The sequence below is a fragment of the Clostridium fungisolvens genome, from assembly GCF_014193895.1.
Classification (GTDB): Bacteria; Bacillota; Clostridia; order Clostridiales; family Clostridiaceae; genus Clostridium_AR; species Clostridium_AR fungisolvens.
In genome coordinates, this window is the sequence record NZ_BLZR01000001.1 from 519,043 (window position 1) to 749,728 (window position 230,686).

Below are 230,686 nucleotides of genomic sequence, written 5' to 3' on the forward strand. Positions count from 1 at the left end.
GGTGTCAATATAAAGATGGATTCTAAGAATCTTATTGGGGGAGAATGGAGAGGTCCTTGGAATGAAGCTGGAAAACCAAATCAACAATTGATTTATTGGACATCAGCTGCATCTTCTACAATAACAGTAGATGGAGATGAATATAAATCAGTATATCCAGTATTTGATTGGACACATACTCCAGGAGCTACAGCACCTAATTTTATTAGTAATAAATTCAATTTCGAAAATAATGAATTGTTTAATATTGGCGTAAGTAATGGTAAATATGGAGTAACTGCTTATAAATTTGATAAAACTAATACGAAGGGTCAAAAAGGATATTTCTTCTTTGATGATGAGTTTGTCGCATTAGGATCAAATATTTCATCAACAAATGATGCACCTATTCACACAACCTTAAACCAAAGTAAGGCTAGTGATTTAAAAGTTAATGGTGAGGCAGTTGAATTAGGAACTGTAGCAAAAGAATATACAACAAAAAGTATATATAACAACAAGATTGGATACGTTTTCTTGAAGGATACAAAGGTTAAAGTATCTTATGATGGACAAAAAAATGTTCCAAGCTTATGGCCAGAAGATATGAAAAAGAATGCTGATTCTGTTTTTACAGCATATATTGATCATGGTGTAAAACCAACTAATGATTCTTATGCTTATATAGTTGTTCCAAATAAAACAGAAGCAGAAGTAAAGAGCTATTCAAACAACATTCCTGTAACAGTTGTAGCAAATAATTCCGATGTACAAGCGGTTAGACATGATGGATTAAAGCAAACACAAATTAATTTTTACAAAGCAGGTTCTTTAGAATATAAGAAAGGTTATACAATAACAGTAGATCAAGCGTGTAGTGTTATCATAGATGAATCAGGAAGTACAAGACAAATAACTGTAGCTGTTAATGACAATGAAGATCATAAGATAGTAAATGTAGGATTATCATATAACAGTACTAAAACAACAACTACTTTTATTTCAAAAGCTTTACCGTATGCTGGTCAATCGAAGACATTAGCGGAAGGACAAGATGATAGATATTTAGCGAGTAGTTCTACTGCAAATCATTACGTTAAAAATGTAGTAGATGGTAATAGTAATACCTATTGGGAAAGTAAAGGCCAAGGTGAAGAATGGATTTCACTACTTACAGGCTCAAACAAATACTTGAAAGATATAACTATTTCATGGGGAGAAAAATATGCCAGTGAATATGAAGTTTACGCATCACAAGATGGAGAAAACTATGAACTTGTTTCAAAGGTTTCAAAAGGCGATGGAAAGCAGACAACAATACCTATTGCTAGAATGTGTAATTATATAAAAATTATCATGAAATCTAGTAGTGGGGATTGTTATCAAATCAAAGAAGTCGCAATGGATGAAGGAGAACTCCTTTCCTTAAATAAACCGACTACAACAAGCTCTGTATCATCTAAAGCACCGACCTTTGTAGGAGGATTTGCTGTTGATGGAGATTTATCTACAAGATGGGCATCTAATCGTAATTCAGATAATGAGTGGATAATTATTGATCTAGAAAAGTATTCACGTATAGATGCCATGAAAATCATTTGGGAAAATGCATGTTCAGACGATTATACCATTGAGGTATCAGATGATAACCAAAATTGGAAAAGTGTGAAGCAATTAAAAGCAGATGTGAGTTTAAAAGATGAAATTAATTTTAGTGAGTCAGTGTATGGTCGCTATGTAAAAATTAATTCACATAAATCAAGGTTAGTTAGTGGAACAAATTATGGGATAAATATATTTGAAATTAATGTTTATGGTGAAGCAAAGGAAGAAGATAAAGTTAATGTTGCTCTAAATAAACCTTCAAAAGCAAGCTCAGAATATATAAATCCAAAGTCAAAGTTTACTTTAGAATCAAAATATGCCTTTGATGGAAGTGTAGAGAACAAAGGTGATACTTATCAATCAAGATGGGTATCTGAAAGAGGCAAAGATAATCCTGGTAAAGATGTTAATTCACAATATATACAAGTGGATTTAGAAGAAGTATATGATATCTCAAGGGTTGTATTAAATTGGGAAGGTGCTTGTGGTAAAGAATATAAAATTCAAATTTCAGAGGATGGGCAAAACTGGATAGATGTATCACATATTACAGATGGAGTTGCTGGAATTAAAGAATTAAACTATGAAAAACCAGTAACAGGAAGATATGTGAAGATGCTAGGAATAATTCCGATTGGACAATATGGTTATTCCTTATGGGAATTCGAAGTTTATGGAACAAGTTTAAAATCTGAACTAAAAAAATACTATGATCAAAATAAAAACTTGGATACAAGCTCGTTCACACCTAATAGTATAGAGGTTTATAATAATGCCTTAGACAATATTACAAAAGTTTATGAAGATAAAGCGGCTACCAGTACAGAAATATTAAATGCAAAGAAACAATTAGAAGATGCAATAAATAATTTTGTTTTGAAAGCAAATAAAGCTACATTAGATAATGACATTAAAAAGGCTGAGCTTATAGAAAAAAATTTATATACAGATGAATCAATCAAGATCTTTGAAGCAGCTTTAAATGAAGCCAAAGCAATATTTAATGATGATAATGCAACACAAAAGCAAGTAGATGACGATGCTCAAGTATTAGAAAAAGCTATGATATCATTAGAGAAGAAAAAAGATGATCCAGTTATTGAGGTTCCAGGAGAAAAGATAGACCTAACCATTGAAAGTCCTAATAAAGATATAAGTGTTTCTGGAAAGTTACCGAAAGATATACAATTATCTTCAAAAGCCCTAGATAATGAACAATTAAAAGAAGTGGTGGAAAAAATATATAAGGTTAATTCAGAAGCATTGAAAGATTCAACTTTAGAAAAAGTATATGATTTAAGCTTATTACTAAAAAATGAAGTTTACAAATTGGATGGAGAGGTTGAAGTTTCACTAAAACTAGATGACAGTTTTTTAAGCAAGAAGTTAGGTATAGTCTATATTGATGAAACTGGAAATCTTCATAGATTTGAATCTAAGGTGGAAAATGGATTTATTAAATTTAATACTCCTCATTTTTCTAAGTACGGAATTGTATCAACAAATGATTTGATTTTGGAAGTAGATAAAGCTGTATTAGATAATGAAATCAAGAAAGCTCAGTCGGTAGAAAAAGACCTATATACAAATGAATCAATTAGAGTCTTAGATGCAGCTTTAAATGAATCAAAAGCAATATATAATGATGCTGATGCAACACAAAAACAAGTTGATGACGAAGTTAAAGCACTACAGCAAGCACTTCTAGTATTAGAGAAGAAAAAGGATAATCCAATTGTTAATGTTCCTGCAAAAAATACAGAAGTGGCAGTTCAAAATACAAATAAAAATGTAAATACTTCTGAAAACTTATCAAAAGATATTAAGTTAATAGAGAATAAAGAAGAAGAGTCAATTGCTAGTGATACTGAAGAAAAGAAAGAGATAATAATTGAAAATCCCAACAAAGATGCAAGTGTTTCAAGTAACGAAGCTAGTAAAGTAACTCCTAAAGTTAATGGTAATAAAGCTAAATTATATGTTATTGCTATGATTTCTTCAGTTTTAATTATTTCTTTAGGTATACTATATGTATTTTTAAGAAAGAAAAAAACTGAATAATATTTAAAAGAGTGGTTGTTGTACAATCACTCTTTTGAATTTTGAAGCTCTAAAATAACTGGTGAGTCAATCAGATGTTTCTGATAAGATTACATAAAATACAATAAAATAGTTGACATATTAATAGCTAATGTATATAATTCAATTATACAATATTAAATTGTATCCAATTAGGTTTGATGTGATATGGATTTAGTAAAAAATATGGTTGTATTCATATTTATATAATTTAGTTTTGAAAATAAATATTTAATAGAGAGGAAAGAAGTTATGTCAATTTATGATTTTAAAGCAAAGACAATAGATGGAGAAGAAATATCTTTAGAAAAATATAAAGGTAAAGTATTAGTAATAGTTAACACTGCAAGTAAATGTGGATTTACTCCTCAATATGAGGGACTTGAAGCTTTATATCAAAAGTATAAAGATCAAGGAGTTGAGGTATTAGGATTCCCAAGTAATCAATTTGCAGAACAAGAACCAGGAACTAATGGAGATGTTAAGAATTTTTGTCAAATCAACTATGGAGTTACCTTCCAATTATTTGAAAAGACAGATGTAAGAGATGAAAATGCTCATCCGTTATTTAATTACTTAACAGAAAAAGCTGCTTATAAAGGTCTTAATATGAACCATCCAATTGGGAAGATACTTTTAGAAGCATTAGAAAAGAATTTTCCTAGTTTCCTAGAAGGAAATTCAGTAAAATGGAATTTTACTAAGTTTGTAGTTGATAGAGATGGTAATGTAGTTGAAAGATTTGAACCAACCTCTGAACCAAGTGAAATGAATGAAACTATAGAAAAATTACTTTAGATAGAGTTGTATAATAATCCCTAACAGATAATCCCTCTGAAAACGCACTTTCCCCAAGTGCGTTTTTTTACTGTATTAAAAAGTATAAAATTTCTATGATAAATAAATCTAGAAATTCCCATGACTTCATAAGTTTTTTATGGGTATACAGTAAAAAATAAAACATATTCGCCTGCCAAATTTTCCTCATATACATTCGGAAAGGCAGATGCGCAAAAAAGTTCACTGAAGAAGGTCGCTTCAGCCACTTTTTAACTGTATTAAAAAGTATAAAATTTCTATGATAAATAAATCTAGATATTCCAATGGTTTAGAATAGTTTATGGTTTTTAATAGTAAATTGTATTATTTTTTGTAATATTGTTAAAAAATATTAAATGAGTGTTATAATTTATGAAATATGAAGGAATTGAAAAAAATAGATAGAATTAGGAAAAGTATGGAATTCATATTAATTACAATTAATAATTATAAATATAAGAGATATTTTATAAGTGTTTAGAAATTTTCACGCAATGAAATAACTTTTGGCATGGGAATATGATCAAATTAACGGTTAGATTTTAATGAGATCTTTAGGCATAATTAAATTTAAAAAGGGGTTAGTATAGATGAGGGAAAAGGAAATTATAAAGAAAATTTTGGATAACCTTAATAAGGTGATAATAGGGAAGGAAGTAGAGATTAGTAATATATTGAAGGGTGTAATTGCAAATGGTCATATTCTAATTGAGGATGTTCCAGGTGTAGGTAAGACCACATTGGTTAAAGCTTTGGCTAAGACGATAGATCTAACTTATAGCAGAATTCAATTTACACCTGATCTTCTACCATCAGACATTACTGGTATATCTATATATAATCAAAAAGATATGGAGTTTGAGTTCAAGGAGGGTCCTATATTTTCTAATATAGTACTAGCTGATGAAATAAATAGAACTTCACCAAAGACACAATCAGCGTTACTTGAAGTTATGGAAGAAAATCAAGTATCTGAAGGAAAGAAAACCTATAGATTGAAAACACCTTTTGTAGTTATGGCTACTCAAAATCCTATTGATTATGATGGAACGTTTAGATTGCCAGAGGCTCAATTAGATAGATTTATTATTAAGGTTTCTCTAGGGTATCCATCCGCGGAAGCCGAAGTTGATATATTAGAAAAGTATAGGGAGAACAATCCATTGCAAGAACTTACAAGTGTAGTTACTGCTGAGGATATTCTGTATCTTCAAGAAGCCGTTGCTAAAGTAAGAGTTGCTAAAGTTATAAATGAGTATATAGTAAGAATTGCAAATAAAACAAGAGAAAGTAACTATATATCCTTGGGGGTAAGTACTAGAGCAATTCTAGCTCTTCAAAAAATTGCACAAGCCAGTGCACTTTTAGCAGGAAGAGACTATGTAATACCTGAAGATGTAAAAGAAAATGCAGCTTTAGTATTAAGCCACAGAATAATTATGTCTTCAACAGGAAAGGCAAATGGCTATGGAGAAAGGGAGACTATAGAAGATATTTTAAAGATGGTAGAAACTCCGAGGATAACTGTTAATGTTTAAGTTAAGGATCAGTATAAAATATGCAGTTGTTTTTATATTAGCCACAGTATTTGTTTATGTCCAAGGCGGAAGCCTTCCGCATGTTATATTTTATATGTTACTAATACCGGGAATCTTAGGGCTTATATCAATAATCGTTTCTAAATCAGGTTTAAATGTTAGGAATGTTACGATAGCTAGATATTATACATGTGGAGATAAAGATTATATTGATACTATGGTGAAGAATAGCACAATATTAATTATCCCTTATTGCAAAATCACAAATGAAGGTATAAATAAGATTAAAAATAATTATACAGGCGATGCAATAACACTAGCAATAAATGAAAATCATATAACATCTGAAGAAATAGTATATATAAGTCGAGGTAAGTTTGATTTGGGTAGTTATGATGTGGAGCTTAAAGACTTATTAGGTATATTCAATATTAATTATAAGATAAATGAGAGTAAACCAATAAAGGTATTTCCAAGAGTGTATGATATAAGTCAGATGTCAATAAGTGGCTCGGAAATAATTGAAAATACTTTGTCGATTGTTACTAGTAAGGAAGATCCTCATTCTACAAGAGATATGAGAAGGTACAGAGAAGGAGACAGCCTAAAGAGGATAAACTGGAAGGTTAGTGCAAAGTTAAATGACTTATATGTAAGAAATTTTGATACTGTTTCTGGTGAAGAGTTTAATATATTTATGGATATGAATGAAAGTAATTATCGTCTTGATCCTTACGGTAAAAACGAGGAATTTCTTATAGACTTTTCTGCTTCTCTTATATATTCCCTTTTAAAGAGAAATATATCTACAAAAGTATTCGTTAATAATAAAATCGAGCATGTACAAAGCATAGAGAATAAGATAGATTTTGAAAAGTTTTTAGAATACTTAATTGAGCATAGGAGTGAAGGCATTACTCCAGTAACAAATTTTATAAAAATTCGAAGAAATAAGCTTTCATCTATAGCTGGAATAGCTGTAATAACTCATACACTGTCTGATAAGATGGTAAGTTTTATAATGGAAAACAAAGAAAAAGGTAATTCTCTTATTATATTTTATCTTAGGAGCGAAATTGGTGATGAGTCTGTGATTACTATGAGAAATATTGGAATCGTATGCTGTAAGATAGATGAAGGGTTGTTTAGTGAAGCTGCCATAAGTATAGAAGAGCTTGTAAAAGGGCAGGTGAATTAGTATGGAGTGGTTTAAGGAAAGACTTTTAGATAGTTTTATTATTTATTTTAATATGATACTTACCATTTTAATATTAAAATCATGTCTCAATATTGAAGGCACCGATTACTATCTTATAACTTTTCTTTTTATGGTGGGGTTAATTATAGCTTGGGTTTATGATGAAAAAGTTAAGTCTTTAGAACGAAAACTGGTTTTAACTATGATTATACTTTCTGCTGTGTTACTCATGGTTATAGTGTTCAGAAAGTACGCTGTTTCCTTTGTCATAGAAGGAATAGGGAATAACATGGCACATATAACTTCAAATATGAGAGAAGGATGGCCTAGTTCTTTCTCCCTTATAAGGAATCTATTTGTTATTACAATTCCTACCCTAACACCTTTTGCTATGTGGATTAAAAAAAGAGGATTTGCAGATATAAGTATCCTTATAAATATGCTGTTAATGATGGTTTATTGGTACCTAGGGTACTATGAAGAAATTGATAAGGTAATGTATATATTTATCTTTATAAGTATAATAACATATGCTGTAAATCACTTAGGAAACTATAGTAAAAAGTTGAAAAGGAAAGAGGTCAGAAATAACATTGTAACGTCTAAAATTATCTGGGCAACTATAGTACTGTCTCTAGTAAGCTCAATGCTTATAGTATTATTGCCAAAGTCAACAAGTGGAAAGTTTTCAAAAATAATTTCAGATAAAGTAGTTGAAAACATAGCTGATGATAGTGGAGGAGCTTACAATCCAGATAAATATGGTTATAGTCTAGCTAAGTCTGGTTATAATGATTCATCTAAAATATTAGGTGGACCCATAAATATTGATGATAGAGAAGCGTTTAAATTAGAGTATAAAGGAAATGTTAAAAATGAAATATACCTTAAAGGCTCTGTAAAAGATAAATATACTGGTACATCATGGGTACCTAACTTTAGGTTAATAGAAAAAAGCAACATGATGGATGCAGCGTATATTGAAAATTTTGTTGGTGCTAACGAAGAAACTATGACGATTCATCCAGATTACGTCACAACTACAACTTTATTTAATCCTTATTATTCTAAGGTTGTGAACATAAAGTACAACAGTGATAATAAAACCTATGTGGATAAAGTTAATGGGGCTTTTTATGCTGAAAAACCTATAAAGACAGAATATACAATAAATTTTTACTCAAATAGTATTTACGATAAGGCTTTTGATACACCTTCGAGTGGGCGTAATTCTGTAGAGATAGACCAATTGCTTAATAATGGGGATTTAGTTCATTACCTTCAATTGCCAGATACTATTACTCAAAGAACAGTTGATTTGGTTTATAATATAGTCAAAGGTACTTCATCAAATTATGAAAAGGCGTATAGATTAAAAGCGTATCTTACTCAAAACTACACGTATAGTTTAGATGTTTCTAATGTTCCAGAAGGAAAGGATTTTGTAGATTATTTTTTATTTGAAGAAAAGAAAGGCTACTGTGTATATTTTGCAACCGCAATGACGGTAATGTGTAGAATTGCAGGAATTCCAGCAAGATATGTTGAAGGTTTTAAAGTTAGTAAGGATAAAGAAAATAATGGGATGTATAAGGTTACTAATGAAGATGCCCATGCATGGACAGAAATCTATTTATCATACAATGGAAATAATTATAGTGCAGCAAGGATGCTACCTTTTACAAAAATTGATACAGTACCTACAGCATATCAATATAGACATGCTAAAGAAATACAAAACAACGGTGAAGGTAATAATGGTGCATTAGATGGGTCTAAATCATCTGTAGATAATGCTAGCAACGGAAACACCAAAAAGGTTGATTTAGAAAAAAATAGTGATGAGAATAAAAACAAAATGTATTATTTATATTTGAAGATTTTGTCTCCAATTGTACTAATACTGATATATATAACTGTAAGAATATGCTTAGTAGTTATAAAAAGAAGAAAAATCATTAAAAGTGATAGTTTAATTCCTTTATATGATTACTGTAAATTGAGGTTAAACAGGATAAATATAATAAAGTCTAAAAGTGAGACGGATTTAGAATTTGCTGAAAATATACCTAATTATGAGTTGTCAAAGAAGATGGTAGATTTAGTTGGCTTAATATATAGAGAGTTTTATGCTCAGGAAGATAATTTGCATTATGATAGGATTCAAATGATAAATTATATAGAAAGCACAATTAGAAGTAGCCAGGGAAATATAAAATATCTGATAAAGAGATATATTATATAAAGATGTAACACTTCGAACTGAAATATATTTTTAAAACTCTCACCGCTTCTGGTGAGAGTTTTAAAAATAGTTTTAGATGAAGTGAGACATCTTTATTGTTTATTAAATTCATGTTGGAATTATTTGCTTAAAAATGTTTTATTGGTATAATGTTGTCAGATATGAAAAAGATAAAGTATAGGCTTTACGGCTATTTGAAAAATCAGGTGGGAATTAAAGTCTTTGTTGAAATTAAAATATACACAAATTATAAAATAGCATATTAGAAAAATAGAAATTATAGGTATGCTAATCAATATACGTTAGAAATAGGAGTAATATATGAGCTATAAATTAGTATGTATAGATATGGATGGAACTCTACTAAACAGCAGAAAAAAGATTTCGAATTATAATAAAGAGATGTTGAAAAAAGCCCATGATATGGGAGTGCATATTGTTATAACTACAGGCAGAATATTTAATAATGCCATACATTATTCGAATTTATTAGGTGTTAAATCTCCAGTTATAGCTACTAATGGAGCTGTGATAAGAGAAAAAGATAAAGGGATAGTTATATACAAAAATGCTCTTAACACTGAGACTTGTCTCAGACTCCTTGATTCAGTAGGCAAATATGGAATAAAAATGCACTTTTATACTACTGATAGTATATTTGTAAGTAGCAGAGTTCAAGGAACTGCTTTAAAATTATACATGTCGTATCCATTACCAAAAGATTTAAGACTTACGATTAAATATATAGGTAAAAGAAAAGAATGGGAAAAGGTATTTAAAGAGCATGCAGATGAATTTGTAAAATGTATTGTGTTTAGTCCTAATAAGAACACTCTAAAGAACTTTAGAAAAGAACTTGATGCTATGAATGATGTAAGTGTAACTAGCTCTGGGGCCTTTAATATAGAAATATTGAACAAAGATGTTACAAAAGGAAGAGCGGTTGAAGTTCTTGCTGCATACTACGGTATAAAAAGAGAAGAGATAATGTGTATAGGGGATAACGAGAACGATATGCCTATGATAGAGTATGCTGGAATGGGAGTAGCTATGGGCAATGGAATTAAAGAGCTTAAGGATATAGCTGATTATATAACAGACACAAATGATAATGATGGGGTTGGAAAAGCTATAGAAAAATTTATTGTATCTAAGGAAAGATAAATTAACACATATACTACAATGTAAAATCATACTTTATCATGATGACTTAAGAAATTATAGGCTATTTTAGATTTGATTAACATAATAAAATATTGTAATATAATAAGATGAAGTATGATTTTACAATTTATATAAGACCGTTCGGAGGAAATAAAGTGAATCTTAATATAGTTTTATATCAACCAGAGATACCTCAAAATACAGGTAACATAGCTAGAACTTGTGTTTTGACTAATTCAAAGCTACATTTAATTAAACCTTTAGGCTTTGATTTAGATGAAAAGCATGTAAGAAGAGCAGGACTTGATTATTGGCAATATTTAAATATGGAGATTTATGAAAGCTATGAAGAGTTTATGGAGAAGAATAAAGGAGCTAGAATATTCTTGTCTACAACTCATGCAGAAAGTTATTATGATGAAGTGGAATATAAAGAAGGTGATTTCATAATGTTTGGTAGAGAATCATCTGGAGTTCCTGAAAGTGTCCACAATGATTTACAAGGAATAAGGGTTCCGATGATAAATACATCAACAAGATCACTTAATCTATCAAACACAGTTTCAATTATTGCGTATGAAGCATTGAGACAAATTGGTTTTCCAAGTATGAAGTAAATAGGGGGAAGGGATATGGAAAAGATTAAAATAGTTACAGACAGTACTGTAGATATCCCCATTGATTTGTTAAAGAAGAATGACGTGGAGGTACTACCACTTCTTATTAATTTTGGAGAAGAAAGCTATCTTGATGGAGTAGAAATAAATCTTAGGACTATGCTTAAGCGTATAGAAGAAGAAAACGCACTTCCAACCACAGCACAAGTTACCCCAAATAGATTTTATGAATGTTACAAGAGATATTTAGAAGAGGGTTATAAAATTATATCCTTACATCTTTCATCAGATATGAGTGGAACTTATAACTCAGCTTGTATAGCTAAAGATATGTTTGACACAGAAGATATAATAGTAATTGACTCGGAAAATGTAACATCAGGATTAGGTATAGTAGTTCTTAAAGCAATAGCTTTAAGAGAAAAAGGAATGAGCATAAAAGAAATAGAGCATGAATTATTGTTAGCTATACCACATATTAAAAGCGCATTAAGCTTTGAAAGTTTAGATAACCTAGTTCGTGGAGGAAGGCTCTCAAGAACTGCAGGAGTTATTGGTAGTGTACTTGGAATAAGACTACTATTAGAGGTTAAGCAGGGAAAGATGTCTGTAATGGACAAGGTTAGAGGAAGTAAAAAGGCTACTAAAGAAATAATTAGAACATTTGAAACTCTTAAGAGAAAAACAGGAGAGCCAGTTGTGCTTCTGCATATCGAGAATCAAGATATCTATGAACCTCTGAAAGAATACTTGAACGAAAATGATATTGAATATATTGATGCAGAAGTTGGATGCACAGTTGGAATACACTCAGGTCCAAAAGCTTGTGGATTATTTTTTATTGAAGAATTCTAAAACTTATAAGATATTATCAATGATATATTTTATATTTAATATGAGCAGTAGTGATATATGGATGTACCACTTCGTAATAAGATTTATATTTTTAAATACTCTCACCAGAACCCATGAGAGCTTAGAAAATAGATTTCGGTTCGAAGTGGTATACCTTTATAGAGTTCCTAACTCAACTATTAATTTATACATGCCCGAAAATCCCCAGAAGCCGGGATTTTCGAACAAGTATAAATTAAGTTTCGATATAGGAACTCTTTAATAGACCTTGCTGCTTTTTTACGTTATAAATAAGTATGAAATAAACAAATAAACAAATATAACCTATTAGCAGAAATTTCTATATCAGAATTAAGAATAAATAAAGGCAAAATTTTATATACTTATTAATAGAAGAGAAGTTAATAAAAAATTAATAAACACCTCAGAATATATTTCTAAAAATAATCCGTGGATATTTATTAAGAAATAAAATTAAATCGCCTTTGAATGAAAAGGTATTCATTAGCGTATTTTATCCAATATATGTTTAGTAAATTATCATTAAGAAATTATTATTTCTTAAGTTTAATTTAGTAACATAAATGAAAAAAGTGTTTCATTTATCCTGTACGTATGCTATAATTACAACGGGCAAATGATTACCAAAATATGCTTATGTTATTATTTAAAAGGCTATTCTCTCAGATTTAGGAGAATTATAAACAATGGTGTTTGTTATATACAATTATTTATTAGGTTTTAAAATATAGTTTTAGGACATGTATATCTTAATTAATTTTGTATTCATAACAGGCATTTTTTTATTATTAGCCGATATCTTGTTAACTTTTTGAGTAAGTGCTTACATATTTATTTTGGTATCATAGTACTCGTTCAAAATGTAAATGGTTGGTTATATGTTTGTAACCAAACAATATATAAATCTTAGGAGGGATCTGTAATGAACAAGAAAAAATTAATGGCTGCTGTAGCTTCGGTGGCAGTAGTAGCAACTCTATTTGCTGGTTGTGCTAGTAAGTCTAATGACAAAACAACTACTGATAACAAGACTTCTGATAAGAAGGTAATGGTTGGACTTTCAACTGATGAAGGTGGATTAAATGATAAGTCATTTAACCAAGCAGCTGATACTGGAATAAAGAAAGCTAAAGATGAATTCAAATTTGATTATAAGGCTGTTGAATCAAAATCTAAAGATGATTATGAATCAAACCTAGATGCATTAGTATCAGAAAAAGCTAACTTAGTTGTAGGCGTTGGATTCCAAATGTCTGATGCAGTTAAGAATGCAGCTTCAAAGCATACTGATGTAAACTTTGCTATAGTTGACTCAGCTGTTGATGCTGCTAATGTAAGATCAATACTATTTAAAGAACAAGACGGTTCATTCCTTATGGGAGTTATAGCTGGTAAGATGGCTGGAACTGGCAAGGTAGGATTTATTGGTGGAAAAGACATGGAACTTATACAAAAGTTCGAAGCTGGATTTGCAGCTGGAGTTAAAGCTGTTAACCCAACTGCTGCAGAAGATTTAATTGGAAGAAAAACAGTTCAATATGTTGATAGCTTTACAGATGCTGCAAAGGGAAAAGAAGCAGCTAAGAACTTAATCAATGCTGGTTGTACAGTAATATACCATGCAGCTGGTGGAGCTGGAGAAGGTATGTTCCAAGCTGTTCAAGAAGCAAACAAGAATGGTAAAAAGGTTTGGGCTATAGGAGTTGATATGGACCAAGCGGTTACACTTCCACAATATGCTGATGTAATACTTTCTTCTATGATAAAGAAAGTTGACTTCGCAACATACCAAGCTGCTAAAGATATAGTAAATGGTACATTCAAATCTGGTACTGTTGAATTAGGATTAAAAGAAGGCGGAATAGATATAGCTGGAACTTCAAGCAAGAATACTCCTAAAGATGTTCTTGATTTAGTTGCTAAGTATCAAGCTGCTGTTAAAGATGGAAAGATAACAGTTCCAACAAAACCAGCTGATGTTAAAACATTTGCACCAGCTGCAGTACAATAATTTAAATATTTATAGGTTCAAAGAAGAGCTAGATGTTGCTACATCTAGCTTTTTTAAAGATTTAAGGGGTTTTCTATTTTTATATTAGGAGGTATTAATAGTGACAAAAGTGGTAGAAATGAAGGGCATCACAAAAATATTCCCAGGAACCATAGCTAACGATGATGTTAATTTTGATCTTAACAAAAGTGAAACACACGTTTTGCTAGGTGAAAATGGAGCGGGAAAAACCACTTTAATGAACATACTATATGGGTTGTACCAACAAGAGAAGGGTGAAATATATGTTAACGGGCAGCTAGCTAAGATAACAAACCCTAACGATGCTATAAAGCTTGGAATTGGTATGGTGCATCAACATTTTATGCTTGTTCATAATTTTACAGTTGCAGAAAATATAGTTCTAGGAATTGAACCTAAAAAAGGTTTGAAGGTAGACATGAAGAAAGCGATAGAGGATGTTAAGGCTATTGCTAAAAAGTATGGTTTCAACATAGATCCAAATGAAGTAATTGAAGACATCACAGTGGGTAAACAGCAAAAGGTAGAAATACTAAAGGCTTTATATAGAGGAGCAGATATATTAATACTTGACGAACCTACAGCGGTTCTAACTCCTCAAGAAATAGATGAGCTTGGAGTTATTATAGATAACTTAAAGTCACAGGGCAAGTCAGTAATTCTTATCACTCATAAGCTTAAAGAAGTTATGAAGATGAGTGACAGAGTAACCATAATAAGAAGAGGTAAGGTTACTGGAACTGTAAATACTAAAGATACTAATATCGACCAATTAGCGGAGCTAATGGTAGGTAGAAAAGTTAATCTTGTAGTACAGAAGGCTGAAGCAAAAGTAGGCCGTGAAATCCTTAAGATAGAAAACTTAAATGCTAATGATCATAGAAAACTTCCTGTAGTTAAGAATCTTGATCTTACAGTACATGCAGGTGAAGTAGTTGGTATAGCCGGAGTAGATGGAAACGGGCAGTCAGAGTTTATAGAAGCTTTAACTGGTCTTAGAAAAGCTGTTAGTGGAAAAGTAACTATAAACGGCAAAGACATATTTAACAAGGCACCTAAAATAGTTATGGAGTCTGGTGTCGGACATGTTCCTGAAGACAGGCACAAAAGAGGATTAATACTTAAATATTCATTATTTGAAAACTCAATCTTAGGTATTCATAGAAATAAACCTTTTAGCAAAGGTATCGTATTAAACTATAGCGAAGTTAGAAAACATTGCAATAAGCTTATAGAAGAGTTTGACGTAAGAACTCCAAATGATGAAGTTTCAGCATCAGCTTTATCAGGGGGAAATCAACAAAAGCTTATAGTTGCAAGAGAAATATCAAAAGATCCAGAACTTCTAATAGTATGTCAACCAACAAGAGGTCTTGATGTTGGAGCTATAGAATACATTCATAAGAGAATAATACAGGAAAGAGACAGTGGTAAAGCAGTTCTTTTAGTTTCACTAGAACTGGACGAAATAATGTCTTTATCTGATAGAATAGCAGTAATGTATGATGGACAAATCTTAGATATAGTAGATAGAAAAGATGCTACAGAGCTAAAACTTGGAATACTTATGGCTGGTGGTAGTCTTAAGGATGATGAGAAAGAGGTGAAGGATCTTGAGTAAAACTACAGCGAAGGGTAAAGAAAATAAAGCGCTACAGATAGTAAAACCAATATTGTTCCCTTTAGCGGCAATAATATTTTCTATATTCATTTCAGTGTTTTTCGTAATCTGGGCTAAGGGATACTCCATATTAGATTACTTTAAAGCGCTAGAAGATCTTTTTAGCACCATATGGAAAGGTTCCTTTGGTAGCGAAATGAACTTATTTAATACTATATTCTACTTGACACCACTTATATTTACCGGTGTAGCAAATGCGGTAGCATTTAAGACCGGATTATTTAACATAGGTGGAGAAGGTCAGTTTGTAGTAGGTATGGTAGCAGCAGCTTTAGTTGGAGTTATACCAGGACTTCCTGCAATTATACATCTTCCATTGGTTTTGATAGCAGGTATAGCAGCTGGTGGTCTATGGGCAGCAGTACCAGGATATCTTAAAGCAAAGATGGGAACAAACGAAGTTATAAACTCAATCATGATGAACTATATAGCAATGTATGCTGCAAACTTTATAATTCTTAGAACATCTTTTGGAGTTCAAGGAAAGTCAGCATCACCACTTATAAAAGAAAGTGCTAGAATTGGTAGATTCGTGTCAAACTATCAAGCAAACTATGGTGTGTTTATAGGAATAGCAGTAGCAATATTTGTTACATGGCTTTTATGGAAAACTACCACAGGTTATGAGCTTAGAGCTGTTGGTTTAAATCCACAGGGAGCAGAATACGGTGGAATAAATATATCAAAAAACATAATACTTGCAATGGTTATATCAGGAGCTATAGCAGGTCTTGGTGGAGCAGTTCACTTAGCTGGCGGTAAGTACTATACTGATGATTTTAGTACACTTCCAGGTTACGGTTTCAGTGGTATGGCAGTAGCTCTTCTTGCGAAAAGCCATCCGATAGGATGTATATTTGCAGCTGTACTTTTTGGAGCTCTAAACAGTAGTTCAAAAGTATTACAGTTAAATGGTATACCTAAAGAAATAGTATATCTTATACAATCAATAATAATAATCTTTGTAGCAACAGACTACATCGTTAAATACTTTGCAGAAAAGAAGAAGAAGAAGGAGGTATTGATCAATGGCTAGTATAAATATAATCATGGAACTTTTATCTTCAACCTTAGCTCTTGCAACTCCTTTAATATTCGCAGGTCTTGGCGGAGTATTTTCAGAAAGATCTGGAGTTGTAAACATAGGTCTTGAAGGTATGATGATCATGGGAGCCTTCTTTGGAGTATATGGGTCCTTCCTTACAGGAAGCGCGATGGTAGGAATCATTTTTGCTTTAATAGCAGGTGGACTTATAGCATTAATTCATGCTTTCTTAAGTATAAACCTAAAGGCAGATCAAGTTATATCGGGTACAGCGATAAACCTTTTTGCTCAAGCCTTAGCAGCCTTTCTTATCTTTAAGCTTTTCGGAAAAGGCGGACAAACGGATGGTGTTAATGGTTTAGCATACAATATACCAAAAGCTTTAAGAGATATGCCGGTGCTCGGTAAACTTGTAGGAGACTTAAATTGGTTTGTATATGCAGCAATAGTTGCAGTAATAATAGCACACTTTGTACTATACAAAACTCCGTGGGGACTTAGAATAAGAGCCGTTGGAGAACATCCAAAGGCAGCAGATACTCTAGGAATAAATGTATATAAAGTAAGATATATATGTGTTGTATTATCAGGAATGCTTGCAGGTCTTGGTGGAGCAGCATTATCACTTGGAAGTACGCCACTATATAGAGATGGAATGGTATCAGGAAGAGGATTTATAGCCCTAGCAGCTGTTATCTTCGGTAACTGGAAGCCAAAAGGAACACTATTTGCATGTTTACTATTTAGTTTTGCAGATGCCTTCCAGTTGAAATCACAGCTACTTGGACTTAAGCTTCCAACAGAAATATACTCAGTGTTCCCTTATGTAATCACAATGATAGCTTTAGCAGGATTTGTAGGTAAGACACAAGCTCCAGCAGCTGACGGTGTACCTTACGAAAAGGGACAAAGATAATTAATTCCGGTAATATATTAAATATACCAAAAAGGCATCTCATATAGGCAAAGCCTATATGAGATGCCTTTTGAATTTATAATTTGGAACTTGTACATCTGCTCTGCAAAGTAGATAAACTAATTCAATACCTAAACTCCATCCATATAAAGATTTCGGATGGAACTAGTATAGCTTTATCTATGACCCTATAGAGTAACTTAATATGTTTTTTACCTTAGGAACTAGATATTTAGTTCCTCCAATTGACTTAGCATCTTCCATTATCATAGATACAACGACTTTAGGGTTGTCTACGTTCATACCTACAAACCAAGAATTTTCTTTGCCGGTTGTATCATTTTGGCTTGTTTTAAGTTCGGCAGTACCTGTCTTTCCGCCTATGTTTACGCCATTTATTTTAGCTAGATTTGCAGTAGCAGAAGGACTATTTACAACAGATACTAAATCATCTTTTAAAATAGATAAGTTCTCCTTTTTTATTGCGCCTTCTTTCCATACCTTCCCTTTGTTCTTATCATTAAGTTCTAGAATCGGAGTCATTATATTCCCGTCATTCACAACTGGGCTGTATAGAAAAGCTGCTTGAAGAGGTGTTATAAGCAGTTCACCTTGCCCGTATCCGGTATCCGCAAGAAGTTCGTCAGTTTTTATACTATTGTCATTTGATAGTTGATTTTTTGCCATAGGATAGGCAAATGGGAACTCTTCTCCTATACCAAAGGCCTTTGCGCCTTCTGTAAATTTATCTTTTCCTATTTTTAAAGCTTGTTGTGCAAAATATATATTATGTGAGTATATTAAAGCATCTCTTAAATTTATAGGCTTTCCAGGGTCTACCATTGTAGTTACTTGTTTACCTCCCCAGGAACTATCTTTTTGCCAACTTGTACCCTTAATATCAAGTGTTTCATCAGGATTAATTATTTTATTGTTTAAGCCTATTGAAGCTGTAACTAATTTGAAGATTGATCCAGGAGCATAAGCATTATTAAATCTGTTGTCAGACATATCCTTCCATGAAGAATCAAGTTTGCTTTTTATGCTGTTTGTTTTATAAGTTACAAATATATTAGGGTCATAAGATGGAGAACTAACGAGAGCTAGAACTTCACCTGTTTTTGGATTTATTGCAGAAGCTGCCCCTTTTTGACCACTCATTTCATTATAAGTTTTTTGTTGTAAAGCTAAATCGATAGAAAGTTGGATGTTTTCACCAGCAACAGCATCTTTCTTGGCGATTATAACCTCAGTATCTTTATCATTCACTTTTCTAGATATATAAAGTTTTAAACCATCTTGGCCTTTTAGTCGTTTTTCAAAAATTTGTTCTAGGCCAGCTTTACCTATATAACTAGTGTTGCCGTAGCCATTTCCTTTGTTCTTTTCTAATTCTTCTGAAGTAATAGGTGCGATGTATCCGATTAGTGAACCAATAGCTTCTCCACCATTATATACTCTAGAGGATTTTTCTAAGTACTTAACACCAGGTATTGAGATAGCTTTTTGAAGCTTGTCTTTTTCTCCTAAGGAGATATCTACCAATGGTATAAATTCATCAAGTTTATTTTCAGCCCCTTTAATCTTATCATTTATAAAATCAACACTTAGGTCTAGAGTTGAAGCAAGAAGTTGAATGCTAGAATCTTTTGAAGGAAGAAACTTTCGAGGGTGAATTCCAAGAGAAGCAACTTTATCGTTGTATGCTAATTTAGTCTGTGATCTATCAGTTAATTCACCTCTAGTAGCAGAGATTCTTTGGATTTTAACTTTTTCTCCCTTTTCCATCTGAGGAAATATAAGTTTTTCACTCCACTGAATTTTCCAAAGATTGTCCTTATCTTTCTTATCAGAGTTTTTTATTAAGGTTAGATTGTAATCCTTAATATCTAGTTTTCCAAAGCTGCTATCCATTGATAAATCAAAGGGAATGTTAATAGTCGACTCTTTAGATTTATCTGCTTGCGATAAATCTTTAGCGGTAATGATAATATTATCACTTTCAAGACTTTTATATATACTATCGTACTTGTCTATAAAATCTTTTTCTGTTATATAACTTTTTGATTTATCGTCTAAAAGTGAATAGAAGGTCTTATAATCTTTTTTGACTAATGATTCCTTAAATTTATTGAAAGCATCTGAGGGTTTTTCTTGCTTAGAGCAACCAAGAATAGATAATGGTATTAATAAAATAATAAAAGTTAAAAGAATTTTATTGAACTTTTTCACAATAATTACCTCCTAGAAATTATTATTAATTCTTTATATGAAAGTTTTTGAAATTAAATGGTTATTCATCCGATGCTCTTTAGATGAACAACTCTATGATTAAATTTATATTTTTAAAAACTCTGCTTAAAACCCAGCAGAATTTTTAAAAATAGTTATAAGATTAGAGTTGTTCATCTTTAATGAGCTTACGCAAAGACAATTGAGTGATGTAACTAATAGCTAACAAAATTATAACATAAAATTCCTATATAGTATTAATATGTAATAATAATTCATTTAATTTACTAGAATAATAAACTCATATTGTCGTAAATTATATCTATATAGATAAAGCACTTCACTAATGAATTAGTCATAAGATTAGTTTTAAATTAAAAGTTAATCTTCATAATTGAAGGAATTTATCTTGATTTTTAATCCATCATCTAAGTTTGGAGGGGTTAATGTGAAAAATAGGATATTTAACTTTTTATTAAGTATAATTGTCATATCTAGTATGTTAAGTGCATGTAGCAAGAAAGAAGACTCATCCAACGGCGGGAAAAGTAAAAAAGTAAAGATATCTTTAATAACAGATGAGGGTGGAATAAAGGATAGATCATTTAATCAGGCGGTTTATGAAGGGGTTGAAAAAGCTTCTAAAGATTTAGGTATAACAGCAAATGTAATAGAATCAAAAAGTAAAGATGATTTTCAAAAAAATATAGATAAAGCAGCAAAAGATAGTGATTTAACCTTCGGAGTAGGATATGGAATGGTAGATGCTATAACCAAGGCAGCTAAGAATAAAAGTGACAAGAATTTTGTTATTGTTGATGCTATGATTGATGCGCCTAATGTCAAGTCGATAACTTTTAGCAACGAAGAAGGGGCATTTTTAATGGGAATTATAGCTGGCAAAATGACTAAAACTAATAAGGTAGGTTTTGTTGGAGGAACTGAGACGCCAATTTCAGAAAGTTTTGAAGTTGGATTTGCATGTGGAGTAAAAACTGTTAATCCACCAGCTTTTGAGCCTATAATAAGCAAAAAGAATGTTAGATACGTAGGAAGCTTTACTGATAAAGATAAGGCATATAAACTTGCTAAAGAGTTATATGATAAAGATTGCGATATAATATTTCACGCTGCAGGAACTGCAGGAGAAGGAGTTTTTAAAGCTGCAAAAGAAACCAAGAAGTTTGCAATAGGTGTTGATACAGACCAAGGTGAGATATATGAAAAATACACTGATGTAATTTTGTCTTCAATGGTGAAAAATCTAGATAAGGTTGCATATCAGGCTTGCCAAGAAACTATAGAAGGAAAATTTAGAGGCGGGGAAAATAATGTTGTAAAGCTAGGATTATCTGGTGGAGGGATAGAAGTGGCTAAATCTACCTCTAACAATACCCCTAAGGAAATAATAGAACTTGTAGAAAAATATAAAGCAGAAATAATAAGTGGCAAGTTCAAGGTTCCTACTAGAACTGAAGAAGCAAGAGAATTTAATCCTCCTCTTATACAATGATAATTGTTGTAAGATTAAAACTCTAATATATTGATTTAAGTTAAAATTTTTATGGATGAACCACTTCATGTTAAATTTATATTTTCAAATTCTCTTCTCAAAGCCTAGAAGAGTTTTAAAAATAAATTTCGGATTGAAGTGTTTCATCCTTAAATATACATAAACCAGTTCCAAATAAAATCTAAATTAATAATTAAGTTACCATTAGTGGTTAAAATAGCTTTTAATATGAGGTAGTTTATTTTTAGAGTACAAAAAGAATTAAAGTGATATACCTTTAATTTATAAAGATATATCACTTTAATAAAAATAAACTACTTTAAAACCTTACACTTGTTATTTTTATGATTTTAAAATAGAATAAAATTATAGGATTTTTAGTTTGGATATGGCTATTAATTGGTTGGAAATACTAATTTTAGGGATGTTTTAACTTTAGAGCCCTTTAATATATGAAATGATGAAGAGGTATTTATATGGGGATGGAGTTATCGTTTAAATTAACCCAAGAACAAAGATTAATTTTAACTCAAAAAATGCAGCTTTCAATAAAAATACTTCAAATGTCCAATATAGATTTAGTTCAGTATATTGAAAGAGAGTATTCGGAAAATCCTGTTCTTGAAGCTGAGTATAATAATAATTATCAGGAAAAAGCTGAAATTAATGATAGGATAGATTACAAAGAAATCATAAAGTATTTGGAATTTGATAACTATGGTGCTCAATCTTCTTCAAGTTATGATGAAGAAGTATCACCATTTATGTTTATTTCTTCTAAAAAATCATTAAAAGATCATCTTCATGAACAAGTCTTAATTTTAGATATAGATGAATATATGAAAAATATATGTGATTATATTATTGAAAGTATAGACAGCAAGGGATACTTAGATATAAGTTTAGAAGCTTTGAGCAACGAAATAAATATATCCGATGACTTAGCAGAAGATGCACTTTATATAGTGCAGAATTTAGATCCTGTTGGTATAGGTGCAAGAGACCTAAAGGAATGTCTTAAAATCCAGCTTATGCATAAAGGTATATTAGATGAAGTCTTAGAAGTGATTGTAAACGAACACTTAGAGGATATTGCTGAAAATAAATACAATAATATAGCAAAGAAACTTGGAATAAGTGTACAAGATTCTCAGGAGTATGGAGATCTTATTAAAACTTTGGAACCTAAACCTTCAAGAGGGTTTTATACAGGTGATGAAGAAAAGTTTATAATACCAGATGCTGAGATAAGAAAATTAAATGATGAGTTCATAATTATTATGAATGAAAGAGTTTTGCCTAGCCTCACAATCAATCCTTTATACAAGGAGATTATTTCACAAAGTAAAGATAAGGATGCTGAGAGCTATGTAAAAGATAAGATAGATAGTGCTATGTTTTTAATTAAGAGTATTGAGCAAAGAAAAAGTACTTTGCATAAAGTTTTGGAACGTATAGTTGATAAACAAAAGGAATACTTTGAAAAGGGTGAACAATACTTAAGACCAATGACTTTAAAAGAAATAGCTGAAGAATTAGATATACATGAATCAACTGTAAGTAGAGCAATTAAAGAAAAGTATATTTTAATTTCTAGGGGGACTATAAAAATAAAAGATATGTTCACTACTGGAATACAAGCACAAGGTTCAGGAGAAGACTTAGCAGTAATAAATATAAAGAATGCAATTAAAGAGTTAGTGGATGCAGAAGATAAAAGGAAACCACTTTCAGACCAAGCTATATGTGATGAACTGAATAAGAAAGAAATGAATATTTCCAGAAGAACTGTAGCAAAATATAGAGAGGAAATTGGTATAAAGTCTTCGAGTAAAAGAAAGAGATTTTAATTTACATAAAATAGAATGATTTAAATATATTAAAGTAACTACTTTAATGCCAAAATGGAAATGGATAGTTTATTTAAGTGTGGAATGCTATTCTATCTATGGTTTTAAAGTAGTTATTAATTTGATACTTTTTGGTAAATATTTTCTAAATCAACTTTTAAAATATGGAATGTTGGTTTATAATATTATTTGTGGGACATAAAAGTATTTAGTGGGACGTTGAAGGGCCAAAGGAGTGTTTTTCTTGCAAGAAATATTGAAGCTACAAAAAAAGATAGTGCCTGAACTAGTGGAGCTACTTGAGAAAAGATATAGCATCTTAAGAGCTATATATTACAATCAACCAATAGGAAGAAGAATATTAGCTAACATGTTAAGTTTAGGAGAAAGAATAGTAAGAACAGAGATAAATTTTTTAAAGTCTCAAGGATTGATAGAAATAAATACTCCAGGTATGACAGTAACAAAAGATGGAGAAGAAATCTTGGAAAACTTAAAAGGTTTTATTCATGAAATAAAAGGATTGTCAGATGTAGAAGAGTTCATTAGAAAGTCTCTTGGAACAAAAAAAGTAATAGTAGTTCCTGGAGATATGGATATTGATAATTCAATAATAAAAGAACTAGGAAAAGCAGCTGCTAATTATGCTAAATCCATCATAAAGAGTGGAAACATAATAGCTATTACTGGAGGAAGTACAATAAAAGAAGTTATAGATAATTTTCCTAAGATGAGTAATATTCACAATGCAATGGTGGTTCCAGCTCGAGGCGGTATGGGGAAAAAAGTTGAAACTCAGGCAAATACACTTGCTGCTAGGCTGGCGGAAAAATTAAATGGAAGCTATAAGATGCTTCATGTTCCAGAGAATTTAAGTGAAGAAATATTAGAAACTATTATTCAAGAAAAAGAGATAAAGGACGTAATTGATACCATTCATAAAGCTGATGTACTGGTATATGGTATTGGTAGAGCGGACAAAATGGCACTAAAAAGAGGTTTATCACAGGAACAATTTGATAGACTAACAAGCTTAGGAGCTGTAGGTGAAGCTTTTGGATTTTATTTTGATAAACAGGCTAAGGTTATAAGTGTAAATCAAACCTTAGGGATAAATATAAATGATGTAAATAAAATATCTACTCATATTGCAGTGGCAGGTGGGAAGAATAAAGTAGAGGCCATCCTTGCTACCGAATTAAACAAAAGCAACGGTGTTCTGATTACAGACGAAGGTGCTGCAATGAAGATTATAGAATATTTAAGTGGAAGTAATAACCAGGAATAAAATAAAACTATTTAAAAAAACTATAGTAGTATATTTAGCTAGTTAAGGTGTTTGTGATATAGGGATATTTTTTAGCAATTTAGATTGTATGGAGTTACAATATTTGATTAATAGTGATAATAATTTAATATATGGTTTAATTTATAACAAATTTACCATTAAAATCGCAATCTTTCCTTAAATAAAGTAAAATTTACAGTTTTTTTTAAAAATACTATTTAAAAATTCCTTTAAATAATCTATAATAGACATGTGGGACGAAATAATATTCACTGGGAGCATTAATGACCAGCTTATTGTTTTGATCAAACTAGTAACTGTAAAAAAGTTATAAAGTATTTTTACAAATATTTTAAATAAAAAAATTATATCTTTTAGGAGGTACTTTCAATGGCAAATATTAAAGTAGCAATTAATGGGTTTGGACGTATTGGACGTCTTGCATTCAGACAAATGTTCGGTGCAGAAGGATATGATGTTGTTGCAATCAACGACTTAACAGATCCTAAGATGTTAGCACACTTATTAAAATATGACTCATCTCAAGGTAGATATGATGGAACAGTAGAAGTTAAAGAATCTTCTATAGTTGTAAATGGAAAAGAAATTCAAATATATGCAAAAGCTGATGCTGCAACACTTCCTTGGGGAGAAATCGGAGTAGACGTAGTACTTGAATGTACTGGTTTCTATGTATCAAAAGCTAAATCTCAAGCACACATCACTGCAGGTGCTAAGAAAGTTGTTATATCAGCTCCAGCTGGTAACGATCTTCCAACAGTTGTTTACAATGTAAACCATGATATATTAACTGCTGATGATCATATAATTTCAGCTGCATCATGTACAACTAACTGCTTAGCTCCAATGGCTAAAGCACTTAACGATTATGCAACAATTCAATCTGGTATAATGTCAACAATCCATGCTTACACTGGAGATCAAATGGTATTAGATGGACCACACAGAGGTGGAGACTTCAGACGTGCTAGAGCTGCTGCTGTAAACATAGTTCCTAACTCAACTGGTGCTGCTAAAGCTATAGGATTAGTTATTCCAGAATTAAACGGAAAATTAATCGGTTCTGCACAAAGAGTTCCAGTTCCAACTGGTTCAACTACAATATTAACTTCAGTTGTTAAAGGAAAAGACGTTACAGTTGAAGGAATCAATGCTGCTATGAAAGCTGCTTCAAACGAATCATTCGGATACACTGAAGAACAATTAGTTTCTTCTGATATCGTTGGAATGAGATTTGGTTCATTATTTGATGCAACTCAAACTATGGTTTCAAAAATCGGAGAAGATTTATACCAAGTTCAAACTGTTGCATGGTATGACAACGAAAACTCATACACTAGCCAAATGGTTAGAACTATAAAGCACTTCGCTAACTTCTTAAAGTAATTTTAAGTATTTAGTTAAAAGTATTTAAACATCAAAAATAGGTCTGGTTTTGTAGTTATGGCTATAAGGCCAGACCTTTTTAAATTATAAAATTAAGAGGTGAAAATCCATGAGTTTCAATAAGAAAACAATTGAAGATATCGAAGTTAAAGGTAAAAGAGTATTAGTAAGATGTGATTTTAACGTTCCACTAAAAGATGGCGTTATAACAGATGAAAACAGATTAGTTGGAGCACTTCCAACAATAAAATATTTAATAGAAAATGGTGCAAAGGTTATACTTTGCTCACATTTAGGAAAAGATGCTTCTAAGTCATTAGCTCCAGTTGCTACAAGATTAAGCGAAATGCTAGACAAAGAAGTTGTTTTTGCTGCTGATGAACAAGTAGTTGGCGAAAATGCTAAAAAAGCTGTAGCAGAAATGAAAGAAGGAGACGTTGTTCTTCTTGAAAACACTAGATTCAGAAAAGAAGAAAGCAAAAACGGAGAAGAATTATCAAAGGAATTAGCTAGCCTTTGTGATGTATATGTTAATGATGCTTTCGGAACTGCTCATAGAGCACACTCATCAACTGAAGGAGTTACTAAGTTTGTAGATACAGCTGTATGTGGATACTTAATTCAAAAAGAATTAAAGTTCTTAGGAGAAGCTGTAAACAATCCAGTTAGACCTTTCGTTGCTATATTAGGTGGAGCTAAGGTTTCAGATAAGATAGCTGTTATAAACAACCTATTAGATAAAGTTGATACTATAATAATAGGTGGAGGAATGGCTTACACATTCCTAAAAGCTCAAGGATATGAAATCGGAAGCTCACTAGTAGAAGCTGATAGATTAGATTATGCTTTAGAAATGGTTGAAAAAGCTAAGGCTAAGAATGTTAATTTCTTATTACCAGTAGACCACAGAGTAGCTGCAGAGTTCAAGGATGTTGAACCTAAGGTTACTGAAGATCAAAACATCGAAGCTGGATTTATGGGATTAGATATCGGACCAAAGACAGAAGCTTTATATGCTGAAGCTATAAAGGATGCTAAGACTGTAATCTGGAACGGACCAATGGGAGTATTCGAATTTGAAAACTTCAACAAGGGAACAGTTGCAGTTGCTAAGGCTATGGCTGATGCAGATGCTACAACAGTAATAGGTGGAGGAGACTCAGCTGCTGCTGTTAACATATTAGGATTTGGAGACAAGATGACTCACATCTCAACTGGTGGTGGAGCATCACTTGAATTCTTAGAAGGAAAAGACCTTCCAGGAATATCAGCTTTAAACGATAAATAGTAGATTTTATTAGTGTGGGGGGCGGCTTTTGTCGCTCCCTATAAACTAGTAAGTCTATTTATATATGTTATAAAAGAAAAAGTTTAAAATATAACTTTTTTATTCTTATAAATATAAAAAGTTAACAATTTTTTGATTTCGTGAGGTTTAGGCTTTACTGAAGTTAATAACAATCAACAACAAATATAATTTAGAGGTGAAAGATATGAGAAAAGCAATAATCGCAGGAAACTGGAAAATGCATTACACTGTTGATGAAGCAGTTAAGTTTATAGAAGAATTAAAGCCATTAGTGGAAGGTGCTGCTAGTGAAGTAGTTGTTTGCCCAACATTTGTGGCTTTAGATGCTGTTAAAAAGGCAGTAGCTGGTACTAACATAAAAGTTGGAGCTCAAAACATGCATTGGGAAGAAAAAGGCGCTTTCACTGGAGAAATAGCTCCAGGTATGTTAGAAGCTTTAGCTATAGATTACGTAGTAATAGGACATAGTGAAAGAAGACAATACTTTGCTGAAACTGATGAAACAGTTAACAAGAAGTTAAAGGCTGCTTTTGCACATAAGATAGTTCCAATACTATGTGTTGGTGAAAGCTTAGAAGAAAGAGAATCAGGAAAAACTAATGCAGTTATAGAAGCTCAAATAAAAGTTGACTTAGCTGGATTAACTAAAGAACAAGTTGAAGAATTAGTTATAGCTTACGAACCAATCTGGGCTATAGGAACTGGTAAAACAGCTACATCAGAACAAGCTAACGAAACAATTGCTGCTATAAGAAAGATGGTTGCTGATATATTTGGAGCAGAAGCTGCTGATAAGACTAGAATCCAATATGGTGGAAGTGTTAAGCCTTCAACAATAAAGGAACAAATGGAACAATCAGACATAGACGGTGCTTTAGTTGGTGGAGCAAGCTTAGTAGCAACTGACTTCGCAGGAATCGTTAACTATTAGGATATAGCTATATTTAATAATTGAATTAGAATTAAGGTGTCACTCCTCAAAGCAGTAACGCCTTAATTTTAGCAATAATATTAAATTGAGTTTTAGATGGATACAATAGTAACAGGCAACTAATACCAATTGTTTGTTGCTATTGTTTTTTGTTTTATACCATATTATAATTGTGATTATAGATGTAGCACTTCAACTTGAAAATATAAATTTTATTATGAATTGATACATCCGTAGAACATAGTCATAAAAGAAGTGTAGTTTTTAGAATAAAAGTATACTTAAAAATCTTTAACATAATTGTAAAGAATTTTAAAGATACTATATAAAAAAAGCTATAGGTTAATTTGCAAAACATATATAGTGTTTTTGTTATGAAAATGCTAATTAAGGGATTTCTCTTAGAGATGCAACGCTTCGAGTGAATTGTTATTTCAAAATTATTTGCAGTTTTGTACACAAATAATTTGATCATATAATAAGCATGTGGAGCAGTGTATCAAACAAAATGTTTATAAATATGGAGGGTAATATGACTAAAAAGCCAGTAATGTTAATGATATTAGACGGATTTGGAGTAGCTCCTAAGTCAGACGGAAATGCTGTAGAAGCAGCTAATAAGCCAAATTTCGATAGATACTTTGCAGAATATCCACATACTACAATTCAAGCAAGTGGTATGGATGTAGGTCTACCAACTGGACAAATGGGTAATTCAGAAGTTGGTCACTTAAATATAGGTGCAGGAAGAATAATATACCAAGAACTTACAAGAATAACTAAAGCTATTGAAGATGGAGATTTCTTTGATAATGAAGAATTAAATCTTGCAGTAGATAACGCTTTAAAGAATGATAGTGCATTACATCTATTAGGACTTCTTTCTGATGGTGGAGTTCACTCACATATAGATCATATAAAAGGATTATTGACTTTAGCTAAGAAAAAAGGATTAACTAAAGTTTATGTTCATCCTTTCATGGATGGAAGAGACGTTGCTCCGTCATCAGGTAAGGGATTTATAGAAGATTTAGAAAGCTATATGAAAGAAATTGGAGTAGGTAAGATCGCTACAGTTAGCGGAAGATACTACGCTATGGATAGAGATAATAGATGGGAAAGAGTTCAATTAGCTTATGATGCAATAGTAAATGCTAAGGGTGAAACAGCTAACAGTGCAGTAGAATGTATGGAAAGCTCATACCATGATAACAAGACTGATGAATTTGTTTTACCATGTGTTATATTAGAAGATGGACATCCAACTGGCAACATTAAAAACGGAGATTCAGTAATATTCTTCAACTTCAGACCAGATAGAGCTAGAGAAATAACTAGAGCTATAAATGATAAAGAATTCGCTGGATTTGAAAGAGAAACTTTAAATCTTACTTATGTTACTATGACCCAATACGATAAGAGTTTGGAAGGGGTACATGTAGCGTACAAGCCACAAACTATCACAAATACATTAGGACAATATGTTGCTGATAAAGGCTTAAACCAATTAAGAATAGCTGAAACTGAAAAATACGCTCACGTAACTTTCTTCTTTAATGGGGGAGTTGAAGCTCCAAACAAAGGTGAGGATAGAGCTCTTATACCTTCACCAAAGGTTGCAACTTATGACTTGAAGCCAGAAATGAGCGCGTATGAATTAACTGAAGAACTTTTAGCTAAGTTAGATTCAGATACTTATGATATGATAATCCTTAACTATGCTAACCCAGACATGGTTGGTCATACTGGAGTTTTCGAAGCAGCTAAGAAAGCTATTGAAGCTGTAGATGAATGTGCTGGTAAGGTAATAGAAAAGGTTCTTGAAAAAGACGGTACTGTATTTGTAACAGCTGACCATGGTAATGCAGAAGTTATGATAGACTTCTCAACAGGTGGTCCTATGACTTCTCATACAACTGAGCCAGTTCCATACTTATGGATAGCAAACAATGCTAAGGGTAAAGAACTAAGAGAAGGCGGAAGACTTTCTGATATAGCACCAACAATGCTTGAAACAATGGGCTTAGAAGTTCCAGCAGAAATGACAGGAAAAACACTTATAAAGTAATAATATAAGATTAAAATAAAAAGACTTCTCGTTAAGAGATGTCTTTTTATTCTTTAGGAAATTATATTTCAATTATATCTGTGGATATAGAGTTCCTAGCTCAACTATTAATTTATACATGCCTAAAAATCCCCAGAAACCGGGATTTTCAAACAAGTATAAATTAAGTTTCGATATAGGAACTCTTTAATTATGCGAACAGACTTAAGACATAGTATAAGTTAAAGAATAAAAAAGAAGAATATGTCGCCTGTAAGATTCTTCACATACGTTCAGAAAAGGCAGATGCGCAAAAAAATTACTAAAGAAGATCGCTTTAGTAATTTTTTATTTTGCTTCAAATTAAGAATTGTGTTGAATTTGAAATCAATTTAATAATAGATATGCAAGTAAGAAGGTATTGTAAATTACGAATTTATTAACTAAAGGCATTAATCTTCACTTCATAACTTCAAAAGTTAAAAAAATGTAAAGAATCTAATGAGACATATATTTACAAAGTAATAAAATAGAGAAAGGTATAATGCTATTTTCATAATGTAAAGGTTTATCATAATGATAAATATAGAATAATGATAAAAAAATGCAGGAACGAATCTATAATTATGCAAAGTTTTGAATATTTATTGACTAGATAACTTTAACTTGATAATATATAAATAGGTAAAATATTTAGTTTTTATACAGATTATTATTAAAAAAATAATGATATTTTTGATATAACGATAAAAATATAGTAGACTTAATAACGTTTTTAAATTTGGGGATTTAGTTAAAAGGGGGACTATTATGATTAAACTTGAAAGAGTAAACAAGCATTTTGGAAAGTTACATGTGTTAAAGGATATAGACTTAACTGTAAATGAAGGGGAAAAGTTAGTAGTTATCGGGCCAAGTGGCTCTGGAAAAAGTACTTTAATAAGATGTATTAACTTTTTAGAAGTACCAACTTCAGGTAAGGTTATAGTAGATGGGGTTGACCTTACTGCTCCTAGAGCACCTATTACAAAAGTTAGGCAGTCAGCGGCTATGGTATTTCAAGGTTTTAACCTATATCCTCACAAGACTGTACTTGAAAACTTAACACTTGCTCCAATTAAAATACAGAAAGTATCTAAAGAACAGGCAGAAAAAACTGGGCTTGAGTATTTAGAAAAGGTTGGATTAAAACATAAAGCAAATGCATATCCATCACAGTTATCTGGAGGACAACAGCAAAGAGTTGCAATTGCAAGGGCTCTTAACATGCATCCTAAGATAATACTTTTTGATGAACCAACATCAGCTCTAGATCCAGAAATGATACAAGAGGTTCTAGATGTTATGGTTAACTTATCTCATGAAAAAATAACAATGGTAGTTGTTACACATGAGATGGGATTCGCAAGACAAGTTGCAGATAGAGTTATATTTATGGATGGAGGAAAAATAATCGAACAGGGGACACCAGAGCATTTCTTCAAAAATCCTACACATGATAGAACAAAAGCTTTCTTAAGCAAAATTTTAAGATAATAAGATAATTAGGGGGTAAAAAAATGAAAAAAATAGCTTCAATTCTAGCTCTTGCACTTACACTTACTTTAGCTGGATGCTCATCGGCTCCAAGTAAAACTGCTTCAAACAGTGGTACTAGCGGTAAACCAGCGGATATACAGAAAATTATTGACAGAGGAACTCTAAAAGTTGGGGTAAAAGTAGACGTTCCAAAGTACGGTTATAAGGATCCTAGTACAGGAAAAATTGATGGATTTGAAATTGATATAGCAAAAGCTGTAGCAAAGAAAATACTAGGGGATGAAAATAAGGTTGATTTACAAGCTGTAACAGCTAAAACTAGAGGACCGCTTTTAGATAGTGGAGAAATAGATATGGTAGCTGCTACATTTACAATAACTGAAGAAAGAAAAAAGAGTTATAACTTCTCTGATCCATACTTTACAGATGGAGTAGGTTTGTTAGTTAAAAAGGATGCAGGAATAAGTAGCTTTAAGGATTTAAATGGTAAGAAGATAGGTGTTGCTCAAAGTTCCACAACTAAGAAGGCGTTACAAGAAGAAGCTGATAAGCAAGGTATTAAGGTAACTTTCTCAGAATTTGCAAGTTATCCAGAGATAAAAACAGCTTTATCTTCTGGAAGAGTTGATTGTTTCTCAGTTGATGGTGCTATATTGCTTGGATACTTAGATGATAATACTAAGATATTATCTGATAAATTTAGTCCTCAAAACTATGGTATAGCTTCAAAGAAGGATAATACTGAGCTTGCTAAAGTTATAAATGAAACCATCGCAGAAATGAAGTCATCAGGAGATTTACAAAAGTTAATCGATAAGTGGGGGCTTAAATAATGAATGGTCCTTTCGCCTGGTTTAAATGGCAAGCAGTATTCACTGATTGGAGAGTATTTTTTGATGGTTTCGCCATGACTCTTAAAGTGTCTATTTTAGCATTGTTGCTAGCTTTAGCTGTGGGCGTGTTGTTTGGAATATTCTCAACCTCTAAGATAAAAGTACTAGAGATAATAAGTAGAATATATGTAGAGTTTATACAAAATACTCCATTGCTTATACAGGTATTCTTTTTATACAACGGACTTCCACACTTAGGTTTAGTTCTGTCAGTTTTCATAATAGGTGTATTGGGAATTGGTATGTATCATGGAGCTTATATTGCAGAGGTTGTAAGAGCTGGAATAGAGTCTATAAACAAAGGGCAATTGGAAGCGGCTTACTCTCAAGGGTTCTCTTACTGGGAGGCTATGAGATATATAATACTACCTCAAGCTAAAAATGTAATGCTTCCACCTATGACAAACCAAGCAGTTAATCTTATAAAAAATACATCTATACTTTCAATAATAGCTGGTGGAGACTTAATGTATCAGACAGATTCATGGTCTAGTGCTAATCTATATTATGGACCAGCCTATGTTATTACTGGTTTACTATATTTAGCGTTATGCTTCCCACTAACTAGCCTTGCTAGAAGCTTAGAGAATAGAGAGAGTAAAATGCTTCGTAGAGATGCTGTCGAAGAAATTGAGTTAGACTATAAAGAGGAGGCAACTGCATGATGAATGGATTGTTTTCTTTTGCTAATATAAAATTCATACTTCAGGGGTTTGGTCTTACCCTTTATATAGCTATAATAACCATAATTCTAAGTATGATATTTGGTACAATACTTGGAATACTTAGAAGTACTTCTAAAGGTATTCCTGGAAAATTGGCAGCATTATATATTGAGATTGTGAGAAATACTCCAGCGCTTTTATGGATTTTAGTTACAAGGTTTATTGCAAATATGAAACCTGTAAATGCGGGAATATTAGCACTAACTATATTTACGTCCTCTATAATAGGAGAGATCGTAAGAGGTGGGCTTAATTCCATTAAGAAAGGTCAATGGGAAGCAGCACATTCTCAAGGGTTTACTAATATTCAGACTCTTAGATATATCATAATACCACAAGCCTTTAAGAATATGATTCCTGCTCTAGTATCTCAGTATATTACTGTAATAAAGGATACATCATTCTTATGGGGTGTTGGGATAGAAGAAGTTACAGGAAAAGGAATGATTCTCATGGGAATGTACGCAAGTACAACACAAGTGTTCCTTATATTTGGTACAATTGCGGTTATGTATTTCGTAGTGAATTATATCCTGTCTGTAGTATTTAGAGCTCAGCAACAAAGATTAATATTGCAAGTATAATTTTCTCGTAAAGGGCAATAATGTAGATATGTTAAGCTTTCAACTATAATATAAAGATATTTTATGAGAAATATGTTATAAAGATAAATCACTTTATAGGTTGTGCTTTGTATATATAAAGTGATTTATCCATACATATTAATGGTCAAAATTAAATAGTAATTCACTACATGTTTGTTTGAAAATGCCAGCTTAACGGTATTTTCAAGCATACATTTAAATAGTGGTGCTAAATCTCTATGTCCCCCATAGAGTTGCCTCCTGGATTTGTTTCTAGGAGGTTTTGTTTTTGTGTATATAAATAATTTATTAGATACAAAATTAATAAATATAAAGATTAAAAAAAACAAAAAAATACTATTTTAAAAATATTGAAAAGAATAGAAGGTGAAACAAAAGATAAAGATATAAAGGTCGGAAATAACAGAGTTGAATTTCAACAATACTCTCAAAAGTAGCCTAAATTTAAAGTTATAAAAAATATTAAATGTATAAAGTTTTTTGCAGAAATATAGTAAATATGATAGAAATGAAAGAAATAATTTATAAAAGTCAACTTAAGTTGTTAGAATATTGCAATTTAAATGTGAATTGTAATGAAAATTATTATCAAGTGATTGAAAAAGTTATTTATTTGTTTTATAATAAATTTAACCAAATGAGGAAATGCAATAATAATTTACTAAAATAAAGAATAAAAATATTATTAATGCACAAACTTGTAATAGTTAAATACTTTTTTAGAGATAATACTATAGGTACTTATTTACCTATGATAATAAAGGAGGAAATAATAATGAAACAATATGTTGAAATCGTAGATGTGCTTGCAAGACAAATTTTAGATTCAAGATGCTTCCCAACTGTAGAGGTAGAAGTAGTTCTTGAAGATGGTACAATAGGAAGAGCAGCTGTTCCATCAGGTGCTTCAACTGGTATTTATGAAGCTGTTGAATTAAGAGATGATGATAAAACTAAATATCAGGGAAAAGGTGTTCTAAAAGCTGTTCAAAACGTAAATGAAACAATAGCGACAGAGCTTATTGGAATGAATGTTTTTGACCAAACATTAATAGATGAAAGTTTAATTGTATTAGATGGAACTGATAACAAAAGTAAATTAGGAGCTAATGCTATTCTAGGTGTTTCTTTAGCAGTTGCAGATGCTGCAGCTAAGTACTTAGGACTTCCATTATATCAATATATAGGCGGAGTAAATGCTAAGGTTTTACCAGTGCCTATGATGAACATAATCAATGGTGGAAAGCATGCTGATAACTCAGTAGATTTACAAGAGTTCATGATTATGCCAGCTGGTGCTCAAAGCTTCAGTGATGCATTAAGAATGAGTGCAGAAGTTTATCATTCATTAAAGAAAATATTAAATGACAAAGGCTATGCTACTGGTGTAGGTGACGAAGGTGGATTCGCTCCAAATCTTAAATCAAATGAAGAAGCTTTACAAGTTATCATAGAAGCTATCAATAAAGCTGGTTACAAACCAGGTGAAGAAATCTTCATAGCTATTGACTGTGCTTCCTCAGAATACTATAAAGATGGTAAGTATGTTTTAGAACATGAAGGAAAGACTTTAGATGCTACTGAAATGGCCGATTTCTTAGCTGCTTGGGTTGAAAAATATCCAATAATCTCAATCGAAGATGGTATGGCTGAAGAGGATTGGGAAGGATGGAAGGTTTTAACTGATAAGCTAGGAGGAAAGATTCAATTAGTTGGTGATGACTTATTTGTTACTAACACTGAAAGATTATCAACTGGAATTCAGAAGAAGGTTGCAAACTCAATACTAATTAAGCTTAATCAAATCGGTACTCTAACTGAGACTTTGAATGCTATAGAGATGGCTAACAGAGCAGGATATACTGCTGTAATTTCTCATAGATCAGGTGAAACTGAAGATACAACTATAGCAGATCTTGTTGTAGCTGTTAATGCAGGTCAAATCAAGACTGGTGCTCCAGCTAGATCAGAAAGAGTTGCTAAGTACAATCAATTACTAAGAATTGAAGAAGAATTAGATGAAATTGGAGAATATAGAGGATTAGGTGCATTCTTTAACATAAAGAAATAATTTCACTTAAGCATAAAAAAGCAGTTATCTTATTGGTAACTGCTTTTTACTGCAAAGAAAGATTTCCTCAGAGACCTTTTTATCATGCCATACAACTAATTATTGTAAATAATATTAGGGTATGCTATTATAAAATCATATGTGTATGGTTTTATAATCTATACAGTCGCAATATTTTAATTTATAATTATAGTATATAAGTTAACCTAAGGTTGAAAGTATAGTTAAATTATGCAAAAAGATGAAAAGCTAATGAATGCAGGAGGTGACTATAATGCATAACGTTTTAACAGCATTAGAAGTTATTATTGGAATAATCATAATAGTATCAGTATTACTACAACCAAGCAAAGCTGATGCGCTAAGCGGATTAATCCAAGGTAAAAGCGAAACTTTTTACTCTAAAAATAAAGGAAGAACAAAAGAAGCTGCACTTAGAAATGTTACTATAATTGCATCAATATTATTTGCTCTAAATACAGTAGCTCTAAACTTTATATAATAAGTTTGATATAAAGACTGACCAAATTTGGTCAGTCTTTATATTTGTGCTATTAAAATCATATAAAAATATTATTCTTTAATGCATCTATGTGAGAAGATTATTTAATTATAATATCTAGCTCGTAGAGTGTCTCAGGCATGAACGCTTGATTTTAACAACAATATTAAACGCAACCTAAATTCAATCTAAGTACCTTAAATTTATCTATAATATTAAACATATTCGGAGCAAGAAACAAATAATTCATACAAATAACTGAATATTCAGAAATTTAACCTTAAATACACAGGAAATTAGTTTTATATATGATATAATGTATTTGATAGACTTAAATGGAGGAATTTGTATGGATTATCTAATAGTTTCTGTCCTAACAGGTCTACTGGCTTTAGCCTTTGCTTTTATGCTGCGTAGTAGCATAGTTAAAAGAGAGGTAAAAAACGAAAGAATGAATGAAATAGCTGGATACATTGAAGAAGGTGCAATGGCTTTTTTAAGAAGAGAATATAAATACCTAGCTGTATTTATAGTAGTTGTTGCTATCTGTCTCGGAATATTTGTTCATATACAAACTGCAATTTGCTTTGTAATTGGCGCCTTATTTTCTATAGGAGCAGGTTTTTTTGGAATGAAGGTTGCAGTAAAAGCAAATGTAAGAACTACTGAAGCTGCTATGAGAGGAATCAAAGAAGCCTTAACTATAGCATTTTCAGGTGGATCTGTTATGGGAATGTGTGTTGTAGGCTTAGGGATACTAGGACTGGGGCTGCTTTCCATAATATTTGACTTAAAAGTTGAATACATCACTGGTTTTGGATTTGGTGCTTCATCTATAGCTCTATTTGCAAGAGTAGGAGGAGGTATTTATACAAAAGCTGCAGATGTAGGGGCTGATTTAGTTGGAAAGGTCGAAGCTGGCATACCAGAAGATGACCCTAGAAATCCAGCAGTTATAGCAGATAATGTAGGAGACAACGTGGGAGATGTGGCTGGTATGGGGGCTGACTTATTTGAAAGTTATGTAGGTTCAATTATTTCAGCAATCACTTTAGGAGCTGTTATTGAACTGACTTCAGGGAAAGAAGGGATATTATTCCCTATAGCTGTATCCTGTGTTGGTATAATAGCTTCAATTATAGGTTCATTGGTAGTTAAGAATTTAAAAGGAGATAATCCTCAAAAAACATTAAATACTGGTACGTATACAGCTGGAGTTATTATGATAATAGGCTCTGCTATATTTAGCAATACAATGTTTGGTAGCTTTAAACCATTTGGTGCTGTAATCGTTGGCATTTTAGTTGGGCTTGCTATAGGTAAAATAACTGAAATATATACTTCTTCTGATTATAAGTATGTACAAAATATAGCTAATCAATCAGAAACAGGACCTGCGACTAATATAATATCAGGACTTTCAGTAGGTATGAGATCTACAGTAGCTCCTGTAATACTAATATCCTTGGGTATTTTAGTTGCTTACTTTGTAATAGGTGGAAGAGATAACTCGATGATAGGGCTCTATGGTATAGCTCTTTCTGCAGTAGGGATGCTTTCAACTACAGCTACAACAGTAGCAGTGGATGCTTATGGACCTATTGCTGATAATGCTGGCGGGATAGCTGAAATGGCTGATTTGCCTGAAGAGGTACGTAATATCACAGATAAATTAGATTCTGTAGGAAATACTACAGCAGCTATTGGTAAGGGATTTGCTATAGGGTCTGCGGCTTTAACTGCATTAGCACTATTTGCGTCTTATGCTCAAGCTGTAAATCTAAAGGTTATAGATTTATTGAATCCACTTACTCTTATAGGACTTCTTATAGGATCTATGATTCCTTTTATATTTGCTGCACTAGCAATGGAAGCTGTAGGAAAGGCTGCAAATAACATGGTAGAAGAAGTAAGAAAACAGTTTAGAGAACATCCAGGAATAATGGAGGGAACAGAGAAACCTAATTATACTAGATGTGTAGATATATCCACTCAAGCAGCATTAACACAAATGGTATTACCAGGAATTATAGCTGTGGCTGTACCGATAGTTATGGGAATGTTATTTGGCACTGAAGCACTTGCAGGTACAATTGCTGGAGCTGTAGGCACTGGTGTACTTATGGCTGTAATGATGGCCAATGCAGGAGGAGCTTGGGATAATGCAAAGAAGTATATAGAGGCTGGCGCTCATGGCGGAAAAGGAAGCTTTGCTCATAAGGCAGGAGTGGTAGGGGATACAGTAGGGGATCCTTTTAAGGATACTGCAGGTCCGGCTATGAATATATTAATAAAACTAATGACTATAGTTTCTTTAGTTTTTGCTACGGTGATTGCGAACTACGGTGGCATAATCTCTAATTTATTTTCTAAATAGATTTATTTAACTAAAAGATGTTTGAAGAAAATCAGACATCTTTTTTTCTTTATAAGAGATTATAAAGTTAACCAATAAATAAATCTGGTAATATCAATTACTATGTTAATTTTTTTGAGTTACATAGATAAAAATGTTGGTATATAGTTTTTTATCAATTCTTAAGAAAACACGAATGACAAAAAATCACTAAGGCTAACGCCCTAGTGATCATTTGTTGTGAATAGTATTAAAAGAGTGAGGTCGGTTTTGAATAGGAAGTAAGTATTAATATTCTAGTTCTTCAAACATATCTAAGGGCTCCCCGCAAATCGGGCAAAGCCAGTATTCTGGCAAAGCTTCAAAAGCTGTGCCTGGTACTATATCTTGAGAACTATCGCCAATAGCCGGGTCATAAATATAACCACATTCTATGCAAACGTATCTTTTCATGACTTCCTCCTATGTAGCTTGTGAATTCATTATAATACATATAAAAACAAATATCAATAGAAAATTATTATTAATTAATAAATTCTTTAAAGTTAAAATTAAGTTGTCATTTCTCCGATGCTTTAATGAATTTCGCAAAGAATTAATATGATTTTCTACAATGAAATAGCTAAAACTGTATAACTCACTTCGTTCGGACAATACAGTTTATTAACGCTATTGCATCTTCGAAAATCATTTTTCTAAGAGCTTATTCGTATAGCATCTCCATAATGACAAATTAATTTTTATAATAATATTAAATATAAAATATCTTTAATATTATTATAGAATTAAATTATTATTTATCATTATAATTGTGTTAATTTATCTTTATTTGCTTTAATTAGTATATCCAATTATAATAGAGGTAAATCATAGATTTTTCATAAAATATGCTAATTTTATACTTATCTCAATTAATATAAATAGAATGATAGCAATAAACATTTCTTAATAACTATATTTTAGTTATGATTTCAAAAGCTTAATTTTAAAGTATTAAAGATATTGAATAGGGAAAAATAGATAATAAAAAATAATATAAAAATGGAGGCTGATGCTATGGGAATAAAGCAAACACTTCTTACTTTCATGAAAGAACCTGCTTATAGACCAATGGATATTCAAGATTTGGCAACAATTTTTGATATAAATAGAGATGAATATAAGGCTTTTAAAAGAGCAATTAAGACTATGGAGAAAGAAGGTCTTATAGTAAGGACTGCTCATGACAGATTTGGACTACCTGAAAGAATGGGACTTGTAGCAGGTAAAATACAAGTACATCAAAGAGGCTTTGGGTTTGTTATACCTGATGAAGAAGGTTTAAAGGATGTATTTATACCAAGTTCATCAATGAATGGTGCAATGAATGGCGATAAGGTAGTAGCAAAGATATTAAAAGAAGACGATAAAGGCAAAAAATGTGAAGGTGAAATTGTTCAAATAACTGAAAGAGTAAACAAAAAGATAATTGGAGTATATGAAGACTCAAGAAACTTCGGATTTGTTGTGCCAGAAGATAAAAGAGTACAATTTGATATATTCATACCTAAAAATGATAGGAACAATGCTAAAACTGGAGATTTAGTACAGGTTGAAATCGTAAAATGGCCTGATCAAAGAAGAAATCCAGAAGGTGCTGTAGTTGAAGTTTTAGGTAAAAAGGGAGATAAGGGATTAGACATATTAACAATAATTAAAAAATATGGACTTCCTGAAGAATTCCCAGATAAGGTAATAGAGTATGCTGAGAATATAGAGGAAGAAATACCAGCAGAAGAATATAAGAGAAGAAGAGATTTACGTAACGTAAGAATGGTAACAATTGATGGTGAAGATGCTAAAGACTTAGATGATGCAGTTAATATAGAAAGACTGCCAGGTGGAAATTATAGATTAGGAGTTCATATAGCAGACGTAACTCATTATGTTAGAGAAAAAAATCCTTTAGATAAAGAAGCGCTTAAAAGAGCTACATCAGTATATCTTATAGATAGAGTTATACCTATGCTTCCTAAAAAGTTATCAAATGGAATTTGTTCACTTAATCCTAAAGTAGACAGACTAGCTTTGAGTTGTATTATGACCATAGATAAGTCAGGTAATGTTGTAGATCATGAGATAGTTGAAAGTGTTATAAAAACCTCAGAAAGAATGACTTATACAGATGTTTCAGCAATACTAAAAGACGGAAATGAAGATCTTATAAAGAGATATGATTATCTTTATGATGATTTCAAAGCTATGGAAGAACTATGTTTGATATTAAATAAGAGAAGATTAAAAAGAGGTGCCATAGATTTTGATTTCGAAGAATCTAAAATAATTTTAGATGAATTAGGAAAGCCAATAGAGATTAAACCTTATGAAAGAGAAATAGCAAATAGAATCATAGAAGAGTTCATGCTTGTATGTAATGAAACTGTAGCTGAATACATGTATTGGACAAAAACTCCATTTGTATATAGAATACATGAAGAGCCGGATCAAGAAAAGCTAGAAAGATTTAAGAATTTTATATATAACTTAGGCTATACAGTTAGATGGGGTCAAGACATACACCCATCCAATCTTCAAGATGTACTTGAGATGATCAAAGGAAAGAATGAAGAAACTGTAGTTAGTACTCTTCTTCTAAGAAGCATGATGCAAGCTAGGTATGCACCTGAATGTGTGGGACACTTTGGATTAGCAGCAAAATACTATTGTCATTTTACTTCACCAATAAGAAGATACCCTGACCTTCAAATACACAGAATAATAAAAGAACATCTTCACGGAAAGATCGATGAGAAGAGATCGGAAAGATTAGTGAAGATAGTTGATACTGCTTCAAAGCAATCTTCTGATATGGAAAGATTGGCTCAAGATGCAGAAAGAGAAGTTGATGATTTAAAGAAAGCTGAGTATATGTCTTATAGAATAGGTCAAGAGTTTGTAGGTGTAATATCATCTGTAACAAACTTCGGTATGTTTGTAGAGCTTCCAAACACAATAGAAGGTCTAGTACGTATTGCTGACTTAGACGATGACTACTACGTATATGATGAAGACCATCTAATGCTAATTGGAGAAAGAACAAAGAAGATCTACAGATTAGGAGACAGTGTTTCGGTAAGATGTTCAAGAGTTGATATAGATAACAGAGAAGTATACTTTGATGTAATACCAACAGAAAGCGAAATTGAAATGGATCTTCCTGTACCAGATGTAAAAGGAATGCTAAATGATTTTGATGATGAAGATGAAGACGGTGAAATCTTCGAGGAGTTTGAAGAAGGTTATTGGGAAGGTGATGAGAAATCCCATGATACCCAAAATCTAATCAAAATATAAGCAATTACTTAGCATTAACTACTTATAATTAGATAATAATAAAGTTGTAAAGAACCCTTCATAAAGATCTATTTTTAATATTTTGAGTGAAGTGGTTCTTTAACTTTTATCTAAGTCTAGGAGGTTATTGCGATGGGATTTTATGAAGTTATTGGAGAAAGACAAAGTATAAAGAAATACAATTCTCAAGGTCCGATAGATAAGGAAAAACTCAATAGAATGGTAACAGCAGCTATGATGTCACCATCCTGGAAAAATAAAACTAGTTACAAGATTATATTAATAGATGACAAAAAAATAAAGGATACCATAGCTGATACAGTATTAAACGATGATGGTCAAGTATCAAAAGGTATAAAAGATGCACCATTACTTGCTGTATTTTTAGCTTCACCAGACAAATCTGGGGAGATAGACGGTAAAGAATATTATTTGGTAGATGGAGCTATAGCAATGGAACATTTTATATTAGCGGCAACTGCAGAGGGGTATTCAACTTGTTGGGTAGGTGCAGCTAATGAAGCTGAAGTAATAAATGCTATAGGAGCGCCAAATAATTACAAGCTTGTTGGTATGACACCAGTAGGACATAGTGATGAGCAAAAAGATCATAATCCTAAGAAGGATTTTAATGACTATGTTTTCTTAAATAACTGGAATACACCATTTGTTAATAAGTTTTAGAGATATAATTTAAAATAGAAAGCAGTATGAATTTTATTATTCATACTGCTTTTTTGCTGTATAAAAAAATATAAAATTTTTAATTTAATTAAACCTAGATATTTCAATGACTTTAGAAGTTTTTTGTGGCTATACAGTAAAAAAATAAAACTTATTCGCTTGTCAGATTTTTCTCATAAGACGATACTGCTGACGCATCTGATACATTTTGAAAGAAATAAGTGGAATAAATCTATTGAAAATGATAATAATTATCAGTATAATATTTTTAAATATATAAAGATAGTTGGTATTTAAAAGTAATAAATTATATATTTTTGAAGAGGGATAGCTTAATAATTGCATTTAAATTCTAAATGTTATCCATCCTTATGAAAGCTATTTTTAAATCAGGAGTGAAAGAGGTGATGCATAATGTATAAGAATGAAATAAAGGAAGTTGCCCACTCATCAGAAGTTAAGAGTGATTATATTAATAATAGTGTTTTTAGATATTTCTTATTGGCTTTTATGGCAGGTTTTTTCGTTATAGTAGGTATAGCTCTTTCATACTCAGCTGCAGGTATAGTGAATGTTGATGGAAAGCTTTATGGAAAGATGGCTGTAGGTCTTACCTTTTCAATAGCTTTAGGTCTTATATATTTTGCTGGCGGAGAGCTTTTTACTGGTAATTGTTTTGTTTTAACTGTAGGACTATTAGAGAAGGCTGTTACTATAAAGAATACTATAAAATTATTAGTAGTATGTTATCTTGGAAATTTGGCGGGTTCTATAGTGTCTGCATACATATATGTAAAAAGTGGGGCTCCCATAGGGCTGGCTGATACATATCTTTTAAAGGTCGCAGAATCTAAGACTCATTACCCAGCAGATCAATTGTTTTTAAGAGCTATATTATGTAACTTCATAGTTTGTTTAGCAGTTTGGCTATGTTATAGATTACAAGATGAAACAGCAAAACTGATAATGCTTTTTTGGTGTATATTTGCTTTTGCTACAGCTGGGTTTGAACATTCAGTAGCAAATATGGCATTATTTTCAGCAGCACTTATGCTACCACATAATGAGGCTTTAACATTAGGTGCTGTAGTACATAATTTAAGTTGGGTCACTCTAGGCAATATTATTGGAGGGTCACTTTTCTTAGCAGTACCATATTGGTATGTTAGTCAAGATAAGATCAGTGAAGATGTGAAAGTAAAATAAATAGACTGCTATGAACTTGTTATTAAATGGGTAATATATTATAATATAGAGGCAATATATTACCATTAGGATGTGATTATATGGCTAGAAAGAATGATAATAAAACTTTAGCTGAAAATAGAAAAGCCAGACATGACTACTTCGTTGAAGAAGCTATGGAAGCTGGAATAGAACTAGTAGGTACAGAAGTTAAATCAATAAGGGCAGGAAAGGCTAATCTTAAAGATTGCTATGCAGATATATATAATGGAGAAGTTTATATAAAAAACATGCATGTGAGCCCTTATGAACAAGGAAATATTTTTAATGTTGATCCACTTAGAGAAAGAAGATTACTTTTGCATAAAGAAGAAATAACAAGACTTACAGGACTTATACAACAGGAAGGACTAACTCTAGTGCCTTTAGCTCTTTATTTAAAAGGAAGTAAGGTAAAGGTTAATCTAGCTGTTTGTAAGGGTAAGAAAAATTATGATAAGAGAGATTCTATGCTTGAAAAGGCTCACAAGAGAGATATTGAAAGACAAATGAAGGAACGATCAAGATATTAAAAAATCATGCTCACTAAAGAGCATGATTTTTTAATCATCTGCACTTGTTACTTGCAATTCAGATATTATATCAGTTTTTCTATTTCCTACAATATCTTTAAATCTAGAATAAATTTTTAGATTATTCAGAAAATTATCCTCGAAAGCAATTAGTTTCAAATACTTTTCACCTTCCACAGCTTTTTCTAAACACTGAAAAGCTTCATCTATGTGTCTAAAGAGTGAAAAAATCCTACACTTATAATAATAGGCGATATAGCAATCCTTATCTAAATCTATAGCTTTATCAAGTGAGGTTAAGGCCCTAAATAAGTCACCTTCATAGAAAAGTATATTTCCAAGTTCGTAGTAGGCCCAGGGGAGAGTAGAGTCTACAGATATTATGGATTCATACATTTTTGCAGCTGAACTGAAATCTCTGTTCTCAAAATATAAATCACCAAGCATCTTAAAGGTGTTTATACTTTTCTTATTTATCTTAGTATATTTTAAGAGGTACTTTTCGCATTCAGTATAATCTTTTCTTATATATAGGCATATACCTTTTCCATAAAGTGCAGCGGGTAATTCTTTATTTATACCTAAGGCGGTATCAAAATTTTCTAAGGCTTTGTCTAAATCACCGAGGAGATAATAACAGTTACCTTTGTTTGCGTAAGGAGCAGCAAACTTATCATTTAGTTCGATACATTTATCAGCGTATTCTAAAGATTTATCAAAATCCTCAGCTTCAAAATAAGCATAGCTTATATTGTTATAAAGCATACTGCTTTCAATTTTAGAATCCAAAGCTTCCTTGCAAGCCTGTAGCATTTTTTCTATATCTTTAGTTTCTACTAATATCTCTATCAAGAGGGAATAGTAAAAATCTTCACCTAAGAGCGCTCTCTTAGCGTCAAGTAAAGAAATAGTTTTATCATACCGCTTCTTTCTATATAAACTTAATGCTTTTTTCTTCGTCCTTGTTTTTTCATTGTTTACGGAATAATAAAAAACTAGCGCAAATATAAATACAGTCGCTATTACAAATACCCACTTCATATAGATATACCTCCGTTGTTAATTCATACTTTAGTATATGATGAGAGGTTACAAAGTGGAGACTCCAAAAATAAGTGAAATCTCTCTCAAAGTCGCATGTTTACTATATATTTATATAATTTTATAATGTTTTAAAGATTTAATTATAACAATAAATATTGAAAAATTTTTATGAATAAGTGCTTTCGATAGTGCGTTTAAATTAAGTGGTCAGTCATCCGATGTTTTAATGAGCTTCGTAAAGAATTAATATGATTTTTTTCGATTTCATAGCTAAAACTGTATAACTCACTTCGTTCGGACAATACAGTTTTTTAACGCTACTACATCTCAACAAATCATTTAATTCTAATAACTCGCTCATATAGCATCTCCTGTCTAACCACTTAATTTCAACAATATTCTTAAACATAATATAAAATAGTGAAGATAAGACTATATTAAATGCGTTGAGATTTATGTATTCATATGTACGGCACTTAGATGAACTTCGCATAGAATTAATGTGATTTTCTCTGCAGTGGGAAAACTGAGAGGAGTATACTATTGTTATCACTAATTCCATATGAATCAGTGATAAACAATTTTGCCATCAATAACTCTGTTGATATAAATTCATTAATGCTGTAATATAATATTTGTGATGAGGAGTTAGTAAATACGACTCACCACTATAAACTTGACAGAGAAGTTTATAAGGTTTATAATTAAAATTCAGAAAATTAAATATTGAAAAAATTTAGCGTTTGCAAATTCATCACCCATAATATGGGGGCGCTTTGGCTTCGACGGGGGTAAGATGGGTTTGATAAGCGAGCCGGGGGAAGCATGGTCCCACGTGATCAACTATGCACTAAATGTAAACGCAGAAGATAATTTTGCATTAGCTGCCTAGTAGCAGCTCGTCAGCCTAAGCTTCCCGCAGCTTAGTGTCTGGCGCCGATAGCGGGGCCCCGAGCCTAGGAAAGCTTTGACCTAGGAACGGAATTTATGAAGCTACTAAAGCAAGAAGCCTGTCTGTAGGCGTCTTGTGGAGGGAATGTTAAAATATAGACTACGCTCGTAGAAAGTCAGGCTGGTCTGCTTTCGGACAGGGGTTCGATTCGTAAAAGAGTCGCCTCAAGAAGTGATTCTTGAGTGAAAACTTGGCTTTATCGGTGAAACCGTACCATGTGACGATGACGGCAATACCGAGAGGTATGTAAGGAAACTTAACAGCCTCGTATCGACTCATAGGCTCCTAAGCTTTTAAGTATGGAGTACTAGGATAGAAGTCACAAACTAAACTAAGGCTTCTATAATACGCCAAGCCTGATTAAGGTGATTTACCATAATCTGGAAGATATAGTCAGTGGTGTTAGTAATAACATATGCGCACGACCCCTCGCCTCCACCATATAAAACCCTAGACAGAAATGTCTAGGGTTTTTCCCTATTTAAGTGCAATAAACCTTTCGTAAAACTCTCTTTTCTTTTCTAAGAGTTCTTCAGAATACCTGCCATTTCTAGGCGTTAAGCTTTTGTATTCATTTAAAATCATTAAAGCTCTACGCTTTTTACTTTCAATAACAAGGTAAGGGGATATCATTTCTAGAAAGTTTATTGCATCATTGTATCTCAATGTATATGAAAAACAATCTTTATGTCTTTCAGTATCGTAATTTTTCTTTCGTCTAATTACTCCGGTATTTGTTTTGTCTTTAATCCATTGCAGAAGTTCTAAGGTTGTAGAAGCTATGGAAACACATGGAGCATGAAATTCATTGCTGTGAAACTTGGTTAGCATAATGCTACCTTCGCCATCAATTATTCCAGCAATATAAGCTTTTTCTTCATTTGTCAGCATAAGTACCTCCGAAAGTGGTATGTATTGGAGTTAGTATAATAATAGTATTATTTACATTTGCTTAAAATTTAATAGTATTTTGATTTTAGTACGTGATAGACATAAAATAATAACACTATTGATTTATACTTAAAACTACTTGACAATCTACATTTAATGCTATTTTTGAAATTATTAAAGGTACTAAAACTTTGACGCTTACATACAAAATAGACAATGTTCAGTATTAAATTATTATTTAATATTTGAAATCATTATGATTCATTCATCGTTTAAAATCGAGTTCTGCAATAAAATAAGTGCCTTATTTATGGCACTCATAAAATCAATAATTAATTCAAATTTTTTATTTTGAAAGATTAATAATGTTTTCCTAAGGGCTTAAAGAACCTATTTAGTAGAATCTATTTTTTTTGCAATTCTTTTACTGTTTCAGTTGAGTTTATAGCAACTAGATACTTATGAGGAAATATTATTTTTAGTGATATCCAGTTCTCATCACCTTCTCTAGGTGCTTTATGATTTACTACGGAATACGTACCATTCGAATCCTCTTTAACTATAACAACTAATGGGTTAGATCCTCCAGCGTTTGTATCAGATTCGAAGAATGTATACATATATACGTATTTAAGTCCAAATTTTTCATCAATTCCATAAATTTTATGAGCTTCATATTTTTCACTTGAGGATACATTAGACCAATTGAAATAATTATTTTTTATATAATCTGATAACACCGCATCTAAATCTTTTTTGTTCAAATTTTGTGAATATACAATATTATGCTTTGATGGTGCATAATATCGTAAAAAAGATAAGAATCCTATTGATGCTATTATAATTAGTAGGATGATAGTTAATGAGATTTTAAATTTTTTATTCATTATTACCTCCCAATATTTTATTTTAGGGCATAGATAATAGTGATTTTAGAAGTATATCAAAATGTGGAGTACCTAGGCCAGTAACGCAATCGTATCCATATTTTTTATAATATTCACTATTACCCCATTTAATTATAGCATTAAAATTAGTATGATCTTTGTGATTTTTTGCCATGGAAGTATTTAAGGACTTACTATTTTAATAGTAAGTCCTTGATGAATTGTAGCCTTTCTCATTGCCTTATCTAACATGATTATCTGTAAGATTATTAATTTCACTAATTGGAGAAAACATTCCTAAGAGATAAAAAAAATAATATATCAAAAATATTCACTATTAGACATAAGAATTGCTGTGTCAAAACCCTAAAATAAATGCTTTTTTTTCTATATACTTCAATAAAAGTCAAATTTTTTACTTGACAACGCTTTCAAGCAGTATAAAAATAAGGACGTAAATATCAATTAAGAAAAGAACATAGAAAAGGGGGCCGAAAAGTGGTTTCAAAACGCCAAAAAGACATCGTGTTGTCTTTAATGAAGTCAAAAGACCCTGTTACGTCTGAATGGATGGCAAAAGAACTTGGAGTAAGTGACAGAACCATTAGAACTGAGATCAAAGAACTTCAATCACAAAGTGCTTTGTTAGGAATTGTTATTGAATCGTTTCGTGGAAAAGGCTATTTATTAAAAGTAAAGGATTTTGCAACTTTTGAAAAAGAATTTACTCTTAATGAAAAAGACTCCATGGATGATACTCAATCAAATCTTTACGAACATCAAAATCGGGTTATATATATATTAAGGCGATTGTTATTAGGAAAGGACCTAGTAAAATTAGAAAGTCTTGAGGAATCCCTATTTATTTCTAAGCCTAAGTTGCAAAATGACTTAAAAATGGTCCGTGAAATATTGGAGAGTTATCATTTGAAGTTAGTTTCGACACCGCATTATGGTATGCATGTGGAGGGCGATGAATATATGAAGCGGATATGCCTTTCAAATTATATTTTAAGTCGAAATAACAACTTAAACATTGACAGTAAGTCCTTACAACTATTGGATAAAAATCTGTTTGAAAAAATTAGGGAAATCATCATAAAAAAGGTGAATAAATATGAATTTGAAATTTCGGACATTACACTTGAAAATTTGGCAACTCATATTGCCATTGGATGCAAAAGGATTGATGAAGGGTTTGTCATTGAAAATTTCGAACATGATGTAATTGGAAAATATCCATTTGAAAGTATAATAGCTAATGAAATTGTTAAGGAAGTTGAGGAGTTTACCGGTAAAATTTTTCCGGAAGCTGAAATTAATTATATTATCGTCCATTTGTTAGGTACAAAATTAATTCATAAGAATGTTTTAAATGAATCTAGCGAAAATGATAATTTACGCACCATCATTAATTGTATGCTGGAAAAATTGAAAACCAATTTTAATTGGGATTTTTATGGGGACTCTGAATTCATTCAAGCTATGATTATGCACATAGGACCCGCGATGAATCGATTACGCTATAGTATGAGTATTCGCAATCCATTATTAGATGACATTAAAAGGAAATATCCTAGTGCTTTTCAAGGTGCCGCCATTGCTAGCAGATGTATAGAGCACTACTTGGGGGTTGAAGTAGGAGAACACGAAATTGCTTATATTGCATTACATATAGGCGTGGCATTAGAAAGAATTAAGGCAATCCAAATAAAGACAAAACGAGTAATTGTGGTTTGCAATTCAGGTGTTGGAAGCGCAAAATTATTGTATTATCGTTTGAAAAATGAATTTAAAGATGAAATAGATATTGTGGCCACAACTAGTTACTATCAATTAAATGAATACGATCTATCCTCAATTGATTTTATTATTAGTACGATTCCATTAAAAGAAGATATAGGAGTTCCAGTGCAAGTTGTTCATACTTTTTTAGGAGGGGAAGATATTGTAAGTATTCAGGAGAAACTGAGGTCTGTAAAGGGCTCCGAGGAACGCAGATATCTAGATGAATCCAGAGTTTTTATTCATAAAAACTTTGATGACAAAGAAAGCGTAATCCGTTTTATGTGTGAAGAATTACGCAAACAAAAACTTGTTTCTAAGGATTATGTAAATTCTGTATTTGAAAGGGAAGAAATCGCTGCAACTAGCTTTGGAAATTTTGTTGCCATTCCTCATCCATTCGAACCAGAAACAGAGGAAACATTTTGGACTGTGTGCACATTAAAAAAGCCTATAGAATGGGCAGGTAAGAATATGGTTCAATTTATCTGTTTGTTAAACATTGGGAAAAATCCTAAGGAAGACTTGGAAGGGATGTATCGAAGGCTCATTGCTTTAGTTGAAAACAGAACAATGGTCCAAAAAGTTCTGAGGAGCGAATCAGCTGAAGATATAGTAAGGCTTGTAAATGGGTGTAAATAACGAAATGTAAGTTAAATTCAATAAACAAAGTATTAAAACTTAAAAGTGCAATATAAAACAGAAGTGATATTCATAGCAGGATACCTTTTTCCGTTATCAACGGAAAAATCCTTTCTGTAAAACAAATAAGTTTTAGAATAAACTATAAACAACAAGTAATCAAAGCAAGATGAAAAGGTTGTCAATTGATGCAGTTTAGATAGTTGGCTACTTATTTTATTAAAAAGCTTTTTATAGGAGGAGAAACAATGAATATTTTATTATGTTGTGCAGCTGGGATGAGTACAAGTTTGCTTGTGACCAAAATGGAAAAGGCCGCAGAAAAACAAGGTTTGGAAGGGAAAATTTGGGCTGCTCCGGCAACTCATATCAATGAACACATTGACAAGGCGGATGTCGTTCTTTTAGGACCACAAGTTCGATATCTACTTTCAAAAATAAAAGCATTAGGGGATGAAAAAGGTATTCCAGTAGATACTATTGACCCAACTCACTACGGGATGTGTAATGGTGAAGAAGTTCTAAAAACTGCTATAAAGTTAGTAAATAACAAATAAATTAAGAGGGGGAAGAAGAAAATGAGCAAATACAACGACTTTCTAGAACAAAAGGTAATGCCTGTTGCAGCAAGAGTCGGTGCGCAAAGACACTTATTGGCGCTCCGTGATGGTCTGATTGCCACTATGCCATTCATGATCATTGGGTCATTATTTCTAATCTTAGCCAATTTTCCAATTAATGGATATGCAGAATGGATGAGTTCTATTTTCGGCGCAGGCTGGAAAAATAGTTTAAACTATCCGGTAGATGCAACTTACAATATCATGTCGCTCATTGCTGCATTCGCTGTAGCTTACCGATTAGCTGAAAGCTATAAGGTTGATAAGTTGAGTGCCGGTACTATTTCAGTAGCTGCCTTCTTATTAACAACACCATTTAATTTCCTATTTAAGGCAGCCGGAGCTAAAGATGCTGTTATGGTAACCGGTGCACTTTCAAAAGCATTTTTAAGCAGTAAAGGTTTGTTTGTTGCATTACTTATTGCAATTATATCAACAGAAATTTATCGTTGGTTCGTCCAAAAAGAAATTATTATTAAAATGCCAGATGGTGTACCACCAACTGTTGGTAAATCATTTGCAGCTCTAATTCCAGGATTTGCTGTTATTCTTTTGGTTTGGGGAGTACGTTTACTCGTTGAAACCACTCATTATGGAACGATTAATGGCTTAGTTACCACAATTTTAGGTGATCCGTTAAAAATGGTGGGACTTACTCTTGGTGGATCCCTTGTTGCTGAATTTTTTGTAACATTACTATGGGGTGCTGGATTGCATGGTACAAACATTGTTAAAAGTGTTATGGAACCAATTTGGCTTAGTGCTTCCGGTGACAATGCTGCAGCATATCAAGCTGGACAACATCTACCACATGTTGCTACTATGCAATTCTGGGATAACTTTATCCACATCGGTGGAACGGGTGTAACATTTGGCTTAGTTCTTGCAATGTTAGTCTTTGCTAGATCAAAGCAAATGAAAAGTCTTAGTCGTTTATCAATAGCTCCTGCTATTTTTAACATAAACGAGCCAGTAATCTTTGGATTGCCAATAATGTTAAACCCGATAATGATTATTCCATTTATCATTACTTCACTTGTTGTCGTTATTGTAACTTTTATTGCAATGAATTTTGGATGGGTAGCGTTACCTACAGGTATTGCAGTCCCTTGGACAACACCACCAATTATCGCAGGCTATCTTGCATCCGGTGGACATATTTCGGGGGCAGTGATGAATGTAGTTGATATATTTATTTCATTCCTAATCTATACTCCTTTCTTCAGAATCTATGATAAGGCGAAGATGAGAGAAGAGGAAGGGCTGAATAACTAAGAAAGTGAGGCAGGTATATATTTGTCTATTGCCTGCCTCCTTAATACAATTGAGAGGACTTTAATTATGAATAAAGAAGAACTATATAATATTGCATTTCAATTAATCCTTCACGCTGGGAACGCAAGAAGCTCGGCAATGGAAGCAATCCAAAAAGCGAAAGAAGGCAATTTTGATGAAGTAGAAGCAAAATTGATAGAAGCAGATAATGCTTTAAATGAAGCACATCATTTTCAAACTAGCTTAATACAAAAGGAAGCAGGCGGAGAGGCATTTGATTTTTCTCTTATTATGGTTCATGCACAAGACCATTTTATGACTTCCATGGCACTTAAAGATATGGCTAGTGAAATCACTGATTTGTATAAACTTATCAAAAAGGCTTAATGCAGATCCATTTTTAGGATTGCCCAACTTATTTTGGGCAGTTTTTGTTTTTTATAAAATCAAAAAAAGTAATGTACTTTAGAAAGGAAATGAATTTCAATGAAAAAAGTTTTTCCAGAAAATTTTTTATGGGGTGGAGCTACGGCTGCAAATCAATATGAAGGTGGATATAATGAAGGCGGGCGAGGTCTTGCAACAAGCGACTTCATAACTAATGGAACTGCAGATCGTCCAAGGAAAATTACAATCCAGTTAAAAGACGGCACAAAAAAAGTGGTAAACCGTCGACCTACTGGTGATCCCAAAATTGACACTATACCAGAAGATGCAGCAGGCTATATCGATGAATCTGTTTATTATCCTAGTCATAAAGCTGTTGATTTTTATCATCATTTTAAAGAAGACATTGCTCTTTTTGGAGAGATGGGATTGAAATGTTTCCGCCTATCTCTTAGTTGGTCTCGTATTTTCCCAAATGGTGGAATTGAAGGGGAACAACCAAATGAAGAAGGGTTAAAGTTTTACGAAGATGTTTTTAATGAGTGCAAGAAATATAATATCGAACCATTAGTTACGCTATATCATTTTGAAACGCCTGCTTATTTGGCTGAACATTATAATGGTTGGGGTGGTCGTCAAACCATTGATTGTTTTTTAAGAATGTGCAAAGAGGTATTTACTAGGTATAAAGATTTAGTTAAATATTGGATTACTATTAACGAAATTAATGTACTAAATGGCTACGCCTTTATGGGGACCAGAGAAGCTACAGCTCAGATGCGTTATCAAGCAAAGCATCATATGTTTGTTGCCAGTGCGCTTGCTAATAAACTTTGTCACGAAATCATTGAAGATGCACAAATTGGTTGTATGGTTGCTTTAAGCTGCATTTACCCGAAAGATTGTAAACCAGAAAATATATTTGGAGCATTGGATTATCGAAGAGGAGCTTTGATTTACTCTGATATTATGATGAGGGGATATTATCCATCTTACGCAGACCGCTTTTTTGAAGAGATGGAAGTAACCATAAAAAAAGAACCTGGGGATGACGTAATAATAAAGAATTACCCCTCAGACTTTTTATCATTTAGTTATTACCGTAGCAGTGTATATCATACTGAAATCGTTCAGAATACAGACACTGGCGGGCAAATGGGGGATGTAAATCCTTTCCTTAAAAAAACGGAGTGGGGATGGGCTATTGACCCTGTTGGGTTAAGATACACTTTATCTGAACTTTATGATAGGTATCAGAAACCTCTATTTATTGTTGAAAACGGGATGGGAACTATTGATAAGCCTGATGAAAATGGATATGTGGCGGATGATTATCGTATACAATACTTCAAAGATCATATTGCAGAAATGAAAAAGGCAGTTACTTTAGACGGTGTTGACTTAATGGGTTATACACCATGGGGGTGCATTGATTTAGTTTCTGCAGGAACTGGAGAGATGAAAAAAAGATATGGTTTTGTATATGTAGAAATGGATGATGAAGGAAATGGAACCTTAAAAAGAAATAAGAAAAAATCATTTCATTGGTACAAGAAAGTAATAGCAACTAATGGAGAAGATCTTAGTTTCTAGAATTGATAGAATTGTGGAAAAACCTCACTTGGAATAGTTACGGAGAACCGTATCATAAGTAAATGAGGTTTTTTAGACTTAGGTAGCTATTATCAATTAGAGGCATGAGAACAGCACGATCATTAGCCCTCCAATATGAAAATCACGAACCGCTTGTAGGTGGCTTAAATAGCTGCTTACAAGCGGTTATATTTCTTAACATTAAATTGTTAATGGATATATTTTTCCTTTAAGATTATCTGTATAGGCTAGTTTTCCATCCACAGTTATTACAACAGCACCCATCCCCTTAATGCTATTAACTCTACGAATAATTGAAGCAGCATCTAATCCAAAAAGTTTTGTAGTATATATATCGCAGTCTAGGGATTTATCAGCAATAATAGTTAAAGAAGCTATATTGCTTTCTATTGGATAGCCTGTTTTGCTGTCAAATATATGGTGGTATTTACTGCCATCCTTTTCAAACACTCTCTCATATATTCCTGAGGTTACAACGGATTGATTTTTTATTTTCACAAGTGCCACGGCGTTTCCTCTTGGTAGAAATGGATTTTGTATTCCCACATTCCAGTCACCGCCTTCTGATGGTGATTCTCCAAAAACGAGAACATTACCTCCCATATCTACCATGGCTGAAACAGCTCCATTTTCCTTAAATAATTCCATAACTTTATCAGCAAAATAGCCCTTGGCTATGGCTCCAAGGTCTATATCAATGCCTTTTTTCAAAAAATACACGGTCTTTTTTTCATCATCTAGTTGTATATTTTCAGGCTTTAAAAGTTCAAGTACCTTTACTATAGCTTCTTTATCAGGTACATGTGCCTCCTTAAAACCTATTCTCCATAATTTTATTAATGGACCTATTGCTATATTTAAATATGTATTTTCACATAGACTATGTTCTTTTCCTATTTTTATCAGCTCATACAGTTCCTCATCCACTTTTTGTGGAGCAAATGAAGCTTCTTTTTTAAGCATCGCAAGCTGTGAGTTATCACTGTTGGCGCTAAAGACTTTTTCATAATGAATCAGCATATCCTCAGCCTTTTCTGCAAGCTTTTCAGGAGCATCGGCTTTGATATATAGAGAGATTTTTGTTCCCATAAGATATATTATCTTCTTGTACTCATTCATTTTGATCTCCTATATTGAAATTATTTTGGCCATTAGTTAGAAATGCTTCTATAAGGTCTTTATCAACGGTAGTTAGTTTTTTTTCGCTGTGATATGCTATAAAATAATCTATACTAAGCTCATCAATTGGAACTTCATATATATTGTATTCAGATGGACACTCCTTTACATAGATGCTTTCTGGTATAAAGGTCAGTCCTAAATTACTGGTTGCAAGGTTACGTACAGTATAGATTTCGGTGCTTTCCATTATAATTTTGGGTTCCACCTTATAAAGGCTTAATAACTGATCTATCTGCTTTCTTATAGCAGAACCCTTGGAAGTTAGTATCAGCTTTTCGCACAGTATCTTGTTTATGTCGATAGTTCCTTCTGGAATAATAGCCACGTCTTTCTGATATAGGCCACAGCAGCGAGGAATAACAGCACGGTATCTGTGTCTGCCCCAAGTAATTGAGTTTAAGTTTGGAGAAATATTGCTTGAATTTTGTCCAATCCAAAAATCTAACTCACCATTCTGAGTTAGTTTTTCATTTTTTTCTGGTAAAGCCTCTGAAAGCTCTATTTTACAGTTTGGATGCATATCCAGAAATTTTGGTAAAAAAAGAGGTAAAAGATAGGTTCCAAGGCTAGGGAGCACTCCTATCTTGATAACCTTGCTATCTATATCTGACACAGCTGATATTTCTCTAAGGAGCTTCGCATAATTATTTTCTATTGAAGTTAAATACTGATAATATATCTTCCCCTGCTCGGTTAATCGATATGGCAGATTGCTACGATTGATAAGCTCACAGTCTAACTGACTTTCTACCCTTTTAATAACCTGCGTCAAGTAAGGTTGAGAAATATAAAGTGATTTGGCAGCCTTGCCATAATTGCTGTACTTTAAAATGGCATCAATATAATACAAAATATCTTGAGAATAGTATTTTGACATTTAATTCATCCTTTTGTGAAACAATTAGCTTATTTTTTTATTGTGTTTGATTATAACAAATATGTTATCAAACTTCAATAAATAACTATTAGATATAATATATTCAACATGTTAAAATTATATCAAGGAATTATTAAAATTATGAAATTATTAAGTTTTCAAATAGAGAGAGGAGATTACTATGAAATATTTAGCAATTGTAGGTACTAACTCAGACGTGTCAACTAATCGTATGCTGCTTCAATTTATGCAAAAGCATTTTTCCAGTGAGGCAGAGATAGAACTATATGAAATTAAGGCTTTACCTGCCTTTAATGAACCTGAGGATTCTGATATTCCTGAAAAGGTAGCAGAATTATCTGATAAAATTCTTAAAGCAGATGGAGTAATAATAGCAACTCCAGAGTATGATCATGCAATACCTGCGGTTTTAAAGAGTGCGCTTGAATGGATTAGTTACACTAGTCAAGCACTTACTGACAAACCTGTTTTAATTGTGGGAGCTTCCCTTGGTACACTTGGTTCTTCTCGTGCGCAGGCACATCTTAGACAAATACTTGATTCGCCTGAGCTTGCTGCCAGAATCATGCCAAGCAGTGAATTCCTTTTAGGAAGATCACAAGGTGCATTTGATAGCGAAGGAAATCTTATCTATTTGGACAAGCTATCAGAGCTAGATGAAATTTTCAGAGAGTTTCTTCTATTTACAGATATTACATCAAAACTTTTAGCAGAAAAAGCTTTAAATAAAAAAGTTAAAAAATTCACTTGGCAAGAGTAGGAGGATTAATATAAATGAAATTTATAGCAATTGTTGGAACTAGCGCAAAAAGATCATATAATCGTAAACTCCTTCAGTTTATGAAAAAATACTTTGAGTCAAAGGCAGAAATAGAGATACTTGAGATTACAGATGTTCCTATGTTTAATCAATCTGATAATCAGTCCTCAAGTGAAGTGATACAGATGTTCAATAATAAGATTATAGAAAGTGATGGTGTTATTATAGCTACTCCTGAGTATAATCACTCAATACCATCTAGTCTTAAAAGTTTAATTGAATGGCTAAGCTTTGATCTTCATCCACTTGCTGGCAAGCCAGTAATGATCCTTGGTGCTTCTCTTGATACTCAAGGTTCTTCTCGTGCACAGCTACATCTTCGTCAAATCCTAGATGCACCAGGTGTTGATGCAAATGTAATGCCAGGATATGAGTTTTTACTTGGAAGTGCAAATAAAGCATTTGATGAACAAGATAATCTAAACAATGAAAGAACCATAGATTTCCTAGAAATATGCTTCCTACGTTTTATGCGTTTTGCAAAGATTTCAAATCAGCTAAACGAAGAAGAAGAGTTTACCTTCACACCAGGAGTATATGAGGTAAGTGCAATAGGGCATAGTGGAAGTCTTCCAATGAAAGTATCTTTTAGTGAAAACAGAATAGAAAGTATAGATATAAATACAGAGGGCGAGACAGAAGGGCTTGCAGATGTAGTTTTTGTAAGAATACCAGATAAAATAATCGAAGGACAGACATTAAATGTTGATGCTCTTTCAGGTGCTTCAGAAACTAGTAATGCTGTAATAGACGGTGTAGCAAAAGCAGTTAAACTTGCAGGAGTTAATCCTGACATACTTAAGAGACGCCCAAAGCCTGCTAGCAGCTTAATCAAAGAAGACGAAGAATATACTTGTGATGTAGTAGTTGTAGGCGGAGGCGGCGCTGGACTAAGTGCAGCTGCAACAGCACTTCAAAATGGTTCAAGTGCTATTGTTCTTGAGAAATATCCAGCAGTAGGTGGAAATACCATACGTTCAGGTGGTCCTGTCAATGCTGCAGATCCAGAGTGGCAGATGCAGTTTGAAGAAAATCAAGGAGAAAGACATACCATCGAAGCACTACTAGATACAGATGAGAGCTTAATTCATCCAGAATATATAGATGATTTCCGCGCACTTAGAAAAGAGTTTTCAGCTTACCAGGAGAAATTCGGTACACAAAAGGGACATCTATTTGACTCTCCACTACTTCACAGAATGCAAACATATTTTGGTGGTAAAAGAACTGACCTTAATGGCAACACCATATACGGACAATATGATCTAGTAAAGATACTTACAGACAGAGCTTTAGAAAGTGTTAAATGGCTAGAGGAAATAGGCGTTGAGTATGATAAGAGCATAGTATTTGCGCCTGTTGGTGCACTTTGGCGTCGTGGCCATAAGCCTACCAAAAGCCATGGTTCATCCTTTATACTTGCACTAACAAAATATGTACAAGATAACTCAGGGAAAATCATTACTGATAGCCCTGTAAAAGAATTTATCATAGAAGATGGTGAAATAAAAGGAGTTATAGCAACTGGTGTTAATGGCCAAAAGATAACTGTTCATGCAAAAGCAGTAGTGCTTGCAAGTGGTGGTTTTGGTGCGAACACAAAGATGCTAAAAGAATACAACACTTACTGGAATGAAATTGCTGATGATATAAAAACTACTAATTCCTACGCTATGACTGGTGATGGAATATTACTTGGTAAATCTGTAGGAGCAGCACTTGTAGGAATGGGCTTTACTCAAATGATGCCTGTAGCCGATCCTGAAACTGGTGAATTATTCAGTGGAGTTCAAGTACCTCCTGAAAATTTTGTAATGGTAAATAAAGAAGGAAAAAGATTTATTAATGAATTCTCTGGAAGAGATGTTTTAACAAAAGCTGCTATTGACCAGGGTGGTTTATTCTACCTTATAGCTGATGATGAAATAAAGAAAACTGCAGCTAATACAAGTCAAGAAAAGTTAGACCGTCAGGTAGAAGCTGGTACTTTATTTAGAGCAGATACCCTAGAAGAGTTAGCAGTAAAAGTTGGAATGGAGCCTGCAGTTCTTGTAGACACTATTAATAAATATAATTCATATGTTGATGCAGGCTTTGATCCAGAATTCCATAAGGATACATTTAGCTTAAAAGTTGAGAAAGCACCGTTTTATGCTACTCCTAGAAAGCCAGCAGTTCATCATACAATGGGTGGACTTAAGATAGACACTAAAGCCCACGTATTAGACGAAAATGATAAACCAATTAAAAATCTTTATGCTGCTGGAGAAGTTGCTGGAGGTATCCATGCAGGTAACCGTCTTGGCGGTAATGCATTAACTGATATATTTACCTTCGGAAGAATTGCTGGTAAAACTGCAGTTGAAGAAATGAAATAGCTAATGCTTAGATAATTAAAATAAGAAATTTTACTTCCCCATTCTGGCCTAAACTATTGAATGTATAAGTTGTAAAGGAGCCAGATACAAAGACAAAGAGCCTATGACATGCATAATTAAAAATGCGGTTATAGGCTCTTTCTTTTTTGATTTCAATAATAACAGGGAACTTTTATATTTAATTTTAAAGCAATGAAAATACTTTTAATAATTTTTTGATACTTAATTAACATATAAAATGTTTCACAACCAAAGTTAGAAAACTAATGATTTTGATGAAAATCTCTAATAATACCTAAGAAGGATTTCAAAATATCATCTAAGAACAAATCTTTCCTATATATTAAATTAATTGTCTGCTTAGGTGGATAATCAGAAATAGGAACTGCTTTAAAATCAACTTTATTTATAGATTTTATATAAGAATTTGGCAAAATAGTAATGTTATCTGAATGCTCCATTAACCTTACACAAGAATCTAAATTAGTTGCTTGAATCCTAGGTTTACATATATGATTTATAAGGCTAAAGGCTTTATCAATATTCTTTCGTGAATTTGTATAGTGAGGTAATAATATGATATTTTCTTGTACCAAATCTTTTAATGATACAGAGGAATATTCTGCGAGCCTTGAGTTTAATGGTACCGCAGCAAGATAAGATTCGATATTTAGGAGCTCAGAATGTATGGCAGAATCTTCTATTGGTTCATAAATTAATCCTAAATCCAGTTTGCCATTTTTTACGTTTTCAATGATTGTACTGCTACTATGCTCTTCCATTGTAATTAAAATATTATTATATGTATTATTAAATATTAAACAAGGCATTAGTAGCAAGTGAGAACCGGAAGCTCCTATTTTGATTTGCTCTCTTGATTTTCCTGCATAATTTTTAATGTCTGCTTCTGCCTGTTCAATGTCAAAGAAAATCTTATATACATGTTGTTTTAAAATTTTGCCAGGCTCTGTTAGCACTGTTCTTTTTTGAATATAATCAAAAAGTTTTACATTCAACATACTCTCTAAAATTTTTATTTGGTTGCTTAAGGTAGGCTGGGAAATATTGAGACGTTCTGCAGCCTTTGAATAATGAAGCTCTTCAGCAAGGATTAAAAAATAGTTTAATAATCTTATTTCTAACATAGAATTATATTGCCTCCCATTAATAGATAAAAGCTATGATAATCATATTAAATATAGTATTGATAGATAAATCATAAACTAATAGAATTAATTTGTAAAGGATATCAAAAAAATAAACTAACAGGGGGAAAATATATATGGATTATAAACAGTTAGCAAAAGAAATTATAAAAAATATTGGTGGTGTAGAAAACGTTTCTGCATTGACACATTGTGCTACAAGATTAAGATTTAATCTAAAAGATGATAACAAAGCTGCTACTGATATACTAAAAAATACAAAAGGTATAATGGGTGTTGTAAATAAAGGAGGACAATATCAAGTAATTATTGGTAGTGATGTTGCAAATGTATATGCAGAAATAAATAAAATTGCTAGTTTTGATAACGATGCTTCAAATGATGCTAAAGATGGTAAAGGACCTGTAGTAAAAGTGCTTGATACAATTTCAGGTATCTTCACACCAATTATACCAGCAATAACAGGTGCAGGTATGTTAAAAGCAGTTATGGCACTATTAGTTGCATTTAAAGTAATTGGAAATCAGAGTCAGGTATATTCGATACTTAACTTTATGGCAGATGCAGCATTTTACTTTTTACCATTTTTAATTGCTAATTCAGCAGCAAAGAAATTTAAATGTAATCCTTATATGGCAATGTCAATTGCAGCAGTTATTTTGCACCCTAACTTTGTTAATATGGTGGGGGCAGCTAAAAAGAGTGGGGAAGGGATTTACTTTATTGGATTACCTATTACTTTGGCAAGTTATTCATCTTCTGTTATTCCAATTATTTTAGGTGTTTGGTTTATGTCATTTGTTGAACCTATAGCAGATAAGGTTTCACCAAATGCAATTAAATTTTTTACAAAGCCACTATTAACACTATTAATTACTGGATTAGTTACATTAATAGTGCTTGGACCTATAGGTATAATTTGTGGTAATGGAATCGCTGCAGCTATTGCATTCATAAATGCACATGCTAGATGGCTAGTTCCTCTTATTGTTGGTACATTTTCACCACTACTAGTAATGACAGGTATGCATTATGGATTAATTCCTATTGGTATTAATAATTTAGCAACTGCAGGTTTTGATATAGTAGTAGGACCAGGTATGCTTGGATCTAATATTGCACAAGGTGGAGCATCCCTTGCTGTAGCACTTAAAACAAAAAACAAAGAATTAAAGCAATTGGCTTCATCTGCAGGTATTACAGCAGTTTCTGGTATTACTGAACCAGCTATGTATGGTGTTACATTAAAATTGAAACGTCCTTTAATTGCAGTTATGATTGGTGGAGGAGTATCTGGTTTATTTTTAGGGATTACTGGAGTTGGAAGATATACAGCAGGTTCACCAGGACTTCTAGCATTACCAGGGTATATTGGAACAGAAGGTTTTAGAAATATTACGCTTGCATGTATTGGTGCTGCTATTGCATTTGTTGTTTCTTTTGTTGCTACTCTTATTATAGGTTTTGAAGATATTACTGAAGTTAAAATGAATGATTCTAAAACAGATGATGCAGTAGATGAAAATGACGATGTTCAAGATTGTATTGTTTATTCGCCAATTGAAGGAAAAGTAGTTTCATTAAGTAAAGTGAATGATCCAATGTTTTCAGGAAAAATTATGGGAGATGGGATAGCGATTATTCCAAAGGAAGGCAGAGTTGTTTCTCCTGTGAATGGTAAAGTAAGTGCAGTTTTTGAGACAAAACATGCTATAGGAATTATTTCAAATGAAGGTGCAGAAATATTAATTCATATTGGACTAGATACAGTAAAGTTAAACGGAAAATTCTTTGATGCTAATGTAAAAGTAGGAGATTTAATAAATATAGGTGATTTGTTAGTTGAATTTAACTTAGAAGAAATTAAAAAAGCAGGATATGATGTAATTACTCCTATAATAATAACTAATACATCAAAATATGGAGAGATTACCTTTGATATCAATGATAGTGAAGATATAAGAGAAAAGGCTAAGTTAATAAATTTGATTAAGTAAAGACATTATAATATAGAAATGAGAGACGAATAATATGGATACAAATTTTCCGGAAGGATTTTTATGGGGTGGTGCTTTAGCTGCCAATCAGTGTGAAGGAGCATATAAAGAGGGTGGAAAAGGATTAACCACAGTAGATCTTTGCCCAACTGGCAAAAAAAGATCTGAAATTATACGTGGAAAAATCGATGAACTAAGAGAATTGGAAGGAGAATTCTATCCTTCCCATGAAGCTATAGATTTCTATCATCGATATAAGGAAGATATAACATTATTTTCAGAAATGGGATTTAAATGTTTGAGAGTATCAATAGCATGGTCAAGAATATTTCCGAGTGGTGATGAAGAAATACCAAATGAAGAAGGGTTGAAATTTTATGATTCTTTATTTGATGAAATGCTAAGTCATGGAATTGAGCCAGTGGTTACGATTTGCCACTTTGATACACCAATTGGAATTATTCAAAAATTTGGTGGATGGAAAAATCGTAAGTTTGTAGATTTCTATTTAAATTACTGTAAAGTAATTTTCGAAAGATATAAAGAAAAAGTTAGATATTGGATGACATTTAATGAAATTAACATGATACTGCATTTACCATTTATGGGAGCTGGAGTAAGATTTAAAGAAGGAGAAAATGAACTTCAAATTAAGTATCAATCAGCTCATCATGAATTAATTGCAAGTGCATTAGCAACAAAGCTTGCTCATGAAATAATTCCAAATTGTATGATCGGATGTATGATTGCAGCAGGAGATTTTTATCCATATTCATGTAATCCTGATGATGTGCAAAAAGCAAAAGAAAAGGAAAGAGAAAATCTTTTATTTATTGATGTTCAATCAAGAGGAAAATACCCAGGTTATGCTAAAAGGTTTTTTAAAGAAAATAATATAGAAATTGAGATGGAACAAGAAGACGAAGAAATTTTAGAAAAACATACAGTTGATTTTATTGGATTCAGCTATTATGCAAGTAGGTGCGTTTCTGCTGATCCAGAAGTCTTAAAAGGTGAGACGGCAGGAAATGCATTTAAGTCAGTAAAAAATCCGTATTTAAAATCTTCTGAGTGGGGATGGCAGATTGATCCTAAAGGATTAAGGATTACATGCAATAGTCTATATGATAGATACCAGAAACCGTTATTCATTGTTGAAAATGGGCTAGGTGCTGTTGATAAAATTGAAGAAGACGGTTCTATAAATGATGATTATAGAATTGAATATTTAAGTGAACATATTAAAGAAATTGGAGAAGCTATTAAAGATGGAGTTGACTTAATTGGATATACTCCTTGGGGATGCATAGATTTAGTGTCAGCATCTACAGGTGAAATGAAGAAACGTTACGGATTTATCTATGTTGATAAGGATAATGAAGGGAATGGAACATTGGAAAGATATAAGAAAAAGAGCTTTAATTGGTATAAAGAAGTTATAGCGACAAATGGTGCTAGTTTAAAAAAATAAAATTCATATTTAACCGCATCCGTAAATATAAATGTACTTTTGGTATCAACTTTTGGTTTGGGATTTAAAACTAAAAATTGATACCAAAATATTTAGTGTTTACGTTATATTAAAATAATAGTATATAGCAAAGGAGCTAATTTTAATGAATTAACTCCCTTTTATTTTGGGGAAATTTATTTGTGGAAGTGGTCTGGAAAATTTTATTGCATAAAAAAATTAAGAAGGTGAATAATTATGGTTTAAAAAATATAAATGTTGAAAATGAAAATATAATAACTTAGGAGAATTCAAATGGATATTACACTTGTACTTAAACAAATGATAATTTTATTTATATTGATGATTGTTGGTTACTTAGCTAATAAGAAAAAAATTATGAATACAGAAAGTGATAAATTATTTTCTAAACTAATTGTTAACATAACTTGTCCTGCTTTAATTATTTATTCAGTTGTTTCAGGGGAACATTTAAAAGATAATAAAATAATTATATATATTTTTATAGTAGCTATACTATATTATATTTTGATTCCTATTATTGCAAAATTATTAATAATAATATTTAGAATAAAAAAGAATGTTGTTACTTTATATGAAAGTATTCTTATATACTCCAATATAGGATTTATGGGAATACCAGTTGTGAGTATAATATTTGGAAAAAATGCTGTATTATATATATCAATTTTTATGTCTATATTCAATATTTCGATATTTACTTATGGAATATTTTTATTTGGGAAGGACTTGAATGTTGTTAAGAGTAAGAAATCTTTTATTAATATTAAAAATTTTTATAATCCAGGAATTACCTCAGCAGTTATGGCAATTGCAATATATTTAATGAATATATCTATACCAGAAGTAATATTGGAACCAATTAGAATGGTTGGAAATATAACAACACCTTTAGCTATGCTTGTTATAGGATCAACTCTAGCTAATTTCTCTATTAGAAATTCAATAAAAGAAAAATGGATATATATATTTATAATCATAAAACTCTTAATCCTTCCAATAATAGTATGGTTTGTGAGTCGTTTTTTTATTTCAGACAAGCTACTTTTAGGGATTTTAGTAATTGTTTCTGGAATGCCAGTAGCATCTAATGTAGTAATGATGAGTAATGAGTATGGTGGAGATCAGAATTTTATTACAAAAGGAGTGTTTTTTTCAACATTATTTTCTGTTGTAACAATACCAATTATTGCAGTATTATTTTAATTTTTATGCCTGTGGAAAGCATCCAAATAAATGAATATTTTAAATTATTAGATTCAATTCCACCAATATATCTTGAAATAACTGAAAAAATTGTTTCAAAAGCTGAAAAAGAGTTATGCTCTAAACTTAATATGAGTATATATTTCACATTAAGTGAACATTTAAGTTTTCCAGTAGAAAGATCAAAGAAGAAGATTAATATAACAAACCGAGTTTATTGGGAACTAAAATAAGATGAGATTTATTGGTGGATTTTAAAGGTCATACTTCACCTCCACCATGAGACCCACGAAAATCTAAAATTTAGATTTTCGTGGGTCTTTTATTTTATATATTTCTGCTATCTTTGAACCGCAATAGAAGAATATCCAATGGTAAGATCCTTAATTTATTCAAGTAAATTACTGACAACTTAATAATATTAAATTATTTAGAATGCAAAATATGTTCTAATTAGGTCAAAATAGTATGAGCGTAAATTACTTAATAAATACTATAATTATGTTTGTTAATTATATATATTGAAATTATATTTTTACATATAAAAGCGAAATATAATTATATTTTAACTTTTAAAATAAGAATAGGCGGGAAGAATAATGAGAAAAGTTATAAATATCAATAATTCATGGAAATTTATAAGAGAAGATGAAGTAAAGGCTATGAACAAAGCCTATAATGATGAGAACTGGGAAGTTATTAATGTTCCTCACACATGGAATGCTTTTGATGGGGCAAATGGATTTGATTTTTTTAAAGGTTCTTGTTGGTATAGAAAAGAATTTACTATTGAAAGCTTAGCAAAAGCCAAAAAAGTATTTATTGAGTTTGAAGCTGTAAATAGTATTGCAGATGTCTACGTAAATGGTGAGCATATAGGGCAGCATAAAGGCGGATATTCTACATTTAGATTTGACATTACTGATGCTATTGAATTTGGACATACCAATATGTTATCAGTAAACGTAAACAATGCAGTTTTTGATGATGTATATCCTCAAATGGCGGATTTTACATTCTACGGTGGAATTTATCGTGATGTAAATATTATTATTACGGATAATATTCATTTTGATCTAATGGATTATGGTTCAGCCGGAGTCTATGTGATTCAAAAAGATATAAGTAGAGAAAAAGCTTCATTAACAATTAAATCTAATTTGGTAAATGATAATGAAGAAGAAAAAAAAGTAAGACTTTGGGCAGATATATTCGATGCAGAAAGAAATAAAGTAACTTATGCTGCCACTGAAGTTATATTAGCTAAAGGTGAAACTAAAGAGGTTGAAATGCCAGTGGCTATAGAAAACCCAATATTGTGGAATGGTAGAAAAAATGCTTATATGTATGAAGCAAAAGTATCTATGGTGAGTTTTAATGATACTGTGGATGAGATTTCCATTCCTTTTGGTGTAAGATATTTTAACGTTGATGCTGAAAAAGGGTTCTTCTTAAATGGAGAACATCTTGCATTAAATGGTGTTTCAAGACATCAAGATAGAAAAGATATGGGATGGGCAATAACTCATAAAGAACAAGAAGAAGACATGGAATTAATTAAAGAAGTAGGAGCAACTTCTATTAGATTAGCTCATTATCAACATAATCAATATTTTTATGATTTATGCGATAAAGAAGGTATGGTTATTTGGGCGGAAATTCCATTTATATCTGTTATGTCAAAAACAGAATTAGAAGGCACAAATGCAAAACAACAAATGGTTGAATTAATTAGACAAAACTATAACCATCCATCAATTATGTTCTGGGGTATTCAAAATGAAATACAAATTAGTGGAGAAAGACCAGAAGTTAGAAAACTTGTTAATGAATTAAATGAATTAACTAAAAAAGAAGATCCTACTAGATTAACTACAATGGCAAATGTTATGTTTGTAGAAGACAATGATCCATATAATTTTGTAACTGACATAGTTGGATATAATAAATATTATGGTTGGTACCAAGGTAAAACTGAAGATTTTATAGGATGGCTTGATGGCTTTCATAAGACTAATCCTAACGTGAAATTAGGTATATCTGAATATGGTGCAGAAGGTATACTGCAATATCATAATAATAATCCAAAAGTAAAAGACTATAGCGAAGAATATCATGCGTTATATCATGAAACAGTTTGGAAAATTTTTGAGAAACGTCCTTACCTATGGGCAACATACGTATGGAATATGTTTGATTTCGGTGCGAATATCAGAGATGAAGGTGGCGTAAAGGGAAGAAATAACAAAGGTTTAATAACTTATGATAGAAAGATTAAAAAAGATGCTTTTTATATGTATAAAGCACATTGGTCTGATGAGAAATTTGTACATATAACAAGCAAAAGATTTGTAGAAAGAGTAGATAATGAAATCACTGTTAAAGTATATTCTAACTGTGATAAAGTAACTCTTTATTCAAATGGATATGAAGTGGCTACAAAAGCAGGTAATAGCAAAATTTTTGTTTTTGAGAATGTTGAATTACATGAGGGAATAAATGAAATTAGGGTTGCTTGCAACCAAGATGGTGTTATATTAGAAGATTCTGCTATATTTAATAAAGTATCACAAACTAATCAAAGTTATGAAGCTCCAGAAGCTGAGACAGGTGGATTAGTAGCTAACTGGTTTGAAATGCCTGAGCTAGACTTAGATAGTATTGAAGTAAAAGAACTTGAAATTACTGACGATGTTTACTCAACACGTTGTTCATTAAAAGATATTCTTGAAAATGAAGAAGGTAAAGCAGTGCTTAATAAATATTTAGGAGATTTTGCAGAAAACCCTGCAATTGGAATGGCACTAGGAATGAAGATTGACGTATTAGCTACAATGGCAGAAGATGTATTCAATGAAAAAATGTTATATATGCTTAATAAAGAATTGATAAAAATTAAAAAATCTAAGTAATTAATAAAGAGACTGTTATATTAGCAGTCTCTTTATTGCTCTTTAGAGCTATTTTTTGATTGTGTCATCTTTAAATAGTCCATTGGTGTCAATGATGTGATTTGTTTGAAGACTTTACAAAAATAATTATGGTTTTCATAGCCAACCATAAGAGCAATTTCGGTTATAGAATTATCATTTTGGTCAATTAAGAACTTAGCTTCTTCAACTCTTCTTTTATTAATAAATTCTGTAACATTCATATTGGTTTCCTTTTTAAACTGCCTTGAAAGATGAGAGGGTGTTATATTAATGTTCTCTGCAATTAAACTCAAAGATATTGGATTGTCAAAATTTAAATTAATATAGTTAATAGTTTTTCTTATAATTTTGCTATAGCCAGCCGTAGAAAATTTATTTACTAAATCACAATACTCTGAAATCATGTTTATTTGAAGGGCTTCTAACTGCGCCATGCTAGATATATTTTCTATTAAAATAGCAAATTTATCAGATAAATTATGAATATAAATAGGGGAAACTCCGCCACGCTCACTTGCTATTCTAAGTAAAGTATTAAAACTAAAAGTAAGATTTTTATAAGCTCTTAATGGATTATTAGGAATCCTGTGAACTGCAGCAAATTGGAATGAATTCTTAAACTTCAAAGCTTTTTCAGTTGAACCATTCTCAACAGCATTTAAGAGATTTTTTTCTATTTTGTACCTCAATTCTATTGCAGAGAATAGTTCTTTTTCATTCAAATCATTTTTTTCTTTTTTATTAATATCAAGGCTTTCATTCTGTGAAAATAGCATATTTCCATAAATAAAAGGATTTGAAGCTAAATTAATCATCAAATTACCTACGTTTTTATTATCATTAACATCGAAAATAGGAAGACTTTTATAGTATTCATGAAGTTGTAACCTGTGCACTAGAGGTAAATGATTTGTCTCTATAACCTTAGTAATAAATCCATTATCTGGGATAGTAGAAATAAAAGGCCCAACAATAATAGTACCTTTATATTGTGATTTTTCGAAAAAACCAACAGCAAGATAGTTAAGCTGGAAATTATCTGTATGATACAGAATTTCATTAGGTGATTTATTTTTTAAAAAGTTGTGAATATATGTAAGAGTTTCGATTTTGGAGTTAGATAATAAAATAGGTGATTGAGAATTAACTAGCTCAAATGAAGAACTGGGACTATCACTTATAAACTCTAAATTTAACTTACATATTTGATGAATAAGAATACAAATAGAATAAATGGTGTCATCTATATTTTTATTTTTTACTCTCATAATTCCTCCACATCTGAAATATTAGAAATTTAAATTATAATAACAGAAAATTATTTTAAGTGCAATAATTTTATACAATAAAGCAAAATAGTTAAGGTCAAAATTTTTTTAAAGATATAAACTATGCTTAATAAAATGAAAATGATTTCATAGACGGAGGTAACTTTATGAAAGTAAATATAGAAGACTTTAAAAAGACTAAAAGATTTTTAGTATGTGTTGATTCTGATGGGTGTGCAATGGACACTATGGAAGTAAAACATAGAAAATGCTTTGCACCTAAGGCAATTGAAATATGGGGACTGCAAGATATAGAGGCAAAGTTTCTTGAAACATGGAATATGGTTAATTTGTACTCAAAAACAAGAGGGATTAACAGATTTAAAGGGCTCGCAAAAACTTTTGAACTTTTATCAGAAGATGGTATAGATATGCCAGACTTTTCAACAGTTAATAAGTGGATTGAAAATTCAACTGAATTATCAAATCCTGCATTAGAAAAAGCAATTTCTCAAACAAAAGATGGACAACTAGTTAAAGTGCTGGAATGGAGCAATGCTGTTAATAAAGCTATTACTGAATTACCAGAGGATGACAAACCATTTCCTAATGTTAAAAAAGTATTAGAAACTATTAGTTGTGTTGCAGATGTTGCAATTGTTTCTTCTGCAAATGGAGGTGCTGTAATTGCAGAATGGACACGACATGAGCTTGCACCTTTTGTGAAAGTAATGCTTGGGCAAGAAGCTGGAACCAAGGCAAACTGTATAGCTAACTTAAAAAACAATAAGTACTATGAAGATGAAGTGCTAATGATTGGGGATGCACTTGGTGACTTGGAATCTGCAATGAAAAATGATGTATTATTTTATCCTATACTTGTTGGCAGAGAAGATTTTTCTTGGAAGAGATTAATGTATGAAGCATTAACCAAACTTTTGGAAGGTAGCTATAGAGGAGAATATCAAGATAAATTAATTAATGAATTTAACTCAATATTAAAGTAAATTTGAGTTTATTTGGGAGGAAAGGAACATGGAATTAGTAGATTTAAAAGCAAAACCTTATTATTTAAGCGATGAGGATATTAAATGGGTAGAAGACACTATAGCGGAAATGACTACAGAAGAGAAAATAGGTCAATTATTTATAGGTCATTTTCATGATATGAATTTAGAATATGCGTCTGAAATAATTGAAAAATATCATGTTGGCGGAGCAAGATATAAAGATGCTAATACTACTAAAAAAGAGGTTTACAATTTTCTTAAACATTTACAAACAGAGAGTAAATTACCATTACTTATTGCAGCAAACTGCGACAATGGCGGAGATGGATGTTGTGGAGATGGTACTTATGTGGCAACAGCAGCGGCTGTTGAAGCTTCAGGCAGTGAAAAGGTTGCTTATAATGTTGGTTATGTTAGCGGTCGTGAAGAAGAAGCTGTGGGAGTAAATTGGAACTTCGATCCATGCTCAGATATACTTTTTAACTGGCGTAATACAATTGTTAACACAAGAGCATATGGTAAAGATGCAGATACAGTTATAAAATATACAACTCAATATATTAAAGGGTTAAGACAAAGCAATATTGCATCATGTATTAAACATTTTCCTGGTGATGGCACAGAAGAACGCGACCAACATTTATTACTTGGTGTTAATGAATTAAGTGTTGAAGAATGGGATTCAAGCTTTGGAAAGGTATATAAAGCATTAATTGAAGATGGCGTTATGTCAATTATGGCTGGACATATTGCATTGCCAGAGTATCAAAAAAAATTAGTTCCAGGTTTAAAAGATGAAGATGTTTTACCTGCAACTTTGTCACCAGAGTTAATTACAGGTTTATTACGTGAACAATTAGGCTTTAATGGATTAGTTTTAACTGATGCGTCTCACATGATTGGTATGGCAGCTGCTATGAAACGTAGGGATTATGTACCGGCTGCAATTGCTGCCGGTTGCGATATGTTCTTATTCTTCAATGATGCTGAAGAAGATTTTGGATTTATGATGGATGGATATAAAAATGGTGTTATTACTGAAGAAAGATTACATGATGCATTACGTAGAATTTTAGGCTTAAAAGCTACAGTAAATTTACACAAACTAAAAAAAGAAGGTAAATTAACTCCTCCAGAAGAAGGATTAGATGTAGTAGGATGTTCAGAACATTTAGCTATAGCTCAAGATGCTGCTGACTTAGGGATATCTTTAATCAAAGACACATGGAATCAGTTACCAATAAGACCAAGTACTCACAAGAGATTAAAAGTTCATATTCTTTATGGGGAACAAGGCGGCATTTATGAAGCAGGTAAATCATCAACTCAAATTATTGTTGAAGAACTTGAAAGAGTAGGTTTTGAAATTACATTACATGATGGAAATACAAGAGAAAAAGGTAAAACAGATGAATATTCTAAAAACTGGGATGCAGCAATTATATTCTCTGATATCAGAGGTTATGCAGCTGAAAACAACTATAGAATTAGATGGGCATGCCCAATGTCTACAGATATTCCATGGTATGTTTATGAAGTGCCAACAGTATTTGTATCATTAAATTTCACAACTCATTTAACAGATGTTCCAATGGTTAAAACATATATTAATGCTTATAAAAATACAAGAGAAGTAATTAGACAAACAATTCGAAAAATAATGGGAGAATCAGATTTTAAAGGAACTCACTTTAATGAAAATGTATTCTGCAATAAGTGGGAGACAAGAAGATAATTGAATTGTATTTATTTTACGATTTTATACAAGATATTTAAATGGGAAAATGATTGCATATATTTTATTAGAATATAGGCAATCACTGCTTTAAATAATGTTATAGATGGAGCTTTTAATGATAACTGGCTGTTCAGATTTATGTAATCGTTGTAATAAATTTTAATAAAGAAATAATTATATTAATAAATTGGAGGATAAAAAAGTGATAAAAGAAAATATCAGTTCAAATAATAAATTTGGATTAAAAGATAAACTTGGATATATGTTTGGTGACTTTGGAAATGATTTCTTCTTCATTTTTGCAAGTTCATTTCTAATGGTTTTTTATACAGATGTATTTGGTATTAGTCCAACGATTACAGGTATTGTATTTTTAGTTGCAAGACTTTGGGATGCTATTATGGACGTTGCAGTTGGGCGTTTTATAGATTCAAGACCTGCTACAAAAAATGGTAAGTTTAAACCATGGATAATGCGTTTTGCACCAATCCTTTTAGTGTTTGGAATTTTAATGTTTACAAAGGTTCCTGGATTGTCAAATCAATTTTATCTTGTTTATGCCTTTGCAACTTATATTATATGGGGTTCATTATATAGTACTGTAAATATCCCTTACGGATCGATGGCATCAGTTATAACAAGTGATCCAGTTGAACGTGCTTCTCTTTCAACTTTTAGAAGTATAGGTGCTGCCTTAGCAGGAATGATTATATCAACAGTTGTACCAATGGTGGTTTTTATAAATAACAAAGCCGATTCAAACAGATTTTTTATAGTAGCTGTTATAATGGCTATGCTTGCAATGATTTGTTACACACTTTGTTATAAATTATCAACAGAACGTGTAACAGCAGCCACATCTTTAGAGCATAAAGGAAGTTTGCTTGTTTCTTTGAAGGGACTTACAAAGAACAAACCATTCCTTTCAATTGTAGTTGCATCACTTACATTAATAATAGCAATGTTACTTTCAGGAAGTTTAAATACTTATTTATACAAAGATTATTTCAGAAATACAAAGGCATTATCTCTAGCTGGCTTTGTTACTATTCTTAATGTAGTAATGGTTGCACCTGCAATTGCTCCAATCTCAAAGAAATTCGGTAAAAAGGAATCAGCAGCTGTAGCTCTATTTTTCTCAGCAGCAGCATATTTTTTGTTATACCTTATTCCTATTAAAAATGCATACTTATTTGTTGCATTTAGTTTTATTGCTAATTTAGGATATAACTTTTTCAACTTCATGCTTTGGGCATTTGTTACAGATGTAATAGATTATCAAGAATACATTACAGAGAAAAGAGAAGATGGTACAGTTTACTCTATATACTCATTTGCCAGAAAAGTTGGTCAGGCAATAGCTGGAGTAATGGGGGGAGTAGCACTTGGATTTGCGGGCTATGTTGCAAAGGCACCACAGCAAACAGCTGAGGTTGTATCAAATATTAGAAGTCTTGCTACATTAATACCAGCAGTTACGTATTTTATAGTATTTTTAATAATTGCATTTGTATATCCTATGACTAAAGAAGCACTTACAGAAATTCAAGATGAATTAGAAAGAAGAAGAACAGGAAAAATTTTATAAACGATAAAGAAGAAGAATCCTCAGATGATTGGCATTCTTCTTTTATTCTTTGTTGAAAAAATAGCAAGTAATTAGCTACATAATCATTCACCAAGATTAAAACTATGAAAAAGTTTCTCAGCACAACTGGAAAAAAGGCGAACGGGCTATGACCTTCCGGGGGATCAAATTCATCTCTTCCCCTAAATTAAGGGCTCTAGCATTTGTGCTAGAGCCTTATTGCTGGGTATAGAGATTCAAGCTGTAGTTTGCTAAATAAATGTATTCTTTATAAATAAATGCATAACCTATGAATATAAAGTTTCGACTAACAGGAGAAAGAGTATGAATAAGTTTCTCACAAACAGACAGATCTCTGTTATATTATTCAGCGTAATTGTTGGATATACTGTTACAAGTTTACCTAAAAATATAGCAGAAAAAGCTGGAACAGCTAGCTGGCTGGTATTATTAATTGGAACTATTATATTCATTTTTATTACATACATAATTATATTTCTTCAGAATGTATATGAAGGAAAAACCATTTATGAATATGGTCAACAATTAGTTGGCAAATTCATAGCATTTATATTTTTAATTTTATACCTAGTGTATTTTTTTACATACTTTACTATGTTTATAAGGGGAGCTAGTGAATCTATCAAAACAAATATTCTGGCTAAAACACCCTTAATATACATATCTATTATTTTTTCAATAGTGATAGGCTATTCCTTAATAAAAGGAATTAATGTTATTGCAAGGGCATGTGAAATATATGTTACCATTATTATTCTAGGCTATATACTTATTTTTTTTCTTTTGGCAACACAGGGCCAATTGGTAAATATAAAGCCTTTATTTGTTGCTAGTGATATTGTGAAATATTTTGAAGCAATTCCAAGAACAAGTTTACCCTTTTTAGGAATGGAAATCCTTCTCTTTATACCAATAAGTCGAAGCGAAAATAAGAATATATATAGATACACATTACTTATGATTGGATTTATAGGCATTCTATATATCTATATAGTTGAGTCTGTTATATCTGTAGTTGGAGTAGAACTTGTTGTTATGTTAAATTCACCTGTTGTTTCTGTATTAAGAGGTATTGATATACCTAGTCTTGAATTTATTAGAAGAGTTGATGGTATTTATTTTATCTTTCGAATGATGAATTTATCATGTGGTATTTCTATATGGGGTTATGGAATAGCTTTCATATTAAATAAGATATTTAGAAGTGTTAATTACAGTTTCATGGTAATTATAATAATTTTTATATCTATTATAGTATCTCAAATACCAAATACAACGTTTATGCAGGAGTTGATAATTAAATATAATTCTTATTTAGGAATAGTCTTAGTATTTGTAATACCAGTAATTTTATTTATTATTACGAAGGTGAAAAAGTATGATAAAAAAATATAATAAATTAGCATGTATTTTATTATTATCAATATTTTTAACTGGATGTTGGGACTATGAAGATATTGATAAGAGGACTATAACTATTAGTGCAGGAGTGGATATATTAAATGATGAAATAGAGATTACTGGTGAAAATGTAAAGCTAGGATCAGCTACTTCAAGAGAAGGTAATATGAGTAATAATTTAGCAGAAACGTATAAGTATAAAGCAGTAGGCAAAACCTTTGAAGATACTAGAAAAAATAGAGATATTCAGATTCCTGCAATTAGTTTTGATAAAACAGCAATAGCTTTCGTAGTTAGCAAGAGGTATGCGGAACAAAGGGGGATAGAATCTTATATTAATAAGATATATTTTGGACCTGGTCTTAGAAGTTCAATTCATGTGTCTGTATCTAAAGAGCCAATGGATGAACTGTTTAATAAGAAATTAGACAATGCAGAATCCATAGGGTATGGAATAGAACAAACTTTAAGATATTTAGAGAAAGAAGGGACTACTGTACTTAAATCAGTTCAGCAGTTGCAATCAGATATTAATTTTGGAAGTTTAGGATATTTACTTCCTTATATTACAGTTGAAGATAATACCGTTAAGCTTTTAGGATCTGCAGTAATGGTGGATTCTAAATTAGCTTACATAATTAAGCAGGATGAGATTGGTGGATTTCTATTGATGTTATCTAAAAGAGCTGGTGACACAAGAGCTATTCCAAGTCCAAGTGATGATAAAAATTTACTTTCTATTAAGTCAGATTTAAGTAAAAGAAGTATAAGAACCAGTTATGAAGATAATAAAATTAATATTTATATAGATTTAAAGTTAAAATCAGAAGTGCAATTTCAATATCATATGGAACCCTTTACTAATGAAGACAAGAAAAAGGTAGAGGCAGTAATTGGAAGCTTAATAAAAGAAAATGTTTTATCTGCTGTAAGCCGATCACAAAACGAATTTAAATCTGATGTTTTTGGCTTTGCAAGATACTTTAAAGCAGAAAATCCTAGGATTTACAAAACTATAAACTGGAAGGAAGATTATACAAAGGCTGTTTTCCATGTAAGTGTGAATACTACTATTATAGATACAGGGGTATTAAATTCCGATGTGGAATAACCTAGGTAAAGTGAGGTATGATTTAGTGGAAAAAGATATAATTGAAGAACTTAAGAATAATATAACAGGAATGTTATCCAGAAAGTTAAATATTAAAGAAAAGGAAATTTACATATTATATATTCCGGAAATTACAAATAGAGATAGCTTATCGGAAAATATCATAAAACCATTATTGCAATATAGTGATATAAAATCACCTACAGCAGAGTTAATTATGAGTTCTATTATTTATATAGATGATGTTCTTTTAGAAGAAGATATAAATAAGATGACAGATTATATTCTGAAAGGAAATTCAGTAATTCTTGTAAGTGGTAGTAAACAATATATTGTAGCTAATACGGTGAATTATGAGAAAAGAAGTATTGCGCCACCTGAGGTGCAAATGGCAATTAGATCACCACGAGAGGCTTTTAATGAGAATATAAATTCAAATTTATCTCTAATACGTCATAGAATAAAAGATTCATCACTAAAGACAGATTTTTGTACTGTGGGTATACGAACAAAAACATCTGTGGCTGTAGTATATCTTCAGGATGTTGCAAATCCCAAATATGTTACACAAATAAAAAAAAGGCTAGAGGAAATAAAGGTTGATGGTATTTTAGAATCGGGGTATATACAAAAATTTCTATCAAATAAAACTACAAAGGTATTTTCACAAATAGGTACAATTGAAAGATCAGATTCAGCCTGTGCTGCTATATTAGAGGGCCGGGTTTGCATTTTGGTGGATGGAAGTAATCTAGCCTTAATAGTACCAAAGGGTGCTATTGGATTTTTTGATGCTGGAGATGATCATTATGCCAATACCTATATAGGAATATTCCTTAAATTTTTAAGGATTACATGTTTATGTATAACTCTGACATTATCCTCATTTTATGTTATACTGGTTGCTTTTAATCCAGAATTTTTGCCAGAAAAGTATATTTTAGTCCTTACTTCTTCAAGAGTACAGGTTCCTATAAATGCTTTTTTAGAGGCTATCTTAACGGAACTATTATTGGAACTACTAAGAGAAGCAAACCTTAGAACTCCAAAGCAGATAAGTACTTCAATTAGTATAGTGGGAGCTATAATTATTGGCCAGGCATTAGTTGCTGCTGGAGTTGTTAGCCCTCTTATAATTATAATTTCAGCTTTGTCTTCTATAACATCTTATGCTGTTGTAGATTATACTTTCAGTTCCCCTATAAGGCTATTAAAATTCCTTATGCTTTTTCTTACAGCTACTTTTGGATTGTTTGGGTTTGTTATGGGCTTAAATATTGCAGTGATCAAAATGGCATCAACTACAAGCTTCGGATTCCCTTTCACTGCTGGAATAGCTCCTTTTAATTTTCATGATATAAAAAATTATATCTGGAGTAATGTAGCTTTAAATAAAGAAAGACCTAAACTTTTAGAGCCAATTGATAAAAAAAGGGCTGAATAAAAATGTAAAGTGGTGATTTTTTTGAACATAATTATATGTGAAGATAATAAAGAATATATTGAAAAAATTTCTAAAATAACAAAAACTGTATTTGAAGACAGGAGTTTAGAATGTAATATTAAAGCATTTAACATCTATGAAGAAGCAATAAATTATATTAAATCTTTAAATTCATATGAAGATTGTCTTTATATTTTAGATATAGATTTGAAACAGGAGAAAAATGGTTTATCTCTAGGAAGAGAAATAAGAAATATTGATGAATATAAAGGAGAAATGATATATGTTACTTCTTATGTTCATCAAATGCAAAGTGTATTTAAATATAAGCTAAAGATATTAGATTTTATAGACAAAGGTTATGACATTGAAAACTCCATTAAAGAAGCACTTAATGTATATATTAAAATTTATAAAGATAAGATTGAAAATGAATCTTTAATATTTAAAGTTGGTGGGAATGTATTTATAATAAAGCCTTCAGATATTATTTGCATAGAAACTGATAAGAGTAAAAAGAAAATTATTATATATACAATAAAAAATGAAATAAGCGTAAATTTAACTTTAAAAGAAGTTCAAAAAGATCTTTCAAATCAATTTGTACAAATCCATAGAAGCATAATTGTCAACAAAGAACATATTAAAATGATTGAAGATATTAATGGAGATTTATATGTGGTTCTTACTGGTGGTATGAAGGAGATTGTTTCTAAGAGGAGAGAAAAGGAGATAAGAGCATGCGTTATACAATAGCAACAACGTTAGCGCAAATTTATCTTATTTATGCTTTTTCTGATAAAAAGATAGATATTAAACTTAAGGGTATTTTTGCTATAATCATAGTAATGATTATTAAACCTAGGGGAATGCAGTATTTGACAGACAACCTTTTGTCCTTTATATTTGTATGGTTTTGCAATTATATTATAACTTATTTCTGTATTGGGAAGAATTTTAGAAGAAATCTGGAGCTTTCCTTTTTTGTAGAGCTGATTACTCTAATGGCTTATTACATGAGTTCAGGTATAGTACTTATTCTAGGGTATAACATAACTATATCAGATATATTTAATTTTAACATTTTGTTGAATCCTATTAATTACAGTTTTATATTAATTTATTTAGCGATCCTATTAGCTTTTGGATTATTCAGGAGATATATTCCTTTGACTTTTCCAGAGGATAATGTTAAGCAAAGAAATTTTAATGGTATATATATAATTATTTTTATTAATATTTTAATAAAAATAATTAATGATTTAAATATAAACTATGGAATTAAATTAATCTCATTTGTTTCTATAAACTTCTTTATTTTAATGTTTTATATCATAAATAATAAATTAAACATTAAAAATATAAGAGATGAATTAGAATTAAATGAAAAAGAAAAGAAAATTAAGGAATTAACCTTATACATAGATACTATAGAAGAGTTAGTAGAAAAGTATAGAGAATTTAAGCATGATTATAAAAACATAGTTTTAGGCATGGGAATAGATAGGTTAAAAGAGAATGATTTATTAGATAAATTTAGTAGAGAAGTGGTGGGAGATAAAAGTTATGATGCCTTCCTTAATTTAAAAGATATAAGTTATCTGCCTCTAAAATCTATTCTTTCATATTATATAATGTTAAGTATCAAAGAAGATGTAAAAGTAAGTTTAATGACCATAGGAGAAATAAAAGAATGCCATATTTCTGAAGTGGAGTTTTCTAGGGTAATGGGAATAATATTAGAAAATGCGTTAGAGGAAACATTAAGATGTGATGACAAAAAGTTAGAAATTTTTGTGGAGGCAATCGGTAGTGATTTAAATATTACAGTAGCAAATACTTTTAAAAGAGAAGAATTAGACATGGATAAAATTTATAACAAAGGCTATTCTACTAAAGGTGAAAATAGAGGATTAGGTCTATACATACTAAAATCTATAGTTGATAAAAATTTAAATATGACTCTAAATACATTCATAAATGAGGGAATGTTTACACAAGATTTATATATTTTTTTGTTAAAAAGAAGTTAAAAGGAAATTAGTACTTTTAACTTCTTCTTACGTTTAGAATAAAAAACATCATCTTAACGCAATTGTAGATAGAACTCAAGGTAGAAGTATATACGTTGGTAGAAATACTATTTTAACTTTTTATTAATAGTTGTAATATCTAATTGTTCACAGATTCAAAATTAATTGTACATTCTAGTAGTGAACGCATTCTTAAAGTCATGACTATGATTAATCATTAAACTACTTTACGCAATGCCAATGTAATTGTTTTCTGGATTTAATAGGTAACAAATTTAAAAAAATTTAGGAGGAAAACATATGACAAATTATAAAGGTAATGATCGTTTGCTATTTGGAATGATTCTTGGGGTTGCAACCTATTGGTTATTTGCAAGTGCTATAACAGCAGGGGTACCACCACTTACTCATGATTTAGGGATTTCAAGTTCCATTGTTAGTACTGCAGTCAGTATTACTGCTTTAATTTGTGGCGTTAGTATTGTAACGGCAGGAAGTATAGCAGATAAAATAGGAAGAGTTAAGATGACTCAACTTGGATTTATATTAAGTATAATTGGATCGATTCTATGCGCAACAGCACAAGGAGCTACATTTCTTATTTTAGGACGTGTTATCCAAGGTTTATCAGGCGCATTTATAATGCCTGCAACTCTAGCACTTATAAATGCCTATTATACTGGTGAAGCTCGTCCTCGTGCGCTAAGCTTTTGGTCTTTGGCTTCTTGGGGAGGTAGCGGTGTTGCTAACTTCTTTGGAGGTGCAGTAGTATCAGCTTTAAGTTGGCGATGGTTATTTTGGATTACTGTTCCTGTAGCGTTAATTGGTATGTTATTAATAAATGGTACTCCAGAAAGTAAAGTTACTACTGGAGAAAAACGAAGCATTGATTATTTTGGAATTATTACTTTAGTTTTATCATTGCTTTCGTTAAATTTAGTGGTTACTAGAGGAAGACAACTCGGATGGACAAGTCCAATTATTATTTCATTAATAGCTGCTTTCGTAATTTTATTTGGTATATTCCTATTTATAGAAAGTAGAAATGCAGCACCATTAGTTGATCTATCACTATTCAGCAGCAAAGGCTATAATGCAGCTGTGATTTCAAACTTCTTGCTTAATATGTGTGCTGGTTGTTTATTTATCTTAATGCCTTATGTTCAAACCACACGTGGATTAAGTTCATTCCAAAGTGGACTGTTGACAATTAGCTATTTAGTTGCCATAGTTTCAACAATTCGTGTAGGAGAAAAAGTTATGCTTAAGATAGGAGCACGTTTGCCAATGGCTATAGGTACATTAATGGCTGCTGTAGGAATCTTCTTGATGACGCTAACCTTTTTACCAAATGTTGCTTACTTTACAGCTGTTGTAATTGGTCTTGCTATTATGGGAACTGGATTTGGATTTTATGCTACTCCATCTACAAATACTGCAGTTGGAAATGCACCAGCAGAAAAAGCAGGATCTGCATCAGGTATTTATAAAATGGCAAGTTCTTTAGGCGGTAGCTTTGGGGTAGCCATATCGGGGGCAGTATCATCAGCTATTATTATGAGTGACAAAACAGCTCAAAATTTATCAGCTGGTTGGGGGTTAGGAGTTAGTGTAATTGCAGGAACCATATCACTAATTGCTGTATTAACACTTGTACCTAAAAATAAGAAAGATGAAGAGCCTAAAAGAAGAGTTGCTTAATCTTTGTTATTTAGAGAAAACAAAAAAGGAAAATTCTATATACGATTTTTACATAAAGACATAATTAGACTTGAGATAATAACTTAAGAATAAAGATTAGCTTCAGGGGAAGGTTAAATGTATAGATGACATTCAACCAGAATCTGAAGCTAATAAATCATTATTTTAAACTTTTAGTATTGCTTTGATTTTTAAAACTACAAAGTAGATATGTATATTTATAAAAATAAAAAAGAAAGGAAGTTTTTACATTGTCAAACATATTAGATAAGGTTAAATCAATTGAAGAGTATATTATTAACTTTAGAAGAGATTTACACGAAAATCCTGAACTTAGTGGTCAGGAATTTAAAACTCAAGAAAAGATTATGAAGGAATTAGATAAGCTAGAAATACCATATAAGAAAGCAGGAAATACTTCCTTGATTGCAACCTTAAAAGGTGGCAAAAGTGGTAAAACTATAGCTTTAAGAGGTGATATAGATGCTCTTCCTATAAAAGAAGAAGCAGATGTTGAATTTAAATCTAAAAATCCTGAAGTAATGCATGCTTGTGGTCACGATGCTCACACTTCAATGCTTCTTGGTGCTGCAAAAATTTTATCTAAAATGAAGGATGACATATCTGGTGAGGTTAGATTTTTCTTTCAAGAAGGTGAGGAAACATTTTCAGGTGCAAAAAAAATCATAGAAGCAGGTGGAATGGATGGAGTAGATGCTTGCTTTGCGATGCATGGAATGCCAGAATTAGAGACAGGATATGTAAATATTGAACCAGGGTATAGAATGGCTGGTTGTGATACTATTTATGTTAAGTTTGAAGGAGTATCAGGACATGGATCAGTTCCACATCTAGCAAAAGATACTATCCATCCTGCATGTATTTTTGTTACAGACCTTCAAGGGATAGTTACTAAAAATATTAATGCTCAAGATCCAATAGTGATATCTGTAGGAAAGTTCAGTGGAGGTACAAAGGCAAATATAGTTGCCAAATATACAGAAGTTGATATTTCCATGAGATACTTTAGTCCACAAGTTAGAAAAATAGCCCATGATGCAATAAAGAGACATGCAAAAGCTATTGCAGATGCTTATGAGATTAAAGTAGATGTAAGAATAGATGAAAGTGCACTTAGCCTCTACAATGATGATGAACTAGCAGTACTGGCTGATAAATCTGCTACAAAGATCTTTGGAGAAGGTAAAAATATAAGTTTACCTAAATATATGGGATCAGAGGATATGCCCTACTATTTCCAATATGCTAAAGGAGTTTATGCATTTATGGGATATAAAAACGAAGAAAAGGAAGCAATATACTTTCCACATCATGAGAAATTCAAAATAGATGAAGATTACATGAAATATGGTACGGCTTTGCATGTACAATTTGCTCTTGATTTTTTAAATAAATAGTATGAGGAATATAAGTATCAACTAGTCAGAAAAGTTTAATGATAAATTTAATAATATAATTATAGTATTTATAGTTATGGGGGGATTTTAAAGGTTATGCTTCGCCTCCACCATATAAAAACTCTAGACAGAGATGTCTAGGGTTTTTTCATTTTGTTTCGATATTAGGGTTAGTTTTTTAAATAGTGGGTTAGCTGAAGTTGCATCAATTATCCGTCGTACAAAATTAATTGAACCTAATGTTATTTTATATAATGCAGATAACATTATAAGTTTTTTCTTCATTTGTCAGCATAATTACCTTCGAAAGTTGTGTGTATTAAAATTAGTATACTAACAGTATTATTTACACTTAAGGAAATATTAAATAGATAATACGTTTAAATTGAATAATTTTAAATTACACATGTGATTGAAATCACATAAAGTTTCTGCGTTTATTTATAATATATATAGTATAAATTATCTATATCGGAGGTAGAGGCAATGTCAAGATTTAATGCACAAGTAGATGCACGTATATATCCACCAAGGGAAAAGCATGCTGTAATATTTGATACTTTTAATAAACTAATGAGTGGAGAAGAAATGGAGTTATTAAATGACCATGATCCAAGACCACTACATTACCAGTTTTTAGCGGAGTATGATGGACAATTTGAATGGGAATATCTTGAGCAAGGACCAGAGGAATGGCGTGTAGCTATTAAAAAGAAATAGCATCAAGATAATTTTTACTTAAAAAGATAAATAAAAGTGTGTAAAGCATTGATAAATAAAGGATTTCTGAGATTGGAAGTAACGATGCCATTTTGAGGTGGGGGATTTTCAAATCAGGAATTCTTTTTGTGTTGCAAGTAAACATGGCAACTATAAAGATGGGGGGTGTAGATCGATTAGATAATAAATAGAGTGTAGGGATAAAATAGATATTAAAAGGAATTTTATGTTTGATAGCAATTCAAAGGTTGAGCTTTGATTCCATAATGAAACCCACAAAAATCTAAAAAAAGTGGATTTTTGTGGGCTATTTATATGTGTTATAAGTTCTAATAAAGTTGTAGGTTGAGAATATATAATATGTATTCTAAGTAAATCTCGAATTAAGAGGTTTTTCCTACTAATTTATAAGTTCGCTCAAAATAAGTATTAAGTTTTGTTGAGTTCATAATAGAAGCTAAAACTATTGATATTATACATAGACATCCGACAATTATAAAGGTAGGTATAAAGCCTCCGGCTAATGTTGCAATGAATGAACCAGAAAGAGCTCCTAAACCAAAGCCTTGATATATAACTCCATAATTTTTAGTTTGATTTTTAGAACCGAAGAAATCACCTATGATGGTAGGGAAGACTGTAATATTTCCGCCGAAGCAAAATGCAATTGAAGCAACACATGCAAAGAAAATTATAAAATTTAAATGTACAAAGCTTAAAACAAATACTGAAGCAGTTATAATCGAAAGGGTGAAAATTATTACGTTTAATCTGCCAAGTTTATCTGATAAAGCTCCTAATATAATTCTTCCAGCTGTATTAAAGATTGCAACCATAGCTACTGCGTTTGCTGCAGCAGCAGGTGTAAGACCAGCTAATTGAACACCTATATCTTTAACAATTCCTATTAAATAAAGACCACTCATGCAGGATGTGAAGAATATCAAAAATAAAAAGTACGAATCTTTAGTTTTAAGCATTTCTTTTACTGAAAAATCTTGTTTAATTGAATTACTATTAGCATTATTAGTAGTAGAACTTAGTATTGGAGCATCTTTTAATAGCTGTGCACCAGTAACAACTAATATCATAGATATAATTCCCCAGTATAAAAATGCTTCTGAAACACCATTACTATTGATTAAACTTCCATTAATATATTTAAAAATTAGACTTCCACTTCCATAGGCTCCAACCGATATACCTGAGATAAGCCCCTTTTTTTCTGGAAACCACTTAATACAATTTGTTAGTGATGTAAGATATGCGATACCATCTGCGGCACCAACCATTATTCCAGCTGTAATATATAGCATTGTTAATGAAGTTGCTTTAGATGTTAATATTAGGCCAATACCTAAGATTAAACCTGCAATTGACACAAGTTTTCTAATTCCTAGTTTTTCCTGAAGTTTACCTCCAGCTAATGTAGAGAATGCTAAAGCAAAACTAGTTATAGAGAAAGTAATAGTTACATTACTTAAGTGCCATCCAAATTTGTCTACTAGAGGCTGATTAAATAAGCTCCAAGTATAAATTGTTCCAAGTCCTAATTGAGCAATTACTGTACCTAAAACTATTAACCAACGGTTTTTAAGTTTTTCTTCCATAGCGTTCATCACTCCTTAATTAATATATTGAAAAGCCGATTTAATAAGGTATTTGCAAAACTATTAAAGCTTAAGCTTTTAGGTTAGTTCTTTTATTACCATAATTATAAATCAGTGTAATATAAAATTAGTCTTTGTTGAACGAAATGCACAAAAAACTACACGGAATACATTTATATATTCATAAGCTGTTTGAACTCTTTTATGTTACTTCTACTTACAGGGATTTGATAATCTATATCTTGGAGTTTTAGATTATAAGTGTTATTAAACCAGGGGATTATTTCTCTTATTTTATTTATATTAACAATATAAGATCTATGACATCTGAAGAAAATATCTTTTGGAAGGCTGTCATAGAATTCAGCTATACCTAGGTTTACTGAATATGCATCCTTCTTTGTAAAAACATGGGTTATTCGTTCCTCAGCAATGCAATAATATATATCATTAGTATCTACCACTAGTATTTTTTCATTTTTCCATAAGTTTATCTTATTTTGTATATTAGTTTTGTGTGAGTTATTTTCTTTATGATTATTAAGATTCTCCAATTTTTTTAACATAGATACAATTCTGGATTCTGAATAAGGCTTTAGGATATAATCAAAAGCTTCTATTTCAAAAGCTTCAGCAGCATGTTCTCTGTAAGCTGTTATAAAAACTATGTATGGTTTTTTAGAAAACTTGCTTATACTTTTTGCAAGTAGTACACCATCTAATGATCGTATATTTATATCCATGAATATAATATCAACTTCATTATTTTGAATAAATTTAAGTACTTCTATTCCATCTTCAAATTCATCTATTATTTCTATTTCGCTATAGTTTGTAATAAAATACTTAAGTTCTTCTCTTGCTAAAAACTCATCTTCAACTATTATAGCTTTCATTTGGATACCTCACCTGCGCTCTATTTATGTAAAATTCTATTTTTGTTCCTTTTTCTAATCTTTTTATAATAAGTCCCTCTCCATAAATAAGTTTAATTCTCGAATGTACATTGTAAAGTCCTATTTTGTTTTTAGGAACAGCATCATTATAGATATTTTCAATTGTCTCTTCACTTATTCCTATACCATTATCTATTATAGAAATCTTAACTTTTTCAATTTTATCTTCTACAATAATTTGTACTGTGCCTGCTTCCTTATCTTTTAAAATACCATGAATTATGGCGTTTTCTACTAGAGGTTGTATTGTAAGACTTGGTATTTTTATATCTACATCATCGATATGATAAATTATATTTAATTTATTTCCAAATCGAGCCTTTTCAATTTCTACATAATCTTTAACTTGTTTCAATTCTTTTTTTATATCTATAAATTCACTGTTTAACTCTAAATTATATCTTAAGTAGCTGGCTAGATTTATTATAAGTTCTCTTGCTTTATTTGAGTCTATCCTAATAAAAGAAGTTATAGCATTTAGAGCATTAAATAAAAAATGTGGATTTATCTGCCTTTGAAGAGCTTTAAGTTCTGCCTTATTAGCCATTGTTTTCATTTGTTCAACCTTTGATACTTCCATTAGAGTCGATATAATTTGAGAAAGGCCAACAGCAAGAGCTTGTAGAGAATAGGTTATCCTATGAGAGGTTTTATAATATATTTTTAAAGCTCCAATAACTTCGTTCTTTACTTTAAGAGGTATTATAATTGCAGATTTTAACATTAAGCTTTTATCTTGTAGACCATTATTTCTTATAATTATTTTATCGCTATTTATAGCTTCTTTAGTTTCTTCAGGTATTATTTCGTGCCCAATGTTGTAGTATTCTTTCCCAACTCCAATATAAGCTAATATATTATTTGTATCAGTTATTGATACAGCATCAGCCTTAATATCATCTCTTATAATAGTACATATCTTATTTAAGGAATCACTATTTATATTTCTAAAATAAGGGAGAGTTTTATTAGCTATATCTAGTGACAGTTTTGCTTGTTTAGCAGCTATTCTTTCCTTATCATCCTCTATACTCTGAATTAATTGAACAATAAAGCCTACACTTATTTGTCCTAATATCATTGGTAACGCAATTTTAGATACTATATCAAGTCCTAAAGAAAGAGGCCTGCTTAATAAAAGTATAAGAAGCATTGTAATGGTCTCAGAAAAGGCCCCTGCTATTATTCCAGCTATCCATCTGTAGTTCCGTTGAATTCTTTTATTAATATATCCAGATATTATTCCGGCGGTTATACTGCTTATAAGACATGGAATTGAAGTTATACCTCCTATATCTATTAAATATCTATGGACACCAGATATTACGCCAGATACAATTCCAACCACTGGACCAAATATTATACCTCCAGACACTACAGTTATTATTCGAACATTTACCAGCGAGCCTTCAACATTAAGTCCTGTATAATTGGCCAGTATGGCAAGTAGAGAAAATACTATACATAAAATTACATAGTCCTTTTTGCTATAATTGCCACTATGAAATATTTCTCTAAAACCTCTAAGTCTTGTTATAACAAATAAACACATAAGTAGTAGTGCTATTCTATCCACAAATTGAACTAATATGTTATATACATAATTCAACTACAATTCATCTCCATTCTTTAATTAGCTTAAAACAGTAATATCATTTTAAACTTATTTTAATATATTTCAATATGAAGTGGTACATCCATATTTTGATTTGAATTTTATTATATTAGTATTGGTTGTATATAAAAAATAAATAATGATATCAATAACAATATATCTGTAAGTAAAAAAACAGATGTATATTGTGATGAAAATGTTTATAGAATAGGGAAGTATAGTTTTTAATAAAAATATTAACAAATACATCTGATGTGTTACGATGAGTACATAATCTGAATGCAAACATTTTATTCTTGGTTTTCAACTGCATATTTTCTAACTTGTTTACTAGTTACAAAAATGGAGAAAGCAGCTAAAGAACAAGGTATAGAAGCAACTATTTGGAAAGTATCAACTGATGCAGCTGATTCAAATATGGCAAAAGCAGATGTAGTATTAATAGGACCACAAATTCGTTTTCAGCTTAAAGAAATGAAGAAAAAAGGAGAGAAATATAATATTCAAGTAGAAGCTATTCCTTCTATGGATTATGGTATGTGTAATGGTCCAAGCGTCTTAAAGTTTGCAATGGATTTAATAAATAATAAATAATAAAATATTTATTTTAAACTAAAACGTAAATTAAATAAACTTATCTTATGATAAGTGGATAAAATAAACAAGTGGAGATATTAATAAATATCACCACTTGTTTATTTAGCTTAAGATAGATTACTCTCCATCTTCTCCACCAGGGCCATCGCGTCTAGGGCGATCTGATTCTGGAAGAGGTTCAACATTTTTATATTTGTTAGAGAATTTGCTTTGCTCATTAACACTAAAAGAACCATTTTGGTGCTTTGAGCCTGAGAAAGTATTCTCTAGGTTTACATTGGCATTGTCGGTTTTATTGGTTTTATTAGCCATTGTATAATCACCACCTTCTAAATTATTTTGTACATATAATGAGTTTTTATGTTATAAGTTTTTTTAAATTATTAACACTATGACAAAAAGCCTTAAAGAAAAATTTAAGAAATAATGAATATAATAAAGAAAGTTCATATTTTAAGCGCAATATATAGTATAATATTTGTTGAAATATTTATGATTAATAATTTTTAATATAATGGATGGGAATATAGAGATATGACTAAGGAATTAGAGAAACACTATAATAAATTTTGTGAAGATAAAAGATTAACGAGAAGGCATGGTCAAGTTGAGTATATTACTTCTATGAAATATATTCATCAGTGTTTGGAAAATAAACCTAATGCAAAAATTTTAGATGTTGGTGCGGGAACTGGTAGATATTCTGTACAACTTGCAAAGGAGGGCTATGATGTTACAGCAGTTGAACTTGTAAAGCACAATCTAGGTGTCTTAAAATCAAAAGGAAGTACAGTAAAAGCATATCAGGGAACGGCATTAGATTTATCAAGATTTTCAGAAAATACTTTTGATATGACTTTGGTGTTTGGACCAATGTATCATTTATATAAATTTGAAGATAAAGTAAAGGCTTTACAAGAGGCAAAAAGAGTAACTAAGGTTGGAGGAGTTATATTAGTAGCTTACTTAATGAATGAGTATAGTGTAATAACATATGGATTTAAGGAAAATAACATTCGAACAAGTATTGAAAATGGGAAGCTTAGCGAAGATTTTCATGTTTTATCAGAGCCAGAAGATCTATATGATTATGTAAGAATAGATGATATCAACAAACTGAATGAGGAAGTTGGACTGCAAAGGCTAAAATTAATTGCAGCTGATGGACCAGCTAATTATATGAGACCTACTCTGAATGCTATGGATGAGGAAACCTTTGAGATTTTTATTAAATATCATCTTACTACCTGTGAAAGGCCTGATTTATTGGGGGCAAGCGCACATACTTTAGATATTTTAATAAAGTAATAGATGAAATAGATGATCTAGATTTCTTTGTAATAGATATTCATAATAAAGAGCAATAAGATTGATAAACTGTAAAGTGTATAATAAAACCGTAATGGATTTCCCATTACGGTTTTGTTAATAAGCTATTTAGCAGTTATTCTTACAATTAGTTTAGCAAGAACATTTTTATCATTGATGTCTGAGGCATCCCACATCTCTTTAAGTAATCTTTCTTCTGGATTTCTAGGGTCAACATTATTAGCTAAAAATGTACCTACTTTTTCAGCAATATTAGTTATTGTGTTATCGGACATACCAATATTTTCTCCTAATTCAACGGCATTGCCTAAAGTGTTTTTCCATTCAGTCCAATCTTCTAAGATTGCCATGTTATCACTCCTAACTTTTTATATGTAGCTTTCCATAATGTTTTAATTATATGTATATGGATGCACAACTTCGTATTAAAATTTATATTTTTGAATTCTCTCACCAAAAGCCGCGAGAGTTTTAAAAATAGATTTCGGATCGAAGGGGGACATTTATAGATAAGCTACTTTTACCTAATAAAACTAAGAGATAATTCTGTTATATAAAAATAGAAATAAGATTATCAAATATATGTTTATTAGAACGTTGGAGGTTAAGATAGGGGACTAAAAAGATTAAAAAAATAACCGTCTGAAGATATTCTACAGACGGTTATTAGAATCTATAAATTATTTACCACTGTCACCATAGTTTGATAATACTCTAGCACTAGGATCGTTAACGGCACAACCTTCCCATTCCTTGTTTGGCATCCAGAAATCTTCAATCATTTCTGCTTGGCCAGGATAGTATTTTTCAAACATTTCTCTGTATAATAAGGATTCCTTTGTGAATGGTTTAGCGTGATATTTATATTTTTCACATAGTTTTTCAAATTCGTTATCAGTATAATATGCTTCTGCATATTCTTTCAAATAGTCTACCATTGAATGTCCTACAGCATCACTAAAAGCTGCTTTTTCACGGTATAAGATGCTGTTTGGAAGATAATCACCTTCGAAGGCATGTCTTAAAAGGTATTTACCCATGTTGTATGTGTTTAATTTCTTTTCAGGATCAATAGCCATAACATATTTTACGAAGTCCAAATCACCAAAAGGTACTCTTGCTTCTAAAGAGTTTGAGGCGATACAACGGTCTGCACGAAGTACGTCATACATAAATAGTTCTCTAATTCTCTTTTGAGATTCTTTTTGGAATTCTGCTGCATTTGGAGCAAAATCAGTGTACTTATATCCAAATAATTCGTCGGAAATTTCACCAGTTAAAAGAACTCTAACATCAGAAATCTCATGTATTTTCTTGCAGATTAGATACATTCCAATACTTGCTCTTATTGTAGTAATATCATAAGTTCCAAGAAGTTTAATAACGTACTCAAAGGATTCAAGAACTTCTTCTTTTGTCATATAAACAACAGTATGATCACTATGAATGTAATCTGCAACTTCTTGAGCATACTTTAAGTCTATTGCATCTTCAGTCATACCTATTGCAAAAGTTCTAATTGGTTTGTCTGGATACATTTTTTGAGCAATTGAACATACTAATGAACTATCTAAACCACCACTTAATAAGAAACCTACAGGAGCATCAGCATCCATACGTTTTTCTATAGCAGCTACTAATTTGTCATGAATGTTACTACAAATAACTTCTAAGTCATCCTTGCAGTATTCACCTTCTACTTCTGCAATATCGCAGTAGCATGTGAATTTACCGTCAGCATAATAATGTCCTGGTGGGAATGGCATAATCTTGTGTGTAAGACCAACTAAGTTTTTTGCTTCACTTGCAAACATTATTTTACCTGACTGCGAATATCCGTAGAATAAAGGTCTGATTCCGATTGGATCTCTTGCTGCAATGAAAGTGTCCTTTTCTCCATCGTAGATAACGCAAGCATATTCTGCATCTAACATTGAAAACATATCTAGTCCATACTCTAAATACATTGGAAGCAATATCTCACAATCACTATCAGAGATAAACTTATGTCCTTTAGCTATTAAATCCTCTTTAAGCTTACGGAAGCCGTATATTTCACCATTGCAGATAGATGCATCTGTTTTTCTTGTGAATGGCTGCATTCCGCTAAAACTTAAATCCATGATTGCAAGTCTCTGAAAACCTAAGATACCAGATGGTAGAGTAAGGATTTCAGTCATATCTGGTCCTCTAAGCTCAGTTCTTTGTAATGCCTCAGCAAATTTTTCGTGTTTCATATCATTTCCTGTATAACACATAATTGTACACATATTAATAGTCCTCCCCAATTAGATATTAAAATCGTCCATGCGATTTTGATTATAATAAAATATAATTATTCTTTATAAATTGTAAATAAAAAAAGCCCTTCATCCTATATAATAGGACGAAAGACTTATACTTCCGCGGTACCACCTAAATTAGCTTAAAAAGCTCTCCTTAATCAGTACGGAATTGAAAAATAAATAAATTCGATACTGTCCACACTGTAACGGTTTGGCTCCGTCCAAGACTACTCTTTAAAAAAATTTCGTTTGGAAGCTCCGGGATGTTCTTCATTATTTGCTTCGTATCAGTCTCTCACCACCACTGATTCGCTTTGACTACCTCATAATAACTACTCTTCCCATCAAGGCTTTTATTTTAATTGTTTGAAACTTAACTTTGAATTTATTTCATTTTACTTCGGATTTTATAATCAGTCAATAGGTTTATGAAATATTTTTAAAAATAAAAATCACTTTTTAGATATTGCACAAGTTTTAAATCTTTGTGAAGCTTTGAAAATAGTATGGTTTTTAAACTTAATTACACAATTTTATTAGACTTGAGTGACCAGTATTTTGTTTTTATATTGTGAACTATAAGGACGATTATTACTAGTAAAACAAGGGAAGGCAATGCATATAATACCTTATTCACTGGATTTTGAAAAAGCTTTACTATATCAAATTTTAATAATTGCAACATAACAATATTAAGCATTTCAGCGATATACTCTATAATAATTACTAAAATTGTTGTGGATATGGATTGCTTAATAGGTATTTTATTTATTTTTATATTTAAATAAATGAGTAGAGCAAGTGATAAAATAGAGTTTATGCCTAAATTAATTGGCAATAACCTTATTATAAAAGTTATAAAAGTACTTATGGAAGCAGTCAGTATTATTTTTGAATATTTCATTGGTGTCTGAGTAAGTAAATATATGGCCCAAACGAACAAAATGGTTTCAGGTAAACCTCTTAGTATAGATTCAATTAAAGTTACTTTAAGCATGATTTTCTCCTAATCTTTAGTTTATTGTTGAGTATATGTCTGATAGTTCTAGGTTAATTCTCTCTTGTATATTGCTTCGAATTTCACTCGCTTCACAATCAGTTTCTTCTGTTTGAATTGCTGGAAGGGCTATAATAAACTCGCTTCCTTTTCCAAGCTCACTATTGAGTTTTATATTTCCTCCGTGAAGCTTTACGAAGGATTTGACGATAGATAGACCTATACCAGTGCCCTCATTATTTCGCCTAAAAGACTTATCCACTTGTGAAAATCTCTCAAATATTTGTTCTTTTTTATCAGCAGGTATCCCTATTCCAGTATCTTTTACAGAAATGATAACATTATTTTCATCAGAACTTATGGTTACATAGATACTTCCTCCACGATCGGTAAACTTTAAAGCATTTGAAAGTAAATTTAGGATTATTCTTTCTATTTTTTCTATATCAAAAGCAATTATTTTCTCCTCAATATCCGTATCGAAGATGATTTCAACTCCTTTATTTTCTGCATAGATTAAAATTGACATAGTAATATCTTCTACATAACTGACTATGTTCTCATTTTTCATATGAAGTGTAATGTAACCTGAATCATACTTTGTTATATCTAAAAGATTATTTATTAATCTAAGTAGCCTATAGCTGTTTTGCTTCATAGCTAAAATATAGTTTTTTTTCTTTACAATTATATCAGCATCAAAACTATTGTTATAGAGATCAAGCATTTGAAGCGATGAGAATATAATATTTAAAGGTGTTTTTAGTTCGTGAGATATATTAGAAAAAAATTCTGTTACTAGTTTATTTTCTTCTATGGTTTCATTTAGCTTTTCTATATTTTTTATTACATCTTTTCTGAGCTTATTTGCTATGACTACGGGACGAATATCTCTCATTACAGTGAGGATAGAGGGCTGCCCCTTAAATAAGTAATATGTAGATGTATTTTGAACTGTAACTGCCTCACCATTTGTGTTTACAATGGTATCTTCAAATGAAACTTTATCTCTCTGGTTTTTATATAAGGATGAATACATTAGTTCTAATTTTTTTATATCATCAGATACTTCAAAGTCAAGAATACTTTTATCTTGTAATTCTTCCAATGAATAATATCCTAATAGTTCTAAAGCATTTTCATTAGCATAAATGAGACAATCCTTAGATTGAATAAAGATTGCATCAGGAGAGTTTTCGATTAATAGATTGCTAAGAGTGTCATCTTTGGAGAGCATTTCCATAATGTTTTCATGTTCTTTCAATTGTTCGCTTAATTGTTGCTCTAATGCTTCCCTTCTTTCTCTTTCGATTTGGACATATTGTCCTAACACCCATGCTACAACAAAAAAACTAGAAGTATATGTCAAATCGTTTTCGAAATATATATTCACAGTCAGATGAGGAGCGAAAATCAAGTCAATTGCTAGTAAAGTAAAAGAGGACACTGAAGCCATAATTATTCCTTGCTTTTTACCTAATTCTAAAGTTACAGTGATGACTCCAAAGATTAATAAGTATTTATAATCGCTATCATATGACTTTGAAAATACAATTAGAATTGATGATACTAATAAAAAAACATATCCTTCTATGATTTGAATTCTTTTAAGTTTTTTTAATTTCCATATTTTAAAATAGAATTGAGACCATAATATATAAATAGAAATTAACAATATGATGATAAAGAACATTAATAAATAGAATTGTTTATTGAAGATAATTAATGGTTGAGTATTATCATATTGTAAAATCTGATTTATAATTATCATCAATATGAAACCAAAAGAACCTAATTTTATTACTGTAATAAGTTCAATCATATCATTGCTTGTACTGTTCTTATCGTTAAACATTTTATCTCCTAATTTCTAAAACTATCCTTAAAATAGATGTCTTAAAATAATTATACGAAGGCTGTAAAATGAAGTCAATATAGGGCTTATATAGAAGAATAGATAATTTAATTTAAAAATCTTGGATCGTTATCGTAAAGATTCCTTCTATTGGTATAAGAAAGTTATTTCTACTAATGGACAGGATTTAAGTAATTAATAGATAGTAGTATCAATTTGCTCTTAAAAGTCACATTTTGGGATAACTATAGAAAACCTTAGAAAGAAATTTCTGGGGTTTTTTTTATTTAACTAACCTAAAATGTTATTTAATTCTTTAGTTTGTCGAATTTTCCTCGATAATACTATGGGGTTCGTGTATGGAAATTTAATTTATACTTATTCGAAAATCACTGCGTCTTAAAATTTTTGGACATGTATAAATTAATAGCTAAGCTAGGAACTCTATAAAGGTTTATTGCTTCAATCAAAAAACTATTTTTAAGACTCTCACGGATTCTAGTGAGAAGATCTAAAGATACAAATTTCATTATGAAGTAGTTTATCAATTCAGCGGAATAGATAATCCAGTTCTATCTAAATAAAACTAACAGGTACTTATGTTAACTAATAGTGGTAATAGAGTTATTAACTATATGTTTTATTTGGAACTGGTTTATCTATACATATAATCTTACGGAGGTAAATGAGATGAAAATTAAAACTATCAAGAAAAAACTTATACTAACCTTTATATTAATAATATTAGTGCCTATGTGTACTACCGGTATTATTTCTAATGTTATACTTTATAATAATCTTAAAGCTTCTTATGTTAGCTCCATAGAAAAATCGGTGACCGGTGTAAATAATGTTATAGACGAAAGCTATAACGGCTATGAAGCGACGTTATCCCAAATTACAGAAGACTCTGTAGTAAAGGCTGCTCTGTCAAATCCTGGTGGAGCTTTAGTGAAAAAAGAGCTTACAGGAGTAATTAATAGCAATCCTAAAATTCTAAATGCTTATGTTGCAACCGAAGATAAAGGAATGTATATATTCCCTGAAACAAAGCTTCCAGAAGGGTACAATCCCACGGAAAAATCTTGGTATAAGGATACAATGTCAAATGATATGATACTTTGGCAGGATGCTTATAAGGATGTGGCAACCGGTAAGATTGTGGTGACAGCTACAAAAAAGATAGTAGATGATTCGGGGAAAGCTGTAGGGGTCGCTGGAATAGATATTGATATAACTAATATAGCGGTATTGTTTAAGAGCACTAAAATTGAAAAAACAGGTGAGATATTGCTATTGGATAGAACAGGAATAGTGTTAGCCACTCAGAATAAAGACTTGTTAGGAAAAAACTTAAATCCTGATAGAGTGAATACAAATGCAGATACTAAAGATCAGAAAGTAGAAGATGCTTTTAGTGATAAAAATGAGATGTCTTGGGTGAAACCATTATTAGAAGGTAAGTCAAATTTTGTTCAAGTTAAGTTTAATGGAACAAATAAATTTATATATTATATAAGTAATGAGAAGTCTGGTTGGAAGCTGCTGGGTATGATGGACACAAGTGAAGTATATTCAAAAGTACTTTCTAATGTACTAATATTGGGTGGATTCTTTGTGCTATTTATTTTAGCTGCTTTGATGGTTGGATTATGGATTTCTAAGAGTTTAACAAGGCCGATTAATCATTTGAAAGAGGCTATGAAAAAAGGTGAAGCAGGTGATTTAACTGTAGTAACTAGCATAAATAGTTCTGATGAACTTGGTGAATTAGGCGGTAGATTTTCTAATATGATTAGTAGTGTTAAAAATCTAGTAATGTCAGTGAAAAGTTCCGCTGATAATGTACTAAGTTTTTCGGAAGATCTTACTAAGCGAGCAGAGGAGGTTACATCTTCTTCAGAAGAAATAGCGAGAGTTATAGATGAAATTTCAAAAGGTGTTCAAGAACAAGCTTATGAAGTAGATAAAGCATCTGAGATTGCAACAGAGTTTAACAACAATCTATCTAAAATTAAAGATTATAATAATAAGATAAACATAGAAAGTAAAGAGATGGAATCTAGTAGTGAAAAGACAATGGTTGCGTTTAAGGAGCTAAAAGCAAAAAATGAAAGCACTATAAACGGAGTTTCTCATATATCTGAAAGTATCGGAGTTTTAGTTAAGGAAACTGAAGATATTGGTCAGATATTGAGTACAATACTAAATATTGCATCTCAAACTAACTTACTAGCTTTAAATGCTGCTATAGAAGCCGCAAGAGCAGGGGAATCAGGAAAAGGATTTGCTGTAGTTGCTGAAGAAGTTAGAATGCTTGCAGAACAATCTGGTGAATCTGCTGTAAATATAAGAAACATAATAACTAGAGTTATAGATACTACTAAAACAGCTGCTGTTAGTATGGATAATATTAAAGCTGATGTAGAAAAACAAAATTCTGCAATGTCTACTACTGAGCAAAGTTTTGTTAGTTTAAGTGAATCCATTGAGAGTATAATAGAAAAAATCACATCAATGAATCAAAGTATAGAATTAATGTTAACTAACAGTGGCATACTTACTTCAAATATACATAACATCTCCTTCGTATCTGAGCAGTCGGCAGCTGCTGCAGAAGAAGTTAACGCTAGCGTATCTAACCAATTAAATGATATGCAAAACGTAAAAGCGCAAGCAGATGAGCTTTATAATCTAGCTCAAGCATTGGAGAAGCTTATAGAAAAGTTTCAAGTTTAATTAATAGATTAATAGTGCTTGCTTTCTACAAAAAATCCACGATAGAAATATCGTGGATTTTTACTGTATAGTAAATCTTAAAAAGTGGATAAAAAATTGTCAATATAGTCGCTTTAGTGACTTTTTTAATTTATAATATAAAAGACTTATAAAGCACGATATTATAAACTTAATAATCGTAACAAAATAAATATAATATTTATATGAGGAGTTATAAAATGAAATACTACTTAGCACCAATGGAAGGTATCACTGGATACATATATAGAAATACTTATGAAAAGTTCTTTCATAATATAGATAAATATTTTACACCATTTATCGTTGCAAATAAGGGGTTAAGTCTTAAAACTAGAGAATTAAGGGATGTATTACCTGAAAATAATAAAGGAATGAACATAGTTCCTCAAATACTTACTAATGATTCAGAAGCTTTCATTAATACTACTAAAAAACTACAACAGTTAGGGTATAATGAAGTTAATTTAAATTTAGGATGTCCTGCTGGAACAGTGGTGAAAAAAAACAGGGGATCAGGATTTTTAGCTATAAGAGAAGAACTTGATATATTTTTAAGTGAAATATACAAAATGGATGATGTGAAAATCTCTATAAAAACTAGAATAGGAAAGGATAGTCCGGAAGAATTTTATGAGTTAATAAAAATCTACAATAAATATCCTATAGAAGAATTAATTATTCATCCGAGAACGCAAAAGGATTTTTATGGCAATAAGCCTAATCTAGAGGTCTTTAAGGATGCTTTGGCTTCAAGTACTAATCCATTATGCTATAACGGAGATATTTTTACTGTTGATGACTACAATAGTATAACAGAAGCTTTTCCAGAAGTGAAAACAGTAATGCTTGGAAGAGGTATACTAGCTAATCCAGGGTTAATGGATTTGATAACAAACCAAACTAAGACAGATAAAAAAGTATTGAAAGATTTTCATGATGAAATTTTTAAGCAATATATAGAGTTATTTAATGAAGATAGAAATGCGATATTTAGAATGAAAGAACTATGGGGGTATATGTGCCATATATTCTCTGATAATAAAAAGTATATTAAAAGAATAAGAAAATCAGAAAAGTTAAATGACTATAATGAAGCTGTCCAAAGTTTGTTCGAAGAGCAAGAGATTATAGAAGGAGCGGGATTATTTTATAATCAAGATCAAAGAGTATTATAAAAAGATCAAATTGATAAAAAATGAATTTTATAGCTATAGATTTTGAAACTGCAAATGAAAAGAGAAATAGTCCATGTTCAATAGGTATTGTAGTTGTTAAAAATGGGCATGTTGTAGAAAAAATACATCATTTAATAAGGCCTAAAGAAATCAGGTTTATGCCAATTAATATTGGAATTCATGGGATAAGGCCAAGTATGGTTGAGAACGAACCAGAGTTTGATAAGGTATGGCAAAAAATAAAGCATTATTTTAATGAAAGTTTAGTAATAGCTCATAATGCGTCTTTTGATATATCGGTTTTGAGAAACAGTGCAGAGCTTTATGATATAGAACTTCCAAGTTTTAAATACATATGCACTATGAAACTTGCTAGAAACTTTTATAAAGGAATCGAAAATGCAAGACTAAATACAGTTAATAATTTTTTAGGATATGAGTTTAAGCACCATGATGCACTATATGATGCTCTTGCATGTAGTAATATACTGCTCAATATATCGAAAGAGTTAGGTTGCAAAGATATTAATGAAATATCTAAATTAATAGGGGTAACAATTGGAACTGTAGATAGCAATGGATATAGTCCTTCATCAACTAAAACAAAAGTTTTTAGAACTTCTAATAGGATGTATGAACCTAAGATTGAGAATAAATTTGAAAAGTTAGATAATGATTTATTTAGAAATGAACAGGTAGTATTTACCGGGAAATTAACTTCTTTGTCTAGAGATGAAGCTATGAGATTAGTTAAAAGACTTGGAGGAACCGCTGGAAGCTCGGTTACTAGAAAGACAACAATATTAGTTACTAATATGAAAGATATAAAAGATTTACGTAGAGAAGAAATGAGTATTAAGCTAAAAAAGGCAATAGACTTAAATGCAAAAGGACAGGATATAAAGTTTTTAAATGAAGAAGAATTTTTAAAGCTGAGATAATTAAATGAAAGTTGTTACATCTATAAAAGATAATAAATTATGGAAAATAAAACACTGATAATTAGATATTGGTGTTTTTTTTGGATATTTTTATGATATAATTAAATAAAGATAAAAAATTAACAATTTTGTAATAAGTACTTGCGTTAATATGTTTCTTGTTACATAATTAAAGTAGATAAACTTTTAATACAATAGTACGTAATAAAGGTTTATATAGTGATGTGATTTTATATATTGTTCATGATGTAACACTAGTTTCAGTAGCAATACTGATGTCAATATGTTTTTGGAGGACAACAGATGATAAAAAAGATATTAGCTATTGGTTTGAGTCTGCTTTTAATAATACCAATGGTTTCTTGTTCAAAAAAAGATGAAAAAGTTGATAAATATGCTACTAAAATGGACACTATTATGCATTTAACCGCTTATGGTCCTAATGCTAGCAAAGCAATAGATGAAGCTTTTAAAAGAGTAGATGAAATCGAAAAGATAGCAAGCAGCTCAATAGAGACCAGTGATGTAAATAAAATTAATGAAGCTGCAGGTAAAGAATATGTCAAGGTGCATCCTGAGATTGTTAAGATTATAAAAACTTCAATTGAGTATTCTAAGATCAGCAATGGAGCTTTTGATATAACTGTAAGCCCACTTATAAAACTGTGGGGAATTGGTACTGATGAAGAGAGAGTTCCAGCAGATTCTGAAATTAAGGATAAATTAGCACTTGTAGGTTATAAAAATATTAGTATTAATGAGTCAGACAATAGTGTTAAGCTTATGAAAGCTGGTATGGCTATAGATCTTGGAGGCGTTGCTAAAGGATTTACAGCAGATGAAATAGTAAAGGTTTTTAAAAAGTATGGTGTCAATAGCGCTATTATAAATCTTGGTGGTAGTTCCATATATACACTTGGAGTAAAACCAGATAAAACCTTATGGTCTGTTGCGATTCAGAACCCAAGGAAAGAAAAAAATGAAGGAAATATTGGCATTGTTAAACTAAATCAAGGCGCACTTTCTACCTCTGGAGATTATCAGAGATTTTTTATAAAGGATGGTAAGCGCTATCACCATATACTAGATCCATTTACTGGGTATCCAGCAGATGCAGGGGTTATGAGTGATACGATACGTATTGACAGTAATATACCTGATTGTAATATGCTTGCTGACATTCTTACAAAGGTTACTTTTGTGAGTGGTGTGGATAAGGGAATGAAGATTATTGATAGTATAGAAGGAATCTCCTGTATGGCTGTAACTACAGATTTTAAGATATATAAATCCTCAAAGTGGGATACCAAAATAGAAGAGCTAAGTCCTGATTTTAAGTTGGCAAATTAATTAGCTTTTATTATTTATACTAAACAATTTTTTAAATTTGTGAAATACAATTGCGATGAAATGAGTGATAAATTTGTCAATCAGTAATTTTTTTGAGTTAGTGGAAGTAAAAACCAAACTAGCAAGCATGATCCCATTTTCTTTAGGTTCAGCTTTTGCTATTTATAGATATAAAAGCTTTAACTTAAAGAATTTTATAATAATGTTTATTTCATTGATTTGCTTTGATATGGCTACTACTGCAATTAATAATTACATAGATCATACAAAAGCAAAAAATAGCTCTGGAAATAATAGCTTACTTACTAAATACGGAGCAAATAAGTCAAAGGTATTATTGATAATCTTTACATTATTAGTAATAGCAACTACAGCAGGAATTATTCTTACATTAAATACAAATGTTATAGTTTTATTAATAGGGATTATTTCGTTTATAGTAGGGGTATTTTATACTTTTGGTCCTATTCCGATTTCAAGAATGCCCTTAGGAGAAGTATTCTCGGGATTTTTTATGGGGTTTGTAATTATATTCTTGTCAGTGTATATTCATATTTTTGACACTAATATAATATCATTTACATATAAAAACAATATTCTAAGTGTTGGCATCAATCTGTTGGAGATTGCATGTATATTTTTGTTTGCTATACCTGCTATAGGAGGAATAGCAAATATAATGCTTGCCAATAATATTTGTGATGTAGAAGAGGATATTCAAAATAATAGATTTACTCTACCATATTATATAGGAAGGCCGATGGCTTTAAAGCTTTTTAAGCTATTATATTATATTGGATACGTAGATATAGTGTTGCTTGTAGCAGTAAAGGTGATTCCATTAGCTTCATTGATTATGCTTGTAACATTAATTAAAGTAAATAAAAATATTAAACTGTTCGAACAAAGACCTATAAAAAATGAAAACTTTGTCATTTCGGTTAAAAATTTTTTATTGATAAATGGTTCACAAACTATTATAATGATAATCATAGTAATGATATCAAAATAATATGAAAAAAATGTGAAGAAAATATGAAAAAAGTGTGAAATAATGTGAAAAAGCGTGAAAAAATGTTTGTAAAACTGATTCTATGATAAAATATAATTAATTATGAGTAGAAATAAAAATTTTTTATTAATAAAAGATTTTAATATAAATTATTTAAATTAATCCTTGAGGCAATATAAGCTCAGCGGGGCTCTAGTTTGAAAACCTTTTCTGTGGGGTTTGTTAACATATATTGATTATTGTGGAGTTTTGGTGAGTGAAAAATAAAGAATACGGGGTGGTAAGTGGTGTCAAAAAAGAATATTGTAATTTTAGGAGCAGGTTATGGCGGTGTACAAGCTGCAAAAATTTTAAGTAAGAAATACAAAAAAAATAACGATGTAGAAATCACACTAATTGACAGAAATCCAATTCATACACTAATGACAGAACTACATGAGGTAGCTGGGGGAAGAGTAGAGCCTGATTCAGTACAAGTTGATTTAAGAAAGATATTTTACAAGACTAAGGTTAATATTATCACTGAAGAGGTAACAGCTGTAGATGTTAATAAACAAGTTTTAACTACAGAATTTAGTGAATATAAATATGATTATTTGATCTTAGGTACAGGAAGTGAGCCAGCTTATTTTGGAATACCAGGAGTTAAGGAAAACGGATTCTCTCTTTGGTCACTAAATGATGCTCTTAAGATAAGACATCACATTGAGGAGATGTTCAAGCTTGCTAGTAGAGAAAGAAATGCTCAAAAAAGACAAGCTATGCTTACTTTTGCTGTTGCAGGTGCTGGGTTTACTGGTATTGAGATGCTTGGGGAACTTATGGAGTGGAAAAAGAAACTTTGTAAGGAATATAATGTAGATATAAATGATGTTAAACTAATGGTTATAGAAGCATTAGGAAGTATCCTTAACATATTAGATGACAAAATGGCATTAAAAGCAGAAAACTACATGCTTAAACATAAGGTTGAAATATTGAAGAATTCTGCTATCACAGAAGTTACTCCAGAAGAAGTAAGCCTTAAGGATGGAAGAAAGATTTCAACAAGAACATTAATTTGGACTTGTGGAGTACAGGGAAATTCTTTTGCTAAAGAATTTGGACTAACTCTAAACAATAGAGGAAGAGTAAGCACTAACGAATTTATGCAATCACTTGATAAAGAAAATGTTTATGTTGTAGGTGATGCAGCCTTCTTAGAAGAAAATTCAAAGCCATTACCTCAAATAGTTGAGGCAGCTCTTCAAACAGCTGAAACCGTATCACATAATATCATAGCTGATATTGAAAATAAAGAGAAAAAAGCATTTAAATCAAATTATCATGGTTTCATGGTTTCGATTGGTGGTCGTTATGCAGTTGCAGATGTAGGTGGAATGAAATTAACAGGATTCCTTGCTACAGCGATGAAACATGTAGTAAATCTACACTATTTATTTGGTGTTGGTGGATTTTATTTAATATTCAGATACTTATTCCATGAATTCTTTGATATTAAGGAAAGACGTTCAATATTAGGAGGCCATGCATCAGCTAAATCTCCGTCATTTTGGTTAATTCCTTTAAGATTATATATAGGTTCAATGTGGGTACTTGAGGCATTGAAGAAGTTAATCGGTGAACAAACTTGGGCAAATGCTTCAGGCTTTGGAAAAATAACTTCTGGACTTGGACCAGACAGCTGGTTTAGAAGTGGAAATATTAAGTTACCTTTTGACTGGTTATTAGATGGTACTGCAAGTGCTTCGGCTACAACAGAAGGAGCAACTACTCAAGTTACTCCTATACTAAGCAGTATGCCAGGATTTTTTAAAGCTATTATGAAGATTATGATACCAAACCCAGACGTAGCTATTTGGTTCCAAAGAATTGTTGTTTGTACAGAACTTGCTATAGGGTTATGCCTTTTAGCTGGATTATTTACTTGGCTTGCAAGTGCAGCTTCAGCCTTCTTAACTGTTAACTTTGTTTTATCAGCAATGGCTGGATATGATATACTTTGGTTCTTCTTTGGTGGTATAGCTCTTATGGCTGGTGCAGGAAAATCAGTTGGACTTGACTACTATGTGATGCCTTGGTTAGGTAAGATTTTAGGAAACTTCTGGCTTGGAAAACAAAAGCCATTATATAAAGATGAAACTTCAGTATACAGCAATGGAACCTCAGCTAAACTTTAAAAAAGGTGATGAAAAGAGGTAATAATGAAAAAATGGGATGTAATCATAATAGTTGCACTAATTATAATCTCATTCATTCCTGAAGGTGTGATGCTTGTTACAAATTTAAATAAGCATGACAGTCTGTATGTAGAGGTATATTCACAGGGGAAGTTATTTAAAAAACTTCCTCTGAAAAAAGATTCTGAGAAAGTAACCTTTACACTAAAGAATGAACTAGGGGAAAATGTTGTTGAAATAAATAATGGACAAGTGAAGGTCATTGATGCAGACTGTTATGACAAAATATGTGTAAAAGCTCATGCTATCAGCAAACCTGGTGAATCTATAATATGTTTACCGCATAAGGTAGTTGTGAGGGTAATAGGTGAAGGAGAACAGGAGACGGATGAACAATCCTTTTGAGGTGGTTTAAATGATAAAAACTCGAAAGATGGTATTCTTATCATTGCTTATAGCTCAGGCACTGGTGCTTCATATTGTTGAGGGCATGATACCAGTACCCTTTATAACTCCAGGAGCGAAACTTGGCTTGGCTAATATTGTGACTGTTGTATCACTGTATTCCTTTGGTGAAATTGAAACTCTCGTAGTTATTATAGTTAGATTACTGCTAGCATCTATGTTTGGAGGGAGTATATCTAGTCTATTATATAGTATTGCTGGGGCATTATTCAGCTTTATTATAATGGTAATTATAAAGAGAATAGGTAAAGATAATGTGACTTTAGTAGGTGTTAGTGCTGCAGGATCAGTTTTTCATAACATTGGTCAAATTACTATGGCTGCATTGATAGTTCAAAATGTAAATATAAGTTTATATCTTCCCGTTTTAACAATAGCAGGAATCGGTACAGGCTTTTTTGTTGGGTTAACTTCTAGATATACTTTAAACCATCTAAATAAGCTAAACGCAACTACTAAACTATTTGACGATAAAGGGTGATTACATGGATAAATTTTGGAGTGAATATCCAGTTGTGAATAATGATTTAGAAGAAGTCATTAAAATAATAAAAAAGAATATTAAGTGTAAAGAAAAGCTTGTTGAGAATGCAATATTAGAACTAGTAAATTCAGGTGGTAAACTGCTTAGGCCAGCATTCTTAATTATTGCTGCAAGATTTGGTGAGTTTAAGGAAGATGAGATTTATCCTCTGGCGGCTGTACTTGAGATGTTACATATGGCTACTTTAGTTCATGATGATATAGTAGATGACTCCAAACTTAGAAGAGGAACTGAAACTGTTCAATCTAAATATGGTAAAGATTATGCGGTGTATATAGGGGACTTTTTATTCTGTAGATGCTTTAAAATTTTATCTGAGCATTCTACTTTAAAAAATATTAAAGCAGATTCAAATGTTATGTCTAGAATCTGTATGGGAGAAATAGAACAATTCTCTTCAAAATATAATAAACAAGTGTCAGTAAAAAGATACTTAAAAAGAATATCTTCAAAGACTGCAGAACTATTTTCATTAAGTTTCTATAGTGGTGCTGCTGCAAGTGGATGTGATGAAAGATTAGCTAGAAAGCTTTCTAACATCGGACATAATATAGGTATGGCATTTCAAATAATCGATGATATTTTAGATTATACTGGTAGTGAGGAAGTAGTTGGTAAGTCAATAGGGACTGATATAAAACAAGGTCTTTATACTTTACCTCTAATATATGTACTAGAGAAGAAAAATTCTAATTTATCCTCAATTCTTGATAAGGAATCTCTTGAGGATAAGGATATTAAGGAGATTGCCGATATAGTGAAGAGCTTTGGAGGAATCGAAAAATCTAGGGCATTAGCAGAAAGATACACTAATAAAGCTTTTAATTTAATCAATACTCTACCAGAAGGTGAAAATAAAAATATCTTATTAAAGACAACAGAAAAGTTATTAGTAAGATTTTATTAGATAAAGATTGTAAATGATTAATTAGGTGGATTTAATTTTTTAAAAAGTATTTATTGTTTATAGATATAAGGATAATTGTGATGTGTTAACGTCTTTTTATCCATTATATTATAATAAATTTAAAAACAATTTAAGGGGGATTTTTTTATGAAAATCAAAGCAATACTATTATCAACTGTTATGGCAGCAGCACTATTAGCTGGATGTGGTTCTAAGGAAGCTACAACAACTAAAACAACAGAACCAGCAAAAACTGCAACTACTGATGCAGTAGCATCAGCATCAGTAACAGACAATGCAGATGTTTTTGCTAAAACAATAGGAAAAGATGGAAAATGGATAATCGCTATTACAAAGGATATGACAGTAAACAAGGACCTAGTATTAGAAGGTGAATACAAGAATGGTAAAAAAGATGCTGCTGGTAAAGAAACTTTACAAAGAAAGATAGCTCTTTACACTCAAGATGCTAACCACAAAGTAACAGCTAGATTTACATTAACAGCTCCAAAAATAACTATAAAGAGCCCAGTAGCTAGTATCCAACACGGAACTTTCAAGGGTGATGTATATGTTGAAACTAATGATTTCCAATTAGTTGATGCTACAGTTGATGGAAACATCTACTTCAAAGACGATGCTGCTAAAGCTGGATTCAAGATGGATGCTACTTCAAAAGTAACTGGTAAGCAAGAAGTAAAGAAGTAATTATATAATCTTTAATAATTAAAGATTGCTAACTTATAAAGAGAAAACGGTTAATCGATAGATTAACCGTTTTTTTACTTTTACTTTATTTACACATTATTTATAAAAGTCATATTATAAGCATTTTTAAATTGTTTAGGAGTTAAGTTTTCATGTTTTTTAAACAACTTAAGAAAGTATTTGTCATCTATAAAGCCTAGTTCATGAGCGATTTCCTTTGTACTTAAATTTGAATTGCATAGTAATTGTTTTGCTTTAGATATTCTAAGGTAATTTATATATTGCTGCATACTCATCCCCATTCTTTTCTTAAAATAACGGGCTAGGTACTCTTTTGAAAAATTAAATTCATGAGATACATTTCTCAAGGATATGTTTTGAGTCATATGAATCTTTATCCACTGTAACATTTCTGGCAAGATATCATCCTCATTTGGTTTCTCAACAGAAGAATTAAAATTTAATATAACTTGTTCAGTAATCTCTATTAAAAGAGCTGTGAGGCTGTAGTTCACACTATGCTTAGTATAATAAGCTGATTGTGATAGGTGAAGTAGTTGTCTGAATAAAACGTTTATCCTATCTAGATTTAAGTTTTTACATATAGTAGGGATTAATATGCTTGAATTCAAACCGTTAAAATACGGATTGCTGTTAGCAATGGCTACTTCAGATCTAGCATCAAAAGCGTTTTGAATTTTACAAGAATCATTGCAAAAAAAGTGAAGCCAATAGAAGGATGTTCCTTTATCAGAGTAATCATACCCCTTATGTTTACGCTCAGGCTCTAGCAATAAAAGGTCTCCTTCCTTTAGTTCATATTTTTCGTCATCTTGCTGTATATACATAGTACCTTTGTTCATTATAATAAGCTCATAATTATCAATAATTCTCTCCATATGTAGCCATCTATAATCAGAGGTAAAGTTTCCGCAATTTGAAAAAATTAAAGGAGAACTAATATCTGCTTTAAGATATCTCATTAGTCAATATTCGCCACCTTTTGTTAATATAATCTACCGACAACGGTTTAATATTCTGTCATAGTAATATTGTACAAGATATGTTTGGATGAGTAAAACTAATATAATACACTTTTTATTTTTAAGTAAATACTTGTTCTTCTATTTCCAGAAAAGTCAGGAGAGAACACAGTACTAAGGGAAGGTGTATTATCGATTTTTTAAGGGGGGATTAAGAGATTTATGGAAAAAGTACAATTATTAGATGGTATATTTAAAACTTCTCAAAATAAAGGAAAGGAATATCTTTTATACTTAGATGTTGATAGACTTTTGGCACCGTGTTATGTGGCTATAGGAAAAACACCTAAGAAGCCCAACTATGGTGGCTGGGAGGCAAAGCCAATAAGTGGACACTCATTAGGACACTTTTTGTCTGCTTTGGCAGCAATGTATGTTGCGGATAGGGATGAAAGATTAAATGATAAGCTTAAGTATGCGGTATCGGAACTTGCATATCTTCAAAGCCTAGATGAAGAAGGATACGTTAGCGGATTTGCAAAGGATTGCTTTAATAAAGTTTTTAGTGGGGAGTTTAATGTTACAAGGTTTGAGCTTGGTGATAGCTGGGTTCCTTGGTATAGCATTCATAAGATTTTTGCTGGTCTTATAGATGCTTATGTTCTCACTGAAAATAATCAGGCACTTGAAGTTGTTAAGAAGCTTTCTGATTGGGCTAAAAAGGGAACAGATAATCTAACAGAAGAACAATTTGACAGAATGTTATACTGTGAGCATGGTGGAATGTGTGAAGCTATGGCGAATCTTTATGAGATTACTAAAAATAAAGATTATCTAGAACTTTCAAAAAGATTCTATCATAAAGAAACATTAGTGCCTCTAACAGAAGATCAGGATCAATTGGAAGGAAAGCATGCTAACACCCAGATTCCTAAAGTAATTGGTGCCTCAAGGCTCTATGAGTTAACAAGGGATGAAAAGTATAAAGATGCTGCAAAATACTTTTGGAATCTTGTAACTAAGAGTCGTACCTATGCCATTGGGGGAAATAGTATAGATGAGCATTTTGGTAAACCAAATGTAGAAAGATTAGGGGTAACTACTGCTGAAACTTGCAATACCTACAATATGTTAAAACTTACAGAACATTTATATGCTTGGGAACAGAATAGTGATTATATTGACTATTATGAGAATGCGTTATACAATCAAATACTTGCATCTCAAGATCCAGAATCAGGTATGAAAACTTATTTTGTATCAACAAAGCCAGGACATTTTAAAATTTACTGCTCTCCAGAGGATTCCTTTTGGTGTTGTACGGGAACTGGTATGGAGAACCCAGCAAGGTATATAAGAAACATATATTATAGAGAGAAGAATAATTTGTTTGTTAATCTTTTCATTGCTTCAAAACTTCAATTACAGGATAAAAGAATAGTGCTAAGACAGGAAACAATGTTTCCAGAAGAAGACAGAACTAAGCTAGTATTTGAAGAAGCAGATGAAGAATTAATGATTGTAAATATAAGAGTACCGTATTGGGTAAATGGTGAAGTTAAGGTTGTTGTAAATGGAAGTGAAGAACATTCAAAATCACATAATGGATATATAGCTATAGAAAGAAATTGGAAAAAAGGTGATGAAATAGATATATCCTTACCAATGAATGTACATGTTTATACTTCAAAGGATGATTCGCACAAAATTGTATTTATGTATGGGCCATTAGTGCTTGCAGGAGCTCTTGGTAAGGAAAACTTTCCAGAAACTGATATTTTAGATGACCACTTAAAATTAAACCATTATCCAGGGATTGCGGTTCCCACATTAGTAACAGATAGAGTTGAAGAGTGTGTTAAGCATGCTTATGTAAGTCCACTGACTTTTGAAACTGAAGCTATATGTGAGCCAGGGCATAAAAAAATTAAACTAATACCTTTTTATGATCTTCATCATCAAAGATATACTATCTATTGGACAACTATGACTCCTGAGGAATATAAACAAGCTAAATTAACCAAGGCAGATTTTGAAGAAACTATGGATAAGGTAACTATAGATTCAGTTAATCCAAACGAACAACAGTCTGAAATAGAGCACGGGATGAAATCTGAGAGTTCAAACTCAGACTATTCTAGTGAAGTCGGAAAAGGCTGGCGTGAAGCTATTGATGGCGGTTATTTCAGCTATGAGATGAAAGTAGAATCTTCTAATGAAGCAAACTTAGCAGTAACTTATTATGGAGAAGATAAAGAATGCTTCATTGATGGCAAAAGATACACCAGAGAATTTATCATTTATGTAGATGGAATCTTAGTAGCAGAAGAATTGTTAAATGCTAGTGAACCTACAAGTCTATTTACTAAGTTCTATACCATTCCTAAGAATATAACTAAAGGAAAATATAAAGTTGAAGTGAAATTTGCAGCAGATAAAGAAAAAATTGCCGGAAGAGTATTTGAATTAAGGATTGTAAATAAAAATTAGATTAACAGCTTTATAAAATACTTGATTGATTAGTTGATATATAAAAGCAAATTGTGTCGGTACAATTTGCTTTTTTTATTTTATATGGTATCTTATTAATATTAAATAGTGAACTATGGATGTACCGCTTCGTATTAAGATTTATATTTTTAAATTCTCTCACCAGAACCCGTCAGAGTTTCAAAAATAAATTTAGGATCGAACTGGTATATCTATAAAAGAGGAGGTATAGGCAATGAATGATAAATTTGTATATGCACCAGGACCTACTAGTGTAAGAGAGAATGTGAGATTGGAAAGAGCTAGAGCAACTACTAATCCTGATGTAGATGAACAATTTATAGAATTCTATAAAAATACTTGCGATAAGATAGGTAAGATAATAAAAACTGAAAATCCAGTATACATATTGAGTGGGGAAGGGATTTTAGGTCTAGAAGCAGCATGTGCGTCTCTTACTGAATCAGGTGATAGAGTCCTTGTATTAGATAACGGTATTTATGGAAGAGGCTTTAAAGACTTCGTTGAAATGTATGGGGGAGAGGCCGTATACTTTTCGGACGATTATAACAAAGCTATAGATGCAAACAAGTTAAAGGAATTTTTACAAAAAGATCATAACTTCAAGTATGCAACAATAGTACATTGTGATACGCCAACTGGTGTTTTAAATGATTTATCTAAGATATGCCCAATATTAAATGAGTATGGGATTTTAACTGTTGTTGATTCTGTTTCAGCGATGGCTGGAGAAAATATAAAAGTTGATGATTGGAAGATTGATATAGCTTTAGGAGGATCACAAAAAGCATTTTCTGCTCCAGCAGGATTAACTATGGTGAGTATCAGTGAAAAAGCTAAAGCTGCAATGAAAAACAGAAAAACTCCTATAGTAGGATTTTACTGTAATCTGACTATTTGGGAAAACTATTATGAAAATAAGTGGTTTCCATATACGATGCCAATAAGCGATATCATGGGTTTAAGTAAAGCTGCAGACAATATCTTAAATGAAGGCGTTCAAGAGGTACTTGATAGACATGAGAAGATTGCTCAAGCAACTAGAGAAGCTATAAAGGAATATGGGCTTGAATTATTTTTAAGAGGTGGATATTCTAATACAGTTACTGCTGTTAAAGTTCCAGAAAGTATAGGTGCATTACAGCTTAAAGAGCACATGTTAAAGAAATATAACACTTTAATAATTACGTCATTGAAACCATATGATAATGAAATTCTAAGAATAGGTCATATGGGAGAAAATGCTCGCGAAGATAAGATAATTTATGCATTAAATGTAATAGATAAAGGACTAAAAGATTTAGGGTTTAATAGCGAAAAGAATTTAGTGGGGCTATTTAATAAATGCTTAGATAGTATTAAATAGCGTGATGTTAAAGCAACAGCTTAAATTAAATGTTTAGCTATCCGATGCTTTAATGAGCTTACACGAAGTTTAAACAATATTCTTAAACATAAAAAAGTAATTATTATAGAAAACAAAATTATAAAAATATATAAAGGTGGGGCATAAAATGGAAGTAAATGGAAGCAAAAGTAAATTTAAAACAAAAGATTTGGTTATAACAGCACTATTAACCGCACTAGTATTTGTAGCAACAGCATTTATTAACGTTAGATTACCGTTCTTATCTAATGGTGGCTTAGTTCACTTAGGAACTGTAATGCTATTTATTACAGCAACTGTTTTTGGTAAAGAAAAAGGGGCCATTGCAGGGGCTGTTGGGATGGCTATTTTTGATTTATCTTCAGGATGGGCACTGTGGGCACCATTTACTTTTGTAGTAAGAGGAGTAATGGGATATATGGTTGGAAGTATTGCTTGGAGTAAAAATAAATCTGGCGATAGCTTTATGTTAAATTCAGTTGCAATGATATTATCTGGTATTTGGATGATATTTGGATATTATGTTACTGAAGGAATTCTTTATGGAAATTGGATTACACCGGTAGGGTCAATACCTGGAAATGTAGCACAAATTGTTTTAGGATTGGCATTAGGATTACCTATGGCAAAAGTTCTTAAGAGATATGTGAAATATATATAAGTTTAAATTAAATGTCCCATAGCATTAAATTGCTAAGGGACATTTTTTTATTGTATAAAAAATTGTAAAATTTTCAAAGTATCTAAACCTAGATATTTCAATACTTTTATAAGTTTTTTTATGGCTTAGAATTAGGAGCGGAAAGAATTATAGCTGTTTATTTTCAAAAGTAGAAAATTAGTATCTATAAATATAATTGTATAATGGCTATAAATTTAAGTATAATTTATCTAAAGAGTTCCCAACTCAACTATTAATTTATACATGCCAAAAGATCCTCAGAAGCCAGGATTTTCGAACAAGTATAAATTAAGCTTCTATATAGGAACTCTTTAGAAATGTAACGTTATGATTTTAGTAATTTTAAGATGTTTTTAAGGCTATTCTTGAAATTAAGTGGTTGTGAAGGACAAATAACTAGTTTTAAAAAGAGGTGATTGTAAATGCTAGCAGATTATCATATGCATACAAGCTTTAGTGATGACTCTGATTATCCAATGGAAGAGGAGATTAAACAAGCAATATCTTTAGGACTTGATGAGATATGTTTTACAGAACATGTGGATTATGGGGTTAAAACAGATCTAAATTGTAATTATGAAGAATATATAAAAGAATTCAAAAGGTGTAAGGAAAAATATAAAGATAAGATAAATATAAAATTAGGTATTGAATTTGGGATGCAAGTTCATACAATCGGTCAATGTCAAAAAGATTTTGATAAATATGATTTTGATTTTGTTATACTTTCTTGTCACCAGGTAGATGATAAAGAATTTTGGACTCAGGATTTTCAAAAAGGAAAAACCCAAAAGGAATATAACGAAAAGTATTATGAAGAAATACTAAAGGTTATAAATAAGTATGAAGATTATAGCGTATTAGGTCACTTAGATATGATTAAAAGATATGACGAAGTGGGAGAATATCCTTTTGAAAAAGTAAAAAATATAGTGATAGAAATTTTGAAACATGTAATTGCAAATGATAAAGGAATAGAAATCAATACCTCTAGTTTTAGATATGGGTTAGGGGACTTAACGCCTTCAAAAGAAATACTAAAATTATATAGAGAGTTAGGTGGAAATATTATTACTATAGGTTCAGACTCGCACAAGGAGGAACATGTAGGTTATAATATTCAAATTGTAAGAGAAGAATTAAAAAAATTAGGATATAAACAATTTTGTACATTTGAAAAAATGAAACCTATTTTTCATGATTTATAGATTGTAATACAATAAATTTTTGACTTAAAAGTTATAATAGCTCAACTATTAAATAGTGCAGATAAGCATACCTTATCTGCACTATTCTTGTATCAGGAGCTTACTATAATGAGTTGGATTCAAGAGCTTTTTTGATGATCATTAATTTGAAAACCGTACTTAAATATAGTTTAAAACAAATAAAACTTGTGCTTTACATACGTTATGAATTATTTTGTTACCACATATTATCGTATGGTTCTGGTTGATCTAATAATAAGTCTTCGTAGGTACAAAAACCACTATTTAATGCATTTCTACGTAATACTAAATATAATTCTGCAGATGTAGCGTTTTGGTAAGGAAGCACAAAGATTATACCTATTCCAAAAGCTAAAGCGCCTAAGAGATACCAACCAATAAAGGATAAGTCTAATACGAACATATCAAATTTATGACCTCTAGTCATTTCATTACTTAAAGCAATCGCCTTCTTAACTCCAATATTAGGGTTATCAGCAAGTATATATGGCACCATGCTGTAAGCATAGGATTTTATTATACCAGGGATGATTAACAACAAAGTCCACAAGAAGATAAAGATCTTTGTTACTAGCATTGTTTTAACTATGCCGCCATAGTTATATCCATTGAATCCAAAACCAAAGCAGCCCTTGTTATCTTTATATTGAGCAGACTTAATAAAATATCTTCTTCCACCTACTTCTAGGGAATAGCCAATGAATATACGAAGAGCAATTAATCCCAAGAACGCTACAAGCCCAAATAATAAAAATGGGAAAAGGTAATGAATAGGAAAAACATTAGGAATACTTGAATGAAAATCATTCGGTGCATTATTTAAAAAACCGTTATTTATGCCTGAGTAGAAATCATTTCTTCCGTTTCTTGAATGAGAGCCGCCTCCGCCACTCCATCCAGTACTACCACCGGCCAATGCTATTACTATACTAACACCAAGTGCACTTAAGTATATTTTACTTAATACTGCCTTGGCTCTGTCCTTTAATTCTTTTCTAGTCCACATGATATCCTCCAAATTATATTATTAGATTAATTACTTTTTGTAAAGGTTCAATATAAGTATATTATATGGTATAATATAACTTATAACAAGTTTATAAAATACTCATATATCGGTGTTTGTTTATTCTTATATCTTATATATAGATATAATCTCTTTATTTCATCAAATTACTTTGCTTTTCTCAAGGATACAAATTGAAAAAAATTATTACAATATAGGGTTCCTAACTCAATTATCAGTTTATACATACTAAAAGTTATAAGTGCATGATTTTTGTTAAAAACATAACAAAGTGTTCTTTATGACCACAATTTGTTTTTAAAGTTTATAATATTTTAATGTTTTGAATGTGGTGTTATTATTTACTCATAGCAAACGATTACAATGTTTTGATATATAAATGAAAGGTAGGTAGAAGAGATGAATTATTTTGAAGAAAGCTTAAAATTACATGAGAAGAATATAGGAAAGATAGAGGTAGTATCAAAGGTAGCAATTGAAACAAGAGAAGATTTAAGTTTAGCTTACACTCCTGGAGTTGCAGAACCATGTAGGAAAATTCATGAGGATGAAGAAAACGTCTACAAGTATACTTCTAAAGGAAATCTAGTTGCAGTAGTAACAGATGGAACAGCAGTACTGGGACTTGGAGATATAGGTCCCAAAGCTGGATTACCGGTTATGGAAGGTAAAGCAATTTTATTTAAAGCCTTTGCAGATGTAGATGCATTTCCAATATGTTTAGATACAAAGAATGTAGATGAAATAGTAAAAACTGTGAAGCTTATAGCTCCAGGCTTTGGTGGGATAAATCTAGAAGACATAGGAGCACCAAGATGCTTTGAAGTTGAAGAAAGATTGAAGAAAGAACTAGATATACCAGTATTTCATGATGACCAACATGGTACTGCAATAGTTGTTCTTGCTGGTGTGATAAATGCTTTAAAGGTAGTTGATAAAAAAATAGAAGATATAAAGGTTGTTGTAAATGGAGCTGGAGCTGCAGGAACTGCTATAGCTAAGTTATTACTTTCATTAGGAGTAAAGAATCTTATTGCATGCGATAAGGTTGGTATTCTATACAGAGGAATAGAAAATGTAGATGATGCAAAAAAAGAACTTGCAAAGGTAACTAATCCAGATAATATTAAAGGAAATTTAGCTGATGCATTAGTAGGTGCTGATGTATTCATAGGGGTTTCTGCACCAGGTATAGTAACTCAAGATATGGTAAGAGCGATGAATAAAGATTCTATATTATTTGCAATGGCAAATCCAACTCCTGAAATAATGCCTGACGAAGCAAAGGCTGCAGGAGCAAGAGTAATAGGCACAGGTAGATCAGATTTTCCTAATCAAGTTAACAATGTACTAGCTTTCCCAGGAATATTCAGAGGTGCATTGGACGTTAGAGCAAAAGAGATTAATGAAGAGATGAAAATAGCTGCAGCTTATGCAATAGCTTCTATGATAGAAGATGAAGATTTAAATGAGAATAATGTAATTCCAAATGCATTAGATAGAACTGTTGCAGCTAATGTGGCTGAGGCAATAAAGAAGGCAGCAAGAGAAAGCGGAGTAGCAAGGGTATAAATCAATAGCTTGCTCATAGAGTACCTTTTGAAAAGACACATTAAATTTTAGGGCACTGTTAAAGTATTATATTGAAATTAAGTAGTTATCCATAGGATGCTTTAACGAGTTTAGAATTTTAACAGTAGTTTTAAACATGGTCAAATTTGAAAATCTCAGATAAATATAAAGAATAAATGGAGGTATAAAAATGCAAATTCCAATTAAGAAGACACTTGATAAAATACCAGGCGGTATGATGGTAGTGCCATTATTTCTAGGAGTACTAGTTAATACGTTTTTTCCACAGTTCTTGAAGATTGGTGGATTTACAACTGCACTATTTGGTCCAGCAGCATCGTCAACAATACTGGCTTGTTTTATGTTTTTGATTGGTTCACAAATCAATTTTAAATTAGCACCAAAAGCTTTGAAAAAAGGTGCATTGCTAATAACAGGAAAGTTTATAGTAGGTGCAGGAATAGGTATATTCGTAGGAAAAGTTTTTGGAACTGCTGGTGTATTAGGTCTATCACCACTAGCAATTCTTGCAGCATTAACAAATTGTAATGGTGGCTTATATGCATCACTTGCTTCACAATATGGTGATGAAACTGATGTAGGTGCATACGCTTTATTATCTTTAAAGGATGGTCCGTTCTTTACATTGGTAGCACTAGGTGCATCAGGACTTGCTCAAATTCCTTTTAAGGCACTTTTAGCAGTATTAATACCGATAGTAATAGGTATGATTTTGGGAAACATTGACTCTGAAATGAGAAAGTTCCTAGGAAGCAGTAAGTTATTATTAATCCCATTCTTCTCATTCCCATTAGGTGCAGGAATGAATCTTGAAACTATTGTGAAGGCAGGAGGCCCTGGTATAATATTAGGTATTGTAGCAGCATTTACTGGAATCGGTGCTTATGTTCTTCTAAAATTATTTAAGGAAGAACCTATAATTGGACTTGCCACAGGATCAACTGCAGGAAATGCAGTTGCAACCCCAGCAGCTGTTGCAGCAGCAGATCCAACTTTAGCTGCAATTGCAACAGTAGCTACAGCTCAAGTTGCAGCAGCATGTGTAGTTTCAGCTATAGTTTGTCCATTTGTTGTATCATATGTATTTAAGGTACTTGGAAATAAAAAACTGAAAAATATGAATAACGAAGTTGCCACAGGATAATTATAAGTGTAAATCAAAAAAATAAAATATGATAAAGTATTGAGTTGAAATTAAGGTATCCCCTTACCCTATACTCCCTAAAATACCTTAGTTTCAACAGTACTAAAGATGTACCAATTCAGACCGAAAACTGTTTTCAAAGTGCCTCTGGATTCTGAGAAGCAGATTTGAAAATATAAATTCTAAAATGAAGTGGTACATCCATATATAGATAAACCAGTTTCAAATAGAATCTATAAATCAAGTAACATGCCATTAATAGTTAAAATGGATTTCAGTATATGTTAGATTTATGGAACTGGGATATCTATTCCTATTAATCAGATAAACTACTTCAGTCCTTAAACTCCAAATAAAGATTTCGATGGTTCTACGAATCTTTATTTGGATAAATTCTAATATGAAGTAGTTTATCTATAAAAAAATCCACAAATAAAAGTATATACCCACAAATATATAATATAGAGAAATCGGTGAATTTTTAAGGTTAGATAGAATAAATTGAACATATTGGATTGATACTGAATTAAGTACAGAAGAGTGGAAGACGATAATTAGAGAAGTATTATATAAATAGGAGCAAAGTAGTTATTCCTATATTTAATTCTTCTGGGTTATATAAATGTTTTTCTACGATTCTGTACTTTTAACTTTGTAACTATATAAATAAACAGTGAGAATTAATATACTATTTTATATAGACTTATTGGTAAGTAATGTATGACTAAATTAAGTATTTTTAGGTTAGGTGATTAGATATGAAAAAAACGATGAAACTACAGACGAAGATTACTTTATTAGTTATTACAGTGGTGTGTGTTTCTATATCTATAATTATATTTTTTGTAGCGTCATGGATGACAGGGAATATTGAAAACAAAGCCAGAACTAATATTATGAATGTTGCTGAGATGGTAGCACATTCAAATGAAATAGTAGATTCTTTGAAGATTAAAGATCCTAATAAAAAAATCGGCCCATACGTTAATATGCAATTAAAAAGCTTAGATCAGATTGAGTATATAATTGTTGTAGATATGGATGGTATTAGATATTCTCATCCTAATCCTGATATGATAGGAAAAAAGTTTGTAGGAGGAGATGAAGATAGGGTAGCACATAAAGGAGAAACATATATATCGGAGGCTACAGGAACACTTGGAAAAGCTTTAAGAGCTTTTGCTCCAATATATGACCCTGTAAGTAAACAAGAGATAGGATTTGTTTCCGTGGGTACTCTCACTCACAGCATTGAAACTGCTAAACATACTGCAATTATATATATAGTGTTAATTACGATTGGCGGTCTCACTGCAGGGATAGTAGGAGCATTTTTACTAGCAAATAGTATAAAAAAGACTTTACTTGGACTGGAGCCTGAGGAAATAACAAGGCTTTATAATGAAAAGATGGGGATCATTGATGCAATTCATGAAGGGTTAATGGCTGTCGATCAACTAGGTAGGATTACTCTCATAAATGATTCTGCATTGAGTATATTGCATTTTGAAGATAAAATAAATAAGAATGATATTATAGGTAAAAACATAGAAGAAGTTATTCCGAATACTAGAATGAACACTGTATTAGAAACTGGCAAGTCTGAGTTTGAAGAAGAGCAAAGAATAAATAATACTATAATAATGACCAATAGAATTCCGATAATTAATAGAGGTAAAGTAGTAGGTGTAATTGCAAGTTTTAGAGATAAAACAGATGTAACTAAAATGGCAGAAGAGCTTACAGGAGCTAAAAAGATGGCTTGGTCATTAAGAGCTCAGAACCATGAATTTATGAATAGGCTTCATACAATTTCAGGGTTGATACAGCTTGAAGAGTATGATGAAGCGCTGCAGTTTATATCAGATATAGCTAAAGTGAGAAGTAATATAAGTAATATATTAAATGAGAAAATAAAAAATGCATCCTTATCAGCACTGTTACTATCAAAGTATAATAAGGCAGAGGAGAGCAGGGTTAAACTTAAAATAGACGAAGATTCAAAACTTATAAAACTGCCGAGTCATATGACCTCTGAAGAAGTTGTATCTATTGTAGGAAACTTGATAGAAAATTCTTTAGATGAAGTTAAAAATGATGGTACTGGGCTAATATACGTAAAAATAGTTGAGAATGAAAGCTTTCTAAATATAATAGTTAAAGATAATGGCGGAGGAATTCCATTAGAATATAGAGAAAAAATATATGAACAAGGTTTTTCAACAAAGGATGGACAGCGTGGTCATGGCATGTATATTGTAAAAAAAATAGTTGACGAGTATAACGGTATTATAACCTTTGATGTAGAGGGCGGAGTTAGTTGGAATATAACTATACCTATGACAAGGAGTGAAAATCTTGATTGAGGTAATGATTGTTGAAGATGACCCTATGGTTAGGGAAATAAATTCTAAGTTTTTAAAAAGGATAGAAGGATTTACTTTGTATAAGGCAGTTTCTAATCTTGAAGATGCTAAAAAATATATTGCTCTTAAAAAGCCAGATTTAATATTGCTGGACGTATTTCTTCCTAAAGAAAATGGACTTGATTTCTTAAAGTGGATAAGAGGCCAAGAGATAGATATAGATGTTATTTTGATTACAGCAGATAAATCTATTGAAAGAATACAGGATGCTTTCAGATTTGGAGTTGTAGACTATCTTATAAAGCCCTTTAGCTTTGAAAGATTTAAAGAAGCACTTATACAATTTAAGAGCAGGTATTATAAGTTTAAGAAGAATGATGAGATTGAACAAAAAGATTTAGATAAACTAATATCCAGTTCAAATACTTCTCAAAGTGAAGAGGATTTTGCAAAGGGACTCAATAAATACACCTATAGATCTATATGGGATGAAATAGAAAAAAGCAATTATGAAGATGTTACAGCGGAAGAGCTAGCAGAGAAACTAGGGATAGCAAGAGTGACTGTTAGAAGATATCTTGAGTATATGGAGAAAGAAAATAAGATAGAGAAGTTAGTGGAATATGGGAAGGTAGGTAGACCACAATATAAATATCATAAGATTTAGCCACACATTTAAATCTAGACATTAAAGAAGCAAGATGTAACTCTTATTATATTGGATAAGCTGGGATGAATTGCCGTGGGAGATGTTGTAAAATCAAATGCAGTATGATATACTTACATCAACTATCTCAACCCTTAACACGCGTATAAAGGAAAAAGTATGAACACAGAGGCGTTACAATATTTCATCAAAGTTTACGAGAAGAAAAGTGTTTCTTTGGCAGCCAAAGATTTATTTATTACTCCTCAAGGATTAAGTAAGACAATAAAACAGCTAGAAATGGACTTGGAAGCTGAGTTATTCTGTAGAGGATCACGTGGAATGGAAGCTACAGAATGCGGTGAATTGTTATATGCTCGAGCTAAACATATCTGTTATCTGATGGAAGACATAAAAAAAGAAATTAGTATAATAAACGGTAGAAAAAATATTTTATTGAATGTTGTTGTTACATATGCAACAACATCTGCAGTTCCTCCTGATATGCTATTTGGTTTTTCTAGCGTTTATCCTAGCATAAAAATGAAGTTAAGAGAATTTCCAGATGAATATCCTATTGATAAATTGTTTGAAGAGCAGGCTGATGTTGGCTTAGTTCTTGGACATGAGGATATAGAAAATTGTGAATATGAGCTGGTTGTACCAGGTGAAGTAGTCATAGTAGTTTCTAAAAAGCATCCATTGGCTGTAAAAAACGAGATTTCCATATTAGAACTGGAAAATATGCCTTTGGTATTAAAGTCTATGGAATCAGGCAAACAGCATAGTTTAGTTGATAAGTGTCTAGAATATGGATTTGCGCCTTACGTTAAACATGAAATGGGAAATATATTAGCTGCGCATATATTATGTGAAGCCAATGGTTATGTGGCAGTTTCAGTTGACTTTATTGAAGATGCAGTTAAAAATGATAAGCTAAAAGTAATAAGGTTAAAAGAGAAAATACCTCAAAATATTTATATGATTACTAGAAAAAGGGACATACAGTCTAAGACAGTAACCCTGTTTCGAAGTTACATAAAACAATACAGCAAGGAAAGAATCAAGTCGTTTTGATGTGCGAAGGTGCATTAAAACGACTTTTCTTATGCGCAACTAAAAGTTAACATACCGAACTTTTGGTTGATTGAGGTCGCTACCATAATGTGCTAAATTTAATCTTGTAATGGTGATAAGCTTTACAAGGTAACGGTTTGTAAGGGATCATATGAGATTAGTAAAAAATATGGGGGGGAAGGAAACGCGTGATTAAGTTAATGGGAGGTAAAGTTTTTTTGCATCATTAATCTTATAATTAGGGGGAATAGAAGATATGGGTAAGAAAAAAATGAGTAAGAAAAAGTCTCGTATAATAACGAGATCTATATTGGCAGGTTTACTTGTAATTGTATTCGGGGTAAATATTGCATTATATCAATTTAGAGAAATTATTACATCTTATTTTACTACAATGAACACTACTAGTAAGGAATCTGTTGCAGCACGTGACAAATCAAAAAAACTTGTTGAGCAGATTGCAGATGAAGGAATAGTTCTTCTTCAAAACAAGGATAATACTCTTCCTTTAAAAACAACAGCTACAAATAAGACTAAAGTAAACGTTTTTGGATGGAGCTTTACAAATCCTATTTATGGTGGTACTGGTTCTGGTTCAACAGATACATCTACTGCAGTTACACCAAAAGCAGGACTAGAAGCTGCTGGCTTCCAAGTAAATGATACTCTATATAACGACTATCTTGCATTAAAAATGCAAAGACCAATAGTGGGTATGAATGGACAAGACTGGACTATTCCTGAGCCAGAAGCATCATTCTATACAGCTGATAGAATGAAGCAAGCTAAGGATTTCTCTGACACTGCAATTATATTTATTGCACGTTCAGGTGGAGAAGGTGCTGATCTTCCAACAAGCTTAGATGGTGCTGATACTTTTAATGAAAAAGGCAGCCAACAAGGACCAACAGGTCAAAGATTTGGTAATAAGGATGATCTTGACGCAAGCAAGCATTATCTTGAACTTAGTAACAGAGAAAAAGGTATGGTAGAAGCTGTTACAAAGAACTTTAATAAAGTAATTCTTGTTGTTAACAGCAGTAATACTTTTGAACTTAGCTGGGTTAAGAATTACAGTCAAATCAAGAGTGTATTAAATATCGGAGGTCCAGGACAAAACGGATTTAACTCTCTTGGAAAAGTTATTGCAGGTACTGTTAATCCATCTGGTAAAACTGTAGACGTTTATGCTACAGATCTTTTAGATGCACCTTCAATAAAAAACTTTGGAAACTACGATTATGTTGTTAAGAATGCAGATGGGTCATACTCACAAGCATTTGATTCAGGTAAAGTTGGACTAAATTATGTTGACTATGCAGAAGGGGTTTATGTAGGATACAGATACTATGAAACTGCTGCATCAGAAGGAGCAATAAACTACGATGAAAAGGTAATGTATCCATTTGGATATGGTTTAAGCTACACAAACTTTAAGCAAGAAGTAGTTCCAGATAGCTTATCATGGAATGATAAAGATATATCTGTTAAGGTAAAGGTAACAAACACTGGATCAGTGGCTGGAAAAGATGTAGTAGAGTTATACTATTCCGCACCTTACACTGGTAAACTAGAGAAATCTTCAATCGTCATTGGTGCATTTGCAAAGACAAATGAAATAAAGGCAGGAGAATCAGAGACTGTTACACTTTCATTTAAAGTAGAAGATATGGCATCATATGATTCTAACAAAGCTTACACTGCAAAAGGTGGATATGTTCTTGAGCAAGGTGAATACAAGCTTATGCTTATGAATAACTCTCATGAAAAGATAGCTGATGTAGCTTCAAAGAATCTTTCTCAAGTTGTTTACGACTCTACAGCTCGTTCTACAGATAAGCAAACAGCTGTAAATCAATTAGATGGTAATGTCACAGGCGAAGGAAGTATAGCAACATATCTTTCAAGAGCTAATGGTTTTGCAAATCTTAAGGATATTGATAAGAATCAAACTTATACAATCAAATCTGCAGATGGTAAGACTACATCTAAAGTAAAAGGTACTTTAGTGGATTCAAGTTTTGTTAAATATGTTAATAGTAAGAGATATGATGTACCTGCTGATACTAAGACTTCAGCTCCTACTACTGGTGCAAAGAATGGTAAGAAGTTAAAAGATTATGTAGGTGTTGATATTAAAGACAAGAGCTGGGATGCTTTACTTGACCAACTATCAGTTGATGATATGGTTAACTTAGTAGTACATGGAGGATATAAGACAGTAGAACTTACTTCAGTTGGTAAGCCTGCTACACTTGATTATGATGGACCTTCAGCTATTAGCTCATTCCTTGCTAAAACAAAGGTATCTGGTATTTCATTCCCTTCAGAAGTTTTAGTAGCTTCTACATGGAATGTTAAGCTTGCAGAGTCTATGGGACAATGCATTGGAGCTGAAGCTAATAGTTATGGTGTTACTGGTTGGTACGCACCTGCTATGAATACTCATCGTACAGCATTTGGTGGAAGAAACTTTGAATATTATTCTGAAGATGGACTTGTTGCAGGTAAGATGGCAGCAGCTGTTACCAAGGGATATCAAAGTAAGGGCGGATATGTTTACATGAAGCATTTTGCATTAAATGATCAAGAAACTAACCGTACTTTCGGAGTATTAACTTGGGCTAATGAACAAACTATTCGTGAAATTTACCTAAAGCCATTTGAATTTGCAGTTAAAGAAGGCGGTGCTAAAGCTGTTATGTCTTCCTTTAACAGTGTAGGTAACACTTGGGCTGGTGCAAGTTCGGGTCTACTAAAACAAATCCTTCGTAATGAATGGGGCTTTAAAGGTATGATTGACACTGACTTCTATATGAATGGAGGCGGAATAAGCGCATATCCATACATGGTATTTGAACTTGGTATCCGTGCAGGAAATGACACTTACCTTACTGGGGTAGCACCTATGGGAGTACCTTCTGCTAATACTAAGAGCAATGATACTTTGTGGTCACTAAGAGAAGCTTCTCACAATATGTTATACACTATTGCAAATAGTGGTGCTATTAAAGATGGTCTAAGTACAGATACTCCAACATGGGTTAAGATAACAATTGGTGTTGATGTTGTACTTGTTCTAGCTATATTAGCAGGTCTAGTTGTTAGCTTCAGAAAAAGCAATAAAAAAGAAGAAGTTGAAGTTTAAAATTGTATAAACTTTTGATATAAGAGAAACTTAAACAGCCAGACTGCCTTAGGCAGTCTTGGTTAAAGATGAAACACTTCAATCCGAAATCTATTTTCAAAACTCCTCTGGATTTTGAGAGGAGAATTTGAAAATATAAATTTAAGTATGAAGTGGGTCATCTAAAGATGAAACACTTCAATCCGAAATCTATTTTCAAAACTCCTCTGAGTTCTGAGAAGAGAATTTGAAAATATAGATTTAATTAAGAAGTGGTTCATCTATATCTTAAGATGTACCAGTTCGGAGCGAAATCTATTTTTAAAACTCTCACGGTTCTGCTGAGAGAATTTAAAAATATAAATTTTATTACGAAATGGTACATCCATATATATAGAGGTGAGATATGAAATATGCAGAAATAATAAGTCGCATGACTTTAGAAGAAAAAGCATCACTAACATCCGGCAAGGATTTTTGGCAATCCATGGATATTGAGCGTTTAAACATAGGTAGCATGTTTCTGTCTGATGGTCCTCATGGTATTAGAAAACAGGCTGCAGCTGCAGACCATCTTGGACTTAATCCTAGTATTCCAGCAACTTGTTTTCCAACAGCAGCAACTGTAGCAAATAGTTGGAATGAAGCTTTAGGAGAAGAGGTTGGAGAATATCTTGGCAGAGAAGCGGTTGCGCAAAAAGTTAATGTACTTTTGGGACCAGGGATTAATATGAAAAGGAACCCTTTATGTGGAAGAAATTTTGAGTATTTTAGTGAAGACCCATATCTTGCTGGTAAGATAGCAGCAGGATATATAAGAGGAATTCAATCTCAAGGAATTTCAGCCTGTGCTAAGCATTTTTGTGTAAACAACCAAGAAGAGAGACGTATGGCAATTGATACGGTTGTGGATGAAAGGACCCTTAGAGAAATTTATTTGACTGCATTTGAAATTGCAGTTAAAGAAGGTAAGACTAAATCCATAATGTCTTCCTATAATATGCTAAATGGTACCTATACAAATGAAAATATTCATCTTATGCAGGATATACTTCGCAGAGAATGGGGCTTTAATGGTGTGGTGGTTACAGATTGGGGTGGAAGTAACGATCGTGTAGCTGGATTAGTAGCAGGCAATGAGTTGGAGATGCCTACAACTGCAGGCGAGACCAATGAAGAAATAATTCAGGCAATTAAAAGTGGAAGAATCAAAGAGGAAGTATTAGATCAATGTGTAGATAGATTACTTGATCTTAATTTTACTACAAGGGAAGTATTTAAGGAGCCTAACAGTGAGTTTAGTAAAGAAAAGCATCATAGGATAGCGCAAAAGGTTGCAGAAGAATCAATTGTTCTTCTAAAAAATGATGATAACATATTACCTCTAAAAAAAGGAACGCAAGTTGCTATAATAGGGGACTTTGCTGAAAAACCACGATATCAAGGTGCAGGCTCATCTATCGTGAATCCTACTATTTTACACAATACATTAGATTGCTTTAAAGAATCAGAATTTGAAAGTGTTGGATATGAATCAGGTTTTGAACGTTATGGCAAAAAGAGTAAGAAAAAAATAGAGAAGGCATGTGAACTTGCTAAAAAAGCAGATGTCATCCTTTTATATATTGGGCTAGATGAGGCTACTGAAGCTGAAGGACTAGATAGACAAGACATGAGGATTCCAGATAATCAGATAGAGCTATTGAATGCTTTATACGAAGTTAATAAAAATATAGTTGTGATACTATCCTGTGGTTCTGCTGTAGAAATGCCATGGCTTAAAAAGGTAAAAGCAGTATTGCATGGTTATTTAGGTGGTCAGGCTGGTACAAGAGCAATGCTTAGAGTTCTGTCAGGTGAGGTGAACCCTTCAGGAAAACTAGCAGAGACATATCCAATACATTACGAAGATACTCCTTCTTTTAGTAATTTCCCTGGAAAAGAAGTAAGTGTGGAGTATAGGGAAGCTGTCTATATAGGATATCGTTACTACGATACAGCTAATATAGATGTTCTTTTCCCTTTTGGGTATGGACTAAGTTATACAACTTTCGAATATTCGGATATTAAAGTAAATAAAGATAAGGTTACTTTTAAGATTAGAAACTCTGGTAATGTTCCTGGAATGGAAGTTGCTCAGCTATATGTAGGATGCAGATCTAAAGAAATATTTAGACCTAAGAAAGAGCTAAAGGGATTTGCAAAGGTATTTATAAATCCAGGTGAAACAAAAACTATGACAATACCTTTTGATGATAAGACTTTCAGATATTTTAATGTGAAAACAAATAAATGGGAAGTAGAACAGTCGGATTATAAAATAATGATTGGTGCATCAAGTGATGATATAAGGTTGATAGACAGTATTTTTATTGAGGGTACTGGAGCACCACTTCCATATGATAAAGAATTACTTCCGTCATATTATTCAGGAAAAGCGAACAATGTTAGTAAAGAAGAGTTTGAAACTTTAATTGGACGTAAAGTTCCTATATCAACTTGGAATAGAAAGAAACCTCTTGGTTATAACGATACTATTGCACAGTGCCAGTACGCCAAAGGTTGGTTTGCAAGATTTGCATTCCATATGATTAGTTTTGCATATTGGTTCTTGAGAAAAACAGGAAAAAGAATGACTGCTAATGTAATAATGATGTCTATATATCATATGCCATTTAGAGGTATAGCAAGGATGACAGGTGGAGTAGCAAACATCCAGATGGTTGATGGTATTTTGATGGTAGCAAATGGACACTTCTTCAAAGGCTTAAGTCATTTATTAAAGGAAAGAAATAAGCTGGTAAAGAAAAATAAAAGCAATGGAGCAATGGCAACAGTTATTAAGGAGAGTTAAAATGAGCAATGAAAAAGTAAAGAATAAAAGTATATTTTCAGGAGTAATAGACTTATGGAAAAAGTATAAGTCAAAACATCCTGGTACAGCTCAATTCTTAGTATTTTTTATGCTGAGTAATGGAGTAACAGTTTTGCAAATGATTTTAATGCCTTTATTTAAGGAAATACTTGGACTGACTACACTGGTAGATACAAATTTTCAAGTACTGCAAGTTGGACACAACTTTGATGGTAGTGCTTACTATGTGTTTAATTATGCAGCTGGTGTAATTTCATCAGGAGGCGGCGGCGGATTAGCTTATTTCCTTGCGGTTCAGATAACAATGGCTATTGCACAAATCATTAACTTTTTTGCCCAAAGAAATATTACTTTTAAATCTAACAGTAATATATGGAAAGCTGCCTTTTGGTATGTAGTAGCTTATATTGTAATATCTATAGGTGCAGCGGCACTTCAAGGTCTTTATAAAGCTCCTATATATAACTTGTTAATGAATATACTTGCAATGGGTTCAGTTGGTGAAACTATAGCAGATTTCATAACAATGATTATTAATTCTGCTATTTCCTTCTGGGTATTCTTCCCTATATTCAAGATAATATTTAAGGATAACACTGAAGAGAAAGTTGCGGGTGCAAGATAACATTAACGTAATAATATTTGAAAGTTATATTAAAGCGATCCCCTTTGCTTGATAAAATATATATGTAGTTACAAAATATCTATTGCAACCCGATAGAATATTTAGAAGTTTTTATCTAAATCAATATGAAAAACAGTTTCAGGTATAACTTGAAGCTGTTTTTCATAAAAAACTATAATTTAGTCATTTGATCAAATTAAATTATACTTTATAAGAGGTATTAAAATTATGGAGAACCAGGTATTCAACCCGTACCTACCTAGTTATGAATATATTCCTGATGGTGAACCTTATGTATTTGAGGATCGCCTTTATGTTTTTGGATCTCATGATCGTTTTAATGGTCCATTTTTTTGCATGAATGATTACGTATGTTGGTCCACGCCAATAGATGATTTAAAAGATTGGAAATATGAAGGCGTCATTTATAAGAAGACACAAGATCCATTAAATAAAAAAGGAATACATAGTCTTTATGCTCCTGATGTGGCAAGAGGAATTGATGGAAAATAGGCACTTTACTTTGAGTTTAAAGGAAAAGGAAGTTTTGACTTCTTTGCATTCGAACTGAAATCATCAGGAATATATTAAGGATCAATACAGCCAACAGAAATGGTAGTGATATTATTTTCTTTATGGGTTGATACTTGATGATATAGTTGTTTTAAATTATAATGATTCTAAATGGTATAATTTGCTTTAAAAAGCCTCTTTCATAAGAAACTTTTTAAAGTAAATTTAATCTTCAGGTTATAAGATTTTTGATAAATTATTAAACCGTCAGAATGTAACATAGTTTTTTCCAAATAGGCTTTTATATTGAATGTTATGTATACTAATATCTGATATTAAGTGCACTTACGATCTTTAAAGCTATATAAATAGGAACACATATTAGACAATAATTAAAGATGTGCCACTTCGAACCGAAAGTTATTTTTAAAACTCTCACGGCTTCTGGTGAGAGAATTTAAAAATATAAATTTTATTACGAAGTGGTACATCCGTAGATTTCAAAATTGAGTTAGGTGTTTCAGCAGTTTTTGCTTTTTGCTGTAAATGCCAAAAGAGGAATAGAAGATGAAGTATAGAGAATTAATTGAGAAAATGACTTTAGAAGAAAAAGCGTCTTTAATGTCAGGAAAAGATTTTTGGCAGACTCAAGAGATAGAGCGTCTTGGAATTAATAGTATGTTTCTTGCTGACGGACCTCATGGTATTAGAAAACAAGCAGTAGCTGCGGATCATTTAGGACTTAATGAGGGGATTCCAGCAACATGCTTTCCAACAGCTGCAACTGTAGCAAATAGCTGGAATGATGAACTAGGAGAAAGAGTTGGAGAGTATCTAGGTGAAGAAGCTATTTCTCAAAAAGTTAATGTACTGCTAGGGCCTGGAGTTAATATGAAAAGAAATCCTCTATGCGGTAGAAACTTTCAGTATTTCAGTGAAGATCCATATCTTGCAGGTAAAATGGCAGCAGGTTATATAAGGGGGATTCAATCTCAGGGAATATCTGCCTGTGTTAAGCATTTTTGTGTTAACAATCAAGAAGAGAGACGTATGGCTATTGATACTATAGTTGATGAAAGAACTCTTAGAGAAATCTATCTAACTGCATTTGAAATTGCAGTTAAAGAAGGCAGAACTAAGACTATAATGTCATCTTACAATAAGTTAAATGGTACTTATACAAATGAAAATATGCACCTTATGAAGGATATTCTACGAGGGGAATGGAATTACAAAGGATGTGTAATAACTGATTGGGGCGGAAGTAATGATCGTATAGCAGGGTTAATTGCTGGTAATGAGTTAGAGATGCCTACAACAGCAGGTGAGACAAACGAAGAAATAATTCAGGCAATTAAAACTGGAAAAATTAAAGAAGAAGTATTGGATGAGTGTGTTGATAGATTGCTTGAACTTATCTTTACTACTGAGGAAGTATATAAGAAACCACATATTGAGTTTGAGGTAGAAAAGCATCATAGGGTAGCTCAGAAAGTGGCAGAAGAGTCTATAGTACTGCTTAAAAATGAAGATAATATACTACCACTTAAATACGGTAAAAAGGTAGCTGTAATTGGAGATTTTGCAAAGAATGCAAGATATCAAGGTGCAGGATCGTCTATTGTAAATCCTACAATTTTAGATCATACTTTAGATTGTTTTAATGAATCAGGAATTGTAAGTATTGGTTATGAAGTAGGTTTTGAACGTTATGGGAAGAAAAGTGAGAAAAAAATAGAGAAGGCATGTGAACTTGCAAAAAAAGCAGATGTCATCCTTTTATATATAGGATTAGATGAAGTTACAGAAGCTGATGGGTTGGACAGGCACAGTATGAAGATTCCTGATAACCAGATGGATTTATTAAATGCTTTATACAAAGTTAACTCAAATATCGTTGCAATACTTTCTTGTGGCTCTGCAGTAGAAATGCCGTGGATTAATAAAGTGAAAGCGGTATTGCACGGATACTTAGGTGGGCAGGCTGGATCTAGGGCTATACTTAGGATTTTATCAGGGGATGTGAATCCTTCTGGGAAATTAGCAGAAACATATCCAATTCGTTATGAGGATACTCCATCTTATTACAATTTTCCTGGAAAAGAAGTAAGCGTAGAGTATAGAGAAGGAATTTATATTGGTTATCGCTATTATGATACGGCTAATATAGATGTTCTTTTCCCTTTTGGATATGGACTTAGTTATACCACTTTTGCATATTCAGATATACATGTAAGCAAATATGGAGTAACATTTAACTTAACCAATTCGGGACAAGTAGCTGGTATGGAAATTGCACAACTATATGTAGGATGTAAATCAGAGGCAATTTTTAGACCTAAAAAGGAATTAAAAGGTTTTACAAAGGTATTTATAAATGCAGGAGAGACAAAGACAGTAACAATACCTTTTGATGATAAGACTTTCCGCTATTTCAATGTTAAAACAAATAGGTGGGAAATTGAAGAAGCAGAATATAAAATTATGGTTGGAGCATCGAGTGCAGATATAAGATTAGAGTCTTCTATTACTATAGAAGGAACTGGTGCACCGCTTCCGTATGACAAAGAACTGCTTCCATCTTACTATTCAGGAAAAACAAATAATGTTAGCGTAGAAGAATTTGAAAATTTACTTGGACGCAAGGTACCTGTTTCAACATGGGATAGGAGCAAGCCTCTTGGATATAACGATACTATAGCCCAATGTGAGTATGCAAAGGGATTGTTTGCAAGATTTTCATATCATATGATTGTTTTTGCGTACTGGTTTTTAAGAAAGATTGGAAAGAGAAGCACAGCTAACATCATTATGATGTCTATCTACCATATGCCTTTTAGAGGAATAGCTAGAGTTACAGGCGGTGTAGTGAATATGCCTATGTTAGATGGAATTTTGATGATAGTCAACGGTAACTTCTTTAAAGGATTGAAACATTTATTAAAGGAAAGAAGAAAGTTACTAAGTAAGAAGAAGTCAAAAGATAAATAGAAGTTAAAAAATAAATTTTAAAACTTATCCTAAAGAGATAATTAGAAAAGGTAGTGTTAGTATGAAATTATTATCGGTAGTAATTCCTTGCTATAATTCACAAGAATATATGAGACATTGTATTGAATCTCTGTTGCCAGGGGGAGAGTGTGTAGAACTATTAATAGTTAATGATGGCTCTATTGATAAAACAGCAGAGATTGCAGATGAATACGCAAGAAAATATCCGACTATCGTAAGAGCGATACATCAACAAAATGGAGGACATGGAGAGGCTGTAAATGCTGGAATAAGAAATGCAACAGGACTATATTTTAAAGTTGTGGATAGTGATGATTGGGTAGATTCTAGTGCATATGAAGAAATATTAAGGGCATTGAACAAACTAACCTCAGCTGAAACTCCTGTTGATATGTTAATAAGTAATTTTGTATATGAAAAAGAAGGTGCAAAGAATAAGAAGGTTATGAAGTATGAAAATGCACTTCCAGAAGGGACAATCTTCACTTGGGATGACATTAAGCATTTTAGAAAAGGTCAGTATATATTGATGCATTCTGTTATATATAGAACACAATTGTTAAGAGATTGTGGATTAGAACTGCCAAAGCATACCTTCTATGTTGATAACTTATTTGTATATGTTCCACTTGAACATGTTAATAAAATCTACTATGTTAATGTTGATTTTTATAGATATTTTATAGGTAGAGGTGATCAATCGGTTAATGAGAGTGTAATGATAAAAAGAATTGATCAACAGATTAAAGTGAACAAGCTTATGATAGAGAGAGTACAATTAGAAGATATTAATAATATAAAGCTTCGTAAGTATATGTTTAACTACCTAGAAATTGTTACAGTAGTATCTACTATCTTATTAATACGTTCTGGAACAACAGAAAACTTAGAGAAGAAAAAAGAATTATGGAAGTATATTAAAGATACTGATCTAGAGTTGTATAATAGCCTTAGATACGGATTTATGGGTGGAATAATGAACTTGCCTGGGCAAATTGGTCGTAGTATTGCTGTAGGGGCATACAAAATATCGCAAAGATTGGTTGGGTTTAATTAATCTACAAGAATCAAATAGATAATGGTTTATAAATTTCAGTATAGTTAGATATCTTTCTATGATAAAAATCGTAGAAAGATATTTTTATAGGAAAGAAAAAAGTTTAGACTGCTTTATATTAGAGTATATCTAAATAAAAATTTGTAGAACCATCGAAATCCTTATTTAGAGTTTAAGGATTGAAGTAGTTTATCTTTAATTGACACAATTTTAGAAGATTAAATTACTGGCGTACTGGCCAGGATATTATTGTAATCAAAATCTATAAATATATTTTGAGGAGAAAAACTTATATGAATGTTAAATATGATTTTTTAATAGTAGGGGCAGGATTATACGGTGCAGTATTTGCACAGGAGGCTAGAAAAGCTGGAAAGACATGTCTTATTATTGATAAGCGTGATCATGTTGCAGGAAATATTTATACTGAAAGAGTTGAAGATATTCAGGTACATAGGTATGGAGCTCATATATTTCATACTAACAATAAGGAAGTTTGGCAATATGTGAATCAATTTGCGGAATTCAATAGATATACCAACAGTCCTGTAGCAAATTATAATGGGGAAATATATAATCTACCTTTTAATATGAATACATTTAATAAGATGTGGGGAGTTATAACACCAGATGAGGCCAAGCAAAAAATAGAACAGCAGCGTAAAGAGAGTTTTGTTGAAAGTCCTAGAAATTTAGAGGAGCAAGCGATAAATTTAGTAGGTGTAGATATATATGAAAAGCTTATACGTGGATATACTGAAAAACAATGGGGACGCCCTTGCAATGAATTGCCTGCATTCATTATTCGTAGATTACCAGTAAGATTTACTTATGACAATAATTATTTTGATGCTAAATATCAAGGTATACCAGAGGGCGGTTATACTAGAATGGTTGAAAAGATGATAGAGGGTATTGAAGTAAAGTTGAATGTGGACTATTTTGAAGATAAAGAAAGATGGGATAGTATTGCGGATAAAGTAGTTTATACTGGGGCTATTGATGCATATTTTAACTATAAGTTTGGGATTTTGGAATATAGAAGTGTAAAGTTTGAAACAGAAGTTTTGGATATGGAAAACTTTCAAGGTAATGCTGTGGTAAATTATACAGATAGGGAAACACCATATACTCGTATCATAGAACACAAGCATTTCGAATTCGGAACACAGCCTAAAACTGTTGTTAGCCGTGAATATAGCGCAGAATGGAAACTAGGAGATGAACCTTATTATCCTGTAAATGATGAAAGAAACAGTGCATTGTATGAAAAGTACAAGTTAGCTGCTGAGTCTCAAAGTAAAGTTGTTTTTGGAGGACGTCTAGGAGAGTACAAATATTATGATATGGATAAAGTCATAGAGGTTGCATTACAAAAAGTTAAGGAAGTTTTGAGCAAATAAGTATCACATATTTAAGAAACTGCTGCAATTAGTTTATTCTAATTGAAGTAGTTTCTTTTAATTTCTACACAGTACTTTAAGACAGTGCTTAAAAACAACACTTTTCTAAAGTTCATTTTGCTCTTTTATCAAGTTAATGGTTGAAGATCTTGGATCTATTTCTTTTGAAATATTAGTCTTATATTCTAGATTGAAATCGTAATTAATCTTGAATAAGCAAGAATATAAAATATCTAAAATTAAATGAATAGAATCATTGCTTGAATATGTTGCAATCTTTGAATAAAGTTTTTCTCTTGTAGATATAGAAAAAGCACAATCACCAAAGGATCTTAAGGTGTTCTCACCAATGCTTGTAAGTACAATTGTAGGTGTGTTTTTATTTTTTAACATCTCTGCAATTTTTAAAACCTCTTCGTTTTCTCCTGAATAAGAAATTAATATAGCACAATTTTTAGGTGAGGAATTTGAAGCAACCACCATTTGCTCACCAGGTAAATTCATAATTTCAACATGACGATTTATTCTAAGCATTTTATGTTTGAAATCATATGCCATAAGTAGTGAATTACTGCTTCCATATACATTAATCATTTGCGCTTTATTAAGTAGATCCACCGCCTTTTTTAACTCATCATTCTTTAAAAGAGAAAGCGTATCTTCAATACTATTAGCTGCTAAATGTGCAACCTTTGAAGCAACATTTATAAAAGAATCGTGAGCTTCAAATGGAAAATTTGGATCAACATCAGAAAAATGGTTGTTTAAGTATTGAAGTTCTTCAATATACTTTTCTTTAAGTTCGTTCCACCCACTGAAACCAAGCTTTTGTGATAGTCGGACTACTGTAGAGGGCGAAGTATAAGTTGCGTTTGCCAAATCTTTAGTAGATAGATTTTCAATGTTTTCTTTTTCATTAAGAATATAATTAGCAAGAATTTCTTCTGATTTTGATAGAGAATCTATAGATTCAAGTTTATTTGAAATAAGCATAAGTACAGTCCTCTTTTCAATATATGTAAGTGATAAGGATGCATCACTTCGAACCAAAATCTATTTTTAAAACTCTCACAGCTTCTGGTGAGAGAATTTAAAAATAATGAGTTTTATTACGAAATGATACATCCAAAGATGCATCACTTCGAACCGAAATTTATTTTTAAAACTCTCACGGCTTCTGGTGAGAGAATTTAAAAATGATAAGCTTATTACGAAGTGATACATCAATAGGAATAGGATTTCATCATTCTATAGAAAATAGCTAAAAAAAATGAAATCACATTCTAATATGTAATCAAAATGTTTAAATTGTAATGTTTATTATATATGATTATATCATAAGAAAAAAAGTTATTTAAAGATATACTAGTTAAATAAGCGGTGCTGCCAAAGCACAGTGTTGAAATTATAAGTTGGTACACCTATTATTAAGCGTTAACTGAAGATGTATAAACATACTTGGATTAAAGAGAGGAGATAATTAAGATGGGATTTAGAAAAGGTTTTCTATGGGGAGGAGCTACTGCAGCTAACCAATTTGAAGGTGGATACTTAGAGGATGGTAAAGGCCTAAGTACTGCTGATATTATGACAAATGGAAGCCATAAGTCAGCAAGAAGAATAACTTATACTATGCCAGATGGAACAAGGAAATCCCAACCGGTTTTTCCCTTTGAATCAATTCCTGATGAAGCTGTATTAGAATGTCATGAAGGAGAATATTACCCAAGTCACCAGGCCATAGATTTTTATAATCATTATAAAGAAGATATAGCATTATTTGCTGAGATGGGATTTAACTGTTTTAGATTATCTATAAATTGGGCAAGAATTTTCCCAAATGGGGATGATGAGCTTGCTAACGAAAAAGGTCTAGAGTTTTACGATAACGTGTTTGATGAATTACTTAAACATAATATTGAGCCAGTGGTAACAATTTCTCACTATGAGACACCTCTTGCTTTAACAAACAATTATGGAGGTTGGTTAGATCGTAGAGTTATAGATTTCTATGTAAGATACTGCGAAACTATATTTAATAGATATAAAAATAAGGTTAAGTATTGGATGACTTTTAATGAAATTAATATAATGGATCATATGCCTACTTTTGCAGGTGGAGTTATTAAAAATGATGATCAATCAAGAGCACAAGCAGTTTATCATCAGTTTTTAGCAAGTGCAAAGGTTGTACAATTAGGTCATGAAATTAATCCAGATTTCAAGATTGGTATGATGACTGCATATGGGTCTACTTATGCACTTACTTGTAATCCTGAAGATGAATTGAAATTAATGAAAAGCGATCAACAAAGACACTTTTTCTCTGATGTTCAATGTCGTGGGGTTTATCCAGAATATAAATTAAAAGAGTATGAGAGATTAGGTGTAAAATTAGAAAAGCAAGATGGAGACGATGAGCTATTAAAGAATGGCACTGTTGACTATATAGGATTCTCTTATTACTCAAGTTCAGTTGTGAGCTCTGATAAAAATAAAACTGTGACTGATGGAAATATGTCTACTTCAGTTTTAAATCCTTATTTAAAGGCAACTGATTGGGGATGGCAGATTGATCCAGTTGGATTGAGACTTGCACTTAATAGATTGCAAGAAAGATATAACTTACCTTTATTTATTGTTGAAAATGGAATGGGAGCTATTGATAAAGTGGAGGAAGATGGATCTGTCCATGATACTTATCGTATGGAATACCTAGCTAGACACATTGAGGCAATGAAGGAAGCGGTAGAAGAAGATGGAGTTAATTTAATAGGATATACTCCATGGGGATGCATTGACTTAGTTTCTGCAGGTACTGGAGAGATGAGAAAGCGTTATGGATTTATCTATGTAGAGAAGGATGATAACGGTGATGGACCTCTTACAAGAAGCAGAAAGGATTCTTTCTATTGGTATAAAAAAGTAATTGGTTCAAACGGAGAAGACTTAAGCTTCTAGAAGTATATAATGAGTGGTATCAATTGATATCACTCGTTTTTTCTTATTTAGAAAATATTAAGTTTTAACATAATTTTTTGTGTACAATAAATACAAGGGAAAAATGTAAGGGAGGAAAATTGATATGGGATATAAACTAATTGCTTGTGATATGGATGAAACCTTATTAAATGATGATCATGTAATTTGTGAAAAAAATATTGAGTTTATTAAAAGGGCCAAGGAAGAGTATGGAGTAAAGTTTGTTCCAGCCACAGGAAGAGGCTATAATTCTATTCAGACAGATTTAAGAATATTAGATTTATATGATGAACTAGGTGAGTATGTTCTTTCTTTTAATGGAGGTGCTTTAACTGAAAACAAAGCAAATAAGTTGCTGCAGTTTAAAGGTTTGGATTTTCATAAAATGAAAGAGATTTTTGAGTATGGATTAACCAAGGATGTTTGTATTCATGTTTATACAAAAGATAAGTTATATGTCTATAATTTATCAGATAGTGAAAAGTTAAGGATTGAACGTCAAAAATTTGAATGTACTATTATGGAAGAAAATACTGTAGATTTTTTAGAAAATGAATTGATAGCTAAGATTTTATATCAAAATATAGACGTACCTTACTTAATGAGCTTAGAACCTGATATGAAGGATATAGTATATGGATATTGTTCTGTTAGTTATTCATCAAATCGTTATATGGAGTTTAATTCTTTAGGTGTAGATAAAGGACAAGGCTTAGCAGATTTAGCAAGGATACTAAATATAGATATAAAGGATACAATTGCAGTAGGAGATAACTACAACGATATGGCTATGTTAAAAGTTGCAGGTTTATCGGTAGCGGCAGGAAATGCAGTGGAAGATGTAAAAAAGGCTTGCGACTACACCACAAGTGCTGATAATAACGAAGGCGTCGTTGCAGAACTAATTGAGAAGTTTATCTTTAAGACAAGCAGTATATAAATTAGAGCTGTTAAAGAAATGTTTTGAAATTAAGTGGTTATTTAATTTGGGCAATGTAGTTAAACACAGCCCATAAAAACACAAAGGCCGTGTATTATAAGGAGACAAATCTCTTTATAATGCACGGCTTTTAAATATTGAATCAAAGATTAAAGTCACACAATACAGGAAAGTGATCTGAAGGATATACTCCTGATCTATTATCTGGTAAGACACCATATCGAATAATTTTAATAGAACCATTATAAAATATATGATCGATCGGTCTAAAAATTCTATCATGTTGTTGCTGTAGAGATTCCATATTTGACTTATATTCATTCATCATAAAACGATGATAGGTAAAAGGTAAACCATAATAAATAGTTGTTTCTGTCTTCGAAGCATCTATGAAGCCTTGGGATAGAATCTCGTCATAGGCTGGAGATTGTTCGGAGGAGTTGAAGTCTCCACATAGAATTGCTGGAATGTTCTCATTAAATAGTAAAAGCTGTTCTTTTATTACATGAATGCTTTTTGAATTTGCTGCCTTGCCGACATGATCATAATGAGTATTTGCAATAATGAAAGTATTATTTGAGCTTTTATGTTTTAATTGCTTCCATATAACCGTACGAGGGCACTTGGCATCGTAGCCAATGGAACCAGCAATAGATGGAGTTTCTGATAACCAAAAGTATCCATGGTCTTCTAAATCAAACATATCTTTACGATGGAAAATAGGGACCTGCTCTCCAGATAGATTGCCATCATTACGTCCTATACCAAAGCAGGAGTACTCAGGAAGATTTTCTTCTAAATAAACCTTTTGGTGCTCCAAAGCTTCTTGGAGACAAAATATATCTGGATTATAGTATCTTAATATAGATAATATTTGTTCACGCCTATGTTTCCATGAATATGGCTCATCAGTTCTACGATCAACAAGTATATTAAAAGTCATTAGCCTTAAATTTATAGATTCTTTCATATCTTCACCTCCTGTAATAATAATCTAAATATTCAAGTAATAACTATAATTTTACCATAAATTTAGAGCAAATTCATCTATAGTAAACAGCTACCGGTATGTAAAGTTTATTAATATAGGATAAGATATAAAAATTGTAGCAAAAGTATACAAAAGTAATGAATAGTACAAATACAGTGTGAAAACGTTATGATACAATTTTTTTGTAGAATGAAACGGAATAATAGTGGTCAGTAACTAATATTTAAATTATTTAACGATGAAATCCAGCGTAGTAGGACAGTAATACCAATAATACTTAAAAAGGAGGTGGATTTAAGAAGTTTATAAAAGTTAAAAAATCTTAGAATATAGATAGGGGGACAATGGGATTTGAAAAGGAATAAGTATAATAAGTTTATGAAGATGTTATCAATTATAATGACTTTTCTTTCTGTCTTAACAGTTAATCCAAGTTTAACTAAAGCAGCAACAATTGCTCAAGCTGAAGAAGTATCCTATCATGGATTAAAAGGTGACTATTATAAATGTAGTTCTACAACTGCTGCGGATTTTGCAAGTTTAGTATCTACCAATATAGATGAAAATATAAACTTTTATAGTGCTTTTACTGATGTACTTAAAGCACGTACTGGACAAACTGAGGGATGTGCAGTGAGATGGACAGGAAAGATACAGCCTAAATATAGTGAAGATTATACTTTTTATATGATAGGTGATAACGGATTTAGGCTATGGGTAAATGGCAATTTAATAATTGACCATTGGGTAAATGACTGGGAGGTTCCTCAAACAAGCAGTAAAATTAGTCTTAAGGCAGGAGTTCAGTATGATTTTAAACTAGAGTACTTTCAAGCTACTGGTGGAGCGGACCTAAAGCTTCAATGGTCTAGTACGAGTCAACCAAAACAGGTTGTACCAGTGGAATGCTTTTATCAACCAGAAGGTAGTCAAGTACCTATAGTAACCGCTTCTGTAGAACCAGTGACAGGAACTTGTCAGCAATATGCACATCCAAATCTACCAAGTGCTGTAACTGTAGATTATAGTGATGGTACAAAAAGACAGCTTCCTGTGGCTTGGGATTTTAGTGATGCATCATTATTTTCTGAGGTTGGAAATGTAGTAGTGACTGGTACAGTATCAGGCACAACAGCAGAAGCTGTAGCTAATATAAGTGTGACACCATATGTGCAATGGGAAAAGCAACAGGCTCCTTTAATGACAAAATGGTCAGCAGACGTGACTGCTGATAATGCTCTTCCTGATTATCCAAGAATGCAGATGCAAAGAACTGAGTGGCAGAATCTAAATGGGTTATGGCAATTCCAAGAGGGAACTGAAAGTGATCCAGTACCAACCGGAAGGAACTTAACAAGGAAAATACTTGTTCCATATCCTATGGAATCAGCTTTATCAGGAATTATGACTCATTATGATTATTCCTGGTATAGAAGGGTTTTCACTTTGCCACAGAATTGGAATGATAAGAAAATAATCATAAACTTTGGTGCAGTGGATTGGCAATCTGAAGTATTTGTAAATGGTACAAGTGTAGGTATTCATAAAGGTGGTTATGATCCATTTAGCTATGACATCACTCAATACTTAAAAGCAACAGGAGAACAAGAGTTAATTGTAAAAGTTTATGATCCAACAGATGCTGCTGGAGAGCCAAGAGGAAAGCAGACCTTACATCAAGGTGGAATCATGTATACATCAACTAGTGGAATTTGGCAAACTGCTTGGCTTGAGCCAGTTGCAGCATCCTCAAGCATAGATAATTTAAAGATTGAGCCAGATGTGGATGGAGGAAGACTTAAACTTACAGTAAGTACAACAGGAGTAGCTGAAGGAACTGTAGTTACTGCTACAGCTTATGATGGAACAACAATTGCAGGTAAAGTGGACGGTAGTCCAAATACAGCTCTATATATCCCAATTACAAGTGCTAAGTTATGGTCTCCAGATAATCCTTTCTTATATGATCTTCAGGTAGATTTAAAGAAAGACTCAACAGTTATAGATACAGTAAAGAGTTATTTTGGAATGCGTAAAATATCAATGAATCAAGTAAATGGAGTAAATAAGATATTTTTAAACAATAAGGAAACCTTCATGATGGGACCTTTGGATCAAGGGTTCTGGCCTGATGGACTTTATACAGCTCCAACCGATGCAGCTTTAAAGTCTGATATAGAACAGGAAAAAGCTTTAGGTTTTAATATGGTAAGAAAACACATAAAGGTAGAACCAGCTCGTTGGTACTACTGGGCTGATAAATTAGGAATTTTAGTTTGGCAGGACATGCCTTCTGCTGATTCCTATATGAGTAATCCTCCACCAGTAGATAAACCTCAATATGAATTAGAACTACAACGTATGGTTCAGACACATTGGAATAGTCCATCAATCATCATGTGGTGTGTATTTAACGAAGAGCAAGGTCAGTACGAACCAGCACGACTTGTAGGACTTGTGGCAGGTCTTGATTCCTCTAGATTAATAAATCAAGGAAGTGGAGGACCATATGCAAATGCAGGAAACATTTATGATGTTCATAGCTATCCACCTCCAGCATGTCCAAATAGTTCGACTCAAATTAATGTTTGCGGAGAATATGGCGGTATAGGATTTAAGATTCCAGAACATCAATGGAATGAAGCTCTCTCAGCAAGTTATATTATGGTAAATAATGCTGATGACTTAACTAACCTATATGATACCTATGCAAATAATATTCTATCTTATAAGACAAATAATGGATTAAGTGCAGCAGTGTATACTGAGATAACTGATGTAGAAACTGAAGTAAATGGTTTAATGACTTATGACAGACAGATGAAATGCGATGTAAATAAGATTAAGGCATCCAATGAAAAGGTTATTAATAAACTTTCTTATTATAGTGAAGTATTACCTACTTCAAAATCACAAAAGCAAACTTGGAAATATGCTACAACAAATACAGCGTCAGACTGGTATTCTTCAAGTTTTGACGATTCCCAATGGACTTCAGCACAAGGCGGTTTTGGAACAGCAATCACTCCTGGAATATCGGTTGGAACCAATTGGAATACCTCAGATATATGGATGCGTAAGAGCTTTAATCCTGGAAATCTCACAACTGATGAAATAAACAACCTATGCTTCAATCTTTTCCATGACGAAGCTACTGAGATTTATATAAATGGAGTACTTGCAGGAACAGCAACAGGATATTCAACAGATTATGTATTGCTAGATATGAATGATGCTGCTAAGAGAGCTATTAAGATTAATGATAGTAATGTCATTGCAGTTCATTGCCATCAGACAACAGGCGGACAAGGAATTGATGTAGGGATAGGAAAGAGAGTTCTTACAGACAAACCTATAACTAGCACAAGCTTTAGCGACAACTTTGATAGTGGAAATGCAAATCAGTGGAGTAACTTTGGAGGAAGCTGGTCTGTAGTAGATGGAAAATATGGAGTTTTAGCAAATAGTGGCGGAAAGTCTATAGCTCAAAATACTAATTTTTCAGACTTTACCTATGAGACAGATATAACCCTTGGCAATATTCAAGCTAACAACAATGCAGGAGTATTATTTAGGTTAAGCAGTCCAGGGATAGGAGCTGATAACTATAAAGGGTATTATGCTGGATTAGGGAAAAATGGAGATGTTCCTGGAGTGGTACTTGGCAAATCCAACGGTTCTTGGACCTTTTTAGACACTAAACCAATGACTATTGAAGCAGGAAAGAGCTATCATATGAAGATATCTGCTATTGGATCAAGTATAAAGGTTTATGTAGATAATATGGATACCCCTATAATAGATAAAGTTGATACAAGCTATATTTCTGGAGCTATAGGGTTAAGAACTTGGAATGTTGATGCTAGGTATGATAATATTTCTGCAGCAGCTTATGTTCCAAAGCATACAGAGGCAGCTTTGAGTGATTTGAAGGTTGGTGGGGCAACAATAACTGGCTTTGATGAAAATACCACTACTTACAATATAGAACTTCCTGCAGGTACAACAGCAGTGCCAGAAATAAATGCAGTGGTAAAGGATTCAGGTAAAGCAGTGGCAGTGGTAACAAAACCAGAAGCATTACCTGGAACAGCTAAAATAGTGGTAACGGCAGAAGATGGAGTGACAATTAAGACTTATACTATTAACTTTACAGTACAAATTCCAAAGGATACAGATGCAACATTGAAGAGTATAAGTATAGATGGTAAAAATTTAGAAGGCTTTGATCCAAGTAAAAAAGAATATAGCATTACATTGCCTTCTGGAACAACAAAGATTCCTGTGGTTTCTACAGAAGCAACAAAGACTGTGGAAACGGTAAATATAACTCAAGCAGACACAGTAAATGGAACAGCTACTATAAAAGTGACAGCAGAAGATGGAGTTACTACTAATGTTTATACTGTTAAGTTTGTAGTTGCTTCTAAGAATGATGCTACTTTAACTAATATAACTGTAGATGGCAAGGCAATTCCTGAATTTAAAGGCGATTTAATTACTACAGTGACCATTCCATATACAACTAAGGAACCTGTTATAACTGCAACTGCAACTGATGCCAATGCAAAGATAAATATAAAACAAGCTGGTTGCTTGAGTTCTTTTGCAGCAATTCACGTTACTTCTGCAGATGGAAGAAATCATAGAATCTATACATTGTACTTTAAAATGCTACCAAATACAGATGCATCTCTAAGCAGAATATGTATAGGAGATAATGAGATAGATAATTTCAATCCAGAGGTTCTTGATTATATCTATAAACTACCTTCTGGTACTACTAAGGCGCCAATTGTTTCTGCAAAAGTTAGTGATCATAGAGGAATAAATGGTGCACAGCTTACAATAAAACAAGCTTGCAAAGTAGATGAAAAAGCAGTAATAACTGTAACAGCAGCTGATGGAAAGACAATAAGGAAGTACACTGTGACTTTTGTTGTGGGTCAATAGACTAGCTAAATGGAAAATCCTAAATTGTCTTCAATAGATAATGAAGAATATTTAGTTAGTATTAAATTATAAAACCAATGAAGATTATTAAGGGATATATGTTGCTTTCAAATAATCAATAAAGATGAACCACTTCGTAATAGAATTTATATTTCGGATTGAAGTGTTTCATCTTTATTCCTTTTGCTTGATAAAACAGTGACGCTTTAATGCAAGTCATTTAACAAAACATGACATTAAGATATAATATTAAATAGTTTAAAGACCTAAGGAGAAAAATATGTATGCTTAAAAAATATTCGTTACTTATTAAAAATATAGCATTAATCTTGTTTGGAAATACCATATATGCTTTAGCAGTTACTATGTTTATTCTTCCAACTGGACTAATAACAGGAGGTACTACCGGATTAGCTTTGTTGTTTTACCATCAGTTTAGTATCCCTATAGCTATGTTTGTATCTGCTTTTAATGTAAGTATGTTTATATTAGGAGGATTAGTACTTGGCAGAAAGTTTGCATTAACAACTTTAATAAGTACTTTTTATTATCCTTTTGTACTTGGAGTGCTACAAAACATTGGGTATTTAAAGAATATGACTTCTGATCATTTGCTATCAACAATTTATGCAGGTATAATGATTGGATTTAGTATAGGCATAGTGATAAAAGCAGGTGCCTCTACAGGAGGGATGGACATACCGCCTCTTGTATTGAATAAAAAACTTGGGCTTCCAGTATCAGTGGTAATGTACTCATTAGACTTTACTATACTTCTGTCTCAAATGCTTTTTGCAAACAAAGAACAAGTTTTATATGGAATTTTACTAGTATTAATTTATACTGTGGTACTTGATAAAGTGCTGTTACTTGGACAGTCTAGAACTCAGGTGAAAATTATAAGTGATAAGTATGAAGAAATCAATCAGATGATTATTAAGTACCTTGATAGGGGATCAACCTTAATTCATGCTGAAACTGGGTATTTCCATAATGATAATTTGGTAGTTCTTACTGTTATATCAAATCGTGAATTATCAAAATTGAATGAGATGGTTTTATCCATAGATCCAAAGGCATTTATGGTTATAAATAGGGTCAATGAGGTAAAAGGTCGTGGGTTTAGTATGGAAAAGCATTATGTGTAGATATTTTTTGTAGCGATGTAAGGCTTTAATAAGTATATAATTTAATAGTGCTAATTAAATTTGGACAGAATAAAAATCATGTGTGAAGTTACTATATCTTCATACATGATTTTTTCTATAATTGCAATTAGTTTTGTTATTCATGCAATACTTCTAATATTTCTATATTATAATTTTCTCCAGGAGCATTAACTTCAACTACATCTCCAGCTTTCTTGCCTGATAAAGCTTTTCCTAAGTCAGATTCGATACTTATCTTCATGTTATCAGGATCTAAATCCATTGTAGTTACTAAGGTTACAACGGTCTCGAAATCATCTTCTATGAATTTAACTTTAGCTTTACTATTAAGTCCTAATACTGATTTATCTATGCTTTCGTCATCTACAATAATGGCTGTTGAGATCATAGTCATTAAGTACTGAATTCTATTATCATTTTCTCTATAGTTAGCACAAGCTTCTTTGTATTCTGCATTTTCCGATCTATCACCATGTGCAGCAGCTTCTAGTTTTTCTCTTGCAATTTCAGCTCTTTTGGTAGTCAGTCTATATTCTAATTCTTCTTGTAATTTCCTCATATTTTCAGCTGTTAATGTGTTATTCATAAAATAAGTTATCCTCCAATGAAATTATTATATTAATATTATATAGCATTTCAGAAAAAACAAAAGACAGTCTTCTAATTTATGAATAGTTTATTTTGAAACTGTATGGAAAAGATGGATTTATTAGAAATAGGCTTATAGTAAGCTGATAAGGTACTATTATTTATTAGTAACATAAATCAACCTTTCGGTTGATTACAGATATATGGTCTAGAGCGTAATATTTATATCAGAGGTGATGATGATGGAAAAATATTACAAGTAGGAGGGCGCAGGTGAAGATAGTTTGAAAAGTAAATATAAAGTAGTATGAAGCTAATTGACTGTCTGTGGTAAAAAATGGTATTATGTTCTTATAGCTGTATATTAAATACTTATATGTGATTGTTGGATTGTAACTGACTTGATCAGGCTAGACCTTCATTGATAAGAAGCAGGATGAAACCTACCTCTTTATTAATAGAGGTCTTTTTTACTGTATAAGAAAATATAAAGTTTTTATTCTATCTAAATCTACATATTTCAAATGGGTTAGAAGTTTTTATGGCTATACAGTAAAAAATAAAACTTATTCGCCTGCCAAATTTTCCTCATATGCATTCGGAAAGGCAGATGCGCAAAAAAATTATTGAAGAAAGTCGCTTCAGCAATTTTTTACAGTAAAGGAAAGTCAAAGTCTTTATTCAAAATAGACTATAGATATAATGGAGGGAGATTAATGAGATATACAAATGAGATTATAGATACCATAGGAGAAATTCCAGTTAAACTATATATTGAAAGCATTAAAAACTCGAGCTACTACTTAAATCCAAAGCTAATTTTGATATTTGTTATTAAAGGTGAAATTCTTATAAAGCAAGAAGACAAAACATATAAACTAAGAGAAGAGGATGTTATTTTAATTAATCCAAATATAATGTACAGTATAGATAGTTCAAGTACTAATCAAATCTACATTTTAGAAATAGATTATAAATATTTTAATAACTTATATAATAACTTTAGTGATTTAATATTTGAATTAAACTCATTAAATATTGATGAAACCAATATGGAAGACTATAAAAGCATTAAAAATATAATTATAAAGCTGCTAGAAGTATGTTTAAATAAGGAAAATGGATATTTATTAATGGCCAAACAGTTAATAATGGAACTTATAGTACGATTAATTAATAAATTTACTATTGATAAAACAGAGAATACATTCTCCATAAATCATGATGATGAGAGGATAAATAGTATTATAAAGTTTGTACTTACTCATTATAAAGAAAAAATAAGTTTACAGGATATTTCACAATATATGCATTTAAATTCCCAATATATATCTAGATATTTTTCAAAACAAATGGGGATTCCTCTAAATGCTTTTATTAGTAATGTACGATTAGAGGAGTCTATAAAAGACTTGGTACTATCAGATAAAAAAGTTACTTTTATAGCATTAGAAAACGGATTTCCAAATTTAAAATCTTACTTTAAGGCGTTTAAAGAAATCTATGGTATGACTCCTTCAAAATATAGGAATATTTATTTAAATGAAATAAGAGAAAATTCACTGGAATTAGATTTTTCTAAATTTAATTTAGAGAATATATCTAATCATGAAAACGATAAACTTAGATTATTACCTGAAAAAAAGCAAAGCTATGTAATTGAATTAAATTCTTCAGTTGAAACTTTTAAAAAGAGCTGGAAAAAGGTTTTAGCTTTTGGAAGGGCTGCAGAAGGTATGAGGGAAGAACTAAGAAATCAATTGAGATTGGTTCAAAAAGATATAGGCTTTGAATATGTTAGGTTTCATGGAATACTTTCTGATGAGATGAGGCTTTATAGTGAAGACGGTCAGGGGAATGCGGAATATAACTTTACTTATGTTGATGAGCTTATAGATTTTTTATTGGAGATAAAGCTTAAACCATTCATAGAACTTGGGTATATGCCTGACCAACTTGCAGCTGAAAAGAAATATATATTTGCATGGAAGGCTAATATAAGTTTTCCTAAAAGTATAAATAAGTGGAACAAGCTGATAAAAACTTTTGTGAAGCATCTTATAGAAAGATATGGTCGAAATGAAGTACAAACTTGGTATTTTCAAATTTGTGACCAATGGAGTTACTTCAATAATGAAGATAGGAGGTATTTTGAATTCTTTAGAGAAACTTACAGTAGTGTGAAGCAGGTTGAAACAAAGCTGAGAGTTGGAGGAACATTTGATCTACAGCTTTTGGAAAGTTATAGTTGCTATTTAAAAGATGAAAGGATAGCATTAGACTTTATTGCTGTAAGAACTTATTCACTATTGCCAATTGGAAAATCAGATTCACTTGAACTTATTAATAAGTTTGGAAAGGTGTCAGATGATGAGCTGATACTTCAGAATTCAATAGATTATTGTTTATATGCTAATGAAAGTTTTATTATTGAGTATATAGATAGTTTTGTTAATAAGATAGACAAGCATAAAATAGATATAAAAGAGTTTTTTATTTCTGAATGGAATACTACTCCAAGCCAAAAAGATTTAATACATGATACATGTTTCAAGGCTTCATTCTTCGTAAAAAATATTATTGCTAATTTTAATAAAGTTAATGGTATGGCATACTGGTCATTTAGTGATATATTTGAAGAAACTAAGGCAAGTAACAATATCTTTCATGGAGGACTTGGCTTTATAACTAACAATGGAATAAAGAAGCCAATCTATTACGCCTATCAACTTATGAATAGATTAGGAAATAGCATAATAAGAAAAGAAAATGATTTCATAGCCACTAAGAATATCAATAATTCCATTCAGATTTTAGCATTTAACTATTGTCATTTTATCGATGATAAAAAGCAATGCCATTCAAAAGATATTACTTTAAAAGATAGATATCATGTTTTTGATGAGAAAAATAAAAATATAAGCTTTGCTTTAAAAGGATTGTCTGGAGAGGTAGTTGTGAAAACCTACAGAATTAATAAAGAAAATGGATCTGCCTATGACGAATGGCTTAGAATTGGTGCACCAAATTCCATGGAAACTGATGAACTTAATTATATTAAAAATAAATCAATATTTGGATATAGAATGAAGAGTATTGATATCAACGGTGATTTAATAATAAATGAAAAGATGGAGCCACACGAAGTTATATTAATTGAGATTATACCTGTTAAAAATAGCTAAATATATTAATTGAGTAGCAAGAAAAAAAGTAAATATAATAAAAAATAGAGTGTTGTAAATACACTCTATTTTTTATTATATAGAAAGCTTCAGAACTTTTTTACTGTAAAGAAGGTATATAATATTATTCCATTTTTTGACTTTTAAGTAGTAAAAATAATTAAAGTTTTTTAGTTTATAAAAAATAAGGCAAGAAACAATAATAAAACGGTATGTAAAAATCCATAAATGGAAAGCTTTACAATTGTATGAAATATATAATTAATTTGCTGAGAAGTTATGGAGGCTTGGTATTTTAAAATTGGTCAGGAGACATATATGGTTAATAATAATGAAAAAGATAATGAAGGTAAATTAAACAAAACAGATTTTAAGAAGAAAGCTTCCATTAGAAGCGCTCTAAAAGTAATTATGGTATTAATTTGTGCAGGTACCTTTTTATATTCGGCATATAGTTTATACATTATAGGGAGTGAGTATAAGAAAGGTACTGATGAATACAGGGATTTACAAAAGTATGTTGAGGAGGTTCCTGCTAACAGCAAATCCACAAAAGCTTGGAAGATAGACTTTGATAATCTTAAAGCGATAAATAGTGATATTGTTGCATGGATTCATTTTGAGAGTATTGGAATTGACTATCCTATTGTGAAAGGTACAGATAATAACTTTTATTTAAAGCACACCTTCAAGAAGGAGGAAAACAAAGCAGGAAGTATTTTTATGGATTATGAAAATAATAGCCAGTTTAAAGACTTACATACCACAATATATGGTCATAATCTGAAGAATTCATCAATGTTTAGTGCCTTAATGAAGTATAAAGATAAAGACTTTTATGTGTCCAATCCTTATTTCTGGATTTATACTCCAAATGGGGATCTAAAATGTGAAATTTTTTCTTGTTATATAACAGGAAGTACTAGTGAGAGCTATAATAAGAGTTTTACCACAAGAGATGAATATGATAAATTCTTAAAAACTTTAAAGAAAAACTCTATTTATGATACTGGAGTAGAGGTTACTGTAGATGATAAAGTATTGAGTTTATCAACTTGTACAAATTCGGATAAAGATAGCCGAATAATTGTACATGCTAAGGTTTTGAAACAGTAATCATACAGTTGAATACATCCATAATTTGTTGAAATTAAAATTATATTAGTTTTGACAGCTAGAAAAATAATATTGACTATAACTGAAAATTAATAAAATAAGCTAGATATTAAATAAGTACTTTATGATCATTGATATAGATTTTAAAGTAAAAAAAGGTTTAAAAGCCTGAGATATGGGGGGTAAAAATGGCAAGTATATTTAAACGTGGTGGAAAGCTAATGCTTGCAGTTATTTTAGCAAGCGTAATGGTGGCTTCTCCAGTGAGAAGTGTCTTTGCTGCAGAAGCTCAAGCAACATCTTACCGTACAGTTACTGAGGTGTTTGACTGGGGATCAGCAACAACAAAGGTCATTGTTGACTTAGGTAAGAAAGTAGATAAAGGTTCAGTTGGTACAGATACTTTCAAAGTACATGTATTGAGAACTGATACTAGATCAAATACTGCGATTACTGGTGCTGCAGAAGGTGATCGAACTATTACTAAAGCATATGTTTCAGATAAGGACGGTAATGCTGTTGATAGTGGCAATTATGCAGTGCTCGAAATGAGTGTTGGTCCTGATGATACTTTAAGTTCTCCAATTAATTTTAGTTTGACAACATTTATGAATGGGTGGGTTAAATGTGATTACACGATAACTCAACAAAAGGATATTGCATCAAGTTCGGGGACAATCTCAGGACTAGTTGTTAATACTTCTGCCGGAGATATTAAACCTATTGTCGATAGTTTTAAACTTGGACAAGCAACCTATGACAATGTTACTTTACATTATTCAAACTATACACCTGAAAAAGATAATAACAAACATCCATTAGTTATATGGCTTCATGGTATGGGAGAAGGCGGAACAGATGGATTACTTCCTATCACAGCAAATAAGGCAGACAACTTTGCTTCAAAGCAAATGCAAGCATATTTTGGAGGAGCTTATGTTCTAGCACCTCAAACTCCAAGCTTCTGGATGGATGGATTTAATGGATTTGGAGATGGAACTTCAAAATACGAAAATGCACTTATGTCGCTAATTAAAGATTACGTTGCAAACAATAAAGACATTGACACAAGCAGAATTTACATCGGTGGAGATTCTAACGGTGGATATATGACAATGCTTATGGCAAGAGATTATACAGATTATTTTGCAGCTGCATTTCCAACTTGTGAAGCTTTAAAGGATACTTTAATAAAGGATTCAGATATTGAGAAGATGAAGAACCTTCCAATATGGTTTACTGCAGCTAAAACAGATACTACAGTTCCAATAAATGACTATGTAGTTCCAACTTATAATCGTTTAGTGAAGGCTGGAGCTAAAAATGCTCATTTATCATTATTTGATAAGGTAGTTGATACAACTGGTTTATATAAAAAGGCAGATGGATCACCATATGAATATATGGGTCACTGGTCATGGATTTATGTGTATAATAACCAATGCACAGATACAATTAACGGAAAAAGTACAACAATAATGGAATGGTTAGCTAGTCAAGCTAAAGTTAAGTCTACTAGTTATTCAACAGTTACTGAAGTACAAGACTGGGGACCAGCAATCACAAAAGTAATCGTTAACTTAGGGCAAAAGGTAGATCAAGGCTTAATAGCTACTGATACATTTAAGGTTCATGTTCTAAGAACTGAAAATAGACCAAACACTTTAATGCTAGGTGCTGCAGAAGGCGATCGTAAAGTTACAAGGGCTTATGTTTCTGATAAGGATGGAAATGCTGTGGCTAGCGGTAGCTACGCAGTTCTTGAAATGGAAATCGGTCCAGATCTAGCTTTAGGTTCACCAATGAACTACAGTTTATCTAATGGATTAAATGGATGGGTAACTTCTAATTACACAATTACTCAACAAAGAGATATAACTTCTAATTCACAAACAATCAGAGGTTTAGTAGGAAATGTATATGCAGGTGGAACCAAGATACTTGCAGACCAATTTACTACTTCACAAGGAACTTACGATAATATTACGCTACACTATGCAAGCTTTGCGCCAGCAAAGGATAGCAAAAAACATCCATTAGTAATTTGGTTACATGGTGCAGGAGAAGGTGGAACTGATGGTCTTCTTCCAATCATGGGCAATAAGGCTGTAAACTTTGCATCACCTGAAATGCAAAAATATTTTGAGGGAGCATATGTATTAGCACCACAAGCACCAACTTTCTGGATGGATGGTTTAAATGGCGGTAGAGGAGATGGAACTTCAAAATATGAAAAAGCTCTTATGTCTTTGATAAAAGAGTATGTTGCTAATAACAAGGATATTGATACAAATAGAGTATACATTGGTGGAGACTCTAACGGTGGATATATGACAATGGTTATGGCTAGAGACTATACAGATTACTTTGCAGCTGCATTCCCAACCTGTGAAGCTTTAAAAGATACATTAATAACTGATGCTGATATACAAAAATTAAAAAATATTCCATTATGGTTTACTGCTTCAAAAACAGATACAACAGTTCCTGTAAATAGCTTTATGGTTCCAACTTACGAACGTTTAGTAAAAGCTGGAGCAAAGAACGTTCATATGACATTATTAGAAAAGGTACTTGATACTACAGGTTTATACAAAAAAGCAGATGGTACACCATATGAATACATGGGGCATTGGTCATGGATATATGTATACAATAATCAATGTGTAGATACAATCAATGGAAAGAGCACAACAATTATGGAATGGTTAGCTGCTCAAGCAATAAGCAAAGCAGTACCAACAACACCAACACAAACAGCACCAACACAAACAACATCAACAAATACTAGTTCAACTACAACATCAGTAAGTAGTACTAGTACAACTTCACCACAAACTGGTGATTCAGCACCAATATTACCTTTAACATTACTAATGGCAGCTTCTGTTGCAGGTGGATATGTGCTATTAAGAAAAAAAGGTGTAAAGCAACAATAATATATATGTAACAAAAACAAGAAGAGTGAATTCTGTAGCGCAGAGTTCACTTTTTTACTGTATATGAAAATATAAAATTTGTATGTCAGTCAAACCTTTAAATTTCAATATTTTTAGAAGTTTTTATGGTAATACAGTAAAAAATAAGAATTTTAAATTAACTACTTTAATCACGAATTTAGTTTTTCATTTTAGGGAAATAGTAATGAGTTAGTATTGACTTAGAGTGAACTGTAAGGCGTATACTTTGAATATATAAATGAAAAAAATATTAGAGATTTATGCACTAATAGGAGGAAGAGAAAATGGATAATTTTAAATTTCATGCTTATACTGAAATGTTATTTGGTAAAGGTCAGATTTCTAACCTTCCAGAAGTATTAAAAAGACATGGCAAAAATGTATTGCTTGCTTATGGCGGAGGAAGCATAAAGAAAAATGGAATCTATGATAATATTCAAGAATTACTAAAAGATTTTAATATTGTAGAGCTTAGTGGTATTGAACCAAATCCTAGAATAGAGACAGTAAGACGTGGAGTAGAACTTTGTAAAGAACATAATGTTGATGTTATATTAGCTGTTGGTGGGGGAAGTACTATAGACTGCGCAAAGGTTGTAGGAGCTGCTTACTACTATGATGGAGATGCTTGGGATATAGTTGCCAATCCAGCGAAGATAGATAAGGTTTTACCTATTGTGACTATCTTAACGCTAGCAGCAACTGGATCTGAAATGAATAAAAATGCAGTTATTTCAAAAATGGATACAAACGAAAAGCTTGGAACGGCATCTTGGAATATGATACCTCAAACATCGATTTTAGATCCTGAATACTTATATACATTACCAGCTATCCAAACAGCAGCTGGTTGTGCAGATATAATGTCTCATATTATTGAAAATTATTTCAAGAAAACTACGGATGCTTTTGTACAGGATAAGTTTGCAGAAGGATTACTACAAGCCTGTATAAAATACTGTCCTATAGCATTAAAAGATCCAAAGAATTACGAAGCTCGTGCTAACATGATGTGGGCTAGTTCCATGGCTCTTAATGGTCTTACTGGAAGTGGAAAGGCAGGAGCATGGACTTGTCACCCAATAGAGCATGAATTAAGTGCATACTATGATATAACTCATGGAGTGGGTCTTGCTATATTAACTCCAAGATGGATGAGATATATATTAAGTGATGCAACGATTGATAAATTCGTTGATTATGCAATAAATGTATGGGATCTAGAACCTAAGGGAGATAAATTTGCGCTTGCAAATGAAGCAATAGATGCTACAGAAGACTTTTTTAAAGCTTGCGGTATCCCAATGACGTTAAGTGAATTAGGAATAGACAAAACAAATTTTGAAGCAATGGCAAAATCAGCAGTTGAACATGGTGCTTTAGCATATGCTTATGTTGCTTTAAATGAAGAAGATGTATATAAGATTTTAGAAATGTGTTTGTAAACAAATAGTATAAATGTGAGATTTAATAAAACGTAATTTTTAGTTATGATATAAGAGTTTAATAAGGGAATCCTGCATGCTCGTGTAAAAATGACATGTAGGATTTTCAATTTACTTAATATATTCATAAGTAAAATTTATTGACTATAAATTAAATGAGAAATATAATTATAGTATATAATAAACGCTTACATATAGTAGTTGTTGGATTGTAACTGAGTTAATCAGGCGAGACCTTCATTAGTACAAAGCGAGACAAGCTCTCTCTTTTTATTAATTGAGGTCTCTTTTGTTTTTATTTATTAGTTTATTGGATAATTAAATTAAGGAGTTACTATATACTTAGTAAGCAATGTTGTTGAAACATTAAAAATGTCATAATGAGTACAAAATCTTTCATTAAGTTTTGGGTGAAAAAGAATAAAATATATTTTTGGAGGTATAGAAATGGCAGTTAACACTAACAAATTACCAGAAGGATTTTTGTGGGGAGGAGCTACAGCTGCGAACCAATTCGAAGGGGGATATTTAGAAGGAAATAAGGGATTATCTACAGTAGATGTAATTCCTGCTGGAAAGGATCGTTTCCCTGTTATGCTTGGAAAAATGAAGATGTATGAATGCGATGAAGAGCATTTTTACCCAAGTCACGAAGCTATTGATTTTTATCATCATTACAAAGAAGATATTGCATTATTTGCAGAAATGGGCTTTAAGTGTTTTAGAATGTCTTTAGCTTGGTCTAGGATATTCCCTAATGGAGATGATGCAGAACCAAATGAAGAAGGATTAAAATTCTATGATGATGTATTCGATGAATGCTTGAAATACGGTATTGAGCCATTAGTTACTATAACTCACTTTGATGTGCCTATGAACTTAGTAAAGACAATTGGTTCATGGAGAAGCCGTAAGATGGTAGATTACTATGAAAGATTATGCAATGTTATATTTAATAGATATAACAACAAAGTAAAGTACTGGCTTACTTTTAATGAAATAAATATGCTGCTACATCTTCCATTCATTGGAGCAGGTTTAACATTTGAAGAAGGAGAAAATGTAGAAGCAGTAAAATATCAAGCTGCACATCATCAATTAGTTGCAAGTGCTAAAGCTACTAAGATAGCTCATGAAGTAAATCCAGAAATTAAGGTTGGATGCATGCTAGCTGCAGGTAATACTTATGCAAATACCTGTGCTCCTGAAGATGTATGGAAGTCAATGGAGAAGGATAGAGAAAACTATTTCTTCATAGATGTTCAATCTCGTGGAGAGTATCCAAACTATGCAATAAAAATGCTTGAAAAGAATAATATAGACCTAAAAATGGAAGAGGGAGATCTTGAAGTATTAAAGAATAATACTGTTGACTTTATTTCCTTCAGTTACTATTCTTCAAGACTTACAAGTGCTGATCCAGAAGTTAATAAAGAAACTGCAGGAAATGTATTTGCTACTTTAAAGAATCCTTACCTAAAGGCAAGTGAATGGGGATGGCAGATAGATCCACTAGGACTTAGAATAACTATGAATTCTATCTATGATCGTTATCAAAAACCATTGTTTATTGTGGAAAACGGCTTAGGCGCTGTGGATAATCCGGATGAAAATGGATATGTAGAGGACGACTACCGTATAGACTATTTGAGAGCTCATATTAAAGCAATGGAAGATGCAGTTAATGAAGATGGAGTAGAACTAATGGGATATACACCATGGGGATGTATAGATTTAGTAAGTGCATCTACTGGTGAAATGAAGAAAAGATATGGCTTTATCTATGTAGATAAAGATAATGAAGGCAATGGTACATTGAAACGTTCTAAGAAGAAGAGTTTCTATTGGTACAAAAAAGTTATAGAGACAAATGGAGAAGATTTAGAGTAATAACTGTTTAACTATGTATTAAAATACTTAAGCAAAACAAGTCGCATAGCCATAAATTTCTATAAGAACTATTATAATAAAACCCACGACATGCTCGTCGTGGGTCTTTTACTATATTCTTATAAACTAATTTGTTACCGTTACTGTGCATCGTGCAAATTTCGTAGGATCTTGTACAGAAGTTACAGTGACGGTAGCAGTACCTAATCCTACAGCATGAATTTTACCAGAGGAATCAACTGAGATTACATTAACATTACTGCTTATCCATGTTAGTGATTTATCTGTAGCATTGGTTGGATTAACGGTAGCTATTAACGTTATATCAGTACCACTTAACTTAAGAGAAGCTGTAGTTTTATCAAGAGTTATGCTAGTAACCCCGTAAATAACTGTTAAATCCTTAGTTGAAGTAAAACCACCATCAATGGTTTTAGCTGTGATAGTTACTGTGCCAGGAGCTACAGGAGTAACTACACCAGTAGCACTTACCTTAGCTATAGCTTCGTTGCTACTAGACCAAGTAACTGTCTTAATAGTAGCAGTAATAGGGGCCATAGTAGTACCTAAGGTTAAAGTAGACCCCATTTTAACAACGTTAGAACTAGAAGTTACAGTAACTCCTGTTACTGGTACAGGAACGATGATTGTACATTTTGCTACCTTAGTTGGATCTTGTACAGAAGTAGCTGTTATAGTAGCCGTACCATAGGCAACTGCATGTACAGTTCCGTTTGAATCAACAGTAGCTATGCTTTGATTACTGCTAGTCCAAGTTAACGATTTATCTGTTGCATTGCTTGGGTTAACTGTTGAGACTAAAGTTAAATCACTTTCTCCCAATCTAACATAAGCTGAGGTTTTATCAAGAGTTATGCTAGTAACTCCGTAAATAACTGTTAAATCCTTAGTTGAAGTAAAACCGCCATCAATGGTTTTAGCTGTGATAGTTACTGTACCAGGAGCTACAGGAGTAACTACACCAGTAGCACTTACCTTAGCTATAGCTTCGTTGCTACTAGACCAAGTAACTGTCTTAATAGTAGCAGTAATAGGGGCCATAGTAGTACCTAAGGTTAAAGTAGACCCCATTTTAACAACGTTAGAACTAGAAGTTACAGTAACTCCTGTTACTGGTACAGGAACGATGATTGTACATTTTGCTACCTTAGTTGGATCTTGTACAGAAGTAGCTGTTATAGTAGCCGTACCATAGGCAACTGCATGTACAGTTCCGTTTGAATCAACAGTAGCTATGCTTTGATTACTGCTAGTCCAAGTTAACGACTTATCTGTTGCATTGCTTGGGTTAACTGTTGAGACTAAAGTTAAATCACTTTCTCCCAATCTAACATAAGCTGAGGTTTTATCAAGAGTTATGCTAGTAACTCCGTAAATAACTGTTAAATCCTTAGTTGCAGTAAAACCGCCATCAATGGTTTTAGCTGTGATAGTTACTGTACCAGTAGCCACAGGAGTAACTACACCAGTAGCACTTACCTTAGCTATAGCTTCGTTGCTACTAGACCAAGTAACTGTCTTAATAGTAGCAGTAATAGGGGCCATAGTAGTACCTAAGGTTAAAGTAGACCCCATTTTAACAACGTTAGAACTAGAAGTTACAGTAACTCCTGTTACTGGTACAGGAACGATGATTGTACATTTTGCTACCTTAGTTGGATCTTGTACAGAAGTAGCTGTTATAGTAGCCGTACCATAGGCAACTGCATGTACAGCTCCGTTTGAATCAACAGTAGCTATACTTTGATTACTGCTAGTCCAAGTTAACGACTTATCTGTTGCATTGCTTGGGTTAACTGTTGAGACTAAAGTTAAATCACTTTCTCCCAATCTAACATAAGCTGAGGTTTTATCAAGAGTTATGCTAGTAACTCCGTAAATAACTGTTAAATCCTTAGTTGCAGTAAAACCGCCATCAATGGTTTTAGCTGTGATAGTTACTGTACCAGTAGCCACAGGAGTAACTACACCAGTAGAACTTACCTTAGCTATAGCTTCATTGCTACTAGACCAAGTAACTGTCTTAATGGTAGCGGTAGAAGGTGCTATGGTGGTACCTAAGGTTAAAGTAGATCCCATTTTAACAATTGTTGAGCTAGAGGTTACAGTAACTCCGGTTACTGGTACAGGAACAGTAATAGTGAATTTTCCAACTTTAGTTGGGTCCTGTACTGAAGTTGCTGAAATAACAGCAGAACCATAAGCTACTGCATGGACTTTACCAGTAGAATCTACTGTTGCTACAGTTGGATTACTGCTTGTCCAAGTCAAAGACTTATCATTAGCTCCAGCTGGATTAACAGTAGCTGCTAATGTGATATCATCACCACCTACTCTAACGTAAGGTGAGGCTGAAGCAAGGGTGATGCTTGATACTCCTTGTATAACATTGATATTACATGTAGCAGTGTAGCTTCCATCAGATGTTTTAGCTGTAATTACAGCTGTTCCACCTCCAATGGCTTTAACCACTCCTCCTGCAACTGTTGCAACTGAAGAATTACTTGTAGACCAAATAATTGTTTTATTGCTAGCGTTACTAGGAAGAACTGTAGCTGTAAGTGTGCTTGAAGCACCAGCAGCTAGGGTTAAATCGGTGCTAGATAAAGATACAGAGCTTACACTTACTGGAGTGAAATAAGTAAAGGAAAGATCTAATCTTACATCTCCAGTTATACTGCTTCTGTTATAATCAACCTTTGAATAAGAATAAGAAGTAATGTTTGAAATCCCTTTAATTGCAGTAGCAATATCAGTTGCAACTGTAGAACCGCTCATATATCTTACTGTAATTTTAGTTTGATTATTTTTAATTGCTTCCTGAATCTTAGCATTTAATTCAGTGGCGTTATTTACAGTATACTCAGGTGTTAATAAATTAAGGTTTAAGGCATCTATCAAACCTTGGTATACCGAAGAATTTGAAGAATCACTTAAAAGTTTTGAATTTAAAGTAGTGGCAAAATCAGTACTTGCAGCAGGATAAGTTTTCACCCATGAGTGGTTTAATTTTATTTGAGCATCCGTCAAGTTATAATAATCATAGGTTACTCTACCAGCCACATCTGGTAATGGGTCGTCCCAAGTTGTATCAAAGTGGTACCATGCTCCATCAAGGTAAACCAGATTCCATGCATGTGCTTGTCCACCAGCAGTGCCTTCTACTATCTTAGTTTGAATACCTGCCTGGTTTAGCATTTTATAGGATAGTAATGCATAGCCTTGGCATACCGTTGTGTATGGAGATACAACTGCATCATAATCTGAATGTTTTACTAATGTGGTATCATAAGCAACATTCTTTTCTATCCAGTCATGAATAGCTTTTTCTTTCTCGAAATCATTCATTCCGGAAGTTATTATCTGGCTTAATACTCCATTAACTTTGGTACTGACATAACTATCTTGAGCGGCTGTATTCCAATAATTAAAAGTAAAATTGATTGTAGCAACACCGCCGCTAACAGTGTAAGAGTAGGAATAACCTTTACTGGTATAATGCAAATAATCATCCCCGTTATAAATACTGTTTATAGCATTAGAAATATCGCTACTAAGTGTTGAAGTAGTTCCAGAGTAACTTATGCTGTATGTAGTCAGTCTAGAATGCATGGCTGAAGATATCTTTGTCTGTAAATCTGAAAGAGTTCCAGCAGAATCAACAGATCCGTATGCTTTAAATGTTAACAGTGCCACAAATAGTAATGAAAACAAAGAAAGCTTAAAAAAGTTGGATCGAAAAATTTTTTTCACAATAAATACACCTCCTTGTTTAATTGATAAAATAATCAGTAAATAAATATTCAGCCACTATTATATATTTTCGTAATTTTTCTTACATACTGCATGCTTTTACGATCAGTTCTGAAATATATTTCTAATATTTATTTAAGATATGAATTGGATTAAAGCTAATATTAAAAAACTTCAATATATTGGAATATGATCAAGTGCCATATCAAAATAAAAACATTAGTTTTAATATAATGTATCATTTTTAGAAAAATGAGAGAAAGTATAATTAATAAAAGGTTCTATAAATTAAGGTACAATATCAGATTTATTTATTATTTAAACAAGGATATTTTTTACAACATAGTATAGGGGGCAAAGCAATGAATAGAAAATTTTCAGATGTGTTACTTGGAGAGCCATTACGTAGTGAGCAAAGTAAGCATGAGAAATATAATGTACCTTTTGGTCTCGCAATTATGGCTAGTGATGCGGTATCTTCTGTAGCATATGCAGCACAGGAAATCCTTTTTGTTTTAATAGTATTAGGTTCAGCTGCATATGAATGGCTAACATGGACTTCATTTATGATTATTGGCCTACTTATAATACTTACAATTTCATACATACAAATTATTAAAGCATATCCACAGGGTGGAGGTGCATATAAGGTAGCTAAGGAAAACTTGAGCGATAAAGCTGGTTTAACTGCAGGTGCAGGATTGATAATAGACTATATACTTACAGTGGCAGTTAGTGCTAGTGCTGGAGCAGATGCCATTGCCTCAGCGTTTAGTAGCTTAATGCAATATAAAGTTTTGATAGTTGTGGTAATAATTGTGATTTTAACTATTTTAAATTTAAGAGGAATAAGTGAATCTTCAAAGATATTTGCGATTCCTAGTTATATATTTATAGTTAGTATGATATTTATGATAGTTTATGGACTATTTAAATATTTTGTGCTAAATATTCATCCAGCACCTATGTATCCAGTACCTACAAAGGCTACACAAAGCTTATCCTTATTTTTGATATTAAGAGCTTTTGCTTCAGGATGTTCTGCCTTAACAGGACTAGAGGCAGTAAGTAATTCTGTTCCTAATTTTAAAGAACCAAGTCAAAGAAATGCAAAAATTGTTATGATATTGTTGGCATTAATGATATTTTTCATATTTGGAGGTTCATCAGTACTTGCTATATTTTATACAGCAGTACCAATTACAGATGGACCTACAGTTATCTCACAAATAGCTTCAGGGATTTTTAGCAATGGTTTTATGTTCTATATAATACAGTTCAGTACAGCTATAATACTACTTATGGCGTGTAATACAGCTTTTACTGGATTTCCAATGCTTATGTATATAGTTGCTAAAGACGGCTATGCACCAAGACAATTTACTGTTAGAGGAAAGCGCCTTGGGTTTACATTTGGAATCGTAGGGTTAACTTTTATTGCATGTATTTTGGTCATAATATTTAGAGCAGATACCCATAGGCTGATTCCTTTATATGCATTAGGAGTCTTTACTTCTTTTACTTTAGGTCAATTTGGTATGGTTAATCACTGGATAAAAGAAAAAGAAGAAGGCTGGAAAAAAGGTGCTGTTATAAATGGAATAGGAACTGTATTAACTTTAATAACAGGAATAGTAATTTTGATTGAAAAATTTAGTCAAGGGGCTTTTATAGTTGTAATACTGATTCCAATTATAATTTTAGGACAGTTAAGGATTAAAGCTCACTATGACAAAGTAGCTAAGGGTTTAAGTATAAGTACTGTAAATCTAAAAGACATAAATATGAAGATAAAATATACTCATATTGTAGTAGTTCCCATAGCTAGTTTAAATAAAGCATCTATAAGTACACTTCAATATGCTAATAGTTTAAGTGATAATGTTATTGCTCTAAATGTGTCGCCAGATCAGGAAGCTATAGATAAATTGAAACAGAGATGGAATGAGTTGAACACAGATATTATACTTGTTGCTAAGTATTCTCCTTACAGGGCAATAATAAATCCTTTGATTGATAATATACAGTTGATAGCAGATGCAGCTGGTGAAGATGAAAAGGTAACAGTAATATTACCGGAATTCATAAGTCATGAAAAAAGGGGAGAAGTTTTACATAATCATACAAGTTTGATTCTTAGAGAAACCTTACTTAGAAATCATAATATAGTGGTTTCGACCTATCCATATCACCTAGAGGAATGCAGGAAAAGAGGAACAGATGATTGTAAGTAACGTTAGTATATTAATTAAATCGAAATATTTTGGATTGAACGTTCTAAGTCTGAAGAGTGATCACTGACTATAGAAAAGATAAATTTAATAATTAGAAGTCTTCAAATTAAAATTTTGTAATTAGTAAAAACTCTCACTGGATTTGTGAGAGTTTTTTCAGTTTATACCAATTATTATTTAGGCTCTTATAGAATGCCAGCAAGCATTGAGAACTTCCTGCTTTTTAGCTTCATCAAGCTGTAATTTACCGCCCTTGTGGCCTTTTACAACTGAGGTAATTATACCTGATATAATTTGGGCAACCAAAGAAGTATCTATATTTTTAATAATTCTTTGATTTTGTCCTTCAATAATTAAGTTATATACAATGTCGATAAAAGCATTATTTATTGAAGTATCATCATGGCATTTCGTTTTATGTAGCAAATATGCGTATTGCTCAGCAAAATTAAGTTCATCGAAGTATTGAAGGGTATATTCTAATAAACCAGAAACTAATTTATCAAACCGTATCTTTATGCCTTCAGATTGATCATAATTTGATAAGATGAAAGTATCCATTTTTAAGAGTATATCCTGGTATAAGGCGTTTATTAAGTCATCCTTACTGGAAAAGTAATTATATAAAGTTCCAGAACCAACATCTGCTTTTTTTAAAATCTTAGCTAAAGTAACTGATTGGATACTTTCTTCTACAATCAGCTGAAGAGTAGCATCTAATATATCTGATCTTTTGCTCATTTTTTATCACCACCGTGGATTGTATATTCTATATTATAACTAAAAAAAGTGCTTTTAGTCAATTTAGTCATTGACAATAGGGGGAGATAGATATAATATTAAAATAAAGTTGGAATGAATAATCCAAAAAAGACTTAGATATATATTAATTTGTTGAGGAAGGGATAATGATTATGAAGGGTGCGATTTTATATTTTTCGCTGACTGGAAATACTAAATTAGCTTGTGAGTATATAATTAGTAAGATTCATGATGTAGAGTTTGATCTTATGAATATGAGAGATGGTTATCCAAATTTAGATGAGTATAATATCATAGGTTTTGCTACTTATGCAGATGAATATTCAATTGCTGAGTTTGTAAAAGAGTATATTGATGGTATGGAAAGTATTAATAAACCAGCTTTTGTTTTTAGTACCTATGGAAAAGATAACGGAGCAGCAACAAAAGTTTTAGCAGAGAAGATAACAAAAAAAGGTTTTAAAGTAGTACTTGATCATGGTTTAAACACCCCTGAAAACTATCCTCCAGTTATGAAGCATGATCATGGACATATAAATAATCCAACTAAACAACAGATGGACGAGTTTAATATTTTTATAGATGAATTATCAAAAATATGTTTAAAAATAAGAAATAGAGAAGTAGTGAATGAGAAAAAGGTCTTAGTAAAAACTAAATATATTGTGCTTAGTAAACTTGGAACTGCATTAATGATGAGAAAGATTATGGGGGCCAAGAAAGTGGATAGCACATTATGTATCCAGTGCAAAAAATGTGTTAACACATGCCCATATAAGGTTATTAAAATGAATGATTTTCCAGTATTTGATGAAGCTAAATGTCATGGTTGCTTTGCATGCTATAATTTATGTCCAACAAAAGCAATTTACACCAATGGGTACAATAAGTTTGGACATTATCCAAAGCCAAATAAAGCTGTAATTGAAAAGCTTAAGGTATGAATATAGACTGAGTAATTTTTAATCCTTAAGAACAGCCATAATAAAATCCTTACATAACTAAATTATAGTATAAAAAAGGAGAATCAAGATGGATAATAAGAAAATATTAATTGTATACTATTCCCTTCAAGGTAATACTAGACAAGTTGCTGAAAGTATTCATAAAACTATAAGTAGTGATATTTTTGAAATAGAGCTTGAAAAATCATATAATGTAGCCTCGGCAGCAACTTTAGGATTAATGCATATAAAAAGCGGACATACACCACAATTAAAGAGGCATATAGAGAACATTGAAAAATATGATATCATCTTTATTGGGTCACCGATATGGTGGTATACTATTGCTCCTCCAATTGCATCATTCTTAAAGGAATATAATCTGCAAAATAAAACTGTTATTCCGTTTTGCACACATAAAGGTGATTTTGGAGACTTTTATAAAAAATTTAATGAATATTGTTCTAATGCTAAAATCATAGATGGCGGTGATTTTCACAATAATCAGTTAAAAGATGAAAGTGTAAAAAAGAATTCGATACGAGAATTCATTAGTTTGGCTCAAAACGAAATAGATTATAGGTTACTATAATTTAAAATGAATTTACATGCAACTATATATTTTTAGTAGAAAAATGATTCAAGCTATATAAGAATATAATTAATATCATATATATAAATGAAAATAGAATAAATAAGCATATAAATTGCATTGCTAATAAGAATGTTGTACATTTAAATTATGTAAATTTAAATAACTTGCTTTATATATTAAACTGTGTTATTCTTAGCAAGTACTTAAATTAATAGTAAATAATGCAACAAAATATATTTCAATTAGTACCTAGTAATAGAGTATGATGATATCGAGATTTTATTAGTTAGTTATTACAACAAATTTAAGAATAATAAAATTTCGGAGGTATATGATATGAACGGTAAAGTTAAATGGTTTAACGCAGAAAAAGGATTTGGATTTATTACAGGAGAAGACGGAAAGGATGTATTCGTACATTTTTCTCAAATAAAGACAGAAGGATATAAGACATTAGAAGAAAACCAAGAAGTTTCTTTTGATGTAGCTAAGGGACCTAAAGGACCTCAAGCAGAAAATGTTACTATTCTTTAATTAGTAGATTTTTTACCCCTTAAATAGGTATTCTATTTAAGGGGTTTTTAGTTATATAGATAAACTACTTCACGTTTTAATCTATCCAAATAAAGATTCGTAGAACCATCGAAATTTTTATTTGGAGTTTAAGGATCGAAGTAGTTAATCTGTTCATCGGAATGGATATCCCAGCTCTATTTAATAAAGTAAGTTTAATAGGTATATTCATATATAATTATATTTTAATACTATACAAGATTTTAAGGTGCTAAATTGGTAAGTACCTATAAGGAGAAAAATGTTTTTTGAAGAGTTGAAGATTATTGAACCAATTTTAAAAGCTATAAAGAAGGTAGGATATACTACGGCTACACCTATACAGGAGCAGGCTATTCCGGTTATCCTTGAAGGAAAAGATTTAGAGGGATTTGCACAGACAGGTACAGGAAAAACAGCAGCATTTGCTATACCTATGTTGCAGCTTCTTTATAAAAAGAAAGAAACTAAAAGAAATAATATAAATATTAAGGCCTTAGTGTTAGCGCCAACAAGAGAATTAGCCATCCAGATTGAAGAAAGTTTTTCGGCATATGGAAGGTATACAGGTATAAAGAATACTGCAATTTTTGGAGGAGTTTCACAAAAAGCTCAGGTAGAGAGGTTAAAGGCAGGAATAGATATTTTGGTTGCAACGCCAGGAAGATTACTGGATTTAGTACAACAAAAGTATATAAACCTACAACATATAGAATTTTTAGTGCTTGATGAGGCAGATAGAATGCTTGATATGGGACTAGGATATGATGTGAAAAGAATAATAGCGAAACTTCCCAAGAATAGGCAGACAATGTTATTTTCTGCAACTATGCCTAAGGAAATTTCAAAGCTGATAGAATCTATTCTTTTGAATCCTGTAAAAGTAGAGGTAGCACCTGTTTCATCTACTATCGATACTATTAGGCAGTCAGTGTATTTAGTTGAAAAGAGAAATAAGAGACACTTGCTTACTCATCTATTAAAGGATAAATCAATTGAGTCTGTTCTTGTATTTTCTAGAACAAAACATAATGCAAATAAAATAACTAACGATCTTATTAAATCAGGAATACAGGCCCAGGCCATACATGGTAATAAGTCGCAAAACTCAAGGCAGCTTGCGTTAAACAATTTTAAAGAAAAGAAAATAAGAGTTTTAGTTGCAACAGATATAGCTGCAAGAGGTATTGATGTAGAGAAATTATCACATGTAATAAATTTTGATTTACCTGAAGTACCAGAAACCTACGTGCATAGAATTGGGCGAACTGGAAGAGCTGGAGCGGAAGGTATGGCAATATCTTTCTGTGATGAGGAAGAAAAAGATTTACTTAAATATATTGAGAAAACTATAGCAAAATCAATAACGGTTATTGAAGAACATCCATATACTACTAGTAAATTAGAATTAAGTAATAGCACCCCTGCGGTATTGAAAAATGTGGGTGCAGGAAAAAGTAGAAATGCAAGAAAAAATGATACTAATAGGAACAATAACAAAAGTAATTATTTTAGAAAAAGTAAAAAGAAGGCTTAATGCTTTATAAAATTACTTTATTCTATAATAAGAAAATATCTTTACATTATTATTTACAAAATGTATAATTGATTTGTATTTTTTCAATAATAAAGTTGTATATGAAAATTTAATAAACGTGTTGATAAAGAAGAGTAAATAGATTTTTAATTCAAAGAGATCTAGGGATGGTGTAATCCTAGAAGTTAAAGCTATTGAAGGAAGCTTTGGAGCGATAGATAGAAAGTTTATAAACGTAGTATATTTATGGGGTTATTCCCTTAAAGATAAATAAGTGGATTAAGAAATTAATCAATTTAGGTGGTAACGCGGAAGATAGCCTTTCGTCCTAAGTATTTTAGGATGAAGGGCTTTTATTATATAAAAAATAAAGTTATGGTTAATTAATATATTGAATTTAAATTGCTTATAAAGTAGATGTTAAAAATAAGCATTATTTTCAATAATAATATTAAATACACCATAGTTAAAAAGGAGATATGTTAAATGAGTTTTGAAAAATTAGCAGAGAAAATATTCCCAAAGGTTGAACAATCAATCGAATATTATATGGAAAAATACCCAAAAAGAAATCTTAAAGAAGGTGCAAAGGTAGTAAGATATGCACCAAGTCCAACAGGATTCCAACATATAGGTGGAGTATTTGCTGCTTTAATCAATGAAAGATTAGCAAGTCAAAGTGAAGGTGTATTTTATTTAAGAATTGAAGATACTGATCAAAAGAGAGAGGTTCCTGGTGCCATAGACGATACTATAGCAACTATGCATCATTTTGGATTAGATTTCAATGAAGGCATGACAGGACAAGAAACTTCTAAAGGTGAGTACGGTCCATATAGACAAAGTCAAAGAGCTGATATCTATAATACATTTGCAAAAGATTTACTAATAAAAGGATTAGCTTATCCAGATTTCTGTACTCCAGAAGAATTAGCGGAATTAAGAGAACAACAAATAGCTAATAAAATAACTCCAGGTTACTATGGAGAGTATGCAAAGTTTAGAAATATCACTGAAGAAGAAGCTTTAGAAAGAATTGAAAGAGGAGAGCAATATATAATAAGATTGAAGTCTCCAGGAAATCCAGAAAGAAGAGTTGATTTCCATGATCTTATAAAAGGAGATATATCTTTCCCTGAAAACAACCAAGATGTTGTACTTATAAAGGGAGATGGACTTCCAACTTATCACTTTGCTCATGCTATAGATGATTTCTTAATGAGAACTACAGACGTTATAAGAGGAGAAGAATGGTTATCTTCACTTCCTATACATGTTCAGTTATTTGAAGTATTAGGTTTTGAAGCACCTAGATATGCCCATATTCCTACAATAATGAAGCAAGATGGTGGATCAAAGAGAAAGCTTTCAAAAAGAAAAGATGCAGAAGCTGCTGTTTCTTACTATAAAGAAGTGGGATATCCAACAGTTACAGTTATAGAATACTTGCTTAATATTGTTAACTCAACTTTTGAAGAATGGAGAGCTGAAAATCCAACAGCTGATTACCATGAATTTGAGGTTCAATTAGAAAAGATGAGTAAGAGTGGTGCATTATTTGATTTAGTTAAATTAAATGACGTATCAAAAGATCGTATAGCTGCAATGAAAGCTGATGATGTTTATGCAAACTATATAGCTTGGGCTAAAGAATATGATAACAAAATGTATGATTTGGTTACATCAAATGAAGCTATGGCAAAGGAAATATTTAATATAGACAAAGAAGGTCCAAAGCCAAGAAAAGACTACGCTAAATGGGATGAAGTACAAGATAAGATATTCTATTTCTTCGATGAATTATTTGATAAAGAAACAGTAGATCAAATAGAGTTACCAAAGGGTCTTTCAATTGATGCTGCAAAGGAAATAATAAACACTTACAAAGATGAATTTAACTTCAATGCTGGCAGTCAAGAAGCTTGGTTTGAAGATCTAAAGGAAATTGGAATAAGACTTGGATATTGTGCTAATAGAAAAGAATTTAAAGCAAATCCAGATCAATTCAAAGGTATGATTTCTGATGTTGCTGGTGCAGTTAGAAGTGCATTAGCTCACAGAAATAACACACCAGATCTTTACACTATAATGCAAATTATGGGTGAAGAAAAGGTAAGAAGCAGATTTGAAAAATTCTTAGGAATATAATTTTGATTTAGCTATCTCATGTCTATATGAGATAGCTAAATTATTATGTAAAAATAGAGTTAGGTATGAATATCTATATTTTTGTAGTGAAATTGTATAGTGTTTTAACAAAAAGAAAACTGCTAATGGCTTAGACCTTAGCAGTTTTTTATTCAAATAGATAATTTGTAATACTATTTTATATTAGCTTAATTTAAAGGATGATTTTAAAGAAACTATTCTATTAAACACTAATTTATCAGCAGTAGTGTATTTTGTATCAACATTAAAGAAGCCGTTTCTAACCATTTGGAATTTATCTTGAGGCTTAGCATGCTTAAAAGCAGTTGGTTCTATGAAACCTTGTAGTATTTCCATTGAGTTTGGATTTATTTGTTCAAGGAAATGCTTACCTTCATTTTCTTCTTCATCATCTAATATTAAAGGTTCATACAATCTGAACTCTGCAGGAATACAAGTTTTTGCATCTACCCAATGGATAGTTCCTTTAACCTTTCTTCCAGTAAATCCAGAACCACTCTTAGTTTCTGGATCGTAAGTACAATGAATTTCGATTACCTCACCATTTTCATCTTTGATTATTTCATTACATTTTACAAAGTATGCGCCTTTTAGTCTAACTTCATTTCCAGGGAATAATCTGAAATACTTCTTTGGTGGGTTTTCCATGAAGTCTTCTTTTTCAATATATAATTCTCTAGAGAATGGAACAAGTCTAGTACCTTGTGATTCATCCTTAGCATTGTTTTCTATTTCAAGCATTTCTGTTTGATCCTCAGGGTAGTTAGTGATTACAAGCTTAAGAGGATTTAGCACAGCCATAGCAAGTGGAGCTTTAAGCTGTAAATCTTCTCTTATAAAGTAATCTAACATTTGAGACTCAACTAAGGAATTAGCTTTAGATACTCCGATAGCAGTACAGAAGTTTCTTAGTGCTTCTGGAGTACATCCTTTTCTTCTTAATCCTGAAATTGTTGGCATTCTAGGATCATCCCAGCCGTCAACAACTTTTTCATCTACTAATTGCTTAAGCTTTCTCTTACTCATAACTGTGTTAGTCATGTTAAGTCTTGCAAACTCTATTTGTCTTGGAGCGCAGTCCATCTCACATTCACTTACAACCCAATCATAAAGAGGTCTATGATCTTCAAACTCTAGAGTACAAATAGAATGAGTTACATGTTCAATAGCATCTTCTAATGGATGAGCAAAGTCATACATAGGATAGATGCACCACTTATCACCAGTATTGTGATGAGTAGAATGAGATATTCTGTATATAATAGGATCTCTCATATTTATATTTGGTGAAGACATGTCTATCTTGGCTCTAAGAACCTTTTCACCATCTCCAAATTCACCATTTTTCATTCTATTAAATAAATCTAAATTTTCTTCTACAGACCTATTTCTATAAGGACTTTCTTTACCTGGTTCAGTTAAAGTTCCTCTGTATTCTCTAGCTTGTTCAGCTGTTAAATCACAAACGTAAGCTTTTCCTTTTTTTATTAAAAGTATAGCTCTGTTGTACATCTCATCAAAGTAATCAGACGCAAAGTAAAGTTCATCCCAGTTACCACCAAGCCATTTAACATCTTCTTTTATTGATTCAACATACTCAGTATCTTCTTTAACTGGGTTTGTATCATCAAATCTTAAGTGAGTTTTTCCTTTGAATTCACTTGCAAGTCCAAAGTTTAAAAGTATTGACTTAGCATGGCCTATATGTAAGTAACCATTTGGTTCTGGTGGAAAACGAGTTATTATCTCGTCGTGTTTACCACTATCTAGATCTTCTACTATTATGTTTCTTATAAAATTAGAAGAATTAACTTCGTTTGACATAGTTTCACATCTCCTATAAGCATATTTAAATTGAGAAAAGGGCTGTATGTCTATAGTGAATCCTTTTCTTCATTATTAGTTAATTTTTATGATAATTATAATTTTAATCTAATATAAAGGAAAAATAAAGATAAATTATTTAGAGAGATAAAAGTGAAAAAATTAATACAAACAAACGGCTTTTTTATAACATAAAATAAATATATAATATGTAACAACAAAAAAGTATTGTCATATAGTGAATGTGTCGCAAAAGGTAATATTATAGCAAAAGAAGGAACATTATTTTTTTGTTTTTATATACTATTATTGAGATGCCATTGAAGTTTAATTAACTTCATTAAGTAGGAGGATAACAAAATGGGATGCGACCATGATATGAAAAAAGAATTATGCGAATATGTATTGGGGAATACAATTGATATCGAAGTAAAGCATGATGACTGCGAAATTAAAGCTGATGTTATCTTGGAAAGAAAGAAGTGCGTAAGAGTTTGGGGACAAGTCAAGGATAATAATGGTATGCCAGTAAAATGTGCATTAATAAAATTGTTAAAGCCAGTTTATAAATTTGGAAAAGTTGAGTATGCTGGTATAGCTCATACAGTTACCGACTGTCTTGGTTTTTATCAATTTGATTTATGTGCTGAAGAAGAAAACACTAAGTTTAGAATTCTTGTAGGAAAGGCTGTTTATGGAAAAGAAAGAGTGATTTCAGGACAAGAAAAATGTCATTATTCAGATGACGAATGCGACTGCCATTGTTAATTCTTATCTTTAACTAAATGTCATTAAATAAATTTTTATTTAAGTATAGAATTTTCTCTTAATGAGGGGAAATCTATTAGTATATACAATAATAAAAACGTGGCTTTGTGTTAACATTTTCTTTAAGAGGGTAATGATTTTACCTCTATGGAAATTAACAATATAAGTCACGTTTATATGTTTTACTGAATAGTAACTAAGCTTAACAACTTATCTTATAACAGGTCTGTAGCTAAGTTCAATATAATTTGAAACAGTGTTGGTCAATTGTTTTTTATTAGTCCCATCACAAGTTATAGAAAATATATTGAAATATTCTAAGTAATTACATGCATAGAATAATTTATTGCCTGTAGTATTCCACTGATAATCACTTATCTTAGTAAGAGGCTCATTTTTTGTTATATTTACTAACTTTCCTGAATCAACTCTAATAATATACAAATCTTCGCACTCCGATCTTTCCCCTATAAATGAAATAAATAAGTCATTTGGTGAATATTGAAGATTTCTAATGTTTGTAATGTTTAATTTATCCAATAATAATCGTGTCTTATGGCTTTGGAGGTCAGTTATATATAAAACTTCATTACAAGTAGTGTTACTAGTTGAATATACTATTTTTTCACCAGTACTATTCCAGTTAAAGTATTTTACCGAGCCACACTCTGTAATTGTAAATGTTTCACCTGTTTTTAAGTTTATTACAAAAATATCAAAAAGCCTTTGAACTGACTTAATATATGCGAGATTATCAGTTCTTAAGCAGCAGTTAGGTTTTATATAACTAACAAGACCATTACTATTGGTAAGGTTTTGTATTTTCTTTAATATTAAATCATACTTATATATGTCTACTTTATGTTGGTTTAGTGCTGAGAATATTAGATTTCTACCTTCACCAGACCAACAAAAGTTGAATATTTTATCATAGTACCCAATTGAATCAAGTGTCTTACTTTTATAACACTTTATATCAGTAAGCATTAAGGAATATGCGTGCTCGTATTTTTCTATGTAGGCAATATCAAATCCATTAGGAGACCATTTGGGCTTTATGCATTCTTTTTCAAAAGTCACTGGTGTCTGCCATTTTCCGTTTTCGTACATTATAAATAAATTTGCTTCCGAACACTTTTTATGTTCTGAGTAACATAACTCAAAGGTTGGTATGTGATCTAGTCCTACCTGAACTACTAAGCTCTCATAAATTTTTCTATTATCTAACTTCCTTGTTATAGTATCTTCTATTTCGACAAAGGGCTTCAGCAAGGAATGACTAAGCAAGAAGTCAGGAGAAGTGCCTTCTATAAGTTCAGGTACAACAACATAAGCGCTAGTAATAAATTCATTTTGTAAGCCATGTACTGAATAATCAGCTTCATCTGCAATATATAGTAACTTTTGTTTGAATTTTATTCCTAAAACAGCTTTTTTGCCTGAAAGGTGTTGACCTTCTATTGAGCATCCTTTCATAGTATTTATGAATTTTATAGAGATTATCTCAGGCTCGACAATTACTGAGATAATTTGTTCAAGGTTTGGCCTTGAACAAGGTACATCAATAAAGTCTTCTATAGAAAATTGAGAAAAGTATTTTATTTTATCAAAGTTCGGTGAAGTGGAAAAACTATTTTCCAAATATCTTATAGGAGGATGGTTTAAAAGTACGGCATCAAGAAGTAGCATTACATTCTTAAAAAATCTTCTATTATCAATTTGATTAACATACAAGTCTTCTATATAACAGTTGACTTGTATTGGTGTATCAGGAGTTATACATTCATCTAAAATGATGTAGTTTGAGAAGAATGCTGTGAATTCTGCTGAATGTATAGAGTGAAGAGGAGAGTTTGATATATATTCAATATTTTGAGTTATCTTTCCTTTAACAATCATATTCCATCCTGTAAGTCTTTGACCTTCTGGAGAAACTGAGCATGGTGTTTTAATTATATTAGTTGATATTACTTCAGCATATGCATTTATCTTAATAATGTCCTCTATATCTGGCTTTTCAGCTGGGATACTAAGAAACTCTTGTATCTGAAATTGCTTGAATGTATTGGAGTATAAAGGATAACTATTTGATAATCCGCCTACTTCAATCATAAAGCTTCCTTGTGACTGCATTCCTATGCCTCCTGCAAAAAAATCACACTATAATAATATTCTTAAATATGTCTTATTATAATAAATTTATGTAAATATAAAAAATAAAATAGGTAGAGAAAAAAGAACTGATTTTCTGTTTAATTGGTTTCTATATATTTGGAGTTTATTGAGAGAAATACATTTTGTGCGAAAAATATTAGCTTAAAGAATGGAAATTTAACGAAAATTGGAGTTAAATGTTTATTTCAGTTATTTGAAGAAGGAAAAGAATAAAAATACAGTAGAATGTTATCAGATCGTGTCATTAATTGCGTAGCCACATATACTAATATAAAGATAAACCCCATTATTATTTTCTGGAGGTGAATATATGGCGGTTATTGTTAAAAACCTTATTGTATATGATGGAATTTCGGATTTTAAACCTGAAAATTCTAATGTTTTTAAGCAATTAAATGTTGAAGGAAACTTTTGCTTACCTGATGCAAAGCCAGATATAGAGCAAATTGTAAAGGTGATTAGTGAAATTAAAATAAAAAGTACTAAGGTTATTAAGACTCCAAAGGGGACATCCCTAGAAGGTCAGATATTAACTGGCTGGAAGCTTGTAGTAGAAGGAAGTATAGTACAAAAGATACAATATGTTGCAGATGAACCTACTCAAACAGTTCATGCTGCTCATAATAATATCCCTTTTAGTACCTATATTGTCCTTCCTGCTAATTTTGTAATGGGTACTCCTGTTATAGTACAAGGATATATTGAAGATGTTTTTGCAATGCAGAACGGTAAGAGATGCATTTTTAATAATATAGCTATGCTGTTAAACGCATATTTTTGTTAGGAGGGAGGAATGGTTGATGGATAGCAATGTTAAGAATCTGGTAGAAGGAATTGGAATAGCAACTTCTTTTCCAGAGGATCCAAAGTATTTTACCCAACTTTCTATTCCTGAAACATTAATTATACCAAAACCGAAGCCAGATATGGAACAGCTACTATCAGTTGCAGTGGAAGCGGTAGTTGAATCAACAAAGTTGATTGAAACTCCTATTGCTCTGTCAAATGAAGGACAAAATCTTTCTGGTTGTAAGCTTATTGTTGAGATAAAGCTAAGGGAAAAGGTTAAATATGTAGCAGATGAACCTACACAAACTGTTCACGCTGCACATTATGAAAATGTTTTAAGAAGTGTTTTCATTATTGTACCATGTGAAGTAAATGGACAGCCAGTAAGAAATCTACTATCAAGGAAAAAAGTCGTAGTTACACCTTATATTGAAGATATTTATGCTGAAATGGTTGATGCAAGAACTATATTTAAGAACATTACTATTTTTGTAAATGTTAAGTTTTTATCTTGCACTTCAAATCCTTAGGATTGGAAAGGAGGAATTAAAGGATGGCTATTATAGGAGGAGTGAATTTAGGGAATCTACCCTCATATTTATTCTTTTTTCAAAATGGAAGTGTTGATGCAAACTGGCAGGGAGCAACTAAAGGCTTTGTAGGTGATGTAGCTGTTAAAGGCACCGTGGCTAAAGAACGTACTTCTGGTACTGTTCCCTATGCTGGAACTATCTATACCGATGATAATACTCTTGGTGCTTGGCAGCAAATTGTAAATGATAATCCAGGTCAGGCATCAGGTGTGACTGGGCAAGTTTCACGTATTAATGGTTTACAAGCAGACTTAATAAGTGCATTTAATCAGATTAATGCTCTTCCTGCAACTCCTGGTTTTGAAAGTAGATCATCAACATCTCTTGATGGATTAAATACTCAAAATGGTATTAATGAAACCTTTGTTATTAATATAACTTCAGGCTTTCAAGTATCAAGTCAAATAGATATCACAGGAGACGCTGGGGATGTTTATATACTTCGCTGGGATACAGATGCTGATCCAACAAATGGATATCAGGGTCAGGTAAAATTTCAGAGTGGGGGAGCAATTGTTCCTCATGGTGGTTTAACACCAGCTAATTTCATAAATGTTGCTGGAGATATCAATTCTTCAGGCGGCGGTTCCACACCACCTCCACCATACCCACAAGGTCCAAGGCTTAATGATGGCCAAGGTGCTTTGATAAATGGAGGACAAGATTTTAGTGGTGGTGGTTTCTTTACAGGATATTGGCTCACTACAGGAGCACCTACTACCTTGGATCCAGTTTCTGGACTGTATATAGGAGAAACCCAGTCATTAAGTAACGGAATTTTCGTTGGTGGTTGGTATACACTTACAACAAAATTTAGCATGACATCTGGTACTAGTGGTGTTCATGTATCACCAAATCCAAATACAGTGAATCAGCCTGCTATCAAGATATTAAAAGAAGTATCACCAGATAATGGACTCACATGGTTTGATGCAAATAATCCAACAGGACCCAATATACTTCAAGGAACAAATCCACAATTTAGATATACAGTAACTAATACTGGAAATGTAACTTTAACTAATGTCCAGGTAACTGATAATGTCTATGGTTTAATAGGAGCACTTCCAAGCTTAGCAGCCGGAGCGTCCTTCCAATGGATAATTACAAAACCATGGGCTGCTGGACAACAAACTAATATTGCAACAGCTACAGGAGTTTATGGAGCTATAACTGTAACTGATACAAATCCAGCAAATTATTTTGGCGTAGCTGGGCAACCTTCTATTAATGTTTTAAAAGAAGTTTCACCAGATAATGGAGTAACTTGGTTTGATGCTAATACTCCACCGGGACCTAATATACCACAAGGAACAAACCCACAATTTAGATATACAGTAACAAATGACGGTAATGTACCTCTTACTAACGTAATCGTAACTGACAATGTATACGGCTTAATTGGAACACTTTCTAGTTTAGCTGTGGGAGAATCTTTCCAATGGGTTATTACTAGACCATGGGCAAGTGGGCAGCATACAAATACAGTAACTGCTACCGGAGTTTATGGAAATCAAACAGTAAGTGATTCAGATGTAGCTAATTATTTCGGAGTTACACCTTCAATAAGTGTTTTGAAAGAAGTATCACCTGACAATGGAGTTACTTGGTTTGATGCAGATATAGCGCCAGGTCCTAGTATACCACAAGGTACAAATCCACAGTTTAGATATACAGTAACCAATACTGGTACTGTAACTCTGACTAATGTTCAAGTAACAGATAATTTATATAGTTTAATCGGAACACTTCCTAGCTTAGCGGCAGGATCATCCTTCCAGTGGATTACTACTGAACCTTGGGCTGTAGGGCAAGAATCAGATTTAGCCACAGCTACAGGTGTTTTTCAGGGACAGACAGTAACAGCTTCAAATCCAGCTCATTATTTAGGTACAACTAATGCACCTTCAATAACTATTTTAAAAGAAGTTTCACCAGATAATGGAGTTACTTGGTTTGATGCAAATACAGCACCGGGACCATCTATCCCTCAAGGAACCAGTCCTCAATTTAGATATACAGTGACAAACAATGGTAGTGTAATACTTTCCGATGTTGTAGTAACAGATAATGTGTATGGTTCGATTGGAACAGTTCCTACATTAGCAGTAGGTGAATCACAGCAGTGGACAAATACTGAAACATGGGCTGCAGGTCAGCATGTTAATATAGCAACAGCTACAGGGCAATATCTTGGTCAGACAGTAACTGCTTTAAACCCAGCCAATTATTTTGGAGTTACTGTAGCTATCAATGTTTTAAAGGAAGTATCACCAGATAATGGAGTAACTTGGCTTGATGCAAATACAGCACCTGGTCCAAGTATCCCACAAGGTACTAACCCTAGGTTTAGATTTACAGTTACTAACACAGGAACAGCAACACTTTCCAATGTTCAAGTGACAGATGACGTATATGGATTAATAGGTTCACTTCCTAGTTTAGCCCCAGGTTCATCCTTCCAGTGGAGTATCACAGTACCTTGGGCTGTAGGAGCACATCTTGATACAGCAACAGCAACAGGAACTTTCCAAGGTCAGACAGTAACTGATACTAATCCAGCAAATTATTTAGGGGTTACACCTTCTATAAGTATTTTAAAAGAGGTATCTCCAGATAATGGAATAAATTGGTTTGATGCCAATACAGCTCCTGGACCAGATGTTTTACAAGGAACAAACCCACAGTTTAGATTTACAGTAACTAATTCAGGAACAGTAACCTTGACAAATGTTCAAGTCAACGATAATAGGTATGGTTTAATAGGGACACTTCCTAGTTTGGTATCAGGCGCATCCTTCCAATGGGTAGTCACAGAACCATGGCAAGCAGGACAGCAACTTGATATAGCAACTGCAACAGGAGTTTACCAAGGTCAAACTATAAGTGCAACAAATCCAGCTAATTACTTCGGTGTTGTTCCAGCAATAAAAATAATTAAACAAGTATCGCCAGATAATGGAGTGACATGGTTTGACGCAGATGTATCACCTGGACCAAGTATACCACAAGGAACAAGTCCACAGTTTAGATTTATAGTAACTAATATTGGTACTATAACATTAACAAATGTTCAAGTTTCAGATGATGTATATGGTTTTATAGGATCACTTCCTAGCCTAGCATCAGGATCTTCCTTCCAATGGACAATCACTGTACCATGGGCATCTGGACAGCATGTAGATATAGCAACAGCTACAGGATCTGCTCAAGGTCAAACAGTAACAGATACAAACCCAGCATATAATGTTGGAATAGTTGAACAACCATCAATTAATATCCTAAAGGAAGTATCTCCTGATAATGGAGTAACTTGGCTTGATGCTAATACAGCACCAGGACCAAATATACCTCAAGGAATAAGTCCACAGTTTAGATTTACAGTAACTAATACAGGCAATACAACTTTGACAAATGTTCAGGTAATAGACAATGTATATGGTCCAATTGGAACACTTCCTACTTTACCACAAGGAGCATCTTTCCAGTGGGTTATAACAACACCATGGGTTGTAGGACAGCATGTTAATACTGCAACAGCTACAGGAACTTCAGGTGGTCAAACAGTAACTGATACAGATCTAGCAAATTATTTTGGAGCATCTCCTCAAATAACTGTTGTTAAGGAAGTATCTCCAGACAATGGAGTAACTTGGTTTGATGCCAATACACCTCCTGGGCCAAATGTTTTACAAGGAACAAATCCTCAATTTAGATTTACTGTAACTAATACTGGTAACGTAACCTTAACAAATGTTCAAGTAACTGACGACGTATATGGTTTAATTGGTACACTTCCAAGCTTAGCACCAGGAGCGTTCTTCCAATGGATTATTACTAGACCATGGTCAGTAGGACAGCATGTTAATACTGCAACTGCTACAGGAACTTCTGATGGTCAAACAGTAACTGATACTGATCTAGCTCATTATGTAGGTGTTTCAGTAGCTCCTTCAATCACTGTGCTGAAGGAGGTATCTCCAGACAATGGAGTGACCTGGTTTGATGCAAATACGCCACCAGGACCAAGTATTCCAGAAGGGACAAGTCCACAATTTAGATATACAGTAACCAATTCTGGTAATACAACCTTAACCAATGTTCAAGTAACAGATAATATATATGGTTTAATTGGTACACTTCCTAGTTTAGCACCAGGAGCATCCTTCCAATGGGTTAATACTGAAATGTGGACTATAGGACAGCATACAAATACAGCCACTGCAACAGGCGTTTTCCAAGGACAAACAGTGAGTGATACAGATCAAGCTAATTACTTTGGAATAGCCCCATCGATAGCTGTTAAAAAAGAGGTATCACCAGACAATGGAGTTACTTGGCTAGATGCAGAGGTGCCACCAGGACCTAGTATTCCACAAGGAACTGATCCACAATTTAGATTTACGGTAACTAATAATGGCAATGTAACCTTGACTAATGTACAGGTAACAGATGATGTATATGGTTTAATTGGCAGTCTACCAAGCTTAGCACCAGGGGCATCTTTCCAATGGATGATTACAAGACCATGGGCTGCAGGACAACATGTAAATATGGCAACTGCTACAGGAGTTTTCCAGGGTAGAACAGTAACAGATACAGATTTAAGTCATTACTTTGGTGTTCCAGCACAGCCTTCAATAGATGTTGAAAAGCTTATTTCTGCAGATGGAGGCAAAACTTTTGTTGATGCAGATACACCTCCTGGACCAGAGATTCCGCAAACAATAAATCCTATCTTTAAATTCATCGTAACTAATACTGGTAATGTAGTTCTTAGCAATATAACTTTATTAGATAGTGTATTAGGACAAATAACAGTACCAAATACAACTTTAAACCCTGGTCAGTCATTTACAGTTATTAAAGTTGGAAATTGGTCACTAGGACAGCATTTTAATACAGCAACAGTTACAGGAAGATTTGGAACTATTACAGTAACTGATATGGATCAAGCTTATTATGTTGGAATTGTTATACCAACAAGCTTTAAGCAGTTAAGTGTTGATGAGAATCTAACTATTCCATTTCAAAAGCCGAATGTTGAAGATATATTAAACACAATCGTTGATGTAGAAATTGTTACAACACGTGTGATTGAAACAGTGGCAGGTACTTCAGAGGAAGGACAGATATTGACTGGGCATAAACTTCTAATAGAAGGAAGACTTCATCAGAAGATTGAATATATAGCTGCTGAACCTACTCAGACAGTTCACAATGCTGAGTTTAGTGTACCATTTAGTAGTTTTATAATACTACCAGAAGATTTTGTTGAAGATTCTGTAGTTAATGTTGTTCCTTATGTTGAAGATGTTTATGTGAAGTTAATAGATTGTAGAACTATATTTAAGAACGTGACCTTAAGACTAGAAGCACAGATTATATAGTAAAGTAAAAATTATTAAGGAAGTATTCTCTATTTAATAGGGAATGCTTCCCCAATAAAAAAATAAACACCATTAGCTGGTGCTTAATTTAAGTTCGATTATTATTTTTCTCCTCAAAATTAGTCTGCTGTTAGAAGAATAGTTATATTTTTGAAGATACATCGCTCATCTATTTGCTTAGCATATATATCTTCAATATATCCTGTAACAACTAGTGGAGTATCCTGTACATAAGTAGCAGGTAAAACTATGAATGTACTAAATGGTATATTAAAATGTGCAGCATGAACTGTTTGAGTAGGCTCATCGGCAACGTATTCGACCTTTTGTCTTACTTCTCCTTCAACTATTAGTTTAAAGCCTGTTAAGATTTGCCCTTCTAGTGATGTTGCTACAGGAGTTTTTATAACTCTTGTACTTATGATAACAACTTCTGCCATTATCTTAGTAAGTTGCTCTATGTCTGGTTTTGCTATAGGAAGACAAACGTTTTTTTGAACATTAAATTGTTTAAAGGCATGAGGGGCTATAGGGAGAACATCTGCTATTCCTGAATACTCAATAAGGTTGCTAACGAAACTTGCCATAAGATTATTACCTCCTAAGTTATTTATGTTGATAGATTATAATATGAAATGAGTTTGAATACTGTTGTAATATATGTCATGTTGGAGAAGTGAGTGAGAATTATATCAGGAAAATACTGTGAGTTTTTAACGAACTTTAAATTTTGTTACATAATAACTATTATAATTTGTCAACTTTGAAACCATTAAACTATACTATCTATCGTCATAATCATCATATTCAGTAAAGTCATCTTTTCTATAGGATCTCTTATTAGGTCCGTATTCTTGATTTTGATAAGGATTTCTATCAGTATCTCTTTCATAAGGTTTATTATGAACGTGATCATGATCAGCATCATATGGTTCATCACAATCAGGAGTAATAATTAATTGTCGTATTTTTACATCATTAAACCAAACTTTTATTGAATACTTTTTGTTTGACCATATAGGACCAAATAAAAACTGCCCACATTCATCTGTAAAGGTATGTGTTATAGGCTTAAGCGTACAGTTAGGACCTGGATTTATTACTTCAAAAAGTTTTACAACTACATCTTTTACAGGATTACTTTTCCAGTCTTTAACTACACCATGTATTATGCTTCTCTTTTCTTCAGGCATTTTTATAATAGCTTCAATCGGTTCATTTTCTTTAGGGAAGAAATTAGACTTAACTAACCTAGCACCCAATTAAAAATCCTCCTAATAAATATATTACATGCATAATACATTTTATTAGCATGTAATATAATATATGTACTTTAATATGCTTTGATAATTAAGGAGCAAAAGGTAATAAATAACTTACAAGTGTAATATTTATAAAATAAATAACCATAATAGGAGGGTTTTATGGGAATTATAAGGAATTTTGTTGATGTTATAGGCATTACACCAGAAAATGAATTGCCAAATAAGATAAATGGACAAATTGTTGAATATAGTGAGGTTGATTACATATATATATCTGAAAATAGGCCGAAAGTAAACACGCTTTATCAGGCTCATATTAAGGTGGAAGTAAAGTCCAAAAGAATAATAAATTCACCACTAGGTCAAATAATTGTACTTGACGGTGTTAAGAAAATTAAGCTAATTTATACACAAGAAGGAATAGAAGAAAAGGCCAATATAGTAGATTGTCAACTTCCTTATAATACATTTATTGATTTACCTAATGAAAGTGGCAATATTAGTAATATAGATATTCATGTTTTAGATGCTTATTTTGATATTATTAATGCAAAGAAGATTTATGTACACCTACTTTACTTAATAAATGTGAACTATGATAGGAAATTTAATACTGCAAAGCAATCAGAGAGTATTGACGAGGAGACAAATCAAGGTTTAAAGATTGATATAAGCCAAAAAGATATAAGTTATGTATTAGATGATACATCTACAGAAGATAAACTTAAACAAAGAGAAAATAAAAAAAATTTATGAGAACTCCTTTAATTTGTGGTAACATAGATGTAATAAAGGAAGTAGTTTCTTTAACGAGAATCTTTCTTGGGTTATATAGTTAAAACAATATTTATAAAATAGAAAGTAAATTTTATAGATGATAATATATTAGTAAAAGGCATTACTTCTCAAGTGATGCCTTTTACTAATATGCCACTTGAAGTAGAATTTTATCTGTATTTACTTAGATTTAATTACATTGGATACTAATATATAATAAAATATGAAGTAATATGCTTATTTAGATGAATATATATTTATACGATCGTAAATATATACTGAAATTATCATTTGAAAAAGTATGAACATAAATTTTTGGATGTTTAACAAATTTAAGCTGTTTAATGGGGGATTTAGAAGTGATAAATATATTTTTAAATGACAAAAGTCAAATTATTATCAGAGAAGCTAATAAGAGAGATGCGAAGGAAATGATTGATTTTTATAATGTTGTAGGAGGAGAAACAGATTTTCTTTCATTTGGGAAAAATGAGTTTATAAGAGAATTGAAAGACTACGAGAATTATATTGAAGGTGTGTATAAAGAAGAAAACTCTATAATATTTTTAGCTACTATTGAGGACAAAATTGTAGGTATAGCATCAATTAACTCTAACCAAAAAGCAAGAACTAAACATGTAGGAGTTTTAGGAATAGTTGTAGCTAAAGATTTTTGTGGCTTAGGATTAGGTAGTAAAATCATAGAGCACCTGATAAAGTGGGCTAAAGAAAATAAAGTTACTAAAAAAATAACCCTTGTAACTAGGGAAGATAATACAAATGCTATAAGATTATATGAAAAGTTTGGTTTTGAAGTAGAAGGACTTATGAAAGCTGATAACTATATAGATGGAGTTTATTACAATACACTAATGATGAGCTTGATGATTTAAAAGAAGATTATATAGAGTTCCTAACTCAACTGTACTATTAATTTATATATGCTCGAGAATTCCCGTAAGCCGAGATTTTTGAACAAGTATAAATTAAGTTTTGATACAGGAACTCTTTTGTACATTAATTAATATAATTAGCATTGCACAAATATAACATGCAATGCTAATTATGGTTTGTAAAAACTATTAATTAAGTGAAACAGATATATCAATGAATTATCTAAACACAAGAATTTTATTAAGTTATTTTCTATTCTTGATAGAGTGTATTCCTGTAATAAATATATCAACCATTATAGTTAGACTTTCATCTACATCAAACGGCATTGCAAAGCCACCGGTTTGTTCCAATGAAGCAAAGCCATGAAGCATACTTCTTAGTCCTCTCACTATATGAATTTGATCTTCCTTTTCTAAATTATATGAATTTAGGACTAATAATAGCAAATCTACAATCTTGTCTGCTGCAATTTTAAATTTATCATTTTCAGTGTTAGGAGCAAAGATTATTGCATTATATAGTCCGGGGTATTGTCTTACAAAAGAAACATACGCTGCTGATAAACTGCGGATAGCTTCATCTTTTGATTTACCAATAGTAGCTCTAACTAGTAATTCATATAACTGTTCCATACCGTATATAGCTAAATTAACTTTAAGTTCACTCATTCCACTAACATGATTATATAGAGAAGGTGACTTTACATTTAATCTTTTTGATAACTCTATCATTGTTACCGCATCGATTCCTTCTGTGTTGGCTATATCTGCAGCTATTTTTAGAATAGTACTTAAATCAAGATTTACCCTAGGTGACATTTGTTATACTCCTTTAATTATTTATTTATTGCTATTTTAGCATCCTGTATAGCTTTTTTCATAGCATCTACAGGATTTTTAAGCATTGTTCCATGACCAGTGGCTAATAAAGTTGGTTCATATTGCAGCAGTTTTTCTGCGCTTTGTATAGCAAGTTCTTTACTCCATGTGGATAGACTAGGAAAAGGGAATGTAGGTACTAGCTTACCAGCTACGGCTATACCACCTCTAAGCTGAAAGGCATCGCCTACAATAAGTGAATTACTTCTTCTGTCTAAAAAAGCCATCATTCCAGGAGTATGACCAGGAGCGTAAATTGAGGTTAATGATTCTATAGCATCTCCATCTTCTAGTAATACATCGGCACTCATAATACTTTTTTTAGGAACCCCACCTTTAATAGGTGCTTGAGGTTCATTAGGATTAAGTGATAAGTCTCCCAACAAAATTGGATTTTCTCGTTTAGAAATATATACTTTAGCATTAGGTAAAGCTTGTTTAAGAGTTTGTAATGAACCTATATGATCACTATGAGCATGGGTTAAAACTATTCGTTCAATAGGTTTACCTATTTTATCTGCAGTTCTTAATATTCCCTTTAAATTAATTGGAATTCCAGCATCTATCAATGTAAGGCTAGTTTTTTCTTCTACAATATATACATTTACAGGAAAAATACGAGGAAAGAAAGTCAACTGATAAATCATACCTATCTGAGTTAGTTTCATATAAATCACCTCTGAACTAATTATATTAATATAATAACTAATTACATTAGTTTTGTGAAGAGTTTTTATAGAATTTATAAAAAATAATTATAATCAGTTTTAAGCATAAACATATAATATTGTAATTGGCTTACTTTATCTATAATAGGATGCAACAATAGTGAAGCCATAGGCATAATCTATTACTATAAACTAAAATTATAATGATTAAATTGGTAGAAAATAAAGATGTTGTAAATTGTAATTTCAATAATATTGATATATAATAAAGCAACGATATTATTGAATTTTAATAGCTTTTGTAGTGTAGGAAAAAGTAAAATGGAGGCATAGGTATGAGTAAACTTGATTTTTCAGATCTAGAACGTGAAATTAAAGATACAGTTAAAAGTGCATTGGATTCCATAGATATAGATATCAATAATCTGAAGCAGGATTTTAATAATAAAGCAGAAGATACCATAAATGAAGTGAAAGAAAACGTGAAGACTAAATCTCAGAAATTTAATGATAAAATGAATGATAAAGCTCAGAAATTTAATGATAAGATGAAGAATAAATCTGAAAAATTTAATGATAAAATGAAATATAAGGTACAAAATCAATATAAAAACGTTACTGATATTGTTACTAAAGACCAAAAAGAGATGCAAAAATATATAAGTAAGAAACCGGTAGGACGTGTATCTGGGGTAGTTTACATGACTTTGGGTATTACAGGAAGCGTGTTATTTGGTGTTCAAACGGCAGTATATGCAGCCTTTATTTCTGTTTTAGGTAAGTTCTTAATAGCAAATCTTGTAGGCCTTGGAGTGGTAGCATCATTTTTTATAATAAGTATGATAATGACGTTTAAAGGTATAAGCTTAAGGAAAAGAGTGAGACGTTTTAGAAAATATATAAGTTGTCTTGGAAGTAATAGCTATTGCAATATTGAAAAATTGGCTAAAGTTATTGGTGAAAAAGAAAGGTTTGTTATTAAAGATTTAAGGAAGATGATTGAACTTGGTATGTTTACTCAAGGTCATTTAGATGATAATAATACATTGCTTATGATAAGTAATGAAGTTTACGATAATTATCTAGAAGCACAGAAGGCTTATAAGAGACGTAAAGAAGAAGAACTTAGAAATGAGAAAAAAGAACAAGAAGAAGAAAAAATAAATGATCTACAAGATGAACAATTGAAGAGTACACTTGAAATTGGGAATAATTATATTGAGCAGATAAAGAAGTTGAATGATGCTATACATGAAGAAAAAATTTCTACTAAATTAGGTAGGCTTCAGGATATTGTTGGGCAAATACTTAGCTTTGTAGAGAATAATCCTAAGAAGTTGCCAGCGGTTAGTAAGTTTATAAGACACTATCTGCCAATGACGATTAAATTGATCAGTACGTATAACGAGTTAAACGATCAAGCTGTACAAGGAGAAAATATTAAAAAGTCTAAAGTTGAGATTGAAAATACAATAGATACTGTTAATGATGCTTTTGAGAAGCTTCTGGATGATTTGTTTGAAGATGTTGCTTTAGATATTTCTACTGATATATCTGTACTACAAACACTTTTTACACAAGAAGGATTAACGAAAAATGATTTCAAGAAATAGTATAGTGAATTAATAGGAGGAACTAAGAGTGAATGATGAACTAAAAGAAAATATCAATATTACACCGAGTCTAACTTTTGACCCTTTTGAAGAGAATGTCACTACAACTAAAGTTCAAGAAGAAAAAAAGAAGAATGATTTGATTGATGAAAGTTATCTTACAGATGAAGAAAAGAAAATGGTCTATGACTTTGTGGAGAAGATTGATATAACAAATTCTAACTCTATACTTCAATATGGAGTGGGAGCACAAAAGAAAATTGCAGATTTTTCTGAAACAGCCTTAAACAATATCAAGATGAAGGAATTAGGTGAGATAGGTGAAATGCTCACTAATGTGGTAGGTGAACTAAAGAGTTTTGAAGATGAAGAGGATAAAAAGGGCTTTTTTGGCTTCTTTAAGAAAACTTCAGAGAAGATAACCAGGGTGAGAGCAAAATATGAGAAGGTAGAAGCAAACATAAATAAGATTTGTAATCAGCTTGAAAGTCACCAGATCCAACTTCTGAAAGATATTGCTATGCTTGATAAAATGTATGAGATAAACAAGGTGTACTTTAAAGAGCTTTCTATGTATATATTTGCAGGAAAGAAAAAACTTGAAAAGTTGGAGAAGGAAGAACTTCCGTTGTTAGTAGATAGAGCAACGAAATCAGGCCTTCCAGAAGATGCTCAAGCGACTAATGATTTCGTATCTCTTTGTAATCGCTTTGAAAAGAAGATTCATGATCTGGAGTTAACTAGAATGATATCACTTCAGATGGCTCCGCAGATTCGTCTTGTTCAAAATAATGATTCTTTAATGTCAGAGAAAATACAATCTACAATAGTGAATACAATACCACTTTGGAAAAGTCAAATTGTTTTGGCTCTTGGGGTTGCACATTCTACTAATGCTGCGAGAGTACAAAATGAAGTTACTAATATGACTAATGAACTACTTAGAAAAAACGCAGAGACTCTTAAGATGTCAACTATAGAGACAGCTAAAGAATCAGAAAGAGGGATTGTAGATATCGAAACACTTCGTGCTACAAATGAATCTTTAATTTCCACTCTAGATGAGGTGCTTCGAATACAAACAGAAGGTCGTCAAAAGCGTAAGGAAGCGGAAGTGGAATTACAAAGTATTGAAGAGCAGTTAAAGAATAAACTCTTGAGTCTTAGAAATTAATATATCACTAAGCGAAATTAAATAATAGAATTTGATTTTTTTATCTTACACTGGTATCATTGCGATGATACCAGTTTTTTGCTGTTTAGAAAATATAAAATTTTAAAATTAGTTAAATGTAGATATTTCAATTGCTTTAGAAGTTGGAGGATGATTATGGGAAACAGAATTTTAATAGAAGTTTGTTGTGGTTCAGTTGATGATGCTATAGAAGCAGAAAGAGGCGGGGCTGACAGAGTAGAACTAAATTCTAATGTAATGTATGGAGGACTCACTCCTTCTGCTGGAGCTATACTTGAGGCTAAGGAAAGACTTAATATACCTGTAGTAGTAATGATAAGGCCTAGAGAAGGTGGATTTTGTTATACTGAAGAAGAATTTAGAGTAATGGAAAAGGATGTTAAAGTAGCACTACAGTGTGGAGCTGATGGTATAGTTTTCGGTATATTGAAAGAAGATGGAAGAATAGATATTGAAAGATGCAAAAGAATTGTTGAATTAGCAGGAGATAAGGAAGTTATTTTTCATAGAGCTATCGATGTTGTACCTGATGTGTTTGAAGCATTAGATATACTTATGGAATTAGGAGTTAAGAGAGTACTTACAAAGGCACAAGAGAATACCATTGAAGACGGGTATGAGCTACTCACAAAAATCATTGATCACTGTGGTGATAGGTTAGAAATCCTACCTGGTGGGATAAAGCTTCATAATGTAGAAGAATATGCACCAAAGCTTGGTTGTAATCAAATACATATTGCTTCATTTATCGAACAAACTGATCCATCAGCAAAACAAAAGCCACACGTGTTTTTCGGAAATGCTTCTAAGAATGCAGAGCATAAATATAATCTTATTAACCAAGAGTTTGTAAGGAAAATAAGAGATGCTGTAGATAAAATATAATTATAAAAATTTATATTAGGAAGATTAAAAAAAGATTTGTAAAACCTCTCTGAAAAGGCTGATTCAGTGAGGTTTTTGCTTTAACTTAAGATGATGTGATCAACCTTTGTTGAAATTAATCTGAAAAAATCATTTAATTCTAATAGATCGCTCATATAGCATCTCTTGTATAACCATTTAATTTCAACATTTGTACTAAACATAATCTAAAAATAACAACTGAGTCAGAAACTCTATACAGATGTATTTTGCAAACTAGTAGCGAAAATATTTACGGAAATTTACGAAAATAAATTATTGAGATACATGATAGACTTATTAGTTGAAATAGAGATTTGCTATGGATTAATTAATATATAACTTGTACGTAAAAGTGAGAAAGACTAAGAGAATGAGATGTAAAATGAGCTTATGGGAAGAAAATACAAATTACCCAGTGAAAACGGTAACAAAAGGAAGTTGAGAAAACAGTTTTCGGAAACTATAATAAAAATACAAAAACGTTTTCGAAGAGGGGTGGTTAGAAATTATGAATTTATGGGAGGTAGAGTTAGGCCAATATAATAAAAATGATATCAAGAAATACGAAACCATTTTTGTGCTGGCTAATGGATACAAAGGTCTACGAGGAAGCTTAGAATTTTCAACGCTCGGAAATAGAGGGAACTTTGTAGCTGGAGTCTTTGATAAAGGCCAAGCTCAGGTAACTGAAATTGTAAACTGTCAGGATCCACTAGGTTTTAATATCTATATAGATAATGAACTTGTGAACATGGAAGAGTGTTCGGTAGATAGTTTTAAAAGAGTACTTAATATGAAGGAAGCTATCCTTTCTGCGGAATTAGTTGTAACTACTAAGTCAGGAAAAACAATAGAGATTAATTCGGAAAGATATGTGAGTAAACGTAATGTTCATAGATGGGCAAGTAAGTATGAAATAACACCTAAAAATTTTAGTGGGAAGGTATTTATAGAAAACTATATAGACGGCAGCATAACTAATAGTTCTAATGATGTTATGAATAGGACAAAGCACCTCGGTATAATACAAGCTTATGATATACGACCAGGTATAGCACTAGAAACAAGAACTATTGATAAGAAAATAGGAATAATAGAGCTTACTAGATTAATTGGAGAGAATTTAAAAGGTAATATCTTTAAAGCAAGGAGATACAGTCAGCTGGGAGAAAAGGTAGTAGAAGTATATGAAACCTTTATGAGAGCAGGAAATACTGAAACTATCTATAAGTATGGAACTACTTATACTGATAGAGATACTGATGAAAAACTCTATTACTCAGCCTTAGAAGAATTGAATAACTTTGTTCTAGAAGGTTATGAGACAGAAAAAACTAGTCATTCTGATGCTTGGGATGAAGTTTGGAAGGATATAGACATTCAAATACAAGGAGATGATAAAGCACAAGTTGGCATACGTTTTAATCTATTCCAGCTGGCAGCATCTGCTTATGAAGGTGATCAAAAGGTAAGTATAGCAGCAAAGGCATTACATGGAGAAGGTTATAAAGGACATGTGTTTTGGGATACTGAAGTATTTATGCTTCCATTTTTTATATATACTAGACCTAAAGCAGCAAAAGCGCTTTTGATGTATAGATATAATACTTTGGATGGAGCTAGAGAAAATGCAAGGTTAAGCGGCTATAAAGGAGCCAGATTCCCGTGGGAAGCGGCTGATGATGGCACAGAAGTTACACCAAAATGGGGATTTGATTATGAAGGCAATGCAGTAAGGATTTGGACTGGTGATGAAGAGTTCCACATAAATTCTGATATTGCTTTTGGGATAACTGAATATTTTAGAGTTACAGGAGATGAAGATTTTCTAATAAACTTTGGGGTTGAAATGCTTTTAGATACTGCAAAGTTTTGGGAAAGTAGAGTTGAGTACAATAAGGAAGAGGATAGATATGAGATAAACTCGGTCATAGGACCAGATGAATTCCATGAACATGTTAATAATAATGTTTTTACAAATTATCTTGCAAAATGGAATATTGATAAAGCTCTTTATTTTAAAGAATGGCTTAATGGAAAAGATGAGAATAAACTTAAGATTTTATGTAATCAGTTATGTGTAAATGAAGAAGATTTTGAAAAGTGGGTAGATATTTCAAGGAAGATATATATTCCTAAAAGTGAAGATGGGACTATTATAGAACAGTTTCAAGGTTTCTTTGATTTAGACTATCTCCCTATAACAGAATATGATCAAAATAGTATGCCAATTTGGCCAAAGGGAGTTAAGCTTGACAGACTGGGAGATACTCAACTAATTAAGCAAGCTGATGTGGTACAACTTATGCTTATGCTCCCAGAGGAATTTTCCTATGATATTAAGAAAGCAAACTATGAGTACTATGAAAAGAGAACTATGCACAAATCCTCATTAAGTCCATCAATGTATTCAATCTTAGGTCTTGCAGTTGGAGACACAAACAATGCATATAAGTATTTCATGAAAACAGTATATACAGACTTAGAGGATAATCAAGGTAATACTGACTTTGGATTGCATGGTGCTTCTACTGGAGGGTCATGGCAAAGCGTGGTTTTTGGTTTTGCAGGATTATCCATTGGACTGGATGGCAACTTAAAATTAAGACCTTGGATTCCAAGCAATTGGGACAAATTATGTTTTGGAGTTAATTGGAGAAATTCAAAGCTTCAGTTCTCCATATATCAAGATGTTGTTGAGGTATATTCTACTGGGGAAAATTCTATTTCAGTCAATGACAGAATATATAAAATATCTAAAAATTCGACAGTAGTTATTAAAAAGTAGTTCTAAAAGCACTATAATAGTACTTATGGATAAATCTTCAATGATAAAGGGGTAAAATTATGCAAGGAAAGAATATTACAATTCGAGATGTAGCAAAGAAGGCAGGCGTTTCTATAAGTACTGTTTCTAGAGCTTTTAATAAATATGAAGATATAAGTGAAAGTACAAGAGAGCATATCCTTAAGATAGCAGCGGAGCTTGGATATCATCCTAATATAGTTGCTAAGAGTTTAAGTGCTAACAGAAATTATCGTATGGCTATTATAGTAGAGGATTACATGCCAGACGATTATGCAACTTATGAGATTTTTATGGCGTTTAGATCTGAGCTTTCTGAACAAGGATATGAATCAATAATTCTATCCACGACAACAGATATTCAAAAGGTGGAAAACTTAAGTAAGATACCTCATGAAAAGCAAGTGGATGGAGTATTTATATTGGGATTGAAGATGACTGATGAATACTTTAAACAATTAGAAAGTTTTAAGTATCCATGTGTTTTATACGATATTTCTATCAAAAATGATTTGTGCAGCTCCGTAGGTGTAGATAACGTAAAAGGTGCTGCGAAGGCAGTAGAACACTTAATAGAGCAAGGTCACGAAAAGATAGCATTTATTAATGGACATGAAGATGCTCAAGTAAGCTATGAAAGATTAGACGGCTATTACTTAGCATTAGCAAGACAGGGATTATTAATTGATAAAAACCTTGTTATTAGTGGCGGTTTTAGTTTTGATGGTGGAAAAGAAGCTGCAGTTAAACTAATCGGTGAGCATAAGGAGGTTACCGCTATATTTTGTGCTTCAGATTTAATGGCTTGTGGTGCGATGGAAGGAATTAAGGAAATGGGGCTCTGCATTCCGGAAGACATAGCTGTTGTTGGATTTGATGATATAAATATATGTGAATATGTAACGCCAAAGCTTACGACTATTAGACAAGAAAGAGATAAGATAGGAAGAACTGCAGCTTTGCAGTTAGTTGAAATGATAAATGGTAAATCACCAGCAAGAAGTATCATAGAGCCGAAATTAATAGTGAGGGAGTCGTCAGTTAAGATAAAAAAATGAATTTATGAGGGGATGTTATTATGAGAAAAAGATTATTATCAATTGTATCAGCAGCTGTTATAGTAACAGGTTTATTTGCTGGATGTGGTAACAGCAGTAAAGATAACAGTTCAAGTGAATCTAATAAAAAAATTACACTTAAGGTAGGGGTTTGGAGTTCATCTCCAGCTGAAACAAAATTATTAGATAGTCAAATAGCAGCTTTTACAAAAGCTCATCCAAACATAACTTTAGAGAAGCAAGTAATAACTGGAGATTACAATCAGGCTATGCAGACAAAGATTGCATCTAAAACAGAACCAGATTTGTTTTATCTAGATGTATCTTTAGCTCAAGCATATATATCAAAAGGAGCGTTAGCACCTATAGATGAATACTTAGATAAAGAAGATCTAAAAGATTTTTCATCAAATCTTCTAGCTGGATACCAAAAGGACGGAAAAACATATGGTCTTCCAAAGGATACTAATGTTTTAGCGCTATTCTATAACAAAGATATGCTTTCAAAAGCAGGAGTTTCAGTGCCAACAACTTGGGCAGAGCTTCAAGATGTAGCAAAGAAACTTACAACTGATAAGGTAAAGGGATTAGCACTTCAAGATGATGTAGCTAGATGGGGAGTCTTCGCAAATCAATCAGGAAGCAAAATATATGATGACGGAAAATTAAATATAACTAATGAAGGAACTATAAAGGGACTTGATTTTTATACCTCCTTTGTTAAGAATGGTACAGGTTCTGATCCTAAATCCTTAGGCGCAGGCTGGGGAGGAGAGGCCTTCTATAAAGAAAAGGCTGCAATGACTTTCGAAGGTGGATGGTTAATTCCAGCTATTGCTGAATCAGCACCAAATCTAAAATATGGTATTGCTTTATTACCAAAAGGTGATAACGATGGAAACTATGCGTTCACAGTTTCTTACTCTATGAGTAAGAATACAAAGAATCCTAAGGAGACAGCAGAAGCAATTAAATTCTTAACAGGAAAAGAAGCTCAACAGATGACCGCTGAAAGTGGATTGGCTATGCCAACTAGAACTTCACTTGGAGATGTATACGTTTCAAAGTTCCCTGAGAGAAAGGCTTTAGTTGATGGAGTTGCTAATGCTACAGTTTATACTTATGGATTAGAACATGCTAAAGTAAATGATGCACTTACTAATGCTTGCACTGAAGTAAGACTTGGAAAATCAGATGCTAAAACTGCATTAGAAAAGGTAAAAACATCTATAGGACAATAGTGTAATAGGGAAGCGTAGTTGTACGCTTCCTATTTTTAAAAGAGAGGAGTGAGTCTTATGCATCAAATCCAGAATAATAGAAGGGCTTCACTTAAGAAAAATAGCAGTAAATATAAAGTTAGAGAAAAAATTGATGGATGGCTTTTTGTACTTCCTTTCGTAATTTCAGCTTTGATTTTTTTCATAGGTCCAATGGTTACAGCTTTTATTCTAAGCTTTAAAGAATATTCTCTTCTTGATGGCGTAAGCATATTTGAGGCAAAAAATGTAGGGCTTAAAAACTATATAGATGTTTTTAAAGATGTTGACTTTAGAATAGCTGTATTAAATACAATTAAATATTCAATAACAGTAGTACCGGCACAACTTATCATTGCGTTGTTACTGGCATTAGTTGTTGACTCAAATATAAAAGGAAAGACTTTTTTCAGGGTTGCTTATTATATACCTACATTAACATCCACTGTTGCAGTTTCAGTTATGTTTTTGTTTATATTCAATGTAGATGGAGTTTTAAATAAGTTTTTAGCTATATTCCATGTGGCGCCGAAGAATTGGTTTTCAGAGCCTAACTTTGCTCTTCCTGCAATAATAATAATGGCTGTATGGGCTTCCGTTGGTAACTACATGATAATATTTTTATCAGGGCTTCAAGATATTCCAGTCAATATACATGAAGCAGCTACTATAGATGGAGCTAGTAATCTCCAAAGATTTTTCAAAATAACACTGCCTTTAATAAGACCAACTTTCTTTTTCAACTTAGTTGTGTCAATTATAGGAACTCTTCAAGTTTTTGATCAGGCATATATAATTTCCGGAGGAACTGGAGGGCCTTTGGGAAAAACTATGACAATAGTATTATATCTATACAATAAAGGCTTTAAGGATTTTAGAATGGGGTATGCAAGTGCTATCGCTTTTGTTCTGTTCGCGATGATTTTTGCCCTTACATTAGTTCAAAAATCAATATTTAAAGAAGAAAGTGCATAGGAGGGAAGTAAGATGAAAAACAAAAAATCTATATCACCAATTAGAATTGTTTTTTATTTAGTTCTAATTGGGTATGCATTTATAACCTTAGGTCCTTTCCTATGGAGTGCAATTACATCATTGAAGCCTACTTCAGAGGTTAATAACTTTTCGGTTAATCTAAAAGCTCTATCCTTTAAAAATTATATATTCGTATTTAAGAATTACCCATTTTTAAGATGGACTATGAATTCTATCATAGTAGCTGGTGTTGTAACTTGTGGCAACTTATTATTTAACTCTATGGCGGGATATTCCTTAGCTAGAATTAATTTTCCAGGAAGAAATGCAATGTTTTTAGCAGTGCTAGGAATGATGATGATTCCTGGACAGGTCGTGATGGTGCCTACCTATATACTATTAAGTAAACTAGGCTGGGTAAATACCTATAAGGGAATGACTATACCGTTTTTGACCAGCCTATTTGGAATATTCTTAATGAGACAGTTTTATTTAAGTATTCCCAAAGAAGTGGAAGAGGCAGCAGAGGTTGATGGTCTCGGAAAGTTTGGAACATTTTTTAGAATAGTAATGCCAATGTCTAAGACTGCTTTAACAACTCAATTTATACTAATGTTCACTGGAAATTGGAACAGTTTTTTATGGCCAAGTTTACTTGCTCAGTCTACTGAAATGTATACCTTACCTGTTGGGCTTAACTCCTTCTATGGTCAATATTTTCAAGCCTCAGATCAGGTTATGGCAGGAGTTATGATATTGTCCTTACCATCAATCTTAATATTCTTCCTGCTTCAAAGGAATTTTGTTAAGGGACTTACTAATTCTGAAGGAAAAGAGTAGAGAAAAAAATATAATTAATGTGAATTTTTATATATTTCATGTTTATGCATCGCTAAAAGTGATGCATTTTTATTTTATAAGAAGGTATAAATTTTGATTTAGTTAAGCTTAGACATTTCAATGGCTATATAAATTATTCCAATATAATGAACCACAAGGTAATTAGAGGAAACTAGTTCTAAGCAGTATAACTCATATATGGCTGCGGTTAGGCTAATAGAAGATTCGATTTGATTTTCAAATAACAGCAGCCCTGTGAGGAGAGATTTATATGAACGTATTTAACACAAAAATGCTAGATAGAATAATAAGCTTGATAGAAAAATGTTATTACGTTTTATTTATATTAATATTAATATTAATATTAATATTAATATTAATATTAATATTAGCAGCATTTAATATATTTCATAATCTAGGAAATGTACCTATAGATAGCTGGGATGAAGCAAGACACGGTGTAAGCGCTTATGAAATGATGAGAAGAAATGATTATATCGTAAATACATATACTTATAAGAATGATTATTGGAACTTAAAACCACCAATAAGCTATTGGGCTATTGTTTTAGGTTATAAAATGGTTGGTTTTAATCCATTAGGTTTAAGAATAATTCCAGCATTTGCAGCTATGCTTACAATATTCATAATTTCGATATATTGTTTGTATACCAAGGGAAGAATAGCATCATTGGTATCAGCTTCAGTATTGACAACAACTATACCATATATAACAGAACACTGTGCAAGAACTGGAGACGCTGATTCTATTTATGTACTTTTTTTTACTATAGCCATATTATGTTTATCTCTAATTGAAAAGAATAAGAAATGGCTTTATGGATATGGATTGGCCTTTGCTTTGGCATTTTTGACAAAGAGCTGGCATGCTGGAAGTATTGCTGTTATAGGAATAATATATTTGTTATTTAGTAAGCTTTTATTTAAATTCAAAATAAGACATATTATTGCACTAATATTAAGTGCATCAATTCCAATTGCAATTTGGTTGGTGTTAAGATATCCAAAAGACGGATTAGAATTTTTAAAGAATATGATAGGGTACGATCTGATGGCCAGAACTTCAACCTGCCTGGAGGGTCATGTTGGTGGAGTGTGTTATTACATAGAGCATCTTCAAGTACTAAACTTCTACTGGGCAGTAGTTCTAATGGGAATCTTAGTTGCTTTGGTAGCTTTTCTTGATGAATATAAATCAAACAGTAAATTAGTAAGCTGTGTTTTTACGGTAGTACTATGGATAGCAGTTCCATTTTTGTTTTATACTTTTGCTAAGACAAAAATTACGTGGTATATACTACCTGTATTTCCTGCTATGGCTGTAGCTATAGGTGTAGGTTCGGATTTTTTGTTAAAAGCAAAAGCTAGAAATATAATTTCTCAAATTTTGATTATAACCATATTAGCAGTAGCAACATATAAGAATGAGGCGTTAATTAGAGAAAAAATTTTGACATTCAATAAAAACCCTAATCAAGAACTGTTTAAAGAGGTTGGTGCAAGTAAAGATTATAAGGGCAGAAAAATATATATGCAGAATTGTGTACGTGAGCAGAATTTGGTATTAACCTCAGAATTATATGCTGATTTAAAACCTAGCAACGATGGTCTAGAAGGGTTCTTAAAAGACAACACGGAAAAGCCGTTATTACTTACGACCAAGGATGAAGCTAGAAGGCTTGGAGATAAAATAGGTAAGCTAAAATTGGTATTTGAAAGCAGGGGTGTGTATATATTTACGAAGTAATATAAATTTAATTATGTAGTGGTTCATATATAGAAGAAAAAAATTGATACTGCAAGTTTTTGTGAAAATAATTATACCATTAAAAACACCTGTTACAAGGGTGTTTTTTTACTGTATAGGAAAATATAAAAGCTTTAAGTTAATAAGTAATTATTAATCTCTTTGTAAGTTTGAAAGTATATTTAAGTTTGTGTTAATTAATTTAGATAATACTAAAATAAATATTGATATATATTATGCCACGTGGTATATTGAAAAAGGAAGGATATAGAATAATATCTTCGACTATTCAATGATTTAGGAGACTTTAAGCTTAGGGTTATAGGGCTAAACAAATGTATATTGATATATATATTATAAAGATATGATGAAGGAATATGATAATTATTTTAATTAATATTAAATAAAAAGTTTTGAAATTAATAAGGAGAAGAACAATGGCTAAATTTAAAGAATGTGATATAAAGTTTCCAAGTAAACCACCAGTTCTCATAGCTAAGCCAGAGTTTAAACCTGGTGAAGAGTCAAAAGAACAAGATAAATTTAGTTTATGGGGAGCACATGATCCCGCTATTTATCATGATCCATTGTCGGGTAATTACTACACTTATTGCACAGGAGCTATAGCAAGAAAATCTGTAGATATGATTACTTGGGAGAATATAGGTAAGGTAGTTGAAAATCCTCCAAAAGAATCTATAGAGTGGGTTGGAGACACTGGAATTTGGGCTCCGGATATTATAAAGGTTGGAGAAGAGTATAGATTGTACTGTTCTAATTCTACTTGGGGAGTGCGCCAGTCCTGCATATTTCTTGCAGTAGCAGATAATGCGGAAGGCCCTTTTATTCCAAGAGGTTGTGTACTGAAGACTAGTGAGGATATGCCTGTAAATGCAATAGATGCTAACTTAATAATAGATGAAGAAACTGGTCAGCAGTATATGGTTTACGGATCTTTTTGGGGAGGATGTCATATTATAAAACTAGACCCTGAAACGGGCCTTGCTGCAGAAGAAGGCATTGGTAAATGCATTGCTCGTCGTCCAAAATGGTTTGATTGCTCAATTGAAGGGCCATATGTAAAATATAATCCTGAAACAGGATACTATTATCTTTTTGTTTCCTATGGTTCATTAAAAAGCGATTATAATATTAGGGTAGGAAGAAGTAAATTAGTAACTGGACCATATGTGGATGTTAACGGAAGAGATATGACAGATTTAGAAGACTATAAAAATGAAGTTGGATATATGATAGCATGTGGATATCATTTTGATAATGGACAAGGATATATGGGACCAGGTCACAATTCAGTTTTGAGAGATTTTGATAACCAATGGTATCTTGTATGTCATATAAGAGAACATGATTTTAAAACTCCTCAGATTTCAACAATGCATGTGTACAAGATGTTTTGGACACCGGACGGATGGCCAGTGTTAAATCCAGAACCCTATGCTGGTGAGATAACTCAGCCAATAGCTAGAGAATTTATTGTAGGTGAATATGAGAGAATAAAATTAGTACCTTCAATCCCTCAAGGAGTCTTAAACTCTGTACCAATGATTTTGACTGAAGATGGAAAGTTTGAATGTTGTTCCATTAAAGGACAATGGGAGTATTTTAATGCTACCACAATATCAATTACCTATGGAAATATTATGGAAGTATATAAAATAACTGCTGCTTGGGATTGGCAGTTAGATGAACCAACTATAACTATAACGGGAAAAGATCAGCACGGTGTTGCGGTGTGGGGGAAGAAAGTATAAATCTATGCTTTAAAAATTATAATATTTAAATTAGTATTTACAAGGCTTTAATAATATTTGCTAATATTATTGGAGCTTTTTTTTAAAACTTTTTTGAACATATGGTATGATGTATAATTATTTCTAATACAAGTTCTAGAATGTGATTATAGAAATTATGAAGATCGTAGAGCAGATGACTGGGCTAAAAAATATTTATGAAATCATAGAATTGCTAAAATGATATACTAATATAGCTTAGAAGTTATATTTTTAAAAGAAGGATATGCAAATATAAAACTATATAATTAACTTGAAGTGGCTATATGAAGATGAATTACGTAAGTTTTCATAATGGATTCTTGGAAAATGACTTTGCCAAGAATCCATTGACTATTTTCCAAATAGCATCTTCAAAGATATTATAAGCATAAAAAGTGCAAAGCCTTTCTTTAACATTTCAGGGGAAATTGCTTGAGCAATTTTACCACCAAATATGCCTCCGATAAGTACAGTAATACAGATGATTATTCCTGCTTTTACATCAACATCACCCTTTTTATAATATTCTAAAAAAGCCAATAGACCTACTGGGGGAAGTAATACAGCCAATGAAGTCCCTTGTGCCTTTAATTGAGTAAAACTACATATGTAAATAAGTGCAGGAACTATTATTACTCCGCCACCAATACCAAAAAGTCCGCTTAATATGCCGGCAACAAGGCCAATTAAAATAAATAATATCAGATTAAGCATCACGATTACCTCATTTATAAAGATTAATAGTATTTATTATTCCACAAAAAAGTTTTAATATTAGATTATGTTTAGTAGTATGTTGAAATTAAAGTGTTTCTTCGTATGATATCTAAATGAATTTTGTAAAAAATTAATAATAAATCAGGAGTGAAGAAAGATGATAGTTAAAAGTGTTACTTTTTATATTAAGCCAGAATATATAGAAGAGTTTATTGAAGCAACTTTAGAAAATCAGAGATATTCATTAAAGGAAGAAGGAATTAAAGCATTTGATTTCTTAAGAGATTCCGATGATGCTAGCAAGTTTTTACTATATGAAGTATATGAATCAGAAAAAGCAATGGAAGAACACTTAAAAACAGAACATTTCAATAAGTGGATAAATAATGTAGAGGGATATTTTTTAAGCCCAAGAGAAAGAAGTGTATATAAGCCTGTAAGTAAATAAATTTGTTTTGTTTTTAATGTATATAAAAGTGTAAAATCTTTAATCTAGCTAAACCTAGTTATTTCAACGATTTAGCATAGCTTTTTAGGTGGTACAGTAAAAAACAAAATATATCCGCATGCCAGATTTTCATCATATGAATACGGAAAGGAAAACGCGCATTAAAATTCGCTGAGGGAGGTGGCTTCAGCGGATTTTTTAGTTAAAAAGAATTTTTTAAAGGAGTGGAATATAACTGCTCTTTACTTACTAAAAAAGTATTGGCAAAATCGACCCAGCTGTTATTAGCAAAAGATATAAACTTAGACTTGGGAAAGTTAGGTGATATAAAGAGGTTTTCTTTAGAATCTTGTTTATTGTTTACAATATCTTCGCTTAGAGCGATGAAAGCAGTATATATCTCTCGTTTTATATCACTGTTTATTGGAATTATATCTTTAGTTAATTTCATAAATTCACCAGCACCTATACCTACTCCAAATCGCCATATAAAGCCTGTCTTAAGGCAAAAGTTCTCTAACAGGGCTATTGCATTTTTGGTTTGAATTCCTTCAAAAAAACCACAGTTTACGATAGTATATACTTTAGGATGTTTAGTAGAATTTTTAGCTAATGGCTCTAAAGTTTCTAAAAATTCAATCACTGAAGAGGGGAGTGTATCAATATATAAAGGAAAAGCAAGCACAATAGCATCTGAATCAGCAATCACCTCATAATCAAGTTTATCGTTCAAGGAGATGTGATTTATTTCTTCTATATTATTTGATGTGATTTTGTATAATTCATCAATAAAATTTTTAGATGCACTATTATTCCCTTTGGGGCTACCATTTATAAAACATATTTTCGCCATTACTCTTCTCCTCCTATTTTCTTAATATGGTCTAATACCATAAGAACTGAAGCTTCAACCTGTTCCCGTTGTCTGCATATTTGAGTTTTAGCTTTTTCTACTTGAAAATTTATAGCATTGGCTTGATTTAAGTTCTTAAAATCTTGTTCTTCTTTTTGTGTAATATTGTCGCCATAACCTATAAAAAATAGATCTGGATATTTATCATAGCGTGGAGCATGGTGCATTTCTCCATTTACTTCTTTAAAGAAAGGAAGTAGTTTGCATATGCTTCTATCAAGTACTTTTTTTATTTTAGAACTATAACCACCATACTTTATTTCATTAAGTATGATATAAAGGTCACTATTTACATCAGCTTCAGCTATATCTCTGGTTATATCATCAAATATACATACCCCAGGTGTTTTTACCCAGCAATTAAAGCAGCCTATACATTTTTTCATTTCGGCCGCACTAACATTATAATGTTTGAAAACATAGTTATTTTCTTTTAAAGCCTTTAACAAAGCTTCTTCTAAAGTTTTTCCTAGTGTAGCTGAACTATCACTTACTATTAAAATTTTCATAAATTTCCCCCTGGTATTAATAAGTTGACACTGTAAACTTAATGGAATAATTATACAATTTAAATATTTACAATGTCAATATAATGTTAGAATTATATAAAAAGTGTGATTGGTATTATTAGTAATTAAGTAGCTATCAAAGCACTGTGTGTAAAATAAGAATCAAAACCTTAACTTAAATATTAATCTTTAACATAGTGCAAGATAATAATTAGAGAAAAGGTATATATAAATTAGTAGCTTATAATTTGTATACACCTTTTCATATTTTTTCTTTGACTTGTAATATATAGAAATGTAAAATTGTACTAATGAGTACAAAATATTAGGTATATGCTAGATTAATCCCTTCAAATTAAATCTGTATCTTTAAAGTTATCATAATAATCCAGCAGAGATTTGAAGATGATGTAATCATCTTTAGAAAGGTTGTGAAACTATGTCTCATATTTCAAATAAAAACGCTTACAAGATGCTAGAGGATAGAATTAATAGATTTCCGCAGGGAGCTCCACCTTCAAAAACCTTATATAAAATACTAAGCATGCTTTTTACTGAAAAAGAAGCAGAATTAGTTGCTATGCTTCCTATAAAGCCATTTACATTAAAAACCGCAAGCCAGATATGGAAATTAAGTGAAGCTGAAACCCAAGGAATTCTTGAAAAATTAGCTTCTAGAGCTATAATTATGGATATTGATTTTGATGGTAAAAAAGAATATTGTCTTCCACCTCCTATGATAGGATTTTTTGAGTTTTCTCTTATGAGAACCAGAGATGATATCGATCAGAAAACTCTATCTGAGCTGTACTACCAATATCTTAATGTAGAAGAAGACTTTATTAAAGATCTATTTTTAGGCACAGAAACTAGATTTGGAAAGGTTTTTGTTCAAGAAGGAGTTCTTTCAAGGCAAAATGAACTTGAGATAATGGATTATGATAGAGCTAGTAATGTCATTAAAGAGGCAAAACATATTGCTGTAAGCATGTGTTTTTGCAGACATAAGATGCAGCATTTAGGAGAAAATTGTGATGCACCTATGGAGACCTGCATAACTCTTGGCAATACAGCCCACACCTTGAGTAAAAATGGATATGCTAGAACTATTGATGCATCAGAAGGTTTGGATATACTAAATATGGCATATGAACATAACTTGGTACAGTGTGGTGAGAATGTTAGAAATGGTTCTGTATTTATGTGTAATTGTTGTGGCTGTTGTTGTGAAGGAATGCTTGCTGTTAAAAAGTTTGGATACATGGCACCTATTCAAACTACAGCGTTTTTGCCTCAAGTAACCGACGAAAGCTGTGTAGGTTGTGGTAAGTGTTCAAAGGTATGTCCTATAGAAGCTATAAAAGTTGATCCTATAACTAAAAAAGCAAAAGTTGATGAGGGGATATGCCTTGGATGCGGAGTATGTGTTAGAAACTGCCCTAAGAAGAGCATATACCTTAAACATAGAGGGAAGGAGATAATAACTCCAGCTAATACGACCCATAGAATAGTTCTTCAAGCTATTGAAAAGGGACAGCTAACTGAACTTCTTTTTGATAATAAAGCATTATTGAGTCATAGAGCTATGGCAGCAGTTTTTTCATCTATTTTAAAACTTCCTCCAATCAAGAGAGCTATGGCAAGCAAGCAGATGAAATCAGTATATTTAGATAAGCTTTTAAGAGATAAAGAGTAGGTATAAGTCTTGATGATATATATTTTATAGGTAAGTTTTTAAGAATAGGTGCAGAGTTTAATGTGCAAATATAAGATTTATGTGAGTATTAAAGATGGAGGGCTAAGCTATGGCAAAGGTTTATTTTAAAGCAGTGGATTCTTATTCTAAGACAGAGGAGATAAGCAGTGCTGCTAGAGAACTTTTAACTACAATAGTAAAAGAAGATAAGGTGATTTTAGAAAAGTTCATTCCACTAAAGGTTCACTTTGGAGAGAAGGGTAATAACACCTTCATCCAATCTAAGAATTATGCAGGAGTGATAGATTACTTAAAGGAACGGCATATTGAAAGTGCATTTATAGAGACAAATGTGTTGTATAGAGGTGAAAGAACTACTAGAGAAAAACACATAAATCTAGCAAAGGAACACGGTTTTACAGAACTTCCTATAATAATTGCTGATGGGGAGCATGGAGAAGATTATTTAGAGGTTGAAATAAATAAGAAAAACTTCAATAAGTGTAAAGTGGGAAAAGAAATTGCAGATAAAAAACAGCTTATTATAATGAGCCACTTTAAAGGCCATGCGCTAGCTGGATTTGGAGGAGCTATAAAGCAACTAGGAATGGGATGTGCTGCAAGAGGCGGAAAGCTTGCACAACATGCAAACTCAATACCAAAGATAAGTTCCTTAAAGTGCAAATCTTGCAAAGCATGTGCAAAAAGGTGTCCAGAAAGTGCAATAACTGTGGATAAAAAAGCAAAAATAGATAAGGATAAGTGTGTTGGTTGCGCTTCTTGTATGGCAATATGCCCATATGGAGCTATATCAAATAGCTGGGTTGCATCAATATCTAAATCCTTTAATGAACGACTTTCAGAGTATGCTTATGCAGCAGCTAAAGATAAAGCTAATATCTATATAACCTTTGCATTTAACATAACCAAGAATTGTGATTGTGAAGGTCATAGCATGAAACCAATTGTAAATGATGTAGGAGTTTTTGCATCTACTGATCCGGTAGCCATAGATAAGGCATGTCTTGATGTTGTTGATAGAAACAATGGGAAAACTGTATTTAGAAGAGGAAGATATACACTGGACTATGCTGAGAAGATAGGACTTGGAAGTCAAAGCTATGAGCTTGTGGAAGTAAAATAAGTGTTTAAATAATAGGGTAGTTTGAAATTATATGGTTGTAAAAAGGACTGAGAGCTTATAATGAGCTTTCAGTCCTTTAAGTTTATTGCAGTTCATCTTTATTAGTTACCACATTCTTTTAATAACTTGGTTAAGTTATTTATTCTTCTTCTGCCAAATAAGTATGTTTCCTTATCGGACCATAGTATACCACTTTGCCCCCAACTTATAACTTTTACTACATTATCATCCTTGTCTATAAACGCTATACCATCTACCGCATCCTTAGGTCTAGAGAAACTTTTAATTAATATCAAGGAATTGAAATAATCAGCCACCTTTTTTATATCATCTTTATCTGTTATCACTTTATCTTCCAATCCAGCTTCACCAGTAATGGAAATCTGGATTTTAATAACCTTATCCGAATCTATATTAAATCTAAATGTGATTAAATAGCCTATTAAAGCTATACAAATAAGAATAATTAAACTTATAAAAAATTTTTTTATCATATAAGATTCTTTTTCACCTTTCATGTACCATATAATTATTTGATATCCTATGTTTTTAATTATAGTAAATATTTGTTTTGGTGCAATGATTATATATCAAATTATAGTGTTTTTCTTTAATAAACATATCTGATAAGTTGAAGACTTTTAAAATGGAAATTCATTGAAAACTAAGCTCAAATAAAATATATAATCTTACAAATGGGAAATGTTAAAAATACATTATATATGTTAAATTAAACCATATTGTATATATCAAAACTAGTCCTAATGATATGATAATCAAGGATATGAACTGATTAGTACAAGAAAATATTTTTCACGAGTTATGGAGGGGGCAAATGAAAAAGAATAGGGAATTTATTAGTGTAGTAGCCATGGTTTTTATATGTCTTATTTTAATTTTTATTGCTAATAAGATGTTTAACAATGGGAAAGAGAGAATTGGAAAAAATAGCTTGAACTATGAAGTAGCTAAGGTATTATCGGTTACTGATGAAAAGTTAAGTAGAGATCCAATAGTCCCTAATATTTATATTGGTGATCAACAAATAAAGGTGGAAATGCTTACAGGTACTTATGCTCATCAACAGTTTGATATTAAGAATTCCATGAGTAGACTTTATAGTGTTTACACAAAAGAGGGGATGAAAGTAATAGTCAGTTATAACATAAGCAACGATAATGTGACTAATTTGTCTGTATATAGCTATAAAAGGAATACCGTTGTATATATGCTAATTGCTATTTTCTTTGCTCTATTGATATTTGTAGGAAGAATGAAAGGACTAAAATCTGTTGTTTCTATAATTTTTTCCGTTATTGTAATCTTTTATTTTATGCTACCAGGTATTCTTAATGGTTTTAATCCTATAGTTTTAGCCACAATATCGGCAGTAATGATAATATTGACCACTTTATCAATTATAGGTGGACTAAATAGTAAAACCTTTTCGGCAATACTAGGGACTATATCAGGAGTGGTGATTGCGGGAATTATCTCCTTTGTTGCTGGGTATTTTGCACATCTATCAGGTTTAACAGCTGAAAATACTGAAAGTCTAATTGTATTAGCTGAAAATACAAAATTTAATATGAATGGGTTAATGTATGCTGCAATCCTTATAGCATCCTTAGGAGCTATTATGGATATTGGAGTATCTATTGTATCGGCAATATTTGAAATTCATGCTACCAATCCTAAGCTAGATAGAAAACAGCTATTTAACTCTGGAATGAATGTTGGTAAAGATATCATTGGAACCATGGCAAATACACTGATTCTTGCTTTTGTAGGAAGTTCGCTTACTTTACTTATAATTATAGCTGCTACAAATATGCCATATATACAAATGTCTAACTTAGATATTGTATGTACTGAAATAGTACAAGGTATAGCCGGAAGTATTGCCATTGTTATTGCGGTACCGATAACAGCCTTTATTTCAGTGTTATTTATAGATAATAACAAAACAAAGCTAAAAGGTAATAAGAGAAAAGTAAAAAATAAGGGGGCGGTTATCAAGAACTAGATAGTAAATTATATAAGTGTTTAAGATAGGTGTAGGGGGAGATTTTATTGGTAAGAAAAAGAAATCGTAAAATTTTTAGCTTGGTTATTACATTTTTTATGGTATTTTCTAATCTATTAACTAATTATACTAAAGTAGTTTATGCAGCTGGTGATGATAATGGAATGCAGATGCCTGTATATCCAATGTATGTCTATCAGAATGAAGAATTTGCAATTTCTACTAAGGCTAATGATGGGTATTTAGCGGATGGTGGTATTCCTAAATTCAGTATTTATAACGGAAGTAATATGTATGGAACTGTTAAGGGAACAGATGGAACTTGGTCACCAACTAGAGGTTATGCACCAATTGCTATAGGCGTGAATACAGTTAAGGCTTCTAATATTGGTGATAATATAACAGCAGTTAGCTTGAGAATAAAAAAATATGCAGCAGTGGGAACTTCATCAGTACAAACTGTAACCATTGGACAAATAACTCCAATAACTAATACTGCGGATTATGGGTATATTGCAGGAAGTATCAATGGCACTGCAGGAGATGTAGTGGAAGCTAGAGATTCAAGCAGCAATATTATTGGAACAGCTGTAATCGATAGAAATAAAACATTTAAGGTAGCAGTAAAAAATGGAGAAGGCATTACATTAGGGATATACGGTGCTGATGGTGTTAAGAAGGCACCAATTTACGGTACTTATACTGTAAATGCTGGACAAACAACATCTTTAGTGGCTCAAAATAATCCGATAAATAGTAAGACTATCAAAGATCAAACAATTGCAGTTGGAGAAAACCCATTAGCATTTAGTGCAACAGATTTATTTACTGATACAAATGCAAATGCTGTAATTACTCTTTCTAATGCAACATCTACGCCAGAGAATGTAGTAAATGTGGTATTAGCAAATGATAAAAAGAGTATAGCAATATCAGGAAATTCTTCAGTAACATCAGCTCAAAATACTGTTGTTACTGTTAAAGGTACTGATGATCAAGGAAATACAGCAACATGCACAATAAAGTTTACAGTTAACCCTGAAGATTTGATTGCCCCAACAATTGTGCATACTCCAATTACATCAAATGCTAAGAATAAGGACTTATCAATTGATGCAATAATAACTGATAATATGTCAGTTACTGGAGCAAAGGTATTTTATAGAACAAAAGGACAAACTGATTATAATTCAGTAGATATGACAGCTAATAATAGTGCATATAGTGTAATAATTCCAAATGATAAGCTAGAGACATCAGGATTTGAATACTATATACAGGCAACTGATGGGAAAAATATATCTACTAACCCAAAGGATATAAAAAATCCTTATAGCGTTATTATAAATCCTGCTCAAAACATCAGCGATTATAATATATATTTTGGTCAATTACATTCTCATACAACAAACTCAGATGGGATAGGAACTCTTGATGATGCATTTTCTCATGCAAAAGATAAAGCAAAATTAGATTTTTTTGCTGTTACAGACCACTCTAATTCTTTTGATAATGGAAGCGCTTCATCAATGGCAGATGGTTCTAAGAGTGTAAAATGGAATAACGGACTTAAGGCTGCTGATAAATACACAGATTCTAATTTTGCTGGAATTTATGCATTTGAAATGACATGGTCAGATGGAACAGGTCATATAAATACTTTTGATACTCCAGGCTTTGAAAGTCGTGATACTCAAAAGTACAAAAATGCAGATGGATTACAACAATACTATAACGTATTGAAACAATTTCCAAGTTCAGTATCTCAATTCAATCATCCAGGTACAACCTTTGGTGATTTTAAAGACTTTGCTAATTATGATCCTCAAATTGATAAATTAATAACACTAATAGAAGTTGGAAATGGAGAAGGCCCTATAGGAAGTAGTGGATATTTTCCATCTTACAGCTATTATGATAGAGCATTACAAAAAGGATGGCATGTAGCTCCAACTAATAACCAAGATAATCATAAAGGTATGTGGGGAGATGCTAATACGGCTAGAACGGTTGTGCTCGCAGATAGCTTAACAAGAGACAATATTTACGACGCAATAAGAAATAGACGTACGTATGCTACAGAAGATAATAATTTAAAAATAAAATATACACTTAATGATGAAGTTATGGGTACTATTCTTGATAGTAAACCAAGTACTGTTGATATTAAAGTTGATCTTGAAGACCCAGATAAAGAAGCATTAGGTAAGGTTTCGGTAATAGTGGATGGTGGAAAGGAACTTGAAAGTAAAACACTTACAACAAGTAAGGATTCTTTAGAGTTCAAATTGCCAGCGGATTATTCTTACTACTATATAAAAGTAGTAGAAGCAGATAAGGATATAGCAGTTACTGCTCCAGTATGGATAAGTGAAACTGATAAGAGTGGTATAAGCTCAACAACTGGTAGTACTTCTTTACCAATAAAAGATACAAAAATGACAATAACATCAAACTTGTACAATAATGAAAATTCTCCTTTGAAGGTTAAGAGTCTTGAATATTCTATCAATGGTAATGTGATTAACAAGGCTGCGTCAATTGCAGATGTTAACTCATTAGGAACAGGAGCTTATTCCTTTGATTATACTCCTACTACAGCAGGAAAATATAATGTAGATGTGAAGCTAGTAGCTACAATTAATGGTGTGGATAAAATATACACTGATGTATTAAAGCTTAATGTGGCTGATCCAGCAGTTGTTACTAACGTTGTAGTTGATGGATCTCATTATAATGATTATGTAAATGGTTATTATGCAGGAAATACAAAGAATCTTACAACACTTGCTAATAATGAAAACATAAACATTATCGTTCAGAAGGATAAACTTACTGATGATGCCCTAAAGAGTGCTAAGCTATTAATCCTTTCACCTCCAGCTAAAAAAGCTGGATCAGATAAGAATACAGGTGTGAATTATAGTGCAACTCCATATACTGATGAGGAAATTGCAGTGATACAAAGATATGTACAAAGAGGCGGTAATATAATTGTTACTGGACTTGCAGATTATCAGGATAGTAGGGATGACTCAATAAATCACACTGCAAATCAGCAAAATAAAATTTTAGCAGCTATAGGAGCAACTTCTAGAATTAATGATGATGAAGTTGTAGATTATGAAAATAATCCTAATGTTAATCCACCTGGAAAAGCAGGAGGAACTCCATATCGTGTTCCTATGAATGTTTATAATACAAACTCTCCATATTTAGATAAAGTGGTTGCACAACAAAACTATAGCTTCTATAGTGGATCTTCTATAACCTTAGGCAGTAATGCAACTTGGTTAGTAAAGGGAACTCCAACAACCTATGCTTTTGATTCTGATAATGATAAGTTAGGTGGTTCATATGTTGCAAATGCTGCATCAGCAATGCCTTCTCAAGAAGGTAGTATTGGAAAGGGCAATGTAGTTGCTTTAGCAACAGAAACACTTTCTGGTGGTGGAAAACTATTTGTTGGAGGAACAGTATTCTTCTCAGACTTTGAAATTAAAGCTACACTAGATAATTACGGACAACTTCAAAATAGTAATTATAACATTATGATGAATATTCTTGACTCAGTAAAAAATGTTATGCCAACTACTCCAATAAATCAAGTGAGGGCAGGAGTATTTGGTCAAGTATTTCAAGTAGAAGGTACAGTAACTGCAGGGACTAAAAGCGGAAATGCATTTTTTGATACTATATATATCCAGGATAAAACTGGAGGAATAAACATTTATCCTGTTTCAGGTATGGATATAGAAGTTGGAGAAAAAGTAAAGGTAACAGGTACATTAGATCAATATCTTGGAGATAAAGAATTAAGGGTTATAAATATTGAAGTAACAGATAAAAATGATAATCCTTTGGACCCTGATTTTGTATCTACTAAGGCTGCAATGGACGATGTTAATGGAGGAAAACTGCTAAAGGTACAGGGTATAGTAACTAATGTTGTTACAGTTAGCGGTGTTGTTTCAGCAATCTACGTTAAAGACCAAACTGGAGTAGAAGCAAGATTATTTATAGATGGTTATATAGATTATTCTGATCCTACTAGTGCAAAGCTAGAGCAAATTGCTAAAGTTGGAAATACTATTAGTGGAATAGGACTTGCATCTACTGACCCAGATGGAAATAGATTAAGAGTGCGTGACAGAAGTGAGATTAAGCTGGTTTCAGAAGCAGGACAATCACAAGATCAAATAGCAGCAAATTCAGTTATTGAAAAGATAGCTGCAATACCAGCAGCAGTAACACTTTTAGATGAAAGTAAGGTAACAGCTGCAAGAACAGCATATGATGAACTTACAACCACACAGAAAGCTTTAGTTACAAACTACAATACTCTTATAGCAGCAGAAAAGAAGATATCTGATATAAAAGCACAAAATGAAGCAACAAAAGCAGATCAAATAGCAGCAAATTCAGTTGTTGAAAAGATAGCTGCAATACCCGTATCGTTAACACTTTTAGATGAAAGTAAGGTAACGGCTGCAAGAACAGTATATGATGCACTTACAACCACACAGAAAGCTTTAGTTGCAAACTATAACACGCTTATTGCAGCTGAAAAGAAAATTATAGAGCTAAAGGAAATAGCTGCGATACCAACAAAAATATCAAATGATAACACTGATTCAGTAATAGAGGCAATAAAGAATGCTATTAAGTATGATATTCAAGTACCAGTGATAGATGTAACTAATTCTCCGATTGTTAGCAAAGAGATATTTAATGCAATAAAAGAACAGAATAAACAAGTTACCTTTATTGGAAAAAATGTGAGTTGGACTTTTAATGGAAAAGACATAGAGAAAGATGTTTTGGGTGATATTGACTTATCGTTAAAGGTAGTTCCAACAGAGCTTAAAGCAAGGGAGACTGCAAAGGTAAAGGAAGTGACAGGAAAAGATGCATTAATAGCTCCATTTACATTTAACTATGACGGTCCGTTACCAGGAAATGCTTTAGTTAAAGTATTTATAGGGAAAGACTGGGCTGGAAAGATAGTTGATGTTTGTAGGTATTATTCAGATAAAAATACTTATGATATAATTCAAAGTAAAGTTAAGGTTGATAGTGATGGGTATGTATCTTATACTACAAATCACTGTAGTGATTATTTCGTAGTTGAGTCCAGTGTAACAGGAAGTCTTCCTATTACAGGCTCAATATTAGGCTCTTCTATCCTAATTACTGGAGGAGTATTATCTGTAATTATGGGATATTATCTTCTTGTAATTGGATATAGAAGAAAACAAAAAGCATCAAGTTAATAATTAATCTATACAAAAGTGTTAAAGAGGCCATTTCATAATGTATCTATATGCGTTATGAATAGCCTCTTTTTTTACTTTTAAAGGCAACTCTTTATATTTCTTCTTCTTGGTAAATACATCTTCAACAGAAATAATATTAGCTAAAAGTACAATATAAAATAAAGCTTGGTTTTGGTTATATAAGATGTTTAAATAAGTCATTAAAAAAGTTTTTATAACGTATTAAAATATATTCAGCTAATAAAATTTTGCCACAATAATGTGGCCAAACTTTACGTGAAACTAACGATGAAGTAAGAAAACTTATAATATATAATACACATATAGGCAGGTGAGTGTATGTATTTAAACGATAAACGGTTTTTGAAATTATTTAAGTTGCTTTCAAATAGTAGAGTCCCAATGAAAAGTGAAGAGCTATGTGAGCATTTAGAAATAGCACCAAGAACATTAAGAAATGATTTGAAAAATTACAAGCTAACTTTCTTAGAAAATGGGGTTAAATTGATATCAAAACCAGGTGTTGGATATTATTTTGAAATATTTGATCAAGATTTATACTTCAAATTTATACAAGATCTTATAAAAAAAGAAACACAAGATCAACATTTAATTCCAGTTTACCCAGAAGAGAGAATTAATTATTTAATAAAATTATTACTAAGTACTGATAAATATATAAAAATAGAGGAATTAGAAGAGAAACTTTTTGTTAGTCGATCAACTTTAACAAATGATCTGAAAGAAGTTAGGGAAAGACTTGAGTATTATCATTTAGATATAGAAAATAAGCCTAATTACGGAATGAAAATTATTGGAGAAGAATTTAATAAAAGGTCATGCATTTCAAAATATTATTTTCATACGGATTTATATGACTCAGTTGTACTGAACACGGAAAAGAACGAGCATAAAGAAATCATTAAAAAATTATTATACGATACAATAACAGAAAATAATTTTACATTGACAGATATAGGATTTAGAAATCTTGTAATACACATAATGATTTTACTAATGAGGGTAGATAAATTAATAGAGAATGAAATCATAGACCCTATCTATAAAAATTTAGAAGATGAAAAAGAATTTAAAATAGCATGTATGCTAATAGATAAATTAGAAAATCAATTTAAAGTTAAACTACCTAAAAAAGAAATATATTATATAACCATTCATTTACTTGGGAAAAAATCAATGCAATTCAGTAATGATACTTTATTAATTAGCCAAGAAACCCAGGATTTATTGAATTATATATTTGAGCATATAAAACAAAATTTTAAGTTGGACTTTTCACAAAACTTCGAGTTATTTACTTGTTTAGCACTACATTTTCAACCTATGATGAACCGTTTAAAGTATGGGCTTTTTATTGAAAATCCTCTAATTGATAAAATAAAAAATGAAAATTCGTTGGCTTTTGAGATATCCCTTTATGTTGGAAGTATTATAAAAGAAATAAAAAAGTATGATGTCAATGTTAATGAGATTGGATATATTGCATTACACTTTGCTTTGGCGCTTGAAAGACTTCATGAAGAAATAAGGAGTAAAAATATAATCGTTGTATGTGCAAGTGGAGCCGGAAGTTCACAAATATTGTTATATAAGTTAAAACAAAAATTTAAAAATTATATAAATGATATAAGAGTAGCAAAGCTATATGAGTTATTAGACATAGATCAAAGTAAATATGATTATATTATATCTACTGTTCCAATTGATTTTAACACTCAAATACCAGTCATTAACGTACAATATTTTTTGACTGAAGAAGATGTTGATTTAGTAAAAAATATATTTACTGAAACAGAAAATGACTTTTCATTTATAAATAAGTATTTTAAAGACGAATTGTTTTTCAAGGATTTAAAAGGGTCTACAAAAGAAAAAGTGCTTAGAAATATGTGTGATGGAATTAAAAAAGTAATTGATATACCACCAGATTTTTATCAGTTAGTTATGCAAAGAGAAGAAATGGCATCTACTGAATTTGGAAATAATATTGTATTGCCACATCCAATTAAACCTATATCAGATTCAACTTTTGTAGCAATAGGTATGCTTGAGAAAGTAATAAAATGGGACAAGCAGCAGGTTAAATTTATATTTTTAATAAGTACACAAAAAGATAGTACGGAATCCCTAAGCTTATTTAATGAGAGTATAACTGCTTTAGTCTTCAATAAAAAAGCTATGATTGAATTAGAGAAAAATCCAACTTTAAATACATTTAAGCGCATTATCAAAGAAATGGCTATTCAGGAAAAAGAAAATACAATTGATAGCATATTTAAATAATAGATATTAGCAGTTTATTTAAATTATTCTAAGGAGAATTTAAATGAGAATAATACTTTGTTGCTCTCAAGGAATGTCATCGAGCATATTTGTGAGAGCACTACGAAAAGAGATAAAGGAACAGAATTTAGACTATATAGTAGCATCCATAGGACTATTCGAATTATCAAAATATATAGATAAGACTGATATTGTTTTACTTGCTCCTCAAGTAAAATATGCTTTCAAAGATGTTTCCAAAATGAGTAGTGATTACAATATTCCTACAATTTTAATCAATGAAAGTGATTATGGAATTATGGATGTAAAAAAGGTTTTGAAAAATATAAAAGTTTATTAATAAAATGCCGCAGTTATGTGGCATTTTATTAAGTTAAAATATAATTCAATATACCTTATTATAAGTACATAAAGCAAAGCAAATAATTCAATTACAGAAAGAGGTAGTAGTAATGAGAAAAATAGTATTATTATGTAATGCAGGAATGTCTACAAGTGCTCTAGTAACTAAAATGAGGCAAGCGGCTGAAAAGATAAATTATGAATGTGAAATAAATGCATATGCGGCAGTAGAGGCTTCAAATGTAACTAAAGGTGCAGATATAGTTTTTTTAGGGCCACAAGTGAAGTATTTATTAAGTGAAGTTAAAGAAAAGGTAAAGCCGATTCCAGTGGAAGTTATTGATATGATGGTATACGGAATGATGGACGGTGGAAAAGTTATAAATAGAGCAAAACAAGTGTTAGGGGATATATAAATGGACGGAATAGAATTAATAAGTTTCAAAATAATATCTGCAGTAGGAGAAGCAAGAAGCAATTATATTGAAGCGATTAGAGAAGCTAAAAAAGGTAATTTTGAAAAAGCTGATTCTCTTATAGAAGAAGGTGCAAAGGTTTTTATAGAGGGTCATCATGCACACTCCGAATTGATTCAGCAGGAGGCAAATGGAAAAGCAGTTGTACCAACCTTGATGTTGATGCACGCTGAAGATCAATTGATGAGTGCTGATGCATTTAAAATTATTGCGCAAGAGTTTATTGATGTTTATAGAAATACAAACTCTAGGTAAAAACACTTTTAAAATATGGGGATTATATTCCCATGCAGATTGTGTAATCGTATAAAAACAATGAAAAGGTTTCCGAATGGAATAATTATTAAAGATATTATTATTTAAAATATTAATAATATATAAAAAAATAGGGGGAATTTAAATGGCTATTAATTTAGACAAGGTTCAAGAAAAGATACAACCTTTAACAAGTGCAATTGGGCAAAATAAATATTTGCAAGCAGTAATGAAAGGTATGATGTTAATATTACCAGCTACAATAATGAGTGCCTTTGCAACTTTACTTAAAATATTTCCGATACCAGCATACCAAAATTTTATTGTTAGCAATGGTCTAGGAAAATATTTTGATGTACCTATAAATTTTACAAATAACTTTATGGCAGTACTTGTTGCATTTGCGGTGGCTTATGCACTAGCTACAAGTTTTCAAGTGGATGCATTTCCAGCTGGATTAATATCAATGGTATCATTCTTTATTCTTACACCTTATACTCTAGGAGATATGGGTCCCCTTGGACAAGCATTTACTATTTCTAATCAATGGTTAGGTGCTATGGGAATATTCACTGGAATGATTGTTGCATTTGTAAGTACTAGGTTATATGTAGCTATTATCAAAGGTGGCATTGTTATAAAAGTACCTGACAGTGTTCCAGAATTTGTTGCTAAATCATTTTCAAGCTTAATTCCAGGTATTATTATATTAACAATATTTTCCGTTATATCAGCAGCATTTAGTATGACAAGTTACGGAAGTATACATGTGTTAATTTATAAATTCTTGCAAGCACCTTTAACTTCATTAGGTTCAGGAGTTGGATCTGTCATTATAGTTGCTGTATTAGCTCAATTCTTATGGTTCCTTGGACTTCACGGACATGCTGTTACTCTAGGTGTAGTAGCACCAATATGGGCTGCAATGGATGCCCAACAACTTGCTGCTTTTTCATCAGGACAACACTTACCTAATATTACTGGTATGGCTTTCTTCTTTACTTATTGCGCAGGAAACTTAATACAACTAGCATTTATGTTAGCATTTATGGCTAAAAGTGCAAGATATAAAACTTTAGGTAAGGTTGCTTTTGTTCCGGCACTATTTACAATTGGCGAACCACTAGCTTATGGTACTCCTTTAGTAATGAATCTTGTATTTGCAATACCTTATGTATTATTGGATGGTATTGTAATGGCAGTAGCTTATTATTTAACTGTTGCTGGAATTCTTCCACCAGTAGCTGGTGTAAGTACACCAGCAGGTACACCAGTAATTCTTTCAGGATTTATACAAGGAAGCTGGAGAATTGCTGCATTCCAAGCTGTAGCAGTATTATTTAGATTCGTATGTTGGTATCCTTTCTTTAAGATCGCTGATAATATGGCAGTTGAGGAAGAAAGAAAAGCAGAATTGGAAATAGTATAATTTATAAAATAAGTTCCTATCTTATAGGTGTTTCATTCAAATAAGATGGGAACTTATTATTGTTATAAAGATAATACGCGAGATATGTGGAGGGGAATTATAAGTATGAATATAAGTAATATTAGAGTTAATAATCAGGATTCATGTATAAAGGTAGATTCGAACTCATTAATAATAAGCTGGATAGCAGATAAAAGACAAAAAAGCTATGAAATTATTATAGATAAAGAAGATATTAATATTTATGAAAGTAAAAAGGTAAATTCTGCTGATAATATAATTTATCTAAAGGATTTACAATTTGAGCCGGAAACAGAATATACAGTGACAATAAAGTTATGGGGTGAATCTGATAATTGTACTACAAGTACAAAATTCAGGACAGCGCTTTTTGGTGACTTTATTGGTAAATGGATATCAGATGGAGAAAAGTTAGAAAATGAGATTGATTATTATAAGGACAACAGAAACTGTTTAATGAGAAAAAAATTTAATGTTAACGATGAGATAAAGGAAGCTTTTTTATATATAGTGGGATTAGGATATTATAATGTGTATTTAAATGGAATAAAAGTTGGAAAATCTGAATTAAATACTGATTGGACAAAGTATTCAAAAGGTGTTTACTATGATGTTTATGAAGTTAGTAAGTTTTTAAATAATGGTGACAACGTAATTTCAGTTGAGTTAGGAAATGGATGGTATAATCCAGCACCGTTAAAATTATTTGGAAAATACAATCTCAGAGATGTATTAGATATAGGGGAAACTAAGTTAATTGCAGATTTAAAGATAAATACACAAGCTGATGAAAAAGTTAATATTTCAACAGATGAATCTTGGGAAGTATCTAAAGGTCCTTATCTTTTTAATAATATATATTTAGGTGAAAGATTTGACGCTAGACTTGCTAACGAAACATGGAAGGGGCTTAACGCTTTAGATGTTAAATGGGAAAATGCTGTATTAACTACATCTCCAGGTGGAAAATTAATGGCTAGCTTTATCGAGAAAAGTGAAAAGGCTAAAATTGTTCAACCGAAAAATATAAGCATAAATAAAAAACATAACGTATTGATAGATTTTGGAGAAACAGTGCAAGGATTTATTGATATTAATTTTATTGGAGAAGCTGGACAAGAAGTGCAATTGATATATGGAGAAAACTTAAATTCAGATGGCACAGTAAATGTAATTTCAACTTTAGCAGGATTTGTTGGGAAATTTTTTGGCGATTTTCAAATACCAGGTGGACCTGGAGCACCTGAAATAGCAGATCAAAGAGATTTATGTATTTTAAATGATGGAAAAACACATTATGTTAATAAATTTACCTATCATTCCTTTAGGTATGTTGAGGTTAAAGGAATAACAATAGAGAATATTACTGATATTAAGGCTGTATATGTGCATACAAAATTGGAGGAAGCAGGCTCGTTTAAATGTTCAAATGAATTATTGAATAGATTATATGAGGTGGCTAGGAACACAAAATTAAATAATATACATTCACTTTTTGAAGATTGTGCAAGAGAGAGATTCGGATATGGTGGCGATGTAGTATGTCTATCAGCTTCACAAATGTTTATGTTTGATACAGAAAACTTATATGAAAAAGTAATAAGAGATTTTAGATATGACATAAGAGAAAATGGTGGAGTTACAGAAACAGCACCATACATGGGGATAAAAAGCAATGGTACAGGAGATGGAGCAGGACCACTGGGATGGCAATTAGTATATTCTTATATAATTAAAAAAATGTATCAATACTATGGAAATACAAAAATTATAGAAAGTGAATATAAGTATGTAAAAAATCAAGTGGACTATTTAATTGGCCTTGGTCTTGAGTATTTATCAAAATGCTGCTTAGGTGATTGGGGAAGTACTGATGCAGTTGAGGTTGATAATAGAAAAGTGGCTCCTGCTGCTGGATTTACGGCAAGTTGTTTCTACTATTATCACATATATTTGCTATGTGAATTTGCAAAAATAATTGGAAATGAAGATGATTACGAAGAATATAGAACTAAAGCTGAAGAAGTAAAAAGATCAATAATTAGTTTATATAAGAATGAAGATGGTACTTATGCAGATGATAGCCAAACTAGCTATGCATTTGCTTTGTATTTCAATTTAGATGGGGAACCTCAAAAGCTTGCGAAGAAATTTGCAGATAAAATAAAGAATAATAACTATTATATAACTTGTGGTATTTTTGGAATGTTTATGACCTATGAAGTTCTAAACAAATATAGTTACCAAGATGTTGTTTATAAATGGATTAGCAAAAGAGGAGAAAATACTTTTTATAGTATGCTTAAGAGAGAGCAAAGTACTTTAAGCGAGTATTTTGTTTATGGGGAGCCTGGATCAGACAACCATGCAATGTATAGTTCATATATACAGTGGTTTTATCAAGGATTGGCTGGAATAAACATTGCTGAAGAGTCATATGGGGCAAATAAGATATTTATCAAACCATATTTTGAAGAGGAGATTGATTTTGTTCATTGTAAATATAAATCTATAAAAGGGGATATAGTAAGCAATTGGATGAAAGATAATGATGAAATATTATGGCATATTGAAATACCTAGCAATTTAAGTTCATGTTTGCTAATTTTAGATAAAAAATATAAGAATTTTGTACAGGAATTTGAATTTATAAAAGAAGATGAAAATTCTATTTATATTGAGATATCTTCTTGTAATGGAAGAGTTAACCTAAGGTTACGCTAGTAGCAATATGAATATAAAAGAACTAAGTATGCATAAAACTCGATATGTAAAATAAGGAGTATATTATATGGAATTTTTAGTTTTAGATGTAGGTGGATCATCTATAAAATATGCAGTTATGAACGAAAAAGCAGAGTTTTTTGAAAAAGGGAAGGTACCTACTCCGGTGGATAAAATAGAGAATTTTATTAATTCAGTTGGAGAAATCTATGATATATATAAGCACAGAGTTAAAGGGATAGCTATGAGTATGCCTGGGCGTATAGATAGTGATCGTGGATATTTATATACTGGTGGAAGTTTAGAATATAATACAGATAAGGAAATCGTAGCATTACTTCAAAAACGATGTCCAGTACCAATTACAGTAGAGAATGATGGAAAATGTGCAGCTTTAGCAGAGGTATGGCTTGGAAGTCTTAAGGATTGTGAGGATGGAATAGTTGTCATATTAGGCACAGGAGTTGGTGGAGGAATAATCAAGGACAAAAAGCTTCATAAAGGGAAAAATTTTATTGCAGGAGAGTTTAGTTTTATTTTTACTAATAATGCAGCTTTCCAAAGCGAGTATTCTCATATGTGGGCTGGACAAGCGGGTGTGTCTGGACTGTGTATTCCAGTGGCGAAAATTAAAAACTTACCAATAGAAGAGGTAGATGGAGTTAAAGTTTTTCAGTATGCAAATACTGGAGATAAAGATGTACTTAATATATTAGATGATTACTGCTATAGATTGGTTTTGCAGCTTTTTAATTTGCAATATATTTATGATCCAGAGAGGATAGCAATTGGCGGAGGAATAAGCGACCAAGAGGTATTAATTAGATATATAAAAGCGAATATTGAAAAACATTTCGATAAATTAGATCCCAATATAGGGATAAAACCAGAAGTAACTACTTGCAAATTCTACAATGATTCAAACTTAATTGGAGCATTGTACAATTATCTAATAAAATATAATTGATCAGTTGATATGTAAATTTACTTTATAATAAGGCAATGCTCAAAACGATGCTTTAACAGCGCCTATAATAAAAATATGACTGTGCTTCTCTGTTAAAAAGAAAAGCACAGTCATATTTTATTTAAACATAAGTTAATTTATCTTATATTTTTTCTATATTCAGAAGGAGTGCATCCATAATTCTTTTTAAAGATTTTATAAAAAAAGTTAGTGTTCTCGTATCCTATGCTTTTGGAAATATCTAATACTGAAAGATCAGAGTTCTTTAAGAGAAAACAAGCTTTTTTTAACTTTGCATCTTGTAATATAGATATAAAATTATCTCCTTGAAATTTTTTTATTATCGAACCTAAATAGGTTGGATGAAAGTGAAATTGTTCTGCAACAGAAGCTAAAGTTGCATCTTTACAATTATTTTGTATGTAGAGAATTATATCTGTAATTTTAGTGTTTTTTAGCAAACCATAATTCTCAGAATTTGATTGGTTTTCAAATACTCTAAGAAGTTCAGAAAAAATTATTACCATATAACTGTTAATAACTTCGCTGGAGCAAAGAGAGCTATCAAAGTACTCACAAAGGACATATTCCATCAGTTTACCAAGTATTTCGGATTCTTCAGATCTAAAAAGAATATAGTCATTATAATTATTACTTTGATAAATTGCATGAATAAAAAAGCTTGAAATTAAGTCATTACCAGATAGGCGATTTATTAAAATATCATCAAGATATTTTTTGCTCATAATACAGTTTATAATGATGTCATTTTCAGATGTTTGTGCAATTGAATGTACAACATTAGTATCTAATAAGCAAAACTCACCTTTTTTCATTTCAATTTTGTTTCCGTTTACCGTTTGATGAAACTCACCGGAATACACATAAATCATTTCAACATAATTGTGATGATGCTCTGGCGTTTCAGCAAAACGAGGATGACATACAAATGTAATATCATCTGTTAAGTTAGAAATAGTTCTATTATTAAAAGGTTTTTGAGAATTAATTAAAGCATCTTCTATAGACGAACTATCGAAAAGATCGAATTTCTTCATAACTTTCTCATCAAAATAATTATTTTTTATAAAGTTTTGTAATGAGTTAATATCTTTAGGATTTATTTTGCTTAATAAAAATCTCTCATAAAAAGTATATTCTCGTAAAAAAGAATCAAGTTCAGAAGAATTCATAACATCACCCTAGTTATATATTAATTGTTGATTCAGTTACTTAATACAGAGTTCTAACTCAACTATTAATTTATACTTGTTCGAAAACCCCCAGAAGCCGGGATTTTCGAACAAGTATAAATATAAGTTTCGATATAGGAACTCTTTAATAATTTAGCATAAAAACAATTAAAAAACAAACCAAATAAAAAATATACTTAAATAAATATAAGCTTGATTTTGGTTGTACAACATGTTTAAATACGTCATTAAAATAATAATCATATAATGTTAAAATGTTTACATGAAAAGCTTTTCAAATGTATTTTCATCCATGGGTATTGCGCACATCCTATGGGTGGTTAGTTGCTAAATAAAAAAATCTATAAAGAGAAATTATATAATAAAAAAAGACACTCAGTTCAAATAATAACATGAGTGCCAAAAATTAATAACTTACAAATAAAATATCATAAATTAATTTTTATTTCAAGAATAGTAAACTTTGAGTATGTAATGGAGGTATTATAATGGAAGGTTTAGATAAGAATATCGCAGTTAATGAAACCAGTAAAATATCCTTTGTTGAAAAACTAGCATTTGGCGGAGGCGGATTTGCTGCAAATATAATGATACAGTCAATTAATATGTATCTAATGTTCTTCTATACAGATGTATTTAAAATAAATGCTATGGTGGCAGGAACTTTATTTTTGGTGGCAAGATTAGTGGATGCAGTTTGTGATTTTACTATAGGTTATTTAATGGATCACACTAAGAGTAAGTGGGGGAAATTCAGACCGTTTGTAATGTTTGGCTTTATACCGTTTTGTGTACTAGGAGTAGCATGTTTTGTTGTACCAGGCTTTGGAGATTCAGGAAAAGTAGTATATGCTTATGTAACATATATAGGATTTATGATAGCAACTACAGTTGCAACATTGCCATGTCAGGCAATATTACCAGCAATTACACAGGAACCAATGGAGAGAGTTAAGCTTAACAATTATGCACAATTCTTAGGTATGACTGGAATGATGATTGTAGCAGTAGGAATGATGCCATTTGTTCAGATGTTAGGTGGAAAAGATATGTCTAAAGGCTTTATTCTTACAATGTCAATTTTTGCAGTAATTGCTGCAGCACTTTACTTGTTTTGGATTTCAAAAGTAAGAGAAAGAGTTGTTGTAAAAAAAGTTGAAGAAGTAAGATTGAAAGATGCTTTACCAATTATATTCAGAAACAAATATTTATTATTACTAGTTGGAGCTTTCGTATTCTTTATGTCAGGCTTTACAATTAGAAACAATGTTCAAATGTACTATTTAATATATGCTGTTAAAAGACCAGATTTAATACCAACAGTGGGATTACTTTCTATGTTGCCTTTAATCGCCACAATTCTTCTTGTTCCAGTTATAGTTGGCAAGATTGGGAAGAAGAATGCTTTAATTCTAGGTATGTCTATAGTTGTTATTTCAAACGTAATTCAATACTTTGTTGGATATAATAATTTGACTGCAATACTTGTTTTAACAGCTGTATTTGGTATTGGATCAGGATTATTTGTACCATTAGTATGGGGAATACTTCCGGATACTGTTGACTATGCTCACTGGAAATTTGGAAAACGTACAGAGGGCATAATAACTTCTACTTTTGTATTTACTCAGAAAGCTTCTTCAGGTATTGCAGGATATATAGCTGGAGCTGCTTTGGTTGCAGTTGGATATATGCCAAACGCAGCACAATCACCAGCAACATTAAATGGAATATCATTTTTATATAATATAGGTGGAGCAATATTTGCAGTTATAGCAATAATCTTTATGTTATTTTATGATTTAGACTCGAAGAAATATAATGAAATCGTAGGGGATTTACACAAAAGAGATGCTGAAAACTAAATCTACTTTATAGATCTAAATATGACCGTACTTTTGTAAGTGGGAAATGAGGTACGGTCATTGTTTTTTAACGAACAGTAAAGCATATATTTTAGTATAGAAAAGGAAGTTTGATTATGAAAATTGTTAGATTAAGAGCTAATCATTTTGAAAATCCGATTGGTTATGATATAAGTGATTTAAATCTTTCATGGGTTGTGGAGGATACTAAGGCAAAGAAGCAGGAAAGTGCACAAATAATAATTAGTAAAAGTGATAAGTTTCAACCAGAAAATATAGTGTTTGACAGTGGTAATTGTAAAGACGCAGACAGCCGTTCCTTTAGACCAGATATTAAAATGGAGCCGTATACTTGCTATTATTGGAAAGTGAAAGTTACAGGAGATAATGGGGAAGTTGCTGAAAGTGAGATAGCTACATTTGAAACAGGGAAATTGAATGATCCGTGGAAAGGTATATGGGTTACACCTGATTTAGACAACGGAATTCATCCATATTTAAGAAAGTCTTTTTTGATAGATGGAGAAATTAAGTCAGCCAGGGTTTATGCCTCTGCTGCAGGTATTTATGAAATTGAGATTAATGGAGAAAAAATATCAGATGAATATCTATTACCTGGCTATTCTGTATATGATTGTTGGATGCAGTATCAGTCTTTTGATGTGACGAGATACTTAAAATCTGGAAAGAATGCTATTGGTGCAATGCTTGGTAAGGGGTGGTTCTCTGGACGTTTTGGGCTAGGCGGGTTCGAAAATACTTATGGTGATCGAATGGCGTTAATATGTGAACTAGTAATAACAAAAGAAGATGGAACTAAAGTTGTTATAGCATCAGATGAAACTTGGAAATCTCACAAAGGACCAGTTATTGAAAGTAGCATTTATGACGGAGAGTATTATAATGCAAACTTAGAAATAGCAGACTGGTCAAAAGATAATTGTAATGATGATAGTTGGTTAGGTGTAAAACCAGTTGAATTAAAAATTGGGCCTATGTCAGAGCGTTTAAGTCCTCCAATAGTAAAACATGAAACTTTTAGACCTAAAAAACTCATTACTTCAAAAGGAGAAATAGTTCTAGATTTTGGACAGAATATGGCAGGATGGGTGGAATTTGATGTCAATATTCCTCAAGATGAAAGAGTAATAATACAGTATGGAGAGCTTCTTCAAAATGGCTGCTTCTATAGAGATAATTTAAGAAGTGCAAAAGCAGAGTATAAGTATATTTCAAAAGGTAAAAAGGCCCATGTAAGACCTCATTTCACTTATTATGGTTTTCGTTTTGTAAAGGTAGAGGGTATGGATGTAAATCCAGATGATTTTACTGCATATGCTATTTATTCACATATGGATGAAATAGGAGAAATAAAAACTTCTGATGAAAGAGTAAATCGTTTGATTTTAAATGCAAAGTGGGGGCAAAAAAGTAATTTTGTAGATGTTCCAACAGACTGCCCACAAAGAGATGAACGAATGGGATGGACTGGAGATGCTCAGTTTTTTTCAGGCACAGCAAGCTTTTTTACTAATACAGCAGCATTTTATAATAAATATATGAGGGATCTTAGAGAAGAACAAAAATTGATTGATGGGTCAGTACCTGTGATTATACCCCGTGTTAGGAATCAAAGAGAAGTTGGAACAGGCCATGGCTCAAGTGCTTGGAGTGATGTAGCAACAATTGTTCCGTGGACAACTTATCTATTCTTTGGGGATAAAGCAATGCTTGAAAAGCATTATGAAATCATGAAAGACTGGGTTGGTTATATAATAAGACAAGATGAAGCAGATGGCGGGAAGCGTTTATGGCAAACTGGAAATCATATTGCGGACTGGCTGGCTCTAGATAATCCTGATAAAACAGATATTTTTAACGGAGGCACTGATCAATATTATGTTGCAACTGCATACTATTATTATTCTGTAAGATTGATTGGAGACGCTGCAGAATCTCTCGGAAAGAAGGAGGATGCAGTTTATTATAGAAAGCTTCAGCAAGAAATAAAAGAAGCATTTTGTAAGGAATATGTGACTCCAAATGGGAAAATTTCTGTAGATACTCAAACTGCTCATGTTTTGGCGTTATTTATGGACTTGCTTCCAGAAACACATCGTACACGTGTTGCAGAAGCTTTAAAGATGAAATTAGTTAATAAAGGATCACATTTAGATACAGGGTTTGTAGGAACACCTTACATCAGCAGAGTTCTTTCTAATGTAGGTGCAAACGACTTTGCTTATAAGCTATTATTCAATGAAGATTTTCCTAGTTGGCTTTATAGTGTCAATATGGGAGCAACTACAATTTGGGAGCGATGGAATTCAGTTAATGAAGATGGTTCAGTGAGCAGTACCGGAATGAACAGTATGAATCACTATGCTTATGGTTCTGTAGTAGAGTGGATAGCAAGAGACATATGTGGATTAAATCCAGTTATTGATGAACCAGGATTTAAGAAAGCCTTTATTAAGCCTCAACCATTCAGATATATGAATAATGCTTCTATTACTTATAAATCTGTTTCAGGAACTTACAAAAATGGCTGGCAGTTTGTGGACGAGAATAAAATAAAATATAATTTTGAAATACCATTTAATTGCGTGGCAGAGATAGTTCTTCCAGATGTTAAACTTGGAGATGTCATAATAAATGGAGAAAGACCTTTAATGATAGAAGAAAAAGATAATAATGTAGTAATGAAAGTAGAGGCTGGTAAAATTGAAGTTATCTGTAAACCATCTTGTGATTACTACCCTTATTTAAATATAAATAGTTCTTTAAAAGATGTACTAGCATGCGAAGAAGGGATAGCGATACTTCGAAAGTATATAGGTGCACAACTTGATAGTTTTAGGGAAATTCCAGAACTACTTGATTTATCATTTAATAAGCCACTAACAGCTAATCCTATTTTTGGCCCATTATCTATTTTAAAACAAGATCAAATTGATTCTTTAGCAGAAGAACTAAGTAAATGCAGGGCAAAAATTTAAATAGAAATTGTTAAATAGGAATGCTAAGAATAATTACAGCATTCCTAATATATATGAATTAAATATAAGGAGAAAGAAAGTCAATATCGAAGTGGGGGCTCAGAATAATGGAACAGTTACAATTTTTTAGAACTGAAAAAGTTTCCGAAAGGATAATAAGAATTTTTGGTCTCACAGGTGAGTTGATGTATTTGGTTGAAGGGAATAATAGATCTGTTCTAATAGATACAGGTACAGGTGTTGGAGATTTAAGCGAATACGTAAAAAAGCTCACGAGTAATCCTATCACAGTGATTTTAACACATGGTCATGTAGATCATGCCTCCGGGGCAGCAAATTTTGATGATGTATACATGAATCATGTTGATGATCAAGTCTACAAGGAACATAATAATTTGGATTTACGTAAAGATTATGTGAAGTCTCAATTTAAAGATTTTAATAAAATAAAAGATAGTGATTACGTAAAAACAAAAGCTTCATATGAATTTAAGCAGTTAACAGACGGGACCACCTTCAATCTTGGTGGAATAACACTAGAAGTTCATAATGCTGCAGGGCATACACCAGGTCAAATGGCAATTCTTTTTAAAGAAGAGAGAGTATTAATGACAGGAGATGCAGCAAACCAAGCCACTTTTCTATTTGATAAAAATTCATTTGGATTATCCAGTTACGAAAAATCTATGAAAAACCTATTATTAAAAACAGAAGGCATGTTCGATAGAATACTTCTTTCTCATGGTACAGGGGATGCACCAAAAGAACTAATAAACAATATAATTCAATTATGTGTAGATATTAGAGAAGGAAATTCTGATGATATACCTTTTGATTTCATGGGACAAAGAGCATATATTGCTAAAAAAGTTAATGAGCAATTTGACCGGATTGATGGGAGTTTTGGCAATATAATTTATTCAAGAGAAAAAATATTTAAATAAAAACCTTCTATTAATTAAGAGTAGTAAGGACAGCTTAAACTAGGTACAGTGGTTTAAGCTGTCCTTTGTGTTTTTTGCAAGTTTTAAACTTATAATCAAGAATTTAGTTTTTCATTTTAGGGAAAATCATTAAATAAAGTATTGACATAAAGTTAACTTTACCATTTATGATAGGTTTGTAGCTACAAATAATTATGATTAATATTACCTTTAACTATTTTCAAAGGAGAACAAAATGAAAAAAACAAGTCTTACTTTAATGTTTTTTGCATTGATGAACTTTGTCCTTGCAATGATGGCCTTTGTATTTAATGGTATTTTAGATAAAGTTGCTATTTCACTGAATATTTCTGTAGCTAATTCTGGGTTATTAAACACCATGTATGCGTATGGTGCTGCATTTGGTATTTCAATTACCTTGATCCAATTGATTTCAATTAAAAACTATTAATAGAATTAATGGTTGTAAGTGCAATAATGTCTTAAGTTGAAAAATATAAGGAGGACAATAAAATGTTAGGAAACTTTATTTATTCAAACCCTACGAAATTATACTTTGGAGAGGATTCATTGAATTTTTTGAATGAAGAACTTCCAAAGTACGGAAAGAATGTGTTGCTTGTTTACGGTGGAGGATCCATCAAAAGCACCGGTTTATATAACAAGATTGTAAAAATTCTAAATGATAACGGCAAAGAAGTCTTTGAGGATGCAGGAGTTATGCCAAATCCAACCGTGGAAAAGCTGTATGAAGGCTGTAAGAGAGCCAAGGATAACAATGTCGATTTAATTTTGTCAGTAGGAGGCGGCTCAGTATGTGATTATGCAAAAGCTGTGTCGGTTTCAGCACATTGTGAGGAAGATCCATGGGCCAAATACTATCTGCGAATGGAAGATGTAGATAATAAAATCATCCCAGTAGGATGCGTTTTAACAATGGTTGGCACTGGTTCTGAAATGAACGGAGGATCTGTTATTACTAACCATGCTGCAAAGCTAAAAATCGGTCATGTATTTGGTGATAATGTGTTCCCTAAATTCTCTATTCTGAACCCTGTATTAACCTATACCGTACCTCAATATCAGATGGTAGCAGGATTCTTTGATATTATGTCGCACATATTGGAGCAGTATTTCAGTAATGAAGATGATAATACTTCTGATTACATTATGGAGGGCTTATTAAAGTCTTTGATTCATAGTTCAAGGATTGCAGTTAAGAATCCAACAGACTACGAAGCAAGAAGCAACATTATGTGGACTGCAACGTGGGCACTTAACACTCTTGTTGCGAAAGGCAAGTCAACAGATTGGATGGTTCATATGATTGGGCAGTCCATTGGTGCTTATACAGATGCAACACATGGAATGACACTTTCAGCAATCTCCATGGCATATTACAGATTCATAATGCCATACGGTCTTCAAAAGTTCAAACGTTATGCAACTAACGTCTGGAATGTAAATCCCGAAGGGAAAACAGATGAACAAGTCGCTGTAGAGGGACTTAATCTAATGGAAGCTTATATGAGAGAAATTGGCTTAGTGATGAATATAAATGATCTTGGTGCGACTGAGGAAATGCTTGACGGTATTGCAAAAGGCTCCTTTATCTTTGAAGGTGGATACAAGGTGTTGACACAGGATGAGATTGTCCGTATTTTGAAAAATAGCATGATTTGAGGATTAAATAAATTTAAAATGGATGCAGTCCAGCTATAAAAATGCACACCCTTTGTCTAATTTCATTAGATAGATGGTGTGCTATTAATATTGTTAGACAATAAAAAATTTTAGTACAGCGTTGATCAGAAATTCTTTTCATAAAGACCCTAAAAAGCATTTTTATAATTACTTTCCTTTTGCGATTTGAGCCATGGACTGTGTCCAATTCGACTACGTAATTTACTATTACATTTTAGGAGCTTTTTTAAAATTAGGTATTGACCTAAAGTTAACTTTATCATTTATCATTTGGGTATAGATATGATTAATTAGTATAAAAAGTCCTGTATAGAAAATTAATTTATACTTGTTCGAAACTCTCGATTTCTGGGGGCGGGGTTACCTGTACAAATTAATAGTTGAGTTAGTAGCTCTATAATAAGCACTGGATGAAAACTTGAAGTTTTAAATAATTGTATAAAAAATGGGGGAGTAGAATTATGAAGCTAATAAAACAACAGTTGCTCACTGGTGAAAGAGCATTATTCCATAGTAAAGATTTGAAGGTTTCTTATTCCACCTTTGCTGATGGAGAATCTCCTTTAAAAGAGAGTCAGAATATAAAAATAGATCACAGTATGTTTAAGTGGAAATACCCATTATGGTATTGCAATAACATTGTTGTAGAAGACAGCATTTTGTCTGAAATGGCTCGTTCCGGAATCTGG

The 230,686-nt window shown here is 31.8% G+C and carries 164 protein-coding genes, 1 other RNA gene, 1 pseudogene and 2 other annotated features (2 of these 168 running past the window's edge); of the genes and pseudogenes, 131 read left to right on the plus strand and 35 right to left on the minus strand.

Going from position 1 to position 230,686, the window contains the following annotated elements; genetic code table 11:
* The 12 genes from bsdtw1_RS02010 to bsdtw1_RS02065 all read left to right on the plus strand — a co-directional run.
* On the plus strand, positions 1-3,645 hold the 3' portion of the coding sequence (locus tag bsdtw1_RS02010) for a discoidin domain-containing protein (protein WP_183275936.1). The gene continues 1,131 nt to the left of window position 1, outside the view; only the last 3,645 of its 4,776 coding nucleotides appear in the window; its start codon lies beyond the left edge, outside the window; it ends in the stop codon at positions 3,643-3,645.
* Between the two features lie 270 nt (positions 3,646-3,915).
* The gene (locus bsdtw1_RS02015; protein ID WP_183275937.1) at positions 3,916-4,461 is read left to right on the plus strand and encodes a glutathione peroxidase; all 546 of its coding nucleotides are present in this window, start codon (positions 3,916-3,918) and stop codon (positions 4,459-4,461) included.
* Positions 4,462-5,072: 611 nt separating this feature from the next.
* Complete coding sequence (locus bsdtw1_RS02020; protein ID WP_183275938.1) at positions 5,073-6,020, plus strand: AAA family ATPase; 948 nt, start codon at positions 5,073-5,075, stop codon at positions 6,018-6,020.
* Positions 6,013-7,218, plus strand: coding sequence for a DUF58 domain-containing protein (locus tag bsdtw1_RS02025; protein WP_183275939.1), 1,206 nt, complete (start codon positions 6,013-6,015; stop codon positions 7,216-7,218). Before bsdtw1_RS02020 ends, bsdtw1_RS02025 begins: the two co-directional genes overlap by 8 nt.
* Position 7,219: 1 nt before the next feature.
* A complete protein-coding gene (locus tag bsdtw1_RS02030) occupies positions 7,220-9,463 on the plus strand; it encodes a transglutaminase-like domain-containing protein (protein ID WP_183275940.1) in 2,244 nt (747 codons plus the stop codon).
* Between the two features lie 321 nt (positions 9,464-9,784).
* Complete coding sequence (locus bsdtw1_RS02035; protein WP_183275941.1) at positions 9,785-10,627, plus strand: Cof-type HAD-IIB family hydrolase; 843 nt, start codon at positions 9,785-9,787, stop codon at positions 10,625-10,627.
* Positions 10,628-10,782: 155 nt separating this feature from the next.
* On the plus strand, positions 10,783-11,244 hold the full coding sequence (locus bsdtw1_RS02040; RefSeq protein WP_183275942.1) for a tRNA (cytidine(34)-2'-O)-methyltransferase: 462 nt from the start codon (positions 10,783-10,785) through the stop codon (positions 11,242-11,244).
* Positions 11,245-11,259: 15 nt separating this feature from the next.
* Positions 11,260-12,099: a DegV family protein gene (locus bsdtw1_RS02045; RefSeq protein WP_183275943.1), complete on the plus strand. Its 840-nt coding sequence runs from the start codon at positions 11,260-11,262 to the stop codon at positions 12,097-12,099.
* 943 nt (positions 12,100-13,042) lie between these two features.
* Positions 13,043-14,131 (plus strand): BMP family lipoprotein, encoded by a 1,089-nt coding sequence (locus bsdtw1_RS02050; RefSeq protein WP_183275944.1) that lies wholly within the window; start codon positions 13,043-13,045, stop codon positions 14,129-14,131.
* A 100-nt stretch (positions 14,132-14,231) separates the two neighbouring features.
* Positions 14,232-15,773: an ABC transporter ATP-binding protein gene (locus bsdtw1_RS02055; RefSeq protein WP_183275945.1), complete on the plus strand. Its 1,542-nt coding sequence runs from the start codon at positions 14,232-14,234 to the stop codon at positions 15,771-15,773.
* Positions 15,766-16,869: an ABC transporter permease gene (locus tag bsdtw1_RS02060; RefSeq protein WP_244638092.1), complete on the plus strand. Its 1,104-nt coding sequence runs from the start codon at positions 15,766-15,768 to the stop codon at positions 16,867-16,869. The genes bsdtw1_RS02055 and bsdtw1_RS02060 overlap by 8 nt, the downstream gene beginning before the upstream one ends.
* Positions 16,862-17,794: an ABC transporter permease gene (locus tag bsdtw1_RS02065; RefSeq protein ID WP_183275946.1), complete on the plus strand. Its 933-nt coding sequence runs from the start codon at positions 16,862-16,864 to the stop codon at positions 17,792-17,794. Before bsdtw1_RS02060 ends, bsdtw1_RS02065 begins: the two co-directional genes overlap by 8 nt.
* Positions 17,795-17,974: 180 nt before the next feature.
* Here the strand turns inward: bsdtw1_RS02065 and bsdtw1_RS02070 are convergent, their stop codons facing one another.
* On the minus strand, positions 17,975-20,026 hold the full coding sequence (locus bsdtw1_RS02070) for a penicillin-binding transpeptidase domain-containing protein (RefSeq protein WP_183275947.1): 2,052 nt from the start codon (positions 20,024-20,026) through the stop codon (positions 17,975-17,977).
* Between the two features lie 448 nt (positions 20,027-20,474).
* Between bsdtw1_RS02070 and bsdtw1_RS02075 the strand changes: the two genes are divergently transcribed.
* The 14 genes from bsdtw1_RS02075 (at position 20,475) to bsdtw1_RS02140 (ending at position 39,083) form a co-directional block, all read left to right on the plus strand.
* Positions 20,475-21,539, plus strand: a complete 1,065-nt coding sequence (locus bsdtw1_RS02075) for a BMP family lipoprotein (RefSeq protein ID WP_183275948.1) — start codon at positions 20,475-20,477, stop codon at positions 21,537-21,539.
* A gap of 482 nt (positions 21,540-22,021) precedes the next feature.
* Entirely contained in the window at positions 22,022-23,389 is a 1,368-nt protein-coding gene (gene rpoN, locus bsdtw1_RS02080; RefSeq protein ID WP_183279710.1) for an RNA polymerase factor sigma-54, read from the plus strand.
* 244 nt (positions 23,390-23,633) lie between these two features.
* Complete coding sequence (locus bsdtw1_RS02085; protein WP_183275949.1) at positions 23,634-24,677, plus strand: sugar-binding transcriptional regulator; 1,044 nt, start codon at positions 23,634-23,636, stop codon at positions 24,675-24,677.
* A 390-nt stretch (positions 24,678-25,067) separates the two neighbouring features.
* Positions 25,068-26,084, plus strand: coding sequence for a type I glyceraldehyde-3-phosphate dehydrogenase (gene gap, locus bsdtw1_RS02090; RefSeq protein WP_183275950.1), 1,017 nt, complete (start codon positions 25,068-25,070; stop codon positions 26,082-26,084).
* Positions 26,085-26,193: 109 nt separating this feature from the next.
* Complete coding sequence (locus bsdtw1_RS02095; protein WP_183275951.1) at positions 26,194-27,372, plus strand: phosphoglycerate kinase; 1,179 nt, start codon at positions 26,194-26,196, stop codon at positions 27,370-27,372.
* Between the two features lie 205 nt (positions 27,373-27,577).
* Complete coding sequence (gene tpiA / locus bsdtw1_RS02100) at positions 27,578-28,324, plus strand: triose-phosphate isomerase (protein ID WP_183275952.1); 747 nt, start codon at positions 27,578-27,580, stop codon at positions 28,322-28,324.
* A gap of 532 nt (positions 28,325-28,856) precedes the next feature.
* Complete coding sequence (gene gpmI / locus bsdtw1_RS02105; protein WP_183275953.1) at positions 28,857-30,392, plus strand: 2,3-bisphosphoglycerate-independent phosphoglycerate mutase; 1,536 nt, start codon at positions 28,857-28,859, stop codon at positions 30,390-30,392.
* A 789-nt stretch (positions 30,393-31,181) separates the two neighbouring features.
* On the plus strand, positions 31,182-31,907 hold the full coding sequence (locus bsdtw1_RS02110) for an amino acid ABC transporter ATP-binding protein (protein ID WP_183275954.1): 726 nt from the start codon (positions 31,182-31,184) through the stop codon (positions 31,905-31,907).
* A 23-nt stretch (positions 31,908-31,930) separates the two neighbouring features.
* Complete coding sequence (locus bsdtw1_RS02115; protein ID WP_183275955.1) at positions 31,931-32,743, plus strand: transporter substrate-binding domain-containing protein; 813 nt, start codon at positions 31,931-31,933, stop codon at positions 32,741-32,743.
* Positions 32,743-33,468, plus strand: a complete 726-nt coding sequence (locus tag bsdtw1_RS02120) for an amino acid ABC transporter permease (RefSeq protein ID WP_183275956.1) — start codon at positions 32,743-32,745, stop codon at positions 33,466-33,468. The genes bsdtw1_RS02115 and bsdtw1_RS02120 overlap by 1 nt, the downstream gene beginning before the upstream one ends.
* The gene (locus tag bsdtw1_RS02125) at positions 33,465-34,112 is read left to right on the plus strand and encodes an amino acid ABC transporter permease (protein WP_371874642.1); all 648 of its coding nucleotides are present in this window, start codon (positions 33,465-33,467) and stop codon (positions 34,110-34,112) included. Before bsdtw1_RS02120 ends, bsdtw1_RS02125 begins: the two co-directional genes overlap by 4 nt.
* Before the next feature lie 796 nt (positions 34,113-34,908).
* Positions 34,909-36,204: a phosphopyruvate hydratase gene (gene eno, locus bsdtw1_RS02130; protein ID WP_183275957.1), complete on the plus strand. Its 1,296-nt coding sequence runs from the start codon at positions 34,909-34,911 to the stop codon at positions 36,202-36,204.
* 274 nt (positions 36,205-36,478) lie between these two features.
* Complete coding sequence (gene secG, locus bsdtw1_RS02135; protein WP_183275958.1) at positions 36,479-36,706, plus strand: preprotein translocase subunit SecG; 228 nt, start codon at positions 36,479-36,481, stop codon at positions 36,704-36,706.
* Between the two features lie 349 nt (positions 36,707-37,055).
* Positions 37,056-39,083 (plus strand): sodium-translocating pyrophosphatase, encoded by a 2,028-nt coding sequence (locus bsdtw1_RS02140; RefSeq protein WP_183275959.1) that lies wholly within the window; start codon positions 37,056-37,058, stop codon positions 39,081-39,083.
* 267 nt (positions 39,084-39,350) lie between these two features.
* Here bsdtw1_RS02140 and bsdtw1_RS02145 read toward each other — a convergent pair whose 3' ends face one another.
* On the minus strand, positions 39,351-39,515 hold the full coding sequence (locus bsdtw1_RS02145) for a rubredoxin (protein WP_183275960.1): 165 nt from the start codon (positions 39,513-39,515) through the stop codon (positions 39,351-39,353).
* Between the two features lie 603 nt (positions 39,516-40,118).
* Between bsdtw1_RS02145 and rnr the strand changes: the two genes are divergently transcribed.
* The 4 genes from rnr to smpB all read left to right on the plus strand — a co-directional run bounded on the left by rnr (position 40,119) and on the right by smpB (position 44,836).
* Positions 40,119-42,395 (plus strand): ribonuclease R, encoded by a 2,277-nt coding sequence (rnr, locus tag bsdtw1_RS02150; protein WP_183275961.1) that lies wholly within the window; start codon positions 40,119-40,121, stop codon positions 42,393-42,395.
* 132 nt (positions 42,396-42,527) lie between these two features.
* The gene (locus bsdtw1_RS02155) at positions 42,528-43,079 is read left to right on the plus strand and encodes a nitroreductase family protein (RefSeq protein ID WP_183275962.1); all 552 of its coding nucleotides are present in this window, start codon (positions 42,528-42,530) and stop codon (positions 43,077-43,079) included.
* Between the two features lie 414 nt (positions 43,080-43,493).
* A complete protein-coding gene (locus bsdtw1_RS02160; RefSeq protein ID WP_183275963.1) occupies positions 43,494-44,285 on the plus strand; it encodes a formate/nitrite transporter family protein in 792 nt (263 codons plus the stop codon).
* Between the two features lie 80 nt (positions 44,286-44,365).
* Complete coding sequence (smpB, locus tag bsdtw1_RS02165; RefSeq protein ID WP_183275964.1) at positions 44,366-44,836, plus strand: SsrA-binding protein SmpB; 471 nt, start codon at positions 44,366-44,368, stop codon at positions 44,834-44,836.
* Positions 44,837-44,866: 30 nt separating this feature from the next.
* Here the strand turns inward: smpB and bsdtw1_RS02170 are convergent, their stop codons facing one another.
* Entirely contained in the window at positions 44,867-45,877 is a 1,011-nt protein-coding gene (locus bsdtw1_RS02170; RefSeq protein ID WP_183275965.1) for a tetratricopeptide repeat protein, read from the minus strand.
* A gap of 778 nt (positions 45,878-46,655) precedes the next feature.
* Here bsdtw1_RS02170 and ssrA point away from each other — a divergent pair.
* Positions 46,656-46,983, plus strand: a transfer-messenger RNA (tmRNA) gene (gene ssrA, locus bsdtw1_RS02175).
* A 326-nt stretch (positions 46,984-47,309) separates the two neighbouring features.
* Here the strand turns inward: ssrA and bsdtw1_RS02180 are convergent.
* Entirely contained in the window at positions 47,310-47,720 is a 411-nt protein-coding gene (locus bsdtw1_RS02180) for an LAGLIDADG family homing endonuclease (protein ID WP_183279712.1), read from the minus strand.
* A gap of 407 nt (positions 47,721-48,127) precedes the next feature.
* Positions 48,128-48,610 carry a hypothetical protein gene (locus tag bsdtw1_RS02185; protein WP_183275966.1) on the minus strand — a complete coding sequence of 161 codons (483 nt, stop codon included), beginning with the start codon at positions 48,608-48,610 and terminating at the stop codon, positions 48,128-48,130.
* A 498-nt stretch (positions 48,611-49,108) separates the two neighbouring features.
* Between bsdtw1_RS02185 and bsdtw1_RS02190 the strand changes: the two genes are divergently transcribed.
* The 5 genes from bsdtw1_RS02190 (at position 49,109) to bsdtw1_RS02210 (ending at position 54,912) form a co-directional block, all read left to right on the plus strand.
* A complete protein-coding gene (locus tag bsdtw1_RS02190; RefSeq protein WP_183275967.1) occupies positions 49,109-51,037 on the plus strand; it encodes a BglG family transcription antiterminator in 1,929 nt (642 codons plus the stop codon).
* 248 nt (positions 51,038-51,285) lie between these two features.
* Complete coding sequence (locus tag bsdtw1_RS02195) at positions 51,286-51,594, plus strand: PTS sugar transporter subunit IIB (RefSeq protein ID WP_183275968.1); 309 nt, start codon at positions 51,286-51,288, stop codon at positions 51,592-51,594.
* 21 nt (positions 51,595-51,615) lie between these two features.
* Positions 51,616-52,932, plus strand: coding sequence for a PTS cellobiose transporter subunit IIC (celB, locus tag bsdtw1_RS02200; protein ID WP_183275969.1), 1,317 nt, complete (start codon positions 51,616-51,618; stop codon positions 52,930-52,932).
* A gap of 66 nt (positions 52,933-52,998) precedes the next feature.
* Positions 52,999-53,319 (plus strand): PTS sugar transporter subunit IIA, encoded by a 321-nt coding sequence (locus bsdtw1_RS02205; protein WP_183275970.1) that lies wholly within the window; start codon positions 52,999-53,001, stop codon positions 53,317-53,319.
* 99 nt (positions 53,320-53,418) lie between these two features.
* Positions 53,419-54,912 carry a family 1 glycosylhydrolase gene (locus bsdtw1_RS02210; protein WP_183275971.1) on the plus strand — a complete coding sequence of 498 codons (1,494 nt, stop codon included), beginning with the start codon at positions 53,419-53,421 and terminating at the stop codon, positions 54,910-54,912.
* Positions 54,913-55,113: 201 nt separating this feature from the next.
* Here the strand turns inward: bsdtw1_RS02210 and bsdtw1_RS02215 are convergent, their stop codons facing one another.
* Together bsdtw1_RS02215 and bsdtw1_RS02220 are read right to left on the minus strand one after the other, a co-directional pair.
* The gene (locus bsdtw1_RS02215; protein ID WP_183275972.1) at positions 55,114-56,052 is read right to left on the minus strand and encodes an FAD:protein FMN transferase; all 939 of its coding nucleotides are present in this window, start codon (positions 56,050-56,052) and stop codon (positions 55,114-55,116) included.
* Positions 56,045-56,992, minus strand: coding sequence for a LysR family transcriptional regulator (locus bsdtw1_RS02220; RefSeq protein ID WP_183275973.1), 948 nt, complete (start codon positions 56,990-56,992; stop codon positions 56,045-56,047). Before bsdtw1_RS02220 ends, bsdtw1_RS02215 begins: the two co-directional genes overlap by 8 nt.
* 181 nt (positions 56,993-57,173) lie before the next feature.
* Between bsdtw1_RS02220 and bsdtw1_RS02225 the strand changes: the two genes are divergently transcribed.
* Positions 57,174-57,773, plus strand: coding sequence for an NADPH-dependent FMN reductase (locus bsdtw1_RS02225; RefSeq protein ID WP_183275974.1), 600 nt, complete (start codon positions 57,174-57,176; stop codon positions 57,771-57,773).
* A gap of 14 nt (positions 57,774-57,787) precedes the next feature.
* Complete coding sequence (locus bsdtw1_RS02230) at positions 57,788-60,211, plus strand: flavocytochrome c (protein WP_183275975.1); 2,424 nt, start codon at positions 57,788-57,790, stop codon at positions 60,209-60,211.
* Between the two features lie 263 nt (positions 60,212-60,474).
* Here the strand turns inward: bsdtw1_RS02230 and bsdtw1_RS02235 are convergent, their stop codons facing one another.
* Positions 60,475-61,356 (minus strand): LysR family transcriptional regulator, encoded by an 882-nt coding sequence (locus bsdtw1_RS02235; protein ID WP_183275976.1) that lies wholly within the window; start codon positions 61,354-61,356, stop codon positions 60,475-60,477.
* Positions 61,357-61,493: 137 nt separating this feature from the next.
* Here bsdtw1_RS02235 and bsdtw1_RS02240 point away from each other — a divergent pair, with 137 nt between their 5' ends.
* From bsdtw1_RS02240 to bsdtw1_RS02260, 5 genes are all read left to right on the plus strand, one after another.
* Positions 61,494-63,374 carry a beta-glucoside-specific PTS transporter subunit IIABC gene (locus tag bsdtw1_RS02240; RefSeq protein WP_183275977.1) on the plus strand — a complete coding sequence of 627 codons (1,881 nt, stop codon included), beginning with the start codon at positions 61,494-61,496 and terminating at the stop codon, positions 63,372-63,374.
* Between the two features lie 34 nt (positions 63,375-63,408).
* Entirely contained in the window at positions 63,409-64,845 is a 1,437-nt protein-coding gene (locus bsdtw1_RS02245; RefSeq protein WP_183275978.1) for a 6-phospho-beta-glucosidase, read from the plus strand.
* Positions 64,846-65,139: 294 nt separating this feature from the next.
* Positions 65,140-66,072, plus strand: coding sequence for an AEC family transporter (locus bsdtw1_RS02250; protein ID WP_183275979.1), 933 nt, complete (start codon positions 65,140-65,142; stop codon positions 66,070-66,072).
* A 5-nt stretch (positions 66,073-66,077) separates the two neighbouring features.
* Complete coding sequence (locus bsdtw1_RS23575) at positions 66,078-66,305, plus strand: PRD domain-containing protein (RefSeq protein ID WP_280514119.1); 228 nt, start codon at positions 66,078-66,080, stop codon at positions 66,303-66,305.
* Positions 66,306-66,671: 366 nt separating this feature from the next.
* Positions 66,672-68,984 (plus strand): glycoside hydrolase family 2 protein, encoded by a 2,313-nt coding sequence (locus tag bsdtw1_RS02260; RefSeq protein ID WP_183275980.1) that lies wholly within the window; start codon positions 66,672-66,674, stop codon positions 68,982-68,984.
* Between the two features lie 32 nt (positions 68,985-69,016).
* Here bsdtw1_RS02260 and bsdtw1_RS02265 read toward each other — a convergent pair whose 3' ends face one another.
* Positions 69,017-70,273, minus strand: coding sequence for a helix-turn-helix domain-containing protein (locus bsdtw1_RS02265; protein WP_183275981.1), 1,257 nt, complete (start codon positions 70,271-70,273; stop codon positions 69,017-69,019).
* A 167-nt stretch (positions 70,274-70,440) separates the two neighbouring features.
* Between bsdtw1_RS02265 and bsdtw1_RS02270 the strand changes: the two genes are divergently transcribed.
* From bsdtw1_RS02270 to bsdtw1_RS02320, 11 genes are all read left to right on the plus strand, one after another.
* On the plus strand, positions 70,441-71,280 hold the full coding sequence (locus bsdtw1_RS02270) for an HAD hydrolase-like protein (RefSeq protein WP_183275982.1): 840 nt from the start codon (positions 70,441-70,443) through the stop codon (positions 71,278-71,280).
* A gap of 28 nt (positions 71,281-71,308) precedes the next feature.
* The gene (locus bsdtw1_RS02275; protein ID WP_183275983.1) at positions 71,309-73,018 is read left to right on the plus strand and encodes a glycoside hydrolase family 3 protein; all 1,710 of its coding nucleotides are present in this window, start codon (positions 71,309-71,311) and stop codon (positions 73,016-73,018) included.
* Positions 73,019-73,223: 205 nt separating this feature from the next.
* Complete coding sequence (locus bsdtw1_RS02280; protein ID WP_244638093.1) at positions 73,224-74,609, plus strand: MFS transporter; 1,386 nt, start codon at positions 73,224-73,226, stop codon at positions 74,607-74,609.
* Positions 74,610-74,933: 324 nt separating this feature from the next.
* Positions 74,934-76,025 (plus strand): GerAB/ArcD/ProY family transporter, encoded by a 1,092-nt coding sequence (locus bsdtw1_RS02285; RefSeq protein WP_183275984.1) that lies wholly within the window; start codon positions 74,934-74,936, stop codon positions 76,023-76,025.
* A complete protein-coding gene (locus bsdtw1_RS02290; protein WP_183275985.1) occupies positions 76,009-77,142 on the plus strand; it encodes a Ger(x)C family spore germination protein in 1,134 nt (377 codons plus the stop codon). Before bsdtw1_RS02285 ends, bsdtw1_RS02290 begins: the two co-directional genes overlap by 17 nt.
* Positions 77,143-77,167: 25 nt before the next feature.
* Positions 77,168-78,586, plus strand: a complete 1,419-nt coding sequence (locus tag bsdtw1_RS02295) for a spore germination protein (RefSeq protein WP_244638094.1) — start codon at positions 77,168-77,170, stop codon at positions 78,584-78,586.
* 12 nt (positions 78,587-78,598) lie between these two features.
* Positions 78,599-79,342, plus strand: a complete 744-nt coding sequence (locus bsdtw1_RS02300; protein ID WP_244638095.1) for a LytR/AlgR family response regulator transcription factor — start codon at positions 78,599-78,601, stop codon at positions 79,340-79,342.
* Complete coding sequence (locus tag bsdtw1_RS02305; protein ID WP_183275988.1) at positions 79,327-80,619, plus strand: sensor histidine kinase; 1,293 nt, start codon at positions 79,327-79,329, stop codon at positions 80,617-80,619. Before bsdtw1_RS02300 ends, bsdtw1_RS02305 begins: the two co-directional genes overlap by 16 nt.
* 300 nt (positions 80,620-80,919) lie before the next feature.
* On the plus strand, positions 80,920-82,320 hold the full coding sequence (locus bsdtw1_RS02310; protein ID WP_183275989.1) for an MFS transporter: 1,401 nt from the start codon (positions 80,920-80,922) through the stop codon (positions 82,318-82,320).
* Between the two features lie 251 nt (positions 82,321-82,571).
* Positions 82,572-83,738, plus strand: a complete 1,167-nt coding sequence (locus bsdtw1_RS02315) for an amidohydrolase (protein ID WP_183275990.1) — start codon at positions 82,572-82,574, stop codon at positions 83,736-83,738.
* Between the two features lie 486 nt (positions 83,739-84,224).
* A complete protein-coding gene (locus bsdtw1_RS02320; RefSeq protein WP_183275991.1) occupies positions 84,225-84,458 on the plus strand; it encodes a DUF2249 domain-containing protein in 234 nt (77 codons plus the stop codon).
* Positions 84,459-84,841: 383 nt separating this feature from the next.
* On the opposite strand, the gene bsdtw1_RS02325 is transcribed toward bsdtw1_RS02320, so the two are convergent.
* The 3 genes from bsdtw1_RS02325 to bsdtw1_RS02335 all read right to left on the minus strand — a co-directional run bounded on the left by bsdtw1_RS02325 (position 84,842) and on the right by bsdtw1_RS02335 (position 88,633).
* The gene (locus tag bsdtw1_RS02325) at positions 84,842-86,068 is read right to left on the minus strand and encodes an L-lactate MFS transporter (RefSeq protein WP_183275992.1); all 1,227 of its coding nucleotides are present in this window, start codon (positions 86,066-86,068) and stop codon (positions 84,842-84,844) included.
* Positions 86,069-86,241: 173 nt separating this feature from the next.
* Positions 86,242-86,964, minus strand: a complete 723-nt coding sequence (locus bsdtw1_RS02330) for a LytR/AlgR family response regulator transcription factor (protein WP_183275993.1) — start codon at positions 86,962-86,964, stop codon at positions 86,242-86,244.
* Positions 86,945-88,633: a sensor histidine kinase gene (locus bsdtw1_RS02335; RefSeq protein WP_183275994.1), complete on the minus strand. Its 1,689-nt coding sequence runs from the start codon at positions 88,631-88,633 to the stop codon at positions 86,945-86,947. The genes bsdtw1_RS02330 and bsdtw1_RS02335 overlap by 20 nt, the downstream gene beginning before the upstream one ends.
* 285 nt (positions 88,634-88,918) lie before the next feature.
* Here bsdtw1_RS02335 and bsdtw1_RS02340 point away from each other — a divergent pair, with 285 nt between their 5' ends.
* The gene (locus bsdtw1_RS02340; RefSeq protein ID WP_183275995.1) at positions 88,919-89,233 is read left to right on the plus strand and encodes a PTS sugar transporter subunit IIB; all 315 of its coding nucleotides are present in this window, start codon (positions 88,919-88,921) and stop codon (positions 89,231-89,233) included.
* Positions 89,234-89,353: 120 nt separating this feature from the next.
* Here the strand turns inward: bsdtw1_RS02340 and bsdtw1_RS02345 are convergent, their stop codons facing one another.
* Positions 89,354-89,548, minus strand: coding sequence for a hypothetical protein (locus bsdtw1_RS02345; protein WP_183275996.1), 195 nt, complete (start codon positions 89,546-89,548; stop codon positions 89,354-89,356).
* 222 nt (positions 89,549-89,770) lie between these two features.
* On the opposite strand from bsdtw1_RS02345, the gene bsdtw1_RS02350 reads away from it, so the two are divergent.
* The gene (locus bsdtw1_RS02350) at positions 89,771-90,544 is read left to right on the plus strand and encodes a class I SAM-dependent methyltransferase (protein ID WP_183275997.1); all 774 of its coding nucleotides are present in this window, start codon (positions 89,771-89,773) and stop codon (positions 90,542-90,544) included.
* 125 nt (positions 90,545-90,669) lie between these two features.
* Here bsdtw1_RS02350 and bsdtw1_RS02355 read toward each other — a convergent pair whose 3' ends face one another.
* From bsdtw1_RS02355 to bsdtw1_RS02370, 4 genes are all read right to left on the minus strand, one after another.
* Complete coding sequence (locus tag bsdtw1_RS02355; RefSeq protein ID WP_183275998.1) at positions 90,670-90,915, minus strand: DUF3243 domain-containing protein; 246 nt, start codon at positions 90,913-90,915, stop codon at positions 90,670-90,672.
* A gap of 330 nt (positions 90,916-91,245) precedes the next feature.
* Positions 91,246-92,835: an asparagine synthase B gene (asnB, locus tag bsdtw1_RS02360; protein WP_183275999.1), complete on the minus strand. Its 1,590-nt coding sequence runs from the start codon at positions 92,833-92,835 to the stop codon at positions 91,246-91,248.
* A 109-nt stretch (positions 92,836-92,944) separates the two neighbouring features.
* Positions 92,945-93,207, minus strand: a binding site (T-box leader).
* Positions 93,208-93,373: 166 nt separating this feature from the next.
* Positions 93,374-93,847: a hypothetical protein gene (locus bsdtw1_RS02365; protein WP_183276000.1), complete on the minus strand. Its 474-nt coding sequence runs from the start codon at positions 93,845-93,847 to the stop codon at positions 93,374-93,376.
* A 16-nt stretch (positions 93,848-93,863) separates the two neighbouring features.
* On the minus strand, positions 93,864-95,702 hold the full coding sequence (locus bsdtw1_RS02370) for a sensor histidine kinase (protein ID WP_244638096.1): 1,839 nt from the start codon (positions 95,700-95,702) through the stop codon (positions 93,864-93,866).
* A 690-nt stretch (positions 95,703-96,392) separates the two neighbouring features.
* On the opposite strand from bsdtw1_RS02370, the gene bsdtw1_RS02375 reads away from it, so the two are divergent.
* The 10 genes from bsdtw1_RS02375 to bsdtw1_RS02420 all read left to right on the plus strand — a co-directional run bounded on the left by bsdtw1_RS02375 (position 96,393) and on the right by bsdtw1_RS02420 (position 107,744).
* Positions 96,393-98,441 (plus strand): methyl-accepting chemotaxis protein, encoded by a 2,049-nt coding sequence (locus tag bsdtw1_RS02375; RefSeq protein ID WP_244638097.1) that lies wholly within the window; start codon positions 96,393-96,395, stop codon positions 98,439-98,441.
* 218 nt (positions 98,442-98,659) lie between these two features.
* On the plus strand, positions 98,660-99,637 hold the full coding sequence (locus tag bsdtw1_RS02380) for a tRNA dihydrouridine synthase (RefSeq protein ID WP_183276001.1): 978 nt from the start codon (positions 98,660-98,662) through the stop codon (positions 99,635-99,637).
* A 20-nt stretch (positions 99,638-99,657) separates the two neighbouring features.
* The gene (locus tag bsdtw1_RS02385) at positions 99,658-100,578 is read left to right on the plus strand and encodes an exonuclease domain-containing protein (RefSeq protein ID WP_183276002.1); all 921 of its coding nucleotides are present in this window, start codon (positions 99,658-99,660) and stop codon (positions 100,576-100,578) included.
* Positions 100,579-100,881: 303 nt separating this feature from the next.
* Positions 100,882-101,928: an FAD:protein FMN transferase gene (locus bsdtw1_RS02390; protein ID WP_183276003.1), complete on the plus strand. Its 1,047-nt coding sequence runs from the start codon at positions 100,882-100,884 to the stop codon at positions 101,926-101,928.
* A gap of 73 nt (positions 101,929-102,001) precedes the next feature.
* The gene (locus bsdtw1_RS02395; RefSeq protein WP_183276004.1) at positions 102,002-102,940 is read left to right on the plus strand and encodes a 1,4-dihydroxy-2-naphthoate polyprenyltransferase; all 939 of its coding nucleotides are present in this window, start codon (positions 102,002-102,004) and stop codon (positions 102,938-102,940) included.
* Positions 102,941-103,227: 287 nt separating this feature from the next.
* On the plus strand, positions 103,228-105,120 hold the full coding sequence (locus bsdtw1_RS02400; protein WP_183276005.1) for an FAD-dependent oxidoreductase: 1,893 nt from the start codon (positions 103,228-103,230) through the stop codon (positions 105,118-105,120).
* Positions 105,121-105,144: 24 nt separating this feature from the next.
* Positions 105,145-105,525, plus strand: coding sequence for a NusG domain II-containing protein (locus tag bsdtw1_RS02405; protein WP_244638098.1), 381 nt, complete (start codon positions 105,145-105,147; stop codon positions 105,523-105,525).
* Positions 105,526-105,535: 10 nt separating this feature from the next.
* On the plus strand, positions 105,536-106,066 hold the full coding sequence (locus tag bsdtw1_RS02410) for a Gx transporter family protein (protein ID WP_183276006.1): 531 nt from the start codon (positions 105,536-105,538) through the stop codon (positions 106,064-106,066).
* A 4-nt stretch (positions 106,067-106,070) separates the two neighbouring features.
* Positions 106,071-107,036, plus strand: a complete 966-nt coding sequence (locus bsdtw1_RS02415; protein ID WP_183276007.1) for a polyprenyl synthetase family protein — start codon at positions 106,071-106,073, stop codon at positions 107,034-107,036.
* 147 nt (positions 107,037-107,183) lie between these two features.
* A complete protein-coding gene (locus tag bsdtw1_RS02420) occupies positions 107,184-107,744 on the plus strand; it encodes a hypothetical protein (protein WP_183276008.1) in 561 nt (186 codons plus the stop codon).
* A gap of 89 nt (positions 107,745-107,833) precedes the next feature.
* On the opposite strand, the gene bsdtw1_RS02425 is transcribed toward bsdtw1_RS02420, so the two are convergent.
* Positions 107,834-108,727, minus strand: a complete 894-nt coding sequence (locus bsdtw1_RS02425) for an AraC family transcriptional regulator (RefSeq protein WP_183276009.1) — start codon at positions 108,725-108,727, stop codon at positions 107,834-107,836.
* Positions 108,728-108,949: 222 nt separating this feature from the next.
* Between bsdtw1_RS02425 and bsdtw1_RS02430 the strand changes: the two genes are divergently transcribed.
* The 4 genes from bsdtw1_RS02430 to bsdtw1_RS02445 all read left to right on the plus strand — a co-directional run bounded on the left by bsdtw1_RS02430 (position 108,950) and on the right by bsdtw1_RS02445 (position 114,515).
* Positions 108,950-111,217, plus strand: a complete 2,268-nt coding sequence (locus bsdtw1_RS02430) for a glycoside hydrolase family 127 protein (RefSeq protein WP_183276010.1) — start codon at positions 108,950-108,952, stop codon at positions 111,215-111,217.
* Between the two features lie 235 nt (positions 111,218-111,452).
* Positions 111,453-112,604 (plus strand): pyridoxal-phosphate-dependent aminotransferase family protein, encoded by a 1,152-nt coding sequence (locus bsdtw1_RS02435; protein ID WP_183276011.1) that lies wholly within the window; start codon positions 111,453-111,455, stop codon positions 112,602-112,604.
* 148 nt (positions 112,605-112,752) lie between these two features.
* Positions 112,753-113,286, plus strand: coding sequence for an ECF transporter S component (locus bsdtw1_RS02440; RefSeq protein ID WP_183276012.1), 534 nt, complete (start codon positions 112,753-112,755; stop codon positions 113,284-113,286).
* 443 nt (positions 113,287-113,729) lie between these two features.
* Positions 113,730-114,515, plus strand: a complete 786-nt coding sequence (locus bsdtw1_RS02445) for a histidinol-phosphatase HisJ family protein (protein ID WP_183276013.1) — start codon at positions 113,730-113,732, stop codon at positions 114,513-114,515.
* A 217-nt stretch (positions 114,516-114,732) separates the two neighbouring features.
* Here bsdtw1_RS02445 and bsdtw1_RS02450 read toward each other — a convergent pair whose 3' ends face one another.
* The gene (locus tag bsdtw1_RS02450; protein ID WP_183276014.1) at positions 114,733-115,542 is read right to left on the minus strand and encodes a DUF975 family protein; all 810 of its coding nucleotides are present in this window, start codon (positions 115,540-115,542) and stop codon (positions 114,733-114,735) included.
* 420 nt (positions 115,543-115,962) lie between these two features.
* On the opposite strand from bsdtw1_RS02450, the gene bsdtw1_RS02455 reads away from it, so the two are divergent.
* The 12 genes and pseudogenes from bsdtw1_RS02455 (at position 115,963) to glf (ending at position 135,001) form a co-directional block, all read left to right on the plus strand.
* On the plus strand, positions 115,963-117,135 hold the full coding sequence (locus bsdtw1_RS02455) for an NAD(P)-dependent malic enzyme (protein WP_183276015.1): 1,173 nt from the start codon (positions 115,963-115,965) through the stop codon (positions 117,133-117,135).
* A gap of 190 nt (positions 117,136-117,325) precedes the next feature.
* Entirely contained in the window at positions 117,326-118,300 is a 975-nt protein-coding gene (locus tag bsdtw1_RS02460; protein WP_207723000.1) for a 2-keto-3-deoxygluconate permease, read from the plus strand.
* A gap of 758 nt (positions 118,301-119,058) precedes the next feature.
* Positions 119,059-120,666: an ATP-binding protein gene (locus bsdtw1_RS02465; protein WP_183276016.1), complete on the plus strand. Its 1,608-nt coding sequence runs from the start codon at positions 119,059-119,061 to the stop codon at positions 120,664-120,666.
* Entirely contained in the window at positions 120,659-121,333 is a 675-nt protein-coding gene (locus tag bsdtw1_RS02470; protein ID WP_183276017.1) for a response regulator, read from the plus strand. The genes bsdtw1_RS02465 and bsdtw1_RS02470 overlap by 8 nt, the downstream gene beginning before the upstream one ends.
* A gap of 159 nt (positions 121,334-121,492) precedes the next feature.
* On the plus strand, positions 121,493-122,389 hold the full coding sequence (locus tag bsdtw1_RS02475; RefSeq protein WP_183276018.1) for a LysR family transcriptional regulator: 897 nt from the start codon (positions 121,493-121,495) through the stop codon (positions 122,387-122,389).
* Positions 122,390-122,645: 256 nt separating this feature from the next.
* Positions 122,646-125,537: a glycoside hydrolase family 3 protein gene (locus tag bsdtw1_RS02480; RefSeq protein ID WP_183276019.1), complete on the plus strand. Its 2,892-nt coding sequence runs from the start codon at positions 122,646-122,648 to the stop codon at positions 125,535-125,537.
* Positions 125,538-125,922: 385 nt separating this feature from the next.
* Positions 125,923-128,370, plus strand: a complete 2,448-nt coding sequence (locus bsdtw1_RS02485) for a glycoside hydrolase family 3 C-terminal domain-containing protein (protein WP_183276020.1) — start codon at positions 125,923-125,925, stop codon at positions 128,368-128,370.
* A gap of 1 nt (position 128,371) precedes the next feature.
* The gene (locus tag bsdtw1_RS02490) at positions 128,372-129,016 is read left to right on the plus strand and encodes a hypothetical protein (RefSeq protein WP_183276021.1); all 645 of its coding nucleotides are present in this window, start codon (positions 128,372-128,374) and stop codon (positions 129,014-129,016) included.
* 228 nt (positions 129,017-129,244) lie between these two features.
* Positions 129,245-129,526: pseudogene (locus bsdtw1_RS02495) on the plus strand (family 43 glycosylhydrolase); the annotation flags it as partial.
* A gap of 570 nt (positions 129,527-130,096) precedes the next feature.
* Positions 130,097-132,520 (plus strand): beta-glucosidase, encoded by a 2,424-nt coding sequence (locus tag bsdtw1_RS02500; protein ID WP_183276022.1) that lies wholly within the window; start codon positions 130,097-130,099, stop codon positions 132,518-132,520.
* A gap of 61 nt (positions 132,521-132,581) precedes the next feature.
* Complete coding sequence (locus bsdtw1_RS02505; protein ID WP_183276023.1) at positions 132,582-133,598, plus strand: glycosyltransferase family 2 protein; 1,017 nt, start codon at positions 132,582-132,584, stop codon at positions 133,596-133,598.
* Positions 133,599-133,891: 293 nt separating this feature from the next.
* Positions 133,892-135,001, plus strand: a complete 1,110-nt coding sequence (gene glf / locus bsdtw1_RS02510; protein WP_183276024.1) for a UDP-galactopyranose mutase — start codon at positions 133,892-133,894, stop codon at positions 134,999-135,001.
* Positions 135,002-135,106: 105 nt separating this feature from the next.
* On the opposite strand, the gene bsdtw1_RS02515 is transcribed toward glf, so the two are convergent.
* The gene (locus tag bsdtw1_RS02515) at positions 135,107-135,994 is read right to left on the minus strand and encodes a MurR/RpiR family transcriptional regulator (protein WP_183276025.1); all 888 of its coding nucleotides are present in this window, start codon (positions 135,992-135,994) and stop codon (positions 135,107-135,109) included.
* A gap of 492 nt (positions 135,995-136,486) precedes the next feature.
* Between bsdtw1_RS02515 and bsdtw1_RS02520 the strand changes: the two genes are divergently transcribed.
* On the plus strand, positions 136,487-137,962 hold the full coding sequence (locus tag bsdtw1_RS02520) for a family 1 glycosylhydrolase (protein WP_183276026.1): 1,476 nt from the start codon (positions 136,487-136,489) through the stop codon (positions 137,960-137,962).
* Positions 137,963-138,086: 124 nt separating this feature from the next.
* Complete coding sequence (locus bsdtw1_RS02525; RefSeq protein WP_183276027.1) at positions 138,087-138,923, plus strand: Cof-type HAD-IIB family hydrolase; 837 nt, start codon at positions 138,087-138,089, stop codon at positions 138,921-138,923.
* Between the two features lie 142 nt (positions 138,924-139,065).
* Here bsdtw1_RS02525 and bsdtw1_RS02530 read toward each other — a convergent pair whose 3' ends face one another.
* On the minus strand, positions 139,066-139,893 hold the full coding sequence (locus bsdtw1_RS02530) for an endonuclease/exonuclease/phosphatase family protein (protein WP_183276028.1): 828 nt from the start codon (positions 139,891-139,893) through the stop codon (positions 139,066-139,068).
* A 372-nt stretch (positions 139,894-140,265) separates the two neighbouring features.
* Here bsdtw1_RS02530 and bsdtw1_RS02535 point away from each other — a divergent pair, with 372 nt between their 5' ends.
* Together bsdtw1_RS02535 and bsdtw1_RS02540 are read left to right on the plus strand one after the other, a co-directional pair.
* The gene (locus bsdtw1_RS02535; RefSeq protein ID WP_183276029.1) at positions 140,266-144,867 is read left to right on the plus strand and encodes a PA14 domain-containing protein; all 4,602 of its coding nucleotides are present in this window, start codon (positions 140,266-140,268) and stop codon (positions 144,865-144,867) included.
* A 284-nt stretch (positions 144,868-145,151) separates the two neighbouring features.
* Positions 145,152-146,015 carry a YitT family protein gene (locus tag bsdtw1_RS02540; protein WP_183276030.1) on the plus strand — a complete coding sequence of 288 codons (864 nt, stop codon included), beginning with the start codon at positions 145,152-145,154 and terminating at the stop codon, positions 146,013-146,015.
* A gap of 136 nt (positions 146,016-146,151) precedes the next feature.
* Here the strand turns inward: bsdtw1_RS02540 and greA are convergent, their stop codons facing one another.
* Complete coding sequence (gene greA, locus bsdtw1_RS02545) at positions 146,152-146,622, minus strand: transcription elongation factor GreA (protein WP_183276031.1); 471 nt, start codon at positions 146,620-146,622, stop codon at positions 146,152-146,154.
* Between the two features lie 718 nt (positions 146,623-147,340).
* Between greA and bsdtw1_RS02550 the strand changes: the two genes are divergently transcribed.
* The 5 genes from bsdtw1_RS02550 to bsdtw1_RS02570 all read left to right on the plus strand — a co-directional run bounded on the left by bsdtw1_RS02550 (position 147,341) and on the right by bsdtw1_RS02570 (position 157,220).
* Positions 147,341-149,809, plus strand: coding sequence for a GH39 family glycosyl hydrolase (locus bsdtw1_RS02550; RefSeq protein WP_183276032.1), 2,469 nt, complete (start codon positions 147,341-147,343; stop codon positions 149,807-149,809).
* Between the two features lie 318 nt (positions 149,810-150,127).
* Positions 150,128-150,925, plus strand: coding sequence for a class B sortase (gene srtB / locus bsdtw1_RS02555; protein ID WP_183276033.1), 798 nt, complete (start codon positions 150,128-150,130; stop codon positions 150,923-150,925).
* Positions 150,926-151,113: 188 nt separating this feature from the next.
* Positions 151,114-153,864, plus strand: a complete 2,751-nt coding sequence (locus bsdtw1_RS23400) for a prolyl oligopeptidase family serine peptidase (protein ID WP_205245266.1) — start codon at positions 151,114-151,116, stop codon at positions 153,862-153,864.
* 305 nt (positions 153,865-154,169) lie between these two features.
* Positions 154,170-155,330 carry an iron-containing alcohol dehydrogenase gene (locus bsdtw1_RS02565; RefSeq protein ID WP_183276034.1) on the plus strand — a complete coding sequence of 387 codons (1,161 nt, stop codon included), beginning with the start codon at positions 154,170-154,172 and terminating at the stop codon, positions 155,328-155,330.
* Positions 155,331-155,777: 447 nt separating this feature from the next.
* Positions 155,778-157,220: a 6-phospho-beta-glucosidase gene (locus bsdtw1_RS02570; protein WP_183276035.1), complete on the plus strand. Its 1,443-nt coding sequence runs from the start codon at positions 155,778-155,780 to the stop codon at positions 157,218-157,220.
* A gap of 126 nt (positions 157,221-157,346) precedes the next feature.
* On the opposite strand, the gene bsdtw1_RS02575 is transcribed toward bsdtw1_RS02570, so the two are convergent.
* Complete coding sequence (locus tag bsdtw1_RS02575) at positions 157,347-160,994, minus strand: Ig-like domain-containing protein (protein ID WP_183276036.1); 3,648 nt, start codon at positions 160,992-160,994, stop codon at positions 157,347-157,349.
* Between the two features lie 362 nt (positions 160,995-161,356).
* Between bsdtw1_RS02575 and bsdtw1_RS02580 the strand changes: the two genes are divergently transcribed.
* Positions 161,357-163,228 (plus strand): APC family permease, encoded by a 1,872-nt coding sequence (locus bsdtw1_RS02580; RefSeq protein ID WP_183276037.1) that lies wholly within the window; start codon positions 161,357-161,359, stop codon positions 163,226-163,228.
* A gap of 177 nt (positions 163,229-163,405) precedes the next feature.
* On the opposite strand, the gene bsdtw1_RS02585 is transcribed toward bsdtw1_RS02580, so the two are convergent.
* Positions 163,406-163,969: a TetR/AcrR family transcriptional regulator gene (locus bsdtw1_RS02585; protein WP_183276038.1), complete on the minus strand. Its 564-nt coding sequence runs from the start codon at positions 163,967-163,969 to the stop codon at positions 163,406-163,408.
* Positions 163,970-164,136: 167 nt separating this feature from the next.
* Between bsdtw1_RS02585 and bsdtw1_RS02590 the strand changes: the two genes are divergently transcribed.
* The 5 genes from bsdtw1_RS02590 (at position 164,137) to gltX (ending at position 169,766) form a co-directional block, all read left to right on the plus strand.
* Positions 164,137-164,934, plus strand: a complete 798-nt coding sequence (locus bsdtw1_RS02590) for an EFR1 family ferrodoxin (RefSeq protein WP_183276039.1) — start codon at positions 164,137-164,139, stop codon at positions 164,932-164,934.
* A gap of 88 nt (positions 164,935-165,022) precedes the next feature.
* On the plus strand, positions 165,023-165,526 hold the full coding sequence (locus tag bsdtw1_RS02595) for a flavodoxin (RefSeq protein ID WP_183276040.1): 504 nt from the start codon (positions 165,023-165,025) through the stop codon (positions 165,524-165,526).
* A gap of 339 nt (positions 165,527-165,865) precedes the next feature.
* A complete protein-coding gene (locus bsdtw1_RS02600) occupies positions 165,866-166,063 on the plus strand; it encodes a cold-shock protein (RefSeq protein ID WP_183276041.1) in 198 nt (65 codons plus the stop codon).
* A gap of 280 nt (positions 166,064-166,343) precedes the next feature.
* Positions 166,344-167,618, plus strand: a complete 1,275-nt coding sequence (locus bsdtw1_RS02605) for a DEAD/DEAH box helicase (protein WP_183276042.1) — start codon at positions 166,344-166,346, stop codon at positions 167,616-167,618.
* 112 nt (positions 167,619-167,730) lie between these two features.
* Positions 167,731-167,952, plus strand: a binding site (T-box leader).
* A 152-nt stretch (positions 167,953-168,104) separates the two neighbouring features.
* Positions 168,105-169,766, plus strand: coding sequence for a glutamate--tRNA ligase (gltX, locus tag bsdtw1_RS02610; RefSeq protein ID WP_183276043.1), 1,662 nt, complete (start codon positions 168,105-168,107; stop codon positions 169,764-169,766).
* A gap of 183 nt (positions 169,767-169,949) precedes the next feature.
* Here the strand turns inward: gltX and bsdtw1_RS02615 are convergent, their stop codons facing one another.
* Positions 169,950-171,611, minus strand: coding sequence for a glutamine--tRNA ligase/YqeY domain fusion protein (locus bsdtw1_RS02615; RefSeq protein ID WP_183276044.1), 1,662 nt, complete (start codon positions 171,609-171,611; stop codon positions 169,950-169,952).
* A gap of 360 nt (positions 171,612-171,971) precedes the next feature.
* On the opposite strand from bsdtw1_RS02615, the gene bsdtw1_RS02620 reads away from it, so the two are divergent.
* Positions 171,972-172,379: a hypothetical protein gene (locus bsdtw1_RS02620; RefSeq protein WP_183276045.1), complete on the plus strand. Its 408-nt coding sequence runs from the start codon at positions 171,972-171,974 to the stop codon at positions 172,377-172,379.
* A gap of 210 nt (positions 172,380-172,589) precedes the next feature.
* Here bsdtw1_RS02620 and bsdtw1_RS02625 read toward each other — a convergent pair whose 3' ends face one another.
* On the minus strand, positions 172,590-174,512 hold the full coding sequence (locus bsdtw1_RS02625) for an SPOCS domain-containing protein (RefSeq protein ID WP_183276046.1): 1,923 nt from the start codon (positions 174,510-174,512) through the stop codon (positions 172,590-172,592).
* Between the two features lie 352 nt (positions 174,513-174,864).
* On the opposite strand from bsdtw1_RS02625, the gene bsdtw1_RS02630 reads away from it, so the two are divergent.
* The 3 genes from bsdtw1_RS02630 to bsdtw1_RS02640 are packed head-to-tail and all read left to right on the plus strand — an operon-like array spanning position 174,865 to position 181,326.
* On the plus strand, positions 174,865-175,338 hold the full coding sequence (locus bsdtw1_RS02630; protein WP_183276047.1) for a DUF3794 domain-containing protein: 474 nt from the start codon (positions 174,865-174,867) through the stop codon (positions 175,336-175,338).
* A 16-nt stretch (positions 175,339-175,354) separates the two neighbouring features.
* Positions 175,355-175,873 (plus strand): DUF3794 domain-containing protein, encoded by a 519-nt coding sequence (locus bsdtw1_RS02635; RefSeq protein WP_183276048.1) that lies wholly within the window; start codon positions 175,355-175,357, stop codon positions 175,871-175,873.
* A gap of 23 nt (positions 175,874-175,896) precedes the next feature.
* Positions 175,897-181,326: a beta strand repeat-containing protein gene (locus bsdtw1_RS02640; protein WP_183276049.1), complete on the plus strand. Its 5,430-nt coding sequence runs from the start codon at positions 175,897-175,899 to the stop codon at positions 181,324-181,326.
* Between the two features lie 119 nt (positions 181,327-181,445).
* Here bsdtw1_RS02640 and bsdtw1_RS02645 read toward each other — a convergent pair whose 3' ends face one another.
* Entirely contained in the window at positions 181,446-181,913 is a 468-nt protein-coding gene (locus bsdtw1_RS02645; protein WP_183276050.1) for a DUF3794 domain-containing protein, read from the minus strand.
* A gap of 195 nt (positions 181,914-182,108) precedes the next feature.
* A complete protein-coding gene (locus tag bsdtw1_RS02650; RefSeq protein WP_183276051.1) occupies positions 182,109-182,588 on the minus strand; it encodes a hypothetical protein in 480 nt (159 codons plus the stop codon).
* Positions 182,589-182,750: 162 nt separating this feature from the next.
* On the opposite strand from bsdtw1_RS02650, the gene bsdtw1_RS02655 reads away from it, so the two are divergent.
* Together bsdtw1_RS02655 and bsdtw1_RS02660 are read left to right on the plus strand one after the other, a co-directional pair.
* On the plus strand, positions 182,751-183,347 hold the full coding sequence (locus bsdtw1_RS02655; protein ID WP_183276052.1) for a hypothetical protein: 597 nt from the start codon (positions 182,751-182,753) through the stop codon (positions 183,345-183,347).
* Positions 183,348-183,727: 380 nt separating this feature from the next.
* Positions 183,728-184,261 carry a GNAT family N-acetyltransferase gene (locus tag bsdtw1_RS02660; protein WP_244638099.1) on the plus strand — a complete coding sequence of 178 codons (534 nt, stop codon included), beginning with the start codon at positions 183,728-183,730 and terminating at the stop codon, positions 184,259-184,261.
* A 246-nt stretch (positions 184,262-184,507) separates the two neighbouring features.
* Here bsdtw1_RS02660 and bsdtw1_RS02665 read toward each other — a convergent pair whose 3' ends face one another.
* Positions 184,508-185,083, minus strand: coding sequence for a TetR/AcrR family transcriptional regulator (locus tag bsdtw1_RS02665; RefSeq protein WP_183276054.1), 576 nt, complete (start codon positions 185,081-185,083; stop codon positions 184,508-184,510).
* A 17-nt stretch (positions 185,084-185,100) separates the two neighbouring features.
* Positions 185,101-185,811 (minus strand): MBL fold metallo-hydrolase, encoded by a 711-nt coding sequence (locus tag bsdtw1_RS02670; protein WP_183276055.1) that lies wholly within the window; start codon positions 185,809-185,811, stop codon positions 185,101-185,103.
* Between the two features lie 335 nt (positions 185,812-186,146).
* Between bsdtw1_RS02670 and bsdtw1_RS02675 the strand changes: the two genes are divergently transcribed.
* The 10 genes from bsdtw1_RS02675 (at position 186,147) to bsdtw1_RS02720 (ending at position 200,003) form a co-directional block, all read left to right on the plus strand.
* Entirely contained in the window at positions 186,147-187,424 is a 1,278-nt protein-coding gene (locus tag bsdtw1_RS02675) for a 5-bromo-4-chloroindolyl phosphate hydrolysis family protein (RefSeq protein WP_183276056.1), read from the plus strand.
* 28 nt (positions 187,425-187,452) lie between these two features.
* Positions 187,453-188,598, plus strand: coding sequence for a toxic anion resistance protein (locus bsdtw1_RS02680; RefSeq protein WP_183276057.1), 1,146 nt, complete (start codon positions 187,453-187,455; stop codon positions 188,596-188,598).
* A 156-nt stretch (positions 188,599-188,754) separates the two neighbouring features.
* Positions 188,755-189,504: a copper homeostasis protein CutC gene (locus tag bsdtw1_RS02685; RefSeq protein ID WP_183276058.1), complete on the plus strand. Its 750-nt coding sequence runs from the start codon at positions 188,755-188,757 to the stop codon at positions 189,502-189,504.
* Between the two features lie 529 nt (positions 189,505-190,033).
* Positions 190,034-192,313, plus strand: coding sequence for a glycoside hydrolase family 65 protein (locus tag bsdtw1_RS02690; protein ID WP_244638100.1), 2,280 nt, complete (start codon positions 190,034-190,036; stop codon positions 192,311-192,313).
* 59 nt (positions 192,314-192,372) lie between these two features.
* On the plus strand, positions 192,373-193,389 hold the full coding sequence (locus bsdtw1_RS02695; protein WP_183276059.1) for a LacI family DNA-binding transcriptional regulator: 1,017 nt from the start codon (positions 192,373-192,375) through the stop codon (positions 193,387-193,389).
* A gap of 20 nt (positions 193,390-193,409) precedes the next feature.
* The gene (locus bsdtw1_RS02700) at positions 193,410-194,630 is read left to right on the plus strand and encodes an ABC transporter substrate-binding protein (protein ID WP_183276060.1); all 1,221 of its coding nucleotides are present in this window, start codon (positions 193,410-193,412) and stop codon (positions 194,628-194,630) included.
* 57 nt (positions 194,631-194,687) lie between these two features.
* A complete protein-coding gene (locus bsdtw1_RS02705) occupies positions 194,688-195,623 on the plus strand; it encodes a carbohydrate ABC transporter permease (RefSeq protein WP_183276061.1) in 936 nt (311 codons plus the stop codon).
* 12 nt (positions 195,624-195,635) lie between these two features.
* Positions 195,636-196,463 (plus strand): carbohydrate ABC transporter permease, encoded by an 828-nt coding sequence (locus bsdtw1_RS02710; protein WP_183276062.1) that lies wholly within the window; start codon positions 195,636-195,638, stop codon positions 196,461-196,463.
* Between the two features lie 271 nt (positions 196,464-196,734).
* Entirely contained in the window at positions 196,735-198,231 is a 1,497-nt protein-coding gene (locus tag bsdtw1_RS02715; protein WP_183276063.1) for an ArnT family glycosyltransferase, read from the plus strand.
* Between the two features lie 437 nt (positions 198,232-198,668).
* Entirely contained in the window at positions 198,669-200,003 is a 1,335-nt protein-coding gene (locus bsdtw1_RS02720; RefSeq protein WP_183276064.1) for an arabinan endo-1,5-alpha-L-arabinosidase, read from the plus strand.
* 372 nt (positions 200,004-200,375) lie between these two features.
* Here the strand turns inward: bsdtw1_RS02720 and bsdtw1_RS02725 are convergent, their stop codons facing one another.
* Entirely contained in the window at positions 200,376-200,738 is a 363-nt protein-coding gene (locus bsdtw1_RS02725; RefSeq protein WP_183276065.1) for a sulfite exporter TauE/SafE family protein, read from the minus strand.
* A gap of 160 nt (positions 200,739-200,898) precedes the next feature.
* Between bsdtw1_RS02725 and bsdtw1_RS02730 the strand changes: the two genes are divergently transcribed.
* Positions 200,899-201,189, plus strand: a complete 291-nt coding sequence (locus bsdtw1_RS02730; protein ID WP_183276066.1) for a putative quinol monooxygenase — start codon at positions 200,899-200,901, stop codon at positions 201,187-201,189.
* A gap of 202 nt (positions 201,190-201,391) precedes the next feature.
* On the opposite strand, the gene bsdtw1_RS02735 is transcribed toward bsdtw1_RS02730, so the two are convergent.
* Together bsdtw1_RS02735 and bsdtw1_RS02740 are read right to left on the minus strand one after the other, a co-directional pair.
* Positions 201,392-202,042, minus strand: a complete 651-nt coding sequence (locus bsdtw1_RS02735; RefSeq protein WP_183276067.1) for a flavodoxin family protein — start codon at positions 202,040-202,042, stop codon at positions 201,392-201,394.
* Positions 202,042-202,611 carry a flavodoxin family protein gene (locus tag bsdtw1_RS02740; RefSeq protein WP_183276068.1) on the minus strand — a complete coding sequence of 190 codons (570 nt, stop codon included), beginning with the start codon at positions 202,609-202,611 and terminating at the stop codon, positions 202,042-202,044. The genes bsdtw1_RS02735 and bsdtw1_RS02740 overlap by 1 nt, the downstream gene beginning before the upstream one ends.
* 439 nt (positions 202,612-203,050) lie before the next feature.
* Here bsdtw1_RS02740 and bsdtw1_RS02745 point away from each other — a divergent pair, with 439 nt between their 5' ends.
* Together bsdtw1_RS02745 and bsdtw1_RS02750 are read left to right on the plus strand one after the other, a co-directional pair.
* A complete protein-coding gene (locus bsdtw1_RS02745; RefSeq protein WP_183276069.1) occupies positions 203,051-204,307 on the plus strand; it encodes a 4Fe-4S dicluster domain-containing protein in 1,257 nt (418 codons plus the stop codon).
* A gap of 109 nt (positions 204,308-204,416) precedes the next feature.
* Complete coding sequence (locus bsdtw1_RS02750; RefSeq protein WP_183276070.1) at positions 204,417-205,451, plus strand: DUF362 domain-containing protein; 1,035 nt, start codon at positions 204,417-204,419, stop codon at positions 205,449-205,451.
* Between the two features lie 101 nt (positions 205,452-205,552).
* Here bsdtw1_RS02750 and bsdtw1_RS02755 read toward each other — a convergent pair whose 3' ends face one another.
* On the minus strand, positions 205,553-205,945 hold the full coding sequence (locus bsdtw1_RS02755; protein ID WP_183276071.1) for a hypothetical protein: 393 nt from the start codon (positions 205,943-205,945) through the stop codon (positions 205,553-205,555).
* 341 nt (positions 205,946-206,286) lie between these two features.
* Here bsdtw1_RS02755 and bsdtw1_RS02760 point away from each other — a divergent pair, with 341 nt between their 5' ends.
* The 9 genes from bsdtw1_RS02760 (at position 206,287) to bsdtw1_RS02800 (ending at position 221,271) form a co-directional block, all read left to right on the plus strand.
* The gene (locus bsdtw1_RS02760; protein ID WP_183276072.1) at positions 206,287-207,477 is read left to right on the plus strand and encodes a YibE/F family protein; all 1,191 of its coding nucleotides are present in this window, start codon (positions 206,287-206,289) and stop codon (positions 207,475-207,477) included.
* A gap of 47 nt (positions 207,478-207,524) precedes the next feature.
* Positions 207,525-212,750, plus strand: a complete 5,226-nt coding sequence (locus bsdtw1_RS02765; protein ID WP_183276073.1) for a CehA/McbA family metallohydrolase — start codon at positions 207,525-207,527, stop codon at positions 212,748-212,750.
* Between the two features lie 342 nt (positions 212,751-213,092).
* The gene (locus bsdtw1_RS02770) at positions 213,093-215,057 is read left to right on the plus strand and encodes a BglG family transcription antiterminator (RefSeq protein WP_183276074.1); all 1,965 of its coding nucleotides are present in this window, start codon (positions 213,093-213,095) and stop codon (positions 215,055-215,057) included.
* A gap of 43 nt (positions 215,058-215,100) precedes the next feature.
* On the plus strand, positions 215,101-215,397 hold the full coding sequence (locus tag bsdtw1_RS02775; RefSeq protein ID WP_183276075.1) for a PTS sugar transporter subunit IIB: 297 nt from the start codon (positions 215,101-215,103) through the stop codon (positions 215,395-215,397).
* 112 nt (positions 215,398-215,509) lie between these two features.
* Positions 215,510-215,815 carry a PTS sugar transporter subunit IIB gene (locus tag bsdtw1_RS02780; RefSeq protein WP_183276076.1) on the plus strand — a complete coding sequence of 102 codons (306 nt, stop codon included), beginning with the start codon at positions 215,510-215,512 and terminating at the stop codon, positions 215,813-215,815.
* Entirely contained in the window at positions 215,816-216,130 is a 315-nt protein-coding gene (locus bsdtw1_RS02785; protein ID WP_183276077.1) for a PTS sugar transporter subunit IIA, read from the plus strand.
* Positions 216,131-216,275: 145 nt separating this feature from the next.
* Positions 216,276-217,559, plus strand: a complete 1,284-nt coding sequence (locus tag bsdtw1_RS02790; RefSeq protein WP_183276078.1) for a PTS sugar transporter subunit IIC — start codon at positions 216,276-216,278, stop codon at positions 217,557-217,559.
* Positions 217,560-217,664: 105 nt separating this feature from the next.
* Positions 217,665-220,304 carry a family 78 glycoside hydrolase catalytic domain gene (locus bsdtw1_RS02795; protein ID WP_183276079.1) on the plus strand — a complete coding sequence of 880 codons (2,640 nt, stop codon included), beginning with the start codon at positions 217,665-217,667 and terminating at the stop codon, positions 220,302-220,304.
* 67 nt (positions 220,305-220,371) lie between these two features.
* Positions 220,372-221,271 (plus strand): ROK family protein, encoded by a 900-nt coding sequence (locus tag bsdtw1_RS02800; protein ID WP_183276080.1) that lies wholly within the window; start codon positions 220,372-220,374, stop codon positions 221,269-221,271.
* Between the two features lie 137 nt (positions 221,272-221,408).
* On the opposite strand, the gene bsdtw1_RS02805 is transcribed toward bsdtw1_RS02800, so the two are convergent.
* On the minus strand, positions 221,409-222,464 hold the full coding sequence (locus bsdtw1_RS02805; RefSeq protein ID WP_183276081.1) for an AraC family transcriptional regulator: 1,056 nt from the start codon (positions 222,462-222,464) through the stop codon (positions 221,409-221,411).
* A 509-nt stretch (positions 222,465-222,973) separates the two neighbouring features.
* On the opposite strand from bsdtw1_RS02805, the gene bsdtw1_RS02810 reads away from it, so the two are divergent.
* From bsdtw1_RS02810 to bsdtw1_RS02835, 6 genes are all read left to right on the plus strand, one after another.
* Positions 222,974-224,350, plus strand: a complete 1,377-nt coding sequence (locus bsdtw1_RS02810) for an MFS transporter (protein ID WP_183276082.1) — start codon at positions 222,974-222,976, stop codon at positions 224,348-224,350.
* A 116-nt stretch (positions 224,351-224,466) separates the two neighbouring features.
* Entirely contained in the window at positions 224,467-227,349 is a 2,883-nt protein-coding gene (locus bsdtw1_RS02815) for an alpha-L-rhamnosidase (protein ID WP_183276083.1), read from the plus strand.
* A gap of 107 nt (positions 227,350-227,456) precedes the next feature.
* On the plus strand, positions 227,457-228,293 hold the full coding sequence (locus bsdtw1_RS02820; protein ID WP_183276084.1) for an MBL fold metallo-hydrolase: 837 nt from the start codon (positions 227,457-227,459) through the stop codon (positions 228,291-228,293).
* 235 nt (positions 228,294-228,528) lie between these two features.
* Entirely contained in the window at positions 228,529-228,744 is a 216-nt protein-coding gene (locus tag bsdtw1_RS02825) for a hypothetical protein (protein WP_244638102.1), read from the plus strand.
* Positions 228,745-228,806: 62 nt separating this feature from the next.
* Positions 228,807-229,976: an iron-containing alcohol dehydrogenase gene (locus bsdtw1_RS02830; RefSeq protein WP_183276085.1), complete on the plus strand. Its 1,170-nt coding sequence runs from the start codon at positions 228,807-228,809 to the stop codon at positions 229,974-229,976.
* A gap of 482 nt (positions 229,977-230,458) precedes the next feature.
* Positions 230,459-230,686: the start of a DUF3737 family protein gene (locus bsdtw1_RS02835; RefSeq protein ID WP_183276086.1), read on the plus strand. It continues 627 nt past the right edge of the window; the window shows 228 of its 855 coding nt (coding positions 1-228); its start codon is at positions 230,459-230,461; its stop codon lies off the right edge, out of view.

What these genes read in the sequence shown, in the direction of transcription:
- bsdtw1_RS02480 (WP_183276019.1), top strand. Translation starts at nt 122,646, where the DNA reads ATGGGTAAGAAAAAAATGAGTAAGAAAAAGTCTCGTATAATAACGAGA.
- bsdtw1_RS02445 (WP_183276013.1), top strand. Translation starts at nt 113,730, where the DNA reads ATGCTAGCAGATTATCATATGCATACAAGCTTTAGTGATGACTCTGAT.
- bsdtw1_RS02635 (WP_183276048.1), top strand. Translation starts at nt 175,355, where the DNA reads ATGGATAGCAATGTTAAGAATCTGGTAGAAGGAATTGGAATAGCAACT.
- bsdtw1_RS02505 (WP_183276023.1), top strand. Translation starts at nt 132,582, where the DNA reads ATGAAATTATTATCGGTAGTAATTCCTTGCTATAATTCACAAGAATAT.
- bsdtw1_RS02210 (WP_183275971.1), top strand. Translation starts at nt 53,419, where the DNA reads ATGAAAAAAGTTTTTCCAGAAAATTTTTTATGGGGTGGAGCTACGGCT.
- bsdtw1_RS23575 (WP_280514119.1), top strand. Translation starts at nt 66,078, where the DNA reads ATGCCTGTGGAAAGCATCCAAATAAATGAATATTTTAAATTATTAGAT.
- bsdtw1_RS02725 (WP_183276065.1), bottom strand. Translation starts at nt 200,738, where the DNA reads ATGCTTAATCTGATATTATTTATTTTAATTGGCCTTGTTGCCGGCATA.
- bsdtw1_RS02290 (WP_183275985.1), top strand. Translation starts at nt 76,009, where the DNA reads ATGATAAAAAAATATAATAAATTAGCATGTATTTTATTATTATCAATA.
- bsdtw1_RS02460 (WP_207723000.1), top strand. Translation starts at nt 117,326, where the DNA reads ATGCAAATTCCAATTAAGAAGACACTTGATAAAATACCAGGCGGTATG.
- srtB (WP_183276033.1), top strand. Translation starts at nt 150,128, where the DNA reads ATGGTTAATAATAATGAAAAAGATAATGAAGGTAAATTAAACAAAACA.
- bsdtw1_RS02095 (WP_183275951.1), top strand. Translation starts at nt 26,194, where the DNA reads ATGAGTTTCAATAAGAAAACAATTGAAGATATCGAAGTTAAAGGTAAA.
- bsdtw1_RS02140 (WP_183275959.1), top strand. Translation starts at nt 37,056, where the DNA reads ATGGATTATCTAATAGTTTCTGTCCTAACAGGTCTACTGGCTTTAGCC.
- bsdtw1_RS02450 (WP_183276014.1), bottom strand. Translation starts at nt 115,542, where the DNA reads ATGTGGACTAGAAAAGAATTAAAGGACAGAGCCAAGGCAGTATTAAGT.
- bsdtw1_RS02490 (WP_183276021.1), top strand. Translation starts at nt 128,372, where the DNA reads ATGAGCAATGAAAAAGTAAAGAATAAAAGTATATTTTCAGGAGTAATA.
- bsdtw1_RS02655 (WP_183276052.1), top strand. Translation starts at nt 182,751, where the DNA reads ATGGGAATTATAAGGAATTTTGTTGATGTTATAGGCATTACACCAGAA.
- bsdtw1_RS02625 (WP_183276046.1), bottom strand. Translation starts at nt 174,512, where the DNA reads ATGCAGTCACAAGGAAGCTTTATGATTGAAGTAGGCGGATTATCAAAT.
- bsdtw1_RS02820 (WP_183276084.1), top strand. Translation starts at nt 227,457, where the DNA reads ATGGAACAGTTACAATTTTTTAGAACTGAAAAAGTTTCCGAAAGGATA.
- bsdtw1_RS02605 (WP_183276042.1), top strand. Translation starts at nt 166,344, where the DNA reads ATGTTTTTTGAAGAGTTGAAGATTATTGAACCAATTTTAAAAGCTATA.
- bsdtw1_RS02745 (WP_183276069.1), top strand. Translation starts at nt 203,051, where the DNA reads ATGTCTCATATTTCAAATAAAAACGCTTACAAGATGCTAGAGGATAGA.
- bsdtw1_RS02640 (WP_183276049.1), top strand. Translation starts at nt 175,897, where the DNA reads ATGGCTATTATAGGAGGAGTGAATTTAGGGAATCTACCCTCATATTTA.
- bsdtw1_RS02830 (WP_183276085.1), top strand. Translation starts at nt 228,807, where the DNA reads ATGTTAGGAAACTTTATTTATTCAAACCCTACGAAATTATACTTTGGA.
- bsdtw1_RS02675 (WP_183276056.1), top strand. Translation starts at nt 186,147, where the DNA reads ATGAGTAAACTTGATTTTTCAGATCTAGAACGTGAAATTAAAGATACA.
- bsdtw1_RS02615 (WP_183276044.1), bottom strand. Translation starts at nt 171,611, where the DNA reads ATGTCAAACGAAGTTAATTCTTCTAATTTTATAAGAAACATAATAGTA.
- bsdtw1_RS23400 (WP_205245266.1), top strand. Translation starts at nt 151,114, where the DNA reads ATGGCAAGTATATTTAAACGTGGTGGAAAGCTAATGCTTGCAGTTATT.
- bsdtw1_RS02045 (WP_183275943.1), top strand. Translation starts at nt 11,260, where the DNA reads ATGGAAAAGATTAAAATAGTTACAGACAGTACTGTAGATATCCCCATT.
- bsdtw1_RS02355 (WP_183275998.1), bottom strand. Translation starts at nt 90,915, where the DNA reads ATGGCAATCTTAGAAGATTGGACTGAATGGAAAAACACTTTAGGCAAT.
- bsdtw1_RS02275 (WP_183275983.1), top strand. Translation starts at nt 71,309, where the DNA reads ATGGAATTAGTAGATTTAAAAGCAAAACCTTATTATTTAAGCGATGAG.
- bsdtw1_RS02715 (WP_183276063.1), top strand. Translation starts at nt 196,735, where the DNA reads ATGAACGTATTTAACACAAAAATGCTAGATAGAATAATAAGCTTGATA.
- rnr (WP_183275961.1), top strand. Translation starts at nt 40,119, where the DNA reads ATGGGAATAAAGCAAACACTTCTTACTTTCATGAAAGAACCTGCTTAT.
- bsdtw1_RS02410 (WP_183276006.1), top strand. Translation starts at nt 105,536, where the DNA reads ATGATAAAAACTCGAAAGATGGTATTCTTATCATTGCTTATAGCTCAG.
- rpoN (WP_183279710.1), top strand. Translation starts at nt 22,022, where the DNA reads ATGGAGTTATCGTTTAAATTAACCCAAGAACAAAGATTAATTTTAACT.
- gpmI (WP_183275953.1), top strand. Translation starts at nt 28,857, where the DNA reads ATGACTAAAAAGCCAGTAATGTTAATGATATTAGACGGATTTGGAGTA.
- bsdtw1_RS02240 (WP_183275977.1), top strand. Translation starts at nt 61,494, where the DNA reads ATGGATTATAAACAGTTAGCAAAAGAAATTATAAAAAATATTGGTGGT.
- bsdtw1_RS02775 (WP_183276075.1), top strand. Translation starts at nt 215,101, where the DNA reads ATGAGAATAATACTTTGTTGCTCTCAAGGAATGTCATCGAGCATATTT.
- bsdtw1_RS02550 (WP_183276032.1), top strand. Translation starts at nt 147,341, where the DNA reads ATGAGATATACAAATGAGATTATAGATACCATAGGAGAAATTCCAGTT.
- bsdtw1_RS02160 (WP_183275963.1), top strand. Translation starts at nt 43,494, where the DNA reads ATGTATAAGAATGAAATAAAGGAAGTTGCCCACTCATCAGAAGTTAAG.
- bsdtw1_RS02345 (WP_183275996.1), bottom strand. Translation starts at nt 89,548, where the DNA reads ATGGCTAATAAAACCAATAAAACCGACAATGCCAATGTAAACCTAGAG.
- bsdtw1_RS02760 (WP_183276072.1), top strand. Translation starts at nt 206,287, where the DNA reads ATGAAAAAGAATAGGGAATTTATTAGTGTAGTAGCCATGGTTTTTATA.
- bsdtw1_RS02120 (WP_183275956.1), top strand. Translation starts at nt 32,743, where the DNA reads ATGAATGGTCCTTTCGCCTGGTTTAAATGGCAAGCAGTATTCACTGAT.
- bsdtw1_RS02755 (WP_183276071.1), bottom strand. Translation starts at nt 205,945, where the DNA reads ATGATAAAAAAATTTTTTATAAGTTTAATTATTCTTATTTGTATAGCT.
- bsdtw1_RS02115 (WP_183275955.1), top strand. Translation starts at nt 31,931, where the DNA reads ATGAAAAAAATAGCTTCAATTCTAGCTCTTGCACTTACACTTACTTTA.
- bsdtw1_RS02250 (WP_183275979.1), top strand. Translation starts at nt 65,140, where the DNA reads ATGGATATTACACTTGTACTTAAACAAATGATAATTTTATTTATATTG.
- bsdtw1_RS02710 (WP_183276062.1), top strand. Translation starts at nt 195,636, where the DNA reads ATGAAAAACAAAAAATCTATATCACCAATTAGAATTGTTTTTTATTTA.
- bsdtw1_RS02050 (WP_183275944.1), top strand. Translation starts at nt 13,043, where the DNA reads ATGAACAAGAAAAAATTAATGGCTGCTGTAGCTTCGGTGGCAGTAGTA.
- greA (WP_183276031.1), bottom strand. Translation starts at nt 146,622, where the DNA reads ATGAATAACACATTAACAGCTGAAAATATGAGGAAATTACAAGAAGAA.
- bsdtw1_RS02420 (WP_183276008.1), top strand. Translation starts at nt 107,184, where the DNA reads ATGAAAATCAAAGCAATACTATTATCAACTGTTATGGCAGCAGCACTA.
- bsdtw1_RS02700 (WP_183276060.1), top strand. Translation starts at nt 193,410, where the DNA reads ATGAGAAAAAGATTATTATCAATTGTATCAGCAGCTGTTATAGTAACA.
- bsdtw1_RS02435 (WP_183276011.1), top strand. Translation starts at nt 111,453, where the DNA reads ATGAATGATAAATTTGTATATGCACCAGGACCTACTAGTGTAAGAGAG.
- smpB (WP_183275964.1), top strand. Translation starts at nt 44,366, where the DNA reads ATGGCTAGAAAGAATGATAATAAAACTTTAGCTGAAAATAGAAAAGCC.
- tpiA (WP_183275952.1), top strand. Translation starts at nt 27,578, where the DNA reads ATGAGAAAAGCAATAATCGCAGGAAACTGGAAAATGCATTACACTGTT.
- bsdtw1_RS02735 (WP_183276067.1), bottom strand. Translation starts at nt 202,042, where the DNA reads ATGGCGAAAATATGTTTTATAAATGGTAGCCCCAAAGGGAATAATAGT.
- bsdtw1_RS02570 (WP_183276035.1), top strand. Translation starts at nt 155,778, where the DNA reads ATGGCAGTTAACACTAACAAATTACCAGAAGGATTTTTGTGGGGAGGA.
- bsdtw1_RS02690 (WP_244638100.1), top strand. Translation starts at nt 190,034, where the DNA reads ATGAATTTATGGGAGGTAGAGTTAGGCCAATATAATAAAAATGATATC.
- bsdtw1_RS02215 (WP_183275972.1), bottom strand. Translation starts at nt 56,052, where the DNA reads ATGAATGAGTACAAGAAGATAATATATCTTATGGGAACAAAAATCTCT.
- bsdtw1_RS02305 (WP_183275988.1), top strand. Translation starts at nt 79,327, where the DNA reads ATGCGTTATACAATAGCAACAACGTTAGCGCAAATTTATCTTATTTAT.
- bsdtw1_RS02285 (WP_183275984.1), top strand. Translation starts at nt 74,934, where the DNA reads ATGAATAAGTTTCTCACAAACAGACAGATCTCTGTTATATTATTCAGC.
- bsdtw1_RS02620 (WP_183276045.1), top strand. Translation starts at nt 171,972, where the DNA reads ATGGGATGCGACCATGATATGAAAAAAGAATTATGCGAATATGTATTG.
- bsdtw1_RS02525 (WP_183276027.1), top strand. Translation starts at nt 138,087, where the DNA reads ATGGGATATAAACTAATTGCTTGTGATATGGATGAAACCTTATTAAAT.
- bsdtw1_RS02425 (WP_183276009.1), bottom strand. Translation starts at nt 108,727, where the DNA reads ATGAGATATCTTAAAGCAGATATTAGTTCTCCTTTAATTTTTTCAAAT.
- bsdtw1_RS02585 (WP_183276038.1), bottom strand. Translation starts at nt 163,969, where the DNA reads ATGAGCAAAAGATCAGATATATTAGATGCTACTCTTCAGCTGATTGTA.
- bsdtw1_RS02515 (WP_183276025.1), bottom strand. Translation starts at nt 135,994, where the DNA reads ATGCTTATTTCAAATAAACTTGAATCTATAGATTCTCTATCAAAATCA.
- bsdtw1_RS02025 (WP_183275939.1), top strand. Translation starts at nt 6,013, where the DNA reads ATGTTTAAGTTAAGGATCAGTATAAAATATGCAGTTGTTTTTATATTA.
- bsdtw1_RS02365 (WP_183276000.1), bottom strand. Translation starts at nt 93,847, where the DNA reads ATGCTTAAAGTAACTTTAATTGAATCTATACTAAGAGGTTTACCTGAA.
- bsdtw1_RS02325 (WP_183275992.1), bottom strand. Translation starts at nt 86,068, where the DNA reads ATGGAAGAAAAACTTAAAAACCGTTGGTTAATAGTTTTAGGTACAGTA.
- asnB (WP_183275999.1), bottom strand. Translation starts at nt 92,835, where the DNA reads ATGTGTACAATTATGTGTTATACAGGAAATGATATGAAACACGAAAAA.
- bsdtw1_RS02155 (WP_183275962.1), top strand. Translation starts at nt 42,528, where the DNA reads ATGGGATTTTATGAAGTTATTGGAGAAAGACAAAGTATAAAGAAATAC.
- bsdtw1_RS02595 (WP_183276040.1), top strand. Translation starts at nt 165,023, where the DNA reads ATGGATAATAAGAAAATATTAATTGTATACTATTCCCTTCAAGGTAAT.
- bsdtw1_RS02790 (WP_183276078.1), top strand. Translation starts at nt 216,276, where the DNA reads ATGGCTATTAATTTAGACAAGGTTCAAGAAAAGATACAACCTTTAACA.
- bsdtw1_RS02720 (WP_183276064.1), top strand. Translation starts at nt 198,669, where the DNA reads ATGGCTAAATTTAAAGAATGTGATATAAAGTTTCCAAGTAAACCACCA.
- bsdtw1_RS02705 (WP_183276061.1), top strand. Translation starts at nt 194,688, where the DNA reads ATGCATCAAATCCAGAATAATAGAAGGGCTTCACTTAAGAAAAATAGC.
- bsdtw1_RS02065 (WP_183275946.1), top strand. Translation starts at nt 16,862, where the DNA reads ATGGCTAGTATAAATATAATCATGGAACTTTTATCTTCAACCTTAGCT.
- bsdtw1_RS02330 (WP_183275993.1), bottom strand. Translation starts at nt 86,964, where the DNA reads ATGAAAGCTATAATAGTTGAAGATGAGTTTTTAGCAAGAGAAGAACTT.
- bsdtw1_RS02780 (WP_183276076.1), top strand. Translation starts at nt 215,510, where the DNA reads ATGAGAAAAATAGTATTATTATGTAATGCAGGAATGTCTACAAGTGCT.
- bsdtw1_RS02815 (WP_183276083.1), top strand. Translation starts at nt 224,467, where the DNA reads ATGAAAATTGTTAGATTAAGAGCTAATCATTTTGAAAATCCGATTGGT.
- bsdtw1_RS02500 (WP_183276022.1), top strand. Translation starts at nt 130,097, where the DNA reads ATGAAGTATAGAGAATTAATTGAGAAAATGACTTTAGAAGAAAAAGCG.
- bsdtw1_RS02385 (WP_183276002.1), top strand. Translation starts at nt 99,658, where the DNA reads ATGAATTTTATAGCTATAGATTTTGAAACTGCAAATGAAAAGAGAAAT.
- bsdtw1_RS02795 (WP_183276079.1), top strand. Translation starts at nt 217,665, where the DNA reads ATGAATATAAGTAATATTAGAGTTAATAATCAGGATTCATGTATAAAG.
- bsdtw1_RS02645 (WP_183276050.1), bottom strand. Translation starts at nt 181,913, where the DNA reads ATGGCAAGTTTCGTTAGCAACCTTATTGAGTATTCAGGAATAGCAGAT.
- eno (WP_183275957.1), top strand. Translation starts at nt 34,909, where the DNA reads ATGAAACAATATGTTGAAATCGTAGATGTGCTTGCAAGACAAATTTTA.
- bsdtw1_RS02770 (WP_183276074.1), top strand. Translation starts at nt 213,093, where the DNA reads ATGTATTTAAACGATAAACGGTTTTTGAAATTATTTAAGTTGCTTTCA.
- bsdtw1_RS02265 (WP_183275981.1), bottom strand. Translation starts at nt 70,273, where the DNA reads ATGAGAGTAAAAAATAAAAATATAGATGACACCATTTATTCTATTTGT.
- bsdtw1_RS02530 (WP_183276028.1), bottom strand. Translation starts at nt 139,893, where the DNA reads ATGAAAGAATCTATAAATTTAAGGCTAATGACTTTTAATATACTTGTT.
- bsdtw1_RS02170 (WP_183275965.1), bottom strand. Translation starts at nt 45,877, where the DNA reads ATGAAGTGGGTATTTGTAATAGCGACTGTATTTATATTTGCGCTAGTT.
- bsdtw1_RS02125 (WP_371874642.1), top strand. Translation starts at nt 33,465, where the DNA reads ATGATGAATGGATTGTTTTCTTTTGCTAATATAAAATTCATACTTCAG.
- bsdtw1_RS02405 (WP_244638098.1), top strand. Translation starts at nt 105,145, where the DNA reads ATGAAAAAATGGGATGTAATCATAATAGTTGCACTAATTATAATCTCA.
- bsdtw1_RS02020 (WP_183275938.1), top strand. Translation starts at nt 5,073, where the DNA reads ATGAGGGAAAAGGAAATTATAAAGAAAATTTTGGATAACCTTAATAAG.
- bsdtw1_RS02430 (WP_183276010.1), top strand. Translation starts at nt 108,950, where the DNA reads ATGGAAAAAGTACAATTATTAGATGGTATATTTAAAACTTCTCAAAAT.
- gap (WP_183275950.1), top strand. Translation starts at nt 25,068, where the DNA reads ATGGCAAATATTAAAGTAGCAATTAATGGGTTTGGACGTATTGGACGT.
- bsdtw1_RS02805 (WP_183276081.1), bottom strand. Translation starts at nt 222,464, where the DNA reads ATGAATTCTTCTGAACTTGATTCTTTTTTACGAGAATATACTTTTTAT.
- bsdtw1_RS02520 (WP_183276026.1), top strand. Translation starts at nt 136,487, where the DNA reads ATGGGATTTAGAAAAGGTTTTCTATGGGGAGGAGCTACTGCAGCTAAC.
- bsdtw1_RS02630 (WP_183276047.1), top strand. Translation starts at nt 174,865, where the DNA reads ATGGCGGTTATTGTTAAAAACCTTATTGTATATGATGGAATTTCGGAT.
- bsdtw1_RS02565 (WP_183276034.1), top strand. Translation starts at nt 154,170, where the DNA reads ATGGATAATTTTAAATTTCATGCTTATACTGAAATGTTATTTGGTAAA.
- bsdtw1_RS02380 (WP_183276001.1), top strand. Translation starts at nt 98,660, where the DNA reads ATGAAATACTACTTAGCACCAATGGAAGGTATCACTGGATACATATAT.
- bsdtw1_RS02590 (WP_183276039.1), top strand. Translation starts at nt 164,137, where the DNA reads ATGATTATGAAGGGTGCGATTTTATATTTTTCGCTGACTGGAAATACT.
- bsdtw1_RS02035 (WP_183275941.1), top strand. Translation starts at nt 9,785, where the DNA reads ATGAGCTATAAATTAGTATGTATAGATATGGATGGAACTCTACTAAAC.
- bsdtw1_RS02145 (WP_183275960.1), bottom strand. Translation starts at nt 39,515, where the DNA reads ATGAAAAGATACGTTTGCATAGAATGTGGTTATATTTATGACCCGGCT.
- bsdtw1_RS02810 (WP_183276082.1), top strand. Translation starts at nt 222,974, where the DNA reads ATGGAAGGTTTAGATAAGAATATCGCAGTTAATGAAACCAGTAAAATA.
- bsdtw1_RS02110 (WP_183275954.1), top strand. Translation starts at nt 31,182, where the DNA reads ATGATTAAACTTGAAAGAGTAAACAAGCATTTTGGAAAGTTACATGTG.
- bsdtw1_RS02340 (WP_183275995.1), top strand. Translation starts at nt 88,919, where the DNA reads ATGCAAACATTTTATTCTTGGTTTTCAACTGCATATTTTCTAACTTGT.
- bsdtw1_RS02600 (WP_183276041.1), top strand. Translation starts at nt 165,866, where the DNA reads ATGAACGGTAAAGTTAAATGGTTTAACGCAGAAAAAGGATTTGGATTT.
- bsdtw1_RS02230 (WP_183275975.1), top strand. Translation starts at nt 57,788, where the DNA reads ATGAAATTTATAGCAATTGTTGGAACTAGCGCAAAAAGATCATATAAT.
- celB (WP_183275969.1), top strand. Translation starts at nt 51,616, where the DNA reads ATGAGCAAATACAACGACTTTCTAGAACAAAAGGTAATGCCTGTTGCA.
- bsdtw1_RS02245 (WP_183275978.1), top strand. Translation starts at nt 63,409, where the DNA reads ATGGATACAAATTTTCCGGAAGGATTTTTATGGGGTGGTGCTTTAGCT.
- bsdtw1_RS02235 (WP_183275976.1), bottom strand. Translation starts at nt 61,356, where the DNA reads ATGTTAGAAATAAGATTATTAAACTATTTTTTAATCCTTGCTGAAGAG.
- bsdtw1_RS02225 (WP_183275974.1), top strand. Translation starts at nt 57,174, where the DNA reads ATGAAATATTTAGCAATTGTAGGTACTAACTCAGACGTGTCAACTAAT.
- bsdtw1_RS02375 (WP_244638097.1), top strand. Translation starts at nt 96,393, where the DNA reads ATGAAAATTAAAACTATCAAGAAAAAACTTATACTAACCTTTATATTA.
- bsdtw1_RS02260 (WP_183275980.1), top strand. Translation starts at nt 66,672, where the DNA reads ATGAGAAAAGTTATAAATATCAATAATTCATGGAAATTTATAAGAGAA.
- bsdtw1_RS02415 (WP_183276007.1), top strand. Translation starts at nt 106,071, where the DNA reads ATGGATAAATTTTGGAGTGAATATCCAGTTGTGAATAATGATTTAGAA.
- bsdtw1_RS02665 (WP_183276054.1), bottom strand. Translation starts at nt 185,083, where the DNA reads ATGTCACCTAGGGTAAATCTTGATTTAAGTACTATTCTAAAAATAGCT.
- secG (WP_183275958.1), top strand. Translation starts at nt 36,479, where the DNA reads ATGCATAACGTTTTAACAGCATTAGAAGTTATTATTGGAATAATCATA.
- bsdtw1_RS02685 (WP_183276058.1), top strand. Translation starts at nt 188,755, where the DNA reads ATGGGAAACAGAATTTTAATAGAAGTTTGTTGTGGTTCAGTTGATGAT.
- bsdtw1_RS02195 (WP_183275968.1), top strand. Translation starts at nt 51,286, where the DNA reads ATGAATATTTTATTATGTTGTGCAGCTGGGATGAGTACAAGTTTGCTT.
- bsdtw1_RS02320 (WP_183275991.1), top strand. Translation starts at nt 84,225, where the DNA reads ATGTCAAGATTTAATGCACAAGTAGATGCACGTATATATCCACCAAGG.
- bsdtw1_RS02310 (WP_183275989.1), top strand. Translation starts at nt 80,920, where the DNA reads ATGACAAATTATAAAGGTAATGATCGTTTGCTATTTGGAATGATTCTT.
- bsdtw1_RS02750 (WP_183276070.1), top strand. Translation starts at nt 204,417, where the DNA reads ATGGCAAAGGTTTATTTTAAAGCAGTGGATTCTTATTCTAAGACAGAG.
- bsdtw1_RS02485 (WP_183276020.1), top strand. Translation starts at nt 125,923, where the DNA reads ATGAAATATGCAGAAATAATAAGTCGCATGACTTTAGAAGAAAAAGCA.
- bsdtw1_RS02455 (WP_183276015.1), top strand. Translation starts at nt 115,963, where the DNA reads ATGAATTATTTTGAAGAAAGCTTAAAATTACATGAGAAGAATATAGGA.
- bsdtw1_RS02740 (WP_183276068.1), bottom strand. Translation starts at nt 202,611, where the DNA reads ATGAAAATTTTAATAGTAAGTGATAGTTCAGCTACACTAGGAAAAACT.
- bsdtw1_RS02695 (WP_183276059.1), top strand. Translation starts at nt 192,373, where the DNA reads ATGCAAGGAAAGAATATTACAATTCGAGATGTAGCAAAGAAGGCAGGC.
- bsdtw1_RS02185 (WP_183275966.1), bottom strand. Translation starts at nt 48,610, where the DNA reads ATGAATAAAAAATTTAAAATCTCATTAACTATCATCCTACTAATTATA.
- bsdtw1_RS02580 (WP_183276037.1), top strand. Translation starts at nt 161,357, where the DNA reads ATGAATAGAAAATTTTCAGATGTGTTACTTGGAGAGCCATTACGTAGT.
- bsdtw1_RS02785 (WP_183276077.1), top strand. Translation starts at nt 215,816, where the DNA reads ATGGACGGAATAGAATTAATAAGTTTCAAAATAATATCTGCAGTAGGA.
- bsdtw1_RS02390 (WP_183276003.1), top strand. Translation starts at nt 100,882, where the DNA reads ATGATAAAAAAGATATTAGCTATTGGTTTGAGTCTGCTTTTAATAATA.
- bsdtw1_RS02730 (WP_183276066.1), top strand. Translation starts at nt 200,899, where the DNA reads ATGATAGTTAAAAGTGTTACTTTTTATATTAAGCCAGAATATATAGAA.
- glf (WP_183276024.1), top strand. Translation starts at nt 133,892, where the DNA reads ATGAATGTTAAATATGATTTTTTAATAGTAGGGGCAGGATTATACGGT.
- bsdtw1_RS02015 (WP_183275937.1), top strand. Translation starts at nt 3,916, where the DNA reads ATGTCAATTTATGATTTTAAAGCAAAGACAATAGATGGAGAAGAAATA.
- bsdtw1_RS02030 (WP_183275940.1), top strand. Translation starts at nt 7,220, where the DNA reads ATGGAGTGGTTTAAGGAAAGACTTTTAGATAGTTTTATTATTTATTTT.
- bsdtw1_RS02465 (WP_183276016.1), top strand. Translation starts at nt 119,059, where the DNA reads ATGAAAAAAACGATGAAACTACAGACGAAGATTACTTTATTAGTTATT.
- bsdtw1_RS02670 (WP_183276055.1), bottom strand. Translation starts at nt 185,811, where the DNA reads ATGAAACTAACTCAGATAGGTATGATTTATCAGTTGACTTTCTTTCCT.
- bsdtw1_RS02270 (WP_183275982.1), top strand. Translation starts at nt 70,441, where the DNA reads ATGAAAGTAAATATAGAAGACTTTAAAAAGACTAAAAGATTTTTAGTA.
- bsdtw1_RS02825 (WP_244638102.1), top strand. Translation starts at nt 228,529, where the DNA reads ATGAAAAAAACAAGTCTTACTTTAATGTTTTTTGCATTGATGAACTTT.
- bsdtw1_RS02370 (WP_244638096.1), bottom strand. Translation starts at nt 95,702, where the DNA reads ATGTTTAACGATAAGAACAGTACAAGCAATGATATGATTGAACTTATT.
- bsdtw1_RS02540 (WP_183276030.1), top strand. Translation starts at nt 145,152, where the DNA reads ATGCTTAAAAAATATTCGTTACTTATTAAAAATATAGCATTAATCTTG.
- gltX (WP_183276043.1), top strand. Translation starts at nt 168,105, where the DNA reads ATGAGTTTTGAAAAATTAGCAGAGAAAATATTCCCAAAGGTTGAACAA.
- bsdtw1_RS02800 (WP_183276080.1), top strand. Translation starts at nt 220,372, where the DNA reads ATGGAATTTTTAGTTTTAGATGTAGGTGGATCATCTATAAAATATGCA.
- bsdtw1_RS02350 (WP_183275997.1), top strand. Translation starts at nt 89,771, where the DNA reads ATGACTAAGGAATTAGAGAAACACTATAATAAATTTTGTGAAGATAAA.
- bsdtw1_RS02475 (WP_183276018.1), top strand. Translation starts at nt 121,493, where the DNA reads ATGAACACAGAGGCGTTACAATATTTCATCAAAGTTTACGAGAAGAAA.
- bsdtw1_RS02440 (WP_183276012.1), top strand. Translation starts at nt 112,753, where the DNA reads ATGGAAGTAAATGGAAGCAAAAGTAAATTTAAAACAAAAGATTTGGTT.
- bsdtw1_RS02220 (WP_183275973.1), bottom strand. Translation starts at nt 56,992, where the DNA reads ATGTCAAAATACTATTCTCAAGATATTTTGTATTATATTGATGCCATT.
- bsdtw1_RS02205 (WP_183275970.1), top strand. Translation starts at nt 52,999, where the DNA reads ATGAATAAAGAAGAACTATATAATATTGCATTTCAATTAATCCTTCAC.